Source organism: Mesorhizobium sp. M0802 (assembly GCF_040320115.1).
Taxonomy (GTDB): Bacteria; Pseudomonadota; Alphaproteobacteria; order Rhizobiales; family Rhizobiaceae; genus Mesorhizobium.
Map to the genome: position 1 here is coordinate 1 of NZ_JAMYOY010000002.1, position 228593 is coordinate 228593.

Genomic DNA, 228593 nt, shown 5'->3' on the forward strand with positions numbered 1-228593 from the left:
GGGGGCCTAATGGGGGGGCGGCCCCCCCTTCCCCCTTTTTTTTTATCCTCTTTTTTTCCCCCCCCCCAAAACCCTCCGGGGGGGGCCGGGCCCCCCCCCCCTTCGTTTGGGAGGTTGTATCAGGCAGCGATGTCGAAACGGTCGGCGTTCATCACCTTGGTCCACGCCTTGACGAAATCGCCAACGAATTTCTGCCCGGCATCCGCCGACCCGTAGACCTCGGCCAGCGCGCGCAGCTGCGCATGCGAGCCGAAGATCAGGTCGGCGCGTGTGGCGGTCCACCTGACTGCCCTGGTCTTGCGGTCGCGTGCTTCATAGACCTCATGCGAGCCCGGCTCGGAGGCCGGATCCCAGATGGTGCTCATCGAGAGCAGGTTGACGAAGAAGTCGTTCGTCAGCGTGCCCGGCCTGTCGGTCAACACACCATGCTTCGAGCCGCCGCTGTTGGCGCCGAGCACGCGCAGGCCACCAACCAGCACCGTCATCTCCGGCGCCGTCAGGTTGAGCAGTTGCGCCCGGTCGACCAGCATGGCTTCGACCGACATCGGCGGTTTGCCCCTGACATAGTTGCGGAAGCCGTCAATTTTCGGCTCGAGCGCCGCAAAGGAATGGACGTCGGTCTGCGCCTGCGAGGCGTCGGTGCGGCCGGGCGTGAAGGGAACCTTCACCGCATTGCCGCCATCCTGCGCCGCTTTCTCGACCGCGGCGACGCCGCCGAGCACGATGAGGTCGGCCAGCGAGACCTTCTTGCCGCCTGCGTTGAACTCGTTCTGGATGGCTTCGAGCTTCGCCAGCACGGTGGCCAGTTCGACAGGCTGGTTGACCTCCCAGTCCTTCTGCGGCGCCAGACGAATGCGCGCGCCATTGGCGCCGCCGCGCTTGTCGGAGTTGCGGAAGGTCGAGGCCGAGGCCCAGGCGGTCGAGACCAATTGCGAAACGCTGAGGTCCGAAGCCAGGATCTTGGCCTTCAGCAATGCGATATCCTGGTCGCTGACCAGCTCATGGTCGACGGCCGGAACCGGATCCTGCCAGATCAGCTCTTCCTTCGGCACCAGCGGGCCGAGATACCGCACGACCGGCCCCATGTCGCGATGGGTGAGCTTGTACCAGGCACGGGCGAAGGCATCGGCGAACTGCTCCGGATGCTCGTGGAAGCGGCGCGAGATCTTCTCATAGGCCGGGTCGGCCCGCAGCGCGAGGTCGGTGGTCAGCATTGCCGGCGCATGACGCTTCGAGGGATTGTGCGCGTCCGGCACCGTAGCCGCGCCTGAGCCGCCCTTCGGCGTCCACTGATGGGCCCCGGCCGGGCTCTTGGTCAGCTCCCATTCGAAGTTGAAGAGATTGTCGAAGAAGTTGTTGCTCCACTTGGTCGGCGTCGTCGTCCAGGTAACTTCGAGGCCGGACGTGATCGCATCGCCGGCAATGCCGGTGGCATGCTTGCTCGACCAGCCGAGGCCCTGCGCCTCGATGCCCGCGCCTTCCGGCTCGGCGCCGACCAGTGTTGCATCACCGGCGCCATGGGTCTTGCCGAAGGTGTGGCCGCCGGCGATCAGCGCCACGGTTTCCTCATCGTTCATTGCCATGCGTCCGAAGGTCTCGCGGATGTCGCGGGCCGAGGCCAGCGGATCCGGCTTGCCGTTCGGCCCTTCCGGGTTGACGTAGATCAGGCCCATCTGCACCGCGCCGAGATGGCCGTGCAACTCACGGTCGCCGGAATAGCGCTTGTCGTCGAGCCACTTGGTTTCCGAACCCCAGTCGACATCCTGCTCGGGCTCCCAGACATCGGCGCGGCCACCGGCAAAGCCAAAGGTCTTGAAGCCCATCGATTCCAGCGCGACGTTGCCGGTGAGAATCAACAGGTCGGCCCAGGAGATCTTGCGGCCGTATTTCTGCTTGACCGGCCACAGCAGCCGGCGCGCCTTGTCGAGATTGGCGTTGTCCGGCCAACTGTTCAGCGGCGCGAAACGCTGCTGGCCCGCACCGGCGCCACCCCGGCCGTCGCCGATGCGATAGGTGCCGGCGCTGTGCCAGGCCATGCGGATGAACAGCGGCCCGTAATGGCCGAAATCGGCCGGCCACCAATCCTGCGAATCCGTCATCACCTTGTGCAAATCCTCGATCACCGCGTCGAGGTCGAGCGTCTTGAACTCCGCGGCGTAGTCGAAAGCTTCGCCCATCGGGTCCGAAAGGCTCGACTGCTGGTGGAGAACGCCGATGTCGAGCTGGTTCGGCCACCAGTCGCGGTTGGTCCTGGCGGAGGTTCCATGCGCGACCGGGCATTTGCCGGCGCTGTTGTCGTCGGTCATCGCGTCCATCTTGGCCTCCGAATTGCTGATTTATGTGTTGTTTTTTCCGGGCCGGCCGGGAGCCGCGCCACTCTGGAATGGTTCCAGACTAAGCCGTCTCTTCGATAAAAACAAATTGCCTTTCCTGTTTGTTGCGATAGGCTTTCCTTATGATTGGCTTGACCGTGCGGCAGATGCAATATTTCGAGGCTTTGGCGCAAACGCTGCATTTCGGCCGCGCCGCAAAACTCGCCGGCGTCAGCCAGCCGGCGCTGTCCGCGCAAATCGCCGAGATGGAGCAAAGGCTGAACTGCCGGCTGTTCGAGCGCGGCGGCAAGACGGTGCGGATGACGGAAGAGGCGCAAGCGCTGCTGCCACGCATCGAGCGCATCCTGCGCGACATCAGTGATGTCGAGACGACGGCCCGGCGCGGCCGCCCGGCCATGGAAGGCCGCTTCCGGCTGGGCATCATCCCGACCGTGGCGCCGTATCTTTTGCCGCATGTGCTCCCGGAGCTGAAGCGGCATTTTCCGTCCCTGCAGCTCGAACTGCGCGAAGCAGTGACGGCATCACTGGTCGAGGACACGGCAACCGGACGGCTCGACGCCTTCATCGCCGCGCTGCCGCTCGAGCAGCCGGGCCTGGTCACCGAGGAACTGTTCGCCGACCGCTTCTTCCTCGCCGTGCCAGCCGGAGATCCAGCCTTCGCCTCGCCACCGGTGCCGCCGGAAAGCCCGGCGCTGGAGCGGTTGATGCTTTTGGAGGAAGGCCACTGCCTGCGCGAACAGGCGCTGGCCCTGTGCGGCAGCGTGCGTCCCGTAGCGATGGCAAGCTACGGCGCCACTAGCCTGACGACGCTGCTGCAGATGGTGGCGCATGGTCTCGGCGTCACGCTCATCCCCGAAATGGCGGCAAGGCCGGCCAGCGCCATGCCGGACCTCAAGATCGTGCCGTTCCAGGAGCCAATGCCGCAACGCACGATCTGCCTCGCCTGGCGCCGCAACAAGGTGCGGCATGATGAGTGCGTCGAGTTGGCGAAGATCATTCGCGGGCTGGATGGGGTGGTGATGGGGGTGTGAGTCGTTCGGGTCTTAGATGGCGCCTTGGGAACCCCGAAAAGAAACTCAAATCAGGCGCGTTCGAGAATACCCGCCTTGACGGCTGGTCGCCAGATCGCACCAAAGCCTCAAGGGATAAATACCCGAAATACATACGCGAAAAATACCACGGCATGGACGATTCCGGTCAGGAAGGTCGTCCTTTCGTTGCTAAAGCTTACGCCGCATATGAAAAGCGCTAAAACCAAAAGTACTGCGTCAGCTTCCGGGAGCCCCAGGGTCAACCCTCGTCCCGTAAGCAGGCTGGCTGCTGCGACCGCAGGTATCGTCAAACCAATCGTGGCGCAAGCCGAACCCATTGCGACATTCAGGCCGCGCTGCAGCTCATTGTTGAGTGAAGCGCGAACCGCCGAAATGGCTTCCGGCATCAAAACCAGACCCGCGATCATTGCCCCCACAATGCTGTCAGCCTGGGTCACCTGGTAAGCAACGAGCGCATTTTCAACACTTGCGGCGACCTGCTCGGCGAGCATGACAATTCCGATCAGTCCGATTACCAGGAGCAGAGCGCTGGAAGAGATGCTTTTGTGAGGGGCGGTTCGCGCCGAAAGGTCGTGTGCCAGTCCTTCGATGAAGTCGTCCCGGTGCCGGACGGTTTGCGCGAACACAAAACTTGCATAGAGCAGCACGGAAAGTACGCTCACAAGGCCAAGCTGAGCTGCCGAAAATGTGCCGGGATCGGTGGTCCGCGTGTAGGTCGGCAGGATAAGCGTCATGACGGTCAGTGCGGCCAGAACCGCCAGATATGCGCTTGTCCCTTGCCGGACAATTGCCTGCTTGCGATAACGCCAGCCGCCAAACGTGAGACACGTCCCCACAACGCCGGTGGAGGCAATCATCACCGTCGAGAAGACGGACTCACGTGCAAGCGTGGGGTTGTTCTCTCCATGCAGCATCATGGAAACGATGATCGACACCTCGATTGCCGTTACGGCAAAAGTCAGCACCAATGTGCCGTAGGGTTCCCCCACACGGTGGGCCACCGCCTCGGCGTGATCGAGCACCACGAAAATAGTGATGAACATGATCGCACTCGAGAGCGCTCCGACGAGAATCCTGACGCTCGGCGAACCTTCGTCCACCGATAGCCCGCTGGCTCTGACCGCAACGGCCAGTGCCAGCGCGGCCAAAGGCATCGCATAGGAAGTCGCTGATCGTGCGAAACCAGTCATTCAAGCCCCAATGCGTTCGGCGAACCTTGCGGAAGCCTGTCGAGCACCCCAATGTCGAAGCGGGCAATCCCGTCCCCCGGCGTTCAACCCTCAAGCCGTCTTCTGCACCACCAGCCCCAGTTCCTCCACCATCGCCTCGCGCATCAGAAACTTCTGCGGTTTTCCCGTCACCGTCATCGGCAGTTCGGTGCGGAAGCGGATGTAGCGGGGGATTTTGTAGTGGGCGATCTGGCCGGCGCAGAAATTCTTGATCTCCTGCTCGGTGGCGATCTGGTTGGGCTTCAGCACGATCCAGGCGCACAGCTCCTCGCCATATTTGGCGTCGGGAATACCGAACACCTGCACCTCCTTGACCTTGGGATGGCGGTAGAGGAATTCCTCGACCTCTCTGGGATAGACGTTTTCGCCGCCGCGGATAACCATGTCCTTGACCCGGCCGACAATGTTGCAATAGCCCTCGGCATCTATGGTGGCGAGGTCGCCGGTGTGCATCCAGCCATCGGCGTCGATCGCCTCGCGGGTTTTTTCCGCGTCGTCCCAATAACCCTTCATCACGGAATAGCCGCGTGTGCAAAGCTCCCCGGGCGTGCCGATTGCGACGGTGGCGCCATCGGCGTCGATGGCCTTGACCTCGACATGCGGGTGGATGCGGCCGACCGTGGAGACGCGCTTTTCCAGCGGGTCGTCAACGCTGCTCTGGAACGACACCGGGCTGGTCTCGGTCATGCCATAGGCGATGGTCACCTCTTCCATATGCATCAGCGACATCACCTTCTTCATCACCTCGATCGGGCATGGCGAGCCCGCCATGATGCCGGTGCGCAGGCTGGAGAGATCGAAGCCGGCGAAGTCGGTGTGGTCGAGCATGGCGACGAACATTGTGGGAACACCGTAGAGGCCGGTGCAGCGTTCCTGCGCCACCGCCTTCAGCGTGGCGCCGGCGTCAAAACCCTCGCCCGGGAAAACCATGGTCGCGCCCTTGGTGACGCAGCCCATCGTGCCCATCGACATGCCGAAGCAGTGGTAGAGCGGCACCGGGATGCAGAGCCGGTCGTCGACGGTGAGCTTGGTTGCCGCGGTGACGAAATTGCCGTTGTTGACGATGTTGGTGTGGGTCAGCGTCGCGCCCTTGGGCGCGCCCGTCGTGCCCGAAGTGAACTGGATGTTGATGGCTTCGCCCGGCTTCAACCCTTCGGAGATGCGGTCGAGGCTGTCATGCTCGTCACGGCCGGCCATCGACAGCACGTCGGCGAAATTGAACATGCCGGGCGAGTTGTCATCGCCCATGCGGATGACGATCTTCAGCGCCGGCAATTTCTGCGCCTTGAGCTTGCCGGGGGTGGCCTTGGCGAGCTCCGGCGCCAGCGTCTCGATCATGCCGAGATAGTCGGAGGTCTTGAAACTGGCGGCGGTGACCAGCGCCTTGCAGCTGACCTTGTTGAGGGCATACTCGAGCTCCGTCAGCCGGTAGGCCGGGTTGATGTTGACCAGGATCAGGCCGATGCGAGCGGTGGCGAATTGGGTGACCAGCCATTCCCAGCGGTTGGGCGACCAGATGCCGACACGGTCGCCTTTTTCGAGGCCGAGCGCCAGGAAGCCGGCGGCGAGCGTATCGACCGTGTCCGACAGTTCGCTCCAGGTGAAGCGCTTGTCCTGGCCGACGAAGACGGCAGCATCCTGCGTGGCGTATCTGCCGACCGTGTCGGAGAAAAGCTGAGGGATCGTCTTGTCGAGCAGCGGCACCGAACGGTCGCCCGACACATGTGCCCGGCCGTCGAGCGGAGCGATGAACGCCCTGCCGCGCCCGCGCAGATTGGTGGCGTTCTTGAGCTCGTCGAGATTGATCGCCATCGCCGTTTCCTCCCGGGATATGGCGAGCCTATCAGCCTGATGGGATGGTGGAAAGTAGAGGCGGTTCCCCTCCCCCTCGCGGGGAGGGTGCCTCGCGAAGCGAGGCGGGTGGGACCCTCGGCGAAGTGCTCGACTTCCTTGCTCACGGTCGACCCGGCTTGGGTCGTCTCGCGTCGAGCACTGCCGGAGCGACCCCACCCGTCCATCCGCCTTTGGCGGCTGTCCACCCTCCCCTCAAGGGGGAGGGAGCGCGCTCATCTTCGCGGCTATTTCCCGCACTAGCGCCTCATCCGCAGCAGCACGATCTTTCCTGGCAGCCACGAGGCAGGCCTGCGACTTCAGCACAACCCCATCGGCCAGCACCTTGAGATGGTTGGCGCGCAGGGTCGAGCCGGTGGTGGTGATGTCGACGATGACATCGGCAAGGCCTGCCGCCGGCGCGCCTTCGGTGGCGCCGAGGCTTTCGACGATGCGGTAGACCTGGATGCCGTGCTTTTGCGAGAAGAACTGCTGCGTGAGCCGCCAGTATTTGGTTGCGATCCTCAGCCGCCTGCCGTGGCGCTGGCGGAAATCGGCGGCGACATCGTCGAGATCGGCCATGGTGTCGACGTCGAGCCAGATGCCGGGCACCGCGACCACGACATCGGCATGGCCGAAGCCGAGGCGAGCGACGATTTCGGCGCGCGCCTCCCAGTCGGCGAGGTTTTCGCGCAGCAGGTCCTCGCCGGTAATGCCGAGGTCGACCGAACCTTGCCCAATCTCGCCGGCGATTTCGGACGCCGACAGGAACGCGACCTCGATGCCCTCGGCGCCGTCGATGCGGGCGCGGTACTGGCGCTCATCGCCGGGCAGGCTGACGGCGAGTCCGGCTTTGGCCAACACTTCCAGCGCCTGCTCCTTGAGCCGGCCTTTCGATGGGATCGCCAGCATGATCATTGCGGCTCTCCCCGCAGCGCTTCGATGCGGTCGAGCCAGACGGAGAAGCCGACGCCGGGGATCGGCGTCTTGGCGCCGAGCAGGGTCAGCAGCCGGTCGTAGCGACCGCCGCCGGCCAGCGGCCGCTCGCCACCAAGTGCTGCGATCTCGAAGACGATGCCGGTGTAGTAATCCAGCGGACGGCCGAAGGCAGCGTCGTAGCGGATCGTCTTTGCAGGCAGGCCATGTGCCTCGATGGCTTTGGCGCGGGCGGCGAATTTTTCCAGCGCCGCGCCCAGCGAAAGCCCGGCAGAGGCCGCAAAACTTTCGAGCGCAGCACTCGCGCCGTCGAGCGGCACGTCGATGGCGAGAAAATCCCTGAGCGCCGCAAACGCTTCGTTCGACAACCGCACGCTGCGCAGTTCGGCCTTTTCGATCAGCCGCCGGGCAATGTCCGCCGGCGCGCGCCCGCCGGAGCCCGACAGGCCGGCCTCTTCCATGCCGCCGGCGATGTGGGCGGAAAGCGCTTCGAGATCGCCATCGAGCACAAGGGCCGCGACATCGCCGTCAAGCTGACCGTTGCGCGGCGGGTTGGCGAGATCGGCGAGTGCTGCCTGCAGCATCGGCGCCGAGCCGAAGGCGCGCGCAAGCCGCATGCGCCAGCCGCGCGGCAAGCCGAGTGCTGCCAGCACCGCCTCGAAGATGGTCTGGTCGCCGAGCGTGATCGCAAGAGGTTGCGCCGGCAGCACCAGCTGCAGCAGCGCGTGCGCATCGGCCAGCGAACGCGCATCGGCCTCGGCCGTATCGCGGTCGCCGAGATCCTCGATGCCGGCCTGAAAGAACTCGTTGCCGCCCTCGCGGCGCTGGCGGAACACTTCGCCGAGATAGGAATAGCGGCGCGGCGTGCCGGCCTGCGAGGCGATGTGGTCGAGGCAGACGGGGATGGTGAATTCGGGCCGCAGACACAGCGTCTTGCCGGTCTCGCTTTCGCTCAGAAAGATGCGGCGGCGCAGATCCTCGCCGGCCATGTCGAGGAATGGGTCGGCCGGCTGCAGCACCGCGACCTCGACCGCATGGGTGTTGCGGGTGGCGAAGAGTTTGGTGATTTCGAATGCGATGGCGGGATAGCGGGAGGTCATGCGTGGCGCGAGGCACCCCCCTCTGGCCTGCCGGCCATCTCCCCCTCAAGGGGGGAGATTGGCAGCTCGGAGCGCAGCGCCTCTTCTTCAACGCCGGAGATTGGCGAAACCATGCGCGACATCCAATCTCCCCCCTTGAGGGGGAGATGGCCGGCAGGCCAGAGGGGGGCGTTCAAGCGCCACCCTTCGCACGGTCAGCGGCCTGCACCGCCAAAATCTTCCTCACCTCGGCGACCAGCTCTCCCTCCGCCACCGTCACCTGCGCCGGGCGGGCAGCCCGCCATTCAGCGTTGTCGGCGATTTCAGCGGACATGCGCGCGCCTTCGATCAGATCCTTGATCTGCAACTCGCCCTTGGCGCGCTCATCGCCGCCCTGGATGATGGCGACCGGGCTACCGCGGCGGTCGGCATATTTCAGCTGCGCCTTCATGCCGGCGCCGCCGAGATACATCTCTGAGCGGATGCCGGCGGCGCGTAGCTCTGCGACCATCTTCTGGTAGCGGCCAAGGCTTCCCGTATCCTTGTCCATCACCAGCACGACGACCGGCGCGATGACATCGGTGGTGTCCAGCTTGCCGAGGTTCTTCAGCGCCGTCATCAGGCGGGAGACGCCGATCGAAAAGCCGGTCGCCGGCACCGGCTCGCCACGGAAGCGCGAGACCAGCCCGTCATAGCGGCCGCCACCACCGACCGAACCGAAGCGCACGATCTGGCCGTCTTCGTTGGGGATTTCGGCGAGCAATTCGGCTTCGAAGACCGGGCCGGTGTAGTATTCGAGGCCGCGCACGACGGAGCGGTCCATGGCGATGCGATCTTCGCCATATCCGGCCGCCCTGACCAGGGCTTCAATCGTCGCGAGCTCGCCGACGCCTTCTTGGTAAGTCGAGTTCGAGCTCACTATGGAAACCTGGTCGACCTGTGCGTTCCTTGCCGTGGCGAGAAGAACTGCTTCAGCTTGCCCGTCGTCCAAACCAGCGCCCTTGGCGAAGTCGCCCTCGCCTTCCTTGCCGCCATCCCATCGGCCCGGCCCAAGCAGAAGCTTCACGCCTTCCGGCCCGAGCTTGTCCAGCTTGTCGATGGCGCGCAGCACCGTCAGCCGGCGGCCGGCATTGTTGTCACCGCCAAGGCCGATCGCCTCCAGCACGCCGTCAAGCACCTTGCGGTTGTTGACCCGGATGACGTAGTCGCCACGCTTGATGCCAAGCGCTTCCATCACGTCGGCCATCATCATGGCCATCTCGGCGTCGGCTGCGACGCCCGGCGTACCGATCGTGTCGGCGTCGAACTGCATGAACTGGCGGAAGCGGCCCGGGCCGGGCTTTTCGTTGCGGAACACCCAGCCGGAGCGGTAGCTGCGATAGGGTTTCGGCAGCTTCTCAAAATTCTCGGCGACGAAACGCGCCGTCGGCGCAGTCAAATCATAGCGCAGCGACAGCCACTGCTCATCATCGTCCTGGAACGAGAAAACGCCTTCGTTCGGCCGGTCCTGGTCGGGCAGGAATTTGCCGAGCGCATCGGTGTACTCGATCAGCGGCTGGTCGGCCGGCTCGAAACCGTAGAGCTCATAGACCGAACGGATCGTGGCCATCATCTTCTCGACGGCACGGATGTCGTCCGCACTGCGGTCGGCAAAGCCGCGCGGCAGCCGCGCTTTCGTCTTTTCCGATTTGTCGGCCATGGGATGGGTCTTTTCGCTAAGTAATCGATGACTTATTTGGAGTCGGCGTGTCCTAACCGAAGCGGCTTGGTGCGGCAAGGGTTTGCGCTCTTTCCTTCTCCTTCGAAACAAAACGCACCAAAAGGAAACAATTCCGCCATCGGCGCGGCATCGTGCCGACACAATCAGAGCCGATAAGCGCGCCGAAACAAAGGGTTGGGGCCATGACTGCGGCACGCAAATTCGATATCAGAGACGACGGCTTGCATGAAGTCCGGCTGCGGCCGGCCGAGAGCCGTGCGCAGGTGACGGCGAGCCCCGGTCCGTTTGAGGTCACTGCCGACGAGCGCAAGGGTTCGACCATGCGGGAGGCGCTGATGACTGGATTGCTGGTGATTTATCCGGCCTTTGCGGCACTGGCGGCGATTGTCGCCGGGCTTTTTCTGACGGGCGCCAGCGGGACGTGAGTTCCTTACCCTCCCCCTTGTGGGGAGGGTCGACGCGTAGCGTCGGGGTGGGGGTGCGGCGCCAAGATACCCCCACCCGCGCCTTCGGCGCGACCTCCCCACAAGGGGGAGGTAGGGGGACAGCGCCCTACTTCGGCCTCTTAAAGGCCTTGCGTTCCTTCTCCACCTGCTCCCGGCAAACACACCCCTCGATATGGTCGTTGACCAGACCCATCGCTTGCATGAAGGCATAGACCGTCGTCGGTCCGACAAAGCTCCAGCCGCGCTTTTTCAACTCCTTCGAAATCCTGATCGAGACCGCTGTCGTCGGGTTGGCCCTCAGGTGGGCGAGGTCGACGATCTCCGGCCGCTCCTCCGGCCCCGGCTCGAACTTCCAGAACCAGGCGGCCAGCGAGCCGAATTCATCCACCATTTCGCGCGCGCGTTTGGCGTTGTTGATGGTCGAGACGATCTTGCCGCGGTGGCGGATGATGCCGACATTGGCGACCAGGCGCTCGACATCCTCGTCGGTGAAGGCAGCGACCTTGTCGAAGTCGAAACCGGCGAAGGCCTCGCGGAAATTCTCGCGCTTGCGCAGAATGGTCAGCCAGGACAGGCCGGACTGAAAGCCTTCCAGGCAGATTTTTTCGAACAGCCTGCGGTCGTCGGCGACCGGCCGGCCCCATTCATGGTCGTGGTAGTGCAGATAGTCCGGCAGATTGCCGTGCCAGAAGCAGCGCGTGATCCCGTCGGAGCCGGTAAGCAGTCCGGTGTTGTCTTGCGCCATGGCCAATCCATCCGTTAACGCGCTTTCGCGCTGCATTTACCGCGGCTTTACCAGATTCCTGAACCCGGCGGTAACCACACCAAAAGGTTTACTGACAAAGCGGCATTTTACGCATTCCGATTCATGTTTCGGTTGCCGCTTCGCGCCAAGGATCGCGCAACCGGGGGCAAGTTCCGCCTCCGTCCGTTCGACGATCAAGGTGCGTTCCGATGAAGATCTTTTTGCGTTCCGTGCTCGGCGCCGTGGCCATTCTGGCCGCCGGCGTCACCTCCTCTGCCGCCAACGACCGCTATGCCGACAGGCCGCCGGTGATGGTGAGCCCCGACCTTTCCGCACCCTGGGTGCTGCAGCTTGGCCGGGCGCCCGGCATCGTGCGGCAGAGCCGACAGGTGGTCCAGCAGCCGCGACTTCGCTATGCGCAGCCGGCGCGACCCGATCGGGTGCGCACTGCTTCCGTGCAGGCGCCGGCCAAGCGCGTGGTGATGCGGCCGCAGATCAATCCGCTCTACCTGCCGCAGGAAGTCGCCTATGACGGCCCGCAGAAGCCGGGCACGATCGTCATCGATACGACGCAGAACTTCCTGTTCCTGGTCGAGAAGAACGGCAAGGCGCGGCGCTATGGCGTCGGCACCGGCAAGCCTGGCTTCGAATGGTCTGGCACGCACAAGATCACCAACAAGCGCGTCTGGCCGGACTGGCGCCCGCCAGCGGAGATGATCAAACGCGAGGCCGCCAAGGGCCGCTACCTCCCGACCTATCTGGCCGGCGGCGAGGAAAACCCGCTTGGCGCCCGCGCGCTCTATCTCGGCACGACGGAATACCGCATCCACGGCACCAACCAGCCATGGACCATCGGCGGCTCGGTGTCTTCCGGCTGCATCCGCATGCGCAACGAGGACGTGGTTGACCTTTACGAGAGGGTCAATGTTGGAACGACCGTGGTCGTGATATAGTCGGCTACCGAATCATCTGGTTCAGAAGGCTAGACCTTCAGGGATCGGGAAGAGTTTACGGGGGACGGGCCGTGTGGGGATGCGGCCAGTCAGAAAAGGGCAGCCTGGGAAACCGCGCTGCCCTTTCTCTTTGCGGCGGTAGCTGAGCCAGCTGCGCCAGAACGTCGCGCCAGGGGGATGACGGTTCGCTTTCACGCTGCCTTGCCGCATTTCCCCTGCTATAGGGACGGCCAAACTCCCCTGCGCCAAACTCCGCTGCAAAGGTCCAGCCATGTCTCCGCCAGACGATAGCCGCTATCTCCGGGGCGGCCCGGTCGCCCAGCGCATCATGGCATCCGTGCGCGAGGATGCCGCCATCGCCACCGCCGAAGGTTGTCCGCCCAAGCTGGTGTCGATCACCGTCGGCGATACCGCTGCCGTCGATGTCTATGTGCGCAACCAGCGCGCCAAGGCCGCCCTTGCCGGCATCGGTTTCGAGGAGCGGCGGTTCCCCGCCGACATCAGCGCCGGCGAACTCGAGGCGGCGATCCACGGCCTGAACGCCGACCCGCGCGTCACCGGCATCATCATCCAGCGGCCGGTGCCGGCGCATATCCCGATCAAGACGCTGCAAGCGGCGGTGCATCCACTGAAGGACGTCGAGGGCATGCATCCGGCGTCGATCGGCAACATCGTCTACAATCAGCTCGACCTCGCGCCTTGCACGGCTGCGGCCTCGGTCGAGCTGCTCAAGGAAACCGGCCTCGACCTCAAGGGGCTCGAAGTCGTCGTCGTCGGCCATTCCGAGATCGTCGGCAAGCCGATTGCCTTCCTGCTGATGAGCGAAGGCGCAACGGTGACGGTGTGCCATCACATGACGCGCTCGGTGGCGGCACATGCGCGCCGCGCCGATGCGCTGTTCGTCGCCGTCGGCAAGCCGCGGCTGATCAAGGCCGACATGGTGAAGCCCGGTGCGGCCGTCATCGACATCGGCATCAATTCCGAGATCGGCCCGGACGGCACGAGCCGCATCGTCGGCGACGTCGACACCGAGAGCGTGAAGGAAGTCGCGTCCTGGATCACGCCGGTGCCGGGCGGCGTCGGCCCGATCACTGTGGCGATCCTCTTGCGCAACACAATGGTCGCGCTCAGCCGCCAGCGCGCGCGCTACCAGGCGACGTATGGCGTGGTGGACCGGCTGGCAGCGGAATAGCTGCTTACTCGGCGGCGACCAGGTTTCCTTCGGAGACGCCCTCCGGCTTCGGACCACCATAGGCCCAGTCGAGCAGCTTGATCGTGTGCACCACCGGCAGCTTTGCAGCCGAAGCGATCTGGGTGATGCAGCCGATATTGCCTGTGGCAACGATCTCCGCGCCTGTGGCCTCGATGTTTTTCACCTTTCGGTCGCGCAGCTTCTCCGAAATCTCCGGCTGCAGGATGTTGTAGGTGCCGGCCGAGCCGCAGCACAGATGTCCCTCGCGCGGATCGCGCACGACGAAGCCGGCCCTGGCGAGCAATTCCTTCGGCTGGCGGGTGATCTTCTGGCCGTGCTGCATCGAGCAGGCGGAGTGATAGGCGACGACGGTGCCGGGTTTGCGCACCGGCTCGGGCAGGCTGAGGCTTGCGAGATATTCGGTAATGTCCCTGGCCAGCGCCGAGACCCGCGCGGCCTTGTCGGCATAGGCCGGATCGAGGCGCAGCATGAAGCCGTAGTCCTTGATCGTTGTGCCGCAGCCGGACGCGGTGATGACGATGGCATCGAGCCCGCCCTGGTCGATGGCACGCGTCCACGCATCGACATTCTGCCGGGCCGAGGCAAGGGCTGCTGCCTCGCGGCCCATATGATGGACCAGCGCGCCACAGCAGGCTTCGCCCTGCGGCACCACGACCTCGACGCCAAGCCTGGTCAGCAATGCAATCGTCGTCTCGTTGATGGCGGGGTCGAGTACCGATTGGGCGCAGCCGGTGAGGATGGCGACGCGGCCTCTCTTCGTCCCCTGCCCGGCATGAATGCCGGAAGAGGCCATTGGCGAGACCGTCGGGATCGAGGCCGGTGCCAGCTTCAGCATCGCGCTGAGCGGCTTCAGGGCCGACACCTTTTCGAACAGACGAATGAATGGCTTGCCGAGTCTCGCCAATTTCAGCGCGGCGCGAAAGCGCGCGGGATAGGGCAGCACGAAGGCCAGCATGGCGCGGATGAGCCGGTCGAGCAGCGGCCGCTTGTAAGTTTCCTCGATATGGGCGCGGGCATGGTCGACCAAGTGCATGTAATTGACGCCCGACGGGCAGGTCGTCATGCAGGCGAGGCAGGACAGGCAGCGGTCGATATGGGTGACGATCTCCTTGTCGGCCGGGCGGCCATTCTCCAGCATGTCCTTGATGAGATAGATGCGGCCGCGCGGCGAATCCAGTTCGTTGCCAAGCGTCACATAGGTCGGGCAGGTGGCGGTGCAGAAGCCGCAATGCACGCATTTGCGCAGGATCTTCTCCGATTCCGCGACATGCGGATCAGCAAGCTGGGCAAGGGAGAAGTTAGTTTGCATTATCTTAGCCTTGGGCCATGCGGCCGGGATTGAGGATGGACTTGGGATCGAACTCGGCCTTGAGCCGTGCCGACAGTGCGGCCATATGCGGTGCCTGCGGCTCGAACACCGGAACGGCGGCGCGATGCGAAGGGGTGGCGCGCACCAGCGTGGCGTGGCCGCCGCCAAGCTTTCTGATCAGCCCGCGCAGCAGGGCGGCCTCGGGATCGCCCTCCTCCATGCGCAGCCAGACCAGCCCGCCCTGCCAGTCGTAGAAGGCGCTGACACCGATCTGCATGCGCAGCGTCAGCACCATCTGATGGGCCTGAGACGGCGCCATGGAGACGCGCCAGACCGGCTTTTCGCTACGGTCGGCGAATGGCGTGCAGTCCCTTATGTCACGCCAGAGGGAATGCGAGGCCTCGCCTGCAATCTCCTGCAGCGGGCCCGCATTTTTGAGCAGGGTTTTCAGTGCCTCGATGCGGTAGGCGACCGAAGGGCCGAAGCCTTCGACGCGCAGCAGCGTTGCGGCGTCGGCCCCGAGACTGCCGCCGGCAACGCGCGCGGCGGTGCGCTCGGGCAGATGGGCGGCGCTCGACACTTCGGCGCTGGAGCCTAGCGCCAGCGCCATGGCGGCAGCCGCCGCATCGTCGAGCAAGCCGCGCACGGCAAGCGTCACCTCGATCTCGGCCGCCGGCAGCACCTTGAAGGTGACATCGGTGAATACAGCCAGCGTGCCCCAGCTGTTGGCCATCAGCTTCGACAGATCGTAGCCGGTAACATTCTTGACGACGCGGCCGCCGGACTTGAAGGCCTCGCCGCGTCCGGCAACCGCATTGATTCCCAGAATATGGTCTCGTGCAGCCCCCGCCTTCAGCCGGCGCGGGCCGGACAGGTTCGCGGCGAGCACGCCGCCGATCGTGCCCTTGCCGGGCTCGCCGCCGAGTAAAGGACCGTAATCCATCGGTTCGAAGGCGAGTTGCTGGCCGCTTTCGGCGAGCAGGTTTTCGATCTCGGAAAGCGGCGTGCCGGCCTTGGCCGACAGCACCAACTCGGCCGGCTCGTAGAGCGTGACGCCGGTGAGCTTCGAAAGATCGAGCGTGTGTTCGCTCTGCTGTGGCCGGCCGATGCCGCGCTTGGAGCCGTGGCCGATGATTTCCAAAGGTGACTCTTCCGCCGCCGCCCATTGGACGGTGGAGAGGATCTCGGCCGATGTGGTGGGGGTGAAGGTCGTCATGGCGAAGATGGGTCGAGTTCCTTCGCGCCCCCCTCTGTCCTGCCGGACATCTCCCCCACTTGGGGGGAGATTAGCAGCTTTGGCGACCGCGCCTCTCTAGCAACGTCGAAGATTGGCGAAGGCAGAGATGACTGGTGATCTCCCCCCTTGTGGGGGAGATGTCCGGCAGGACAGAGGGGGGCGCGAAGGATCGCCGACGTGAGACATTCCGCCCCCATCAAAACCTCGGAATGTCCGGAAACGCCACCTGGCCGCGATGCACATGCATGCGTCCAAGCTCCGCGCAGCGGCGCAGTTGCGGGAACACTTTTCCAGGGTTGAGCAAATGATTGGGGTCGAAGGCGCATTTGACTCGCATTTGCTGGTCGAGATCGATCTGGTTGAACATCTCCGGCATCAAATCGCGCTTCTCGACGCCGACGCCGTGCTCGCCGGTCAAGACGCCGCCGACCTTGACGCAGAGCCGCAAGATGTCGGCGCCAAAACTTTCCGCCTTTTCGAGTTCGCCCGGCACGTTGGCGTCGTAGAGGATCAGCGGATGCAGATTGCCGTCGCCGGCGTGGAAGACATTGGCGACGCCAAGGCCGTATTTCTCCGACAGTTCGCGCATGCCGGCGAGCACACGCGGCAATTCCTTGCGCGGGATGGTGCCATCCATGCAGTAATAGTCGGGCGAGATGCGGCCGACCGCCGGGAAGGCCGCCTTGCGGCCGGCCCAGAAACTCAGCCGCTCCTGTTCGGATTGCGAGATGCGACAGGTGGTGGAGCCGTTCCTATAGGCGATCGCTTCGACGAGACCGATCAGGTGATCGACCTCGACGCCCGGCCCGTCGAGTTCGACGATCAGCAGCGCCTCGACATCAAGGGGGTAGCCGGCATGGACGAAATCTTCCGCGGCATGGATCGCCGGCCGGTCCATCATCTCCATGCCGCCAGGGATAATGCCGGCGCCGATGATGTCGGCGACGCATTGGCCGCCCTGCTCGCTGGTCGGAAAGCCGATCAGCAGAGCGCGGGCCGTCTCTGGCTTTTTCAGGATGCGCACGGTGACCTCGGTGACGACGCCGAGCAGGCCTTCGGACCCGGTCATGACCCCGAGGAGATCATAGCCTTCCGAGTCCAGATGATTGCCGCCAAGCCGCACCACCTCGCCATTCATCAGCACCATTTCGATGCCGAGCACATTGTTGGCGGTCAGGCCGTATTTCAGGCAGTGCACGCCGCCGGAATTTTCCGCGACATTGCCGCCGATCGAGCAGGCGATCTGCGAGGATGGATCGGGCGCATAGTAGAAGCCCTCCTGCTCGACGGCGGTGGTGATGCCGAGATTGGTGACGCCGGGCAGAGCGACGACGACGCGATCGGGATAGTCGATGGCAAGGATGCGGTTGAAGCGGCTCATGACCAGCAGCACGGCATCCTCGAGCGGCAACGCGCCGCCGGAGAGCGAGGTGCCGGAGCCGCGCGGCACGACACGGATGTTGCGGTCGTTGCAGTATTTCAGCACCCGCGACACCTGCGCCACCGTTTCCGGCAGCACGACCACCAGCGGCAATTGCCGGTAGGCAGTGAGGCCGTCGCTTTCGAAGGCGCGCATCTCATTGGTGGCGTCGACGACGCCCTCGCCCGGCACGATGATGCGCATGTCGGCGACGATCTCCGCCCGCCTTCGCATAGTGGCGTCGTCTGGCTTGGGCATGACAAGGCCGGACATCGGCGGCGTTCTCCGCTTGGCTGGTAAAAATCTTTTACCAGTTACATCTGGATGTTGCAAACACCGCATTGGGCAAAGAGCGTACTGCCGGCCTTCCGCAGCGGCAATCTGCCGCTGGCCCGGCAGGGCGGATCGTCCAGCGCCTTGCCCTTCGCTGGCTCAGGGCGTTCGAAGCTCGAAAAGCCAAGCAATTGGCTTTTCGTCCGCTGCGCGGACCGCTTCTCACTCCCCCGGATGTTTCGCCGGCTCGGAGTGCATCCGCCTGACTCGCCGCACGCCCCACCAGACCAGCAGGATGGCGACCGGCACCGCGACGGCCGTGACGACTTCCGGTGCAAAGGCATGGCCGAAGATCGAGGCGCCCTTGGCGAGATAGGAGATCAGGCCGACGACATAGTAGGACACTGCCGCCACCGACAGGCCTTCCACCGTCTGCTGCAGCCGCAGTTGCAGCCGGGCGCGGTTGTTCATCGACGCCAGCAGATCGCGGTTCTGCTTCTCGACCTCGACATCAACCCACGTGCGCAGCAGCGTCGTGGCGCGGGTTAGTTTGCGCGACAGGTTGGCCTGGCGCTCCTCGACCGAACGGCAGGTGCGCATGGCAGGCGCCACCCGCCGCTGCAGGAAGCCGCCCCAAGTGTCGTAGCCGGGCACGGCTTCTTCGTCCAGCGCCTCCAGCCGCTCGACAACGATGCCGTCATAGGCGCGGCTGGCGCCGAAGCGATAGAGGCTGGAGGCGGCATCGGCTTCCAGCTCGGCGGCAAGCTCGGTCAGGTCGGCGAGCAGCGTCTGGCTGTCGCGGGTTTCAGTGACCTTCATTTCCAGCGTGGTCTGCGCCAACCGGTCTTCGATGCGGCGGGCGCGGCTCGACAGGGTCAGCGCCAGCGGCAGGCCGAGCATGGCAAGCGTGCGGTAGGTCTCGACGTCGATCAGCCGCTGCGACAGCGCCCCGGTCCGCGCCGGCGTCAGGCCGCGATCAAGCACCAGGATGCGGGTCAGGCCGTCGCCGTCCTGGCGGAAATCGGTGACGATGGCCGCATTGCCGCGCTCGACCAGCGAATAGCAGAGGCTCGTCGGGTCGAAGGCCGCAATCAGCTTCTCGCTTGCCGGCGTCCATTTGCGGATCTCCAGCCTTATGCCTGAGATCACCGTTCCCGGCGGCGAGAACCCGTTGCCGAAAGGAGAATCCTCCTGCGCCCTGCCGCTTTCGGCAAGCGGCCCTTCCCAAAGATAGGTCGAGAATTCCGTATGCCGCTCCCAGCGCAGCGTGCCCTTGCCCCACTTCATGGCGTGGTGGCGGGCATGACGGTCGGGCGCCGCGATGCCGAGGCGCCGCGACAGTTCGGAGAGCACGGCCATGTCGACGCCGGAGCCGCCCTCGGTCATGAAGGCGAGTTGCACAAGCACGCGCGGCTTCTCGATCAGCGGATGCGGCCGGGCATGGACCTCGCCGATCGCGCCGGGCCGTCCCTCATGCGCGGGAAAGCCCATCACGCTGCCCTGGGCGCGCGGCTGGAATTCGAGGTTGGACGTCTCGTCCGACACGGTGGTCCCCCTGTTCTCGACCCTTCGTGTGATGGCGTCCTCTAAAGGCAATCCATGAGGCGCGTAAACACCAAAGTCTAGCATCGTAGGTCCTGCCGGCGCGACGCGCAGACCGACCCGATTGGGCAAATTGGATAAATAATTTGACCAGTTGGCGACGCTGGCTTTATCTTGCGCGACGCCGGTTCAATTTCCCAGGCCCCCGTTGAGCGATATTTTCTCCAGGATCGAGCATTCGCGCACCGCCGACGAGGTGGTGCAGCAGATCGAAAGCCTGATCCTTGAAGGCGTGCTGCGCACCGGCGACCGGCTGCCGGGCGAGCGCGAGCTGGCGCGCCAGTTCGACGTGTCGCGGCCGATCCTGCGCGATGCGCTGAAGGCGCTGGAAGGGCGCGGGCTGCTGATCACCAAGGCCGGCGGCGGCACCCATGTCGCCGACGTCATCGGCCAGTTGTTCACCAAGCCGGTGACCGACCTCATCTCGATGCACCGCAAGGCGGTGACCGACTATCTGGAATACCGCCGCGAGATCGAAGGTGTTGCGGCCGAATATGCGGCGCGGCGCGCGACAGCGGACGACATTGCGCTGCTCGACCGCATCGTGGCGCGCATGGACGAGGCGCACCGCACCGGCGATTTCGACGACGAGGCGGAAATCGACGTCGAGTTCCACCATGCTGTGTGCGAATGCGCGCACAACATCATCCTCTTGCACACGCTGCGCTCCTGCTACCGGCTGCTGTCTGAAGGCGTGTTCCAGAACCGGCTTCTGGTGTTCAGCGTGCCCGGAGCGCGCGAGGCGCTGCTGGCCCAGCACGGCGCGATCTACAAAGCCGTGAAGGCCGGCGATCCCTCAGCTGCCCGCCAAGCGGCGATGGACCATATCTCCTATGTCGAGCGCTCGATGCTCGAGGCCGAACGCAGCGGCGACTGGCAGCGCGTGTCGCGGCTCAGGCTTAAGCAGCGCTCCGACGCCGACGACGGCTTCAAGACGACTGGCTAACGAGGAACCACCATGAGCGACATCCTCACCATTGCCGATCTCAAGGACCTGGCGCGCCGGCGGGTGCCGAAGATGTTCTTCGACTATGCCGATTCCGGCGCCTGGACCGAAAGCACCTACCGCGCCAACGAAGAGGACTTCCAGAAGATAAAATTCCGTCAGCGCGTACTGGTCGACATGAGCAACCGCTCGCTGGAATCGACCATGATCGGCGAGAAAGTGGCGATGCCGGTGGCGCTTGCCCCAACTGGAATGACCGGCATGCAGCATGCCGATGGCGAGATGCTGGCCGCGCAGGCGGCAGAGGAATTCGGCGTGCCGTTCACGCTGTCGACGATGAGCATCTGCTCGATCGAGGATGTCGCGTCGGTGACCAAGAAGCCGTTCTGGTTCCAGCTCTACGTGCTTCGCGACAAGGATTTCGTGCTCGACCTGATCGACAGGGCGAAGGCTGCAAAATGCTCGGCGCTGGTGTTGACGCTCGACCTGCAGATCTTGGGGCAGCGCCACAAGGATGTCCGCAACGGGCTGTCGGCGCCGCCCAAGATGACGCTGGCCAACATTGCCAACATCGCCATGCGGCCACGCTGGCTGATGGGCATTGCCGGCACCAAGCGCCGCACCTTCCGCAACATTGTCGGCCATGCCAAGGGCGTCGGCGACGTCGCTTCGCTGGCATCGTGGACGACGGAGCAGTTCGACCCGCATCTGTCGTGGAAGGATGTCGCCTGGATCAAGGAACGTTGGGGCGGCAAGCTGATCCTGAAAGGCATTCTCGACAAGGAGGACGCGCTGATGGCGGTCGAGACCGGCGCCGACGCCATCATCGTTTCCAACCATGGCGGGCGCCAGCTCGACGGCGCATCGTCGTCAATCATGGCGCTGGAAGAGATCGCCGATGCCGTCGGCGACAGGATCGAGGTGCATATGGACGGCGGCATCCGCTCGGGCCAGGACGTGCTGAAGGCGCTTTGCCTCGGCGCCAAGGGCACCTATATCGGCCGCCCGTTCCTGTACGGATTGGGCGCCATGGGCAAGCAAGGCGTGACCCTGGCGCTGGACATCATCCGCAAGGAGATGGACATCACGCTGGCACTGTGCGGCAAGCGGCTGGTGACCGACATGGGCAAGGACCAGTTGCGGCGCTAGGGTCTTGTTCACCGATTAGACCCTAGCCTCGCTGGATCACGGAGACGAAGCCGCCTTGACCGAGACCGGCATCCACTACCTCGACGCGCGCGCACCCGATGGCATGCGCCTCTATGCGATCGGCGACGTGCATGGCCGGCTCGATCTGCTCGCCGCCATGCATCGCCGCATCGAGAGCGAACTCGAATACAAGCCGACCAGCGATTGGCGCGTCATCCACCTCGGCGACTATGTCGACCGCGGACCAGAGTCCAAGGGCGTCATAGACTTCCTGATCGAGGCACAGAAACGCGATCCGCGGCATCTGATGCTCGCCGGCAACCACGATATCGGCTTCCTCGACTTTCTCGACGAGCCTGACCCGGAAGGGCTGTTCATCCGTTATGGCGGCGTGCAGACGGCACAATCCTATGGTGTCGACTTAGCGGGACACGCAAGCTGGTTCGGCAAGGCCGAGGCGTTACGGCGGGGACACCAGGCACTGGTCAATGCTGTACCGCAAGCCCATGTCGACTTCCTGCGGTCGCTGCAATTGTCACTGATATCAGGTGATTTCTTCTTATGCCATGCCGGCGTCAGGCCTGACGTGCCGCTGGCGAGCCAGAGCCCGCAGGATCTGGTCTGGATCCGCGACGTCTTCCACAACCATCCAGGGCTTTACCCGAAGGTGATCGTGCACGGCCACACACCGGTGCCGCAGGCGGAGGTGATGCCGAACCGCGTCAATGTCGACACACTCGCCTGGCAGTCAGGCATGCTCAGCGCGCTCGCCGTGGACGGCGCGGACAAGCGTATCCTGACTGTGCAGGGAAAAGCGTTTTAGCGAAGCGCGGCGGTGACGCCGTAGCCGTCGACGGCCTGATGGTTGTTGGCTGCATCGGCGGAATAAATGCCGAGACCGCACAAAACGATGGCAGACAGCATGACAAAGGACAGAAGCGCTGCTTTCACGGACGTCATCTCTAGTTGAGCTTCCTGCATCTGGGCACGAGGCGGTTACCAATGGGTTGAAACCGAGAATTCGTCTCAAAGTTTCGACGATTTCGCGTTTGTAGGTCGATTCTGTATCGGCGGTGTGTCGCGCGGATCACACAGAAGGTTCATCGCGGTTGCATTGCCGTTGCATAGCGCGCGCCTTGTAGGATAGCGTTCGGCCACAAACCAAGGACGAAAGAAGTTGTCCCCGGCAGATTCCCCGCCGCGTGCCAATTATGCAACGGATAGAGCGGTTCGCCGCTACGGCGAACCGCTCTATCTTTTTATCTGACGCAATTCCGGACGGAAAACCGCTTCACACTTTTCCTGGAATTGCTGACTGCGCGCGGCCAGTCTCAGATCGTCGCCACCCAGGCGCGGGCAATGGCCAAGCCCGCGGCGTCGGCCTCGGGGCCGTTGCGTGCCATTTCGCTGTCGAGGCGATCCTGCCAGTCGGGATGGCGATCGGCAATCAGCGGCGCGAAGGATGTGCTCCAGTCCCTCACCATCGGCTGGTCGGCCTCGAAATGGAACTGGAAGCCGTAGACGGCGCGGCCGATACGGAACGCCTGGTTCTCGGCAATTTCGCTGCCGGCAAGCCGCACCGCATTTGACGGCAGCGCGAAAGTGTCGTCGTGCCATTCGAAGATGGGGAAATCCTGGGGAAGTGCGCCAAGCACCGGATCGGTTCTGGCGTCCGGCGTCAGCGATACCTTGTGCCAGCCGAATTCCGAGGCGCCGCCGATCTGGTTCTCACCGCCGAAAGAGCGGGCAACCAACTGGCTGCCCAGGCAGATACCGAGAACCGAGCGATCCTTGGCGGCGAAATCGCGGGTCAGTTCGAGCAGCACCGGGAAATACGGGTAGTCATCGTCGGCCAGCGCATTCTGGCCGCCGCCCAGCATCACCATGGCATCGTGTCCGGTCGCGTCGTCCGGCAGCGCATCGCCCTTGTAGGGCCGGCGCAGGTCGAGATCGGCGCCGGCTTCGGCGAGCGCGGCACCAACCTGGCCAAGGCCGGTGTTGTCGTAGTTCTGGACCACCAGCACCCGCATCGCAAAACCCTGCTGACATGAAATGACGCGACGAGCGATATCATGTCGCCAGCATTGCAGCCAAGATGCGTATTCGGGAGAGAGCTATGCCACTGCAGAACCGGGTCGATCCGTTCGGCGCCATCCATGCCATATCCGAGCGCGGCCTGTTCACCGGCAATCGCGGCATCATCCACGATCCTGAGACCAAGACGCTGCTGAAAAAGCGTTGGGCCTTGCCGGCCTGGATCATCTGCGTCCGCCAATTCCGCAATGTGCGGCGCGAGCCGATGGGCAGGAATCGGCCGGGCGGCAGGGCCGGCTGGACCGAGTTGTTCTTCCTCGACGAGGTGACGGCGCTGGCCGCCGGGCACCGTCCCTGTTTCTATTGCCGGCGTGAGCGAGCCACGGATTTTGTCGGGCGTTTCGGCAAAGTCTTCGGTGTAAACGAACCGCGCGCGCCAATGGTGGACAAGCGGCTGCACAAGGAGCGGCTGGCTTCCGGCGGCAAGCCACCTGATGTCACCATGGGAGAGCTTGCCGAATTGCCGGACGGAGCGATGATCGCGGATGGCGGCTCGGCCTATGCGCTGCGCGGCGGCAACGCGCTGCCCTGGTCGTTCGCAGGCTATGGCGATGCGGCGGCCTTCGACAGCCTTGCCGGCCGGTCGCTGCGCCTGCTCACACCGGCCACGACCGTTTCGGTGCTGCGGCACGGTTTTGAACCGGTGTGGCATCGTTCCGCCGAGACTTGACGCCAGGCACCGCCTCGCCCATTCCTCGGCGATGCGCGCCAATTACAAGATGCAGCGGCTGTTCGTGCCGGACGACCTCGCGGCAGGCATCGAATTCGATGCCGGCCAGCAGCAGAGCCATTACCTCATGCATGTGCTGCGGCTCGGCGAAGGCGCCGAGATTCTGGTCTTCAACGGCCGCGACGGCGAGTGGTCGGCGGCGATCGCTTCGAAGTCGAAGAAGGCGGTGCGGCTGAGAGTGCTCAGCCAACAGCGGCCGCAACCGCCTTTGCCCGATCTAGTTTATTGCTTCGCGCCGCTGAAGCAGGGGCGGCTCGACTATCTCGTGCAGAAGGCGGTGGAGATGGGCGCCGGCATCCTGCAGCCGGTGATCACCCAGCACACGCAATTGGCAAAACCCTCCATCGACCGGCTGCGCGCCAATGTCGTCGAGGCGGCCGAGCAATGCGGCATACTGGCGGTGCCGGAAGTGCGAGAAGCCGAGAAATTCGAGCGTCTGCTCTCCGGCTGGGACAAGGAGCGGCGACTGATCTTCTGCGACGAGGACGCCTCGACCAACAACCCGCTGCCGGCATTGCAGGCGGTGCCGGAGAAGAAGCTGGCGCTGCTGGTCGGACCGGAAGGCGGCTTTTCCGACGACGAACGCAAGATGCTGCGGGCGCTCCCCTTCGTCACTGCCATCCCGCTCGGACCGCGCATCCTGCGCGCTGACACAGCAGCTGTAGCGGCGCTTGCGGTGATGCAGGCGACGGTCGGAGACTGGTAAGAAGCGTAAAGATCAATTCCTGTGACCTGTGGCTCAGGATTTTTCGCTTGATCGGCTGCTGACATTTCGTCCATTTAGCGCCGGCGGGCTCCGAGAGCCGCAGAGGGGGCCCCATGGCGCGCGACACAACCGATTTCCGGGCAATCGAAGGCATCGACGAACTGGTCGAGCATCTGGCCGAAGGCAACAAGCCGCGCGACAAGTGGCGCATCGGGACCGAGCACGAGAAGTTCCCCTTCTATGTCGACGGGAACGCGCCGGTGCCCTATGGCGGCGAGCGCGGCATCCGCGCCATCCTCGAAGGCATGCAGCAAAAGCTCGGCTGGGACCCGATCATCGATGACGGCCGCATCATCGGCCTGGTCGAGCCGACCGGACAGGGCGCGATCTCGCTGGAGCCTGGTGGCCAGTTCGAGCTGTCGGGCGCGCCGCTGGAAACGATCCACCAGACCTGTCGCGAGGGCAATGCGCATCTGGCGCAGGTCCGCGAGATCGCCGAGCCGATGGGCATCCGCTTTCTCGGCCTCGGCGGCAGCCCGAAATGGTCGCTGGCCGAGACGCCGAAAATGCCGAAATCGCGCTACGAAATCATGACCCGCTACATGCCCAAGGTCGGCACCAAGGGTCTCGACATGATGTATCGCACCTGCACCATCCAGGTGAACCTCGACTTCGAAAGCGAAGCCGACATGCGCCGCAAGATGCAGGTGTCGCTGAAGCTGCAGCCACTGTCGACGGCGCTGTTTGCCAACTCGCCCTTCACCGACAGCCGGCCGAACGGGCTGCAGAGCTGGCGCGGCGACATCTGGCGCGACACCGACAACCAGCGCTCGGGCCTGCTCGAATTCTGCTTCTCGCCCGAGTTCGGCTTTGCCGACTATGTCGAATGGGCGCTCGACGTGCCGATGTATTTCGTCATCCGCGACGGCCACTATCACGACATGACGCACATCACCTTCCGCCGGTTCATGGCCGGCGCTGCCCGCAATGAAGTACCAGACGGACTGCCGACCATGGGCGACTGGGCGAACCATCTGTCGACGCTGTTCCCCGACGTCAGGCTGAAGCGCTTCCTCGAAATGCGCGGCGCCGATGGCGGGCCGTGGCGCCGCATCTGCGCACTGCCGGCCTTCTGGGTCGGGCTGCTCTATGACGAGGCCGCGCTCGACGCCGCCGAGGCGCTGACTTCGAGCTGGACGTATGAAGAAACGCTGGCGATGCGCAATGCGGTGCCGGAACAAGGCATTTCCGCGCCGTTCCGCAACACGACGCTGCGTGAGATCGGCCGCGATGTAATGACGATTTCGCGCCTTGGGCTGAAAAATCGCGGCAGGAAGAACCGCGACGGCTATGACGAGACCTCGTTCCTCAACACGCTGGACGAAGTCGTGGCGCGCGGTACCACCAGTGCTGAGGAAATGCTGTCGGCCTACCACACGCGCTGGGGCGGCTCGATCGAGCCGGTGTTCATGGAATATGCGTATTAGCGTCGCGCCTTGAGCAGCGGCAAAAGCCGCTTCAATCGAACATCGAAACGAACTAGGTTCTCCCTCGAGGATTTCCCGGAGGAGAAACCGATGCCTACCTTGTTCGACATATTGGCGCAGGCGCAGAACGGCAACGGCATGCAGGCGCTTGCCCAGCAGTACGGGCTTTCCATGCAGCAGACGCAGGCGGCTGTCGCCGCTCTGCTGCCGGCCTTCTCGCAAGGGTTGCAACGCAACACCGCCGATCCCTATGGGCTAGGCGCCTTCATGACGGCGATGGCGAGCGGCCAGCACGCCAAATACTTCGAGGACGCGACCAGGGCTTTCTCACCGCAAGGCGTCAATGAGGGCAATGGCATTCTGGGTCATCTGTTCGGCTCGAAGGAGCTGTCGCGCGCGGTGGCCAGCCAGGCCGCGCAGGCGACCGGCGTCAGCCAGCAGATCCTGCAGCAGATGCTGCCGGCCATCGCTTCGATGGTGATGGGCGGATTGTTCAAGCAGACGACAAACCAGTTGACCGGGGGTCAGATGCAGGCCGCCGGTGGCTTCGGCGGCGGCAGCAATCCGCTCGGCGAGATCATCGAACAGATGATGCGGCAGGCGGGCGGCGGGGCACAGCCTGCGCCGCAGCCAGCACCCAATCCTTACGGTGAGAACCCGCTGGGCAAAGTGCTGCAGGACATGTTCGGCGGCGGCGCCCAACAGCCGCAAAGCCAACCGCAACAGGCGCCCAACCCCTATGGCGACAATCCGCTGGGCAAGGTGCTGCAGGATATGTTCGGCGGTGATGCGGCACAGCAACCGCAGGGCCGGCCGCAGCAGCCAACACAGCCGCAACAGACGCAGAGCCCTTACGGCGACAACCCGCTGGGCAAGATTTTTGAAGAGATGATGCGGCAAGGCGGTGGTGGCGGCTTCGGCCTGCCCGGTGGGCAGCCGGCACCGCAGCAGCCGCAAGCACCCCAGCCGCGACAGGCACCGCAGGAGCGCCAGGCGCCGCAACCGCAGGCCAATCCGAGCGGCAGGCCACGCAATCCGTTCGACGATATTTTCGGCAAGATGTTCGAGACCGGCGCCCAGCAGCGCGACGACTATCAGAAGGGCGTGGAAACGATCTTCGACCAGTTCAAGCGGGACATGGACCGGCGGTAGTTGGCGGTAGTTGGGCGCTGACCTTCGCGGCTTCGGAGCAAGGAACGAAGCGACGCGGCGCAGACCGCACGATGACGACGGAGCTTTAAAAGAAAAGCCCGGTCCTGGAGGAGGACCGGGCCAGTGTGCAGGCTGGCCGGCGGGGAACCGGCAGGGAGTGGGGAGCCTGCTATACTCGTTGGTCGCAGCGAGCCTGAGAAAGGTTCACGGCAGCTTCACGGCAGCCGAAACAATGCGCCCGATATCACGCTATCTGGCGGGCGAGATCTTCGATCGTATCGGCACGATCGCTCGCAATCGCACGCAGCTTCACGGTCGGATCGGCACCGAACGGCACATCGATGGCGACATGGAGATCCGCGCGCGTCAGGCCGATATCGGCGAGTTCGGCGTCCGACATCTCGCCGAGGCGATAGAAGGCCCGGCGATTTTTCCAGGCCTGGTAGGCATTGAGAAGGGTGTTGGCCACGCGCGTCGCAACGGCCGGACGCGACGTTATGCGCGAGGTCTCGGTAGCGAAATCAAACGTGGTCATGTCGGTCTCCTTCAGACTCGAACTGGACAAGACCAGGCGGTCGGCGCTGGGGACAGCGGCCGTTCCGGTCTCGATTCACATGCCTTCATGTGGACAATGTGAATTTGCCACGCACCGATTGATTAATCCAACGAATGTTTCTAATCTTTAGCATCAACGCTAGTGATGGATTGGACCGATGAAAGCGCCACTCGATCTCGACCAATTGCAGACCTTCATCTCGATTGCCGATACCGGCAGCTTCACCCGCGCGGCCGAGGAAGTGCTGCGCACGCAATCGGCGGTGTCGATGCAGATGCGCCGGCTGGAAGAGCGGATCGGCAAGCCGCTGTTCGAAAAGGACGGCCGCACCAACAGGCTGACCGAGGAAGGCGACAAGCTGCTCTCCTACGCGCGCCGCCTGCTCTATCTCAACCGCGAAACGCTGGCCGCCTTCGATGACCAGCGGCTCGAAGGCACCATCCGCATCGGCACCCCCGACGACTATGCCGACCGGTTCCTGCCCGAAATCATGGCACGCTTCACACGGTCAAACCCGCGCGTCGAACTGACCGTCATCTGCGAGCCTACCCCAGGCTTGGTCGAGCATATCAAGCGCGGCAATCTCGATCTTGCGCTGGTGACGCACAACGATACGCGCGGCCAGTCGGAAGTGGTGCGGCGCGAGCCGCTGCTATGGGTGACCTCGGCCAACCATGCCACGCACGAACAGGAAGTGCTGCCGATGGCCTTCGGCCGGCCGAACTGCATCTGGCGGCGCGCCGCCGTCGATGTGCTCGACCGGCAAAGCCGCGACTATCGAATCCTGTTCACCAGCTTCTCGGCCACCGTCATCACCGCCGCGGTGCTGTCGGGGCTGGCGATCTCGGTGCTGCCGGAATGCGCGCTGCGGCCCGGCATGCGAGTGCTGGGCGAAGCCGACGGTTTTGGCGCCCTGCCCGACTGCCGCATCGGCATCATGCGCGGCCAGACCTCGCGTCCCGAAATCGTCGACGCGCTGGCCCGGCACATGTCGGAAAGCCTCGACAATATTTCCGTGCCGCTCGGCGAAGAAACGGGAAGCTTCGATTTCGCCTCGCTCGCCTTCGCCAAGATGAAGCGGAGCAAGCCGAACCAGATCCTGCCTGGCTGGTAGGAACGATCAGGCCGACGCTGCCGCCTCCGTCGTTGCGTTGGCCGACGACAGGCCGGGCAGCGCCACCAATTGCGCCGGCTCCAGCGGCGGCGACAAGAGGTAGCCCTGCAGCTGCTGGCAGCCCATGGCGACCAGCAGCGCCTTTTGCACCTCGGTCTCTACGCCCTCGGCGGTGACCTCGACCTTGAGCGCGCCGGCGAGATCGATCAGCGCCTTGACGATGGCGCCCGAATCGCCGTCGCCGTCGAGAAGCCGCACGAAGGAGCGGTCGATCTTGAGCTTGTCGATGGCATGGCGGCGCAGATAGCTCAGCGACGAATAGCCGGTGCCGAAATCGTCGAGCACAATGCCGACGCCCGACTGGCGCAAGGCTGCCAGAGCCGCTCTGGTGGTGTCGTTGTTTTCCAGGAGAACGTTTTCGGTGATCTCGAGCTGCAGGCGCTTCGGCGCCAGTCCCGTTTCGGCGAGGATCGAGGCAACCTCTTCGGCAAAGCCGGCGTCGCGCAATTGCAGCGGCGAGACATTGACGGCGAGCCACGGCAGTTTTGTCTTCACAGCGAAGCGGCAGGCTTCCAGCAAGGCCCATGCGCCGAGCTGCCCGATCATGCCGCGTTCCTCGGCGATGGCGATGAACTGCGCCGCCGGCAGTGCGCCATGGACCTCATGCGCCCAGCGGATCAGCGCCTCGGCGCCGACAATGGTCTTGCCGTCGCTGGCAAAGACCGGCTGGTAGGCGAGCTTGATACCGGTGCCGCCATTTAGCGCGCTGCGCAGCTCGCTCTCGACCTTGCGCTTGCGCAGCAAAAGGTCGTCCATGTCGCCGGCGAAGACCTGGTAGCGGCCACGGCCGTTCTTCTTGGCTTCGTAGAGCGCGATGTCGGCCTTGCGCAGCAGATCGTCTGCATCGGCATCAGGGCCTGTCGACAAGGCTATGCCGATGCTGGCGCTGATAAAGACCTGATCGTCCATCAGTTTGAACGGCTCCTGCAGTTTCTGCAGCACCCTCTCGGAAACATCCTCTGCGTTCCTGACGTCGCGGACATCGATCAGGATTACCGCGAATTCGTCGCCACCCAGCCTTGCCACCGTGTCGACGTCGCGAACAGTATGCTGAAGCCTGGCCGCCGTCTGGCGCACGAGTTCGTCGCCTGCCGGGTGACCAAGCGTATCGTTGACATGCTTGAAGCGATCTAGATCGAGATAAAGCAGCGCGACCTTGCTTTCATTGCCGGAGGTAAGCAAGGCACGCCGCAGCCTGTCCTCGAACAGTGCCCGGTTGGGCAGGCCGGTGAGCGTGTCGTGAAAGGCGAGATATTGCGCCTGGGCCTGGCTGGTCTGCAGCGCCGATGACGCACGGCGCAGACGCCGGAGCAGAAAGGCGAGCACGCTCGCCGCAACCAGCGCGGCCAGAGCCAGGGCCGGGCTGGCCTTGCCCACCAGCGTCAGTCCGGGCCGTTCCTGGTCCCAGGCAATATAGCCGAGGATGACACCCTGTTTGTCGATAAGCGGAATGGCAGCCGAGCCAAGCGGCTGAGCCATCGGCAGGAGATGCGCCCCCGCCAGCAGATATTTCTGCGCGATCTTGCCGATCACAGCGTCGTTGATGAACTCTATAGAGACATGCAGATATTCGCTGCCGGATGCCTGGGTGACGCGATCCGAACTCGGCACCAGAGGCATGACGCTGAGTATGGCAGGCTTACCGCCAAGCGAGACCAGATCGTCGGCAACGAATTTTGCGCCGGCCTGGCTTGCGTCCTTGCTCATCATCTGGCGCAACCTGGCGATTGTCGGCCGCAAAGCGGGTTCGTCCTCGCCAAAGACGGCAGGCGACACGACCTTGCCTTCGCGCATGGCGTGGACCGGCCGGTTGGCGTTGTCCAGCACATAGACCCGGTTGTGGCCGTAATACGAGTACATCCAAACGCTGAAATTCTCGGCCATCCAGGTCTGGTTGCCGGCCTTGGCGTTTATAACGGAATCATCCCAGACGGCGACGCTTTCCTGCTCGCGCTTTACCGCGGCGATCTGGTCCTGCAGGCCGTTGGCAAGGAAAACCTTCTGCCGCTCGAGCGAGACCCGGTCGGCCTGCATGGTGGCGTAAAGGCCGAAGCCGACAACGATGGCCAGTGCAAAAACGGCAAGCGTCAGCACCGTCAGGGTGACCTGGAACGTCAACGGGCTGCGTTGTCTGCGGGCGCTCATGCGTCCTCCTTGGCCCAGAGTCAATCAGGACAGGCTTAAGATCAAGTTATGGAATCTTGACGCGGAGCGGCAACAGCCGCTCAATCGGCCGATGAGCGACGCAGAATCCGAATCACGAACCAATGCCACCGAATACACGGTGAGCGAGATTTCCGGCGCGCTGAAGCGTACGGTCGAGGATGTCTTCGGCCATGTGCGGGTGCGCGGCGAAATTTCCGGCTATCGCGGGCCGCACTCTTCCGGCCATGCCTATTTCACGCTGAAGGACGACCGCGCGCGGCTCGATGCCGTGGTCTGGAAAGGCACGATGAGCCGGCTGAAATTCCGCCCCGAAGAGGGGATGGAGGTGATCGCCACCGGCAAACTCACCACCTATCCCGGCAAATCCAACTACCAGATCGTCATCGACAATCTAGAACCCGCCGGCGCCGGGGCGCTGATGGCGCTTTTGGAAGAGCGCAAACGGCGACTGCAGGCCGAAGGGCTGTTCGATGCCGGCCGCAAGCGGCGGCTGCCCTTCATGCCGCGCACCATCGGCGTCGTCACCTCGCCGACCGGATCGGTGATCCGTGACATCATCCATCGCATCAAGGACCGCTTTCCGCTGCATGTGCTGGTCTGGCCGGTGAGAGTGCAGGGCGAGACGGCGGGGGCGGAAGTGACGGCGGCCGTCAACGGCTTCAACGCGCTGGCCTGGGATGGAGCGATCGTGCCGCCCGACCTTCTGATCGTGGCGCGCGGCGGCGGCAGCCTCGAGGACCTCTGGGGGTTCAACGATGAAGGGCTGGCGCGCGCCGTCGCTGCCTCGCGCATCCCGGTGATTTCGGCCGTCGGCCACGAGACCGACTGGACCTTGATCGATCTCGTCGCCGACATGCGGGCACCGACGCCGACAGGTGCGGCGGAGATCGCGGTGCCGGTGAAAGCGGACCTCGAAGCGACACTAGCCAGTCTTGGCGCACGGCTCAAAGCAGCTACCTTGCGCAATTTCGAACGCAAGCGGCAGGCCTCGCGTGCGGCCGCCCGCGCGCTGCCCTCGCCCGACCAGTTGCTGGCGCTGCCGCGACGGCGGCTGGACGAGGCGGCCAGCCGGCTTAGCCGGGGGCTGATGGTCTCCACCGAAAGAAAGCAAGCTCGGTTCTTCGCCGTGAAGCTCACTCCGGCAACGCTGTCGCGGCGGATTGCCGAGGCGCGACGCACCAACGACCGCAACCTTTTGCGCGCCCAAGGGGCGCTGCGCGCATTGGCGAGAGCCCGGCGCGCGGAGTTGAATCGTGCGGCGGATCAGTTGCCAAAATGTGCGAAAGCATCCCTGCAACGGCACAGGCAGCAACTGGCTTTGCTGCAAGGCCGCATTACGATCGAGCCAACGGCACGGCGGCAAACCGTGCAGAGGGATCTGCTGACAGCTTTGACGAGACGCGGCACGCAAGCGGTACTGCTCAGGCTGGAGCGACTGCGCGGCCGCATCGTCCAATCCGAGAGGCTGATGGCAACGCTGTCGCACAAGGCTGTGCTGGCCCGCGGCTTCGCACTGGTCAAGGATGCCGACGGCGCGGTGATCAAACTGGCAGTTGATGTGGCGCCGGGCGCTGGCCTGCAGCTGGAGTTCACCGACGGCATCGTAAATGCGGTCGCGACCGGCGACGCCGAGCGGGTGCAGGCCGTTGCCAAACCAGCGGCCACGCCGCCCGCCAGCAAACCCGCCGCAAAGCCGACGGCCAGCAAACCGAAAGAACCGGGCAATCAGGGCTCGCTTTTTTAGAGGACCGCATGACCGGACATGACCCGCATCTTCAAACGCCGGCGGGCAAGCCGCGCGCCCGTGCTTTCGGCATTGCCTTCGAGGGCACGCCGGGCGGCTTCAACGCCATCACCGATGTGCCCGGCGTATCGGTCGGCTATGCGACGCTGATTTCCGGCGAGGGTCTGCTCGAGGTTGGCACCGGGCCGGTGCGCACCGGCGTCACCGCCATCCTGCCGCGGCCGTTGGCTGAGCTCGCCACGCCGGTGTTTGCCGGTGTCTTCAGCCAGAACGGCAATGGCGAGTTGACGGGGTCGCACATTATCGAGGAAGTCGGCGCCTTCAACCTGCCGGTCACCATCACCAACACGCATTCCTGCGGCGTCACCCGCGACGGCACGCTGCGCTGGATGCAACGCGTGCTGCCGGCGGCGCTCGACAGCGGCTGGGGCCTGCCGGTTGCGGCGGAGACCTATGATGGTTTCCTCAACGACCAACGGTCATCACGTCGGCTTCGAAGATGTCGAAGCCGCGCTCGACGGTGCCGCCGGTGGAGCGATCGAGGAAGGCAGTGTCGGCGGCGGCACCGGCATGATTGCCTTTGGCTTCAAGGCCGGCTCGGGCACGGCATCGCGCATCGTCGAGTGGCAGGGCATCAGGCATACGGTCGGCGTATTCGTGCAGGCGAATTTCGGCAAGCGGCGCAATTTCACACTGCGCGGCGCCCGCGTCGGGCCTGATCTGGTAGAGCCGGCGATGCGCGAAGGCACGCCGCGTGCCGAAAAGGGCTCGATCATCGCCATCGTCGCCACCGATGCGCCATTTCTGCCGCACCAGATGAAGCGGCTGGCAAAGCGCGTGCCGCTCGGCATCGCCATGACAGGCGGCTTCGGCTACCACAGTTCGGGCGACATTTTTCTGGCCTTCACCACCGCCAATCCGCAAGCAGCACTTGCACCATCGGGACGAACCGCAAACGTCGCTTACATCCCGGACGTCGATATCGATCCGTTCTTCGATGCGGTGGCGCAAGGCGTAGAGGAGGCGATCCTCAATGCAATGGTCGCCAATGAGGATATGAGCGGACGCGACGGCAATTTCGTGCCGGCGCTGCCGAAGGCCTGGCTGAAAGATCGATTTGGATAGAGGACAAGGCCTGGCGGCACCAGGCCTGTTGCGTCACGGCTTGGCCGCGTTGCTCTGGTCGGCCTCGGCCGCCTCTTCGAGCCGCGATGCGATCAGTTCCTGGATGTCGCCGACTTCTTCCTGGATATCTTCCAGCGGAATGCCGACCTCAGCGGCCTTGGCCGCGCACTCCTTGGCGAGGGTCTCGGCCTGCTTCTCGATCTTTACCGGCGAGTGCTGGCAGTGGACCTTTTCACCGATCCATCCGCGCAAGAACTCGATCGCATGTTCACTCATACTGCTTTTCCCTGGCGGCTATGCCGGTTGGTAACCGTAAACGTCCGCACCCGGTAAAGGATGCATGCTGCCATTCCAACCGAGTCGGCTTCGCCCGGCAAGTTGATCTTGTCGGAGGTCCGAAGAGCCGAATGAAGGGAAGGGTTCAAGGAGCACGTTCTGATTGTTTGATAGAGTGGTACGTTGGCCGGATCGGCTTCGGCTCTATGCTGTTGTTCTTACGATCTTTTCCTGCTGTCGACGGCCGATTTGTATCACAATAGGGGTCACAACGCGTAACACATTTTCTGCTGCTCCGTGGTACACCGCCACAGCTACGCGGTCGAAGCCGCCGCTATATAGTGACATCATTATGCGATGTCGACTCTATCAGCTATCCTGCTTCTTTCCGCCGCGCTGTGTCAAACGTCATCCCCGTCCAGTATGGAGATTGGATGGCCCCGGAGGGCGTATCAAAATGTTGATTTTATTGCGTTTCGTGGCCAAAATCAGAACCTCTCGTCAGCGTCACCCCGCTCGACTGCCTCCGCCACACTCAGCGCCTCCGACGTCGATTCCTTGCACGTAAGGCGCGGGCCGGATGAACGACAACATTGGCGCTTTGGCAGCGCGCTCCTGCTAAGGACGATGTCTCGATGCGACAAGCTCTGCCTTGCGCTGCGCCGTCTCCAACCCGATTGCGATGAAGGCGCGCGCATGCCGGGCCAGTTCCATATTGTCGGCCCACAGATTGCGCCAGATCGCGGTCTTCCGTGACAGGTTCTCGTCGACGATCTTCGACGAGAAGGATTCAAAGCTGAGGTCGTCCCTATAGCCGATTGCGGTCAGCGCATCGAAGATGGCGGCAAAGTCGATATTGCCGGTGCCGAGGAAACCGCGATGGCTCTCGCCGATATGGACATAACCGATCTTGTCAGCGGCATGGCGGATAGCCAGTCCGACATCGGCCTCTTCGATGTTCATGTGGAAGGTATCGAGATGCAGGAAGATGTTGTCGGAGCCGGTGTCCGCGATGAAGGCCAGGCCTTGTGAAGCGGTGTTGAGCAGATTGCTTTCGAAGCGGTTGACGATCTCCAGATTGAGCGTGACGCCGGCGGCCTTGGCCGTCTCCGCAACCTTCGCAAGTGTCCCCGCGCTGCGGTTCCACTGATCGCGCGTCGGCGCCTGCGTCTGCAAGCCGTGGCTGGTACTGAGGATGCCGCCAATCTTCTGGCCGCCGAGATCGCGGGTGAGCGCGATCGTCTCGTTGAGGATCTTGACGCCGCGCGCGGCAACCGCCTTGTCGGCACTCGAAATGTCGCCGTCGGCCGGCAGGCCGATGCTGATCGCGACGCCGAGCTTGAGGTCGGCGATGCGCCTGGCCAACCCGCCAACGTCGACATTGGCGGGGTCAAGATAGGAGAACTCGATCAGGTCGAAACCGGCCTCCTTGGTGTTGGCCAGCGTCCGTTCGAGGTCGCCTTGCGCCGAACTCGCCGACCAGACGAAGGAATGAATACCGATGCGCGACATGATCGTCTCCCGTTTCTGAATTGAGATGCGGCCGGGTTGCCCCGGCCGCATCGGCCTTGGGAGGCTTAGCGGGCTGCGGTCCAGCCCTTGTAGTCTTTCAGGTTCTCGGCCGTGATCAGCTTCGGGTCGAGCAGCACGGTCGGCTCCGCCGGCTTCTTGCCGGCAAGCAGCTCAGCCGCCATCGTCAGCGACTGGCCAGCCATCACGTAGGGATCCTGCGAAGCCGAGGCCTTGATCATCGAGGTGCCGGAAGCGAGTTCCTTCTCGATATCGGGAGCGCCATCCACTGCGGTGAAGATGAACTCCGAGCGATTGAGCTGCTTGGCCGCAAGCTGGGCGCCGATCGCCGTCGGATCGTTGATGGCAAACACCGCATCGATCTTGTCGAAGCGGGTCAGCAGCGACTGAAAGACCTTCAGGCCGCCGTCGCGCGAGCCTTCGGCATTCTGGTCGTCGGAGAGGATCTTGATGTCGGGGTGTTTTGCAAGGACGTCCTTGCAGCCCTTGACCCGCTCCAGGATCGACGACGACGCCGGGCCGTTGAGGATGACGTAGTCGCCCTTGCCGCCGGTGTGGTCGACCAGATACTGGCAGGCCTCTTCGCCGGCCTTGACGTTGTTGGTCATGACGGTGACGTCGGCGCCTGGCGCCGAAACGTCGAAGGCGGCAACGACGATGCCCGCTGCTTGCGCCTTCTTCACCGCCGGGCCGATCGCCTTGGCATCGACCGCATTGAGCATGATGACGTCGACGCCGGCGGCGATGAAGGAATCGACCTGAGAGACCTGCTTATTGAGGTCGTAGTCGGCCGACACTGACGTCACCTCGACCTTCGGGTTGATCTTCTTGGCCGCGTCCTCGATGCCCTTGATGGTGGCGACGAAGAAGGGGTTGCCGAGCAGGCCGACCGAGATGCCGACCTTGTTGAGGTCCTTGGCCGATGCGGGCGCGATGGCGGCAGCCGCGAGTGCGACGCCGCAGAGCAGTTTAGCGATGGTCTTCATTGCTTTCCTCCAATTGCCCCGCGCCTCTCACGGTGCGTTACACAAACCGGTCGTTTACGCCGGCGACCAAGGTCAATCACGTTCTCGCTCCTGCCTGGAGCCTGTAGCGGTCGAGGGCGACTGCCACGATGATGACCAATCCCTTGATGATGTACTGCCAGATGTCCGAGACACCGGCCAAGATAAGCCCGTTGGAGAGCACCGCTATGATCAGGCCGCCGATCAGCGTACCCCAGATCGAGCCGACGCCGCCGACGAAGCTGGTGCCGCCGAGAATGACCGCGGCAATGGCGTCGAGTTCGTAAGACTGCCCAAGCTGCAGCCCGTTGGCCGCATAGAGCCGGGCCGCTGACATGGCGCCGCCAAGGCCGGCCAGCAGGCCGGAAACGCCATAGACAAAGAGCAGCACCAGCGGCACCTTGATGCCGGTCAGCCGCGCCGCTTCGGCATTGCCGCCGACGGCATAGATCCAGGTGCCGAGCACGGTGCGCTTGAGCACCAGCCAGGACAGCACCACGACCGACAAGGCGATGATGACCAGCCAGGGAATGCCGAACAGCGTACCGTTGCCGATGAAGTCGAACGGCAGGTCCGAGTTGAACACCGTGGTGTCCTGGCCGAGCAGGCGGGCGACGCCGCGCACAGCGGTCAGCGACCCCAGCGTGACGATGAAGGGCGGCAGTCTGATATAGGCGATCAGCAGCCCGTTGATGACGCCGAAGCCGAGGCCGACGAGAATGGCCGCCGGCACGCCCAGCAGTCCCCAATCAGGCACCAGCGACACCATCACCGCCACCATCGCCGAGGCGGCAAGTATCGAGCCAACGGACAGGTCGATCCCGCCGGTCAGGATGACGAAGGTCATGCCCGCTGCCAGCACAATGTTGATCGACGATTGCTGCATGACGATCAGCAAATTGGTCTGGGTGAAGAAGCGCGCGTTCATCAACTGAAAGCCGACCGCCAGCAGGATCAGGATCGGCAGCATGCCAAGGGCGGCGAAGGCGGTGCGCAACCGCCGGCTCCTGCCGACAGCCTGGCCACTGATCTCGGTCGCCTTGTCGGTCATCCCTTGGCCGCTCCCGTTGCAAGTTCCATGATTGCTTCCTGGCGCAGCGGCTGGTCTTTGGATGCCGTCACCTCGCCGGCGATCGTGCCGTCGCGCATTACCAGCACGCGGTCGGCGACGCCGATCACCTCCGGCAGTTCGCTGGAGATCATCAGGATGGCGATGCCCTTTTTGGCGAGATTGTCGATCAGCCGGTAGATTTCCGACTTCGCTCCGACATCGACGCCGCGCGTCGGTTCATCCAGGATGACCACTTGCGGCTCGGTCTCGAGCAGGCGGGCAAGCAACACTTTCTGCTGGTTGCCGCCCGACAGCGAACCGGCATTGGCCTGTACCGACCTGGTGCGGATGGAGAGATCCGAAACGGCAGTGGCAGCACGTCTCTCGGCGGCTTTGAAATCGCGCAAGCCGCCGGGCCGCGCATCCCTGGCCAGCACGCCCATGCTGATGTTGTCGGAGATCGACATGTCGAGAAAGAGGCCGAGCTCCTTACGGTCCTCGGTGAGATAGGCGATGCCGGCATTCAGTGCCTCGCTTGGCGAGCCGATGGTTACGGGCTTGCCGTCGAGTTCCAGCGTGCCGGCGATGCGTCTGTCGGCACCGAAGATCAGTCGCGCGAGTTCGGTGCGGCCCGAGCCGACAAGGCCAGCCAGAGCCAGCACCTCGCCCTTATACAGTTCGAAGGAGCAGTTCTTCAGGAGATTGCCGTCCGCCATGCCGCGCACCGACAAGGCGACCGCGCGCTTGTTGTCCGGCGGGCGATGATCCTTCCTGTAAAAAGCGGACAGGTCGCGGCCAACCATCATCGAGACGAGGCGCGAGGCGTTCAGCTCGGCGCGCTCGAGTGTGCCGACATAGCCGCTGTCGCGCAGCACGCTGACACGGTCGGCCAACTGGTAGACCTCTTCCATGCGGTGGCTGATGTAGATGATGGCGATGCCTTGCGACTTCAGCGTCGCGATGACCTCGAAGAGACGGTCGGTCTCGCGCGAGGTCAGCGAGGTGGTTGGCTCGTCCATGACGATGATGCGCGCGCTGGTCGAAAGCGCGCGGGCGATTTCGACCAGCTGACGCTCGCCGAGCGACAGGCTGGAAACCTGAGCCCGTGCGGAGAAGGACACGCCGAGACGCTTGATGATCTCATTGCTGCGCCGGTAGCACTGGTCGCGGTCGACGATGCCGAAACGCCTCGGCTCATTGCCGAGGAAGATGTTCTGCGCGACCGTCAGGTTGGGCGCCAGCGACAGTTCCTGATAGATAACCGCAATGCCGTGAGCCCGCGCCTTGATCGGGTCGCCGGTGGCGACCGGCACGCCGTCGATCAGTATCTCGCCGCCGGCATCAGGCCGATAGGCGCCGGACAGCACCTTCATCAAAGTCGACTTGCCGGCACCGTTTTCACCCATCAGCGCATGGACTTCGCCGGCATGGACGGTCAGCGACACGTCCTGCAAGGCGCGGACTGGCCCGAACGTCTTCGAGATGTGCCGCATTTCCAGCACTGGCTGGCGCGTGACTTCGGCCTGAGCAGCGACGATCACCGTGCGCCTCCCGCTGCCGCGCGGGGGATGCCCTGCTCGCCGATGAGGCCACGCCATGTGTCGCGATATCGGGCAAGTCCGGTGAAGCTTGCGGCACGCACGGGCTCCGGCACTTCCGCGGCAAATTCGCGGCCGACGGTCTCGAAGGCCAGCGCCGCCGCCCCGGTGGCGCTGCCCTCCAGTGTGGCCCCTTGCAGGAAGGCCTGGCTGGGACGTAGTTGCGCCACTAGCCCGGCGAGCAGGCCGCCAGCGTTCAGTCCGCCATCGACGATCACGGTGTTGTCCGAATGGATCTGGTCGAGGCAGAGGTCGACCATCAGCGCGACGTAGAGCAGCGCCACGGCTGCGCGTTCCTCGGCGCTTGGCATGCGGCCGACCAATTTGCCGGCCCGGCCGGGCATTGGGCCGCCCGGCGCGAAGCTCGGCAGCGCCATGCTGCCGGCGTTGATCACCCGCTGCACTGTCGCCGGCGCGATCGCGCCTTGCCAGCCGTCGCTGATCGTGGCGAATTCGCGCCCGCCCATAAAGCGGATGGTCGGCACAGGGCCGCCGTCGACATCGACATTGACCAGCATGTCGCGCTGGCCATCGAGCGCGTCGAGCAGGCAATCCGGATTAAGCACGACGACCCAGGTGCCGGTCGAGACGACGGTGACCGGGCCAAGCTCCTGCCGGCGATAGGCATGGAGCGCGGCATTGCTGTCATGGACACCATTGTGGATGGCGATCCGCCGCTTCGTATCGCCGAGGCGTTGCTCGCCGACAACCGAGCCCGCCCGCTCGAAAGCGGGCATCCGGTCGCGCCAGCCCTCAATGTCGACCAGCGAACTGAAGTCGCGCTTGCGCGGCGCCCATAAATGCGAGTGGCAGCCGAGATAGGACACTTCCGAGACCGCCCGGCCGCCAAACCGCCAGCTCCAGTATTGTGGATAGCCGAGGATCGATTTCGCGGCCGTGAATGCACCGGGTTGCACCGCCTGTAGCCACAGCATGTGGCGACCGTAGTTGAAGCCGAGCGGCAATCGCGGCGAGAAGGTCTGGGTGAAATCCGGAACGAGGCGATCGATTTGCGCGGCAATATCAGCCGGCGGCTCTTGCTCGTAGTCGAGTATCGGATGCGTCAGCGCCGCCTCGTCGATCAGGGCAAAGGTGCAGCCATGGCCCGACACCATCACGCCCTCTACGCCATGGATGTCGGCGGCCTCGCTAACGGCGCGAACCGCCCAATTGTGAAGTGCTGCCTCATCAAGCACGCTGAAGCCATCTTTGCGCATCCAGTTCGGCCGGGTCCGGCGCTCGTCGACGATGCGCCCGTCCTGAGCGAAGACGAACAGCTTCGAATTGGTCTTGCCGAAATCGAGGACGGCCATCTTCACTGGATGGCTCCCGAAGCCGAGGCGACGCGCACCATGACGCCCGCGTCTTCCAGCATGCGCGCGTCGACGTCGGACAGGCCGTCATCGGTCACCAGCGTGCCGATGCGCGACAAGGGCAGCGCGATGTTACGGGCGTGGATCGACAGTTTGCGGCTGTCGGCCAGCACCACGATCTGGTCGGCACACAGGCTGAGATCGGCGATGGAGCGGACCAGCAGCGGGTGCGATTCCAGCACGCCCTCCTGGCCAAGGCCTTGCGCGCCGAGAAAGAACTTCGATGCGTAGAACGGCTCCGCCTGGGTCGGTGAATGGATGATGCCCGGCTCACGATGCAGATCGCCGCCGGCAACGGTCAGGCTGCAATGGCCGTGGTCGCTCAGATAGGCCGCGAGCGGCATCGAATTGGTATAGAGACGGATGCTGCGCTCAGCCAGCTTGACCCCAAGGTGGAAGCAGGTCGAACCGCCATGCACGATGACCGCATCGCCGTCGCGCACCATCGTGGCCGCGAGAGCGGCGATCTGCCGCTTGGCCTCGACCGCGAGGTCGCGGTTCTCGTCATAGGGTCTGGCATAGGCAACACCCGCCTGTGAAGCGCCGTCGAGCGCCGAGATGCCGCCATAGACTTTCCGTGCTTCACCGGCCTCGTCGATCTTGTCGATGTCGCGCCGCACCGTCGCCGCCGACACGCCGAGCTGCTCCTGCAGTTCGCGCACCGACGCGAAGGGACGATCCCGCAGCAACTCGACGATCTGACGCTGGCGGCCGGAGTCGCTCAATCGTTTTCCTCCCGGAAGCCGTTTTTGCTACGGCATTTGACGTAACTTACTCAACATCTTTCCGATTGCAAGAACCTTTGATGACATTAGATCACTATTGACGTAAGTCGCTCGCATCTGCGATACACATCAACATCCCACGACGGGTATCCGAAGCTGCGAGGCTGGCGGGGCTGATAGAGGAAATGCGCCATGGCGACCTATGCGGATGCGCAGGAAATGGCTGCCTTGCGGGCGCTTTCGGCCAGCATCGGGCGCAGCCCAAACCTGACCCAGGCCGCCGGCGGCAACACCTCGCTGAAAGCCGGCGACACGCTGTGGATCAAGGCTTCCGGCACATGGCTGAAGGATGCGCTCTCCGAAGATATCATGGTGCCGGTGGCCATGGCGCCGCTGCTCAGGGCTGTCGAACAGCGCGACAGCGCCGCCGACCAGCCGCAGATCTTCGCCATCGAGACGCTCAACGCCCGGCGCCTGCGCCCTTCGATTGAAACCACCGTTCACGCGCTGATGCCGCAGCGCGTCGTCCTGCATGTCCATTGCGTCGAAACCATTTCGCTGGCGGTACAGGCCAATTGCGAGGTGGAAGCCGCCAGACGCCTTGATGGTCTCAAATGGGCGTATGTTCCTTATTTCCGGCCAGGCCTGCCGCTTGCCCAGGGTATTGCCGAGCGGCTTCAGGCTGGGGTCGACGTGCTGATCCTTGCCAATCACGGGCTGGTCGTCGCGGCCGATACCGTCGCCGAGGCCGAAGTGCTGCTGCGCCGCGTCACGCTGCTTCTGGCGCGGCCGGCGCGCCAAGTGGCGGAACCGGATGTTGCGGGATTGGCGGCGCTGGCCGGGAAAACCGGTTACAGGCTGCCGGCGGAAATCGAGGCGCACGCGGTCGCCATCGATCCCGAAAGCCGCCGCATGGCGTCCGGGGGCAGCCTCTACCCCGATCACGTCATCTTTCTGGGTCGGGGGTCGGTGGTGGCAAAGCCCGGTGAGGATGTGCCGCGCGTCATCGAGCGGTGCGGTGCAAACCCCGTGGCGATCCTGTTTCCCGGGCTGGGCGTGCTGATGCGCGGCGATGCCAGTGCGGGCGCCGACGCCATGCAACGCTGCCTTGCCGACGTGACGGCACGCATCGACATTGCAGCGCGGCTGAACTACCTCACCGCCGCGGAGAACGATGAACTGGTCAACTGGGACGCCGAGAAGTATCGCCAGAAACTCAATGCCGCCAGCCGCTGACACGCCGCTTGCCATAGGCATCGACATCGGCACGTCCGGCGCGCGCGCGGTCGCCATGCGTCCAGATTTTTCCATTGCCGCGCGTTCCGCCGTTTCGCTCGAGTTGTCTGGCCGGAATGCCCGCGACCCTGCAGTGTGGTGGTCAGCGGTCGGCGCAGCGCTGGCGGAACTGCTTTCGGGCATCGACCGAACAGCGGTCCGGTCGATCGCTGTTGACGGCACTTCAGGTACGTTGCTGCCGGTCGACGGCGCCGGGCGGCCGCTGGCCGAGCCGCTGATGTACAACGATACGGTCGCCGACAACGCCATTCTGGTCGCGATCGCTCGCGAAGCCCCAGCGACCAGTGCCGCACTTGGGGCGACGTCCGGTCTCGCCAAGGCGCTCTGGTTCCAGCGCACGCCCGGTGTTGCCGCGGTGCTGCATCAGGCGGACTGGATCGCGGGACAATTCTCCGGTCGCTTCGATGTCAGCGACGAGAACAATGCCTTGAAAACCGGTTACGACATCACGGCCCGCTGCTGGCCGGACTGGATTGCGGCCACCGAAATGCGCATGGAGTTGCTGCCCGGTATCGCCAGGCCGGGCGATGTCGTCGGCAAGCTCACCGCGGATGCCGCGGATATGTTCGGCTTACCGCGCGAAATCGCCGTCGTCGCCGGAACGACCGATGGCTGCGCCTCGTTCCTGGCGACAGGTGCCGCGGCAATAGGCGACGGCGTCACCGCGCTGGGGTCGTCGTTGACCGTCAAGATCCTGTCCGACCGGCCTATCTCGGCGCCACGCTTCGGCATCTACAGCCATCGGCTTGGAGATGTCTGGCTGGCGGGCGGCGCATCGAACTCCGGCGGCAAGGTGCTGACACAGCATTTCCCTCTGGCGCGCATCGTCGAGCTGAGCATGGCGATCGACCCGATGACCGAGACCGGCCTCGACTACTATCCTCTTGCCACTGCAGGCGAACGCTTTCCGATCGCCGATCCAGCACTGCCGCCGCGTCTTGTGCCGCGACCGGTGGAGGACGCCGACTATCTGAAAGCCATGTTGGAGGGTATCGCCGCGATCGAGGCGCTCGGCTATGACAGGCTCGCAGAGCTCGGCGCGCCGCGGCTGACGTCGGTCAGAAGCGTCGGCGGCGGTGCGGCGAATGCCGCCTGGACGGCGATCCGGCAGCGCAGACTTGGTGTTGATTTCCTGCCGGCGCTTTCGCACGAAGCCGCCGCCGGCACGGCGCGGCTGGCGCTGATGGGCGCAAGCCTGGCGGGGCTTCTATGAGCGCGAAAACAGTCGAACACCTCAACGGAATCAGTCAGCTGGCCGAGCGCTATGATGTTTTCCTGCTCGATCAGTTCGGCGTGCTGCATGACGGCGCCAGCCCCTATCCAGGGGCGGTGGAAGCACTATCGGCGCTGAAGCGCGCCGGCAAGACCACTGTGCTGATTTCGAACTCCGGCAAGCGGGCGGGGCCCAACGAGACCCGGCTGCTAAAGCTCGGCTTCGAACCGGGAAGCTGGGACCATTTTGTTTCTTCCGGCGAGGTCGCGTGGGAGTTCTTCCACGACATGGCGGTATCCGGAAAGCTACTGCCAAACACGAAATGCCTGTTGATGAGCCGCGACGATGACCGCTCGGCGATCGAAGGTCTGCCGTTCGCATTGACCAAGGACGGTGACGATGCCGGGCTGGTGCTGATTTCGGCCAGCGAGGGCGACCGCTATGATCTTGAGCACTATCGCCGACTTCTTGCGCCGGCTGCGGTGCGGCAGGTGCCATGCTTCTGCACCAACCCTGACAAGATCATGCTGACGGCAGTGGGGCCGCGCTTCGGCGCCGGCCGGCTGGCGGATCTCTACGAGGACCTCGGTGGTAGCGTCACGCGTATCGGCAAGCCTTACCCCGCCATATTCGGCGCCGCACTAGCGCTGGCAGGCAATCCAGACCGCGGCACTGTGGTCTGCGTCGGCGACAGTGTCGAACACGACATCGCCGGCGGACTTGCTGCCGGCGTGGCCACGGTGCTGGTTCTGTCAGGAATATTGGCGGAGACCCCTGACCTGTTCGATCTGTTCGACACGATGGACGCCTACCCGGATTACACCATGGATGGCTTCAGGTTTCGCTGATTTGATTAACCCGGCAGCGCTCGCGCCCGAATCCGGCCTCAACGCCTCGTGGCCACGAGCATTGGCCGGCTGGCTCAAGACTGCCGAACAGCGCGGATCCAGTCGAGCCGCGCGGCTGGAATGAGGCCGTAATTGTAGAAATTGACGCCGTCCACACCGGGCGCCAGCGCCGGCTTCACCTTGGCCGCGAGGATGTCGGGGCGGGCCATTTCCGGATAGAACAGCCGGTAGCCGGCGCCGACGAATTTGTCCGCGCCCAGTGCCGCACGGCCGGCCGCCATCAGGCTGGCGACATCGCCGGCCTGCATGTCGTAGGCGCACAGGATCGCCCCGTCGCACACCTTGCCCAGCGCTGCCAGATCGCAACCGCCAAGCCAGCCGTCTTTCAGATCGATAATGACGACCCGCGTCGTGGGATCGGCTACCTCGCGCAGTTCGGCGACCAGGCTGGTCACTGGCTCGAATCGCCACAAGAGATAGGCATGGAGCTCCGGCCACGGCGCAAAGGCGTCGAGGCCGCAGGCGGGGAAATCGGGAAAGCGCCGCTCAGGCACCGCACGCTCGCAGGTCTCGACGATCCATTGCCTGGTGAGCTTACGCGCCGCCTCGGCATCGATGCCGGCTTTTGCCGCACGGGCGACGCAGGACGGACAGAAGCACAGAGACAAAAGAAAATCGTCTTCCGGCGTCAGCCCGACACCGTCCTTCTCGTGATGGTATTCATGGGCAAAGCCCATGAAGGACGGGCTTTCAAGTTCTATCCGGTCCGGCCGATAGCTGTGCGAGATGTCGGCGATCAGCGCGCGGACATAGGCGCGCGCATCGGGATGGGACGGGCAGAGATTGTAGTAGTTGGCGTCGCCGAAGGCGTTGCGGGTGACGGCCTGCGGATGCAGCATGCCCAGGCGGGTGTTGTGCAGGCAGACCGTCCAGCACGAAACGCCTAGCCCGCCCGCGTCGCGACGGCGGATGAGCTGACCGAGCACGTCGCCGCCCTCGGTGATCACGTCAGCCACCTTGGGTTGGATGGCTAGACTTCCCCAGCGCGCAGCGGTCGGCTTGAAATAGATGGTGCCGTCCTCAGGGAAATAGGCCTTGCGGCGCGGACTGCGCGGCTGCAGGAAGCGCCCGGCATGATAGGATGTCGCCAGGCTGATCATGTTGAGCCCGGCGCGCTCGACAAGATCACGTTCGACCGTCTCCAGGCCGAGATCCTGGATGTCCCAGGGATAGGTCCACATGGACAGTTGCTGCATGGAATATCTCTGCCTTTGGCTCAGCCGTCGACCGGCTCTGCGACCTGCATTAGGCAGTCGCCCGCCTCACACATCGTGTGCAGCCGGCGCGACAGCACCAAGCCGCTTTCGGCGAAATGCAGGGCCTCCTCGGCAACATCGAGCCGCTCGAGATCGTGGTACCAGCCGGCCAATTGTCCTGAAGTGACACTGTCGCCGAGCCTGGCGGCGGGCTCGAACCAGCCGCGGCGGGTGGCATAGAGGCCCTGGCTGTGCCTGGACAGGGACAGCAGCCTTGTCGGCGCCGAAGGCTTTTCGCCTGCGCCAAGGACCGGCGCGCCGACCACACCCATTGCTATCATCAGACGGTCGAGTGCGCGGGCCGTGATCGCCATCGAATCGACCGTTGCGGTGCCACCGCCGCCGAACTCGCCGCTGACGCCGATGGCGCCGGCGCGGCGCGCTGCGCCCATCGAGGTTGGCGAGGCCTGGCCGTTGTCAGCGATAAAGCCGTAGGGCATGCCGAGCATGCGCATCAGCTCGACGCCACGCCGGTGGCGCTCGGGATCGGCGTTGCGTTCAACCAGCGCGGTCGGCAGATGCTCCATCGACGTGCCGCCCGAATGGATATCGAAGACGACGTCGTGACGGGGGAACAGCTCCGTCTCAAGGAAATTGGCGAGCCGGCTTGTCGGCGTTCCCGAGGGATCGCCGGGAAAGGCCCGGTTGAGATTGCCGCCGTCGAGCGGCGAGCAGCGCTTGGCGGCCATCACCGCAGGGGCGTTGGCCATCGGCATGATGGTGATGCGGCCCTTGATCCGCTTCGGATCGAGCCGGCGCGCCAGTTTTGCCAGCGACAGCTCGCCCTCATATTCGTCGCCGTGATTGCCGGCCATCAAAAGCAGTGACGGGCCGTCGCCATTGCGGATGAGGCAGATCGGCACCTTGACCTGAAAGTAGGGCGAGCGATCGATCGAGAACGGAATGCTTAGATGGCTGAGCGTCTTGCCGTCGCGGTCGAAATCGAGCGTGTGGGCGAGGCCGGTGTGCATGGTCAGACCGCCGCGACCGCGGTGATTTCGATGCGCAGATCAGGGTCGGCAAGCCGCGCCTCGACGCAGGCCCGCGCCGGCAGGCGGGCAGGATCGATCCAGGCATCGTAGATGCTGTTCATGGCCTCGAAATCACCGATCTGCGGCAGGAAGATGTTGACCGCCACCAACTTCGACTTGCTGCTGCCGGCCTCGACCAGCAGCGCCTCGACTTTGGCAAGCACGTCGCTGGTCTGGCCTTCGATGCCGGCCTTGCGATCGTTGGCCACCTGGCCGGCTATGTGAACGAGGCCGCCATAGACGACTGCCTGCGACATGCGCGAGCCGGACTGAAAATACTTGATCATATCGGATCCTTTCGAGGTTCTCTTTTTCGGGGATCTGGTCAGCCGAACCAGGTGGGGAAAGCGTGGCGGACGTGGCCGGTCGCGTCGACCCCGAAGATCACACGATAACGGTCGAGGCAGGTGCAGGGGTGCGAGATGCCGAATTCGATGACGTCGCCGACGGCGATGTCGTCGCTCGGCGCAATCGACAGGAAGGCATGCTGGTCGTTGAGCTTGACCACCTCGGCGCGCGTCGCCGGCATCGGCAGCGGCTTGCAGGCACGAAAGACGGTGAGCGGCGTTGGAAAGCCCTGGTCGAACGACACGTCGCGCATGCCCATGCCGCAGATGACAAGGCCCGGCTCCGGACGCGACAGCACTTCGGCCCAAAGGCGTAGCGCAGGGCGAAAGGAATGCCGCGCCGAAGCGCTGATGCCGCCTATGGCAAAACCTTTGCGGGCATCGAGGGCGCCGAGCGAACGGTCATAGGTGCCGTGGTCGTGGAAGAAGATGGCGCCGCTGCGCAGCACCAGCGTTGCGTTGCCGTCGCTGGAAACGAGGGGTGCAAGCGCCGCGACCACCTGGTCGAAGAAGGCGGAGCCGCCGGCTGTGACGATCAGCGGTGCGTCGCCGCCGACGCGGGCACGCAGCCGCAGGAACATGTCGGCGGTCATTGCCAGCAGGCCGGATATCACCTCATCGGTGCGACCGGGCTCGAGTTGCGCCGCCGCCCCTTCATAGGTCGCAACGCCGGCGATCAGCAGCCGCCCGCCGGCAGCCGTGATCGCATCGGCGATGGCCTCGGCTTGCGCGGTGGTGCGGGCGCCCGCCCTGCCCGCACCAAGTTCGACCAGCACGCGCAGCGGCGGCAGCGCCGCATTGGCGCGCCAAGCCTCGGCAAGCGCGTTCACGGCGTCGACCGAGTCGGCAAAGACATAGAGCTCGGCATCCGGCCAGGCACCAGCAAGCACGGCCAGCCGGTTGGCGCCGCCGGCTCCTCCAACCTCATTGGCGATGATCAGCCGTGTCAAGCCGGCCTTCAGCATCACTGTCGCTTGCCTGATGTCGGCGACCGTCGTGCCCCATGCGCCGGCCTCGACCAGCGACCGGGTAAGATCGGGCGCCATCGGCGTCTTGGCATGCGGAGCGATCGCAACATTGTGTTCGCGCGCATAGCGCAGGAACAGGTCGCGATTGGCGGAGAAGGCCGCCTCGTCGAGGGTCAGCACCGGAAGCGCCATGCGTCCATCGGCCGGATGCCAGTGCTCGGCCGCGACAAGGCTGCTGTCCAGCCCGGTTGTGCCGGGAGGCACGCCGCGGATGCGGTCGTCGAGCCGAAAATTTTCGCGCACCGAAAGGGCTGGAACCGGTGAGTTTTCAGTCATGCGATGCTAACCCTTTTACCGTCGCAGAACGAAGCCAGGATCGATCGCCGGTCACAGCCTGAGAGAGATACGTGCCAGAACCTTACGCCGGACCGATCATCGACGCCCATCATCATCTTTGGGATCTCAGACTGGGACGGCATCCCTGGCTCGCCGCCACGGCCAGCGAGCGCGGCGGCCTCGGCGAGCTTGGCCCCTTGCGGCGGAACTATCTGCCCGGGGATTATGCGCGCGATGCCATAGGGCATAATGTCGTCGCCACCGTCCATGTCGAAGCCGGCTGGGCGAGTGGCGACTGCATCGGAGAAACGCGCTGGCTTGAAACACTCGACAAATCGCGCGGCGTCGCCGCCCGCTATGTCGTTCACGTGCCGCTCGCCGATCGCCAGGCGCCGGCGCTGATCGAAGCGCAAGCCGCGTTCGAGCGTGTCGCCGGCGTGCGCGACATATTGAGCTGGGATCCCGACCCTGCCCGCCGTTTTGCGGCCCGTGACGGCATCATGGACGATCCGGCCTGGCGCGCCGGGCTTGCCTTGCTTGGCCAGCATCGGCTGGCCTTCGACATGATGGTGTTTCCGCGCCAGCTCGCCGACGCGGGGCTGCTTGCCAGGGCCTTCCCCGATCAGCAATTCGTGCTCAACCATTGCGGTAGCCCGATCGACCGCGACGCCGATGGCATGCAGGTGTGGCGCGACGGGCTGCGGCTTCTGTCGCAATGCGACAACGTCGCCATCAAAATATCGGATCTGGTCGCCTACGATCATGACTGGACGCTCGACAGCCTGAAGCCCGTCGTCCTGCATTGCATCGATTGTTTCGGCACCGGTCGCGCCATGTTCGGCAGCGACTTTCCGGTCGCCGGCCTGCATGCCTCGTTCGATGACATATATGACGGCTTCAAAACCATCACAGCGGACTTTTCCGCCGACGAGCAGACGGCGCTGTTCTTCGGCAACGCAAGGCGCATCTATCGGCTCGACGATGTGTCATCGGCGCGCCTGCTCCCGGCCTGAGAGCAGCAGCAGGCCGAGGATCAGCGAGCCGAACAGGATGCTGCGCCAGCCGGGCGATGCGTTGACGACGGTGATCAGCGCGGTGATGGTGACCAGCAGGATGGCGCCGGGGATGGTGCCGGCATAGGTGCCAAGCCCGCCGAGGATCGAGGTGCCACCGAGGACCACGGCGGCAATCGAGGCGAGCAGATAGGGATCGCCGATGCCGACATAGCCCTGTCCGTTCATGCCCAACACGAGCACGCCGGCAAGTCCCGAGCAGAAGCCGCTGATGCCGTAGACCGCAAGCGTCGTGGACGTGACCGGAACACCGGACAGCGCCGCGGCAAGCGGGTTGGCGCCCATGGCAAAAATCCGGGCGCCGAGCGATGTCGCATGCATCGTGGTCAGCACGATCGCCGAGACGACCACCCACAACAATACGCCAGCGGGAATGCCGGCCGGCCGGCCATTGCCGAGCCAGTGGACCAGCGGGTTCTCGGCGGTCACGGCGCTGCCGCCGGCGATGATGATCAACAGACCCTGCAAGAATGTCGCCATGGCCAATGTCATGATCATCGGGTGGACGCGCAGCAAAGCGACGCCGAGCCCGTTGACCAGGCCGATTGCCGTGGTCAGCACCAGAACGGCAAGAATGGCGGTGATGCCGGTCGGATCCACCTGCCACGACAGCAGCGGCAGGCTGACGGCGCTGACCGTGACGATGGCCGCGACGGAAAGGTCGATGCCGCCGGCGATCACCACAAAAGTCTGGCCCGCGGCAACCAGGCCGATGACGGCGCCGAGCTCCACCAGATAGCGCAGATGGCCATAAGCGCCGAAGCCGCGCGAAACGAAGCTCGCCACGATCCAGACCGCGGCAACGATGGCAACGGTGAGAAACGGCCGGCTGCGCAGGACCGTCAGGGCGCGTTTGCCGCCCGCGCTGTCATTCCATGCTGTCATTGCTGTGCCTTGCGGAATTGCGGGATGGCGACCGCGCCGATGATGATCAGGCCCTGGGCCACATATTGTGCGACCGGCGTGAAGCCGAGGAAGAACATGACGCTGATCATCAGGCTGAGCAGCAGGCTGCCGGCAAGCGCGCCGCGCATCGTGCCCTGGCCGCCGAGGAAGCCGATGCCGCCGAGCACCGCAGCGGCAATCGAGTTCAGGGTAAAGGCGGCGCCGATGACCGGGTCGCCCGAACCGGTCTGTGCGGCGACGAACAAGCCGGCGCCGGTGGAGAGCAGACCGCTGATCGCATAGGCCGCAATGCGCGCGCCGTCGACCGGCACGCCGGAGCGATAGGCGCCGACCGGATTCTCGCCGGCGGCATAGAGGCTCAAGCCAAGCGGCGTGGCGAGATAGAGCTTCCACAGGAGAACGATGAGCACCAGCAGCACGAATGCCGCCGGTGTGTTGCCGGCAAGCAGGTCGGACAGCCACGCCGGGATTGCGCCGCCGGGCCGCGGCAGGATCAGCAGTGCGGCGCCGCCGATGATGAACGACCCGGCAAGCGTCACCACGATGGCCGGCAGCCGAAGCCGTACCACGATGAAGCCGGTCGCCGCCCCGATGCCGAGGCCCGTCAGCGCCACCGCGGCAGTGCCCCCGGCGACGCCCAGCGGCCCGGCCATCGTCGTCGCGGCGATGACCGCGCCCAAGCTGACCGTCGCGCCGATGGCCAGGCTGATGCCGCCGGTGAGCATCAGGATCGCCTGCGCCATCGCGACCAGAGCCAATGGAAACCAGCTCTGCGTGAATTTGGCGAAGCCGGACGCCGTGAACAGACCCGGAAAGAGGACGCCATAGGCGATGAGAAACACCAGGACGACGGCAAACAGGCTGCGCACGCCGACATTGCGACGCAGTTGCACCGGCCAGTAGAGCGCGCCGGTCTGCCGGGCGGAGGAAGATGTGTTCATGCCGCAACCTTCCGCTGTTCGGCGCCCATCGCCGCGGAGACGATGGCTTCCTCGCTCAGCGCTCCACGCGCCAGCATGGCGACGATGCGGCCTTCGCGGACGATGGCTACACGGTCGCAAAGGTGCACGAGTTCGGGCGTGTCGGAACTGAGCAGCACGACCGCCTTGCCGGCGGCGGCGAAATTGCGAAGCATCATGTAGATCTCACGCTTGGTTTCGACGTCGACGCCGCGCGTCGGATCGTTGAGCAGAAGCACCAACGGGTCGTGCGGCATCCATTTCGCCAGCGCCACCTTCTGCTGGTTGCCGCCCGATAGAGCCTGCGCCGCCCGGCCGAGGTGACCCTTGATGCCGAGTTGGGCGGCAAGGCTTTTGGCCGTCTCGCGCTCTGCGCGGCGGCTGCGCAGCTTCAGCGCCGGCAGCCTGGCAAAGGCGGGCAGCATCATGTTGGTGATGATGGGATGGATCAGGTGCAGGCCCTCGCGCTTGCGATCCGCGGGCACATAGGCCAGCCCCAGCGCGTTGGCTTTCGGCACGCCGCCGGGCAGGCCGGAGGCGCCGTTGACGGTCGCCGACGCCGTCCGTGCCGGAATGGCGCCGTAGAGACCGAGCAGCAGATCTTCCTGCCCTTGCCCGACCAGGCCGCCAATGCCAAGCACTTCGCCCGTTTTGATATCCAGATCGACGTCGCGCATCAGGCCGGCCGAAAGATTTCGGACGGAGATAGCGTCGGCAAGCAAACTGGAAGGCTGCCATTGCGGAAAAAGATCACCGGGATCGCGGCCGACCATCAGCCGAACCAACCCGGCGGCGTCGGTGCCTTCCAGGGTGCGGTCGGCCGTGCAGGTGCCGTCCTTCAGCACGGTGACGTGCTGGCACAGCGCCATGACTTCGTTCAGTCGGTGCGAGATGTAGAGAATGGCGATGCCTTCGCCGCGCAACCGCTGCAGCAGATCGGTGAGGATTTTGGTTTCGGTTGCCGATAGCGACGATGTCGGTTCGTCGAGAATGAGCACGCGCGGCCGGCGGTAGAGCGCCTTGGCGATCTCCACCATTTGGCGGCGGCCGAGCGACAGATTCCCGACCGGCGTCGACAGCGGCTCGTGCAGCCCGACAAGTTCGCATGCGGCCCTCGCCCGCGCAGCGAGTTCGCGGTAGTCGATCAGGCCGAACCGTTTGGGATAGGCGCCGAGACCAACATTTTCGGCGATGGAAAGACTGGCCGTCAGGCTGAGTTCCTGCTGGACGACGGCGATGCCGGCCTGCCGCGCAACAGCTGGCGTCATGCGTGAGACCGCGCGTCCATCGACCTCGATCGTCCCGCCATCCGGTCTCAAGGCGCCGGACAAAAGGTTGATCAAGGTCGACTTTCCGGCGCCGTTCTCGCCGAGCAGCGCATGCACGCGGCCCGGCTGGAGAGCGATTGAAACGTCGCGCAGGACGGGGTTGCCGAAGAAAGACTTCGACACCCCGCGCGCCGCGAGCAGCGGAGCCATGGTTGTCAACGCTACAACCCTTCAGGCTTATTTCTGAGCCAGCAGCTTCTTGAACAGCTCCTCATCGTAAGGAGAAAAGATGTAGCCGTCAGCCGGGAAGTCCTTGGCCCGGGCGAGGTATTCGTCGATGTTGGAATTGTCGATCACCGGCAGCGGAATCTTGACGAAAGCCGGCACATCCTTGCCTTCCAGCGCCTGAACGGCGGTGTAGGTGGCGAAGGCGCCGAGCCAGTTCGGCTGCATCGTCGCCCAGCTCTTCAAGCCCTTTTCTTTCCAGAGTTCCAAAAACTGCCGGGCGTTCTCACCGGTGATCGGCACCTGTTCACGGCCCTGCTTGTCGAGGGCCAGCACGGCGCCTGCCGACAGAGCGCCGCCGAGCGACAGGATGCCGTCGATCTCGGGGTTGGCGAAGAGCAGGCTGGTGACGGCTTCCTGTGCCGGCGCGACGTTGTAGGGCGTGTTGGTCTCGGCAAGCACCGTCACGTCGGGATGGGCCTTGACCTCAGCGTCGGCGCCTTTGCGCCTGTCATCGCTGACCGAAACCCCGGCGGGGCCATTGAGGATCAGGATCTTGCCCTTGCCGCCGATGGCGTCGATCAGGAACTTGGCGGCCTGGTCGCCCCATTGCGAAGAATCGGTGTTGACCTTGGCGGTGACCTTGTCGGTGTCGACGAGGCTGTCGAAGTTGATGATGGCGATGCCCTTGGCGCAGGCGTCGGCCAGAACGCGTGCCGGTGCGGTCGACGAACCGGCGATCAGGATGATGGCGTCGACATCGGAATCGATCATCGACTGAATCTGCTGGATCTGGACGTTGGCATCGCCCTGAGCGTCGGTGACGACGAGCTTGTCGACCAGTCCCTGCTTCTTCAGGGTCTCGACTTCGGCTTCGATCGTGCCTTGGGTCTGCTTCATCCAGGTCGGCACGGAATAGATGTTGGCCCAGCCGATCGTGTACGGCGCCTTGCGGTCGCCCTTGATGCAGTTGGCGGCAGCATTGGCCTGCGAGGCGACGCCAAAGCTCAGCACGAGACCGAGGCAAAGCGCGCTGGCGGATGCGAAAAACGGTGATTTCATCATGACTGGTCCCTTCAGAGGTTGTGGCCTCGACGTGCAGAACAAGGGCGAGGAAACCCGTCGGTCGCCGGGTCTTGGAAACCGTGTGTCCTCTCGGGATTTGTCTGCGTCCGGCTCGTTAGTTTGTCTGGTATTTCAGACAATGTGTCTGTATATCGGACAAATTGGATGCTAGACCGAGCCTTGACATCTTTCAAGCGCCTTGAGACGAGAACCGAAATGATTTTGGCGGATGGTCATGAGCGACGGCACTAACGATGCGATCGGGAAGGAAGCCGGCGCGGAGCCGCGCAACGGCGAACGACGACGCGGCATTGACCGCGTCATCATGCTGCTCGAGGCGTTGCTGCGGCACCGCGCGCCAATGCGCGTCGGCGACATCGCCAAGATGATCGGCGCGCCGCGTTCGACCACCTACGAGATCGTCAACAGCCTGCTCGACGCCGAAATGCTCGAAAACGTCGGCGGTGAAGGTTACGTCTATTTCGGACGCGCCATGCATCTGTTCGGCTGGGCCTACTCACATCACAACGCCCATTACCGTCGCATCATCGAGACCTTGGATAAGTTGGCCGCCGAGACAGGCGAGACGGTCCAGCTATGCGGCCTGCGTGGCAACAAATACGTCGTTCTGGACTGCCGAGATTCGCCGGGCCCGTTCCGGATCTCAAGCGATGTCGGGGTCGAGGTGCCGATCCCATGGACGGCATCCGGACGGCTGCTCCTCGGCCATATGAACGAGCAAGAGTTGAGGGACTTCATCCCATCTGGCGACTACAAGCTTCCCGACGGCCGCATCATTGCACCAGCCGAATTCTTTGCCGATGTTGCCCTGGCCCACCGGCAGGGTTTCAGCGAGACCGCCGCTCTGGCGGACCGCTTCACCTGGTGCATGGCAGCGCCCATCCACGACGGCCACGGCGCCATCAAAAGGACCTTGTGTCTGGTGTTACCCGTCGACACGCCGGAGCCACGGCGCGACGAACTGCTTGCCTTGCTGCGCGAGCGCGCCCGTGGACTGTCTCTGGCGGGAGGCTGACGATCAGCCGTCGTGCCCTCTGGTTGAAGCCTCTTAAAGGCACATGGATTCCGCTCTTCCCCATCGGTTCCATTTAGGTTCGGGACCTTAGTCCCATAGTCGGTGGATAAGGTCCGAACCAGGGAACACGCAACCGGAAGCCACATTAGGAGAAGACCGTCGATCAAAGTCCCTTCATCGCCGGTTGAGGATCCCGCCGCTCTTACTGTCGAGAGCGCGGCGGGATCCTTACGCGCGGAGCGAGCACATGAGATTTGTCGAAATTTTCACAGATGTGCTTACGGCCCTGCTTCTCCCTTTATTCGTGTGCGGGATATTCGCTGTTTTCGGAGGCCATCTGGTTCCTCCACGCTACGCAAAGATGGTGTTGCTGCCGGACCTCGATAAGATGACGACTGCATCATCTACACCCAGCTTGCCCGATTCCATCGACTTGCAAGTTCAAAAGCGCCCAGAGGTGCAAAGGTCTGCCGGCGTGACACAGCGCGCAGTCGGTCTGGAGCCGCCAGTGCCATCCAGCAAGCGGTAAGAATCAGCGGAGGTTTCCCCAGCTATCAGAGAGCGCTGGCGATTATTGACAGACCCGGCTCTTGAAATTGGCTGAAATCGCCGCTCCACATTTCCGCATCTGTTTGAATTGTGTTTATCAACTAGTGCGAACGCTATGGCGAAGCAGGTTGAGTTGGCGGCGTTCCTGGCTGATCCCCGCCAGTGCTTGATCGCGGCGTGGGATCCTTGTCGAGCTTGGGATTTCGGTCCACCGGTTCGCCATTCACATCATCGGCCTTGGAGTTTGCGGGGTCCGTTTGGCCAGGATTTGGGCTGTAAGTATCTGGCGATGGAACCCGGCTGTTTTGTTGTGTCGCCGGTGTCTTAGCCTGCTCGCCATAGATTTCAGCGATCCCCCAGGCAACGAGCGCCAAGACAAGGCCTGCCAAGAGCACGCCAAGGACCGGTCGCCCCAAGCCACCCTGCCTGGCCCGCTTTTCCGGAATGTTTCTGCTCATGATCGCAACCTTGGGCTAAGAGGAGTGGCCCGCGCTCCAGGAGCGAAGACGCGGGCAGTCAAGAGCTCCGGCAGTCGGCCATGCGGCGAACAGGGAACTCGCTGCACATACCGAACTCGCTGGCGCTGTTGATGTTCCCACGGAATCCAAACAGCGCGCCGCCGGGAGCCGGACTGGCAATTTGGGTTGGAGTGGCTGGAACGAGCCAGCTCAAGGTCAACGAGCGGCGGTGTGCGTAAGCGGGCATTGCGAGCCAGACTGGAACTTTGCCGAATCTGCCGCGTTGCCGACCATGGCCGCCAGCGGCAGGAGCATCATCATGAACGTCGAACGTAACCCGGCCGAAGACAGAGGCGATATTCAGTCTGGGGTGACAGAGGACAAGACGCCGGGATTCGACCCGGCGGCGGCGCCTATGGAAACCGATGCCGAAGCAGCAGACACCTGCGCCGTGCCGGTTCCCGCAGCGACGGGCACGCCGGCTTTCGCTAATCAAGCAAGCTTCGCCAATGCGATGCGGCGGCCGGACGACGAGCGAGCCCCGGCCCCGAGTAAAAACGGCCCGGTGCTGGCCATTGTCGCGCTTGTCGTCGTTGCCGCCGTCGTGTTCGTTGTCGCCGCGATGCTGGCGCGATAGCAGATCCTGCGCTTGCGCCAAACCTCTGCCCTGCGAAGCGATCAGGGATGCGGTCGTGGCAGCAGGCGATCAGCGGCTGGAAAAACAAGCTGCAGGTTGCAGCGGCGCATGGCACGCCGGCCGGCACCCTGGCCGAGCAGCATTGCGGCATGGCCGAACCCGGCTCGGCCGCCAAGGGTTGAGGCCGGATGCTCGTTGGAAGCGGGAACATTTCACATCAAGCCAAGTTCGGGCTCGCAGGGCTTGTCGTCAAGGAACAGCACATGAAGGCCCTCACATGGCACGGCAAAGGCGACATACGTTGCGAACAGGTGGCCGATCCGACGATCCAGGATGAACGCGACATCGCTGCAGAAAGTTCAGAACGGCGATATCGACCCGTCATTCCATCGCGCTGGCCTCAAGGCCGGGCCCGAACTTACAAAACCTTCCGCGACAAGGAGGACGGCTGCATCAAAGTCGTGATGCGCCCGCACGGCTGACCGTTCTGTCCAATGGCCCGACTTTGTTGTCCGGCCGTCTGCATGCTGAAAAGGCGAGAGTTGAAAATGGCCAAGGACAAACCCGTATCGACAAACCCGGCCGCGACACCTCCGGTCAGATCGCCTGAGGCCGCCGGTTTGCCACATCCCCGTCGCGATGCTGAAGACAGCGATTCCGGCGCCAAGCCGACGGCACCCAAGACCGCTGGCGCCCAGCAAGCGTCCAGATCGCCACTCGACAGCCGCATTGCAAATCGCAATGCCGGCCGTCCTCGTCAGGCAGGCACGACGCCTCGGCCGACCGACGAACCGCTGGAGTAAAATGAAACCTAAGCTGCGGCGCGGGTATCCGCACCGCGGTGTGTGTGCGCAGTCAGGGTCTTCCTGCCCTGCCGACAGGGCCATACAGGTCTTGATCTCTCGTGGATCGTCGGGATCGGCAATCAATACTTTAGCGGGAAATTCGATGGTACCGTTGGCTGGGATCGAACCAGCGACCTCCGGATCCACAATCCGGCGCTCTAACCATCTGAGCTACAACGGCACGTTCGCCTGAGCCAGATCGTGGTGAAAATTCATTCTCCGAGATCCGCTCTGTCGTTCGGCGATGCGTCCAATACGGTCTATCAGAGACTAATTCAAGGCCTTTGATAAGGCAAAGCCGGTTCCGCCAACAGGCGCCGGTTTCTTCGGCAAAAGAAAAAGGCCGGCGGGAGGAGGTGCCGGCCTTTTCCTGTTACGAGCCAGCGGGAGGAGGTGCTGGCTGGTCACCCCGGAGAGCAGAGGGAGGAGGTTCCACTCGCCGGGTATTCATTTGGACAACTCTATCGCACACCTATTTGTCTGACGAAATGCGACGTTTTGATGCATCGCAGAGTTGTGCGCAATTATTAGGCGGCCTTGATGTCCTTCAGGGCCTTCTCGAAAGCGGTCTTGACCGGCTTGGAGACGTCTTCGGCAGCCTTCGAAGCAACAGCCTGGAAGTCCTTGGCCTGCTCGACCGTGGTCTCGACGCGCTTGCGCAGGAAGGCGGTCTGCAGTTCGACCACTTCCGACAGCGACTTGGCGCCGATGAGGGCCTCGAGATGCGAGAAGCCGGCTTCGGCATTGGCGCGCAGAGCGGCGATGGTCTTGAGCGACAGGTCGCTGGAAACGGTCTTGGCAGTCTCGAAGGTCGATTCCAGGACTTTCTGGGTCTCTTCGGCGCCGGTCTTCAGCTTGGAGTAGGCTTCCTTCGACTGCTCGACGCCCTTTTCGGCGAAAGCGCGGATCTGATCGGTTGCCTTGGAAGCGTCGAAGCTCGGGAATTCGACGTTTTCGATGGTCTCAGCGGTCTTGGCCTTGGTCATTTTCCATCCTTTCGGGGTAGCGGCTTTGACAAAAAGCCGTCTCGTTCATGTATGATGGCAATATAGCGGTTTTTTTGTGCGATGCAATATCTTTGTTGCAGTGCACCATAAATTTCTTCCCCTGCGTCACCCAAGAGGTTATCCAGGGACATTCCGAGAGGCTGTTAACCAAGTGGCCAGAGATTCCACCTGCTCCCGCCATGGATTGTGGACCTTCGCCGCGCGGGCTTTTATTAACAAAGCGTTAACTGCAAATTGCCCGCCTTGTAGGTTCGCCAAGAGGGGTTCGCCAAGAGGTTTCACCGAAAGGGTCCGCCAAGCGCATGCCTTCCGAGAACTACTCTTTCCTCGATGTCGCCGTGCTTGATGCGGTTCGCCAGCGCTTCGCCGCCGGCGACGCGATCGCGATTCTGTCGGCCGACCTCGAACAGGTGATCTGGGCCAACGGCCCGGGCGCTGCGGTGTTCGGCTATCCCGATATCGAGGCCATCATCGGCGCTTCGGCACAGCTGCCGCTGATCGCCAGGCGTCAGATCATGGCGACCGCGGGCTTCCCGCAGATCGGCAGCGACCGCGCCATTACGGTACGGCTGGCGACCGGCATCACCAGCCGCGCCGTCGGCTTCCTGGCCAGTGCGGTGACTATGCCGGACGGCGAAAGCGCCATTATGCTGGTGGTGCCGGCAGCGCAGGCCGGCTCGCGCAGTGCTGCCGACATTGCGGCCCGCGCGATCAGCGGCTTTACCGAAGACGGCCATTTCATCGCCTTTGTCGACGCCGCCGGCACTGTCGAAGCGGCTTCGGATGGCTTTGGCGCGCTCGCCATCCGGCCTGAGACGCTGGCCGCGCTTGTCGCCGACGTGGCGAGCCAGGGCGACCGCATCGTCAAGCGGCTGGTCCCCGGCGGCGCCACGTCCTATCCGGCCGGCTTCGCGCGCCTGACCGAGTCCAGGCATCTGCTGGTGGTCATCGACGAGGATCAGCTCGGTGAGGAAAATCCTGTCGGCGAGCTGGATGCCGAACCTGCTGCAACGCAGGTCGACGATGGCCCGGCGCAAGCCGCCGCGGAGAACGCGGTAACGGTGGATGCGGTGGCTGACCACCCCACCGCAAGCGGGAATCAGGGCGCCCCACTCGCGGCCGCGCCTGATGTCGGGGAGACAGGTCCGGCTGCCACCGAGCATGATGCTTCGGCGTCAACCGATACAAAGGCGGACCATCGCGAGCAGACGACCGGCCGCGAGCAGGCGGCGAATGACAGCGCGCCGGCGCAACATGATCATTGGTACTTCCATGCCGGCGAAGAGCCGCAGGCGGGCGAGCCGGACAGCCCGGCGCAGGCCGAGCCGGACTCTGTTTCCCCGGCCGAGAGTGCGCAGTTGGACAGCAGTGCCGCTGCGCCCGCCCTGCCGTCTGACGCAGCCCCACCGGCTACGCCTCCCGCCAAACGTGAGGTCGACCGCTCGGCGCCGCCGCTGCGCTTCGTCTGGCGCACCGACGCCGACGGCAAGTTCAGCGCGCTGTCGCCGGAATTCGGCGACATTGTCGGCAAAGCCGCCGCCGACGTGATCGGCCGCCGCTTCAAGGACGTCGCGACAACTTTCGGCCTCGACGCCTCGGGCGAGATCGCGGGCCTGCTTGAACGGCGCGACACCTGGTCGGGCCGCTCGGTACTGTGGCCGGTTGCCGGCTCCGACCTGAAGATACCGGTCGATCTGGCAGCACTGCCTGTCTATGGCCGCAGCCGCGCCTTCGAAGGTTTTCGTGGTTTCGGCGTCGCCCGCGCCGGCGATGCGGTGGTCGATCCGGAAGCAATCGGCATGGCGCTGGTCCCCAATGGCGCGCCAGCGGCAGCAGCTGAGCCGGCCCCGGAACAGCCCGTGGCGGAAGCTCCCAAGGCGGCCGATCCGTTCGAGGGCGAAGTGCCGGCGCTGACCATCGTGCCGAAGCAGGAACGTCGTTTTGCCGACAAGGTCATCCGGCTGGCCGAGCATCGGCAGCCCGCCAACGACAAGCAGCCGACAAGCGAGAGGGGCCTGTCGACGCTGGAGCGCAGCGCTTTCCGCGAAATCGGCGAGCGGCTGAAGAAGGACAATCCCCCGCCGGAGCAGCCGGAGACTGCCAAGCAGGCCGAACCGGCCAATCCGGATCAGGTAACGCCAGACCAGGCCAAGGCAGATGAGCTCAAGCCGGATCATGTCGAGGCGAACCAGGCTGAAACAGCCGCGCCAGCCCGACAACCCGCCGAGGTCTCGAGTCCGGACGAAGCCGGCCCGGCTGCCGTGGCTGAACCATCGGCAGCCGCACCCGAAAGCGAAACGGCTGAGGCCGAACCGCCGGAAAGCGATGCCGAGGACGAAAAGGACCTGACGCGGCTTGACGGCGAGCAGCCGGACGACGGCCTTGCGGACAGCGAAGCAGGCGAGGCGAAGGCGCCGACAGTGTCGCGCTCCCTGCTCGACTATGCCGATCCCGAACCAGGCTCCGTCACCGAAGACAGTACGGAAGCAACGTCGTCCAACGACGAACTTGCGCCGGCTTCCGAACCGGATGATACGCAAGCCCAAGAGATCGTCGAGGCCGCAGAGCCACAGCCGGTTGTTGCCGAGACGCCGGCCAATGCCGGTGAAGACGACAGCATGACGTCGGCCGACTTCCGCGATGCCGAGGACAATGAGGATTGGGCGCCGTCCGACGAGGCGACCGATTCCGCCGTGGAAGACGGGGACAAGGCCGGCGATGCGGACACAGTGCCGGCAGAACCACAGCGCCTGAAAGTGCCGCCGCTCAAGCTTGAGGGGTTCATGCCTTCGGCATTCTCGGCCGGAGATGAACACAAGGCCCCTGACACGTCGATCCTCGGCAAGCTGCCGGTGCCGCTGCTCATCCATTCGGGCGACGAGCTTCATTACGCCAATGAGGAATTCCTCGGCCTGACCGGCTATGACACGCTTGAGGACCTGAGCGACGCCGGCGGGCTCGACGCGCTGTTTGCCGATCCCTATTCAGAAATGGCCGGCGAAAGCGACCACACACTCAAACTGAAGACGCGCGAGGGCCAGGAATTTCCGATCGAAGCCATTTTGCGTTCGGTGCCGTGGCGCGCCGGCAAGGCGCTGATGCTGGTGGTGCGACGTACCGGCGATAACGAGCCGCCGATGGTTGCGCATCTCGCAGCCGAGGAGCAGACGCAGCCCGATGTCTCCGAACTCAAAGCGCGCATTGCCGAGATGCGCACCATCATCGACACCGCGACCGATGGTGTGGTGTTGATCGGCCGCGACGGCGACATCCGCTCGATCAGCCGGCCGGCCGAGGCGCTGTTCGGCTTCGACAGCGACGACGTCACCGGTAAACCGTTCGCCTCGCTGTTTGCCATCGAAAGCCAGCGCGCGGCGCGCGACTATCTGAACGGCCTGTCCGAGCCCGGCGTGGCGAGTGTGATGAACGATGGCCGCGAGGTGATCGGGCGCGAGGCGCAAGGGCGCTTCATCCCGCTGTTCATGACCATCGGCAGGCTGCCCAATGACAGCGGCTTCTGCGCCGTGGTGCGCGACATCACGCAGTGGAAGCGGGCCGAAGAGGATCTGACCCAGGCGCGCGCGGTGGCCGAGCGCGCCTCCTCGCAGAAGACCGATTTCCTCGCCCGCATCAGCCACGAGATCCGCACGCCGCTCAACGCCATTATCGGCTTTTCCGAGCTGATGGTGGACGAGAAGTTCGGCCCGGTAGCCAATGACCGCTACCGCGACTATCTCAGAGACATCAACCGCTCGGGCAACCATGTGCTCGATCTCGTCAATGACCTCCTCGACATTTCGAAGATCGAGGCCGGCCAGCAGGAAATGGACTACGAGGCGGTGTCGCTCAACGATACGCTGGCCGAGACGGTGGCGATGATGCAGCCGCAGGCCAACCGCGAGCGTGTCATCATTCGCTCCAGCTTCGCCTCGCGACTGCCGGAAGTCGTCGCCGACCTCAGAAGCGTGCGCCAGATCGCGCTCAACATCCTGTCCAATGCCATTCGCTATACGCAAGCCGGCGGACAGGTGATCGTGTCGACCGCCTATGAAACCTCCGGCGACGTTGTCATGCGGGTGCGCGATACCGGCATTGGCATGAGCCATGCCGAGATCGAGCAGGCGCTGAAGCCGTTCAAGCAGATCAATGCGCTGAAGCGCGGGCGTGGCGACGGCACCGGTCTCGGCCTGCCGCTGACCAAGGCGATGGTGGAAGCCAACCGCGCCCGCTTCACCATCACCTCGACGCCGGGCGAAGGGACGCTGGTCGAGGTTGCCTTCCCGTCGACGCGGGTGCTGGCCGAATAGGCCGGCGATTTCCGGGCGAGAATCCCGGACAAAGAAAAGGCGTCCAACAGGACGCCTTAAATGGGATTTGCTGTCACAACGGGGGCTTGAGCGAATCTGATCCTCAGGGGACGAGGAACGGGATTTCTCCCTCAAGTTACGTGCGACTATCGACGCCGGGCCTTAACAACTCCTTACCGGCCGTCCAAAAAATTTACGAATGTGTACCACTCATGAAATCTAGGTAAATTCGACCGACATATCTGGTTAACCATCCCGGCCGCGTCACTCAGCCAGCTGCGGCAGGTTCCTGAACAGCTCCAGCGCCTCTGGATTGGCCAACGCTTCCTTGTTCTTGATGGCGCGGCCATGCACCACGTCGCGCACTGCAAGCTCGGTGATCTTGCCCGATTTGGTGCGCGGAATGTCGCTGACGGCGACGATCCTTGCCGGCACGTGGCGCGGGCTGGCGCCGCTGCGGATCTTGGAACGAATGCGCTTTTCCAGATCCTCGTCCAGCGTCACGCCGGCGGCCAGCCGCACGAACAGCACGACGCGGACGTCATTGTCGAAATCCTGACCGATGCACAGCGCCTCAAGGATCTCCGGCATCTGTTCGACCTGATTGTAGATCTCCGCCGTGCCGATGCGCACACCGCCCGGATTGAGCGTCGCGTCGGAACGGCCGTGGATGATCATGCCGCCATGCGCGGTCCATTCGGCGAAGTCGCCGTGGCACCAGACATTGTCGAAGCGCTCGAAATAGGCGGCCTGGTATTTCTTGCCCTCAGGATCGTTCCAGAAGCCGATCGGCATCGACGGGAACGCTTTTGTGCAGACCAGCTCACCCTTTTGCTCGCGGATCGGCTTGCCGTCATCGTCCCATACATCGACGGCAAGGCCGAGGCCGGGACCCTGGATCTCGCCGGTCCAGACCGGTTGCGTCGGTACGCCGAGCACGAAACAGGAGACGATGTCGGTGCCGCCGGAAACCGAGGCGAGATGTACGTCCTTCTTGATGCCGTCATAGACGAAGCGGAAATCCTCCGGCGACAACGGTGAGCCGGTCGAGGAAATCGCCCGCACACTCGACAGATCATGGCTGCGGATAGGCTTGAGCCCGGCCTTGCGCACGGAACCGATGAATTTGGCTGAGGTGCCGAAAAAGGTCATCTTCTCGGCATCGGCGAAGCTGAACAGCACATTGCCGTCGGGGTGGAAGGGTGAGCCGTCATAGAGCAGCAGCGTGGCGCCCGAGGCCAGGCCCGACACCAGCCAGTTCCACATCATCCAGCCGCAGGTGGTGAAGTAGAAGAAGCGGTCGCCTTCGACGAGCCCGGCATGCAGCCGGTGTTCCTTGACGTGCTGGACCAGCGTGCCGCCGGCCGAATGGACGATGCATTTGGGAATGCCGGTGGTACCTGACGAAAACAGGATGTAGAGCGGATGCGCAAACGGCAGCCGCTCGAACGTGACCGCTTTGGCGGCAAAGGGTGACAGCGCCTCTTCGAGCGCCATGGCCTTATCGATGACCGCGGCGATGTCACGCGACGTACCGAGATAGTCGACGATCAGGACCTTGGCTACTGTTTCGAGCTTCGCTGCAACGGCAGCGATCTTGTCGGCGACCTCGATTGCCTTGCCATTGTACCAATAGCCATCCGGCGCAATGAATATGACCGGCTCGATCTGGCCGAAACGGTCGAGCACGCCCTGCTCGCCGAAATCGGGGGAACAGGACGACCAGACCGCGCCGATGGAGGCGGCCGCCAGCATGGCGGCGACGGTTTCCGGCATGTTGGGCATCATCGCCGCGATGCGGTCGCCCTTTTTCACCTTGAGCGACAGGAAAAGCTGCTGAAAGCGCGAGGTCAGCTGGTGCAGTTCGCTCCACGACAGCCGCCGCTCGATCTTGTCCTCGCCGCGAAAGACAATCGCGTCGCCGGAACCGGTCTTCTTCAGCAGGTTCTCGCCGAAGTTCAGCGTCGCATCGGGAAAGAACGATGCGCCGGGCATCTTGTCGCCATCGACGAGCACGGTCTCGCCCGCATCGGTCCCTTTGTCGCCGACAATGCCGCAAAAGTCCCACAGCAGGCTCCAGAAGCCTTCGCGATCCTCGACCGACCAGCGGTGCAGTTCGGCGTAGGAGGCTAAGGATGTGCCGCTTTTGGCCGCTGCTGCCTTCATGAACGCGGTCAGTGGTGCTGCGTCGATCTGGTCTTGCGTCGGGGTCCAGAGCGGTGCTTCGGCAGCCATTATCGATCCTCCTTGAAGCCCGTCGCGTCGCAAGATAGATATGCTTTTGTTTTGATGCACGTCGTTGTCCCGGAACCGCTGCACTCTCCGGGCGACATGCACTAGCCTCAGCTTTACAGGCGCGCTGTCCCAAAAACGCCGCGCCTCGTAGCAGGCTGAAGCTGCATCGCTTATGCCTACCACCGTGCGGCAGAGCAAGATTTTGTTCCGCTAAACTCGGCGATGTGTGCGCAATTGCCATCGCCGGGCCATAAAGACTTGAAATGCCTCAGCCCTAAGTCGTAGTGACGACTGGAAGGCGTGGTGACAACTGGCGGTTACACCCGTCAGGCGATTTTTATCGGAATGAAAGCAACCGGGGCAATATGCCATCACCTTTGATCCGGCGCGGAATATGGGCGATCGGCGTTGCCGTGCTCGTCATCGCGCTGGTCGTCGCCGCTCTGCCGCTGATTGCCTCGACCCGGATCGTGCGCGATCGCATTGCCTGGGAGATGAGCGCGTGGAGCGGATTCAGGGTCACCATCGCCGGTTCGCCGCGCATCGAGGTGTGGCCGAAGTTCCGCGCCATATTGAGCGACGTCACGCTGTCGCAGTGGACCGAGACCGACGCGCCGCCGGTGATCGAGGCCGAACGGGTCGAGGTCGACCTTTCGGCCATGGCGGCGCTGCAGGGCGATGTGGTGTTTTCGACGGCGCGGCTGGTGCGGCCGACGATCCGGGTCCAGCGCGCCGCAAACGGCATATTCCTGCCCGCCATACCAACGGGCGGACGCATCACCCGCTCCATCGACACGGCGCGCGGCGTGGTCAACGCCGATCCGACGAAGCCGGATCTGAGCAAGCTGCCCGCCGATCCGTTCGGCACCGTGGAATTCAGGGACGGCCGCATGGTCGCCTCCGTCGGCGGCAAGGACGTCGAATTGCTGACCAGCCTGTCCGGCCAGGCGAGCTGGGCAGCGATGAACAGCAACGCGACCTTGTCGGCGACCGGAATCTGGCGCGGCGAGAGCGTCACCGTCGATGCCGCCTCGCCCAAGCCGCTGGTGCTGTTTGCCGGCGGCGCCGCACCGGTCACGTTTTCGTTCAAGGCAGCGCCGGCCAGCTTCTCGTTCGACGGCACGGCCAGCATGTCGCAAAACGCCTATTTCGATGGCCAGGCGAAATTCGCCGCGCCCTCGCTGCGGCGCGTGCTGGAATGGTCGCAGGCCGGCATTGCTCCTGGTACGGCGATCGGTTCGGTCTCGATTTCGAGCAAGATCACGGCGACCGCCGGCCGCGTCAAATTCGAAAACACCGCGGTGACGCTCGACAACAACCCGGGAATGGGGGCGCTGGATTTTTCGTTCGGCGACGCCTTGCCGGTGATATCAGGCACACTCGCCTTCGATACGCTCGACCTCAGGTCGCTGTTTTCGGCCTTCACGCCGCTGGCGCCGACCGGCGAGACCGGTCCCGGCGAAATCGACACCAGCTTCGCCGACCGGATCAATCTCGATCTGAGGCTGTCAGCGGCACATGCCTCGGCCGGCGCAATCCAGCTTGCCGACGTCGCCGCTACGGCGCAGGTGAAGAACGGGCTTGCCGTCTTCGATATCTCCGATGCGTCGGCCTTTGGCGGCAACGTGCAAAGTAGCCTGCGTTTCGACCGCAAACCGGAGGGCTCGCAGGTCGAGATCCGGCTGCTCGCCTCCGACATTGACGGCGCCGCTTTCGGCACCGCGGCCGGAATGACGCGGCTGGTGCCGGCCAGCACCGGCACTGTCTCGGTCATTCTCAAAGGGCCGGGCAAATCCTGGGACTCGATCTTCGAGAACGCGGACGGCTCGGTCTCTGCGACGTTCGGGCCGGGCGCGCTGAGCGGGCTCAATTTGCCGGCATTTCTGAAGCACACGGAACAGGGCGGCTTCTTCGCGCTCGACGACGTCTCGGACGGGACACTGCCGATGGACGGCGCCGAGCTCAAGGCCACCATCTCGAAGGGTGTGGCAAGGCTGGACAAGGCCGAGGCCAATTCGGCGAAATACAAGGTCTGGCTGTCCGGCATCGCCTCTTACGGCGGACGCGGGCTGGCGCTTTCGGGGGGTGTCACCCAGGCCGACCCGGCAGCGGCACCGGTCAATGGCCAGCAGGGATCCAACCAGTCGTCATTCTTCGTCGGCGGCACCTGGAGCACGCCGTTCATCTCGCCGATCAGCCGCGGCGTCTCAGGCGAATAGGCGGACCCTTACCGGGACCGCCCTATCCCTCGTTTGACGCAATCAACCGCGCTGCGCGGCCTGTTCGTCGAGCTGGCGCTGCACCTCACGCCGCTTGTTGGCGACCGAAGCGATGATGACGCCTACCGCCACGACGGCGATCAGGATGGTGCAGGCGGCGTTGATTTCCGGCGTCACGCCGAGACGCACCTGGCTGTAGATCTTCATCGGCAGCGTGGTGGCGCCAGGCCCGGAGGTGAAGGAGGCGATCACCAGATCGTCAAGCGACAAGGTGAAGGCCAACATCCAGCCGGAGACGATGGCCGGCATGATCACCGGCAGCGTGATCTGAAAGAAGGTCTTTACCGGCGTTGCGCCGAGGTCCAAGGCAGCTTCTTCCAGCGAACGATCGAACGAAACCAGGCGCGACTGCACGACGACAGCCACGAAGCACATGGTCAAGGTGATGTGAGCAAGCGTCACGGTCAGGAAGCCACGGTCGAGACCGACGGCAACGAACAGCAGCAACAGCGACAGGCCGGTGATGACTTCCGGCATGACCAGCGGCGCAAACACCATGCCGGAAAACAGGATGCGGCCGCGGAAGCGGGTGTAGCGGGTCAAGGTCAGTGCCGCCAGCGTGCCGAGCACGGTTGCCACAGTGGCGGAGATGACAGCCACACGCGCGGTCACCCAGGTGGCATCCATCAGCCCCTGATTGTGGAACAGCGAGGCATACCATTTGGTCGAGAAGCCGCCCCAGACGGTGACCAGCTTCGACTCGTTGAAGGAGAAGACGATGAGCAGCACGATCGGCAGATAGAGAAAGGCAAAGCCCAGCACGACCGAGGTGACGTTGAAGCGGCTCCAGGTGGCGTTCATTTGTCCTGCTCCTGGGCGCGTGCCTGGGCCTGCTGGAAGAGCATGATCGGCACGATCAGGAGCAGCAGCAGGATGACGGCGACGGCCGACGACACCGGCCAGTCACGGTTGGCGAAGAATTCATTCCACAAGGTCTTGCCGATCATCAGCGTCTGCGAGCCGCCGAGCAGATCGGGAATGACGAACTCGCCAACCGCTGGAATGAACACCAGCAGGCAGCCGGCGATGACCCCGGGCAGCGACAGCGGGAACGTGATCTTCCAGAAGGCTGATGTCGGCGGACAGCCGAGATCCTTTGCCGCCTCGATCAGCGAGTAATCCATCTTTTCCAGCGACGAATAGAGCGGCAGCACCATGAATGGCAGGTAGGAATAGACGATGCCGATGAAGATCGCCGTGTAAGTGTTGAGGATGATCAGTGGCTGATTGATGATGTGCAGCGACAACAGCAGCTGATTGAGCAGACCCTCGGGCTTGAGGATGCCGATCCAGGCATAGACGCGGATCAGGAACGACGTCCAGAACGGCAGGATAACCAGCATCAGCAAGGTCGGACGGATCGTCGCCGGCGCGCGGGCCATGCCGTAGGCGATCGGGAAGCCGACGAGCAAGGTCAGGATCGTCGAGACAGCAGCGATGATAACACTGGTCACGTAGGCTTTGAAGTAAAGCGCGTCCTGCGTTAGCCAGACATAATTGTCGACGCTGAGTTCGCGGAAGCGGACAAAGAACCCGGACATGCCGTCCCTGAAATCGAGCGCCGGCGTGTAGGGCGGCATGGCGATCGCCGACTGCGACAGCGAAATCTTGAAGACGATGATGAACGGGATGAAGAAGAAGAACAGCAGCCAGAGATAAGGCACGATGATGACGAGCCGGCTGACAAAGCCGGCACCGAGCCGCATCAGGAACGGTTTGGCCGCGGCCGATGGACCGGCGTCGGTGAGTGCAATGTTGGACATGGCCGCCCCCTACCGTGTCAGCACGACGCCGGCATCCGGCCGGAAGGAGACCCAGGCGCGGTCGTTCCAGGTCAGCGGGTCCTCGGTGACTCGCGCCGCGTTGAGCGCGCTTGCCCTGATGATCTGCCCGTCATCCAGCCGGATGTGGTAGACGGTCATGTCGCCGAGATAGGCAACGTCGTAGACCTCGCCCTCAAGCGCATTGACGGCGTCGGCCGGTTTCGTCGAGGACACCTTGATCTTCTCCGGCCTGATGGCGAAGACGATGTCGGAACCGGCCTTTGTATCGGTGCTGTTTTCGACGACGATCTGGGCCCCTGTCGCGCCGGTGATGCGCGTGGTGTTTGCCGCACGCTCGGCGACCTTGCCCTCGAACATGTTCACATTGCCGACGAAGTGGGCAACGAAGCGCGAACTGGGGGCTTCATAGACTTCCGCCGGCGTCGCCACCTGCATCACCTCGCCCTTGTCGATGATGGCGATGCGGTCGGCCATGGTCATCGCCTCTTCCTGGTCGTGGGTGACGACGACGAAAGTGAGCCCGAGATTTTGCTGCAGGTCCATCAGCTCGAACTGCGTTTCCTCGCGCAGCTTCTTGTCGAGCGCCCCGAGCGGTTCGTCGAGCAGCAGCACTTTCGGCCGCTTGGCGACCGAGCGGGCGAGTGCGACGCGTTGGCGCTGCCCGCCGGAGAGCTGGTGCGGCTTGCGCTTGGCGAACTGCTCGAGCTTGACCAGCTTCAGCATCTCGGCGACGCGCTTTTCGATATCCGGTCCCGGCATGCCTTCCTGCTTGAGGCCGAAGGCAATGTTCTTTTCCACGCTCATATGCGGGAACAGCGCATAGGACTGGAACATCATGTTGACCGGGCGGCGATAGGGCGGGATGCCGCGCAAATCCTGGCCGTCGAGAAGGATACGGCCGGCGGTCGGCTCCTCAAAGCCGGCAAGCATCCTGAGCAAAGTCGACTTTCCGCAACCGGACGCGCCGAGCAGGGCGAAGAACTCGCGCTCGAAAATGGTCAGCGATAGATTGTTGACGGCTGTGAAGTCACCGAACTTCTTGGTGACGTTCTCGAACTGAATGTATGGCTTGGCATTCGGATCAGTCCAAGGCGCAAAATCCCTGCGGATGCTGCCAAGCGATTTCATGTCCCACTCCGTCCTGTTTTTTTGCTTCTTGCCCCAGAGAAGAATGGTCCCGGCAGATGACTGCCGGGACCAGTCGCGTTGCTTACTGGCCGGTGACGATCTTGGTCCAGCTGCGCGTGATCAGGCGCTGGGTCTTGGGATCGTAGGGCTGGACCGTATAGAGTTTCTTCAGGGTCTCGGCGTCCGGATAGACCGCCGGATCATCCAGCAGCGCCTTGTCGACGAACTGCTGCGAAGCCTTGTTGCCGTTGGCATACAGCACATAGTTGGACGACTTGGCGATCACTTCCGGCTTCATCATATAGTTGAGAAATTCGAGTGCCTCGGCGGCATGCGGCGCATCGGCGGGAATCGCCATCTGGTCGAACCACATCTGGGCGCCTTCCTTGGGCACGGAATAGCCGATCTCGACGCCTTGCTTGGCCTCGACCGCGCGGTTGCGTGCCTGGAAGACGTCACCCGACCAGCCGACCGCCAGGCAGATGTCGCCGTTGGCGAGCGCGTTGATGTATTCGGACGAATGGAATTTGCGGATATACGGCCGCACCTTCAGCAACGTCTCCTCGGCCTTTGCGATGTCGTCAGGTGAGGTGCTGTTCGGATCGAGGCCGAGATATTTGAGCGCCGCTGGGATGATGTCGGCCGGCGAGTCCAGCACATAGACGCCGCAATCCTTCAGCTTGGCCAGGCTGTCGGGATTGAAGAAAATATCCCAGCTGTCGATCTTGTCGGTGCCGAGTGCAGCCTGCACCTTCTTGATGTTGTAGCCGATGCCGACCGTGCCCCACATGTAGTTGATCGAATATTCGTTGCCCGGATCGTATTTGGCGGTGCGCTCCGAAACCGTGTCCCACATGTTGGAAATGTTGGGCAGCTTCGACTTGTCGAGCTTCTGGAACACGCCGGCCTGGATCTGGCGGGCCAGGAAGTTGCCGCTGGGCACGACGACGTCATAGCCGCTGCCGCCGGCAAGCAGCTTGGTTTCGAGGATTTCATTGGAATCGAAGGTGTCGTAGACGACCTTGATGCCGGTCTCCTTGGTGAAGTCGTCAATGATCGAACTGTCGATGTAATCCGACCAGTTGAAGACGTTGACGACGCGATCCTCGGCATGGCCGCCGACGGCGAAAAGCGTCAGAAATGCCGAGGTTGCCGAAAGCCAGAGCGCTTTGCGGATCATGCTGTTCTCCTTTGATGAGTGTTCCTTCGCCAAGTCGTCGCTGTTCGAGCGCGATTGGGCATTTGCTTCAGAGTATTGAGCTTTCCGGGCAGCCACAAGCATGAACTGCCGGCGCCATCCGGGCGGTTCGACGAGCGGCAGATGATGGCTCTGTGTGCCCGCATGGCGGGCGCGCTGACGCCGTCAGAGGCTTTCGCCGTGGCGCGGGCAGGGATACGACGCTGTGGTCCGGTCTTGGTCCGACCGGCGGGGACACTTGGCAAGATAAGCCTGTCTTGTTGTTGCCGTGCCCCCAGCCTGCCCGTGCCGCAGCAAGGTTGTCAATGGCCCGCGCGGGGAAGCTCGGTCAATAGGGCGTGCGGCTTCGCAAATTGGGGAAAGACGGGCGTAATTAGGGAAGACGGGCTCAACCAAGGGAAAGGCGGGTCAATTAGGGGATGGCAGGCCGGTGGTCCCCGGCCGTGCAGGTCTCGCCTGGCGCTTGAATTCAAGCGCGATATGGACGAGCAGCGCGGCGACCACCACCGCGCCGCCGATGATGGTGCGCACCGAGGGCACCTCGCCATGAACGAGCCAGACCCAGATCGGTCCGAGGATCGGCTCGAACGTGCCGAGGAGTGCTGCGATCGCCGCCGGAACCAGCCTCGCGCCGGTGGCGAAGAAGGCAAGGCCCAGGCCGAGATTGATGACGCCGAAGGCAAACAGGAAAGCCATGTCGTGGGCCGACGTGGCAAACTGCGTGGCTTGCGATGCGGCGAAAGCCGCTGCCAGCATCGTGCCGAGGCACGTCGCCGGCGTCATGCGCACATGGGCGAAGCGCCGGGTGATGACGGTGGCAATCGAGAACATGACGGCGATCAGCAGCGACAGCCCGTCGCCGATGGGCGATACGGCGCCGTCGAGCGATTCCGACACCATGATGGCGACGCCGGCGATGACGGCGGCGATCGCCACCCAGGTCGCGATGGCGACGCGTTCGCGAAACAGCACCCAGGCAAGCAATGCCGCCAGCAGCGGCACACCGGCCTGCATCAACAGGATATTGGCAACGGTGGTGTAGGCGAGCGCGACAACGAAGCACGTCGACGCCGTGGCGAAACAGACGGCCACGGCAAGGCCGGGCAGGCCCATGTCGCGAAACAGCCGCAACATGCCGCGCCAGCCGTCGCGCCAGGCCATGAAGCAAATCAGGAACACAGCCGCCCACAGCGAGCGCCAGAACACCACCGTCCAACTGTCAGCGGTGTCGATGAAGCGGGCGATGGTGCCGCCAAAGCTCCACATCAGCGCCGACAGGAACACCAGCAGGAAGCCGACCCGCTCTTCGCGCGGCGAGACGATCGGCGGTGCGGCGATTGGAGAAGATGCGGTATCGGTCATGGGGTGCGACTGTCGGCTATCTCGGGGCGGCATGATGCACAATGGACGACAGAAACGTGCCGCATTCGCCTAGCGCATAGGCTACCGCCGGACGTGATCCAGCCCGGCATTCCCTTTGGCGCACCGCCAACCGGCAGCCATACGGGCAAACTCCGCCGTTTCTAGGACGTGCCCTTGTTGCCGCGGATAAAGCGCCAAAGACCGGCCAACGGTACCAGCAGCAGAATGCCGAACTTTTTCAGGGCGATGAGCGCGACCGCAATCAGGCCGGCCTTTGCCGCGAGTTTTCCGGCGATGAGGCCGCCAATGCCAACCGCGGCGACCGTGTCGGTGCCTGGCAGAAATTCGGTGTATTTCTTGCCGGTGTTGAAGTCCGCCACACTCAGCACTTCGTCCAGGCTCTGCTTGATCTCCGGCAATTGTTCGACCGTAGCGATGTAGCTCATCACGAAGACGCCTTCCCGGCCGAGGAAACGGACGTCGTAATTGAGCGTGTGGACGGTATCGTCTCCGAACTGCAGTTCCTTGGCCCAGTGCAGCCGCTTGTGGACGAAATCATAGACCGGCGGCGAGGCCCAGCCGATTAGCTTGATCGGGGGAAAGCCGTCCTTTACCCGCTGATCGTTGGCCGACAATGTGTCCGCCTGCATGCTGCTCAGCAGTTCGGTGTAGTCGATGGATGCGGCGTCGGCGTCATCGACATGGCCGATCTTTTCATAGCGCAATTCGATGCCCCAACCGTTGCCGGCGATGGGCTCGTACTTGGCCGGGAAGATCATGCCGATTGCTTCGGACGCGGTATCAGGCGGATTGCCCCAGGCCTCGGTCAGGACGGACGTCGCGTCCTTCTTGCCCAGAAAATAGAACTTGTCCTTGAGATCGAGATGGATGCCTTCGGGAAGGTCGACCGCGCCGGTCTTTGGATCGATCTTGTCCAGGAATGCCTTGCCGTCGTCACTATACTGCTGATAGTCCTTGAAGAATTCCGAGGATTTTTCTGCCAGAACAGGCCCCGCCAAAAGGGCAAGCGCCACGCCAAGCCACAAAGCTTTCCTGTTCATAAGCCGTCCCCCCTTGGCTGCCCTGCAGCTCACCTTCGATAGCGCAGCGCGGATGCTTAATCAATATTTGGTCGGCGATGGTTCGGGCCGCGCTCTATTGCTTAGCGCAAACAGCTGCAGTCTTCCGCGACCTCCAGCCCGAGAAGCATCACTGGAAATCGAAGGCGCTCAGGCCCGTCACCATCTCGTCGAGGCCCAGCGGACGGGTCACCGGCGGCTCGGCGCGGGCGAGGCAGCCGATGCGTTCGCACAGCCGGCAAGCGGGACCGATCGGCGTGGCGGCGCCCTGTCCGGCCTTTGCCGGCAGCCCGGCGCCATAGACGATCTCGTCGCGAAAGCCGATATCGCAGCCCAACAGCAGCGCGGTGCGGCGCGGACGCTCGGAGAACGAACCCTGCGGCCCTTCGAGCGTGCGTGCGATGCAGAGGAACTCGGCGCCGTCGGGCATTTCCACCGCCTCCACCAGGATTTGGCCAGGCGAAGCGAAAGCGGCATGGACCGGCAGTTTCGGGCAGCCGCCGCCAAAGCGGCTTTGCGGAAAGCCCTGGCCGCCGGCCTTGCGGAAGCGGTTGCCGGCATTGTCGACCTCGAGCATGAAGAACGGGACCCCGGACAAGCCAGGACGCTGCAGCATGGTCAGGCGGTTCGCCGCCTGTTCGAAGGAGACGCCGAAACGCGAGCGCAGCACATCGATATCGTAACGAGCCCGCACGGCGGCGGCATGAAAGGCCTGATAGGGCATCATCAAGGCATTGGCGGCGTAGCGGCCGAACTCGAAGCGGGCGAGCCGGCGGGCTTCGTCCGTACCGAGCTTCAGCGCCTGAATTTCGCCGGCGATCGCGACCGTCATGCGGATCAGGCAGGCCTCCATGGCGACTTCGCGCAACTGGTCGAACGGCGACAGCCGCTCCGATAGAAAAAGACGCTGCGAATGACGGTCATAACGGCGGCGCCAGTTCGGCATGGTGGCGACCGGCAGCACTTTAACGACAATGCCATACTCGCGCTTCAGCCACGCCTTCAGCGCGCCGAACAGATCGTCGCCGGGGTCGAGCACCGAGGTGAAGGCCTCGGCCTCTTCCTCCAGTGCTGCAAAATGGTTCGGCCGGCGCTCGAAAATCTCGTGCACTTCGTCGATCGGCAGCCGCGCACCGGACAGCGCCGTGGCGCGGCCCTCGCGCGCCAGAAGCTCGTTGAGATCGGACAGCCGCTCGGCCTGCTCGCGGTAAGCGCGAAACAGTTTTATCATCGCAGCCGATGCGTTGGGGGCTGCCTCGGCCAGTTCGATCAGTTCCTGGTCGCCCGGCAGCTCACCGGCAAGCAGCGGGTCGCCGAACACTTCCTTCAAGGCCGAGATCGACCCTCTCGCCTCACCCTGCAATTCATGCGGGTCGACCTTGTAGACAGAGGCCAGCTTCAGGATCAGTTGCACCGTCAGCGGCCGCTGGTTGCGCTCGATCAGGTTGAGATAGGACGGCGAGATGCCGAGCCCCTCGGCCATCGCCGTCTGGGTCAGGCCTCTGGCGATGCGGATGCGGCGGATGCGCGGCCCGGCGAATATCTTCTGGTCGGCCATCGGCTTTCCTTGACAGGAAATTTACACGACTTGCGAGCGATGAACGGCGCACCATCTTTTACAATCATGACAGTTTTACAGCGATAAGCAGTCAAACACAACACAGGTTTTCTCTTATTTTCTACCGGAAATAGCGGTTTCCCTCGCTCTCGTCGCGGCGCAATGTAAATGATGTCACACACAGACGACGCACACTATCCCAGGGCGCGGCGTTTCAAGACACTGGCATCGATTGATCTGGAGTGACCAATGACTGATTTTTACAATCTTGTCCCATCCGCACCCGAAGGCCGCTTCGACAGCATCGAACGACCCTATTCGCCGGACGATGTGAAGCGGCTGCGCGGGTCGGTCCAGATACGCCAGAGTCTTGCCGAAATGGGCGCCAACCGGCTGTGGAAGCTCATCCACGAGGAAGACTTCGTCAATGCACTCGGCGCCATGTCGGGCAACCAGGCGATGCAGCAGGTGCGTGCCGGGCTGAAGGCAATCTATCTCTCGGGCTGGCAGGTAGCCGCCGACGCCAACACCGCGTCGGCCATGTATCCGGACCAGTCGCTCTATCCCGCCAATGCGGCGCCCGAACTGGTCAAGCGCATCAACCGCACGCTGCAGCGCGCCGATCAGATCGAGACCTCGGAAGGCAACGGCCTGTCGGTCGACACCTGGTTCGCGCCGATCGTCGCCGATGCCGAGGCCGGCTTCGGCGGACCGCTCAACGCCTTCGAGATCATGAAGGCGTTCATCGAGGCCGGCGCTGCCGGCGTCCACTATGAGGACCAGCTGGCCTCTGAGAAGAAGTGCGGCCATCTCGGCGGCAAAGTGCTGATCCCGACCGCCGCGCATATCCGCAACCTCAACGCGGCGCGTCTGGCGGCCGACGTAATGGGCACGCCGACGCTAGTCGTGGCACGCACCGATGCGGAAGCGGCAAAGCTTCTGACCTCCGACATTGACGAGCGCGACCAGCCTTTCGTCGACTACGATGCCGGCCGCACGGTTGAAGGCTTCTACCAGGTCAGGAACGGCATCGAACCGTGCATCGCGCGCGCCGTTGCCTATGCGCCGCATGCCGACCTGATCTGGTGCGAAACATCCAAGCCCGATCTGGCGCAGGCCAAGAAATTCGCCGAAGGCGTGCGCAGGCATCATCCGGGCAAGCTGCTCGCCTATAATTGCTCGCCGTCGTTCAACTGGAAGAAGAACCTCGACGACGCGACGATCGCCAAGTTCCAGCGCGAGCTCGGCGCCATGGGCTACAAGTTCCAGTTCATCACGTTGGCCGGGTTCCACCAGCTCAACTTCGGCATGTTCGAGCTGGCCCGCGGCTACAAGGCGCGGCAGATGGCCGCCTATTCCGAGCTGCAGGAAGCCGAGTTCGCGGCCGAAGTCCACGGCTACACCGCGACCAGGCACCAGCGCGAGGTCGGCACCGGCTATTTCGACGCCGTCTCAATGGCGATCAGCGGCGGCCAGTCCTCGACCGCCGCCATGCATGAATCGACTGAGCACGCCCAGTTCAAGCCGGCAGCGGAATGAACCGATCGACATAACCAACAGAGGAAACGCCCGAAGGGCAAGGGAGAAGAAAATGGCATCCATAAGCCGCGTCAAGGAACGTGCAGAAGAGCAGTCCACCACGATGAGTGTCGACCAACAGGCGACCATCCGCATGCTGGCCAACGACCTGCACCGGCTCAATCAATCGGTGATGAAGGCAGTCGAGGCCGGCGTCTCGGTGGAACTGGTGCGCTCGGCCCGGCATCATGGCGGCGACGGCAATTGGGGCGACCTGCTGATCCCGGTGATCGTCACGCAGAAGAGTCACGGCTGATCTTCCCTTACGGAAGCTTTGTGCTTGTGGAACCTATGGGCCCCGTCGCTCACTGGCCGATTTCAAGGTCACCCGCGGGTTTTCAGCGCGGGTGACTTTCGCTTTTGAGCGTAAACTTAACTACAGTTCGAAAACAGACCTTGTCTCCGAGGTTTAATATTTCCGGCTATATTTCGCAGGGCCGTCATTTCAGCTTGACATGGCGGGCGATCTCACGCCAATTGGCTCTCGGATTTCAACCCTGCATTGAAGCAGCGCCGAGTGCCCGCCCCGCCCATGTGCCCTGTGAACCGCGAGACCGACACCGCCAAACATCTGAATTCGTCAAGCAGGGACGCGAACTCCGAGATATCAACGGATTTCTCCCACGTGCTGGTCGTTGGAAAATCGCCGATCAACCGGGTGGTGGTGTCGAAGATCGTCGAGAAGTCCGGACTGAAGCCGATCTCCGAGTCGCCCGAAATGGCGGCCAAGACATTGCGAACCCTCATTCCGGGCGCCGTTGTTCTCGATGGCGGCCCCGACAACGAGGACTGCCGCGCGCTGATGGCGGCCATCGACGCCTTGCGGCGGACATCTGGGCGGTCGCTCCCCAAGGTGATCCTGCTTTCAACCAAGACCGGCACGCCCGACAGCCTGGGCCTGTCGAGCGTGGTCGATGTGGTGGTAACCAAGCCGATCACCACCGAAAGGCTGCAGCCGGTGGTCGACCGGCTGATCAGCCTCGGGCGCGGCTGATCGCAATCCGCCCGAACACGTGCGGGGCGGTCAGCCTTCCTTGCCGATGCTCTCGATCAAAGCCGGCAGTTCGCCCAGATCGACAATCTGGCGGAAGCGCGGTGCTGCCACCGGCGGTTCGACATGTTCGAGCACCCAGGTCAGTTCGTGCGGGACGTAGACGCCCCAACTCCCGGCCTCGATGGCCGGCACCACGTCCGACTTGAGCGAATTGCCGACCATCATGCTGTCCTGCGGGCTGCCGTGGCGGCCAAAGATCCTGGCATAGGTGGCGGCGCTCTTGTCGCTGACGATCTCGACGGCATCGAACAGGTCGCCAAGGCCGGACGCCGCCAGCTTGCGCTCCTGGTCGAACAGATCGCCCTTGGTGATCAGCACCAGGTGATAGGCGCCGGCGAGCTTTTCGACTGTCTCGCGCGCATGCGGCAGCGCCTCGACAGGATGGCCGAGCATGTCGCGGCCGGCGGCAAGGATTTCGGCGATGGTCGAGGCCGGCACGCGGCCTTCGGTCACTTGGATGGCCGTCTCGACCATCGACAAGGTAAAGCCCTTGATGCCGAAGCCGTAGACGGCAAGGTTGCGCTTCTCGGCCTCCAGCAGCCGTGCCGAGATGTGCTCGGCCTCGCCATGGTCGGCGAGCAGGGTTGCAAAATGCTTCTCGGTCAGGCGGAAGAACTGTTCGTTCTGCCATAGGGTATCGTCGGCGTCGAAGCCGATCGTTGTCAATTTGCCTGGCATACGGTGTCTTCTGCTGCTCGATCTGCGGGAGGTTGACCCTAATCTGCGTGGCGCGATTTTCAACCAGGAAGGCGAAGACAGGCAGTTCCCCTTCCCTTCCATCGCCGGCAGCAGCTATACTGTGAAAATTGCAACCCAAACTGGTGAATGATGCCGCCTGCGAAAAAGGAAGTCCGTCCGTCGACCCGCGGAGGACGCGTCCGAACGCCTGCCTTCGTGAAAAATCAACGCGGCGTGAAGAACTGGAAGGAAGTCAGCGCCTGGCTGGAATGGCGCGGCATCGAAGACATAGAATGCATCACGCCTGATCAGGCTGGCGTCGCGCGCGGCAAGATGATGCCGTCGAAGAAATTCACTTCCAACACCTCGCTGGCGCTGCCATCGGCAGTGTTCATGACGACGATTTCGGGCGGCTATCCCGAGGATGGCAACGGTTTCCACTATCCGGAGGATGATGGCGACCTAAAGCTGATGCCGGATCTGTCGACGTTGACCGTCGTGCCGTGGGAAGAAGACCCGACGGCCGCCGTCATCTGCGACCTCGTCCATCAGGATGGCCGTTCGGTCGAGTTCACGCCGCGCAACGTCCTGAAGCGCGTGGTAGCAGCCTATGACAAGCGCGGGCTGAAGCCGGTGGTGGCGCCCGAGATCGAATTCTACCTGGTGCGCAAGAACCCCGACCCGGATTACCCATTGACGCCACCAGTCGGGCGTTCCGGGCGGCCAATCGGCGGCGGAGCCGGCTATTCGATCGCCGGCGTCAACGAGTTCGACGAACTGATCGACGACATCTACCATTTCTCCGAAAGCCAGGGCCTGGAGATCGACACGCTGATCCACGAGGAAGGCGCCGGCCAGCTCGAGATCAATCTGCGTCACGGCGATCCGGTCGAGCTCGCCGACCAGGTGTTCATGTTCAAACGCACCATTCGCGAGGCAGCGCTGAAGCATGAGATCTATGCCACCTTCATGGCCAAGCCGATCCAGGGCCAGCCAGGTTCTGCCATGCACATCCACCAGTCGATCATCGACAAGAAGACCGGGCTGAACATCTTTTCGGCGAAGGACGGCTCGGAAACCGACGACTTCTTCCATTTCATCGGCGGCATGCAGAAGCATGTGCCGAACGCACTGGTGATGTTTGCTCCCTACGTCAATTCCTACCGCCGGCTGACGCAGTCGGCCTCGGCGCCGGTCAACAACAAATGGGGCTATGACAATCGCACCACGGCGTTCCGCGTGCCGCGCTCGGATCCGGCGGCGCGGCGTGTCGAAAACCGCATCCCGTCTTCCGACGCCAACCCCTATCTGGCGCTGGCGGCCTCACTTGCCTGCGGGCTGATCGGCATCACCAACAAGATCAAGGCCGAGCCTCCGGTGCTGACCACCGCAAACGCCGATGAGATCGACCTGCCGCGCGGCCTGCTCGAAGCCGTCGATCTTTTCGAAGGCGACGAGGAACTATGCGCTCTTCTGGGCAAGTCCTTCGCCGCAACCTATGCAGCGATCAAGCGGGCGGAGTTCGAGACCTTCATGGAAGTGATCAGCCCGTGGGAGCGGGAGTATCTGTTGCTCAACGTGTGAGCGGCGACTTCGTCGTGTGAATGGTGAATAGTGAATGGTGAGTAGTTTCATATTGGATGGATGAGCGCAGACGTCGTGCGTCTCGCAGCCATTCACCATTCACCATTGGCTGGTGTCCCCATGCCTTACCAATCACCTATCTCCCCCGGTCGCTCCTGGTACGAAGACACAGCCGGACCACGCCCTGAGTACCCTGCCCTGGAGGGCGACCGCAGCTGCGACGTCGTCGTCGTCGGCGGTGGCTTCACCGGGCTGTCGGCGGCCGCTCATTTGGCGAAGGCGGGAGCCGACGTCGTTCTGATCGAGGCGCATCGCTTCGGCGACGGCGCTTCAGGGCGCAATGGCGGCCAGCTCGGCACGGGCCAGCGCGCCTGGGCCGAAGAGATGGAGGCCGAATACGGCTTCTCCCGCGCCAAGGCGCTGTTCGACCTTGCCGAGGAGGCGAAAGCGCACCTGCTCGAATTCGCCGCCGTTAACCAGATCGACATCGACTATATGCCCGGCCAGTTGTCCGTGGCGCACAAGCCGCGTTATCTCGACGACTACAAGGCGCATGCCGAGATCATGGCCGGCCGCTTCAATTATCCGCACACCGCCTTCATGGATGCCAGGGAAACGGCCGAACGGCTGGGCTCCACACGCTACTTCGGCGGCACCCGCGACACCGGCACCGGACACATCCACCCGATGAAGCTGGTGATCGGCACGGCAAAGGTCGCGGCAGCGGCCGGCGCGCACCTGTTCGAGCAGACACTATCGACCGGTGTTACCTCCAGCGGCGGCAAGGTCAGGGTGACGACTTCGAGAGGCACCATCACCGCCCAGAAATGCCTGATCGGTGTAAATGCCTATGGCGGCACGCTCGAGCCGGTGAGTGCCGCGCACATCTTGCCCATCGGTTCCTTCATCGGCGCGACGGTGCCGCTGGGCGTCGATTCGAAAGTGCTGCCGGGCGGCGAGGCGGTCGACGATTCGCGTTTCGTCGTGCGTTATTTCCGCAAATCCAGGGATGGAAGGCTGCTGTTCGGCGGGCGCGAGGTCTATGGCGTCAACAATCCGAAGGACATCCATGTCCATATCCGCCGGCAGATAGCCGAGCTTTATCCGGAGCTGAGCGATGTCAAGATCACCCATGGCTGGGGCGGCTATGTCGGCATCACCATGCCCAGGAAACCCTTCGTGCGCGAGGTGATGCCCAATGTGATCTCGGCCGGAGGCTATTCCGGCCACGGCGTGATGCTGTCGAACTTCTTCGGCAAGCTCTATGCCCAGGCCGTCGCGGGCAACCGCGACAGACTGAAGCTGATCGAGGACCTGAACATCCCGGCTTTTCCAGGTGGCCGGCGCTTTAGAACGCCATTATTGTTCCTCGCACTGAACTGGTTTGCCCTGAGGGACCGAATATAGGGAAAGTATCTCATATCAGCCGGGGCTGGTACTGAGCTGATTCTATTGAGCTGTTGGTTGCCGCAGCGAGACGTTGCAGAATCCTTAACAAGAGCGCACAATTCCCCTGAGGGCGCACTGATGCCACAATCAAGGGCAAAGGATGCCGGTTCTGGGCGATTGACGGGGATTTCTGCGGGCCTGCCCGCTTTGTTGTTGGGACCGATGCCGATCGAATGCCGGGCTGCCGGCGCCGATCGAAAGAACACCGGCCCATCTTTTGGAGGTGGCAAGAGTGAACGAGCCCTTCAGTTTCGGCGCGCCGGAACGTCGGCGCTTCGCCATGCAATTCGGTTATGACATGCGGCCCTCCTTCTGGCAGGGGGTGCGCACGAATTCGCATCTGGTGATCGCCGCGGTCGGCACCGCAGCGCTGCTTGGCGTGGCAGGCATAGCGCTTTGGCTGGCATTGCCGGCCAACGACCGGCAAGCGATCGCCAGCACACAGCAGAACGTTCCGACTTTTCCGGTCAAGACGACCAAGATTGCCCCGGTCGCAGCGACGGCTGCAGCGGTAGCGGCGCCACAAGCCGCGCGCAAGGGCGACGCGGTTTCATCGACGGTCGCTGTGGGTGGGGCTGCGATGCCGCCGCTGTCGGCCAACGATCCGCGCTGGACTGCGGCGCAATCCAACAGCGACCCTGCCGCGACGCCATCCGATCAGGCGCCTACCGAGCAGGCTGCCGCCAAACCGTCCGATGCCGCGGCATTCGAAGAACCGGCGGCCCAGGGCGACGCCACGACGCAGTTGTCAAAGGTCGCTGCTCCCGCCAATGACGACGACGCGGAAACCGCCGCCATACCGACGCCAAAACCGCAACTTCCAGACGAGCAATCTTCCGCCGCAACGAACGATACCCAGGCCAAGGCCAAGCCACAGAAGGTGGCTGCTGCCGCCGGCACCGGACGCATCCTCAGGACGGTGACAATGCGCAGCGGTCCGCAGAAAAACGCCGCCGCCATGGGCACCGTGCCCGCCAAGTCGTCGGTGCAGGTGGTGAGTTGCAAGAAATGGTGCCAGATCGTCTACAACGGCAAGCGCGGCTGGATCTACAAGAGCTACATCAAGACCGGGGCTTGAGACACAAGCCGCCAGATCTGGTCAGCCGCCGAGCAACCACCTGAAACGGTGTCTCCTGCGAGCAAGTTTGCGCTTCGCCAGGAAATCCCGGTGTTCCTCGAACGGCACCTCATAGAGGCCGCACATTTGGCAGCTTTCTGACCTGCCGCATAGCGGGGTCCAGCATTTCACATCGTGCGTCCAGGCGAGCGCGATCCTTTCCAGATGAAGGTTGGACGAACTTTTCAGCAGAATCAGTTCTCCTGGGACTGCCGTCTGTTTGATGTGATCCGAAACTTCCTTGGGACTGCGAAGCTCAATGAACCGGCCGCTGTCGCGGTCGGCCTGGCTGGCGCGCGAGCGATGCGCATTGCCGCCCGTGTAGATGACCTCATCGGCGATTTCGCGAGCGATCTTGTACGCACTGCCGTATTTCCTCGACGAGCCGGCGTAGTCGGATATCTGCCCAAGCACAATGCGCTTGCGAGCGGCCTTGGCCTTTGCAATCATCTCCAGAGCAATGTTGAGCGAATGCCAGGGCGCTTTGGCCGTATCGACCAGGAATTTCGGACCCGCGGATACCTCTTGCACCGTAGAGCGGTTGGGCAGTGGTGCAAACGATGCCGTTCTTGCTACGACTTGCTCTGGCGGGACGCCAAGTTCCAAGGCGGCGGCCATGGCCGCTGCAGTCGGCAGCCAGAATTGCTCGCCGGGAAAAGGCGCTTGAATATTCAGGCTGCCACCGCGCCAATGAAGGGTGAACCGCAGCAATTCCGGATACGCGGCATGCACGTCACTCACGCGGTAGTCTGCCTCGCCGGACTGGCCGAAGGTCGCAATCCGGCATTTCGCGCCAGACGCCATGCCGATCACCAGTGGGTCATCGCAATTGAGAACCGCAAGTCCATCGGGTTGGAGTGCCTCGACCAGCGCCCGCTTCTCTCCCGCCACAGCTTCCAGAGTCCTGAACTTGCCGAAATGCTCCAGACGGATCATCGTAACCACCGCCACACTCGGCTTCAGCATCTGCGCCATGGCGCTGATCGTGCCGAAGTCGGAAGCGCCGGCTTCGAAAACGACGTAATCGACTTTGCCGGCCTTCCTCAGGCGCTTGTAAAGCGTTCGGATGAGCGCAGGCATTGTATTGGCCTGGGCCTGTAGATGCACCTTGCCTTGGGCGCCCAGTATGTGTGCAAGCAGGCTGGTGGATGTGGATTTACCGGAGCTGCCGGTAATGCCGATGAACGTCGCCTCGTTACGCGCCCGCACCCAGCGCGCCTGCAGCCGTCGCAGCGCCCAGCCCAAGTCCTTGCGAATTTTCAGCGATTCCAGTTTCACACCCCGCCAGCTTTTAGCCCAGCCTAATATTCGTCGTGCCAAGTTCCAGAGTCAAACGGGCGCTGGCGTGCTTGAGCCAAAGAGTTCTAGCGACCGAGGAGCCGCAGCAGTCTGTGCTTGCGGCGCTTCGATTTTCTCTGCGCCACAAACTCACGGTGCTGCTCAAACGGCACTTCATAGAGGCCGCATTGCTCGCATCCCTCGGTTTTGCCGCATACCGAAACCCAGCACTCGACGTTGTGGGTCCAGGCAAGTGCGACACGCTCGAGGTGCAGATTGGACGAGCTCTTGAGCAGGATCAACTCGTCAGGCTGCGCGGTTTGGGCGATGTAGTCCGACACTTCCCTCGCCGTGCGCAATTCGATGAAGCGGCCGCTGTCGCGATCTGCCTGGTTCGCCTTGGAGCGATGGGCATGATCGCCGGCATAAATCACCTGGTCTGCAATCTCGCGCGCGCTGCTGTAAGCTTGGGCATATCTGTTATTCGAGCCGGAAAAATCCGATAGCTGGCCAAGAACGATACGTTTTCGCCCAAATGTCGATCCGGCTACCATGTCGAAGGCAAGGCTCAGCGAATGCCAGGGCGCCTTTGCGGCATCCACGATGAAGTGGGGGCCACCCGCGGGGACGAGCACCTGGCCGCGATTTTCCAGAGGCTGGAACGTCGCGATCCTGTGCTTGACCATCTGCGCAGGCACGCCCAGCTCAAGAGCGGTTGCCACCGCCGCTGAAGTCGGCAGCCAGAAATGCTCGCCGGGGAACGACGTCTCGATATCGAGCACACCGCCGCGCCAGTGGAGCGAGAACCGCAACGGCTTGGGATAGGAGGCCTCGATATCGCTGACGCGATAATCCGCCTGCTCCGATGTGCCGAATGTGACGGAACGGCAGTCGCTCGCCGAGGCCATGCCCATCACAAGAGGGTCATCGGCATTGAGCATCGCGAAGCCGCCCGGCTCCAGCGCCGCGACCAGGGCGCTCTTTTCTCGAGCGACGTTTTCCACAGTCTTGAAACTGGCCCGATGCTCCAGCCGGACCATTGTGACAACAGCCACGTTGGGGCGAAGCAATTCGGCCATGGGCTTCATTGTATCCGGGCCGAATGCAGCAGCCTCGAAGACGACGTAGTCGGTTTTGCCGCCCTTTCCCATTCGCCTGGATAGCGTCGAGACCAACAGTTTCATCGTGTTGGCCAGAACCTGTGTATGGACCGAACCATGACCGGCCAGGATGTGTCCAAGCAGGCTTCCCGCCGTGGTCTTGCCGGAGCTTCCGGTAATGCCGATGAAAATTGCCTTGCTTTGTGCCCGCGCACGCGTGGCCAGGTAAAGCCGCAGCCGCCATCCCAGATCGTAGCGACTTTTCTGCTGCCTGATCTTCATCACCCGCCAACACTATCCACGATCCGTTATGCCTTTCGGGGGATCGAGAAGTCAAACTGGGGTCCGGCGTGACGACGTCAACTGTTCGTTCCTCGGCTGGCCGGCGCACCGATGCGAACTCTTGCCGACGTGGCTCTGTCTGCCATGCATTGCTAACAGCGAGGTACTTCCCGAATTGCTCAAATGCAGCGGCCGCCGTCGACCTCCAGCGCCACGCCGGTGATGAAGGCGGCTTCGTCCGACGCGAGCCAAAGCGCAGTGTTGGCGATATCGAGTGGCGTCGACAGACGGCCGAGCGGTATCGAGGCACGGAATTTCTCGCGGATTTCGGGCTTGTCAGTGCCCATGAATTTCTCCAGCATGCCGGTCTCGCCGGCGACCGGGCAAAGGCAGTTCACGCGGATGTTCTTGGGCGCGAGTTCGACCGCCATCGACTTGGTCGCGGTGATCGCCCAGCCCTTCGAGGCATTGTACCAGGTGAGCCCCGGCCGCGGCCGCAGACCGGCGGTCGAAGCCGTGGTCAGGATGACGCCGCCTCCCTGCCGCTCCATGATCGGCACCACGGCAAGTGCGGCGTGGTAGATCGCCTTCATGTTGACTGAAGTGATCAGGTCGAAGGTCGCCTCGTCGACGTCGAGCATGTCGCCATTGCGATGGGTGTAGCCGGCATTGTTGACCATGATATCGATGCGGCCGAAGGCGCTTTTTGCGGCATAGACCATCTCGTCGAATTCGGAACGCTGCGAAACGTCGGTCTGGGTCCAGATCGCGGCCTGGCCGATCTCTGCTGCAACGCGCTCCGCGCCCTTGGCGTTGAGGTCGGCGACGACGACCTTGGCGCCCTCTTCGGCAAAGCGCCTGGCCATGCCTTCGCCGAAACCTGACGCAGCACCCGTGATGACGGCAACCTTGTTTTCCAGACGCATGCTTTTTCCGCTCATTGAAGACCCACCTCGCAAGCGCATTTTCCTTTTTGTTTGATGCGTGTCTGTCTCCCAGAACCGCTTCGCACTTCTGGGCGACACGCATTAGCTTTCGTCACATTCCCGCTTTATGTTGCAGGCGCGAAAGCCCCGGGACCATCGCTTGACGAAAAGCCTCCGGGTGGCAGCCAGTGTCAAGGCACATTTGGAGCGAATCAATATGCAGTGATTTGGCCTCGATGTGACACCATGGCACTGGATAGTTTAAATCGATTAGATTATATCCTGCCGCGTCACAGCGAGCGGCGTCAAAGCGGACAGACCATGACCAGCCAGATCATTCCCGTCGATCCTTTCGACTTCATCATTTTCGGCGGCACCGGCGACCTGTCGGAACGCAAGCTGCTTCCCTCGCTCTACCACCGCCAGCGCGACCACCAGTTCTCCGAGCCGACCCGCATCATCGGCACCTCGCGCTCGAAAATGAGCGACGAGGAATTCCAGGCTTTGGCCAAGCAGGCGATCTCCCAGCATGTGAAGCCGGCCGACATCGACGCCGAGGAACTCAAGACATTCCTTGCCCGGCTGTCCTACGTGTCGGCCGACGCGACGACGGGTGCCGGCTTCGACAAGCTGAAAAAGGCGATCGGCGAAAGCGACCGCATTCGCGCTTTCTATCTGGCGGTTGCGCCGGCGCTGTTCGGCGACATCTCGCACCAGCTGAAAGCCCACAATCTCATCACGCCGAATTCGCGCATCGTGCTGGAGAAGCCGATCGGCCGCGACCTCGATTCGGCGCGCAAGCTCAACGACGTGGTTGGAGACGACTTCCACGAAAGCCAGATCTTCCGCATCGACCACTATCTCGGAAAGGAGACGGTGCAGAACCTGATGGCGCTGCGTTTTGCCAACGCGCTCTATGAGCCGCTTTGGAATTCTGCCCATATCGACCATGTGCAGATCACGGTGGCCGAGACCGTCGGTCTTGAAGACCGCGTCACCTACTACGACAAGGCCGGCGCGCTGCGCGACATGGTGCAGAACCACATGCTGCAGCTGCTCTGCCTGGTTGCCATGGAGGCGCCATCGTCGATGGATGCCGATGCCGTGCGCGACGAGAAGCTGAAGGTGCTGCGGGCGCTGAGGCGCATCAACGGCAATGAGGCACCCAAGCACACCGTGCGCGGGCAGTACCGCGCCGGCGCCTCTGCAGGCGGCGCGGTGAAAGGCTATGTCGAGGAACTCGGCAAAGACAGCTCCACCGAGACTTTCGTCGCCATCAAGGCCGAGATCGGCAATTGGCGCTGGGCCGGCGTGCCGTTCTATCTCCGGACCGGCAAAAGGCTGGCGACCCGCGTTTCGGAAATCGTCATCGAGTTCAAGCCGATCCCGCATTCGATCTTCGGCGACAGCGCCGGGCCGATCTCAGCCAACCAACTGGTGATCCGGCTGCAGCCCGACGAAGGCGTCAAGCAGTTCATCATGATCAAGGATCCAGGCCCGGGCGGCATGCGGCTGCGCCAGATCCCGCTCGACATGAGCTTTGCAACATCTTTCGACGGTCGCGCGCCGGACGCCTATGAACGGCTGATCATGGATGTTATCCGCGGCAACCAGACGCTGTTCATGCGCCGCGACGAAGTCGAGGCGGCATGGAAGTGGATCGACCCGATCCAGAACGCCTGGGAAAGCGCCAGGCAGGAGGCGCAAGGCTATACGGCCGGCACATGGGGTCCCTCGGCCTCGATTGCGCTGATCGAACGCGACGGGCGGACATGGCACGAAAGCAATTGAGCGAGCCCGTCTATAACTGGAACGGCTTTGCCGGGCGCCAGGATCTGGCGGCAGCCCTTGCCGGCAATGTCGCGGCGCGCCTGACCAAGGCCATCGACGAGCGCGGCACGGCCCTGCTTGCCGTTTCCGGCGGCACCACGCCGGCAAAGTTCTTTGCAGCACTTTCGGCCATTCCGATCGCCTGGAACAAGGTGACGGTGACGCTGGTCGACGAACGGTTCGTGCCGGCCTCCTCGCCGCGCTCGAATGCGGGGCTGGTCGCGGCCAACCTGCTGCAGAACAAGGCGGCTGCCGCGCACTTCGTGCCGCTCTACCATGAGGCGGCAAGCATCGAGACCGCCGCGGCGGCCGACGATGCGGCGCTGAAGGCTCTGCCCTGGCCCCTCGATGTCGTCGTGCTCGGCATGGGCGGCGACGGCCACACCGCCTCGTTCTTTCCCGACGCCGAGAATCTCGGCGATTTGCTCGACCCGGCCTCATCAAGGATCGTGCTGCCGGTTCACGCGGCAAGCGCCGGCGAACCCCGGTTGACGCTGCCGCTGGCGCGGATCGTCGACGCCGGCTTCATCGCGCTGCATATAGAAGGCGAGGACAAGCGCACCGCCTTCGACGGTGCGATGGGACCGGGTGCGAAAAAGCCCATCCGCAAAGTGCTCGAAGCGGCACCCATCCCGGTAGAGGTGTTCTGGGCACCCTGATTTCACGCAAAGCAGTCCCGGCAGACGGTGGAGGACGTTCTTCCGGGGCTCGAAAGGACCGACCATGACAGCCAGACGCGACATCGAAGCCATCACGGAACGCATCCGCCAACGCTCGAAAGCCGGCCGCGAGCGCTATCTCGGCCGCATCGCCGAGACCTCCAGCCGCGCCGCCAACCGGGGGGTTCTGTCTTGCGGCAACCTCGCGCATGGCTTTGCCGTCTGCAGCCCGTCTGAAAAGCTGGCGCTCGGCGCCGACAAGGTGCCGAACCTCGGCATCATTACCTCCTACAATGACATGCTGTCGGCGCATCAGCCCTTCGAAACCTTCCCGGCGCTGATCAAGGAAGCCGCGAAGGAAGTTGGCGGCATCGCGCAAGTGGCCGGCGGCGTGCCCGCCATGTGCGACGGCGTGACCCAGGGACAGCCCGGCATGGAGCTGTCGCTGTTTTCGCGCGACGTCATCGCCATGTCGGCGGCGATCGGCCTGTCGCACAACATGTTCGACGCCGCCGTCTATCTCGGCGTCTGCGACAAGATCGTGCCGGGGCTGGTGATTGCAGCCCTCACCTTCGGCCATCTGCCGGCGGTGTTCGTGCCGGCCGGGCCGATGACGACGGGCCTGCCCAATGACGAGAAGGCCAAGGTTCGCCAGCTCTATGCCGAGGGCAAGGCCGGACGCGCAGAACTGCTCGAAGCGGAGTCCAAATCCTATCACGGGCCGGGCACCTGCACCTTCTATGGCACCGCCAATTCCAACCAGATGCTGATGGAGATCATGGGCCTGCATACGCCCGGCGCGTCCTTCGTCAATCCAGGCACGCCGCTGCGCGACGCGCTGACGCGCGAGGCGACCAGGCGAGCCCTGGCGATCACCGCGCTCGGCAACGCCTACACGCCGGTAGGCCGCATGATCGACGAGCGCTCTTTCGTCAATGGCGTCGTCGGCCTGCACGCCACCGGCGGCTCTACCAACCACACCATCCATCTCATCGCCATGGCCGCGGCGGCCGGCATCACGCTTACCTGGCAGGACATTTCCGACCTGTCGGAAGCGGTGCCGCTTCTCGCGCGCGTCTATCCGAACGGGCTTGCCGACGTGAACCATTTCCATGCCGCCGGCGGGCTCGGCTTCCTGATCCGCGAATTGCTCGACGAAGGCATCCTGCATGAGGATGTGCAGACGGTATGGGGCGAAGGCCTGAGGCCCTATGCGGTCGAGGCCCGGCTCGGCGAAGATGGCGGCGTCGTGCGTGAAGCCTCGCCGCTGCAGAGCGGCGACGAGAAGGTGCTGGCACCGTTCAAGAAAGCCTTCCAGCCGACCGGCGGCCTGAAGGTGCTCGCCGGCAATCTCGGCCACGCCGTCATCAAGACGTCCGCCGTGAAGCCGGAACGCCGCGTCATCGAGGCGCCGGCCAAGGTGTTCGACAGCCAGCAGGGACTGAACGAAGCCTTCAAGGCCGGCACGCTGACCGGCGACTTCATCGCCGTCATCCGCTTCCAGGGCCCGAAGGCAAACGGCATGCCGGAACTGCACAAGCTGACCACCGTGCTCGGCATCCTGCAGGATCGTGGCCAGCGCGTCGCGCTGGTCACGGACGGGCGCATGTCTGGCGCTTCCGGCAAGGTGCCGGCGGCGATCCATGTAACGCCGGAAGCGGTCGAGGAAGGGCCGATCGCCAGGATCCATGACGGCGACATCATCCGGCTCGACGCCGATGCCGGCACGCTGGAAGTGCTGGTGCCGGGGCCCGAGCTCGCGCTGCGCCGCACGGCCGACATCGATCTCATCGGCAACGAGTTCGGTTTCGGCCGCGAGCTGTTCGCTGGTTTCCGCCAGTTGGTCGGCCGCGCCGACCACGGCGCCAGTGCTTTCGGCACGGCCTGAACCATCATTCCCTGCCATATAGAAAGGGCGGCTCGAGGCCGCCCTTTCTCATGAGGAGTGGAACGCCAAATTACGGCTGAACCGTAATCTCGCTCCGTTCGCCGGCCTTGACCGTCACCGGCATTTCCTTGTCATGGCCTTGATCGGACAGGTGGCGGACGACGACATAGTCGCCGGCCGCGATGGTCTGCTGCCAAGTGTCACCATAGTTCAGGCCGAGCGCCTTGCGGTTGCCCTGGATGTCCTTCTTCGACGACAGCACCTCGATCGAATAGGCGCCCGGCGCCGACATCACCAGCACGCCGGCATCGAGCGTCACCTTGACGTCCTTGACGTCGCCAACCTTGACGCTGAAAGGCTGCTCGACGGTTGCGAGCTCAAGCGAGGTGACCGCGACATAGTCGTCCGGCGGCAGCCAGAATTTGCTGTCGGGCCCATAGGAGTGGGCGACATCGTCACGCGAGCCGTCGATCTTTTTCTTGGCCTTGACGATCTGGACGCTGATGCCCGAGGAGTCGGCCTTGTCGCCACCTGCAGTGTAGTAGGCGTTGACGGCGGCATGGCCGACGCCGACGACTATGTCTTTTTCCACAGTCTGCCCGGCGGCGAGCTGGATGGTCTCGGTCACCGAGCCGCTGCCGATCGCAACCGTCACCTTCTGCTCACCAGCCGGCACGATGATCCTGGTGTCGCCATAGTGGGTGGTGCTGCCGCCCCGGAAGGCGAAGTCGACATGGGCTTCGTCACTGATCTCGGCGCCCTGGCTTGGCTTCGGATGGATGAGCATGGTGCCGGCGTTCAAGGTGAAGAGCGGCTTGTAGACCTGGCCCGCCTCGATCTTGACCTTCTGTTCCGCCCGAGCTTCGTCGGCGCGCGCGACGACGACATAGTCGCCCGGCTCGAGATTGGCCTCGTAGTTGTTGTACTGGGTGGTGACGGCCTCGCCGCGCGTGCCATCGGCCTTGGCCTTGTAGACCTCCCAGGCATTGCCGTCGGTGATCGGATCGCCGCCTTCCGCCATGACCACGCTCGGGATGAAATTGAATTCGGGCTTTGCCGGTTCAGGGGCAGGCGCCGGAGCGGGTTCGGGTGCCGGCGCCGGAGCCGGCGCGGCGACGGTTTCGACCAGTGCTTCCTGCAGCGCCTTCTCGTCCGAGGCCTGGATATATTTGCCGCCGGTGTTGTCGGCAAGGCAGGCGATCTGCTTGCCCTCGTCAGCGGTCAGGCCGAAGCCGACGACGTCGACGGTGAAATCGACGCCTGAGGCCTCCAGTTCCTTGCCCAGCGCGCACGGGTCACCTTCGCAGGTTTCAAGCCCATCGGTGATGAGAACCACGGTCGCCTTGTCCTCGGTGTATTTCAGAGCTTCGGCCGCCTGCTTGACGGCTGCGGTCAGCGGCGTCTTGCCGAGGAATTTCAGGCTGTCGGCAGCGGCCGAAATGGCGCTAGCCGAGCCGGCTTGCGGCGGCACGATCAGCTCGATGTCGTCGCAGCTGCCCTTTTCGCGGTGGCCATAGGCCATTAAGCCGATCTCGTCGTCCCCCGGGACCGACTGCAGTACGGTCCTCAGCGATTCGCGCGCGATCTCGAGCTTCGGCTTGCCGTCGATCTGGGCCCACATCGAGCCCGAAGCGTCAAGAATGATGATGACCTTGTTGGCGGCAAAGCCGAGCGAAGTCATCGACAAAAGGAGCAGCGCCGCAGCGACGCTCCGCAAAAGTCCCGCCATCGAAATCTCCTTGAGGCCGCCCTCTGATCCGCGCCGGAAGCTATTTGACAGCGCGTCCGGACACAAGCCTGGAGCGGGTTACTAGATCATGATGAGATTTGGATGAAATCTCATCATGATCTAACCCTTTGTTGGAGCACGATCCTTTCCAAAAACCGGCACCCACTTTTTGGGATCATGCTTCTAACGGTTGCAGTGTAACAGGATCGGCGCCGGCAGAGCTGGTAACACGAAATCAGTAGGTGGTGCGCCGCTCTTCGGAAGGCGGACGGCCAAACTGCAGCCGATAGCTCTGCGCGAAATAGGAGTGCGAGGTAAAGCCGGTGGCAATGGCCACGTCGAGGATCGGCATGTTGGTCTGGCGCAGCAGTTCGCGCGCCCGCTCAAGCCTGAGCCGCATGTAGTAACGACCGGGCGTGACGCTCAAATGGCGCAGGAACAAGCGCTCGACCTGGCGCACCGACAGGCCCGCCGATTTAGCAAGCTGCACGGCTGATAGCGGCTCGTCGAGATGGTCGGCCATCAGTTCGACGATGCGCCTTAGCTTCTCCGACTTGCCGGTCAGGTCGCGCTCCGGCCCGACGCGCTGGCGGTCGCCGGCGGAGCGGATGCGCTCATGCTGGAACTGGTTGGCAACGCCGTTGGCGAGGTTCGAGCCGAAGTCGCCACGCACGATCTCCAGCATCAGGTCGATCGAGGTGGTGCCGCCGGCGCAGGTGTAGCGCTTGCGGTCGATCTCGAAGACGTTGCCGGTGCAATTGATGTCGGGAAAGCGCTCGACGAAGCCGGCGCGGTTTTCCCAATGGATGGTGCAGCGATAGCCTTCGAGCTGACCGGCTTCGGCCAGGAGGTAAGAGCCCACCGACAGCGCGCCGAGCGCATTGCCGCGCCGGCCCCAGCTGCGCAGCGCCGCCAGCACCTTGCTCTTGCCGGGGAACTCGACCGACAGGCCCACCGACACGAACAGGATATCGACCGGCGGCAAATCGGCGACGGCATAGTCGATCTTGAGCGGCAGGCCATTGGAGGCCATGACGGGATCGCCGTCGGCCGAGACCGTGGTCCAACCATAGAAATCGCGGCCGAGCAGGCGGTTGGCCGAGCGGAAGGTATCGATCGCCGCTGCCAACGAAAACATCGAAAACTTGTCGACCAGCAGGAACGCGAATTGCCGGCCCCCTTGAACGGGATCATCCGGCCGTTCAGAGGGTATAGTAAGGTTCGGCAAAGAAGCTGCTTTCTGGCTCAGAAGGAAGGCCGCTTCAAGCCGGCCGCAAGGTAGGCTGAGGCTAACGTATTGGCCATCAGCATGGCAATGGTCATCGGTCCGACACCGCCGGGCACGGGGGTGATGGCGCCGGCGGCCTTGGCCGCTTCGGCATAGGCTACATCGCCGACGAGGCGGGTTTTGCCCTCGCCCTTCTCGGGTGCGGCAATGCGGTTGATCCCGACATCGATCACGGTGGCGCCGAGCTTGACCCAGTCGCCCTTGATCATTTCGGGCCGGCCGACGGCGGCAACCAGAATGTCGGCTGTGCGGGCCAGTGCCGGCAGATCCTTGGTGCGGCTGTGGGCGATGGTGACGGTGCAGTTGGCGGCAAGCAACAGATTTGCCATCGGCTTGCCGACGATGTTGGAGCGGCCGACGACGACCGCGTTGAGGCCGGAAAGATCCTTCCCGCGCACGCGTTCGATCAAAAGCATGGAGCCGGCCGGCGTGCAGGGCACGAAGGCTGTTTCGAGTTCGCCGGTGCCGAGCTTGCCGACATTGATGAAATGAAAGCCGTCGACATCCTTTTGCGGTGCGATGGCCTGGATGATCTTGCCGGCATCGATATGGGCGGGAAGCGGCAGCTGCACCAGAATGCCGTTGATGGCCGGATCGGCGTTGAGTTCGCCGATGATCTTCAGCAGTGCCGCTTCGGACGTGTCGGCCGGCAGCGTGTGCTGCAGCGAATGAAAGCCGCATTCCTTGGCGGTGCGCGACTTCGACGCGACATAGACCTGGCTTGCCGGATCCTCGCCGACGATGACCACCGCTAAGCCGGGCTGGGCCTTTCCCTTGGCGACCAGGTCCTCGGTCAAGGCCTTGACCTTCTGAACCACGTCTGCGGCGACGATCTTTCCGTCAATCACTTCGGCCATGAACCATCCTCGACATCATTCCAGCCAAGGCGCGGCGCGCGCCTTGAACGTTGCTTCGTGCATGTCGTTGTTCCAAACGTTCCGCCCATTCGGGTAAAGCCCGACGGCAGCGCTTTTTGGGCGCCATGCTGCGCGGCATTGTCACGAAATTTGGCCTAAGCAATCCCGTCAAAGCGCCGTCACATGCCGTAAACTCGAAACCGGCAGCTTTTATTCTGTGCTGACGGGCTCAGAGCGACTCATCCTTTCACGGAAAGGCTGAACCGCTCTATTTCTTGTTGTGACGCAATTCCCAAGGGAAAGCGCGCTACGCGCTTTTCCCGGGAAAACCGTTTCACACTTTTCCTGGAATTGCTCAGAAATAGCGGCGGTGCGAACGGCTTTCGGTGAGTTCGCGCACCGCTTCGCGAAATTCGCGCAGGCTGGCGCGGATATCGTCGATTTGCGCCTGCTGGTCTTCCGGCGCCGCCCCAGCGGGCTGCGGAGAAGACCACGGCCCGGACGCCGCGGGCATCGGCTGAGCCTGCGAATAGGCATAGTCAGCCGGCTGACGAGGCTGCGCGTAGCCAGGCTGCTGCGCAGGGGAATTGGCGTGCGGAACCTCGTTCCGGAAGTCCGGCTGGCGATAGCCCACAGGCTCCTGCACCGGCCTTGTATATTCGGCGGCTGGTTGGGCGCGGTAGGTCTCGACGGGTTCGCCTGACGTCCCGCTACCCGGCGCGGCTTTGCGCATCGCCGAGAACAGTCGGTCGAACAGACCTGGGCTCCGGGCGGGAACGGCCGCGGTCGGCAACACCGGAGGTGCTGCCGGTGGCGGCGCCACAGGCAGCGGCGCGCGATAGACCTTGTCCTCGACCGGAGGGCGGCGCTCGTCCATTCTGCCGCGCGAACGCGAATTGGCAGCGCCGCGCAGGCTGGCAAAGGCGCCGCGCATCGCGCCGACACCGATGCCCGAAGCAAGCCCGAGCAGCAGGCCGGCCATCGATATTACAGCCCGCGACGGTCCGTTGGGTTCGACCGGCGGTTGCGCGGGGGTCATCAGATTGATGTTGGTAGTGTTGATGTTTTGCTGTTCGCCGGTCTCCTTGGCGCGCAGAAGGTACTGTTCGTAGACGGAGCGTTTGGCCGTGGCATCACGCTCCAGTTCGCGCAGGCTGACCAGATCGCTGTTGACATCGCCGCTCTGGACCTTTGCCTGAGCCAGGCGGGAAGCGAGATCCTGCTCAAGCTGGACCGAGCGCTTCAAGTCGACCTGCAGCGACGAGGCGATGCGGCGCAGTTCGCCTGCGATGCGCTCGCGCGAGCCGTCGAGCTGGGCACTGAGCGCCTGGTATTCGGGATGACGCGGTCCCAGACGCACGGCGGCGCGGTCGGCCTCCTGCTTCAAAACTGCATATTGCGCGCGCAGTTCGCTCATCGTGTTGGAATTGATTTCTTCCGGCAAGGTGCCGTTGATGACCGAATTGACGTCCAGCGAACGCGCCGACGCCGCCCGGGCATTGAGTTCCAGCGTGCGGGCCCGGGTGACTGAGAGCTGCTCGTTGAGCTTCAGCATCTGGTCGTCGCTGATCAGATGGCCCTGCGCGTCGACGAGATCATGCGTGGCCCTGAAATCCTCGACCTTGCGCTCCGCCGTCTCGACATTCTTGCGCAGGTCATCGAGCTTGGCCGTCAGCTGGTCCGTCGCGCGCCCGGCCATCCCGAACTGGTATTGGGCCGCCTCCTGCTGGAAAACGTCCCTGGTCCTATTGGCTATCTCCGCCGATTTGTCGGCGCTTTGAGTGGTGGCGCTGATGGAAACGACAAAGCTCTTGCCGCTGCGCTCAACCGACAGGCTCTTGGCCAGATTGCCGACCGCCAGCGCCTGGCGGCGCACTTCACCGCCGTCGCCAAGGCCATCCTGGCGCGAGAGTATCGAGCGAATGAGTGACAGGACGCCAAGGCCGCCAGAGCCCTGTCCGTTGAACTCCGGATCGTCGACGAGATTGAGATCGGCCACGACCTTGTCGAGGACCTTGCCGGATGTCACCATCTTGATGCGGGTTTCGACAACAGCCAGCGCCGCATCAGGCTGCCCGACCGGTTGGGTGAGATCGTTGTCGGAAAGCTTCAGGTCGCCTGGCTCGATGACCATCTGTGTGGTGGCTTCGTATTTCTTCGGTGTCGAAACGGCGACGGCGACGCCGAGCACTGTGCCCAATATCGTCGTCGAGACGATCAGCAACTTGGAACGAGTAATGCCGCGGACGACCTGGAGCGGATCGATCAGCGGCTTCCATTCCTGCCCGTCATCGTCGTCGCGGTCCGGTTGCTGCTCGTGGAAAGAGCGGGGCTCATAGGCCGCGCGGGAGCGAGGCTCCTGACGCCGGCCGGAAACAGGCTCCTCACGCGCGCTGGCGGCCGAAAAGGGTTCGCCGTCGGCCTGGAACTGCGGCGGCTCGGGCGGTGACGTTGGCGCCGGATTCGACCGCGCCTCGCGTTGCGAGCGGGCTATGCGGTGACGCGTGGCGGCATCCTCGCGCCATGACGGATCCACCCGGTCACCGATCGAGACCGCCGACGCATCCGCCGCCTCATCGCCGCGCACGGCTTTGCCGAGCGCCAGGAGGGAGCGCTCGCGCCTCCAGTCTTCACGGTTTTCCCTGTCGACCATTGTCTCGAAACTTTACCTTCGACGGCGCGGGAGCGGCGGTCGGCCAATCGTTAAGTCACGCTAAACAGGCATGGGAAACAAAAGGTTAATTTCCGAAGTCTGCAAGTGAAAGTTTCTCGCTTCGCCACGCATTGCCGGGATCTGTAAAATGGCGTCAGAACCGCACGTTAAGCTTTCCGGATTACGGCTTTCCTCGATATGACGCAGGCCAGCGACATACCGCAAAGGCGGACACTCGCCCGCATCGGCACCTTCCTTGCCGAAAGACGGGGGCTGGTTCGCGACTATCTTTCAGCGATCAGCGGCGCCGGCGGGCGGCTGGTGTTCTCGCTCGCCTATTTCATTGCACTCGCGAACACGCTGTCGATTGCCGAGTTCGGCATGTTCGCCACCGCCTCGGCGGCCGGCGTCATGCTGTCGCGCATCCTCGCTTTCGGCTTCATCTCGGCGCTTTACCGCACAGCCACCATCCGCCCCAATCTGATCGGCACCTTCACCGCCGGCTTCCTTTTGCTTGGCGCCGTGTCCTTACCACTGCTGGCGGCCGCCTCGTGGGGCGTCTACCTGATCTTCTTCGCCAGCACCGTTCCGCTGGCCGTCTTTGCCGCAATCGTCTTTGCAGAGGCGCTTTTGTGGCGGCCGGTCGAGGTGGTGCTGATCGTCAACAACGGGCTCGGCAAATTCGGCCGCGCCGCCGTGCTGTCGATCGTGGCCACGGCGTTCCGCGCGCTGGGCGCCGTGCTGTTCATGCTATCGGGCCAGCACAGCGTCTGGATCTGGTCGTTGTTCTACATCGGCGCCAACGCCGCCTCGCTGCTGCTGGCCTTCGGCTTCTATTATCCACGCCAGCGGCTGAGGCTGCGCACCGAGCTCTATCTCAGGCGGCTTGCCGATTCGATCTATGTTGCCGGAGCCGAAGTGCTGTTCTACCTGCAGTCGGAATTCGACAAGCTGCTCGTGCTGGCGATCGGCGGGCCGCATCTGGCCGGTATCTATGCCATCATCATGCGGCTGGTCGACCTGACGGCAATACCGATCCGCACCTTCTCGATGATGCTGGTGCAGAAGATGATGCGGGCGCCGGAGCTGTTGTCGCGACTGCGGGTCAAGAGCGGTATCGAAGCCGGCGTGTTCCTGGTGTCGACATTGGCGCTGGCCGCACTCGGCATCGTGCTGCATTTCTTCCCCAATGCACTTGGCCGGAATGTCGCCGAGGCGTCGCCCTTGGTGGCATTGGCAATCGGCGTGCCGGGACTGCGCAACCTGGTCGAATACCAGGCCGAGCTGCTGTTCGCGCGCGGCCAGACCGCGCTCAGGGCGCTCAACCTCGGCCTGCTGGCGGGGCTGAAGGCGGTGCTGTTGACCTATGTGCTGACCACGATTGCCGACACGCCCAGGCTTGTCGTATCGCTCAATGTCGTCTTCCTGCTGCTCTATCTCGCCTCGGCGCTGCTGACCTATTCGGCGCTGCGCAAGCCCGCCAAGGCAGTCTAAGCCAATCCGATCAAGCGGCGGATGCGGCCAATATCGGTGCCGATGAAGGATTGCATGCCGATCGCCACCTGCCCCGGTGCCATGGCGGCGACGAAGCTGCGGAATTCGTCATCCGACAGCGCCTCCCCGGTCCAATGCACGCGGCAGAATTCCTCCGAGCCGTGGAAATGGCCGGCGCCCCCCAGCACATCGTCGACATAGCGGCCATAGATCATGCATTCGGAGAACCGGCGCACTGAAGCGATGACCTCGACCCAGCCGCGCGCGTGCACCTTCTCGATCTCGGCGCACATCGCCGTCACGGTCTGACGGCGCCAGGCGATCAGCGTCGAAATATAGTCGTGGTTCGAAACCTCGGATGCATCGATACCAATCGCCGAGGCCGCATTGCGCGACCAGATGCGATGCTCGTCGTGACCGTCGCTCGACAGCACGCCGTCGCGCCGGAACAGCCGCACCTTGCCGTCGCGCCAGAAGGCGCTCAGATCGAATGGCTTGAGGAAGGCGACGTCGGAATCGCAGAAGACCAGCACGTCTTCTCCAGCATGCGCAGCGATGGCGATGCGGCGCAGCTGCTGCACATGCCAGCCGCGCAGCGGCTGGGTCTTGAAACTGAGCCAGATGCGACGGCGAAAGAGGCTCATCGGATCGTCGAACACACGCAGCCAGCGCGGCAGCAGGTCGCGCTCGTCGACAACGCTGCGGCGGTCGTTTTCCAACTGGCGAAACAGCGCCACGTCGCGGTGCTCGACCAGAATGTAATGATGCGCCACGCCGGAGACATGGCGGTCGAGGGTCTCGCACAACAGGCGGCAGCGTTCGAAATCCGGCGCATAGCTGGCGGTCACCACCGCCGCCGTCGGCGTTTGCGGCAGGGCACCGGTCTCGGCTGCAGGGCTCGGCACGACGCGGCTGTTCACCGCAACTCTCCGGCGGGCTCGGGCCGACGCGAGAATTTCTGCCTGACGACACGCAGCAGGAACACCGGATTGCCGACGACGTAGCGGCGCCACAGCCGGCCGGGCTCGATGCACAGACGGAACAACCATTCGAGCCTCAGCTGGCGCATCCACAGAGGCGCCCGCGGCACCGTGCCGGAGAGAAAATCGAGCAGCGCGCCGACGGCGATCGGCAGCGTGCAGTGGCGGGCATCGATATGACGGGCGATCCACAATTCCTGGCGCGGCACGCCCATGGCCACAAGCAGCACGTCGGGCCGCAATGCCTCGATGCGATCGACGATCGCCTGCTCTTCGGCGGGGCAGAAATAGCCGTCATGGATGACGACGAATTCGTGCTGCACCGCCAGAGCGGCTAGCCTGACCGACGCCGCCTCGGCGTTGGCGCGGGTGGCGCCAAGCAACCCGACGGTCAGCGGCCTCGCCGATGCCTGCAGAAAGGCCGGAATGAGATCAGTGCCGTTGAGATTGTCCGGGAACGGCGCGCCGTAGAGCAGCTTTGCCGCCAGATCGACGCCAACGCCGTCAGGCAGGATGAGGAAATCGTCGAGCGCCTCGGCAAAGACCGGATCGGTAGAGGCGATGTTGGCGTTGTGAGCGTTGAGAAAACTGACCTTGGTGAAGCGCCGCTCGGCAATCAGACGAGCGAGCAGCGCGATCGCGTCATCCCAGCCGATGGCAAGGACCGAAATGCCAAGGATCGTCTTCAGCGTATCGAGCCCGAAGGCGGCGCGGGCGGTGTGCATGTTCATGCAAACACCTCCTCCCCCACCGACCCGAGCTTTTCCAGGCCGAGCCTGATGGCGGCATCTAGTGCCTTGATCTGCCGGCGGTGAAAGGCGCTGCCATCGACATCCTTGACATCGGCCGCCGCTGCCTCCAGCGCGCCGGCGAAGGCGGCCGGATCGTCGGTGACGAAGCAATTTGCCGGGCGATGATCGATGCCGCGCAGCGAACGGCTGGTGGCGACCGACGGCAGGCCGAGTTCGAAGGTTTCGATGGTCTTGAGCTGAACGCCGCTGCCCGCGGTGCTGATCAGTGGAATGACGGCGGCGCCGCGCACGAAATCCTGGGCGTCGGGCACGCGGCCGACAAATTCGACACCGGGATGGGCAGAGGTGATATCCGACGGCATGTTGCCGGCGACCCTGAGGCGAAAACTCCGGCGAAGATGCGGCACGACTTTTTCCAGGAACCAGTCGAGGCCGATGCGGTTCGGCTGCCAGGTCCAGGTGCCGATCAGCGCCGCGTCGCAATCGATGCGGCGCGGCTTGACCGGCTTTGGCGCCGTGGCAGTGGTCACCAGCGGCAGCACCGCCGAGCGGTCGTCGCTGGCAACGCCGAGTGCGGCGCGGTCTTCCTCGGCCAGCGTGAAGACGAAGCGAGCCCGGCGGCAGAGCCGCTCCTCCATGGTCTTGAGCAGCCTGGCCTCGCGGGCAAACAACAGGCGCTGGAAGCGACTGTTTGCTGCTGCCGCATTCTCTTTGGCCGAATCATGTTCGACATTGTGGGCGACGAAAATCGAGGGACGGTCGGCGAACAGTTTTTCAAAGGCGCCGGCGAACTGCACCGAATTCAGGACATAGCCGTCGAAGGGACCGGCGCGCTCGATCGCGGCACGGACTTCGCTGTCGGAAACCGCGCGCAGCTTCACGGAAGCGAAGGTGAGCCCTGACAGCACCGCCTTGCCAAGCCAGGCGAGCTTCTGCCGCGCCGAGGCGCTTTCCGTGCGCACGTCGACGGCGCCGAGCACGATGGTGTTTTCGGGGTCGCTGGGCGCCTTGCCCGGCCAGATGAAGCCGATGACGGTGACGCGCACGCCGGCGCGCCGCAAGGCGGCGACGATCGCAGCATTGGCGATCTCATAGCCCGAAGCGAGAGCGCCGTCGGGCACGATCGATGTGGCGAACAGCAGATGCATCTCACCTATCCAGGCGTCAGCCACTAGCAAAGCTGGGTGAACCCTTGATTAAATCACGCAACGCAACGGCTGAAAGGCGCGGACCGGCAGGCGCCGCTGCGAAAGGTGATTAACGAAACGTTATCGTCGCGGTGTTATCGAAAGCCAGATTCAAAACATGCGGCTGGAGCGAATGATCCCTTTGCCATCGGACGGTTCGGTATCGATTGCGGGACGCTCTCCGGGGCTCGCCGCAGAGACGATCGAAGCCGTCGTCACGCTGCCGACCTTCAAGCGGCCGCAACTGCTGCTGGAAACGCTGGCGTCGCTGAAGGCACAGCAAACCAGCCGGCGCTTCGCCGTCATCGTCATCGAAAACGAGGCCAAGGCGCGTGAGGGCGCCAAGGCGGCCGTGCCGCTGTTCGAACGCGACGATATGAAAGGCATGGTCATCATCGCGCATGAGCGGGGCAATTGCAGTGCCTACAATGCCGGCTGGCAGACGGCGATCCTTCATTTTCCGGATTTCCGCCACCTGCTGGTCATCGACGATGACGAGATCGCCGACGCGGACTGGCTGGAGCGCATGTGCAGGACGGCGGAGACGCTTGGCGCCGACATTGTCGGTGGCCCACAAGTGCCGGTGTTTAGCGATCCTTCTCACGCCAAATGGGCCGAGCATCCGGTCTTTGCGCCCCCCTATCGCGAGACCGGGCGCGTGGCCGCACTCTATTCCTCGGGCAACCTCCTGGTCGGGCGCAATGTGCTGACCACCATGGGACCGCCCTTCCTCGACCTGCGGTTCAACTTCATGGGCGGCGGCGATTCCGACTTTCTCAGCCGGTCTGCGCGGAAAGGTTTCGTGCTTGGCTGGTGCGCCGAGGCAAAGGTGCGCGAAGGCGTTCCGGCCCGGCGCGTCGAGGCTGACTGGATCCGCGCCCGATCCTTACGCAACGGTGTAATCTCGACGCTGGTCGAAAAGAAGAAGCGCGCCGGCACGCCATTCGCCGGCGCCAAGGTGTTTGCAAAAAGCCTGGCGCTGCTGATAGCCTCGCCCGTGCGCGGCGCAATCAAATTGGCGCGGACAGGATCGCTGTCGACGGCGCTTTACCCCGTCTATGTCTCGCTCGGCCGCGTGCTTGCCGAATTCGGATACGCCAATGAGCAATACAGGCAGCCTGAGAAGAACTGACGAGCTGCTGCTGGGCGGCATCGTCACCCGCGACGGCGTGGCGACGGCGATTGCCGCGCTGTTGTTTGCCGTCATCATCGTATCGTTCCGGCCGTTTCAGCCGGCAGGCGCGGTACTGACCGGCGACGGCGGCGACATCGTCAACCAGCTCGGCTTCAGTTCGCTCGGCGCCATTTCGACCTTCTCACTGCTGACGTTCGCCGACCCCAAGATGGTGCGCTCGCTGCTCAGCCCGTCCTGGATCCTGATGCTCGGCTTTTTCATGCTTTCGGTCATCAACGCGACCGACCCGTCCTCGGCCATGCGCGCGGCCTTCTTCACGCTGCTTGGCGTTCTGACGATAGCGACGGTCCTGGTGCTGCCGCGCGACGCCGACAGTTTTTCGAAAGTCATCATATTCTGCGCGATCGTCGTTATCGGCCTGTCCTATATCGGCCTCATCGTCTTTCCGCATGAGGCCCTGCATACGGCCGATTCGCAGGAGCCCGAACATGCCGGCCTGTGGCGTGGTGTGTTCGCCCACAAGAACATTGCCGGACCAATCATGGCCTGCTTCAGCTTCGCCGGCCTCTATCTCTTCCGGCGCGGCCAGAAGTTCTGGGGCGTGGCGATCTTCGGCGCGGCGATGATCTTCATGCTGCACACCGGCTCCAAGACGACGGCCGGCCTGGTGCCGTTCTCGATCCTGATCGTCGTGCTGCCGGGCCTGATCGGCATGCGGTTCGGCACGCCGATCCTGTTTGCACTGGCGATCATTGCGACGGCCATCGGTACCTTAGGCATCGTCTTCATCCCCCCGGTGAAAGAGCTGGCGGCCACCTATTTCCCCGACCTCACCTATACCGGGCGCACGACGCTGTGGGAGTTCTCCGGCGAGATGCTGGCGAAGAAGCCCTGGACCGGCTACGGCTATGAAAGTTTCTGGGGCACGCCGCTGCTGCTCAGTCAGGACCAGCCCTTCGACCGGGCCTGGGACATCCGGACCATCGTGCATGGCCATGACGGCTATCTCGACATTGCGGTGCTGATGGGCATCCCGGCGCTGTGCGTTGCCGTCTACACTTTCGTGATCGCGCCGCTGCGCGACTACATGCGCATCCCGCCGCGCAAGGAGAACATCTATCTCGGTGACTTCTTCATGATGGTGGTGCTGTTCACGGCGCTGAACGCGTTCCTGGAAAGCTTCTTCTTCCATCGCGGCGACCCGGTGTGGCTGTTCTTCGTGCTCGGCGTGCTTGGCTTGCGGCAAGTGTCGCTGCGGCCGATCGCGGTACGCCGGCGACCTTGACCGGCTGGCCTGATCCAGCACCCCTTGAGGGGCTTTCCCGTCTGCCCGCTAGCGTCTAAGGAGAACCCTTGTCTCGGAGGGCTCTCAATGACGATCAGGCTTGTTCTCGCCGGTTGCGGCAATATGGGTTACGCCATGCTTGCGGGCTGGCTGAAATCCGGCAAGCTTGCCCCGCAAGCCGTGTTCGTGGTCGAGCCCAATGCCGAATTGCGCAAGCGCGCCGAGCACCTCGGTTGCAGTGTCGCCGCGGACGCGAACGGGATCCCCGCCGACGCAGAGCCCGACCTCGTCGTCATCGCCGTCAAGCCGCAGGTGATCCGCGACGTCACCGCCGCCTACAAGCGCTTCGGCGACGGCAGGACCACCTTCGTCAGCATCGCCGCGGGCACGCCGGTCGCCACCTTCGAGCACATCCTCGGCCATCTCGCGCCTGTTATCCGCTGCATGCCCAACACGCCGGCCGCGATCGGCAAGGGCATGATGGTGGTCTATTCCAACCCGCTGGTGACCGACGACATCAGGCGTTTCGTTGCCGAGCTGCTGTCGGCGAGCGGTGTGGTGACGACGATCGACGACGAAGGCCTGATGGACGCGGTGACGGCGGTTTCGGGGTCCGGTCCGGCCTACATCTTCCATTTCATCGAGGCGCTTACGGTTGCAGCCGAGAAGGCCGGGCTGCCGACCGAGACCGCCAGGCTGCTTGCCATGCAGACCGTCTATGGCGCTGCTGCACTCGCTGCCGAAAGCGGCGAGGAGCCCGGCGTCCTGCGCCAGCAGGTGACCAGCCCCAACGGAACCACGGCAGCCGCCCTTGCCGTGCTGATGGGCGAAGACCGGCTGACGAAGCTGCTGACCGAGGCGGTGGAAGCCGCGCGGCTGCGGTCGGTGGAATTGGGGAAGTAGCCCAGACGCTCGCGGGGCCGTATCAGCCCCACTTCATCTCACCCTTGGCGACCTTTGCGCCCAGTTCCAGGGACGAGACGTCCAGAAGATCGGGATAGCGCCGCTTCATCGCTGCAATCAGCTCGACGCTGGATTTCGCTTTTTCGGCTTCCTTATTGAAAGCTTCGAGGTAGGCGCGGGTGAATTCCACGGCCGCCAGACCGTCCGGTGCACCGGCTACCTGATGGGACGGCACCACGATGTTGGGTTTGCGGGACGCGATTTCGTTGAGCGCGGCAATCCATTTCTTGCGGTCGTCTACGGTTGGCTCGTCGGCAACCCAGACATGTACGCCGGACGAGATCAGCACGCCGCCGAACACCGCTTCAAGGCTGGGCACCCAGAGATACCGCCGGTCTTTCAGATCGGCGACGGTGACGATCTCGATCTTGTTTCCTTCGATTTCAAGTGAGGTGATATCGGATGCCTCGGGAATGACGACATCCGCCAGGACCTTCGGTCCATTGTCCTTGAGCTGCGGGCCCCAGACATCCAGCTTGGCTTGCACATTGGCTTTGATGGCCGCCACCGTCGCAGCGGCCGCGATGATCTTGGCGCCGGGGAAAGCATCCGCGACGGGACGCAGGCCAAAATAATAGTCAGGGTCGCTGCAGCTGACATAGATCGTGGTCAGGGTCTTGCCCGTCGCCTTGATCGCATCCGCGACCGCACGGCCATCGGACAGGGTAAATCCGCCGTCGAGGAGGATGGCTTCTTTTTCCCCGGTCAGCAGCACCGGCGTGCGGCGGAAACCATTCTCGTCAGCCTGAAAATGGGTCCATTCCAGCTTGGCGGCGGCCTTGGCTGCAAAAGCCAGAGGCTGAAGCATGGCAACCATGCCCGTTGCCAGAAGGGTTTTCATCGTCTCGCGTCTTGTCCAAATGGTTTGCAAGATTTCAATCCTCAATGGGGGTTCAACTGATCGAGATTGGCATCTCGGCATCGTTTGAAAAACCCGGACCAAAAAGGATCACACAATGGCAGCCGATGGTCTGCGTCGTCAGCACGAGCGCAATGATCAGGCGTGTTGCGCGACCAGGTCAACAGCCCATGGCGCGAGCGCGGCAGCATTTGGCCTGCTGGGCGGGAGCGGCTGACGAAGCTGCTGGCCGAATCGTGGAACTGGGGGAGTAGGATCAGGCCAGATCGGTGTGGGAAAAGTCTTTCCCTTTGTAGAGTAAGGGCATCCCACAGCTTTTTGCCGAGGCATATGACAGGCAGTCAGCGAGATTGAGCTGAGCCGGGTGGCCGCGACGTTTGCCATAGTTCGAAAAAGCCTGGATCGCGAGCTTGGCATCACCGATTTCGATCGGAACCACCTCGATCTCGGCCTCACGCAGGAAGTCCTCTATCGCCTTTTCGGCGAAGAGCGGCTCCACCACCAACTTCGATGAAAGCCGCATCGCCGCTTCGAGCACGACCAGCGGAGATGTTATCCGTATCGAGGCCTGCCCGATCCGGCGGCTCCAATCGGCGGCGTCTTCCTCTCCGGCGAGGACAGCGATAACCACCGAGGTGTCGATGAACATCAGGAATGTCCCCACATCTCGTCGATCTCATCCTTAGTCAAATCCCTGCCGCCGCTTCCCGCCTTGGCCTTCAGATCGTTCGATATGGCGGCCAGCCGCTCAGCCAGCGGAACTCGTTCACGTTCGCGCTGAAGCTCGGATTCGAGCGCCTCGATCACCGCCTCGGTCATTGAAATCTTTCGCTTTTCGGCAAGCTGCCGGGCGAGGTCACGGGCGCGCGGGTCTCTGATCTGGAGATTCATCCTGGAAGCCTCCGTTCGGTGCCACTACAACATAGGGAGTTGTCATGACAAGGCCAGCCCGACTGGCCTGTCATCCAATCTCAGCTCCCGTACAGCATCTCATCCTGCAGCTTGCGCAAAGCGAACAGCCTGGTCGTGCGGTCGGGTGTGGCGTTGTCGGTGGTGATGAGCTCGCCCTTCCTGACCGGCTTCAGCACCTTGCCGCCTTCGAGCAGGCCGACCGGCACTGCCAGATTGGCGCGCGCCTCTTCGACGGTCATGGTCCAGGAGCGGTAGCAAGTCTCGCCGATGGCATCGAAGGTCTCGCCCGTGGCGAGATCGCGCTTGGCGACCGCGCAGACCTCGGCCACCGGATTCGGCAGCGGCACCATGTCGGGGCGGCCGTAGAGCATGATACGCGCTGCCGTCAGCGGCACTTCCAGCGAGGTCAGATGGTAGGGCCGGAAGAAGCTGTAATAGGGGCCGTGGCCGATATGCAGATCGTCCATGCGCTCGACGATGCGCGGATGCGTCGCCTCGACGATGACGAAGACGCCCGGCGCCACACCCTTGCCGATCGTGTAGTCGACAACACCCTTCTTCGACAGGATGCCGCCATCGGCGCGCGGTATCAGCACCTTGGCCAGCTGGTCGCGGTCGGCCTTGGGCCCGTGCATGCCCGGCACATCGGGCACCAGCCCGGTGGCGTTGGCGATGGCGCACATCTCGACCATGGTTTTCGAGCCGTCGACGAACTCGACCAGCATGCGCGGGTTCATGTTGCGGCGAAGGGCTTCCTCGCGATAGTCATCCGGAACGGCATCGTGGTTGAGCGGGTTGTTCTTGCCCTTGCCAGCCGAGACGATGGTGTAGCCGAGCGCGGAGGCAAACTCGATCAGCTCCATGCAGCTCGAGGGCTCGTCGCCGGCGCCGACCGAATAGACGACGCCGAGCCGGTCTGCCTGCTGCTTGAGGTAGCAGCCGATCGTGACGTCGGCCTCGACATTCATCATCACCAGGTGCTTGCCGTGCTCCATCGCCTTCAAGTCGAAATCGGCGGCGACACCAGGCTTGCCGGTGGCGTCGATCACGACGTCGATCAGCGGATTGGTGACCAGCATCTCGTTCGAGGTGATGGCGATTTTCCCGGCCTCGATCGCCGCGGTGACTTTCGAACCCATGTCGGCCTCGACCGCCATCGCCTCGTCGCCATAGGCGATGCGGATGGCGTCGCGCGCCGTGTGCGGACGCCGCGTCGAGATGGCGCAGATCTCGATACCGGGCATCAGCATGCCTTGCGTGACCAGGTCGGTGCCCATTTCGCCGGAGCCGATGACGCCGATGCGCACCGGGCGGCCCTCGGCGGCGCGCCTGGCGAGATCGCGGGCCAGTCCGGTCAGGGCGACATTGGTCATGCAAGCGTGTCCACGGCTTCTTGATTGCAGGCGGGAATAGCAGGGAACGGCCCCGCTTTGCCAACGAAACCAGCGGACGGCGGCAATTTCTCCGGCAACAGGCCCGGCAGGTGAGGCCAACCCCAGTAGAGGCTGATTGACCCGCCTCGGCGTCAAACCACCCTGATATAGCTCGTCATGCCGGTTTTCTGATGTTCGATGATGTGGCAGTGCAGCAGCCAGTCGCCGGGATTGTCCGCGACGAAACCGAGCTGAACCTTCTCGTTGGGCTGCATGAGATAGGTGTCGGAGATGACCGGCTGAACCTGGCGTGTCGACGACGACAGCACCTTGAAGCTCATGCCGTGCAGATGCATCGGATGCGATTGCGGCGTCAAATTCTCCATGTCGATGACATAGCTTTTGCCGAGCTTCAGCTCGGCCAAAGGCGCGGTCGGGTCCGGCGTGTCGCCCGGCCACGGTACCTTGTTGATGGCCCAGAAGGAGTAGCCTAGCGTGCCGCATATGCTGTCGCTCGGCACGTTTTCCGCCGTGGCGCTGAGCGAGAGCGCGATGTGTTTCGCGCTGGCGAGATCCACCTCCGGCACCGGGTTGGCTTCCAGCGGTGCGAGGTCGCGCAAATCGCGCTTGAGCGAGCTGCCGGTGGCGCGCAAGGTGGCGAGGACCTTGGGTTTGGTGCCTCTGATGTCGCCCAGGCTGACGATCGCGCCCTCCTGGTCAGGCATGCGGATGGCGAGCTCCATGCGCTGCCCCGGTCCGAGCAGCAAAGCATCGGGCGCAAAACGCTGCGGCACCGGATTGCCGTCCAGCGCGATGACCGCGGCCTCCCCACGCTCGACGCGAAAGGCGTAGATGCGGGTGACATCGGTGATGGCGACCCGCAGCCGCACCAACCCGCCGGCCGGCGCGTCGAATTGCGGCTGGTCGAGCCAGTTGGCGGTGCGCACCGTGCCATAGGTTCCGGTTTTTGCGGCATCGCGCGGCCGGAATTGCTGGATGAACTGCGCGTCGTCGCCGAGGCGCCAGTCGCGCAGATTGACGATTGCCTCCGCATCGAATTTCGGATCGCCCGGGTTTTCGACCACGATCACGCCGGTCAGGCCGTGGCCCATCTGCTCCAGCGTGTTGCAATGCGGGTGATACCAGAACGTGCCGGCGTCGGGCGGGGTGAAGGCGTAGTCGAAATGATCGCCGGTGTAGACGTAGGGCTGAACCAGGAAGGGAACACCGTCCATCTTGTTTGGAACGCGAATGCCGTGCCAATGGATGGTCGTGGGGTCGTCGATGGCGTTGACGAGACGCGCGGCAAAGGGCTCGCCCTTTTTCATCCTGAGCACCGGCGGCATTCCGGCCTCTCCATAAGTCAGCACATCGCGGGTCTGGCCGATATCCATGAACCTGGCCTGGATCTTTGCCGTCTTGAGCACCACCGGCTCCGGTGCGGCCGCGGCCCAGCCACCAAGCCTGGCCATCGCTGCAAGGCCGATCCCACCAGCGCCGGCAACCGCAGCCGTTTTCAAAAGCCTGCGGCGGGTGAGTAAGGTCATCTGGCGCTCCAACGGAATATGATTACCTGCCGCCCTGAATGACGGGGGGCGACCGGCGCACAAGCCGATACTGCCACATCGCATCTCTGTCACGCCATGGCGAGCCGGTGACATCCTTGCACAACAGCGTGAACGCTGGCGTGCCCACCATTCGCCCGCATCCGGGAGCGCGGGCTCGGATTAATGCAACTCGGCCAGCAACGCCTGTGCCTCGGCGAGGTTCTTTTCGGAACCGGCGGCGAGATCGTCCATCTTCTTGTCACGGAAGATGACGAGCGCGTCCTGGCATGCGGCGATCGCTTCCTGTGCCATCGCCTTGTCCTTGTGGGCGGCGCCCAGATCGACCAGCACGTCGCACAGGCTGTCCTGCGTGAAGGCGACAGCCGGCACCGAATTGATCTTCTTTTGCACCACGATCGCCTCGCGCAGGACCAACACCGCCTCCTCGAAATGCGCGACATTGTTTTCGGCGCGGCCGGCCATGGTCAAGGCATAGCCCATCTCGTTGCGCGCATTGGCCCAACGTTCGGGATCGCGCTCGCGACCGAGCTGCTCGGCAAGCGCCCGGTTGACGACAATCGCCTCCTCGTACAATTCAGCCGAAGGCTCGCGGGCCGCGATCATGCTCAGCGTCTGCGCGAGACTGGTCTGGTTGGTGATCCAGAGATCGGGATCGCGGGCGATCGTTCGCACCGTGGCGAGGTCGCGGTAGATCTGAGCGGCTCGTTTCAGCTTGCCGACATCGTTCGCCCAGTAACCAAGACTCGACAGCCCGCCGGCGAGATTGTTCTGATTGTTCTCCCAGACAGCCAGCGCATTCTCGCGCGTTACCACGCTGAGCGCTGCGTCATAGGCGGCAATCGCGAGGGTGAGCAACTCGACGTCCTTGCCGTCCGCGGCCATCAGCAAGGCATTGCCGATATCGCCCTTGGTGCGCGCCCATTGCATGCGGTCGGGAAAACCGTCGTAGATCCGCGCTGCCCTCTCGAAGCTCTCCACGGCCTTGGCGTAGAACGTGGCGTCGCCACCAATCCGGCCCTGGCTGTAGAGGGCAAAGCCGAGGTCGTAATTGATATTGGCCCACTCCTCCGGGTCGGCGTCCTTGGAGTAGGCGGGGAGCGCGGCTTCCAGCATGTCGGCTGCTTGCGCCAGCAAGTCCAGGTTGGATGTATTGTCGCCCAGGATCGACAGGGTCTGGCCGAGCACGCGGCGCGTCTGGCCGATCTCCGTGACATCACCGCCTTTCGTCTGCCCGTCGAGCGCCGCCCGCAGCGCGTCGACCGATTGCTGCAGCAGTAGATCGTCAGAGGCCAGCTTGCCTGACATCATCAATGCGCAGCCGAGGCGGAATTCCGTCTTGGCCCAATTGGCTGGGTCCTTGTCGCGGGTGCGAACCCTGAGCACCTGACCGTAGACATCGATCGCCTGCCGCAGGATCGAGATGTCCCCCGCGCGTTCGCCCCAGTTCGACAGCGTGCCTGCAAGGCTGTAGCCGATCGAAGCGAACTCGCGCGGCGCGGCGGTTGCGGTATAGACCTCCCATGCCTGACGATACGCGGTCACCGCCTGAATGTAGTAATCGGTTCCCGTATCGAGATCGCCGAGCGTGTCGTTGACCGATCCCAGGTTCTGCTGCAGCGAAGCCCAGTCGAGCGGCAGTTTCTCACGCGGATATTCGGACAGAGCGGCCTGGTACGCGGTGGCTGCCTGCAGCAGCAGTTCCTTGTTCTTCTGCTTGGCGCCGAGGCGCTGCAAGGCGTTGCCGAGCGTCAGCTGGCCGTTGGCCCAGCTCGCCGCGGCGTGCTCGCGCGTCCAAACCGTAAGCGATGCAAGGGCGGCGTCGCGCGCCTGCTCAAGCGTGGCGACATCGCCGTTAATGGTTCCGATCGATTCCAGGGCCGTGCTCAGATTATTCTGGATTGTCGCCCATTGCGCCGGCGCGCGTTCCCTGGTCATTTCGCCGGTCGCCGCCTGATAGGCAGCAACCGCCTGCTGCATGGTCGCGATATCCTTTTCGCGCTCACCGAGGCGGTAGAGCGCTGCCCCCAGATTGACCTGGCTCAGCGCCCAGTCGAGCGGTACGCGCTCCCTGCTGTATTCGGTCAGCGCCGCACGATGCGCTTCGATTGCGGCGCGAAAACTGTCCGATGTGGTCTGGCGTTCGCCGATCTCGGACAGCACGATGCCGAGATTGTTCTGCGTCGCCGCCCATTCCAGCGGCAGTTTTTTCGACGACTGTACCTCGAGCGCCGAGCGGAAGGCCGCGACTGCCCGCTCAAGCAGTGCCGTCCCGTTCTCGCGCTGGCCGAGCCGCCAGTAGACCGTGCCCAGATTGCCATAGGTCGATGCCCAGTCGTCAGGGTAGGAGTCATGCGTATAGACGGTCAGCGCCTGCTCATAGGCGGCAGCTGCCTTGTCGAGGTTTTCGCGGCCTGCTTCCCGTTCGCCCAACGTAGCAAGCGTGGCGCCCATATTGTTCTGGGTGGCCGCCCAAAGCAGCGGCAACTTTTCGCGGGTGACATAGGTCAATGCCTGTTCATAGGCTGTCAGGGCCTGGGCGAGATACGCATTGTCGCCGGAGAAGTCCCCTTGTTCCGACAGAGCGTTGGCCTCTGCCGCCTTGTAGTAGAACGCGTCTTCGTCGCTCCATTTGGCAGCCTGCTCGAAGGCCTTGGCGTAATCCTGCGCAGCCTCCTTGAAGTTGAAGGAGATTTCATAAGTCCTGGCACTGCTGGCGAAGACCTTTGCGAATTCCAGCCGCTTTGCCTTCAGCTCGGCCTCGGCCTGGTCGACCGTAGACGAAAGTTCGCCGATGCGGGCCTTGGCCTGCTCGTTGAATTTCTGCGCCGCTTCGAGCGCGCCTTCCTGAACCGCCTGTTGGGCGAGTTTCGATGCCTGGCAATTTCGGGGTCCGGGTTTTTCAAAGTCTCGCGTTCAGCCAACACGTGTTTCAGCCGTTCTGTCTGGCCACGCAGCAGCTTGTCGAGCTCAGCCGGATCCTTGGGTATGTCGACCCCGAGCGCCTTCAGCATGGCGTAGAGCCCATCCATCGGCACCTTGCCGTCACGCGCTATGGTTTCGATCTGGCGGCGCTCCGGATCGGGTAGCGTCGAGATGGTCAGCAGGAGCTGGCGCCGCTCCCTTAGGATTTCCCCCTCGTCGCCTTTCGGCGCCTCGGCGGGGGTACCGAAATAGAGCAGCCGGCGCAGGCTCTCATTGACCCAGGGCCGCTGCTGGCCATTGGTCTTGAGATAGACCTCCTCGCCGATCATGCGCAAAACGGTGCCGAATTCCTCGCCGCCCATCGTGTCGATGTGGCGCAGGATCGCTGCCGCATAGGGGCTGTTGCCGTCGGCCGGACCGTCCAGCGCAACCTTGCCGGGCTCGGCGGCAAAGGCGATGACCTGGCCGAGGCTGCCGTCGACCGAGCCCTTGGCGTCGGCGCCGCCCTTCAGGGAAACCACGCCGCGCGTTTCGCCGAGACCGCCGGCGCCGATCGGCTTGCCTTCGTCGCCCGGCGCCAGCTTCAGGAGCGTGCCCGGCGGGAACGGATCGTTGCGGCAGGCGTCCAGCAGAACGATGGTGACCGGCACCTTGGCCTTCAGTTCGGCGACGATGGACGACAGCGGCACCAGCTTTTCGCCGGCATTGTCGAGCGCCGAGATATCGGCATCGACAGGGACCAGATAATTCTCGCCGCCGGCTTCGATGCCGTGGCCGGAATAGTAGATGATGGCGACATCGGCGCCCTCGGCATCGCCGACAAAGCCTTCGAGATCGCGCCGCAATTTGCGCGCGTCGCGGTTGGTGGCGACATTGGTCTCGAAGCCGAGCCTGTCGAACATCTCCTCGATGGCGCGGGCGTCGTTTTCCGGATTGGGCAGTTTGCCGACATGCTGGTAGTCGGACTGACCGATGATGAGCGCGACGCCTTTCAGCGCCTTCGGCTCTTCAGCCAAAGCGGGGCCAAACGCGCATAGGCACAGCGCCAGTGCCGCAGCAATTGCCGCGCACATGCGCCCTGTCGCACCTGCCGTTCGCCCGAAGAGCATTCTCTACCCCAAATCCCGACGCTATCTTCCGCAAGCGAGATGGCATCATGATGGCCGGCCGATGGCAAGTCCTTGGGCGAGCTGTGTTCTTGTCGTGGATATGCGTACGAGGCGGCTGGCTTCCAGCGTGCGCGCGGTAGTGTTCAGCATGCCGGATACGGCCAGTCCGGCCTGTTCATGAGTTGACAGGTCCGGACTTGTTGAGCAGTCGTCCGGCCCGTAGAGCCTCTTTCTCTCAATGTTTCCGGGCGAGGGGGGCCACGGTTGGATGGCGGGATTGGCACTTTTGCGTCAGCCGGCTTTTTTGGTCCGCAACGAGACCCCGACTTCGCGACTGCATCTTTTTAAAATCAAAGGAATGAACTGGTGCTGCGAGAGAGGATTGAACTCGGCCAGTCGAAACCATTTGTGTTGAATTGATTACCTTTTTCGGCGCCCCTTGCAAGCCCTGTGTATAACCTCGGTGTGCAACTGACCAGCCCTTCGGCATGTAGCCGGCGCGATCATCACCTCCTATAGGTAACAGTCTGGATTTGCCGGCCCGACAACTGTAGCGTGACGGCGGCGCAAACTGCTGGGGCTTTGGAATGGGGGACGCCGTAAAGTTGGTTAAGGAGAATATTGTCAGATATTTTGTAGATAATGCAATTGCCTATAAGATGCGTATTCAGCAGCTGCACATTGTCTCCCCATGGATTGCAAGCTCGGCATCTCGGTACGACGCTGTCGGGGCGCTTGGTGCGCTCCTGGCCGACCGAAGAAACGCGACGTGCACCATCGTCACTCGTCCACCCACGGAAGCGTGGCATCTCAATGCCGTTAGGGGGCTTGCAGAACGTAGAGGAACAACCGTACTCACTATAAAAGATCTCCATACAAAACTCTATATTATGCAGTGCGACGGTTTTCGCCTCGCGCTCTTGGGCTCACCCAATCTCACACCTAGAGCGAACGATACCAACTTGGAGCTTGCAATCGAATTTCGCTCTACAAATGAATTCACAGAGACGCCCGAGCTAGAGATAATCAAGGGTCTCATCCGATACTCGCAAGACCTAACGGAACTTTCAACCGCAAAACTGTTCACATCTTGAGGAAGTGCTATGACCGTCAGCGACTGGTTCTTTCTAAATCCCCATCGCAATAATTTCATGCCAAGCGTGACCCGCGATCGCAATCTATTTCTATGCCACCTCGACATCCAGAAGCAAATTCAGGAAATTATTGAGCGATCATTTGCACTCAAAATTCCGGTAAAAATGATCCTGTATGGCGATTGGGGCGTCGGCAAAACTCATACTATTCATCACCTCGCCTGGTGGATGGAACAGAATGCCGCCCTTTACCCAACCAAAACATATCTGGTTGAGGTCGGAGACGTTACAAAGAAATCTCGGTTCGATATCTTGATTCGCCGGTTTCTGGATCAAATCGGCATTCGGGAAATTATACGTCTGGTCCACGAATATAGGCAAAAAACTGGCGTGCAAGTTGCCAAAGGACTGGCCGAATGTGGCGTTCCAAAGCCGATTTGTGACGTGTTCAATAGCTTCTTAATGGTCGCACCCGGTGACACACCGCCGGAAGCCGTTCAGCAAGCTTTCAATTTTCTGAAAGCGCAGGATGTGAAAGGTTCGCTGTCTTTGGGGATGACCGGAACGTTGTCTGAAAGCGAAGATTTCTATGGAGTTTTGGTGAGTCTTGGTGAATTATATAAGAAGGTTGATGAAAAGCAGCTTATTCTGATAGCGGATGAAGCAGCGAAACTTGAAGCGGTGGAAGGAGACGACCCGACAAACTCTCATTGGCTCTCCACAAACCGAATGATATTTGACGATCAAAATGTCCACTTTGGCTTTATCTATACGATCAGCTCAAAAGGCCGAAAGGGCATTCCCCCCTTCCTTGTTGACGCGCAGATTGAAAACCGGCTGGGGAAAGATAACTATATCGAGCTGAACCCGTTGGCACCCGCCGATGTGACTAGCTTCTTGCAACGTCTTTTTGCGGATTTCCTGGATTGGAATAGGATTTCTGAAGCGGTTAGCTCGGGCACGATCCCGTCCGGAGTTTATGATCAATCGTCCTATCCATTCGAGCCGAGCGCAAAGGCTGCGTTCGTTGACTATTTCAATCGTACCCAGCAGGATTCCAAACCGCGGGATATTTGCAAGAAGCTCGATGCAGCGGCGTTCATTGCCTTCAAGGGCGATAAGCGGGTAATCGATATGGACTCGCTCGACAAGGCGGGGCTTTGACCGTGGTGAGCTACGAGCTCGAACCGGAACTATCAAAAGACGCAAGGGTTGTGGCTGGCGATCCGGCCGCCCGTGCCCGGGATACCTTGCTGTTAGGAGAACTCGCCGAAAGCGGGCGCCGAAGGCGGCTCTACGTGGATATCTCGGGGGAGCAGGTTGTCGCGATTTTTGGAAAGCGAGGGACCGGAAAGTCTTTCACTCTAGGTGTGGTATTGGAAGGTTTAGCTGCGGCGAAAGGAGAGACCGCCCTATCCACCAAAGTCACCCCCCGCGCGGCGCTCGTGCTGGACATCATGGATATCTTTTGGACCTCCACTATCGCTCTTGCACCCACGGGTCCGCCAGAACTTGTAAAGCAGCATGCAATTATGAAGCAAGCGGGCTACACACCAATCGACTTGTCTGTTGATCTGTGGATTCCCGCTGGTTTTGAGAACCCCTCTACTGACCCTGCTGGCGTTGGTTCGCTCGTAATTTCAGCATCCGACATGGGCTTAGACGATTGGGGGGCACTTTTCGGAATTGATATCTACACAGAGCCACGGGGGATGCTCATCCACGAGCTTATACATTCGGTCAGCATAACAGGATACGCCGACGCTAGCGGCACCACCCACCCTCCAAAAAGTGACTACTCGATTTCCGACCTTCTGGCTTGCTGCGAGAACAACAACACGCTTCTGGCAAACTTCCAAGACGGGACGGCTAGGAGCGTCAGACAGCGGCTGCTGACTTTCAGCGTGTTGCCGTTGTTCCAAGGAACATCCACGCCGCTTAGCGCAATACTGAGGCCATTCCGCACAAGCGTACTCATGCTCGCCAGGGTACCTGACGGGCTAAAGAATGTCGTAGTCGCGGTGCTGACCCGAAGGATAATGCGGGAGAGGCGTGATGCATCGCACGCACAGAAGCGGCTCGACCTTCAGGCAAATTTGTCGGTCGAAGAAAAAAACAAGCTGCAGAACGTTGTCAATGGCAGCATACCGAGAACCTGGGTCTTGATGGATGAGGCGCATGTGCTCGCGAGCAGCGATGCTCCTCCCGCCGTCCGAGAATCGTTGATTAAGTTTGCAAAGGAGGGCCGCAACTATGGTCTTTCGCTTTGTATCGCCACTCAACAGCCCAGCGCAATTGATCCCAAACTTATGTCACAAGTTGAAACGCTTTTAGTGCACCAGCTTACAGCACCCCGCGACGCGCAAATAGCTCAAGAAATGATACGGTCGCCGCTACCGAGCAGCTTGAAAATCAATGGCGAACCAGCCTCGGTATCTGCACTCATACGACAGCTGTCACCCGGCACTGCTATTTTTTCATCCGGCAATGCACCGAATTTACCTCGATGCTGCGTCGTCAAGGTAAGGCCGCGTGTAACGGCGCATGGTGGGTACGAAGCTTGATGCTTTTCGGCCGCGCAATAGACGGGCTCGACGAGTTTATGCAGCGTCTTGGGCATTTGACGGCCCTTTTGATAGCCGCCGACGAGTCTACTTCTTCTCACAGGACGGAGCGTCGGTTCCAAGAGCTGCTCACGGCGGCAGTTTCTGCGTCGGAGGAGGATGTCGATCTTGCCCGGTATCTGCTTGCAAAGAATCTGGCCCATAAGTGCGATATGGATTCCCCACGCACTGAAGATGTCCATCGGAAATATGACAGCTTTTGCGTTACGCTCGGTTCACCTCCATATCTGAGATCCTCGTCCGGTCACGGTGACTTTGTCGTTGATTGGCAGGATAAGTGTTTTGCGTCGCCTGAGGTCCTATCGAAGACCGGCGCTATTAGCACTACGGTGAGGTCCGGGTCTAAGACGCCAATTTCTCACATCTTGGACTGGGCTAACTTACTTGGCTTGATTAATTCCAGCGCGAATCTCTCAGCCGAAGGCCGCGCTGCGCTATGGCTACATCGGCGATACGGACAGCGCGAAAACCCCTACATCCTTTCTTACGAGAAGATTGTTTACGCGTATCTGGTGTTCAAGAGTGACTTTGACGTCTTGACACGACTTATTGCAGGAGTGGCGCGTAAGGCTGCCGTTGATAAGAAGTCTGGGACTGATCTATATCTTGAAATTCTTGGTGAAATTTACGAGGACTCATCTCTTGACAATTTACCTGGACGCGAGCGGCAGAACTTAACTCACATGTGGAGAGATGTTTATAAGGGCACCTCCAGGAACAACGGGAGCGCCTCGACCGCATGGCATCGCGTGTCATCTAGGCTCGAGATTCTTGTTGATTTGGGACTATTGACGAAGCGAAAAGGAGAAAACGAATTCAAACACGAGTACAAATATTTTATCTCCCCTCGGGGAGAGTCAGTCTCTCGGACTTTTGAAGGTGCGTCTGACCCCGACGCTTGGATTGCCGAACAGTTGGTGTTTGCTACATTTGGAATAGATAAGTATGTCGATCTGTCCGTTGATGAAGTTGTCAAGGATGTGACGATCACGGTTGACAGTCTCGGCGTCAGTATAGGCTTAGTTCCAATAGACCCGCTGTGCTTATCTATTGCCGCGCTACGCTGCGCAGCAGGGTCCCCTACAACATTCGGCACAGTGCGAAGCGCCATAGAAAATGCCGCTGTCGAACGCCCGGAAATTTTCCGTCTCGCCAGGGGGTCCTACGGCCCGAGAGCTGAATATGTATCGATAAATCGACGGGGACTCGTTGGATCATGAGCGCTTACATTCGCGAGGAAGCGTTTTCGTTGGTCCCGTCACTGGAGACCGCAAAACATTGGGCGGGACGCAAATCGACATTGGAGCGCATTGATAGGCTTTCTCAACATCTTTCCACGCGTAGCGATTCGTCGATCGATATCCTTTGGGCCAGTTTCGGCTCCGGCAAGACGCACACGCTGCGATATATCGAGCATAGCGTGCAGCAGAGGAATGAACGTGCTCTCTGTGCTTTTGTTGAGCTTAGCGAGAGTACACGTTCATTCTTGGATTTGTACCGTCAGCTGTCCAGTGCCATCGATTGGAGGAGGATTGCTAGGCTTGCACAAGATAGCGCCGTTGCCCTTCCTTCGGACCTGCGCCGAGCCTTCCATTTCATAGCAAATGACGACACCTTAAATGCCAGCCTCGCTCTTGATTGGCTAGCAGGTCAGAAGCCGGATTTGCGATTGCTGCGTCAAGCGACAAACATACAACGCCGTATCGAGGCCGACGCCGATGCCGTTGCCGTCTTGGCCGCTGTCACACAGATGCTTTCAACCCTTGGGGGGAAGCTAGTCATTCTTATCGATGAGTATCAGCGAATTACCGCCATCCCGCAACGTCAGCGGACTTCCATAACGTCCACGATTAGAACTCTTTTCAACTCTTGCCCGAAAGGACTAGGCGTGGTGTTCGCGCTAACATCCGCATTGGAGCAGACGGCGTTATCACTTGTGCCCGGAGAAATCAGAACTTTGATCGGCCCTAAGCCGTCGGTGACCCTTCCTGAACTTGAAGCGGAGGAGGCTGCCATCTTCTGCGTCGAAAGGATGAGGCAGTTCCGGCCGAGCGGATACAACGGCGACGATTATAGCCCGTACGGTAAGACGCTCCTATTGGATATGATCTCATACCTCGATAAGCGGCCTGACGTTCGGCTCACACCACGAAACATTATTCACGCCATGTCTTGGCTTTATGATGACGTGGTGGATGCGGATCCCAGTCAGCTGAAAGAACTGAAAAAGATCGATGTTGGCGCCTCTCTAGGCGCATTAAATTGGGAGGCATCGGGATGATCGCTCGTTTGCTTACATCAAGACCGGAAGAAGATTGCGATAGTGCGTGGGTAGGCGGTTTTCGCTTCTACACAACCGACGGTGAGCCACCTGAAGGAGCAATAGAACATCTCGCGGAGGTTCTGTCCGATACCCTAAAAAGCGGCTTGGTATCGAACCGATCATACGCCAGGCAGACGCTTTTGCCCTATGTTGATTCGCCCAAGCCCGATAGGATATTTCAGGCGCTGCTTGGTTTGCTGCTTCATCGTGATTTGGTGAGGAAATATCAGTGTCGCAGCCAGAATGGCGACAGCTTTTCAGTTTTTGTCCATCAGGAAAGGCATGAAGAATGGTACGCGCTGTTGGCGGATTTGCTGGAGCGGGCTTCGCGTTTCCAAAGCAGTAATATAAAGGTGGTCGCCCAAGATCGATTCGGCGGCAAAAAGGGCGCTTGGTTCTGGGTATCGTATGCTGCAGGCTATCTGGCTGAAAAGGGTCTCGTACACCAACTTGATCGGTTTTCGTTTGAACCCCAGAAATGGGTAAGAGATGCCGCATCTCACGCTAAGCGAGCTTTCTTTCTTGTGGACGGGCGAAGGATACCGGTCAATAGAGCCGGGGCTTAAACAGTCTATCGGAATTGCCCGGGACGGCAATCCATCGTTTCAGCGGATCGAAGTTAGCAACTTGGCAGCCGAATCGATCGAGCTTGCTGTAGTATGCACCTCGGCTTTCTGTGGTTTCTTTCTCCCCGAGAATCGCCTTCTGTTAAGTGACGGGTCCATCAGACCCACCTCCTTCCTGATCGACGCGTTCCCAATCAGCCAATTTACGGTAGAAAGCCCGATTGGGCTTGCTCAGTCGGACGCGTGGTTTTCATCGGTTGATGAGGTGCACTTGGCTCGCGCACTATATCGTTCTGCCGTTATGACAGACGAACTCGGTTCACTTTATATCCATCTAAAATCCGGCACCCAGGCTGGCCTTGAGCCCTGGATCAAAGACTCTATTTTGGTAGTACCCAAAAACAAGCTGGAGGTGTTCTGCAGCGAAGTTCTCTCGTACCCGGGCGCAGCGGTGTCTCTTCTTGCCCGGGATGGAGAGGTGGGTAATATGCATTTTCTAGACGCTCCGCTCGCAAACAGCATATGTCGACTTTTGCGATCAACGTTGTCTTATAGCTCGCAGCTACATACCCCTGACATTAAGTTGGAATTTGAGACGCCTATGTCGCCCAGCGACACCATGTTTCCGCTGAAGTGCGGATTTCGTGTTGCCCTGGGCGCGAGGTGTTGGTCGGTAGTGTGGGAAGACACGAGTTGGCGACCAATCGTAAATGGTTTCATCGCCTATCCGGATCGAGAACGGTAGTGTCACTTCGACACGGATGATAGCCAGAACAAGCGGGGATCAAAGATCAAACCATCAATCGATCTTGAGGGGGGCAAGGGACGGATTCCTTGGCCGATTGCAGATGTTCAGGAAAAGTCGTTCAAGCCGCGCGGCATCGATTTCGCACTGCCAGACTGTATGGACCGTCCATCCAGCCTTCTCTAATTCTTCACGCGCATTTGCGTCCCTTGTAGCGTTTGCCTGAATCTTGTGCTTCCAGAATTCCTGGTTGGTGGTCGGCAGGGTTGCCCTGCGACAATCCACGTGCCCATGCCAAAAGCAGCCATGAACAAAAACGGCAACCCGCCTTGGCGAAAAGACTATATCAGGCATTCCAGGGAGGCGTTTGTCATGCAGGCGATAACGTAGGCCCCGGTTATGGAGATATCGTCGTACAGCTAATTCTGGGCGAGTGTCTTTCCCGCGAATGCGGGACATAATCTGGCTGCGCTTTTCCGTATCAAAGATATCCACTTTGACGGGGCCTTAGTGTCGCGCCGAGGCTGCGATTAGATAACCTGCAAAAAACTTTGCAAGACGCGGCGGTACGGCGTTTCCGATCATTCTAGCGATCGGCTCGATCTGCTCAGTAGGATAGAAAACATAGTCCTCGGGAAAAGACTGCAGTATCGCCGCTTCCCGTAACGAGATGCCCCGATTCTGCAAGACATCGAAATGGCCAAAACGGCCGTTTGAAATAGAATGGCACTTCGTTGTGATGGTCGGAGACGGCCGGTCGGGGTGCATGCGGGTGTAGACGTCTGTGAAGCACTTATTGTTCAGACGCTGATTAACCTTCCGGTGGCAATCCAGCGTCAAATCCCCGAAAGACGTTGTCGCCAGATATGCGTTCGACTGCCCCGGCTTGGCAGAAGACATGCGCTTCAGATTGAGATCACTTAACGTCCGTGCGCGGTGATTTGGAATGTCCCTGTGCGTCTCGCCGGCCTTGATCGACGGCATATGGCCAATGGCTTCAGCCACCGAAACCATTACAGCACCGGGATCTGAGGGAGGCACAGTTAACTCGCCGCTGATCGTATCATTGAGATACCCTTCGCGAACAAGCTCTTTCCGTACAGCCACCAGAATTGACCGTTTTCGGAATTGCGGTATGCCGAACTTCGATGTGCAGACAACCTTTGAGCCGGTGGCGTAACCTAAGTTTTCCAGATGACGTCGGAAATCTTCCCAGATGCCCCCATACTTTGGGTCCCTTATGCCTGCAACGTTCTCGGACAGCACCATTTCCGGCATGTACCGTTCAACGTAAACGGCAGCTTGAGCCAGAAGATTGCGATCCTTCTCTCGACCCTTTTTACGACTTTCACTAAGTGCTTTGCGTGACACCGAGGTAAACGGCTGGCATGGCGCACATATGGCGAAAAGCAGGGGAACTTTTGGCACTTTCCCTTTGTAGTAGCCAATAAGGCTATCGAGCTTATCCATCAACTCTAGCTGCTGCCCTGCCTCGTAATCCGTATCTTTTGGGAATACGTCATAGTGCAGAAATCTCGAATTGGCGAAATCTACCGAGGAATTAAAGTTATTCTCAGAATAAGTCACTCCGCAACGCTGATCTTTGTCTATTCCTGCAATAACATATCCGCCGGCATCGATCAGTCCTCGTGTCGTCCCTCCTGCGCCGCAAAAAAAGTCTACGGCTAGGAACGCTGGCGCCCCGTTTTTCGTAAGTCTACGGACCGTGCCCATCTCGAATCCTTCTTATCGCTCAGCCCGGGAGCAAAATACTACAATCTTACGCGGGGGCGTCACGCATATATGATTCTATCAATATGTTCAACTAGTTATGGCTTTCCAACGCACGATCCTCTCCGCTCGAAGGCGGCCGGCGTTGGGATCGATGCCGTGGGCGAGTCGGCTAAAAACGGGAAAAAAATCTGAGCGGGTGAATTGAACAGCTCTCGACTGCGCTTTCGCCGGGTTCGGCATTGAGGAGCGCCACTTGTCGCCGATAGAGGTCCCCAGCGAGGGCCACAAGCTGGATATGGGGGAGCGGCACTGGCCCAGCCCTTAGCGCCTTCCAGCGCAGAGCGACCTTTGCGGCCTCCTGCGCGAACCTCGCTTTCGCTTCGGCGGGGTCTTTTGTGCGGAGAGAGTAGAGAAGTTCAGCCCTTCCGACCTTGCGCTTCAGATCGGCGGGGACGCGTTGGCGGAAGTAATATACGCCTGATTTGCTTTTTTGTGGGCTCGGCATCGGAAGGACCATGTGTAGCACCTCTGTGTAGAACCGAGGTGTCTCCAAATCCCTGATAACGCCTATCTTTCTGATTTCCAACAGAAAAGAATGGTGCTGCGAGAGAGGATTGAACTCTCGACCTCTCCCTTACCAAGGGAGTGCTCTACCACTGAGCTACCGCAGCCGCTGATGGCGGGGCTTCTGCCATATAGAACCGGCAAGCGCAAGGCGTCTGTGAACGGCTTTGCCAGACAAGTTTCGCTGACACGGCGGCGCCACAATGCTAGCTATCCCTTGAACGGCAGGCCCTGCCAGTCGCGGGCGGGACGGAACGATGGACGACAAGACAAATCCACCGAAAAAGGCTGATCCGGCAAAAAAGGACGGGACTAACCGCAAGGACCGTCTGGCCGAGCAGTTGCGCGCCAATCTCATGAAGCGCAAGACGCAAGCGCGTTCGCGGCGCACGGGTGACGCTGACCAGCGCCCGGAAGGCCTGGCGGCTGCTGAAAAAATGCACAAGGACTGACCGATATCAGCCACACTGGCCGGTCACCTTGGCCAAAGGGGCTCAGAAATCCTATTTCTTGAACCAAGCCGGCCAATGGTCTAGACGGGCCGATACTCAAACTGACGAAAACCGGCCTTTCGGGCCGAGGGGACATTTCTCTCATGGATCGCATCAGAATTGTCGGCGGCAACAAGCTCGCCGGAAGCATTCCGATTTCGGGCGCGAAAAACGCTGCTTTGCCGCTGATGATCGCCTCGCTGCTCACCGACGACACGCTGACGCTGGAAAACGTGCCGCATCTGGCCGATGTCGAGCAGCTGATCCGCATTCTCGGCAATCACGGCGTCGACTATTCGGTCAACGGCCGCCGCGAGAAGCAGAATGAGGGCTATTCGCGCACCATCAACTTCTCGGCCCGCAACATCGTCGACACGACCGCGCCTTACGAGCTGGTGTCGAAGATGCGGGCATCGTTCTGGGTGATCGGCCCGCTGCTGGCCCGCATGGGCGAGGCGAAAGTGTCGCTTCCCGGCGGTTGCGCCATCGGCACGCGGCCGGTCGACCTGTTCCTTGAAGGCCTGCAGGCGCTGGGCGCCGACATCGATGTCGACACTGGCTATGTGCTGGCCAAGACCAGGAACGGCCGCCTCGTCGGCAATCGCTATGTGTTCCCGAAAGTCTCCGTCGGCGCCACCCATGTGCTGATGATGGCGGCGGCGCTCGCCAAGGGCGAGACGGTGCTGGAAAACGCCGCCTGCGAGCCCGAAATCGTCAACCTCGCCGAATGCCTCAACGCCATGGGCGCAAAAATTTCCGGCGCCGGCACTCCAACCATCACCATCGATGGCGTCGAATCGCTGTCGGGCGCGCGAGTGCGCGTCATCCCCGACCGCATCGAGACCGGGACCTATGCCATGGCTGTGGCCATGACCGGCGGCGATGTCGTGCTCGAAGGCGCCCGCCCCGAGCTGCTACAGACCGCGTTGGATGTGATTGCCCAGACCGGTACCGAGATCACGCCGACCAATTCCGGCATTCGCGTCCGGCGCAACGGCGCCGGCATTTCGCCGGTCGACGTAACGACGGCGCCGTTCCCGGCCTTCCCGACCGATCTGCAGGCGCAGTTCATGGGCCTGATGACCATGGCCAAAGGCAAGTCGCGCATCACCGAGACCATCTTTGAAAACCGCTTCATGCATGTGCAGGAACTGGCCCGGCTCGGCGCCCACATCACGCTGTCCGGCCAAACGGCGATCGTCGACGGCGTCTCCAAGCTGAAGGGCGCGCCCGTGATGGCGACCGATCTGCGCGCCTCGGTGTCGCTGGTCATCGCCGGTCTGGCGGCCGAAGGCGAAACGACGGTCAACCGCGTCTACCACCTCGACCGCGGTTTTGAGCGGCTGGAAGAAAAGCTCTCCAATTGCGGCGCGGTGATCGAGCGGATTTCGGCTTGACCGCACGGCAGTTGCTTCAGACAGACAGGCGTCTGGTGCTGCCTTCATTCGCTACCAACACTTCAAACCCGAGGCCCTAGCCTCGGGTTGAGTTTGTGTCGCGGTTGCACGGACCGGAAAGACCGCCTAACAGAAGGCTGAAACCAACTTTCAGGTGTGCATTCGGCATGGCAGCCCTCAAACTCGTTGCGCTCGACGATCAGGATCTGAGCATCGTCTCGGCTCACGTCCAGGACGCCGTGATGAAGGTCTCGGATCTCGAATACCTGCCTTCGGCCAAGCGTTTCATATTGACCATGAACCGCTTCGTCTGGGAGGCGAAGTCCGGGCTGTTCAGCCAGCACAATGAGCGGCGCCAGGCGGTGTTGCATTTCGACCGCGTGCTCGGCGCCAAGACCAGCGGCATTGCCCGCGATCGGCCGACCGAGGTGCTGTCGCTTCTGGCAATCAGCTTTATCGAAATCAGCAAGCCGGCCGGCATCGTCGAATTGGTCTTTTCCGGCGGCGGCGCGATCATGCTCGACGTCGAATGCATCGAGGCGCGGCTTGCCGACATAGGCGGCGCCTGGGAAGCCACCTCGCGTCCGGTGCACAGGGTCTAGAGCATGATCCCCAAAAGTGGGTGCCGGTTTTTGTTGGACAAAACGGGAATCGTTTGTCCAGAGATCTTGCTCCAACAAAGGGTTAGATCGTGATGAGATTTCAACCAAGTCTCATCACGATCTAGACGCAGCCGATGGCCATTACGCTTATCCAGTCCGATGCCGGTTTCGAGCAGCGTTTCGCCGCCTTCCTGACCACCAAGCGGGAGGTATCGGAAGACGTTGACACTGCCGTGCGCGCCATCATTGCGCGGGTTCGTGCCGAGGGCGACGCTGCCCTGGTCGACTACACGCTGAAATTCGACAAGGCCGACCTCAATAGCCTCGGCATTGCCGTGTCGAAGGACGACATCGCGCAGGCCTACAAAGACGCCGATCCGCAGACGGTCGATGCGCTCAAGTTCGCGCGCGACCGCATCCGATCCCATCACGAGCGACAAATGCCCAAGGACGATCGCTATACCGATGCCGCCGGGGTCGAGTTGGGTTCGCGCTGGACGGCGATCGAGGCGGTCGGGCTCTATGTGCCGGGCGGCACGGCAAGCTATCCAAGCTCGGTTCTGATGAACGCCGTGCCGGCCAGGGTGGCGGGCGTCGAGCGCATCGTCATCGTCGTGCCGGCGCCGGGCGGCATCATCAATCCGCTGGTGCTGGTGGCAGCCGATATATCAGGCGTTTCGGAGATTTACCGCGTCGGCGGCGCGCAGGCGATTGCCGCCCTTGCCTATGGCACGCAGACGATCCGGCCGGTCGCCAAGATCGTCGGACCGGGCAATGCCTATGTCGCCGCCGCCAAGCGCCAGGTGTTCGGCACGGTCGGCATCGACATGATTGCCGGACCGTCTGAAGTGCTGGTGGTGGCCGACGGCAGCAACGATCCCGACTGGATCGCCGCCGATCTTCTGGCGCAGGCCGAGCACGACGTGTCGGCGCAGTCGATCCTCATCACCGACGATCCGGCCTTCGGCAAGGCCGTCGAACAGGCGGTCGAGCGGCAGCTGCAGAACCTGTCGCGCGCCGAGACGGCGGCTGCCAGCTGGCGCGATTTCGGTGCGGTGATCCTGGTGGAGACCATCGAGGCCGCGCTGCCGCTGGTCGACCGCATCGCCGCGGAACATGTCGAGCTTGCTATCGACGATGCCGAAGGCTTCCTGGCCAGGATGCGCAATGCGGGTGCTGTGTTTCTGGGACGCCATACGCCCGAAGTCATCGGCGACTATGTCGGCGGCTCCAACCACGTGCTGCCGACGGCGCGTTCGGCGCGCTTCTCTTCGGGCCTGTCGGTGCTCGATTTCGTCAAGCGCACCTCGATCCTGAAGCTCGGGCCGGAGCAGCTGAGAGCACTTGCGCCGGCGGCGATTGCGCTGGCCAAGGCGGAAGGCCTCGACGCGCATGGCCGCTCCGTCGCCATCCGGCTGAACATGTAGGCGGCGATGGCGGACGGCGATCAAACCCGCGCAAGGCTGATCGATGTCGAGCTCGACGAGTCGATCGGCCGTTCGACGCCCGATGTCGAACATGAGCGCGCGGTGGCGATCTTCGACCTGATCGAAGAAAACAGCTTTCAGCCGGTCAATGATGACGGCGCCGGGCCTTATCGGCTGAAGCTCTCGCTGGCCGAATCCCGGCTGGTGTTTGCGGTCGCCCGCGAGGATGGTGCTGATGTCGTCACCCATATCCTGTCGCTGACGCCGCTCAGGCGCATCGTCAAGGACTACTACCTGATCTGCGAAAGCTATTACGACGCCATCCGCTCTTCGACACCGAGCCATATCGAGGCGATCGACATGGGCCGGCGCGGCCTGCACAATGAAGGCTCGCAGACGTTGATGGACCGGCTGGCCGGCAAGATCGACATCGACTTCGACACGGCGCGGCGGCTGTTCACGCTGGTCTGCGTGCTGCACTGGCGGGGTTAGACCTGACTGGGGCGCCCCGCTCGATCCTGTTCTTGTGCGGCATGAACGCCGTGCGCTCACCGATGGCCGAGCAGCTGGCGCGGCGCATGCTGCCGCCGGCCACTTTCGTCGCCTCTGCCGGCGTGCACAGGGGCGAGCGCGATCCGTTCGTCGACGCGGTGCTGGCCGAAGAGGGCCTGACGCTGGGCGAGCGCCAGCCGCGCTCGATGGACGATCTCGAGGACGATTATTTCGACCTGATCGTCACCCTGGCGCCGGAAGCCCACCACGCCGCGCTCGAACTCACCCGCTCGCTTGCCGTCGACGTCGAATACTGGCCGATGCCGGATCCGACCGATGTCGGCGGCAGGCGCGAGCAGATCATGGCCAGCTATCGCGACGTGAGAGAACGGCTGAAAGCGCGCATCAGCCGACGTTTTCTGCTTCCGGAGGTAAAAAACGCGGCGGATTGATGCATGTCGCTCAAAAGCGGTCCCGGTTTTGAGACAACGACATGCATAAAACGAAACCTTGGAGCGCTTCGCATATGACGCGATCTAAGCGTGTTCACAAGCGCACGATTATCATATAGGTTCCGCCGAAATTCCGGCCTGGGCGCTCCAGGGCGCCGGAACTGCAATCCAAGCAAAGGTATCGAATGCCGAAGGAAGAAGTCCTCGAGTTTCCGGGTGTCGTGACGGAATTGTTGCCCAACGCGATGTTCCGGGTGAAGCTCGAAAACGAACACGAGATCATCGCCCATACGGCTGGCCGCATGCGCAAGAACCGCATCCGTGTGCTGACCGGCGACAAGGTCCTGGTCGAGATGACGCCCTATGACCTGACCAAGGGCCGCATCACCTACCGTTTCAAGTAACAGTCCGGCGCGAACCGCGATGAGCATCCTGCAGAAGCTCGTGCTTGCCTCTGGTTCGCCGCGCCGGATCGAACTGTTGCAACAGGCCGGCATCGAGCCGGACCGCGTGCTGCCAGCCGATGTCGACGAAACGCCGCTGCGCGCCGAACATCCGCGCTCGCTGGCCAAGCGGCTGTCGAAGGAAAAGGCCGAGAAGGCGCTGGCCTCGCTGAAAAGCGAGGAAGACTATGCGCCAAGTTTCGTGCTGGCCGCCGATACGGTGGTCGCGGTCGGACGCCGCATCCTGCCCAAGGCCGAGACGCTGGACGACGCCGCCAATTGCCTTGGACTGCTTTCGGGCCGTTCGCACCGGGTCTATTCCGGCATCTGCCTGATTACGCCGGGCGGCAAGCTGCGCCAAAGGCTGGTTGAATCCAGGGTACGCTTCAAGCGGCTTCCACGCGAGGAGATCGACGCCTATGTCGCCTCCGGCGAATGGCGCGGCAAGGCCGGCGGCTATGCCGTCCAGGGTCTCGCCGGTTCGTTCGTCGTCAAGCTGGTCGGCTCCTACACCAACATTGTCGGCCTGCCGCTCTACGAGACGGTGGCGCTGCTTTCGGGCGAAGGCTTCAAGGTCCACACCAGCTGGCATACCGCGCGGCCATGAGCCTGGACGATAAGGTCACACCACTGCGCCCGAAGCGCCCCTGCCCCGAATGCGGCAAGCCGTCGGCGCGCGAGACCTATCCGTTCTGCTCTAAGCGCTGCAAGGACATCGACCTCAACCGCTGGCTGAAGGGCGCCTATGTCATCACCGCGCGGGATGACGAGGACGAGAGCGACGAGCCGAAGTAGGGTTTGGGCGGTGCCGGCCGCGCAATTCCACTTCGCCGACCTTACGCAATTGCTGCTTTGCCGGCGTCGGTATTGTCTGCGACAATTGCCCCGGAAAATCAGCGCTTAGGCGCTGGACAGGCCGGATTCCCGTGCTATAACCCACGCGCTTTCAAGGGGTGCCCCACGGCGCTTTCCTGAAATCCGGTCAGGCGATGTCTCGTTTGCCGGCGAGGCCCAGATAGCTCAGTTGGTAGAGCAGCGGACTGAAAATCCGCGTGTCGGTGGTTCGAATCCGCCTCTGGGCACCAGTTTTCTCTGAACACCAAGGGCTTGACTTCCTGGCGCCGCACCGACGGATTCCTGATTTCGGCCTGCCGGCTGTGCCGGCAAGCCTGCGCAACCGAGTTATGAACTTTCGGGGCGCACGGTCTCCACGCGCAGCGAGCCGGCTGGAAGCGGCTGCAGCAGTTCGGCTTCCGGCTTCGTCAGACTGAGCCAAGCCGCCCAATCGCCGGGCCGAAGCACCACGACCTGCCGACTGTGATAGGGCGCAATATCCGGTCCAGGCTCGGTTGTCAGCATGGTGAAGGTTGGCGGCTTGTTGCCGGCAGCTTCACGCCAAAGCCCTGCGATGGCCATGAACGGCGAGCCGTTGAGCGTGAAGCGATGCTTGGCCTTCGGATACTTCGTGCCCGTGAACTCGAAGAAGGCGGATGCCGGCACGAGGCAGCGTTTGCTGCCGGCGAATCGCCGGCCTTCGGAGCGGAAGTTGAACACTGGTCCGCCTTTCGGGCCGGCCGGCGGAAATCCGAACGTCATCGACGTCAGTTCAACGCCGGTGTCGCCGGCGGCGCGCATGATCGGGGCTGGATCGTTGATATGGATGTCATCAACCCGCGGCAGGTCAAGTTCGGTCTGATGAGTCGGGATCTCGAGTGCCAGCGACTCCAGCATCCGGCAATATTCAGCCCAGAGAATATGCTGCTCATAGTCGTTGCACATGGAAGGCTCCCGACCGGTCTGCCAGTTTACCTCACGCCAAACAAAGAGGCGATGGACCGCTCAACCCTCGCGGTCGCGCTCGAGCAGTATATCGGCCTCGATCGCCGCGGTGACGAAGGCGGCGCGGGCATAGCGCGCCTCGTGAAGGCCTTCCAGAACGCCAAGGCAGGCTTTACGGGCGGCGACGTGATAGCCGCCTGTCTTCACGGGCCATCGGTTCATGAGGATGTCAGCGGCCTGCGCGACACGCTCCACCTTGTAGATCGTGTTTCTGGACCCGCCAAGCGCCACGCGAACCGGCTCATCGAAATGCTGATCTTGCATGCTTCCCCTCCCGAACGCGATCGAGAGTCAATTCGGGGGAGGCAAGTTCGGTTCCACGGGAGCGATTTGCCAACGCAATAAACCCGTCTTCTGAAATCACTTTGCGCGCATCGGCCAAATGGCGGATTCGCTTTGCTTGGTGATCCCCTCCACCTAGGGCAAACTGCCTGCCGGGGCTGCAGGAGGAGAAATGCGAGCACGCGCAGCTACGATCGGCGATCTCGAAAGTGTCTTCCGTGATCTGTCCACGCGGATGTCGGACGAGTATGTGGCCGCCGGCAAGGACAGCAAGGTCGCCTACGACAATCTGATGATGAATTTGAAGGAAGGCCGAGCGCACGCGCTGGTCGAGGGCGACAAGACGGTGGCGATCGTCGCCTGGCACGAGAACAGCGACGCCGCCGACACGCTGTTTGCCGCGCAGGAGGGTTTCTTCAGCGCCGCGACGGTCCGCTTCTGCAGGCGCCACATCCGCCACATTCAGGCGCTGGCCGGCAACCTTCCCATCCACTCGCGCAGCTGGCTGCAGCGGGCCGACGTCGGCAAATGGTTCCGTGTCATCGGTTATGTCGAACGCGGCCGAGAGAACGGCGCCACTGTGTTCGAATTGCCGCCGGCACGGGGAGCGTCAGCTGCGCGGGCTGCCTAGGGCTGCGCACCCACGCATGCCATCACGGAAAAGCCCCCGCCAGGATGGCGATGGGCCAATATCGCCTGCAATGGGCTCATATCGGGGGCTCAGATATCGGGCTGATCCAGCGCCTCGAAAATCACCCGTTCCAGCGGACCGAGATCCTCTTCGATCTCGCTGACCTCAAGGCCTAAATGCCGAGCATCCAGGGCAGCTCGCGTGGTTAGGGTTCGAGCCGTTGCCTTGTCGGCAGGCAGTTCGCCCGGCAGGTGCTCGTGGATCCAGCCCTGCAGGAAATCAACGCCGCGCTCGCTCATCGATTTATCCCTTCCCTTATCTGGGGGATCATTCCCCCAGAATGACCCCAGAAGCGACGATCTGAGCCGTCAGGCTGGTGAGCCTGCCTCGCTTCACGAGCGTCGGCTTTTGGTAGATTTTCTTCATGGCGGTGCCTTTCGCGACAAATCGCTCGTCGGCAACAACGTCCGTCGCGGGGCAGCGTTCCATGGCGGGCTGTTGAGCCCGACCCCCTGACACATCGTATTTGAGAACAGCCCCGCTCCCGCGACCCGTGATGTTGATGCCGCGGCAGGTTGCGAAGCCAATGCGGGGCGTGGCATTTGTCGATGCCGATCATTGGGATGGCAAGCAGGACATGGCACGGCCACCAGACATCGCCCGACACCAGGCCGCCAAGGCAGGCGTTAGCCTGAACCGGGCGCTTTCCAAACTCGGCCTGTGTTCGCGCAAGCAGGCCGAGCTGCTGATAGCCGAAGGGCGCGTGCGGGTTGGCGGCAAGGTGGTGCGCGATCCGTCGCTGCGTGTCGATCTCGGCCGCGACCGCATCGCTGTCGACGGCGAGCAGATCGTCGGCGAGGCAAAAGTCTACCTGATGATCAATAAGCCGCGCGGACAGGTCACCACGCGCGATGACCCGCAGGATCGTGGCACCGTCTATAACTGCCTGGTGGAACTGGAGTTGCCTTTCGTGTCGCCGGTCGGCCGCCTCGACAAGGCCAGCGAAGGCCTGTTGCTGATGACCAACGACACGCGCTGGGCCAACCGCCTGCTCGATCCGGCCTCGCATGTCGCCAAGACCTATCATGTCCAGATCGGCACCGCGCCCGACGAAGCGATGCTGGCGCGCTTTCGCGACGGAGCGATCGTCGACGGCGAACTGCTGACCGCAAGTTCGATCGAACTGCTGCGCAGCGGCGGCCGCACTGCCTGGCTGGAAATCGTGCTCGACGAGGGCCGCAACCGCCAGATCCGCCGCCTGCTCGGGGCATTCGACATCGAGGTGCTGAGGCTGGTTCGGGTGGCGATCGGCGGTTTGCAGCTCGGCGAACTCGCCAAGGGCAAGGCGCGGCATCTGACATCGGAGGAATTGGCGGTGCTCGCGCGTTAAGAGGCAGGCTTGCCGCGAAACCCTACTTCTGGTTCCACCTGCGTATCACCGGCTCGCTCAGATCGTGCTCATAGCCGAGGATGCTGAGGCTCGCGGTATCAAGTACGAAGTGCGCACCGCCTTCGGGTGGCAGACCGAGCCAGCGCGCGGCCAGCACGCGCAGGAAATGCGAGCTTGAAAACACCAGCACATTGCCCTCGATTGCCCGCAGCCCGGCGATGATCCTGTCGGCCCTGGCGCCAACATCCGCTACCGACTCGCCGTCGGGACAGCCGTCACGGAACAATTGCCAGCCGGGGCGCTGCACAAGAATCTCCTTGGTCTTAACGCCCTCATAGGCGCCATAGTCCCATTCCTGCAGGTCGTCCTTCTTGACGGCAGCAGCGCCGAAGCCGGCAAGCGTGCAGGTGCTGAAGGCGCGCTGCGACGGGCTCGACCACACCGCCTGGAAGGACAGATCCTTGAGCCGGTCCGCCACGCCGCGAGCCGCCGCCTCGCCCTTTGGCGTCAACGGTATGTCGGTGCGGCCGGTGTGTTTTCCCGAAGCGCTCCACTCCGTCTCGCCGTGACGGACCAGATAGATCTCGGGGTATGCACTGCTCATTCGCCGGCCTTTCGGTTGAAAACCGCCGACATCCTAGCCGGGAAGCTTTGGCCAACACCAGCCGCCATGCGCGCCAAAACAAAAGGCCGCAACGGGCGAACCGGCTGCGGCCTTGTGGCGAACGTCTGCGTTCAGTAATCAGGCGGGCTGCAGATCGCCCGACAGCGCCAGGTCGGCTTCCTCGGACAATGTGCCGGCCATGGCGGCGGCGAACTTGGTCTGGTCGAGTTCGCCTTCCCAGCGCGCCACAACGATCGTCGCCACTGCATTGCCGACGAAATTGGTCAGCGCTCGGCATTCCGACATGAAGCGGTCGACGCCGAGGATCAGTGCCATGCCGGCAACGGGTACCGTAGGCACGACAGAGAGCGTGGCGGCCAGCGTGATAAAGCCGGCGCCGGTGATGCCGGCGGCACCCTTGGAGCTCAGCATGGCAACCAGCAGCAGCAGGATCTGGTCGCCATAGGTGAGCGGCGTGTCGGTCGCCTGGGCGATGAACAGCGCCGCCAGCGTCATGTAGATGTTGGTGCCGTCGAGGTTGAAGGAGTAGCCGGTCGGGATGACCAGGCCGACCACCGAGCGGTTGCAGCCGGCGCGCTCCATCTTGGCCATCAGGCCGGGAAGAGCGGCTTCCGAGGACGAGGTGCCGAGCACCAGCAGCAGCTCTTCCTTGATGTAGCGGATCAAGGCGAGGATCGAGAAGCCGTTGTACCAAGCGACAGCGCCGAGCACGACCAGCACGAAGAGCAGCGACGTCAGGTAGAAGGTGCCGATCAGAAAGGCGAGGTTGGCAATCGCGCCGATGCCGTATTTGCCGACGGTGAAGGCCATGGCGCCGAAGGCGCCGATAGGGGCGGCCTTCATCAGGATGGCGACCAGGCGGAAGATAGGCGAGGTCAGCGCCTGCAGGAAATCGACGACCGGGCGGCCGCGCTCGCCGACCAGAGCGAGAGAGATGCCGAACAGCACCGAGAAGAACAGCACTTGCAGAATGTCGCCTTGCGCGAAGGCGCCGGTGATGGTGTCGGGGATGATGTTGAGCAGGAAGCCGACGATGGTCGTGTCATGCGCCTTCTCGGTGAAGGTGGCGACCTTCGAGGGGTCGAGCGTCGCCGCATTGATGTGCATGCCGGCGCCCGGTTGGACGACGTTGGAGACGACCATGCCGACGACCAGCGCCAGGGTCGAAAAGACCAGGAAATAGATCATCGCCTTGCCGGCGACGCGGCCAACCTTTTTCAGGTCGGAGACGCCGGCAATGCCGGTGGTCACCGTCAGGAAGATGACCGGCGCGATCACCATCTTGACCAGCTTGATGAAGGCATCGCCGAGCGGCTTCAGCGAAGCACCGAGTTCGGGATAGAAATGACCGAGCAGCACGCCGGCGGCGATCGCCGTCAGGACCTGCACGTAGAGATGACGGTAAAAGGGTAGCTTGCCGCGCGGTTCGGCGGCAGCGAATGCTGGCTGCATGACGTCCTCCATGGCGCCCCGATCGAAAGCTCGACCTCCCGGGGCAGTTGTTTTCCGCAGCCTTGCGACTGCTGTATTGGTCACTGCAACTGCCGTGCCAGACTGTGCGGCATACCGCAGCCATTGATTTTGTTGGGTATTCGTCCGATCGAGGCTGCTGCCGCTCAACGCAAGTGCGGACATCCGCATGACTGAATTGTGCTTTGTGCGAAATCATGCACAAATAGGGAATGCTGCAACGCCCTGCCGCGGTCCTGTCGCCGACGCCCGAGCAACTCGGCAAACGCGCGCGTCGCGCCTGGCTGCTGTTTGCGGCGATCGCGCTGGTGATCGTTGCCACGGCGCTCACCGGCGCCGGCCTCTACGCGTGCCGCGCCGAGGTCGCGGCACTGGCGGCGCAAGGCCGCACCGATGCCAATCTGAAGGTTGCGTTGCTGCGCGCCGTGCTGGAAAGCCCGCGGGCGCTGCCGCTGCTCTTGTCCGAGGACCAGCAGGTGCATGACGCCCTGCAGAACAAGGGCGCTGTCACGATCGACGTGCTCAACCGCAAGCTCGAAGGGCTGGTCTCCGGCACCAAGGCTTCGGTGCTTTACGTCACCGGCGTCGACGGGTTTGCGATCGCCTCCAGCAACTGGCGCGAAACAACCAGCTTCGTCGGCAACGACTATGGTTTCCGCGCCTATTTCTCCGGCGCCATGCAATCGAGAACGGCCGAATATTTTGCGCTGGGCAACATCAGCAAGCGCCCGGGCCTCTATATTTCGCGTCGCGTCGGCAATGCGGCGGCACCGCTCGGCGTCGTCGTCGTTAAGATGGAATTCGACCAGCTTGAAGCCGACTGGCATGAGGCCAACCGGCCGGCCTATGTCAGCGACGACCACGGCGTCGTGCTGATCACCAGCGTGCCGTCCTGGCGCTTCATGACCACCGCGCCGCTGACCGGCCCGGTGGCTGCCGCCATCCGGAGCAGCCAGCAATTCGGCAACGCGCCGCTGATCCCCTTGCCGATCACACGCCCCGAGGCATTGAGCCCTGACGTGTCGATGGTGCATGCGATAACACCGGGCGGCAGCGATGCCGAATATCTCAGGCTTTCGACACTGGTCCAATCGACGCCATGGCGGCTCGATTATCTCGTGCCGGTCGAAGCGCCGATCGCGGCTGCGGTGCGTGAGATGCGGCTGCTGGCGCTGGGCGTCGTGGTGCCGTTGCTGGCGCTGGCCGGCTATCTCCTGTGGCGCCGTCAGTCGGCGCAGATGCGCATCGCTGCCGAACAGGCAGCGCGCATCGAGCTTGAGCGCCGCGTCGTCGAGCGTACGCATGACCTCAGCCTGGCGCGCGACCGGCTGCAGGCCGAGATCACCGATCACCGCAGCACCGAAGCCAAGCTGCAGGTCATGCAGCAGGAATTGGTGCAGGCCAACCGTCTTGCTACCCTCGGCCAGGTTGCCGCCGGGGTCGCGCATGAGATCAACCAGCCGGTGGCGACGATCCGCGCCTATGCCGACAATGCGCGTGTGTTCCTGGAGCGCAAGCAGACCGCCTCGGCCGAGGAGAACCTTGGCGCGATTGCCGCGCTGACCGAGCGCATCGGAGGCATCACCGAAGAGTTGAAGGTCTTTGCCCGCAAGGGGCGCACGGCAGCCGAACCGGTCGAATTGCGCGGCGTCATCGAGGGCGCCGTGGTGCTGCTCAGAAGCCGCTTTGCCGGTCGGCTGGACGCACTCGATATCACGCTTCCGCCGGTAACGCTCAAGGTGATGGGCAACCGGCTGCGGCTCGAACAGGTGCTGATCAACCTGTTCCAGAATGCGCTGGAAGCGCTGGACGGGCGCGACGGCGCCAGGGTGCAGGTGTCGGCCCAGGAGACGGCCGACGGCGTGGCGCTTGCCGTCGCCGACAATGGGCCGGGCATTTCGCCTGCCATCCTCAAGTCATTGTTCACGCCGTTCAACACCTCGAAGGAAAAAGGCCTCGGGCTCGGCCTCGTCATCTCGCAGGACATCGTCGCCGACTATGGCGGACGCATCGAGGTGGCGAGCGACCAGGCCGGCACGCGCTTTACCATTCACCTCGCCAGGGCAGCATGATGGACACCGCACCGGTCGTATTGATCGACGACGATAGCGAATTGCGGAGGGCCACGCGGCAGACGCTGGAACTCGCTGGTTTTTCCGTCTCGGCCTTTGCGGTGGCGAACGAGGCGCTGGCCGGGCTCGACGCCAATTTTCCCGGCGTGGTGGTGTCCGACATCCGCATGCCCGGCATTGACGGCCTGCAGCTCTTCGACCGCGTCTTGCAGCTTGATGCCGACATTCCGGTAATCCTGGTCACCGGGCATGGCGACATCGCGGTTGCGGTCAAGGCGATCAAGGATGGCGCCTACGACTTCATCACCAAGCCTTTCGCCGCCGACCGGCTGGCGCAAAGTGTGGCACGGGCGGCGGAAAAGCGCCGGCTGGTGATGGAGAACCGCGCCTTGCGCGAAAGCGCCGAACAGGCGCAGGACGGCCTGCCGCTGATCGGGCAGACGCTGGCGATGGAGCGATTGCGCCGGACGCTGCGGCAAATCGCCGATACCGATGTCGACGTTCTGGTGACCGGCGAGACCGGCTCCGGCAAGGAGGTGGTGGCGAGCCTGCTGCATCGCTGGAGCCGCCGCGCCAGGGGCAATTTCGTGGCGCTGAATTGCGGCGCGCTGCCGGACACGGTCATCGAAAGCGAGCTGTTCGGCCATGAGGCCGGCGCCTTCACCGGCGCACAGAAGAAGCGCATCGGCCGGATCGAGCATTCGAGCGGCGGCACGCTGTTCCTCGACGAGATCGAAAGCATGCCGGCCTCGACCCAGGTGCAGATGCTGCGGGTGCTGGAAATGCGCGAGGTGACGCCGCTCGGCACCAATGAAATCCGGCCGGTCGACCTGCGCGTCGTCGCCGCCGCCAAGGTCGATCTCGGCGACGCCAGCCGGCGCGGCGCCTTCCGCGAGGATCTCTACTACCGGCTCAATGTGGTGACGATCTCGATCCCGCCGCTGCGCGAACGCCGCGACGACGTCGCCCTGCTGTTCTTCTACTTCGCCGAGCGTGCAGCCGGCCGCTTCCGCCGGCAAATGCCAGCCGTGCCTGCCTCAGTGCACCGCCATCTGAGCCAGCACGACTGGCCGGGCAATGTGCGTGAACTCGCGCATTTCGCCGAGCGTTTCGTGCTGGGACTCGAGGAAGCGGCGCAAGCGCCACCTTCCGCCCCGGCGGAGCCGGATGACGCCAGCTCACTGCCGGAACGGCTGGAACGCTATGAAGCCAATGTCATCCGCGAGGCGCTTGGCCGCAATGACGGCGATGTCCGGCGCACGATTGAAGCGCTCGGCATTCCGCGCAAGACCTTCTACGACAAGCTGCAGCGGCACCGCATCGTGCGCAGCGATTTTTCCAGGTAATTCATTTTCCAGGTATTCAGGCGTGTGGACCCGAAAGCAGGGTAGATTTTGTGAACCGGCGCAAAAAAACCGTGGCAAGTCGGCATCAGAAAGTGTTGAAGACCGCATCGGCGGCCTTCGGCACGGCGCGATCCGGTTGCGCTCGGCAGATGTTGATGATTTGTTGCCGGTCAGCGGAGAATGAATGATGCGAGAACCTGTCGGTCAAGATGAATATGGATCGACCAACCCGTTCGATCCGGACGATCTGACGAATTTGAACGCGATCGGCCCGGCCATGGGCGGCGGCAACGACTTCGAGAAATACGCCGTTGCCGTGATCATCGTCTTCGGCGCGCTGATCATTGGCGGGCTGATGGCCGCTTCCATGACCTTTGGTCACCGGAACGGCTTCCTGTTTGCGCTTGGCGGCGCAACCGCGGCCTGGATATCGGGCAATGCGCTGCTCCTCGACCGTCCCCGCATCTACGCGGCGTTCGTCGCGATCGCGGCGCTGATGCTCGTCGGGTCGACGCTTACGCTCGTCCTCTGATCAATCTCTTGTTTTGATCAGTAGCCAATCGCCTCGCCGGATGCGGCGCGGCTGTCGATGGCGCCGTTGTAGCGGGCGCCGCCGCCCTTCTCGATTTCCGCCAGGCTCTTGCCGCCGACAAGAATGCCGGCCGCCTGACCCCAGGTAGAATCCGCGAGATCGAGGTGGTAGCCCATGCCGGCCAGCAGTTTTTCAGTGTCGGGCGACAGGCCGAACGGTTCGACATAGATCGTGTCGGGCAGCCATTGATGGTGGATGCGCGATGCGTCGATCGCCTCCTGGATGTTCATGCCGTGGTCGATGACGTTGACGATGGCTTCCAGCGTGATGGTGATGATGCGCGAGCCGCCGGGGCTGCCGATAACCATGAACGGCTTGCCGTCCTTGGCGACGATGGTCGGGCTCATCGATGACAGCGGCGTCTTCTTCGGCTGGATGGCATTGGCCTCTCCCTGCACGAGACCGTAGAGGTTGGGCACGCCAGGCTTCTGGGTGAAATCATCCATCTCGTTGTTGAGCAGGATGCCGGTGCCGTCGGCGACCACGCCGGCGCCGAACGAACCGTTCAGCGTATAGGTGACCGCGACCGCATTGCCGTCATCGTCGATGATCGAATAGTGCGTCGTTTCCTTCGACTCGCCGAAGCCCTTCGGCATCAAATCCTGCGAGACGCCGGCGCGGAACGGGTCGATCTTGTCGCGGATCTCCTTGGCGTAACCCTTGTCGAGCAGTTTCGAGACCGGATTGTCGACGAAATCGGGATCGCCGAGCGCCGAGTTGCGGTCCACATAGGCGTAGCGCATCGCCTCGACCATGACATGCACGGTCTCGGCCGAGCGGGCGCCGAGATAAGACAGCGGGTAGCCCTCCAGCACGTTGAGGATTTCGCAGATGATGACGCCGCCGGAGCTTGGCGGCGGCGAGGACGTGATCTCATAGCCCCGATAGGTGCAGCTCACCGGTTGCAGCTCGCGTACCTTATATTGCTCGAAGTCTGAGTTGGCCAGAATGCCGCCCTTGGCGCCGCTCGCCTTGACGATGGCGTCGGCGATGGCGCCTTTGTAGAAGGCGTCGGCGCCTTTTTCGGAGATGGCGGCGAGCGAGGCTGCAAGATCGGGCTGGAGGAGACGCTCGCCGGCGCCATAGGGTTTGCCGTCCGGCTTCAGGAAGATGGCGGCGGCGGCAGGGTCCTTCGCCAGCCGTGCGGCATTGCTCGCGAATGAAGCAGCGTCGCCCTGGTCGAGGATGAAGCCATCCTTGGCATAGGCAATTGCCGGCGCCATCAAATCCTGGCGTGGCAGCGTGCCATATTTTTCACGAGCCATCTCGAACCCTGCCACGGAACCCGGTACGCCGACCGCAAGGTAGCCATCAAGGCTGGCGCCCTTCACCGGATTGCCGTCCTTGTCGAGATACATGGTCTTGGTTGCCGCCAGCGGCGCGCGCTCGCGGAAATCGAGGAAGGTCGATTTGCCGTCCTTGAAGCGGATGGTCATGAACCCGCCACCGCCGATATTGCCGGCATTAGGGTAGACGACGGCGAGCGCATAGCCGACGGCGACCGCCGCATCGACGGCATTGCCGCCCTTCTTCAGCACCTCGACGCCGGCTTCCGACGCCAGATGCTGGGCGGTGACGACCATGCCGTGCTCGCCCTTCGCCGGTTGTGGCGAGGCGGCATGGAGCGCGCCGGATGGCGCGAGCGCAATTGCGAGCGAAAGGGTGACGCCAATCAGCGTCCGGCGGGTCAAGGGCATGGCGGTGCTCCAAGTGCGGTGCCTAGAAGAGCTACATGGAGCGGCCGAGTCCATCATCAATATGAGCGAACACATATTGATGTTCGCCTGCCGGCAGAGGCAAGCTGATCTCCCCCCTGTGGTGGAGATTAGCCAATCTCAAACAATCCCGCCTGAACCGCCCACAACCGCCGGCCGTTCCGCCGCGACCTTCGCCCGGTAGCCCGCCGCGCGATATGCGGCGACTGGATCGATGGCGCCGCCTGTCTTCAGCCGCGCCATGGCAAGGATCGGCTCGACATCGGTGCGGTAGGCAGCTTTCAGCGTCTGCGTCGCCATCAGCGCATCATTGCCGTCTTGGAAACCCTCGAGCGCCTTGCGGTCGACCAGCAGCGCCTGCGCATAGGCGCGCTGCACCTCGACCGCCGACAGCATCAGGCTTTCGATCGGATCGGTGACGTTGTGGCTCTGGTCGAGCATGTGGGCGGGATCGAAACCCTCGGCGCCGGACAGCTCGGCATCGACCAGTTCGTTGAAGACCAGGAACAGCCGATAGGGATCGATCGAGCCGGCATCGAGATCGTCGTCGCCATATTTGGAATCGTTGAAGTGGAAGCCGCCGAGTTTCTTGAACTGGATCAGCCGCGACACGATCATCTCGATGTTGACGTTGGGCGCATGGTGGCCGAGGTCGACCAGGCAGTAGGCCTTGTCGCCCAGCTCCTTGGATATGAGGTAGTTGGTGCCCCAGTCCTGCACGACCGTGGAGTAGAAAGCCGGCTCGTACATTTTGTGTTCGGTGAACAGTTTCCAGTCGGCGGGCAGTCCGGCATAGATCTCCTTCATCGCGTCGAGATAGCGCTCGAAGGCTTTGGCGAAATTGACCTGGCCGGGGAAATTCGAGCCGTCGCCGATCCACACTGTTAGCGCCCTGGACCCCAGCGTCTTGCCGATCTCGATGCATTCCAGATTGTGCTCGACCGCCTGGCGGCGCGTGCCGGCATCGGCATGCGACAGCGACCCGAACTTGTAGGACAGTTTTTGGTCCCTGGCATCCGAGAAGGTGTTGGAATTCATGGCGTCGAAGCCGAGGCCGAAGCGCGAGGCCGCCTGCTTCAGCCGGTTCGGATCGGCCTTGTCCCACGGTATATGCAGCGAGACGGTCGGCGTCGCCTGTGTCAGTTGGCTGATGACGGCGCAGTCCTCGATCTTGTCGAAAATGTCGCGCGGCTCGCCGGCGCCGGGAAAGCGGGCAAACCGCGTGCCGCCTGTGCCGACGCCCCAGGACGGAATGGCGACGGCGAATTTCTCGACCTTGTCGCGGATGGCATCGATGGCGATGCCGCGGCGGTCGAGGCGTTCGCCGAGCGAGGCGTAGTCGCGTTCGAGGTCGGCTTTGCGGGCGGCGTTGTGGGCGGCGACGAGGTCGGCGGAAATGATGGTTTCGGACAAGTGCTATTCCTCCCAATGCGTTCAGTCAGCGCTGCCCCTCATCCGGCCCTTCGGGCCACCTTCTCCCCGTATAGTGACGGGGAGAAGAGAAGCGCTCCGCCCTTAACTCAGCGCGTAAAGCTCTGCGCGTTGCCGGCGTCGACGTTGATGATGTTGCCGGTGGATTTGGCCGACATGTCGGACGCCAGGAAATAAATCGCTTCGGCAATGTCTTCCGGAAACACCGAGCGCTTCAGCATCGAGCGCGAGCGGTAGTGTTCTTCCAGATCGTCGGTCGACATCTTGTAGGCGGCGGCGCGCTGTTCCTTCCACTCGCCGGTCCAGATCTTCGAACCGCGCAGTACGGCGTCCGGATTGACGACATTGACCCGGATCTGGGCTTCCGCGCCTTCCAGTGCCAGGCAGCGGGCGAGATGGATTTCGGCGGCCTTGGCGGTGCAATAGGCGGCGGCGTTGGGTGACGCGGCAAGGCCGTTCTTGGAGGCGACGAAGACGACATTGCCGCCGATCTTCTGGGCGCGGAACAGCCGGAAGGCTTCCCGCGAGACCAGGAAATAGCCGGTCGACAATATGTCCATGTTCTTGTTCCACAGCGCCAGCGTCGTCTCCTCGATCGGCGCCGAGGAGGCGAGACCGGCATTGGACACCAGAATGTCGACGCCGCCGAACTCGACCGCTGTTTCGGCAAAGCCGGAGACGACCTGTTCCTCCGCGGTGACGTTGATCAGCACCGGCCGGACGAAGTCCTTGCCATAGGCTTTCGCCAGTTCGTCATTGGCGCTGGCAAGTGCGGCCTCGTCGATATCGGCCAGCACGACGCAGGCGCCTTCGCGCAGCAGTCGGCTGGCGGTGGCGCGGCCGATGCCGCCGGCGCCGCCGGTGACCAGCGCGATCTGGCCCGCGAGCGACTTCGGCTTCGGCATGCGCTGCAGCTTCAGATCCTCGAGCAGCCAGTATTCGATGTCGAAGGCTTCCTGCGCCGGCAGGCCGACATAGGACGAGACGGTCGAGGCGCCGCGCATGACGTTGATGGCATTGACGTAGAACTCGCCCGAGATGCGCGCTGTCGCCTTGTCGCCGGCGAAGGTGAACATGCCGACGCCGGGCATCAGGTAGACCACGGCGTTGGGGTCACGGATCGGGGGCGAGTCCGGATGCTTGCAGCTGTCGTAATAGGCCTGGTAGCCGACACGGTACTCAGCAATATCGTCGGCGAGTCGGGCGATAACGGCTTCGACGTCGGGCTTCGCTGGGTCGAACTCGATAACCAGCGGGCGAATTTTTGTGCGCAGGAAATGATCCGGGCATGAAGTGCCGAGCGCCGCCAGCGGGCGCAAATCCCTGCAGTTGACGAATTCGAGCACGGCGGCGGAGTCGTCGAAATGGCCGAGCTTGTGGCTGTTCTCCGAAATCAGGCCGCGGATCCTCGGCATCAGTCTCGCCGCGATGGCGCGGCGCTCAGCGGCGTCTAGCGATTTGACGACTTCGCCGCCGAAGATGGCGAGACCCTCGGAGCGGCGCTCGAACCATTCGATCGCCTGGTTGATGACCGAGATCGTCGTCTCATAGCACTCCTTGGGTGTGTCGCCCCAGGTGAACAAGCCGTGGCTTTCGAGGATGACGCCCTTGGCTTCGGGGTGTTCGACGCAGAATTTCTCCAGCCAGAGGCCAAGTTCGAAGCCCGGCCGCTTCCACGGCAGCCAGCCGATGGCGTCACCGAATATCTCCTTGGTCAACGCCTTGGAATCCTTGGCCGCGGCAATCGCGATAATGGCATCGGGATGCATGTGATCGACGAACGGCTTCGGCACATAGGCGTGCAGCGGCGTGTCGATCGAGGCCGCGCGCGGGTTGAGGTTGAAGGTGCAGTGGGGAAGATAGCCCACCATCTCGTCCTCATGCGCGACGCCACGATAGAGGCCTTTCAGCGCCTGCAGTTTGTCCATGTAAAGCGTGGCGAAACCGTCCAGCTTGATCGAGGCGCTGTCGCCGCCCGAGCCCTTGACCCATAGCACTTCGACTTCGGCGCCGGAGAGCGGGTCCTTCTGCCGGATCTTGGACGAGGTGTTGCCGCCGCCATAATTGGTGACACGCTTGTCGGAGCCGAGCGTGTTGGAGCGATAGACCAGAAGCTCAGGCTCGCTCAGCCCCTTGGCTTTAGCATCGTCCCAAAGGTTGGCAAGGCGCGAGCCGGAGCGCTTGTCGAGCATGATTATCCTCCCTGGGACGCAAAAGGCGCGGTCCATTTTGCCGGAAATGTCTACGCAAGCATCTCGGTTGTCAATCATAAACGATCAAGATCGATCATATTGCACTGCACAATGAAATTATATGAGCGGAAATGATTGACACTGGCGGTTTTCTAGTGCCTCATGACCATGCAGGGAGGAACCATGCACGAAAAAGAGCGCCACAGGATCATTCTGTCCGCCGTCCAGGAAAAGCCTGTGGTGACGGTGCAGGAGATGGTCGACCTGACGGACTCCTCCGAGGCGACGATCCGGCGCGATATCGCGGCTCTTCATGTGCAAAAGCGCCTGCGTCGCGTGCGTGGCGGCGCCGAGGCGATCTCGCCACCGCAGTTCATCGGCCTCGCCGGCCGGCCCTTTTCCGTCAACGAAACGCTTAACGCTTCGCAGAAGCGCGCGATTGCGCGCGAAGCGGTGGAGCTGTGCAAGGACGGCGAACCGATCATCATCAATGGCGGCACCACCACCTTCCAGATGGTGCATTTCCTGACCGGACGCCGCATGCCGATCTTCACCAATTCGTTCCCGATCGCCGAGCACCTGCTCAAGCATTCGAAGAACACCGTCATGCTGTCGGGCGGCACCATCTACCGCGAGCAGAACATCATCCTCTCGCCCTTCGACAATGACGTGACACGTAATTTCTACGCGCGCCGCATGTTCATGGGCGCTCAAGGGCTCGGGCCGCTTGGCCTGATGGAAGGCGATCCGCTTTTGATCCAGGCGGAGCAGAAACTGATCGACCAGGCCGACGAACTGGTGGTGCTGGTCGACTCATCGAAATTCCGCCAGCGCTCGAGCCTGATCCTGTGCGGGCTCAAGCGCATCGCCACCGTCATCACCGATGACGGCATCGAGGATCGCGAAGCCAACATGCTGGAGGCCGCGGGTGTGACGCTGATCGTCGCCCGCAAGTCGGCAAAGGAAGAATCCTCGCTGCAGGCCTGAGGCCAACCGCAGCGACGATGGAATGCAACGCTCAAGGGAGGAAATACGATGAGCTTTCTGAAGAAATTGATGGTGACGGCCGCGTTCTCGGCCGCCATGTTCGTGAATGCCGCCTATGCCGAGAACGTCAAGATCGCGCTGGTGGTGAAGTCGCTCGGCAACGGCTTCTTCGACGCCGCCAACAAGGGTGCCGAAGAGGCGGCCAAGGAACTCGGCGATGTCGACATCATCTACACCGGCCCGACCAAGGCGACCGCCGAAGCGCAGATCGAAGTGGTCAATTCGCTGATCGCGCAGAAGGTCAACGCCATTGCGATTTCGGCCAATGACGCCGACGCGCTGGTGCCGGTGCTGAAGAAGGCGATGGAGCGCGGCATCACCGTCATCTCGTGGGATTCGGGCGTCGCCAAGGAAGGCCGCCAGCTGCACCTCAACCCGTCCGACACCGGCCTGATCGGCGAGACCATCATCAAGCTTGCCGCCGACTATCTGCCGGAAGGCGGCGAAGTCGCCATTCTGTCGGCTTCGTCGACCGCGACCAACCAGAACGCCTGGATCGACGCGGCCAAGAAAATCCTGCCGGAAAAATTCCCCAAGATCAAACTCGTCGCCACCGTCTACGGCGATGACGATTCGGCCAAGAGCACCGACGAAGCCAAGGGCCTGCTGAAATCCTATCCGAACCTCAAGGCGATCATCGCGCCGACCACCGTCGGCGTCGTTGCCGCTGCCCAGGTCGTCACCGACGCGAACCTGATCGGCAAGGTCAATGTCACCGGTCTGGCGCTGCCGTCGGAGTTCAAGAAGTTCATCGACAACGGTTCCAGCCAGGCGGTTGCCCTCTGGAATCCGATCGACCTCGGCTATTCCGCCGTCTACCTCGCTCATGATCTGGCGGTGAAGAAGGAAGAGGCAAAGCCGGGCGCAACGCTGTCGATCGGCCGCGTCGGCAAGGTCACGCTCGATGACAGCAACTCGGCTGCGATGGCTCCGCCCTTCCAGTTCGACAAGTCCAACATCGAAAAGTTCTCCAAGATCTATTGATCTCGGACGTCTCGGACCAAGCGCGGCGGGACCAAAATCCCGCCGCGACTTTAAACGGACCTTGTTTCAGGGCTTGATACGGATATGGACACGACAGCCCAGCACGGCATTGCGAAGGAGGAGCCCACGGGCCCTGCCCCGCGCCTGACGCTGTCCGGCGTCTCCAAAAGCTTTCCCGGCGTGCGCGCGCTGCACAATGTCAGCCTGTCGCTTTACCCCGGCCAGGTTACGGCGCTGATCGGTGAAAACGGTGCCGGCAAGTCGACGCTGGTCAAGATCATGACCGGCATCTACCAGCCCGACGCCGGCACGATCAGCATTGACGGCCAGGCCGTCACCCTGCCCAGCGCGCATGCCGCCTTCGGCCACGGCGTCACCGCCATTCATCAGGAAACCGTGCTGTTCGACGATCTGAGCGTCGCCGAAAACATTTTTCTCGGCCATGCGCCGCGCACGCGGCTAGGCACCATCGACTGGCGCACCATGCGAAAACACGCGCGCGAAGTGCTCGACACCATGCATGCCGGCCATATCAACGCCGATGCGCGGCTGAAAGACCTCGGCATCGCCAACAAGCATCTGGTAGCGGTTGCTCGCGCGATGTCGATCGATGCGCAGATCGTCATCATGGATGAGCCGACCGCAGCCCTTTCGATGAAGGAGATCGAGGAGCTTTTCCTGCTGATCGAATTCCTCAAGGAGGAAGGCAAGGCGATCCTGTTCATCAGCCACAAGTTCGACGAGATCTATCGGATCGCCGATCGCTACACCGTGTTCCGCGACGGCGAGATGGTTGGCGAGGGCCTTATCAAGGATACCGGCCAGAGCCAGATCGTGCGCATGATGGTCGGCCGCTCGGTCGATCACATCTTTCCGCAACGCAAGGCCGAGATCGGCGCGCCGGTGCTGTCGGTCGCTGGCCTTTCGCACCCGACCGAATTCAACGACATCGGCTTCGAACTGCACAAGGGCGAGATCCTCGGTTTCTACGGCCTTGTCGGCGCCGGGCGGTCAGAGGTGATGCAGGCGATTTCAGGCATCACCCGCATATCGGGTGGAACGATCACGCTGGAAGGCAAGACGATCACGCCGAAATCGGCGGCGGATTCCATCGAAGCCGGCATCGTCTATGTGCCGGAAGAGCGCGGCAAGCAGGGCGTGGTGATCGGCCTGCCGATCTTCCAGAATGTCTCGCTGCCTTCGCTGAAGCGCACCTCCAAATCCGGCCTGCTGCGATTGTCGGAAGAATTCGCGCTCGCCCGCTCCTACACCGAGCGGCTTGACCTCAGGGCCTCCTCGCTCAGCCAGGATGTCGGCACGCTGTCGGGCGGCAACCAACAGAAGATCGTCATCGCCAAATGGCTGGCGACGGCGCCCAAGGTGATCATCCTGGATGAGCCGACCAAGGGCATCGACATCGGCTCCAAGGCCGCCGTGCACGGCTTCATGGCCGAGCTCGTCGCGCAGGGCCTGTCGGTGATCATGGTGTCGTCGGAACTGCCGGAGATTCTGGGCATGTCCGACCGCGTCGTCGTCATGCGCGAAGGGCTGGTTGCGGCGGTCTACGATAATAAGGGGCTGGACGCCGAAACGCTGGTCCGGACGGCAGCGGGGATCGCGGCATGAAGGCTCTCCTTAAATACCGCGAGATCTGGCTGGCAGCGGCGATCGTCGTTTTGATTGCTCTGATCTCGACGCGTTTCCCGGCCTTTGCCGACCCCGGCAATCTCGCCCAGGTGTTCAACGACACCTCGATCCTGATGATCCTGGCGCTGGGACAGATGGTCGTCATCCTGACCCGCTCGATCGACCTGTCGATGGCCTCCAACCTGTGCTTCACCGGCATGGTGGTGGCGATGCTGAACGCCGCGCATCCGGCGATCCCTATCCCGCTGCTGATCGTCATTGCGCTGGCCGTCGGACTGGTGCTCGGCGCCATCAACGGCCTGCTGGTGTGGCGGCTGAACATACCTTCGATCGTGGTGACATTGGGCACGCTCACCATCTATCGCGGCGCCACCTTCGTCCTGTCCGGCGGCGCATGGGTCAATGCCGACAAGATGAGCCCTGAGTTCATCGGCTTCCAGCGCGCAGCTTTCCTGGGCATTCCGGTTCTGTCCTGGATCGCCATACTGGTCATAGCGCTGTTCTTCGTGGTGATGACGCGAACCGCGCTTGGCCGTTCGATCTATGCCATCGGCGTCAACCCGACGGCGTCGGTCTATGCCGGCATCGATGTCGGCCGAACCAAATTCATCGTCTTCTGCATTTCCGGCATGGTCGGCGGGCTCGCCGGTTATCTCTGGATTTCGCGTTATGTCATCGCCTCGGTCGAGGTCGCCAATGGCTATGAACTCAATATCATCGCCGCCTGCGTCATCGGCGGCATTTCGATTGCCGGCGGCATCGGCTCGGTCGGGGGCGCGGTGTTAGGGGCGCTGTTCCTCGGCATCATTTCCAACGCGCTGCCCGTCATCAACATCTCGCCCTTCTGGCAGATGGCGATTTCAGGCAGCGCCATCATCCTGGCCGTCGTGCTCAACGCGCGTGGCGAACGTCAGCAGGGGCGGATTATCCTGAGGAAGGCGGAAGCGGCATGACCGACACCCCCGCCCCGCGCCACATTCCCGACCGACTCGACAAGCCGCTCTCCTCGGCGATCTTTTCCTGGGAGGCGCTGCTGGTCGTCGTGTCGGTCGCCATCTTCGCCATCAACAGTTTCGCCTCGCCCTATTTCCTCGACGCCTACTCCCTGTCGGATCTGACTTTCAATTTCACCGAGAAAGGCCTGATCGCCTTCGCGATGGCGCTGCTGATCATTTCGGGCGAGATCGACCTGTCGGTCGCCGCCATCATCGCGCTCGCCTCGACCATGATGGGCATGGCTGTGCAGGCCGGCGCCGACACGCCGGTGCTGGTGGCTATCGGCATCGTCGTCGGGCTCGGTTGCGGCGCCTTCAACGGGCTCCTGGTGACAAGGCTCGGCCTGCCCTCCATCGTCGTCACCATCGGCACGATGAGCCTGTTTCGCGGCATTGCCTTCATCATCCTGGGCGATCAGGCCTACAAAGGCTATCCCGAGAGTTTTGCTTTCTTCGGCCAGGGTTATGTCTGGTGGGTGGTGTCGTTCGAACTGGTGCTCTTCCTCATCGCGGCCGTCGCCTACTGGTTCCTGCTGCATCGCACCAGCTTCGGCCGCCGTGTCTTTGCCATCGGCAACAATCCGGTCGCGGCACAGTTTTCCGGCGTTCGCGTCGGCCGCATCAAATTCATCCTGTTTTGCCTGACCGGGCTGATGGCCGGCATCGCCTCGGTGCTGATCACCTCGCGGCTCGGCTCGACGCGGCCGTCGATCGCGCAGGGCTATGAGCTTGAGGTCATCACCATGGTGGTGCTGGGCGGCGTCAGCATTCTGGGCGGCTCCGGCAGCATTGTTGGGGTCGTGCTCGCCGCCTTTATCATGGGGCTGGTGACCTTCGGCCTCGGCCTGCTCAACGTGCCCGGCATCGTCATGTCGATCTTCATCGGCCTGCTCTTGATCTTCGTCATCGCGCTGCCGATCGTCTGGCGACGGCTGCGCGGTAACAGCTGATGCCCGAGAAATACGCCTTCAAGATGCAGCTCAAACCCGGCATGAAAGCCGAGTACAAAAAGCGCCACGATGAGATCTGGCCGTCGCTGGTGGCGCTGCTGAGAGAGGCCGGCGTTTCCGATTATTCGATCCATCTCGATGAAGACACCAACATCCTGTTCGGCGTGCTGTGGCGGCGGGACGACCATGGCATGGCCGACCTGCCGAAGCACCCGGTGATGCAGCGCTGGTGGGCGCACATGGCCGACATCATGGAGACCAGGCCGGACAACCAACCGGTGGCCATCCCCCTGGAAACAATGTTCCATTTGGCATGAGTGGGCTGCGCCATATCGCCGTCATCGACATCGGCAAGACCAACGCCAAGGTCGCGCTGGTCGATCTCGTCACGCTGAGCGAAGTGGGGTTGCGCCGCATGGCGAACGCGCCGCTGCGGCAACCGCCCTACCCGCATCACGATGTCAAGTCGCTGTGGAGGTTCATCCTCAACAGCCTTGCCAGCCTCAACCGCGAACAGCGTATCGACGCGATTTCGATCACCACGCATGGTGCGACCGGCGTGCTGGTCGACGCAGCGGGCGAACTGGTGCTGCCTGTCCTCGACTATGAGTTCGACGGCCCCGACAGGCTGGCTACAGAGTATAGTGCGATCCGTCCGCCCTTCATTGAGACTGGGACGCCGCGCCTGCCGCTCGGCCTCAATCTCGGTGCGCAATTCTTCTGGCTTGAGAAGCGTTTTCCCACCGAATTCGCCAGGGCCGCCGCGATGCTGATGTATCCGCAATACTGGGCGCTGCGCCTGACCGGCGTTGCCGCCAACGAGGTGACCTCGCTCGGCTGCCACACCGATCTGTGGAGCCCTTGGGAGGCGGACTTTTCCTCGATGGTCGACAGGCTGGATTGGCGCAGGCTGATGGCGCCGGTGCGGCCGGCCAGGGGCCAGCTCGGCCCGATCCTGCCGGTGCTTGCCGCGCGCACCGGGCTCGATCCGCAGACCCCGGTTTTCTGCGGACTGCACGATTCCAACGCCTCGCTGCTGCCGCATCTCCTGTCCGACGCGCCGCCCTTCTCGGTCGTCTCGACCGGCACCTGGGTGGTGTCAATGGCGGTCGGCCGAAGAGAGATTGCGCTCGATGCTGCGCGCGACACGCTGGTCAATGTCAGCGCGCTTGGCGCTCCCGTCCCCTCGGCGCGGTTCATGGGTGGCCGCGAGTTTTCCCAGCTGACCAAGGACAAGCCGCAGGACTGCAGCGGCAGCGAGGTGCTGGCCGTTCTGACAAAAAAGATGCTGCTTTTGCCTTCTACCCAGCAGGGATCAGGACCGTTCCCGCACCATGCCGCGGCATGGCTTGGTGCCGAGGGCATCAGCAAAGGCGAGCGGTTCGCCGCCATCTCCTTCTATCTGGCGCTGATGACGGCGACCTGCCTTGAGCTGATCGGCGCCGACGGCCCGACCACCGTGGAAGGACCGTTTGCCCGCAACCGCCTCTTTGTCGGCATGCTGGCGGCAGCGACCGCGCGAATCGTCATCGCCTCCGAGGCCGCCACCGGCACCAGCATCGGCGCGGCGCTGCTGGCAACGGATCAGTCCGTGCCACACGGCAAGGGCGAGAGAACTGAACCGCAGACCGACCCGGTCTGGGCGGCCTATGTCACCGCGTGGCGCGCGGCAGTCGACGCGCAAGGCTGATCACAAAATCCGCTTGCCAAAGGCCGACATGACGAAGTTGACGGCGTCGGCGCCAATCCGCGGCTCCAGACCGGCGGTCAGTCCGGAAACATCCATCGACAGCAGGCCGCCGGAGAGCGCGATCGCCTCCATCGCCTGATGTGTCTCGCGCACCGTCAGCCCGCCCGAGCCCGCAGCCCAACCAGCAAATTCGGTCGCCGTCGGCGAATAGCTGACGTGAAAGCCCTGCGTGCCCGACGTCGCGATGCGGATCGCGTCATGCATGAGGTCGCGCATGCCCATGGCGTCGATATCGGTCATGGTGAAGGCCGAGACGCGCGAATCCTTGAGCACCCTCGCCTCGGCAGGATCGGCGTGACGCAGGCCGACGATGACGACATTTTCCGGCGACAGCTGCGGCTGCAGCGCGCCGGGCTTGTGATCGAGACCGAGCGCGCGGGCCAGCACCGAGACTTCAGGCATGTCTTCGGCCTCCTCGTCCTCGGGCATCAGGGCGGCGATGGAATCGATCCAGATCAAGCCGAAGGAATGCGTGGCGCGCGCCGTTGCGGTCAGCGCCTTGTGGGCGATACGGCGATCGGCGCCGGCAGCGAGCCGGATCAAGCCCGAGGGCGGCCGCTCGACGTCGGCGAGTTCGACCACGTCGAAATTCATTGCCTCCAGCCGCGCGCCGGTTCCCTCGCGGGCGATAATCCCGCCGGCTTCCGGTTCGGCCGAGATCGACACCATCTTGCGGCCGGAGAAATCCGCGACGTCGTGCATCGGCGCCTTCTCGACATATTCCGAGGTCATCGCCAGAAGCATGGCGCCATAATTCATGCGGAAGGCGACGCGGTCGCCGACGGTGGGTCGCGGATCGGCATCCTGCACATCGAGCAGCAGATGGTCGCTGGAAGCGCCGAGCACCCTCACCCCTTTGGCGATCGGCGTCAGCCCTTCCACCAGCACGTCCTCGCGGCCTATATTGGCGATGGCGCGCAGCCGGTCGCCCTCGTCGGCGAAGACCGGCTGGTTGCCGAAGGCGTCGTAGCCGGACGTGCCGATCGGCCGCGACGGCTTGAGCTTGACCTCGATGACGTCGCTGGTCAGCCGGCAGGCATCGGGTTCGAGTTCCGGCCATGGCACGTCTCGGAAAGTTTCGACGCCACCTTGCAGGATCGCCTCGCCCACGCGCAGATTGTTGATGCCGACCGGCAGCTTGCCTTCGAGCAGCAGCGTCAGCGACGACGAGGCGCCGCCGGAAATGAAGTCGAGGCTTTTGCCGGACAGGCGCTCGGTCTTGTAGGCATGGGCGACGAGCTGGCCAAGGTTCTCCGGCGTCGGCATTATGGCGCCGAAGCAGCCGAGATTGGTGCCGATGCCGGCGATGCGCACGCCCTTGAATTCCAGGATCTGCTCGACAGTGGGGATCAGGTCGCTTGGCCAGATGCCTTCGCGGAGATCGCCGAGATCGATCATCAGCATGATGTCGTGGACGCGGCCCATGCGCTCGGCAATGCGCGATATCTCGCGGATGGTGGTCAGTTCCGACTGCAGGCTGATGTCGACGGTGCGCACGACCTCCTCGACGCGCGCCATGGGCGGGCTGCGCAGCAGCATGACCGGCGCATTGATGCCGCTGTCGCGCAGCCGGCGGATGTTTTCGAAGCGCGATTCCGCGATGCCGGCAACACCGCCGCGCAGCATGGCCCGCGCCACCTGCGGCATGCCGCATGTGCCCTTGGTGACACCGAATATCTTGATATCAGACAATGCGCAGCGTTCGACGATGGTGCGGGCGTTGCGCTCGATGCGGCCAAGGTCGATAGCGACTTGCGGTCCCGACATCGCTCAGCTCCCGTAGACCAGCCCTTGGGGGTCGATCTCCGGCTTGCGGCCGGCGACGAGGTCGGCCAGGAACTTGCCCGAGCCGCAGGCCATCGTCCAGCCGACATGGCCGTGGCCGGTGTCGAGGTAAAGGTTCTTGTATTTCGCCTTGCCGATGACCGGCACCGAGTTGGGCATCATCGGCCGCAGACCTGCCCACAACAGCGCCTTCTTCTCGTCGAAAGCGCCGGGGAAAAGGTCTTTGCCGGTGCTCAGCATGGACTTGAAGTCGCTGGGCTTGAAGCTGCGGTCGAAGCCGGTGAACTCGGCTGTCGAGGACATGCGCAGGCGGTTTCCGAGCCTGGAGTAGCCAACCAGCCGGTCCTCGTCGGCGCCGCCCATGGTCGGTCCCTTGCTCTCGTCCTCCAGCGGGATGGTCGCGCTATAGCCTTTAACCGGATAGACGGGCAGGTCGATACCGTAGCGGCGACCGATCAGGCCGCTCTCGGGGCCCATGGCGATGACGACGGCGTCGCCCGTCACCGGGCCGGCCGATGTCATGACCGCACGCACCCAGTCGCCCTCTATGTCGAGCCCCTCGATCGTGGTGTCGAACAGGAATCTGACGCCAAGCTTTTCGGCCGCATAGGCGGCGAGCCCGTCGACGAATATCCTGGAATCCCCGGTCTGGTCGATCGGCGAATAAACGCCGCCGGCGATCTTTTCCTTCACGCCCGCGAGCCCGGGCTCAAGTTCGACCAGCCGGTCGCGGCCCACTATCTCGATCGGCAGGCCATGCTTCGCCAGAAACTGGTAGTTGTCGGTGCCGGTGTCGAGGCTGTGCTGCGAGCGGAAGAAATAAAGAATGCCCTTCTTGCGCTCGTCATAGTGGATGCCGGTGGCGTCGGAGAGCGCGTTGATGCAGTCGCGCGAATAGAGCGCCAGGCGCAGTTTGACCTGGCTGTTGGCGCGCAGCCGGGCCACGGTGCACTGGCGCAGGAAACGCAGGCTCCAGGCGAGGAAATAAGGATCGAAGCGCAGCCTGACCTTGATGCCGAGATCATGGTTCCAGAGAGCGCGCAGGAAGGTCTTCAGCGCCGCCGGCGAGGCCCAGGCGGTGGCGTCGCCCGGCGACACCAGACCGGCATTGGACTGGCTGGTGCCGCGCGCCGGCGCCGGATGGCGCTCGATCACGGTGACCTCATGGCCGTCGGCGGCCAGATAATAGGCGGCCGCGGTACCGACAACGCCGGCTCCAAGCACCGTTATCTTCATGCCACCCCTCTTCGCGGCACAGCGCCTCCACGCCGCACCGCCATTGCTTCAATAGCCCTTCGACGCGCGCCTTGCGAGCCCTCGGAAGTGCCCGGCTCAGCCCCGCGCGGAGTTCTTGCCGGTGAGGATACGCTCCCAGGCGAGTGCATCGGCGACGATCTGGTCGAGGTCGTCGCGTTGCGGGGTCCAGCCGAGTTCGGCGCGTGCAAGGTCCGAATTGGCAACCACGGCGGCGGCGTCGCCGGGGCGCCGGTCGCCCATCTTGACCTCGAAATCCCGGCCGAAGGCGCGCCGCACGCTGTCAATGACCTCGAGCACCGAATAGCCGTGGCTGTAGCCGCAATTGGCGACGAGGCTGCCGCCGCCGGCGCGCAGCCGCTGCAGCGCCAGCCGATGCGCCGCGGCCAGGTCGCTGACATGGATATAATCGCGCATGCAGGTGCCGTCCGGCGTCGGATAATCGGTGCCGAACACCTGCATGAAGGGGCGTTTGCCGAGCGCAGTCTCGCAGGCGACCTTGATCAGATGCGTGGCGCCAGGCGTCGACTGACCCGTCCGGCCCCTGGGATCGGCGCCGGCGACGTTGAAGTAGCGCAGCGCAGTGTAGCGCAAGGGATGCGCAAGCGCTGCATCGCGCAGCATCCATTCGCTCATCAGCTTGGACAGGCCGTAGGGCGATTCCGGCGCCAGGCGGGCATCCTCGCGCACCGGCTCCAGGCCGGCGCCGCCATAGACGGCGGCGGTCGAGGAGAAGATGAAATGCGGCACGCCCTCGCGCACCGCGGTTTCGATCAGCGTGCGGGTCTTGGAGGTGTTATTCTCGTAATAGGCGAGCGGGTCGGCAACCGACTCCGGCACCACGATGGAACCGGCGAAGTGGATGATCGCGTCGACCTCGTTATCCCGGATGATCTGGCCGACCAATTCCCTATCGGCGACATCGCCGACGACAAGCTTGGCTTCCGGCGCTACCGCCCATTCGAAGCCGGTGGAAAGGCGGTCGAGAACGACGACGCTCTCGCCGGCATCCAGCAGTTCCCAGACCATGTGGCTGCCGATATAACCGGCGCCGCCCGTTACCAAAACCGTCATCCGTGTCCTCTTTTACTCATGATTTATCGGAAACTGTCTCAATCACCGCCTTACTGGAAAGCCTGCGGCAAGGCCATTAGAAACGCCTGAATGTTAAATCCGTAACAGTCTCACCGGCCTGTGGCATCGTACGGAAACAAAATTGATCCACATCAAGGGAATAGGCCACGATCCGGGGTCGTTAGGAACAGGCTTGGGGCGTGGCATTTTGACCAAAACGGCCCGGTGGACGACGAATGGGCCAACGATTATGATCCCGCGCAAAACTGGGAAGGCGACATGAACTATCAGCGGTTCTTTGAGGAAGCGATCGATCAGCTCCACGCCGAGCGGCGCTACCGGGTTTTCGCCGATCTCGAGCGCATTGTCGGCAAGTTTCCGCGCGCTATCTGGCGTTCCAACGGCCGCGCCGAGGAAATCACCGTCTGGTGCTCCAACGACTATCTCGGCATGGGCCAGAACCCCGATGTCATCGCCGCTTTCCAGAACGCGGCCGGCAAGATGGGTTCGGGCGCCGGCGGCACCCGCAACATTTCCGGCACCTCGAACCCGTTGGTCGAGCTCGAGCTGGAACTGGCCGACCTGCACGACAAGGAAGCGGCGCTGGTCTTCACCTCCGGCTTCGTCTCCAACGAAGCGTCGATCTCGACCATTGCGCGGCTTTTGCCCAACTGCCTGATCATTTCGGACGAGCTCAACCATGCCTCGATGATCGAAGGCGTGCGGCGCTCGGGCGCCGAAAAGAAGATCTTCCGTCACAATGACGTCGCGCATCTCGAAAGCCTGCTGCAGGTGGCGGGCCGTGAACGCGCCAAGCTGATCGTGTTCGAGAGCGTCTATTCGATGGATGGCGACATCGCGCCGATCAAGCAGATCGTCGAACTGGCCGAACGCTACAACGCCATGACCTATATTGACGAGGTCCATGCCGTCGGCATGTACGGACCGCGCGGCGGCGGCATCACCGAGCGCGAGGGGCTGGCCGACCGCATCGACATCATCGAAGGCACGCTGGCCAAGGCGTTCGGCACGCTGGGCGGCTATATCGCCGGCAACAGCGCCGTCATCGACGCGGTGCGCTCCTATGCGCCGGGCTTCATCTTCACCACGGCGCTGCCGCCGGCGATCGCCGCCGCCGCCACCACGTCCATCCGCCACCTCAAGCGGTCGCAAGCCGAGCGCGATGCGCAACAGCGCCAGGCGTCGCGGACCAAGGAGGTTCTGTCTGCAGCCGGCCTGCCGGTGATGGAATCGCCGACACACATCGTGCCGGTGCTGGTCGGTGACCCCGAACTCTGCAAGATGGCCAGCGACCGTCTGCTCGGCGTGCACGGCATCTACATCCAGCCGATCAACTATCCGACCGTGCCGCGCGGCACCGAGCGGCTGCGCATCACGCCGACGCCGTTCCATACCGATGCGCTGATTGCGGGACTTCAGGACGCGCTGGTCGAGACATGGGATGCGCTCGGCATTCCCTACGGCTCCGCCGGACGGCCCACTGTCGCCAAGAGCGACCGGATTGTGCCGCTGCTGGTGCCGAAGTCGGGCGGCTGAAGCCGCCGCCCATTTATCTCAAACCGTCCTCATCCATCCCGCGAAGCGATGTGCCGCCTCCTCGAGCTGGTCGAGGCGGCGGTGGAAGCACAGGCGCAAAAACGCCTCTCCGCCAGGGCCGAAGGCGGTGCCCGGCGCCAGGCCGACATTGGCCTTGTCGACGATGTCGAAAGCAGCCCGGCGCGGATCGGTGATGCCGTCGACCGTGAAAAACAAATAGAACGCGCCTTGCGGCACGGTGAAGCGCGCTTTGCCGGTTGCGCCGAGAATATCGCAGACCAGGTCGCGCGCTTTCCTGGCGCGCTCCACCTGCTCGACGATGAACGCATCACCGTGGTCCAGCGCCGCGACGGCGCCGCGCTGCATGAACTGGGCGACGCCTGAGGTCGAATACTGGATCAGGTTCTCGAACACCTGCTGCAGCTCGGGATGGGTCTTGATCCAGCCGACGCGCCAGCCGGTCATCGCCCAGTTCTTGGAAAAGGAGTTGACGAACAGGATGCGGTCTTCCGCGGTCGAAATGTCGAGGAAGGACGGCGCACGGCCGTGGCCGTAGTGGAACAGCGAATAGATCTCGTCGGCGATGATCCACAGGCCCTTTTCGCGGGCGAGATTCAGGATCGCCTGCAGCGTTTCCTTATCGGCCGTCCAGCCGGTGGGGTTCGATGGCGTGTTGACGAACAGCGCCTTGGTGCGCGGCGTCACCGCAGCCGCAATCTTGTCGACATCGCAGGACCAGCCATTGCCCGACTGGTCGAGCGTGACCGCAACCGGGGTAGCGCCGGAAATACCGGCGGCGGCGGCGAAATTCGGCCAGGCCGGGGAGAGATAGACCACCTCGTCGCCGCTGCCGGCGACCGCGGCTAATGCCAACTGAATGGCATGCATGCCGGAACCGGTGGCGATGAATTCCTCTTCGGCGAGGCTCTTGCCGAAATGCCTGGCATAGTAGCGAGAAAGCGCTTGCCTCAGCTCCGGAATGCCTTTCTGCCAGGTATAGAATGTCTCGCCATTGGCGAGCCCCTTGGCGGCGGCTTCCGAAATGAAGGCAGGCGTCGGCAAATCGCCTTCACCGGCCCAGAGCGGGATCATGCCCTCGCGCGTACGGCCGTAATTGACGACGGCGACAATGCCGCTTTCGGGGGCGGCCACCGCTTCGGCGCGCAAGCTATCGATCAGGGTCATGAACAGATCCGTTTTGATGTCTGCTTTGATGCATGTCATTATCCAGAACCGCTGCGCACTTATGGGCGACATGCATTGGCGGATGCTCTTAGCAGATGCGGCAACAGAAAACCCCGGCCGCGAACGACCGGGGTTTTGGTCCAGAAATCTGGCCTTTTCTATTTCCTGGCGAGGAGATCGCGAATTTCGGTGAGCAGTGCGACGTCAGCCGGCGGCGGAGCCGCAGGTGCGGCCGGCTTCTCGCGCTCGAGCCGCTTGCGCATGTTGTTCACGGCCTTGACCATAAGGAAGATGATGAAAGCCAGGATGACGAAATTCAGCGCCACGGTGATAAAATTGCCGTAGGCGAACACCGCGCCTTCCTTACGCGCGTCGGCAAGATTGGTCGAATGCACTGTTGATGAGAGGCCTATGAAGTAGTTGGAAAAGTCGACGCCACCAAGTGCGCCGATGAAAGGCATGATGATGTCATTGACAAGAGAATCGACGATCTTGCTGAAGGCCGCGCCGATGATGACGCCGACCGCAAGGTCCATCACATTTCCTTTGGAAATGAATTCCTGGAATTCTTTCAGCATTCGACCCTCCTTGTCATGACGGACCGCGCTGCCGCCGTCCCTCCGGCGTCGGCCCGTGCGCACCATAACAAAAACCTGCGGTTGCAACAGAAGCAAAAGCTGGAAAACACCGCTTTCTCCTTACCTTGGGTCACGGTTCGACAGGGCGGCGTCGCGGCCATGCGCCGGAAAGCCGCGATGGACTTGACCTTAGAGCTGTGATTGCCTCTCGGCAGGCCGGGGTGAAAGCTGGCCGAGGAGGATTTTCGGGCCGTGCAGGGCTGGTTCATCGTCATCATTGCGGTCGCCTATGTAACGCTGCTGTTCGTCATCGCCAGCCTCGGCGACCGGCGTTCAACGGCGGTGGGACCCGGCCGCGCCCGGCCCTTCATCTATGCGCTCAGCCTCGCCATCTACTGCACCTCCTGGACCTTCTTCGGCTCGGTCGGCCTGTCGTCCGAGCGCGGCCTCGAATTTTTGGGCATCTACACCGGGCCGGTGCTGGTGTTCGTGTTCGGCTTTCCGCTGCTCAATCGCATCGTGGGGCTGGCCAAGAGCGAGAAGATCACCTCGATCGCCGACTTCCTCGGCGCGCGCTACGGCAAGAGCTTTGCCGTCTCGGCGATCGCCACGCTGATCGCCACCATCGGCGCGGTGCCCTATATCGCACTGCAATTGAAGGCGATCTCCGGTTCGGTCGGCCTCATGGTCGAGCATTATACGGGATCGCCGCCCTCCTTCGATCCCTTCGTCAGCGACATCTCGCTGGTGGTGGCCATGCTCTTGGCGCTGTTTGCGGTGCTGTTCGGCACCCGCCATGCCGACGCCACCGAGCACCAGGACGGGCTGGTGCTGGCGGTGGCGGTCGAAACCGTGGTCAAGCTCGCCGCCTTCCTGGCGATCGGCCTGATGGTCACCTTCCTGATCTTCGGTGGCCCGGGCGACATGATCGACAAGCTGGCCGAAAACAGCCAGGTGCGGCAAGCCATGGGCTACAACACCTCGCTCGCCACCTGGCTGGTGCTGACTTGCCTGAGCGGCTTTGCCATCATCATGCTGCCGCGCCAGTTCTACGTCACCATCGTCGAGAACCGCGGCGAGGCCGAACTGCGCACCGCGACATGGGTGTTTCCGCTCTATCTCGTGGCGATAAACCTGTTCGTGCTGCCGATCGCCTTCGCCGGCCTGGCGCTGGTCGGCGCCAAAACCACCAGTGACCTCTATGTGCTGGCGCTGCCCTTGTTCGGCGGCCATGACTTCCTCGCCATGGCCGCCTTCATCGGTGGGCTGTCGGCGGCGACCGCCATGGTGATCGTCGAAAGCGTGGCGCTGTCGATCATGATCTCCAACGACCTCGTCATCCCGCTGTTCGTGCGCCGCCTGCTCAAGACCACGACCTCTGAGAATGAGGATTGGTCGACGCTGATCCTCAACGTGCGGCGCGGCGCCATCTTCATCCTGTTGTTCATCGCCTTCCTCTACTACCGCGAAAGCACCAACTCGGCGCGGCTGTCGTCGATCGGCCTGATGTCGTTCGCGGCAATCGCCCAATTCGCGCCGGCGCTGATCGGCGGGCTGATCTGGCGCGGCGCCAATGGCCGCGGCGCGGCCCTTGGCATGGTCGCCGGCATCCTCGTCTGGGGCTATACGCTGCTTTTGCCGTCGCTCTCGGCAGCCGACGCGGACATCGTCGTGCAGGGGTTGTTCGGTTTCGAGGCGCTGCGGCCGCAGGCTCTGTTCGGCACCGTCGCCGAACCGTTGAACCACGGCGTGCTCTGGAGCCTGTCGGTCAACACGCTGTTCTTCGTGCTCGGCTCGCTGTCGCGCGCGTCAGTGCCGCTGGAGCGGATCCAGGCGTCGATCTTCGTGCCGCGCGAATCCGGCCCGATGCCCAGCCTGCGCCGCTTCCGCACCGCCATCACCGTCAACGTGCTGAAGGACACCATCTCGCGCTACCTCGGCGTCGAGCGCACCGAGCGCTCCTTCCAATCCTTCGAGAAAAGCAATGGCGTCTCGCTGCACGGCAATGAGCAGGCCAGCATGGATGTCATCCGCTTTTCCGAGCAGCTGCTGGCGAGCGCGGTCGGCTCGTCTTCGGCGCGGCTGATCCTGTCGCTGCTGTTTCGCCGCAACGACCGCGAGTCCAAGGACGCCTTTCGCCTGCTCGACGACGCCACCGAAGCGCTGCAGCACAATCGCGACCTGCTGCAGATCGCGCTCGACCAGATGGAGCAGGGCATCACCGTATTCGACCGCGATTTTCGTCTGATCTGCTGGAACAGACAATATCGCGCGCTGTTCGACCTGCCCGACGAGATGGGCCAGGTCGGCGTCTCGCTCGACCGCATCCTGCGCCACCTCGCCGAGCGCGGCGATATTCCGGCCGACCAGCGCGTGGCGATGCTCAACCGGCTGACCAGCTTCGTCAGCCCATGGCAGATGGAGTTGAAGACCAGTGGCCGTATCCTCGAACTGCGCTCCAACCCGATGCCGGACGGCGGAATCGTCGCCACCTATGCCGACATATCAGGACGCGTCGAACAGGATTTGGCGCTGAAGCGGGCCAATGAATCGCTGGAGCAGCGGGTCAAGACGCGGACCATCGAACTGACTAGGGTTAACGAGGAGTTGACCCGGGTCAATGAGGAGCTGGCGCAGGCGCAGATGCTGGCCGAGGAGGCCAATCTGGGCAAGACGCGCTTCCTCGCCGCCGCTGGCCACGACATCCTGCAGCCGCTGAACGCCGCCCGTCTCTACTGCTCGTCGCTGATCGAAAAGGCCGGCAAGGGCCCGGCCGGGAAGGCTGCTGTCAACATCGAATCCTCGCTGGAATCGGTCGAGACGATCCTGGGCGCCGTGCTCGACATTTCCCGCCTCGACGCCGGCGCGATGAAACCCGATGACAGCGCCTTCCGCCTGGACGGGCTGCTGCGCCAGATCGGCAATGATTTTCAGCCGCTCGCCGCCGAAAAGAAACTCGATCTGACGATCATAGCCTCGTCGCTCAGCGTGTTGACGGACCGCAACCTGCTGCGCCGGCTGATCCAGAATCTGGTCTCCAATGCCATCAAATACACCCCCCATGGCCGCATCCTGGTCGGCGTGCGACGGCGCGGCGAACTCGCCGAAATCCAGGTGATCGACACTGGCATCGGCATTGCCGGCGACAAGCTGAACACGGTCTTCAACGAGTTCACCCGGCTGGACGAAGGCGTGCGCGAGGCCGAAGGTCTCGGCCTTGGCCTGTCCATCGTCGACCGCATCGCGCGGGTGCTGCGGCTCGAGATCCAGATCTTTTCCAACCCGGGCAAGGGTACGCGCTTTTCCGTTATCCTGCCGGTTGCGGCGGTTGAGGCGCCGCGGCGCGAGGTCGAGCCGAAGGCGCCTGCCCGCACCGCGAATTCGCTGGCCGGCCTGCGCGTCATGTGCATCGACAACGACGCCCGCATCCTCGACGGCATGCGGCTTCTGCTCGAGGGCTGGGGCTGCAGCATCGGCACGTTTTCGGGTTCGGAGGATTTTGGCAGGGCCGATCGTCCCGACATCGTGCTTGCCGACTATCATCTCGATGGCAGAAGCGGCCTCGACATCATCGCCCGCCTGCGTGACATCCATGGTTCGGACCTGCCGGCCGTGCTGGTCACCGCCGACCGCTCCACCGAGGTCCGTGCCGCTGCCGCCGCCATGGACGTGCCGGTGATCAACAAGCCGCTGAAACCGGCCGTGCTGCGTTCCATGATGGCAAGGGTCAGGCCGCTGGCATCGGCGGCCGAGTAGGGTTCAATGCATGTCGCCCAGAAGTGTGCCCCGGTTCTGGGACCACGACATGCATCGAACAAGAGCTAAAGCGGGTCGCATGAATCCGTTCAGCGCGATGCGCTTTAGCCTGCTGGCTGCAACGGATCGCTGCCGATCTTGGACAGCTGGATCACCGCCTGGGTGCGGCTGTCGACGCCGAGCTTTTGCAGGATGGCCGAGACATGCGCCTTGACCGTCGCTTCGGAGACGCTGAGTTCGTACGCGATCTGCTTGTTGAGCAGGCCTTCGGCCAGCATGCCGAGGACACGCGTCTGCTGCGGCGTCAGCGCCTGCAGCCGCTTGATCAGGTCGGATATTTCGGGGTCGCGCTCGACGCCGAGGTCGATGCCGACGGGGGCTGCGATATCGCCTGCCAGCACCGATTGCACAGCGCTGCGGATTTCCTCCATGCTGGCCGATTTGGAGATGAAGCCGGATGCGCCGAGATCGAGCGCACGCCGGATGGTCACCGGGTGGTCATGCGCCGACACCACCACAAGGGGCACCGCCGGGTGGATGCCGCGCAGCGCGATCAAGCCGGACAGGCCGCTGGCGCCCGGCATCGACAGATCGAGCAGCACGAGGTCGACATCCTCATGGGCCACGACCAGCGCCTTGGCGCTTTCGAAATCGCCGGCCTCGTGAATGGCGGCGACATCGCCGACGCCGGCAAGCGCCTCTTTCAAGGCGCCGCGGAACAGCGGATGGTCGTCGGCAATGACGAAGGTGTAGCCCGACGGCAAATGTTCCTCCCCAAATCCCGTTGTTGCCCAAACTTCGTTATCGATTGACGGCTTTTACGGGATCGGACGATTATGCGGCGAAGCGCTTTGTTTTCAAGCGGCAATGGCCGGACGGCACTTTGCGCCGGGCAGCTCAATCTTTTGCAAGTTGAGCTTGGCGCCGTCGCCATTGTCGTTGTCCATCTCCTTGACGATGCCCATGAAGCCGCGCAGCATGCGCTCCATATAGCTCATCGTCTTGTCGAAATCCTCTTCGCTCGGCAATTTCGACTCGAGACGGGCCGACAGCGAATTCTCCAACCTGGCGACGCGTTCGTCCATGGCCTTCATCGAGGCCTGCAAACGCTCGACCTCGTTCTGGAAGGCGGCGCGTTCGTCGGCCGCCATCTTGCAGACGAGCTGGCCGGAGCGCTCTTCGCAGATCGACATGGCGCCGGTCCGGGTGTCCATGCGGACATAGCCGTTGGCCGATTTTTCCAGCCGGTAGTGGTCGGTCTCTTCGGACCAGGCCGATGCCGCGACCAGCGAGACCAGTGCGGCGGGGATCAGTATGTGCTGCAGACGCATGTTCCATCCTCCACGAGCCAGTGTGCGCAACCTATCACAGCTTTGCGCCGTAAATGCGGACGAGTTGCCCTTCCCCGCATGAGCCATCCGGACCAGAGCGGGTCGCCGTTCCACGGCGCTCCGCCCTATCTCCTTGTTTTAACGCAATTCCGGGTGGAAAACCGCTTCACACTTTTCCTGGAATTGCTTTATAGCGCAACAATGTCTCAGATCATCTACAAGATCGCGCCCGAAGCCCTTTGGCGCGAGGCCGAGAAAAACGGCCGCTTCACCGGCGCTCCGATCGACGTCGCCGACGGCTTCATCCATTTCTCCACTGCTGATCAGGCCAGGGAGACGGCGGCGAAGCATTTCGCCGGCCAGACGGATTTGCTGCTGATCGCCATCGACGGGGCGCTGCTCGGTGACGCGCTGAAATACGAGGTCTCGCGCGGCGGCGCGCTGTTTCCGCATCTCTATGGCGTGCTCGACATGAACGCCGTGCTGTGGGTGAAACCATTGCCGCTCGGCGCTGATGGCGCACACCAGTTTCCGGCGCTGGAGGCCGAATGAGCGTGTTCGATCGCATCGGCCAGAAACTGCTGTTCACCTTCGATCCGGAAACGGCGCATGGCATGTCGATCGCGGCGCTGCGATGCGGTCTGCCGGTCGGCGCGCGGACGGTGCGCGACGACAGGTTGAAGCTCAGCCTCTGTGGCATCGCCTTCCCCAATCCGCTCGGCATGGCCGCAGGCTATGACAAGAATGCCGAGGTGCCTGACGCGCTGCTTGGCCTCGGCTTCGGCTTTGCCGAAGTCGGCACCGTGACGCCGCTGCCGCAGGCCGGCAATCCGAAGCCGCGCATTTTCCGGCTGGCTGAGGATGATGCGGTGATCAACCGGCTGGGTTTTAACAATGAGGGCCACGAAGCGGCCGAGATGCGCCTTGCCGCGCGCAAGGGACGCGTCGGCATCGTCGGCGTCAACATCGGCGCCAACAAGGACAGCGCCGATCGTGTCCATGACTATGAGCTCGGCGTCTCCCGCTTTGCGAAATACGCCAGTTATCTCACCGTCAACATCTCGTCGCCCAACACGCCCGGCCTGCGCAACATGCAGGCGCGCGAACAGCTCGGCGAAGTTCTGGCTCGCGTCATATCGGCCCGTGGCTCGGCATCGGCCCAGCCACCAATCTTTCTCAAGGTCGCACCCGATCTGATCGAGGCCGAGCTTGAAGACATCGCCGCCGAAGTGACCGAAAAGCAGATCGACGGCGTCATCGTCTCCAACACGACGCTCTCGCGATCCGGATTGCGTAGCCCAAGCGGCGCCGGCGAGACCGGCGGTCTCTCGGGAAAACCGCTGTTCGAGCGTTCGACCATCGTGCTGGCCAAGATGCGTCGGCTGCTCGGGCCGGAGCGCGCCGTCATCGGCGTCGGCGGCGTCGATTCCGCCGAGACCGCGCTGGAGAAAATCCGCGCCGGCGCCGACCTCGTGCAGCTCTATACCGGCATGGTCTATGCCGGACCGGCGCTGCCGGGGCGCATCCTTGCCGGGATGGTGCGATTTGCCGACAAGGAGCGGCTGAAATCATTGCGCGAACTGCGCGACAGCCGGCTCGATCAGTGGGCTGCCAGGCCGCTCTAAAACGCCGTGCGCAACCGGAGCCGCAGGATGGCCAGCAGGCTGAAGCCGCGCACCAGCAGGAAGACGTGCAGCGCCGCCCACAGGCCGTGATTGCCGAGAGACGGCGCCAAGCTGAACAATGCGGCGCTGAAGGCCAGGAATGACACCAGCATCATGTTGCGCATGTCGTGCGACCAGGTGGCGCCGATGAAGACGCCGTCCATCTGGAAGGCCAGCACGCCGCTGAGCGGCGTCAGGGCCGCCCACGGCAGATAAATGTCGGCTATAGCGCGAACATCCTGCGACGTGGTGATCAACGAAATCAGGCCGGCGCCGCCGAGCCAGAAGATCAGCGTGGCGGTTCCGGCGAGGCCGAACCCCCAGAATAAGGTCAGACGTACCGCCCGGCGGAACGCCGTCTCGGCACGTGCGCCGATCGCGCGTCCCGCCAACTGTTCGGCCGCGGTGGCGAAACCGTCGAGAAAATAGCCGGCGACGAGGAAGAAGTTCATCAGCACGGCATTGGCGGCCAGCGTCAGCGTGCCGAACTGCGCGCCTTGGCGGGTGAACAGCGCGAAGGCGGCGAGCAGCGAGAACGAGCGGATCATGATATCGCGGTTGAGCGACAGCATGCGCAGGAAAGCGGGCATGTCGAGCAGGCGATGCCGCGGCAGGCGGGGTGCGGCCCGGAACCGCCAGACAACGATGGCGAGACCCAACAGCATGGCCAGACATTCGCCGGTGACGGTCGCCCAGGCCACGCCGGCGACGCCCCAGCCAAGCTTCAGGCCGAGCAGGATGCAAAGCACGATGTTGATGCCGTTGAGCACCGCCTGCAGCATCAGCCCAAGCCCGCCCTCGCCGCGTCCAAGGACATAGCCGAGGATGGCGTAGTTGATCAGCGTGAAGGGGGCGGCGAGCATTCTGATGTGGATATAGACCCCCATCGCCTCGCCGACGCGCGCTTCGCCGCCGATGAATTTCTGGCCGGCGATGGCGATCAGCGGCGCAAGGACGACAAGCACGATGCCGGCGGCGACCGCGATCAGCACGGCGCGCCAGAACACCGCCTGCTCCTCGGTTTCGTCGCCGCGCCCAAACGCCTGGGCGACGAGGCCGGTGGTGCCGGAGCGCAGGAAATTGAAGGTGCTGAAGACGACGTCGAAGACCAGGGCCCCGGCCGCCAGGCCGCCGAGCAGGGCGGCATCGCCGAACTGCCCGACCACCGCCGTGTCGACGATGCCGAGCAGCGGCGTCTTCAGATAGGCGAGCGTCATCGGCACGGCGATGGCGAGCACCGAACGGTTGGTGACGGCGAAGGGTCTCGCGTCGGCTGGGGTTGCACCCGTGTCCAGGGGATTGCTGCCTTGCTGGTTGCGGCTTGATCGAACAGCCGATGTGCCCCATTTTCCCGCCACCGCGCAATCACTCTTGCCGTGACGGCCAACCGAAATGTTCTTCTGGCGCGAGCCCGCCGGATCCCAGTACTGGTTTTAAGCAATTCCCAAAGGGAGGCGCTACGCGCTTCTCCCGGGAAAACCGCTGCACACTTTTCCTGGAATTGCTTTAGCCATGCCCCTGCAGATCGTCCATCATCCCGACTACGATGCCGGCTTCGCCGTCAATCATCGCTTTCCGATGAGCAAATATCCGCTGCTGATGCAGGCCTTGCATATCAGGGGTCTGATCCATGCCGGGGCGCTGTCGATGCCCGAGCCGGCGCCGGCCTCCTGGCTGAAGCTCGCCCATGCGGCTGATTATGTCGACCAGGTCATCACGTGTTCAGTGCCTGAAAAGATCGAGCGCGAGATCGGCTTTCCCGTGGGACCGCGCGTTTCGCTCAGGGCGCAACTCGCCGCCGGCGGCACGGTGCTGGCGGCGCGACTGGCGCTTATCAATGGCATTGCCTGCAACAGCGCCGGCGGCAGCCACCATGCGCGGCGCGCGCAAGGCGCGGGCTTCTGCACCTTCAACGATGTTGCCGTCGCTTCGCTGGTGCTGCTAGCCGAAGACGCGGTGAAAAACATCCTGATCGTCGATCTCGATGTGCATCAGGGCGACGGCACCGCGGACATCCTGAAAGGAGAGCCACGCGCGTTCACCTTTTCCATGCATGGCGAGCGCAATTATCCGGTGCGCAAGATTGCCTCCGATCTCGACGTTGCCCTGCCGGACGGCACCGGCGATGGCGCCTATCTCGAACGGCTGGGTGTCCTCCTGCCGGAGCTCTCGGCCAAGGCGCACTGGGACATCGTCTTCTACAATGCCGGTGTCGACGTGCATGCCGAGGACCGGCTCGGCCGGCTGTCGCTCAGCGATGACGGCGTACGTGCCCGCGACGCCATGGTGATCGGTCATTTCCGCGCGCTGGGCATCCCGGTCTGCGGTGTCATCGGCGGCGGCTATTCGACCGATGTCGCAGCGCTCGCCGCGCGCCACGCCATCCTGTTCGAGGTGGCGTCGGACTTTGCCTAAGTGGCCTTTGGTTTGAGCATGATCTTTTCCGAAAACCGGTTGCCACTTTTCGGGATCATGCTCCGCTTCACTTGCGGTAGTTCGCGACCCTGAGCAGGATGAACACCGGCACGACGATCGCGGCGCCGAGCAGGATATAGCCCAAGAAGCGATAGACCGCGTTGAAGCCGAGGTTCCAAAGATCGATGAAGAAACCCTGGATGCGGTAGAAGACGTCCATCGGCGTCCAGCCGAACGCATTCATGACCAGGCCGACCAGGAACGAAACGACCAGCAGCTTGACGATCACCCTGACGGGCGAGTCACCGAGAAAGCGCGTCACTGTGGACAAGGGGCCTGCCTCCAGATTGGTGTGCCCGGATTCGGGGTACAAACCCACGAATACGCACTTGCTGCGCCCGCATCAAGGCGGGCGGACGGCGCAATCGGTCGGGTTTCCAACAGCCGTTTCCGAACAGCTGTCCAAGGGCGATTGCCCGAAGCACGCCCATCATGATATCGAGAGGCCGACGCGGGTATGATGTAATGGTAGCTTGTCAGCTTCCCAAGCTGAACGCGAGGGTTCGATTCCCTCTACCCGCTCCAGTTCCTATCCCACTTCCCGCAAGATAAAATCGTGCAGCATCTTGGCTGCCGGCGACAGCACGCGGTTCTTCACCGTGATCAGGCTGTAGGGGCGGACCTCGATGTCGAACTCGGTCTGGACGACATCGATGGCGCCGGCGAGACCGTCGGGGTTCTGGATGAATTTTGCCACCTGGATCGACACCGGGGCGATGGCGTCGGACTGCGCCACCATGACCAGTGTGAGCAGCAGCGACGAGGTGTTGAGGATGCGGTCCGGCAGGGCGATGTTGCGGTTCAGGAAATTGCTCTCCATCGCCTGGCGCAGCGGCGACCCGCCCGACTGGAACACCCAGTCAAAGGCGGCGGTGTCCTCCAGCCTCACCGCCTTCCCATTGTTTAGAGGATGGCCGTTGCTCAGCGGGTGGCCTCGGCGCACGATCAGGCAGGCCTTCTCGACGCCGATGACGCGCGATTCGAACAGGCGCGGATTGAGGTCTTCGGGGACACGGGCGATGATGAAATCATGGCGCGTGGCGATCAGTTCGCGCGCCAGCACATTCGACGTCTCGACCTGCATGGTAATCTCGATGCGCGGATAAAGGCGGCGTATCTCGCGGATCGCCGGGACCGCCAGTTCGATCGCCGGCGCCGTCACCGCGCCAAGGAACACCGAGCCGCCCTTGCCGGCCTTGAGCTCCGATATTTCGCGGTCGGCCTCGCGCATTTCGAGCAGGATCGAGCGCGCGCGCCGCGCCAGCGCCTTGCCGTAAGGGGTGAGCGTGATGCCGCGCGGCAGCCTTTCGCACAGCTTGACCTCAAGCACCGCTTCCATCTCGGAAATCATGCGCGAGGCCGCCGGCTGCGAGATGTTCATCACCTGGGCGGCCGCGCTCACCCGACCGTGATCGTCCAGCGCTGCGATCATGCGCATGTGACGCAGGCTCAAGCCACTGCGCAGAAGTGTCTCGCCATCGCCCGGCAATTCATCGTAACCGCTTGAAATTCCCTGAGGACCTCGTAAAGCCGCCATGCCTTTTCCCGCTTCCGCCACTGTTCCAGCCCGGTTTAGTCATATACCGGTTTTGGTATAGCAACCACCGAAGATCGCATTTGACAGTTATGGCAAAGGGTCACACTTTCGCGCGTCCTCAAGACTTGACGGTCGATGACGAGCAAAATCGTATCGATTTAAATCAAGACTGAGGGCCGATTGGGAGGATACCGGAGATCGATTATGACGGCGGCGGCGCTTTGGTGCATCCGCCCGACTGCGCGGCCCGCGAAGCCCCGAGGTGTCGCGTCCATCAACCAGGGAGAGTTTTACGTGAAAATCATCAAGACACTGGCCGCCGTCGCGGCCCTTGGCATCGCTGCCATGACCTACTCGGCGCACGCAGCCGACAAGGGTCTTGTCGGCGTGCTGATGCCGACCAAGACCTCGCAGCGCTGGATCAATGACGGCGATGCCGTCAAGTCCCAGCTCGAAGCTCTCGGCTACACGGTCGACCTGCAGTACGCGCAGGACGACATCCCCAACCAGCTCAGCCAGCTGGAAAACGAAATCACCAAGGGCCCGAAGGCGCTGATCATCGCTTCGATCGACGGCACGACCCTGTCGGACGCGCTGCAGAAGGCCGCTGACGCCGGCGTCGTCGTCGTCGCCTATGACCGCCTGATCAAGAAGACCGCCAATGTCGATTACTACACCACCTTCGACAATTTCGGCGTCGGCGTGATCCAGGCGAACTCGCTGGTCAAGGGCCTCAAGGAGCGCTTCCCGAACACCAAGCCGTGGAACGTCGAACTGTTCGGCGGCTCGCCGGACGACAACAACGCCTTCTTCTTCTACAACGGCGCAATCTCGGTGCTGCAGCCGCTGATCGATGACGGCTCGATCAAGATCAAGTCCGGCCAGACCGGCATGGACAAGGTCGGCACGCTGCGCTGGCTCGCCGCCACCGCCCAGGCGCGCATGGACAACCTGCTGTCGGCCAACTACTCGGACGGCAGCCGCGTCGATGGCGTTCTTTCGCCCTATGACGGCCTGTCGCGCGGCATCACCGCTTCGCTGCGCGCCGTCGGTTACGGCACCGACGCCCAGCCGTGGCCGATCGTGACCGGCCAGGACGCCGAGACCGCTTCGGTCAAGCTGATCATCACGGGCGAGCAATACTCGACCGTGTTCAAGGACACCCGCGAACTGGCCAAGGCCACCGTCGAACTCGTCGACAAGGTGCTCTCGGGCGGCAAGCCGGACGGCCTCGATGAAAAGACCTACAATAACGACGTCAAGGTCGTCCCCTCGATCCTTTTGACGCCGCATGAGGTCGACAAGTCGAACTACCAGGCACTGGTCGTCGACTCCGGCTACATCAAGGCCGACGAACTGAAGTAATCCGTTTATAAAGACAGGGGTCCTGCGCGACGCAGGACCCCTGTCCGTTCACAAGCGACCCCGGTATTGTTTCTACCGGACTTAGTTTGCGTGCATGTCGTTGTCTCAAACCGCAAGCACTTTGGAGCGACATGCAACAGGAGGAGCTTGCCCTGATGACGACGATTTTGGAGATGCGCGACATCACCAAGACGTTCCCCGGCGTGAAGGCGCTGTCGAACGTCAACCTCAGCGTCGAAGAAGGCGAGATCCACGCCGTGGTTGGCGAGAACGGCGCCGGCAAGTCGACGCTGATGAAGGTCCTGTCGGGCGTCTATCCCGCCGGCACATATGACGGCCAGATCATTTTTCAGGGTCAGGAATGCCAGTTCAAAGGTATCCATGACAGCGAACACAAGGGCATCGTCATCATCCACCAGGAGCTAGCGCTGGTGCCGATGCTGTCGATCACCGAAAATATCTTCCTCGGCAACGAAAACGCCCGATACGGCGTCATCGACTGGGATGCCAACGAGGCGCGCACCGCTGCCCTGTTGAAGAAGGTGGGCCTCAAGGAGGACCCCAAGACACTGATCACCAATATCGGCGTCGGCAAGCAGCAGCTGGTCGAGATCGCCAAGGCGCTGAGCAAGGACGTCAAGCTTTTGATCCTCGACGAGCCGACCGCGTCGCTCAGCGAGAAAGACAGCCAGGCGCTGCTCGATCTTCTGCTCGAATTCAAGCGGCAAGGCATGACCTCGATCCTGATCTCGCACAAGCTCAACGAGATCAACCGGGTCGCCGACAAGGTAACCGTCATCCGTGACGGGCGCACCATCGAGACGCTGGCCAAGAAGGATATCTCCGAAGACCGCATCATCACCTCGATGGTCGGCCGTTCGCTAGACGACCGCTATCCGCCGCGCGAGCCCAAGATCGGCGAAGTCGTGTTCGAGGTGAAGAACTGGTCGGTCTATCACCCGCTCCATGCCGAGCGACAGGTGATCAAGGGCATCGACATCAATGTGCGCAAGGGCGAGGTGGTCGGCATCGCCGGGCTGATGGGCGCCGGCCGCACCGAATTCGCCATGAGCCTGTTCGGCCGCTCCTATGGCCGCCGCATCACCGGCGAAGTGCTGCTCAAGGGCAAGCCGGTCGATGTCTCCTCGGTAAGCAAGGCGGTCCAACACGGCATCGCCTATGTCACCGAGGACCGCAAAACCTACGGCCTCAACCTTATCGACCATATCAAGCATAACATTACGCTGGCCAATCTCGACGGCGTGTCGCGCCACAGCGTGATCGACGACATGCGCGAGCTTGCGGTCGCCAACGACTATCGCAAGAAGACCAATATCCGTGCGTCAAGCGTCTATCAGATGACCGGCAATCTTTCCGGCGGCAACCAGCAGAAGGTGGTGCTGTCGAAATGGTTGTTTGCCGACCCTGACGTGCTGATCCTCGACGAGCCGACACGCGGCATCGATGTCGGCGCCAAATATGAAATCTACACGATCATCGCGCGCCTTGCCTCGGAGGGTAAGGCGATCGTGGTCATCTCGTCGGAAATGCCGGAATTGCTGGGGATTACCGACCGCATCTACGTCATGAACGAAGGGCGCATGGTGGGCGAAATGCCGGCGGCGGAAGCAAGCCAGGAAAAGATAATGCGCGCCATCGTCCGGGGAGAAGGAAAAGCAGCATGAGCACCGAAAGCGCCCCCGCCCCGCAGGGCAACGTCGCCGACGAACAGCGCCCGCGCATCGCCGTCTCGGCGCTGGCGACGAATTTACGCGAATACGGACTGATCATAGCCCTGATCGTCATCATGCTGTTCTTCCAGTTCACCACGTCGGGGACGTTGTTCAAGCCGGTCAATCTCAGCAATCTGGTGCAGCAGAACTCCTTCATCATCGTGATGGCGCTCGGCATGCTGCTGGTGATCGTATCGGGCTATATCGACCTCAGCGTCGGATCGGTCGCCGGTTTCATCGGCGCGCTGGCGGCAAACATGATGGTTATCTGGCAGCTCGGACCGCTGAGCAATCCGCTGGTGGTTTCGATCGTCTGCCTGGTCGCGGGTGGCCTGATCGGCGCCGCGCAAGGGTATTGGATCGCCTATCACCGGATACCGAGCTTCATTGTCACGCTGGCCGGCATGCTGATCTTCCGCGGCATTTGCCAGGCGTTGCTTGGCGGCGGCTCGTCGGTGGGTCCGCTTCCCGACGACTTCAAGATGCTCAGCTCCGGCTTCATCCCGGATGTGATCGGCCCACTGACGCTCGTCCCGCCGGTCGTGAACGCAGCCGGCAAGACCATCATGGGCAGCGGCGTGACCCTGCACATGACGACGGTCGTGCTGGGGCTGATCGCCGTGCTCGCCTATGCCTATTTCGGGGTCCGCACCCGGCGCAAACGAGAACGCCATGGTTATGAGGCCGAGCCCTTCACCCTGTTCGTCGTCAAGACGCTGGTCGCCAGCGCGCTGGCGCTGTTCCTGGTCTATGAGTTTGCCAGCTACCGCGGCCTGCCCGTGGTGCTGCTGGTCATGGGCGTGCTGATCACGCTGTTCGTCTTCGTCACCAAGCGCATGACCATCGGGAGGCGCATCTACGCCATGGGCGGCAATCCCAAGGCGGCGCAGCTGTCGGGCATCAACACCGAGCGGCTGACGCTGATGGTGTTCATCAATATGGGCGTGCTGTCGGCGCTTGGCGGCCTGATCATCGCGGCTCGTCTCGGCCAGGCGGTGCCGGCGGCGGGTCTCGGCTCGGAGCTCGATGTCATCGCCGCAGTGTTCATCGGCGGCGCCTCGGCGATGGGCGGCGTCGGCCAGGTTATCGGGGCGGTCGTCGGCGGCTTCATCATGGGCGTGATGAACAACGGCATGTCGATCATGGGCGTCAATGTCGACTGGCAGCAGGTGGTCAAAGGCCTGGTGCTGCTCGGCGCCGTGATCTTCGACGTCTACAACAAGAACAAGGCCTGACAAGCTTCAGCGAGGCAAGCAGGAGGCATACGGTCGCGGCGCAGCCGGCAAGTTGTCGGCATAAGAAGTCCCCCGAGGGATGGAGCTCGCGAGCGCAATCCGGACGAAGAGTTCAACCCGTGGCGCGGCGAGGTCCGAGCCGCGCAGGTCAAGGTTTGCCAAGGGGCAACCCGGCCAAGGCACATGAGAGAGGATTTCATCATGCTAATCTCCCAGATCCTCGACGACGCCGAGACCATCCGCGTCGTCGCCCGCAATGGCGGCGGCAAGACCAGGATCATCAACGGCGCCCGCAGCGTCTATTCGCTGGCCATGGAAGCCGCGCGCACCGGAACGGGCCTCGCCGCGCTGATCGAGCGCAAGGGGTTCGGTGAAGCGATAGACCTCGACGCCGTCTACAAGAAGGGCCGGCTGGTGTCGCCGATCAACCATCCCGATCCTGCGCATCTGCATCTGACCGGCACCGGCCTGACCCATCTCGGCTCGGCGGCGACGCGCGATTCCATGCACAAGAAGCTCAGCGATGGCGGCGAGGAGCAGCTTACCGATTCCATGAAGATGTTCCGCATGGGGCTCGAAGGCGGCAAGCCGGCCAAGGGCCAGACCGGCGTGCAGCCGGAATGGTTCTACAAGGGCAACGGCACCATGGCGGTGGCGCCGGGCGCCGCACTGATGTCGCCGGCCTTTGCGCAGGACGCCGGCGAGGAGCCGGAAATCGCCGGCATCTATGTCATCGGCGACGACGGCGCGCCGTTCCGCGTCGGCTTCACGCTGTCGAACGAGTTTTCCGATCATGTTACCGAGCGGGTGAACTATCTGTTCCTGGCACATTCCAAACTGCGCAACGCCTCGTTCGGGCCGGAAATCCTGATCGGCGACCTGCCGGCCGACGTCAGGGGCTCATCGCGAATCTATCGCGACAGCAATTTGCTGTGGGAAAAGCCGTTCCTGTCGGGCGAAGCGAACATGTCGCACACAATCGCCAATCTCGAACATCATCACTTCAAATATTCGGCCTTCCGCCAGCCGGGCGACGTGCATGTGCACATGTTCGGCACGGCGACGCTGTCCTTTGCCGACGGCATCAAGACTCAGGCCGGCGACGTTTTCGAGATCGAGGCCGCGGATTTCGGCCTGCCGCTGCGCAACCCGCTGGAGATTGAGCAGCCGGTTAAGGTGGCGGTGAAGGCGCTTTGAGGCAGCATCACAATTTGGGAGCCGGAAATGAACGGAATGCGGCTTGTCATTGTGTTCACGGGCGTGGCCCTGTTCCTGACCCAACCGTCGGTGGCCTTTAGCGCCGGCCAGTGCAGCCCGAAGTCCTATCGTGAAGCCCGTTTGGCGATGACGAGCCGTCTTCTAGCAACCGGCTATTCGAAAGCCCAGGTGAGCTTTCTGATGCGCAACACGGATCACATGACATCAGCGCTTCGCAGCGACAGGCTGAACAACAATGGCAAGGTCTGCGGCATCGACTCCGCCAAGGCCCATGTCCTCGGTTGCCTCGACAAGCAGTTGTTCCCGTTGAAGCGCGGCTCAAACGCTTCGCTCGACGAGGTCAAACTGACCGAAGGCTTTTGGGGCAGGAAACGTTTGGCCGCACGCGAACTGCTGTTTATCGGCCATTTTCATGCCTGCCTTGGCGCCGCGAAATCGTATCTCTTTCGCGGCTGACGCCGGCGGACGGGACTCAATAGATATCGAAATCGAAATACTTGGCCTGGATCTTTTTGTAAGTGCCGTCGGCGACGATGGCGTCTATCGCCGCGTTGAGCTTGTCGCGAAGTGCCGTGTCCTCCAGGCGGACAGCGATGCCGGCTTGCGTCTCGGTGCCCTTGACGTCACCGACAAGCTTGCAGCAGCCGTCGCTCGCCTTCTTCAGCCAGTCCATCAGCACGAATTTGTCGGAGATGACGGCGTCGAGACGGCCGTTCTGCAAGTCGGTGATCGCCTCTTCCTGGGTGGGGTAGAGTTTCGCCTCGGCGCCGGCCTTGCCATAGGCGTCCTGCGCATAGTCGGCCTGGGTGGTCGAGGCCTGCGCGCCCACCGTCTTGCCGGCAAGGGCTGCCGGTTCGGTGGAAGTGAGGTCGCTGTCCTTGGGCGCCACCAGCGCCAGCGGCGTCGTGTAGTATTTGTTGGTGAAGGCGACCTGTTTCTTGCGCTCCTCGGTGATGCTCATCGAGGCGATGATGGCGTCGAACTTTTTCGCCTGCAGCGCCGGGATGATGCCGTCCCAGTCCTGGGTGACGATCTCGCACTCGACCTTCATCTGCGCACACAGCGCATTGGCAATGTCGATGTCGAAGCCCTCGATCTTGCCGTCCGCGGTGATGGTGTTGAAGGGCGGATAAGCGCCCTCGGTGCCGATCTTCAATTTCTCCTGCGCCTCAGCCAGCGAGCCGGCCGATATCACCAGCATGGCAGCGCCCGCTGCCGATATGATCCATCTTGAAATCTGCATTTTGGTTCCCCTTGCGCGCCGTTCTCTTGTCGGCCACCGAAAGGCAGCCAAGCATGGTGAGGCAGCGCAGGCAAGTATTTTGCCTGACGGTGATCGAAGGTTCAGCCGGCGGGGCGGAAATGCTTGGAGAGCTTGAGGCCTTGCGCCTGGTAATTCGAGCCGAGATCGGTGCCGTAAAGCGCCTGCGGCCGCTTCAGCATGTGTTCGTAGACCAGCCGGCCGACGATCTGGCCGTGGTCGAGGATGAACGGCACTTCGTGGCTGCGCACTTCGAGCACCGCCCGGCTGCCGGTGCCGCCTGAGGCCGAATGGCCGAAGCCCGGATCGAAGAAGCCGGCATAGTGAACACGGAATTCGCCAACCAGCGGATCGAAGGGCGTCATCTCGGCGGCGTAGAGCGGCGGCACGTGCACGGCTTCGCGGCTGACCAGGATGTAGAACTCGTCCGGGTCGAGCACCAGTTCGCCGGCGCCGCTCTTATAGAGCGGCTCCCAGAAATCGACGGCATCCTGGGCGGCGCGCTTGTCGACATCGACCAAGCCGGTGTGATGCTTGCCGCGATAGCCGACCAAGCCGTTCTGGTCGCCGTCAAGATCGATCGACAGCGCAATGCCGCCGCCGGAAATGTTGGGCGGCTCGGTCGCCACCAGCATCTCGGCGCGGTGCAATTCGTTCAGCTCTGCCTCCGACAACAGCGCGTTGCCGGTGCGAAAGCGGATCTGCGACAGTCGCGATCCGGCGCGCACGACGATCGGGAAGGTGCGCGGACTGACTTCAAGATAAAGCGGCCCGTGATAGCCGGCGGCGATCTTGTCGAACTCATGGCCGCGATCGGTCATCACCCGGGTGAAGATGTCGAGCCGGCCTGTCGAGCTCTTCGGGTTGGCCGAGGCGGACACGTTTGCGGGCAGCGCCAGGCTTTCGAGCAGCGGCACGATGTAGACGCAGCCGGTTTCCAGCACCGCGCCCTCGGCGAGACTGAACTCATGCAATTTCAGCCGGTGAAGCTTGTCGGCCACCAGATGATCGGGACCCGGCAGGAAGGAGGCGCGCACGCGAAAAGCCTTGTCGCCGAGCCTCAGATCGAGGCTCGCCGGCTGCACCTGGTCGACATCGAGCGCGTGCGGCGACTCCAGCGCGCCGGACTGAAACAGCGCGGAAATGTCCTGATCGGGAAGAATGCCTGTCTGCCGCAAAAGGCTGGCTCCGCTCCAAGGTCGGTCTCTTTGTGGCAGGTTCTTGCCGCAAAACCGCTGGATATTATTGCGGAACCTGCCTGGTACAAACCTCTTAATGAAGCCGGCAATTGACGCAAGCGCAGGTGAGGTCTAAAGGGTCGTTATCCCGTGGTGATTTGGCCGGTCGGCTTGCAGCCACGTTAAACAAGTCGCTAAAGGACCGTCGGGCCGCAAGGCCATATGGACCGGTTGCGACTTTCGCGGCCGGTTTTTTTGTGTCTGGAACAAAAGCGATGAGCACCAAGAAGCGTAACTGGAAACCTCAGACCGCACTCGTGCACGGGGGAACGCTGCGTTCCCAGTTCGGCGAGACGTCCGAAGCGATGTACCTCACCCAAGGCTATGTCTACGAGACGGCGCAGGCTGCCGAGGCCCGTTTCAAGGGCGAGGAGCCGGGCTTCATCTATTCGCGCTATGCCAACCCTACCGTCGACATGTTCGAAAAGCGCATGTGCGCGCTGGAGGGTGCCGAAGATGCGCGCGCCACGGCGTCCGGCATGGCGGCGGTGACGGCAGCGCTCCTGTGCAGCGCCAAGGCCGGCGACCATATCGTTGCGGCGCGCGCGCTGTTCGGCTCCTGCCGCTGGGTGGTGGAGACGCTGGCGCCGAAATACGGCATCGAGGCAACGCTGGTCGACGGCACCGACATCGCCAACTGGGAAAAGGCGGTGCGGCCGAACACGAAACTGTTCTTCCTGGAAAGCCCGACCAATCCGACGCTGGAAGTGGTCGACATCGCAGCGGTGGCGGCGCTCGCCACCTCGATCGGCGCCAGGCTGATCGTCGACAATGTCTTTGCCACGCCCTTGCAGCAGAAGCCCTTGCAGCTCGGCGCCCATATCGTCGTCTACTCCGCGACCAAGCACATTGACGGCCAGGGACGCTGTCTCGGCGGCATCATCCTGTCGGACAAGAAATGGATCGACGAGAATTTGCACGACTATTTCCGCCACACCGGCCCGAGCCTGTCGCCGTTCAACGCCTGGACGTTGCTCAAGGGCCTGGAGACGCTGCCGGTTCGGGTGCGCCAGCAGACTGAAAGCGCGGCCAAGATCGCGGATTTCCTGGCAGGACGGCCGGAAATCGCCCGCGTCATCTATCCCGGCCGCGCCGACCACCCGCAGGCCGACATCGTCAAGAAGCAGATGACGGGCGGATCGACGCTGATCTGCCTCGACGTGAAGGGCGGCAAGCAGGCGGCCTTCGCCTTGCAGAACGCGCTCGACATCGTGCTGATCTCCAACAATCTCGGCGACGCCAAGAGCCTGATCACCCATCCGGCGACCACCACGCACAAGAACCTCAGCGACGAAGCTCGCGCCGAGCTTGGCATCGGGCCGGGAACGCTCAGGCTTTCGGTCGGTCTTGAGGATACGGACGATCTGCTGGAGGACGTTGCGCAGGCGCTGAAGGCAGCCGGGTAGGCCGCGAGGCGTCACGCTCCCGACGAAGCCTCTTCCAGCTCGGCTGCCTTGGTGCCGATGATCATGGTGTTGCCGCGCCAATCGACGGCGCCGCTCAGCCAGCCGCGCGCCCAGATGGCGGGAAGCATCATGTCGCGGACCATCATCGCCGGGACCATGCGCAGCGACAGATGCCAGCCCTTGGCCGCGGCCAGCGCGCATTCGGGAATGTAGGCCGCCGTCAGCACGGCCAACACCGTGGCCGGCAGGCTGATGCCGGCACTTGCTGCCGCCACCAGCGCCAACGCCAACGGCACGGCGACGCCGGTCAGGATCTCGGGTGCGAAAAACAGCGGGAAAGTGACGCGGCGCAACCGCGCCCAGCGCGCCTGACGCGACCAGATGTCGGCAAGTCGGCGCTGCCCCAGTGGTTGCTCGAAAGGCGAGGCAACGAGATTGACGCGCAGGCCCAGTCCGTTGACCAGCTTGGTTGCAGCAGCATCCTCGGCGATCTCGGCGGCCAGCGCGCGGATACCGCCATTGGTATCGAGCATCGGCTTGTTCCACAGCATGCTCTTGCCCTGGGCAAAGCCGAGGCCAAGCGCCTCGCCGGCATATTGCCAGCGCGCCTGCAGCGTGTTGAGGAACGCGCATTCGACCTCGGCCCAGAAGCCTTCCGGCCGCGAGCCGATCGGCGTCGAGCAGATAAGCCCGGTATTGGTCCGCCAGGCCGCCATCAGGTGCTGGACATAATCCCTAGGCATCAGCACGTTGGAATCCGCCAGAATAACCCAATGATTGCGCGCCGCTTCCCAGCCCTTGACGCAGTTGTTGAGCTTCGGGTTGCTGCTGACGCGGTCGTCGCCGATCAGCAGCCGGGCCGGCACGTTGGGAAACAGGACGATCGCCCTGTTTATCAGTTTGACGACGGGATCGTCGGCGTGAGCGACGCAGAAGATCAGTTCGTAGCGCGGCCAGTCGAGCGAGAAGGCTCGCTGCAGCGTCTCTTGTGTGAACGGCTCCACGCCGCGCGACGGCACGACGATCGAGACCGGTGGCTGCTCGTCGGACGGCGGAGGGATAAGGCGACGCGCTTGCAGTTTCGACGAAGCAAGCAGGATGCTGGCGAGATTGGAAAGAAGCAAAGCGGAGGAAGCGAAGGCGGCTGTGAGAGCTGGTTCCATGAGATCTGGTCACTCCGGAAAGGCCGCTCGCGGCTGCTTTGTCAGTCGACAGATGGGCCTTGAGGCGCCGGCAAGGTTTGCGCACACCAACACTGTCATGTGTCACTTAAATGACATTGTTTGTCGGCACCTCCGCTTTGAGGCTGGCAGGACATGCCGTTGTGCGCGTATCAAACCGCATAGCGCGACAAATGTTCCTTGCCGCGCAACCGGAGCAGCCCATGTATCGCGCCGTCACGCGCAACATCGAAGTGCAGGTCAGACCGTTCTACCTGGAGGACCGCTCGGACCCGGCGGAGAACCGTTATGTCTGGGGCTACCAGGTGACGATCGACAACCAGTCCGACGATTTCGTGCAGCTTATGTCGCGTTACTGGCACATCACCGACGGCAGCGGCCGGATCGAGGAAGTGCGCGGCGCCGGCGTGGTCGGCGACCAGCCTGAGCTCAATCCCGGCGACAGCTATCAATACACGTCAGGCTGCCCGCTCTCGACGCCCTCCGGCTTCATGGTCGGCCACTACACCATGCGCAACAAAAAGGGCGAGACGTTCGACGTCGCTATTCCCGCGTTTTCGCTGGATCTGCCGGGGACGCGGCGGACGGTGAATTAGGGGTTTTCTCCCCATCTCTATACGGGGAGAAATGCCCGGCAGTGCAATGAGGGGCGCCGCCGGACTCATGAGGTTATCTTCCACGCACATGACGTAGGCTATGCGCGGCCATTCACCAAAGTTCGCGCTGCCCCTCATCCGCCCTTCGGGCACCTTCTCCCCGTGAACGGGGAGAAGGAAGAGATGCTACTGAGCTGCAAACTCCGCCGGGTCGAAGTCGTACTGCTTCGAGCAGAACTCGCAGGCGACGTGGATGCCGCCATCTTCGGTGCTGTCCTTGATCTCCTGCGCGGAAAACCCCTCGAGGATGCCGCGTATCTTGTCCCTTGAGCAGGAACATTGGTCGGCGACCGGCACGCCGCCGAAGACGCGCACGCCATGTTCGTGGAACAGCCTGTAGAGCAGCCGCTCGGCGCCGATGGTCGGGTCGATCAGCTCGGTCGGCTCGATGGTGCCGAGCAGCGCCACCAGCTCGCGCCACGAATTGTCGGCCGGCTCCTGCGTCACGTCACGCGGATCGCCGTCGCCGCCCGAAATGTCCGGCACGCGCATGCGCTCGGGTGACTGCGGCAGGAACTGCGCCAGGATACCGCCGGCGCGCCACTGCTCGCGCGCACCGCCGGGGCCGGGCGTCAGTAGCTTGGCCACCGACAGCCGGAGATCGGTCGGGATCTGCTCCGACTGGCGGAAATAGGTGCGCGCGGCGTCTTCCAGCGTCTCGCCGTCGAGTTGGACGATGCCCTGATAGCGCTGCGTGTGCGCGCCCTGGTCGATGGTCAGCGCCAAAACGCCGCTGCCCAGCAGCGTCTGCTGCGAGGTCTGGCCTGCGGCCACCAGGGCCTCCAGCCGGTCGGCATCGAAGCGCGCATAGGCGCGCAATGCCGAGGGCGTGGAGAAATCCGCGACCAGCATGTCGACAGGCCCGTCGGTGCGGGTCTGCAGGATGAACTTGCCTTCAAATTTGAGCGAAGTGCCGAGCAGCACCGTCAGCACACAGGCTTCCGCCAGCAGGCGGGCGACCGGCTCGGGATAGTCATGACGGTTGAGGATGGCGTCGAGCATCGGCCCGAGCTGCACGGTGCGGCCGCGCACGTCGAGCGGGCCTACCTCGAAGGGCACGACATGATCGTCGCCGGCATAGCCGAACTCGCCGAGTTTGGGGTGATGTTCAGTCACTTGATGCGTTTCCAACATGACAAAGCTCCAGGGCGCGGCCATGCGGCCCGGAGGGGTGCATGCGTCCAAACGCGCTTGATTTGCGTGATGGGGCGCAAATAGGCATCGCGCCGCCCCGGATCAAGCGCTTGGAGATCAAGCGCCTGGAGATCAAGCGCCCAGACACCAGGCCAAAACCGCCTTCTGGGCGTGGAGCCGGTTCTCGGCTTCGTCGAAGACCACCGAATGCGGACCGTCGATGACCTCGTCGGTCACTTCCTCGCCACGATGCGCCGGCAGGCAGTGCATGAACAGGGCGTCGGGCTTGGCCCTGGCCATCAGCGCCGCATTGACCTGATAGGGCGAGAAGACATTGTGGCCGCGGGCGCGGTGTTCCTGGCCCATCGACACCCAGCAGTCGGTGACGATGCAGTCGGCTTGGTCGACGGCTTCCTCGGGCGAGCGGGTGAGGTGCAGCTTGCCGCCATTGGACTTCGACCAGTCGATGTGCTTCTGCGCCGGCTCGCTGCCTTCCGGCACGGCGACATTGAGGTTGAAGCGGAACCGCGCCGAGGCCTCGAGCAGCGAATGCAGCACGTTGTTGCCGTCGCCGGTCCAGGCGATGGTCTTGCCGGCAACCGGACCGCGATGCTCCTCGAAGGTCATGATGTCGGCCATCAGCTGACAGGGATGGGTGTCGTCGGTCAGCCCGTTGATGACCGGAATCGTGGCATTCTCGGTCAGCTCGAGCAGCCGCTCATGCGACGTGGTGCGGATCATGATGGCGTCGACATAGCGCGACAGCACCTTGGCGGTGTCGGCAATGGTCTCGGAGCGGCCGAGCTGCATTTCGGTGCCGGTCAGCATGATGGTCTCGCCGCCGAGCTGTCGCATGCCGACGTCGAAGGACACGCGCGTGCGCGTCGACGGCTTGTCGAAGATCATGGCCAGCACCTTGCCTTCGAGCGGTCTGGTCCGTTCGCCGGCCTTGAGGCGCGCCTTGCGCACCACCGCATCGTCCAGCATCAGGCGCAGATCGCCTTCGGAAACGGCGGAAAGATCGGTGAAATGGCGAAGGCTCATCGGGAATGGTTCTCGGGATTACTTCGCGGCGGCCGCGGCGATGGCGTCGGTCAGGCCCTTGGCGCCGGCGCGGATGCGATCGAGCGCTTCACCGATCTCGGCGTCGGTGACGGTCAGCGGCGGCAGCAGACGAATGACGTTGTCGCCTGCCGGCACCGCCAGCAGATGCTGGTCGCGCAGCGCCATGTTGACCTTGGTGTTGGGCATGGCGCATTTCAGGCCAAGCATCAGGCCGCTGCCCCTGATGCCTTCGATGACATCAGGAAATTCGTCGGCGACCGCCGCCAGGCCCTGCTTCATCAGCAATGCCTTGCGCTGGACGTCTTCGAGGAAGTCGTCTTCCAGCACGACGTCGAGCACAGCGTTGCCGACCGCCATGGCCAGCGGATTGCCGCCGAAAGTGGTGCCATGCACGCCTGCCGTCATGCCGACGACAGCGTCGTCGGTGGCGAGGCACGCGCCCATCGGAAAGCCGCCGCCAATGCCCTTGGCAATCGCCATGATGTCGGGCGTCACGCCGGTCCATTCATGCGCGAACAGCTTTCCGGTGCGACCGATACCGCACTGGACCTCATCGAAGATAAGCAGCAGGCCGTGCTGGTCGCAGAGCTGCCGCAGCCGTTTCAAGGATTGCGTCGGCACCGGGCGGATGCCACCCTCGCCTTGCACCGGTTCGATCAGGATCGCGGCGGTCTCTGGTGTGATCGCCTTTTCGGCGGCGTCGATGTCGTCGAAGCCGACCTGGTCGAAGCCTTCGACCTTGGGCCCAAAACCTTCGAGATATTTGTACTGGCCGCCGGCGGCGATGGTCGCCAGCGTGCGGCCGTGGAAGGCGCCTTCGAAGGTGATGACCCGGAAGCGCTCGGGATGGCCCTTGACGAACTGGTAGCGCCGCGCCGTCTTGATCGCGCATTCGAGCGCCTCGGCGCCGGAATTGGTGAAGAACACCTTGTCGGCGAAGGTGGCGTCAGCCAGCCGCTCGCCGAGCCGGGCCTGCCCCGGGATCTCGTAGAGATTGGAGACGTGCCAGAGCTTGGCCGCCTGTTCGGTCAGCGCCGAGACCAGATGCGGATGGCTGTGGCCCAACGAATTGACCGCGATGCCGCCAGCGAAATCGAGATATCGCTCGCCCTTGTCGGTAACCAGCCAGGTGCCTTCGCCATGGTCGAAGGCCAAAGGGGCGCGGGCAAAGGTCTCGTAAAGCGCCGAACCGCTCATTATATGCGTCTCCGGTACCGGAAAAATCAAAAAAGCCGCCAAAGCGGCGGCCTTTGCGGCTTATCGTGTTTTTCGGCCATGAAGTCAACGAAAACGTCGCGCAGAGGCGCGCGGCAAGCTCCCGACGAGACGCCGGCTCATAAGCGACCGGGCAAGTTGGGGAAAACCTAAAAAACCGATTCGTGTTGCACCTGGGACTCTTGTCACCGAGTCAACACATGAGGTAATTGTAGTCGGGAAATAACTAGATTTCGTGCGGCGGACCTAATCACCTAATATATGTGGTGTCTGCCCCGGCAAAGATTGCCGGGTCGGGAATGGATTTCGGCTGCCGCACACTTAGCAGGAGCGCGGTCTCATGAACTGGACTGACGAGCGGGTCGAACTTCTCAGGAAACTGTGGTCGGAGGGCTTGAGCGCAAGCCAGATCGCCGCACAACTCGGCGGGGTCAGCCGCAACGCGGTCATCGGCAAGGTGCACCGGCTGAAGCTGTCGGGCCGCGGACGCTCGACCGCGACGCCGGCGCGTCAGAAGAAGACAACGCAGGGATCTTCGATCCAGAAATCGGTGCCTCGCGCCGCAACCACGCAGCGCCATGTCACGACTTCGATCGGGGCGAACGCACTGCAGGCGCAGTTCGACGCCGAGCCAGTGGCGCGCCACTACATCCGCCCGATCGAAAACGTCGTCGTGCCGATCTCGCGGCATCTGCAGCTCACCGATCTCACCGAGCGCACCTGCAAATGGCCGAATGGCGACCCGCTGTCGGAAGACTTCAACTTCTGCGGCAACGAGGCGGCTGAAACCGGACCTTACTGCAAGTACCACGCAAGGGTGGCGTTCCAGCCGGCTTCAGAGCGGCGCAGGAGCCGGTAGTTAGGAATAGGGATTGGGGACTGGGCAGTAGGGAATGGGGTAGCGCTCGTGAGGCGCCACCTTATTCTCCCTACTGCCTACTGCCTACTGCCTACTGCCTACTGCCTACTGCCTACTGCCTACTGCCTACCATCACAGCCACCCACTCTTCCGAAATCGCCAATACAAAAACGAGCAGATCAGCGCGATCGAGACCAATACGACGGGATAGCCGTATTGCATCTTCAGTTCCGGCATGTCGTCGAAATTCATGCCGTAAATGCCGGCGAGCGCCGTCGGCACCGCCAGGATCGCCGCCCATGAGGCCAGCTTCTTGGTGTTCGCGGTTTCCTGGCTCTGGCCGACCAGCAGGCTGGCTTCGAAAGCGAACGCCAGAACCTCGCGCAGGCTGTCGATCTTTTCCTGCACGGTCCGGATATGGTCGGTGACATCGCGAAACAGCGGATGCATTGCGGTATGGATCTGCGGCAGTTCGGCGCTGGTCAGCCGGCGGCAGACCTCGACCAGCGGCAGCGCCGCATTGCGCAGGCGCAACAGATCGCGGCGCAGCATATAGAGCCGCTCGATGTCGGGACCGGTCATCGGCTTCAGCAGCACCCTGTCCTCGATCGCCTCGACCTCGTCCTCGATCTGCTCTAGCACCGGCATGTAGTTGTCGACGATGAAGTCGAGGATGGCGTAGAGGACGAAATCCTCGCCCTTGGCCAGTGAGTGCGGACAGCTTTCCCAGTGCTGGCGCACGGCGGCGTATGAGGTCGAGGGACCATGCCTGACGCTGACGATATAGCCTGAGCCGACGAACAGATGCGTCTCGCCGAAGGTGACGCGTCCGTCGATCAGCTGTGCAGTGCGGGCAACGATGAACAGTGCATCGCCATATTGCTCGATCTTCGGCCGCTGGTGCGGATGTTCGGCGTCTTCGATCGCCAGTTCGTGCAGATGAAATTGCGCCTTGACGCGCAGCAGAAGCTCGCGGTCGGGTTCGAGCAGCCCGATCCAGACGACATGGCCCGACTTCTTGGCCCATTCGCCGGCTTCCTCGATCGGTATGTCGGCGATGCGCTTGCCGGCGGTGTAGACGCTCGACGCGATGATGCCGGACGATGCCGGCGCCGGCTTGAACTCTCGGACATATTCCATCGCAGCCTCCTGAGCGCCTGGCCTTGGCCAGGAACCGAGACGCTAACATCCGGGCAGTTTAGCGCAATATGATTAAGCGTTCGAGGGGCGCGATCACTTCACCGGCAGCACCGGCAGGGCAACCTTGTCGGTCTTGTCGCCCTTGGGACGCTCGGCCGGCAACTGCTCGCCGGTGACGATGTAGTAGATCGTCTCGGCAATGTTGGTGGCGTGGTCGCCGATGCGCTCGATGTTCTTGGCGCAAAACAGCAGATGCGTGCACGGCGTGATGTTGCGCGGATCTTCCATCATGTAGGTCAAAAGCTCGCGAAACAGCGAGGTGTACATGGCGTCGATCTGGTCGTCGCGGTCGCGAACGAAGCCTATTTTCTCGACCGAGCGCGAGGCATAGACGTCGAGCACTTCCTTGAGCTGGGTCAAAGCGAGTTCGGCAAGCGCCTCGAGGCCGCGAAACAGGCTGGTCGGCTGGCGGCCGTCAATGACGCTGACCACACGCTTGGCGACGTTCTTGGCGAGGTCACCGACCCGTTCGAGGTCGGCCGAAATGCGGATGGCGCCGACGATCTCGCGCAGATCCGTCGCCATGGGCTGGCGCTTGGCGATGATGACGATGGCTTTGTCGTCGATTTCGCGCTGGCCATCGTCAAGCACGATGTCGTCACGAATGACCTTCTGGGCGAGGCCGGGATCGGCATTGACCAGCGCCTGGATCGCCTGCTCGACCATGCGCTCGGCATGGCCGCCCATCGCAGCGATGCGCTTCGCCAGGTATTTCAGCTCTTCGTCATAGGCGCTGACAATGTGTACGGACTGCATGGGCGAAATGCCTTCCTTAAATCTTTGGCCTTTTGAGTCGTTTCCTCGACCCCTGTGCTGATACGCTAGCCGGATGACAGAAAGAAGAAACAGGCAGTTAGCAGATAGTACCGCCTCAGCCTGCCGGCAAATGGACCGTGAACGCCGCGCCCTTGCCAACCTCCGACTTGATCGAAAGCCGGGCGTTGTGGCGCGTCAGAATATGCTTGACGATGGACAGGCCAAGACCGGTGCCTTTCTGCGTGCGGCTGCTCTCCACGTCGACGCGATAGAAGCGCTCGGTAATGCGCGGTATGTGCTCTTCCGGGATGCCCGGGCCGTAGTCCCTGATGGTTACATCGATGCCCGGTTCCGGGCCGGCCTCGCCCCGCGCGATCGACACCGTGACGCGTCCGCCAGGCTGGCCGTATTTGCAGGCGTTTTCCAAGAGATTCTCGAACACCTGGAACAGCTCGTCGCGGTCTCCGGGCACGTCGAGCGGCCCCTCGGCGTAGTCGCGTTCGATGACGACGCCGTTCTCGCTGGCGAGCGGGCCTAGTGAATCGATGACGCTGTCGATGGTCTGGCGCAGATCGACCTCGGTTCCCGGCCTCAGGTAAGGCTTCATTTCAAGCCTCGACAGCGACAGGAGATCGTCGATGAGGCGCGCCATGCGGCCGGTCTGGTTCTGCATGATCTGCAGGAACTGCTCGCGCGCCGCCGGATCGTTGCGGGCCGGGCCGCGCAACGTCTCGATGAAGCCCGAGATTGAAGCAAGCGGGGTGCGCAACTCGTGGCTGGCATTGGCTATGAAGTCAGCGCGCATGCGGTCGATGCGGCGCGTCTCACTCTGGTCCTTGAATACCAGCACATAGAGATCGGTGGCGTGGCCGACCGAGGACGCGCTGACCCGGTAGGCCCGTTCAACCGGCAGCTTCTCGGTGTAGTCGACGGCATCGGAGGCGACGGTTCCCGACAGCACGCCGTCGAGCAAGGCCTGCATTTCCGGCGCGCGGAATTTTAGCGACAGCGACAGGCCGGGCGCGATACCGACAAAGGCGGCAAAGGCGGCGGCATTGGCGTGGACGATGGTGGCGGTGCGGTCGAAGATGATCAGCGGATCGGCAACGGCAGCCGCAAGATATTCGCCGGAAAGCCGCTGCAGCCCGCTCGCCTCGATCGTGGCAATGGTCTCAGCAGACCGGCTGGCGCCTCCGGTTGGCAGAAGCGCGGCGGCCAGCAGCACCGTCAACGCAGCCAGGACGACATAGGCGGAGATACCGGCAAAACCATAAACGGCCATGATGGCGATCGCACCGGCGGCAAGCAGCCATCGGCTGTTCCACAGCCGGCCGGCGACGGCCTGCCCCGTGGTTGTCCGCTCTGCGCCGGTGTCAGCCATTCGTGCTTTCCGTGCTTCTGCGCCGGTCCCGCCGAAACTTCCGCTGGACCGGGTTTGAGGCCCCCCATAGCATGAGTCCGCAAGCTGGAAAGGTTCGTCTCGATGAAAAAAGCCAAGGAAAGTCCCGCCGCAGAGCCGGCAGAGGGGCCGCTGAAGATCAAGGTGGACGGCAAGGAGCGGGAGTTCGACATCGAAAACCCCGAGCTTCCCAGCTGGATCGAGGACCACAAACTGACCGCAGGCGACTACCCCTACGACAAGAAAATGAAGACCGAGGAGTATGACGAGACGCTGGAGCGGCTGCAGATCGAACTGGTCAAGGCGCAGGCCTGGCTGCAGGCGACCGGCAGCAGACTGATGTCGCTGTTCGAGGGGCGCGATGCCGCCGGCAAGGGCGGCACCATCTCGGTGCTGCGCCAGTATCTCAATCCTCGAACCGCGCGCAATGTGGCGCTGACCAAGCCGACCCCAACCGAAGTCGGGCAATGGTACTACCAGCGCTACGTCGCCCATTTCCCGACATCGGGCGAATTCGTCACCTTCGACCGGTCCTGGTACAACCGCGGCGGCGTCGAGCCGGTGATGGGCTTCTGCACACCGGAACAGCATGCAAAATTCCTCGACGAGACGCCGCATTTCGAGCGGATGATCTCCAACGACTGCATCTATTTCTTCAAATTCTGGCTCAACATCGGCCGCGAAACCCAGCTCGAACGGTTTCACGACCGCCGCTGGTCTCCGCTGAAGAACTGGAAGTTCTCGCCGATCGATATTGCCGGCATCACCAAATGGGACGACTACACCAAGGCGCGCGACCAGATGGTCGAGCGCACGCACAAGCAGTTCGCGCCCTGGATCATCGTGCGGGCCAATGACAAGCGACGCTCGCGGCTGGCCGTCATGCGGCGCATCCTGTTGTCACTGCCCTATGATGGGCGCGATCTCGACGCCATCGGCAAGGAAGACAAAAAGATCGTCGGCGAAGGGCCGTCGTTTCTCGAGAAGTAGAGACTGGCCTCGATAGGCAGAGGCTGAAATTACAGAGCCCACCCCCACACGGAGGTGGGCTCTGTGGCCATTGTCTAAAGCGCATCGCATTTGAACGGATTCACGCGACGCGCTTTAGGTCTTTGTTTCATGCATGTCGTTCTCTCAAAACCGGGGCCACTTTGAGCGACATGCATTAAAGCGCGTCGGGTGAAGACAGTCTCACGACGCCTGCCGCATGCCGAGCATGTGGGGGGTGCCCCTGGCCAACACCGGGGCGTGATGGTTGCGGCGCGAACGCACGACATCCAGCGTATGCTCGTTGAAGGTCAGCAGTGTGGCGACGACCTGCTGGTTGCCATAGGTGCGCTGGTACCCGAGCGGCGTCGCCAGGAAGTGCAACTGCAGCGTCCGCAGCACCCACACCGGCTCGACCTCGATAATGACCTGATCGACATTGCGAGCAAGGCCCCATTCGACGAAGCCGGCGATCAGTTCGGTGCCGACCGTAGACACGCCGCGCTTGCCATCGCGAAAGCCTGGCGCCACCGCGTAACGGGTTAGCTCCCAGACATTCGGTCCCGAAGGGCGCTTTCCCTCGCAGAGTTCCGGCATCACATCGCTAAGGAGATGCGGCCGTGTGGTCGGCAGCATCCGATGATAGCCTGCAAGCTCGCCATTGCGTATGACAAGGTGGTGTTCGGCCTCATCATGGTCGAATTGATCGATTTCGAGGCCGTCCGGGCGATCGAGATCGGTCCACCGCATCTCATCGACGAAGACCTTGTAACGCAGGCGATGGACGGCCTCCCATAGGTCGGGACGTTCCATCAGTTGTTGAGTGGTAAGGGAAAATAGCATTAGCCGTCTCCTGGGCTTAAGAGGAAGATACGGCCGGGCTTTCCCGAAAAAATTGCGCGAAGGTGTTGGCAAGGATTTCCAGGCTGCCACAGCCGACATGGCTAATATAGCTGCGTCTAAACGCCTCCGCGATGGCGTGCACCCTGTTGGCGACGCCGAGTCTGCTTTTGGCGTTAAGAAAGCATTAGCCGTCTCAAGAGGACGACAGGGGCCGGTCTTTTCTGAAGATATGACGCCAACAATGCGGCCATAAATTTCGGGCCGCCAGAACCGGCCTAGCTGATATAGCCGTGCCTGACTGCTTCGGCGACTGCCTGCACACGGTTGGCGGCGCCTAGTTTGCTCTTGGCGTTGAGAAGGTGTTTCTCAGAGGTATGCTCCGAGATGCCGAGGATCTGCGAAATCTCCCACTCGGATTTTCCGACCGCCGCCCATTGCAGGCATTCGCGCTCGCGCGGCGTCAATTCAATGTGATCGATAGATTTGCCGGCCGTCGTTTGAAGCTGCATGGCGCGGCCGATGGCATAGGTGGAGGCCAGCGAGACCATTGCGAATTCGGCTTCGGACAGTTCGACCGCCTCACCGCCCAGCGAGACCAGCGCGATCTGGCCTTCGAGCGTGATCAGCGGGAAGGCGAGGCCGTCACGCAGCTTGAACTGGCGGGCGTCGCGCATTACCTCGGCGCTGCTCTTGTCGGCGGGCATGCTTTGAACGGCATCGCGCCATTGGAATGGCGCCCGAAACTGCTTCAAATGGCTGACGACCGGATCGTGGTCGACGTAGTTGCGCGATAAGTAACGCTCCAGCCATTCGCTAGGCCAATCGCAGAGCAGCACATGGTCCTTCGTCTGGCTGCTTGGTGTACCGGGCTGCGGCACCGTTGCGGCTATCAGGGCCGTCAATCCGAAATTCGAGGTGACACTAAGTAGCTGCTCGCACACCGCAGCCGACGTGTCGGCACGCTGCACCCGGTCAATATATTCAAGTGTCCGGTCAAAATAACCCATCGCAACATCTACCCCATGTTGCCTACCGCTCTTGAGACCGATGCTACGTGCCTGCCCCGCACTTAGCCATCAACCCCGGATTGCAAAGCCACATCCTTAGCTTTTCTAACGCCAGCGACCGCCAACCCCGGGCCGACTCTGTGCGGCTATTTGCAACCTCGCCAAAGCATAACCCGAAATTTGCCCTTTGAAATCAAAAACAATTGTGCCTGCGCCGTTTTCGTATCACAAGCCAACGGCCAAGACGGGCGGAGTTTTTTGTGACATCACGCTGGATAACCATCGCCTTGCTGTCGATGCTGATCGGAGTGCAGCCGTTTGCCGGCGCTGTGCGGGCAGCGGAACCGCAGGTGCCGGTGCTTTGGGATGCCAAGGAGCGGCTGCCGAAGCCGGACCTTGCGGCGCTGCCGAGGCTCAGGTTCCTCACCACAACCGATTTCCCGCCCTTCAATTTTCTCGACGGCACGGGCCGACTGTCCGGCTTCCACATCGACCTGGCGCGGGCGATTTGCGCCGAACTCGACATCGCCGACAAATGCCAGATCCAGGCGCTGCCCTGGGCCGAACTCGACGACGCGTTGCAGAAGGGCGAAGGCGAGGCGATCATCGCCGGCATCGCCGCAACGCCGGAGACGCGGGCAAAGTACAGCTTTTCGCGCTCCTATCTACAGTTTCCGGCGCGCTTCATCATGCCGAAGACCAAGGCCTTCGCCGAGCCGATCCTCGACAAATTGCGCTCGAAGCGGGTCGGCGTGCTGGCCGGCTCGGCGCATGAAAAGATGCTGCGCGATTATTTCGGCACCGTGCAGATCATCCGCTTTCAACGGCCGGAAGACCTCTACAGCGACTTGAAGAGCGCCAAGATCGATGCCGCCTTCGGCGACGGCATGCGCTTTTCCTTCTGGCTGGGCGGCACGGACGCCGCCGGTTGCTGCCGCTTCGCCGGTGGACCCTACCTGGCGCCGGAATATCTGGGGTCCGGCATGACCATTGCCACCCGGGCCAGCGACCCAGCGCTGGCCGCAGCCATGGACTACGCGCTGCAGGAGATATCGGTGAAAGGCACCTTCGCCGAATTCTACCTGCGCTATTTCCCGGTCAGTTTCTTCTGATCCGGTTCCCGGTCAGCTTTTTCTGATCCGGTCCCGGTCAGCTTCCTCTAGGGGCTGGATCAGGTCAGCGTGCGCAGGCGGGCCTTCGCCCCGCGCGCGATGGCTGCGGCGGTCAGCGTGTCGAGATCGAGCTCACGCCGGATCAACTGCAGCACCCGCAATTCCTCCATGCGCATTTCTAGATCGACGGCGGCAACCTCGAAGGCCGCGGCATAGGCGGTGTCGTGCAGCCGTTCGGGCAAAGTCTCGGCGACACGCTCGAGCACGCCTTCCAACCCATCCTTTTCATGCAGCATCTTCTGGCAGTCCTGCGCAATGGCGATCAGCCTGTCCTGCTTGAAATCCTCGAACACCGGCCAGCTGCGGACGACGTCGCCGATGCGCGCCAGTTCGACATCGGTCATGTCGCGATCGGAAGCCGAGGTGATGACCATCAGGTAGATCAGGGCTTCATGGGTGGACGGCAACGGCATTCAAAACTCCTTGATAGTGAGGGTCGAAGGTAGGGACGCCACGGCGCCGTCGCAACGAAAACGCCTGATATCGTTGACGCTCCGCCCTGTCGCGCCTAGAGACCCGGTTGAAAAATCTTACCAGCCGCGAAAGCCGGCCATGACTGGAACTTTGACATGACGGGATCAAACATCGCCGATCTCAACCCCGAAATGCTTGCGGCAGCCGCCGAAAGCAAGGCCTGGCCGTTCGAGGAAGCCAAAAAGATCATCGAGCGCTACAAGGGCGGCGACTTCCCGGAGATCGTCCTGTTCGAGACCGGCTACGGCCCGTCGGGCCTGCCGCATATCGGCACGTTCGGCGAGGTCGCGCGCACCTCGATGGTGCGCCATGCCTTTCACGTGCTGACCGGGAACAAGGTCAAGACCAAGCTGCTCTGCTTCTCCGACGATATGGACGGCATGCGCAAAATCCCCGACAATGTGCCGGATCGCGCAGCGCTCGAGCCCTATCTGCATATGCCGCTGTCGGCGGTGCCCAATCCGTTCGGCGGCGACTATCCGAGCTTTGGCGACCACAACAACGCGATGCTGTGCCGCTTCCTCGACACGTTCGGCTTCGACTACGAATTCGCCAGCGCCACGCAGTACTACAAGGCCGGCCGCTTCGATGCGATGCTGGTGCGCGCCGCCGAGCGCTATGAGCAGATCATGGCGGTGATGCTGCCGACGCTGGGGCCGGAGCGGCAGGCAACCTACAGCCCGTTCCTGCCGATCTCGCCGAAGAGCGGGCGCGTGCTCTACGTGCCGATGAAGCATGTCGACGCCAAGGCCGGCAACATCACCTTCGACGATGAGGGCACCGAGACCACGCTTTCGGTGACCGGCGGGAAGGTCAAGCTGCAGTGGAAGCCGGATTTCGGCATGCGCTGGGCAGCGCTCGGCGTCGATTTCGAAATGTTCGGCAAGGACCACCAGACGAACGCGGTGATCTACGACCGCATCTGCAACATTCTCGGCGGGCGCGCGCCCGAGCATTTCGTCTACGAACTGTTCCTGGACGAGAACGGCCAGAAGATCTCGAAGTCGAAGGGCAACGGGCTGACCATCGACGAATGGCTGCGCTACGCGCCGACCGAAAGCCTCGGCCTCTATATGTATCAGCGGCCAAGGCAGGCGAAAAAGCTCTATTTCGACGTCATCCCACGCGCCGTCGACGAGTACTACACCTTCCTCAACGCCTATCCGCGCCAGGACTGGAAGGAGCGGCTGGGCAATCCGGTCTGGCACATGCATGACGGCAAGCCGCCTTCCATCGACATGCCGGTGCCGTTCTCGCTGCTGCTCAACCTGGTCAGCGCCTCCAACGCGCAAAACAAGGATGTGCTGTGGGGCTTCATCTCGCGCCATGCATCTGGCGTGACGCCGGCGACGCATCCCGAACTCGACCAGCTGGTCGGTTTCGCCATCCGCTACTTCGACGATTTCGTGAAGCCGACGAAGACCTTCCGGCCGGCCGACGATGTCGAACGCGTGGCGCTGGAAGCGCTTGGCAACGCGCTTGCTGGCCTGCCGGCCGGCGCCGACGGCGAAGCGATCCAGAACGCTTCGCTCAACGTCGCGCGCAAGATCGAACGCTATCAGGACCATTCGAAGAAGAGCCCGGACGGCGGCCCTGGTGTCTCGGGCTCTTTCTTCCAGATGATCTACCAGGTGCTGATCGGCCAGGAACGCGGACCGCGCTTCGGTTCGTTCGCAGCCCTCTACGGCATCGCCGAAACCCGCGCGCTCATTGAGCGGGCGCTGGCTGGTCAGCTGGCGGCGTAATTTCCGTCCCGGCCGGCGGCGTGTCTATCGCCGGGGCATCGAGGATCGGTTGCGACGCCGTCGGTGCCACAACAGGCGTTGGCGCCGGTGGCAGGCCGCCAAGATCGGGCGCGGCGCCGAAGACGCCCTTCTTGGCGGCGCGCGCCTTGTCGCCCGCTTCGACATAGGGGCCGGCAGCCGTGGCGCGCGCCCAGCCGTTTTCGACCAGCCACTGGCCGACATCCAGCTTGCCGATGCGGCATTCGGCGGCGATCAGCGCACGTTCGGCCTCCGGCGGCACCTTGCAGGCAACGGCCCGGCCGCGCAGGAAAGACCGGAACGCGGTGCGCGCCCTGATACCGCAAGCCCAGGACTTGCCGCCCTCGGTGCAGGTCTCATCTTGCCTGACGATGTCGATGCCGGAGACCGTCACGGAATAACCATTGGCTTCGATCAGGCCGGCGGCGGCCGCGACCGGCTGGAACAGTTTTGTTCCTCCCCAGTCGTCGACCGCTCTGCGCCCACGCGGCTTGGGCGGCCCGGCCAGCGCCAGGTCGCTCAGCGGCGCGCGTGGCTCAACCCGTTCAAGTTCTTCTACCGGCAGCGGCGGCGGAGCGATGGCCTCGGGATCGATCGCCCTCGAATGCACCTGAGGCGAGTGCATCGGAGGCTTGACGGGCCGGACCTCGGGGATCGCCGACGTCGCCGGCTCCTCGGGCACGGCCTCGGTGTCCGGGTCGATCTGGTCGACAGTAATGGCGGGGCCGTCGCGATGCAGCGCGCGACCGCCGGCGACGACAATGGCGACCATCACCGGGATCGCCAGGAGGGCTATGAGGATTTGAAGCAGACGCACCGCGAGACCTACTGGCTTGCCCAGACGATCCGCGCCACCCATTCGACATCGCGCATCGCGATGTCGCGGTCCGGGTGGTCGGGGTTGAGCGAAATCAGCACGATCGATTTCGTCGTCTGGCGGTCGAGCACCTTGGCCATGACTTCGCCGGCATTGGTCTTGACGACGACGCGGTCGCCCTTGCGGGTAGCGGCGCCCGGCTCGACGATCAGCACATCGCCATTGCGGTACAGCGGCAGCATGGAATCGCCCTGCACCTTCAACGCATAGGAGGTTTCGGTCGCCCGTGCCGGAAGCTCGACAAGGTCCCAGCCCTGGCCTGAGGGATAGCCGGCATCATCGAAGAAGCCGCCGGCGCCGGCCTGGGCAAAGCCGAGCAGCGGCACCGCCGAACGCTGCGCGGCTACCGAGCCCGAAGCGGCCTTGGCACGGCCTTCGACCAGCCCGGTGAATTCGTCGAGCGAGGCGCCGGTCGCCTCGATGATCTTCGCCAGCGATTCGGTCGACGGCCAGCGCGGCCGTCCATCCGAGGACAGCCGCTTCGATTTGTTGAAAGCGGTGGAGTCCAGACCGGCTCGCCGGGCCAGGCCGGAGGCCGACAACGAATAGCGCTCAGCGAGAGCGTCGATGGCTGCCCAAACTCGGTCATGCGAGAGCAATTCGCTCTCCTCAAAACAGGAAAAAATACCTTTTCCTTCTAACGCGCGGTCATCCGATTGTCCACCGGCGCGCGGCCCGATCCCCTAAAAAGCTGTGTGCGGCGAAGTCGTCATGGATGCCTCAAACTGCCTTGGCAAGGCTGCGCAATCCCTGGTCGGAGCTCATGAAACCCCGCTCGGCCTAGGTCGGCGGTCGCGGTTGAACGGAGCGGGCAAGCGTACTGTTGGACGCGCCAAGGACGCTGTAGCATTTTGATTTGGCGCATGACCCCGAAAATCGATTCCGATTTTCGGGGTCATGCGCGAGGTCGGCGAGCATCATGTAGCGGGCGTTGTTGAGATGGAGGTTGAAGTCGATCTCGGTCGGCAGGCAGCGAAAAGCCAGTCGGCTTTCGCTACCGACCGCATAAGGCCACGGCGCCTTGCCGTGGCCATCATGCGCGCAAGGCGCCCCCAGACGTACATGGGGCGCTAGCTCAAGCGGCCTTCTTCACCTCGCCTTTCGCATAGGGATCGAAGCGCTGGTAGAAGGTCTCGCCCTTCTCGGCCAGGTCGAGCAGCAGCTTTGGCGCCTTGAACTCGGCGCCGTATTTCTTCTGCAGGCCTTTGGCTATTCTGACGAACTCCCTGGCGCCGATGCCGTCAATATAGGACAGCGCGCCGCCGGTGAATGGCGCGAATCCAAAGGCGAGGATCGACCCGAGATCGGCCTCGCGCGGATCGGTGACGATGCCTTCCTCCATCACCCGGGCCGCTTCCAGCGCAATGGTGACCAGCAGGCGCTGCTGCAGTTCCTCATAATCGACCTTCTCGGCCTCCAGCTGCGGATAGAGATCCTTCAGGCCCGGCCACAGCTTCTTCCTGGCGGGCTTGGCGGGATAGTCGTAAAAACCCTTGCCGTTTTTGCGGCCGAAGCGGCCATGGGTGTCGACCAGCGTGTTGATCAACGCCATCTGCCTGGGGTCGACGGCCTTGTCGCCGAGGTCCCTGATGGTCTGCTTCATGATCTTCTGGGCAAGGTCGATCGCCGTCTCGTCGGTCAGGGCCAGGGGGCCGACCGGCATGCCGGCGGCCTTGGCGGCGTTCTCGATCATCGGCGCCGGAACGCCTTCGATCAGCATCTTGTAGGCTTCCGACATGTAGCGCAGCACGCAGCGGTTGACGTAGAAGCCGCGCGTGTCGTTGACGACGATCGGCGTCTTCTTGATGGCGCGCACGAAATCGATCGCGGTGGCCAGCGCCTTGTCGCCGGTCTTCTTGCCCAAAATGATCTCGACCAGCATCATCTTGTCGACCGGCGAGAAGAAGTGGATGCCGACGAAATTCTTCGGCCGCGCCGAATTCTTGGCCAGTGCGGTGATCGGGATGGTCGAGGTGTTGGAGGCGAAGATCGCCGACGATTTCAGCACGGCTTCGGCCTGCTCGGTGGCAGCCTTCTTGACGGCCGAATCCTCGAACACCGCCTCGACCACCAGATCGCAGCCGGCGAGATCGGCATAGTCGGCCGACGGCGTGATCAGCGACAGAAGTCTGTCCTTCTCCTCGGGCTTGACGCGGCCCTTCTTGACCTGATCGGAGATCAGGCTGTCGGAATGCGTCTTGCCCTTTTCGGCCGACGCCATGTCGCGGTCGAGCAGGACGACCGGGATGCCAGCCTTGGCGGTGACAAAGGCGATGCCGGCGCCCATGAAGCCGGCGCCGAGAATACCGATCTTCTTGAACTTGGTCTCCGGCACGCCGGCCGGGCGGCGGGCGCCCTTGTTGAGCTCCTGCAGCGAGACGAACAGCGAGCGGATCATCGCTGCTGCTTCCTTCGACTGCATGATTTCGGTGAAATAGCGCTGTTCGATCCGCAGACCGGTGTCGAACGGCACCAGCAGGCCTTCATAGACGCATTTCAGGATCGCCGCGGCGGCCGGATAATTGCCGTAGGTCTCGCGGCGCAGGATGGCGATGGCCGGCGGCCACAGATTGAAGCCGGCCGGCGTATAGATTTGGCCGCCAGGCAGCTTGAAGCCCTTCTCGTCCCAGGGCTGGACGGCTTTCAGGCCGTTCCTGATCATCGCCTTGGCGGTCTCGATCAGCTTGCCGGGTTCGGCGATCTCGTGGATCAGCCCCATCGCCTTGGCTTTCTGCGGCGACAGCGTCTGGCCGGTGGTCAGCATCTGCAACGCCTGCTGCTGGTCGGTCAGGCGCGGCACGCGTTGGGTGCCACCGGCGCCGGGGAAGATGCCGACCTTGACTTCCGGCAAGGCCATCTTGACCTTTTCGGAGTCAGCGGCAACGCGGCCATGACAGGCCAGCGACAGCTCGAACGCGCCACCCATGCAGGTGCCGTTGATCGCCGAGACCCAAGGCTTGCCCGACGTTTCGAGCTTGCGCCACAAGCCACCCATGCGGCCGGCATTGTCGAACAAAAGCTGTGCCGCCTTCTCCGGGTCCTTGGTCTTCTCCTTGGCAAATACGGCCAGCATCTTCTGCAGCATGGTCAGGTCGGCGCCGCCGGAGAAGCTGTCCTTTCCCGAGGTGATCACCGCGCCCTTGATGGCGGCGTCGGCCACCACATGGTCGATGATCTTCTCGAGCTCGTTCATCACCTCTTCGGTGAAGACGTTCATCGAGCGGTCCGGCATGTTCCAGGTGACCAGCGCGATGCCGTCTGCGTCGGTGTCGACCGTGAAGTTTGTATAAGTCATGTCTCTCTCCTTCCGGCCGAAAATCAGACGCGTTCGATAATCGTTGCGGTGCCCATGCCGGCGCCGATGCAGAGCGTCACCAGAGCGGTGTTCAAATCGCGGCGCTCGAGCTCGTCCAGCACCGTGCCCAGGATCATCGCGCCGGTGGCGCCGAGCGGATGGCCCATGGCGATGGCGCCGCCATTGACGTTGATCTTGTCGTGCGGGATTTCGAATGCCTGCATGTAGCGCAGCACCACTGAGGCGAAGGCCTCGTTGAGCTCGAACAGGTCGATATCCGACAGCTTCATCTTGGCGCGCTTCAGAAGCTTCTCGGTGACGTCGACCGGACCGGTAAGCATCAGCACCGGCTCGGAGCCGATGTTGGCAAAGGCGCGGATGCGGGCGCGTGGCTTCAGGCCCATCGTCTTGCCGGCCTTCTTCGAGCCGAGCAGTACGGCGGCCGCACCATCGACGATGCCGGACGAGTTGCCGGCATGGTGGACGTGGTTGACCTCTTCGACTTCCGGATGCTTCTGCACGGCGACCGCGTCGAAGCCGCCCATTTCGCCAGGCATGACGAAGGACGGGTTGAGCGAGGCCAGCGACTGCATGTCGGTCGACGGCCGCATATGCTCGTCATGATCGAGGATGGTGAGGCCGTTCTGGTCCTTGATCGGTATGACGGAGTTCTTGAAACGGCCATCGGCCCAGGCCTTGCCCGCACGCTTCTGGCTCTCGACCGCATAGGCATCGACGTCGTCGCGCGAAAAACCGTATTTGGTGGCGATCAGGTCGGCCGAAATGCCTTGCGGCACGAACCAGCCGGGCAGGCCGACGGACGGGTCCATGAACCACGCGCCGCCCGAGGCGCCCATGCCGACGCGCGACATCGATTCCACGCCGCCTGCAATGACGATCTCGTCGGCGCCTTGAGCGATCTTGGCGGCGCCGAAATTGATGGCGTCGAGGCCTGAGGCGCAGAAGCGCGAAATCTGCATGCCCGGCGCCTTGTTATCGTAGCCGGCCTCGAAGGCGGCGGCACGCGGAATGACGGAGCCGGCTTCGCCGACCGGATCGACGCAGCCGAAGATGATGTCGTCGACGTTTGCAGTGTCGAGGCCGTTGCGGTCGCGCAACGCTTCAAGCGTCCTGGCCGCAAGCCGCACCGCCGGCACCTCGTGCAGCGAGCCATCCTTCTTGCCCTTGCCGCGCGGTGTGCGCACGGCGTCATAGACATAAGCTTCAGCCATTTGCTTGCTCCTTGCTTTGCCGACGTCGCTCTCAGAGAGAGCGGCCGATCAGCAATTTCATGATCTCGTTGGTGCCGCCGTAGATGCGCTGGACGCGGGCGTCGCGGAACATGCGGGCGATCGGATATTCATTCATGTAGCCATAGCCGCCATGCAATTGAAGGCATTCGTCGACGACTTTTCCCTGCAGGTCCGAGAGCCAGTATTTCGCCATCGACGCCGTCACCGGATCCAGCCCGCCATTGATGTGGCGGGTGACGCAATCATTGTAGAAGACGCGGCCGATGGTGGCCTCGGTCTTCAGTTCGGCGAGCTTGAACTGGGTGTTCTGGAACTCGATGATCGCTTTGCCGAAGGCCTTGCGGTCCTTGACGTAGTCGATGGTCAGAGCAAGCGCGCGCTCGATCATGGCGATCGCGCCGGTGCCGATCTGCAGGCGCTCCTGCGGCAATTGCTGCATCAGCTGGATGAAGCCCTGTCCCTCTTCGTGGCCAAGCAGGTTCGAGGTCGGCACGCGCAGATCATTGAAGAACAGCTCCGACGTGTCGTTGGCCTTCAGGCCGATCTTGTCGAGGTTGCGGCCGCGTTCGAAGCCTTCGGCCTCGTCGGCCTCGACGACGATCAGCGAGGTGCCCTTGGCGCCTTTGGCCGGATCGGTCTTGGTGACGACGATGATGAAATTGGCCAGCTGGCCGTTGGTTATGAAGGTCTTGGAACCGTTGATCTTGTACTGGTTGCCGTCCTTCTCGGCCCGCGTCTTGACGCCTTGCAGGTCGGAGCCGGCGCCCGGCTCGGTCATGGCGATGGCGCCGATCAGTTCGCCGGTTGCCAGCTTCGGCAGCCATTTCTTCTTCTGCTCCTCGGAGCCGTAATGAAGGATGTAAGGGGCAACGATCGCATTGTGCAGGCCGATGCCGAAACCGTCGACGCCGACATGGCCGATCGCCTCGATGATGGCGCTCTCATGCGCGAAGGTGCCGCCGGAGCCGCCATATTCCTCCGGCATCGAGGCGCAGAGCAGGCCGGCGGAACCTGCCTTGCGCCAGCTCTCGCGGTCGACCATCTCGTTCTTCTCGAACTCGTCGTAGCGCGGCGCGATCTCTTCCGACATGAAGCGATGCGCCATGTCGTAGAGCATGCCGACTTCGTCCGCCGCCCAGGCGGGCTTCGGCAAGGAGAGCACTTCGGCTGGATTTGTCATGCCGTTTCTCCCGCGCCAACGTCCCCCTCCCCCTCGAGGGGAGGGTGGCCGCGAAGCGGTCGGGTGGGGTCGCCGATGACGTGCTCGACCTTATCTTCGGAATTGACGCGGGTTTGGGGCATTGCGATCATCTCCTACCAAAGCGCCAACCAGCCGGCGCACTGCACGCAAGGACCCCTCCCGGCCCTTCGGGCCACCCTCCCCTCAAGGGGGAGGGGGACGCCAGCCATTTCTAGAACGCTTCCGCAGGCAGCGCCATTAGCGTGTCCGCACCACTGGAAATGCGGGCGAGATGTGCCGATGTCTCGGGCATGATCCGCTCCATGAAGAAGCGCGCCGTCACCACCTTGTTGTCGTAGAAAGCCCCATTTTCGTGGACAGATTGGGAGCCATTGGCGCCGGTCTTGCCGAGCGCGGCCTTGGCCATCTGCGCCCACATGTAGCCGAGCGCCACAAGGCCAAAGAGATGCATGTAGTCGGTGGATGCGGCGCCGGCATTGTCGGGCTTGGCCATGCCGTTCTGCACCAGCCACATCGTCGCCGCCTGCAGATCGTTGAGGCCCTTCTTCAACGCCTTGGTGAACGGCGCCAGCTTCTCGTCGGCACGGTTCTCCTCGCAGAACTCGCCGACGTCCTTGAAGAAAGCCTGCACTGCGCGGCCGCCATTCAGGCCAAGCTTGCGGCCGACAAGGTCGAGCGCCTGGATGCCGTTGGCGCCTTCATAGATCATGGCGATGCGGGCATCGCGCACGAATTGGCTCATGCCGTGTTCTTCGATATAGCCGTGGCCGCCGAACACCTGCTGCGCCATGACGGCATGGTCGAAGCCCTTGTCGGTGAGCACGCCCTTGATCACCGGCGTCAGCAGGCCTGTATAGTCGTCGGCCGCCTGGCGATCCTTGTCGTCGGCGGAGCGGTGGGCGATGTCGGACTTGATCGCCGTCCACAGCGCCAGCGCGCGGCCGGCCTCGTTGAAGGCCTTCATGGTCATCAGCGAGCGGCGGATGTCGGGATGGACGATGATCGGATCGGCTTGTCTGTCCGGCGCCTTGGCGCCCGACAGCGAGCGGCCCTGCAGCCGGTCCTTGGCGTAGGAGACCGCGTTCTGGTAGGCGATCTCGGACAGCGACAGGCCCTGCAGGCCGACGCCGAGGCGGGCTTCGTTCATCATCGTGAACATCGCCTTCAGGCCGCCATTGGCCTCACCGAGCAGCGTGCCTTCGGCCTCGTCATAATTCATGACGCAAGTCGAATTGCCGTGGATGCCCATCTTCTCCTCGATCGACCCGCAGGAGAGCGTGTTCTTCTCGCCCGGATTGCCCGAGGCATCGAGCTTCAGCTTTGGCACGATGAACAGCGAGATCCCCTTCACGCCTGCCGGCGCACCTTCGATGCGGGCCAACACGAGATGGACGATGTTTTCCGACATGTCGTGCTCGCCGGCCGAGATGAAGATCTTCTGGCCTGAGATCTTGTAGGTGCCGTTGCCGTTCGGCACCGCCTTGGTGCGCAGCAGACCGAGATCGGTACCGCAATGCGGCTCGGTCAGGTTCATGGTACCGGTCCAGGACCCCTCGACCAGCTTCGGCAGCCATGTCGCCTTCTGCTCGTCGGTGCCGTGTGTGATGATCGCAGCGATAGCGCCTTGCGTCAGGCCGGGATACATCATCAGCGCCATGTTGGCCGAAACCATGTATTCGGCAACCGCGGTGTGCACGGCATAGGGCAGCCCCTGGCCGCCGAACTCGACGGGCGCCGCCAGTCCCATCCAGCCGCCTTCGCGATACTGGTCGTAGGCTTCCTTGAAGCCCTTCGGCGTCGTCACCGAGCCGTCCTCATGGCGCACGCAGCCTTCCATGTCACCGACGCGGTTCAGAGGATGCATAACGTTTTCGGCGAGCTTGGCGCCTTCGGCGAGGATCGCCTCGACAACGTCGGGCGTCGCGTCGGCAAATCCGGGAAGGTTGGAGTAGCGCTGATAACCCAGCACCTCGTTGAGCACGAACAGCGTGTCCTGGACCGGCGCCCTGTAGATCGGCATGTGTTTCCTCCACCATGCGGGTCTTGGCCGCGAGATCGAGCCCCGAAACATGAGGTTGGGGCGGCATGCGGGCCAATGTTGAAAGCGGGATAGCAAAAATTGACGTTTGCGTAAACGTCAATTTTGTCGCCGGGACAAAATTTACCTATGCCAGCCTATCGGCACGAGCGGTGCATGGCTTTGTGCAAAGCGAGGGGGGTCAAACAAAAAGAGCCGCGCGGGCGGCCGCGCGGCTCTTCCGTTCAAAGCTTTCGCCGGGAGCTGCGGAGCGAAATCAGCTGGCGGCGCTGGCCGGGGCCGAACGCTCGGACAGCATCTGGCGCACGGCCGACATCGAGCCGCTCAGCTCGTTGATGGCGTCGTCGATCAGCGCGCGCTGCTTTTGCAGGCGGGCTAGCTGCTTCTCCGACTTGTCGAGAGCCAGCCGCAATTGCTTGGTGTTGGATCCCGTGGGATCGTAGAGATCCATCATCTGCTTGACGTCGCGCAGCGAGAACCCGACCTTGCGGCCGAGGAGGATCAGCTTCAGCCGCGCCTTGTCGCGGCGCGTGTAGAGGCGCGTTGCCCCATCGCGTTTCGGATTGAGCAGGCCCTTGTCTTCATAGAAACGCAGCGTGCGCAGCGTCACGCCGTATTTCTTGGCCATCTCGCCGATGCGCACGAGCTCCTCACTGGCTTCGGCAGACATATTGTTGGTGTTGGCCGCGGCTTCGCCGGGCGAAACAAGTTTCATAGTCACTGGCTTTCCCCTGTCGTGGCATCGCGGTCTCGGACCTTGCAACGCCTGAGTGGAAGCGGGGGCATGCTTCCAGTCGTGGTTTCAACTAATTCATCGCAAAAGGCACGAACGGCGCCCCTCTTACGTTTACGTCAATTCTATAACGATAGCCGTCGCATGACGCAAGGGCGTTCTGGGATTGCGAAACCTTATGCCGCACCCCCGGCGCCGGGTCCGAACGGGCACCGCCTGTATTTCAGCAATGCCGTAACTTCTTAAGCTTGGTTAACACCTTGTTTACCACGATGGGTGAAATGTGCGGATGTCGGTCACCCGTGTTTATCCTGTAGCGAATTTTTCACGGTTTTTCGGAGAGCGGGCCTGGCCCGGGAAGCTCGTCTTCCGCCGCAGCAGTGCCGCGCGGCCGCCTTCGTTCCCGACAAGGACTTGGGAAACTGGCAGCAAGCCAGCCATTCTGAAAACGGACGCATCGATGAACAGCAAGCGGTCCTATCTCGATACACTCAACGCCGGCAGGCCGCGCAGGCCGAACACCACGCTTGATGAATTGAACCGCTCGCTGGAAACGCTGGAGCAGCGGCTGGAGCGCAAGCGCGAGGACGCCGCCGAGCGCTTCGATCCGCGCCGGCCGCCGGCAGAGCCGCGCTACGCAAGCGCCCAGCCCTACGCCCCGCCGCGCTGGTACGAGGACCCGCAGCCCACGCCGCGGCCGAAAGGCGCCGGGCCGGCCGGCTTCGACCAGAACTATCAGGCGATCGCGCGCGACATCGACCGCGTGCGCGGCCAGGAAGACAGCGTCGCCGTGGTCGGCAAGATCGCCGGCGAATTGCGCGGCCTGCGCGAGGAACTGCGCCATCAGATGACGGCCGGCCTGCAGCGCGAATTCGCCGCGTTGCGCAAGGACATCGAACGGGCCTTCCAGGCGAGCAACCAATCGGGTGGTCAGGCAGGCGGCTTGCCCGGCAAGGGCAGCGCCGAACTCGGCGTCGAATTCGAGCGGCTGTCCGGCGCCATCCAGACGCTGGCCGAGAAGAGCGACGACCGAAGCGTCAACATGCTGCGGCTCGAGCTCGAGCAGGTAAAGACGGCGCTCGACACATTGGCGCGCGAGGAAAGCGTGCTGAAGGTCGACCGCCGCTGGGACGATTTCGACCGCCGCTGGAGCGCGTTCGAGGACCGTGTCGACGCCGACCAGCGCAACCGCGCCGACGGCCCCGGATTTTCGGCCCTGACCGACCGGCTCGAACAGATCAGCAATGCCGTCCACAATCTGCCGGAATCGCTGTCGCTGCGCTCGATGGAAGAAAAGGTCCGCACGCTTGCCGGCGCCGTCGATCATTTCGTCAGCCAGCAGAGCAACCGCGGCGGCGACACGCTTGGCCTGATCGACGAACGGCTCGACGAGATTTCGCGCGCCATCGTCGCCTCGACCGTCGCCGCACAGGCCAATTCCTTCGACCCCGAACCTTTTGAACGCATCGAGAAGCGGATCGCCTCGCTGGCGCAGCAGATCGAGGAAGTCGTGCAGGTTCGTCCGAGCGGCGAGGTTCTCGACCGTCTCAGCACGCTGTCGAACAGGGTCGACGAGCTTGCCGGCCGCGCCAATCTGCCGGAACAGGCGATGGAGCGCCTCGGCAAGCAGATCGCGATGATCGCCGACAAGATCGACCGCGCCCCGGCCATGCCCGACGCCGACTATATCTTCCAGGGTCTGGAACAGCGCTTCGACGTGCTGTCGGGCATGATGGAACGTCGGCAGGGCGACGCCATCGAACAGGGCAACATGCTGTTTCGCGATCTCGAGCGGCGGCTGGACGAGGTTGCCGACCGGCTGGACCAGCGCCAGCCGCAGGCTGACAGCGCCGGCATCATGGACGCCATCGACGCACGCTTCACCGCGCTCGCTCAACGCATGGAGACGCGCATTCCCGATCCTGCCAACGAGGCGGCGATCCGCGGCCTGGAAAGCCGGCTCGAAGACATTTCAAGCCGGCTGGAATCGTCGGCCGCGCAGGTCGCCGGCATCGATCCGGCACTGATCCGCAGCCTTGAGGCGCAGGTCTCCAGCCTATCGGCGCATCTGTCGAAGCCCGGCACGCCGCTGCCGGAATTCGAGGACATCAGCCCGCGCCTCAACGAAATCGAGAAGTCGCTGGCTGGAACCCGCGAATCCATCATGGGCGCGGCACGGGAAGCGGCCGAGAGCGCCGTGCGCTCGCTGGCAGATTCCAACGCCAACACCGCGGCCGTTACCGGCCTTGCCCAGGATCTGAAGACGCTGGAAGCGCTGACGCGCCGTTCGGACGAGCGCAATTCACGGACATTCGAGGCTATCCACGACACGTTGCTCAAGATCGTCGATCGTCTGGGCTCGCTGGAGACCAGCGAACCGGCCGAGGCGGTGAGCGAGCTTCTGGATGCCCAGGCCGAGCCGGCGCGGCGGGCCCGCGCTGCACGCGCCTCCAAGATTTCGGTGCAGGACGCGCCGTCGATGGATATCGACCAGCCGCTGCCGCTGACCGGAGACATGGCCGACCTGGACGGCCGCGCCGCCGCCATCATGCGCAGCGAGCCGGATATGCGCAGCGACCCGGGTACGCGTAGCGACCTGGGTACGCGTAGCGACCCGGTCATGGGCAGCGAACCAGTGCGGCGCTCGCCAGCCGAGGCTGCCGCGGCCGCTGCCCAGGCAGCGCTCGGTTCCGACAGGATTGCCGAGAAAGGCGAAGGCACGGCCAAGAAGTCGCTGTTCGGTGGATTGGCGCGCGCCTTCAGGGGCAAGAAGCCGGCTGACATGCCGCCGCTTGCCGGCTCGGGGCCTAATGTCGACATGCCGAGCGTCGATCTCGACGAGCCGCTCGATCCGAAGCTCGCCAACCGACCGTTGGAGCCGGGCTCCGGCGCGCCCGACCTCAACGCCATCATGAAGCGCGTGCGCGACGAGCGCGGCCCGCCGGTGCGCCAAAACTCCGGCGATGCGTCGAAATCCGACTTCATTGCCGCGGCCAGGCGCGCGGCGCAGGCCGCGGCCGCCGAGGCCGACGCGTTGAAACGCCAGTCTACCATGAAGGGCCCGGTCAAGGCGCTTCGTATCGGCGACCTGCTCAAGGCGCGGCGCAAGCCGATCCTGATGGGAGCGGTCGCGATCATGCTGGCGCTTGCCGGCCTCCAGTTGGGCAAGGCCTTCTTCGCCGACCCGGTCGAGGTCGCAAGCAACGATACAGCGCCGATCGTCGCCTCGCAGCCGGTCGAGACTGCCTCGGTCAACGCTGCCAGCCAACCCAAGGCAGATGCGCAGGTGACCATGCAGGACGCGCCGGCCCGGATCGTCAGGCAGGCGGAGCCCTCAGAGCCAGCAGGCGGCAACGATGCGCCAATGAATGCGGCCTCGGTCGCCGGGCCCGAAGTGCCGGCGGTGGAGCCCGCGCCAGCGCCGATGGCTCTGGCCGATCCGGCCCCCGCGCCAAATGCAATGCTGCCGACCACCGCCACTGCGGGACCGGCGGCTGCCGACGCGCAGCCTGCGGCCGCCGTCATGGCGCCCTCGGCCTCGGATACGACGGCCTCGGATACTACCGGCGCCGTTCCGCCGGCTGATGCCGCGGTACCAGCTGTCGTGGCCAAGATAGACGTTCCGGCCGATGCAGGCCCGCAAGCCTTGCGCGACGCGGCTGCCGGCGGTGACGCCAAGGCGCTGTTCGAGCTCGGTTCGCGCTATGCTGAATCGCGCGGCGTCAAGGAAGACATGGCGGCAGCGGCCAAATGGTACGAAAAGTCGGCCGAGCTCGGCTTCGCACCGGCGGAATACCGCATCGGCAATTTCTACGAGAAGGGCATCGGCGTCACGCGCGACGTCAAGAAGGCAAAGACCTTCTACCAGCTCGCCGCCGCGCAGGGTAATGCCAGCGCCATGCACAACCTGGCCGTTCTGTTTGCCATGGCCGCCGACGGCGTGACCGACAATGAATCGGCCGCGCACTGGTTTCAGGCGGCGGCCGATGTCGGCGTCAAGGACAGCCAGTTCAATCTCGGCATCCTGGCGGCAAAGGGCGTCGGCATGAAGCAGAGCCTGGAGGAATCCTACAAATGGTTCGCGCTCGTCGCCAAGACCGGCGACAAGGATGCGGCTGCCAAGCGCGACGAAGTCGCCACTGCGCTGCGCCCCGAACAGCTGGAGCGGGCCCGCGCCGCCACGGAACTGTGGAAGCCGAAGCCGCTCGACCCGGCGTCCAACTCGGCCGATATTCCTGAATCCTGGCAGGAAGGCACGCCGCAGACCACCGCCAGCGTCGACATGAAGAAGGCGGTCAAGAACATCCAGCTCATCCTCAACAAGAACGGCTACGATGCCGGCGGCGCCGATGGCGTGATGGGCGGCAAGACCAAGACCGCAATCATGGCTTTCCAGACCGACAACAAGATGCAGGCGACCGGCGAAATCGACGAAAAGCTGGTGAAGGCGCTGCTGGCGCACAAATAACGGCAGATGCGTCGCTAACGCGACGCCCTGCCATACATTTGCCTGTTAACTGCTTGAGATGTTTTTTGTTTCGGTAGGGCGGCGGGGTCTGATCCCACTGCCCCGGCGGTGCAAGAAAGAATTGGCTTTTCGGTGCGACAATGCCCTGGAATGGCTGCAATCGCCGACAGGCAAACTGATCGAGACTGACGGGTGGGCATCTATCTCCCGATCGCGGAAATTTCCGTCAACGTCTTCGTGCTGCTGGCAATGGGCGCGGCGGTGGGTTTCCTGTCGGGCATGTTCGGGGTCGGTGGCGGCTTTCTGATCACGCCGCTCTTGATCTTCTACAACATCCCGCCGGCAATCGCCGTTGCTACCGGCGCCAACCAGGTTATCGCCTCCTCTTTCTCCGGCGCGCTGTCGCACATGAAGCGCGGCACGCTCGACTTCAAGCTCGGCGGGGTGCTGCTGGCCGGCGGCATCGTCGGCTCGACCGGCGGTATCTTTGTCTTTGCCTTCCTGCGTCGGCTCGGCCAGCTCGATTTGTTTATCTCACTGCTTTACGTCGTGCTGCTTGGCACCGTCGGCGGGCTGATGCTGGTCGAGAGCGTCAATGCGCTGCGCGCGACGCGCAGCGGTGTGGCGCCGGTCTTGAAGAAATCCGGCCAGCACAACTGGATCCACCGGCTGCCGCTGAAGATGCGCTTCAGGGCCTCGAAGCTGTTCGTCAGCGTCATTCCGGTGCTGGGGCTCGGCGCCGGCATCGGCTTCCTGTCGTCGATCATGGGTGTCGGCGGCGGCTTCATCATGGTGCCGGCGCTGATCTATCTCTTGAAAGTGCCGACCAACGTCGTCATCGGCACCTCGCTGTTCCAGATCATTTTCACCTCGGCCTACACCACGCTTGTCCACGCCACCACCAACCAGACGGTCGACGTCATGCTTGCCTTCCTGCTGATGGCGGGCGGCGTTGCCGGCGCGCAATATGGCGCCAAGGCAGGACAGAAGCTGCGCGGCGAACAGCTCAGGGCACTGCTGGCGCTGCTGGTGCTGGCGGTCGCGATCCGGCTTGCCATCGATCTCTTCGTCACGCCGCCAAACCTCTATTCGCTGACCGCCGCGGGCCTGAACTGATGCCGCGGTGGGGGATTTTTTCGGCCACCGCTTTGCTTTTCGCCCTCGCTCTGCCGGCGGCAGCGCAATCGCCGAACCCCTTGCCGGAAGGCATCCAGATCGGTCTCTCCACGGACGCCGTATCGATCACCGCCGGCTTTTCCGGCGCCGACCTGACCATTTTCGGTTCGCTGGAAAACCCCGACCCGCTGGTCGCGCGGCAGGGGCGCTATGACGTCATCGTCGTGCTCGAAGGGCCGCCGCGGCCGGTTGTGGTGCGCCGCAAGGACCGGGTGCTCGGCGTCTGGGTCAACCTGGAATCGGAGACCTTCGAGAACGTGCCGGTCTCCTACTCCGTCGCCACGACACGGCCGCTGCAGGACATCACCGAACCCAACAGCTACAAGCAGCTGTCGCTCGGCGCCTCCAACCTTTACATGCAACCGGCCGACGTAACCGACAGTCCGGCGACGATCGAGGAATTCACCGTGGCGCTGCGCGAGCGCAAGGCGGCGACCGGCCTCTACAGCGAGAATGTCGGCGGCGTGCAGTTCCTGTCGCAGAACCTGTTTCGCGCCACGGTGCGGCTGGCGCCCAACGTCCCGGTTGGAACCCATAAAGCCCGCGCGTTCCTGTTCAAGAGCGGTCTGTTCCTCAAGGAAAGCTCGGCCCAGCTCGAAATCCGCAAATCGGGCTTCGAACAGTCGATCTTCCGCGTCGCGCATGATTACTCGTTTCTCTACGGCGTCTTCTCCGTGTCGCTGGCCATGATCACCGGCTGGCTGGGCAGGCTGATTTTCCGCAGGGATTGACGCGCAGGACCCATTTCCGGGGAAAAGGGGTTCCCCTTTTCTCAGTCTTGCGATAGACCGCCGCCTCCCAACCCTCGGGTAACACGCACAATCATTCGGCAGAACGGTCAGGCCTCTGGACGGCGCGCGTCTTGCGGACGCCTGCCACAGCGACGACCCAATGACAGGAGGCTGCAATGCACCAGGCAGTTGGCGGCATCGATTTCGGCACGTCCAATTCTACGGTGGGCGTGATCCGCAATGGCCAGGCACGGCTGGTGGCGCTGGAAGGTGAACAGCCGACATTGCCAAGCGCGGTTTTCTTCAACTTCGAGGACGGTCACACCTATTTCGGCCGCCGCGCCATTGCCGACTACACCGATGCCATCGAAGGCCGGCTGATGCGGTCGCTGAAGAGCGTGCTCGGCAGTTCGCTGGCGCATGAGAAGACGCGGATCAAGGCCCGGCAGATCGGTTTCATCGACATTGTCGGCATGTTCGTCGGCCATTTGAAGAAGCGGCTTGAGGAAGATGCCGGCGCTCCGGTGGAGAACGTTGTGCTCGGCCGGCCGGTGCAATTTGTCGACGACGATGTGGAAGCCGATGCCAAGGCGCAAAGCGAGCTTGAAAAGGCGGCGCGCGCACAAGGTTTCAAGCACATCGCCTTCCAGTTCGAACCGATTGCGGCAGCACTCGACTATGAGCAGGACGTGAAGCGCGAGGAACTGGCGTTGATCGTCGACATGGGCGGCGGCACGTCCGACTTCTCGATCGTGCGGGTTTCGCCGCAACGCGCCCGCTCACGCGACCGCAAGGACGATATCCTGGCCAATCGCGGCATCCATATTGGGGGCACCGATTTCGACCGGCTGCTCAGCATTGACCATGTCATGCCCAAGCTCGGCTACCTGACGCCGACAAAAGACGGCAAGCGCAACCTGCCGGCGAGCTATTTCATCGATCTCGCGACGTGGCAGCGCATAAACCTCGTCTACACCGCCAAGGCGATGACGCATCTGAGGCAAATCCGCTTCGAGGCCGTCCGCGCCGACCTTGTCGACCGCTTCATCCATATTGTCGAGCACCGTTACGGCCATGCGCTGGCCGGCCTCGTCGAACGAGCCAAGATCGCGCTGACGGATCAGGCTTCGGCCGATGTAACGGTGGCGCTGCCCGGCGCGCATTTCGCCGCCGAGATCTCGCGAACCGGCCTGGAAGAGACCATCGCCGCCGACATCGAGCGGGTATCCGCTACGGTGCGGCAGACGATTGCCGATGCTGGCGTGAAAGCGTCCGACATCACCGCCGTGTTCCTCACCGGCGGCTCGACCGCCATCCCGCTGGCACGGCGCGAAATCCTGTCGCTGGTGCCGCAAGCCGCCGTTATCGAGGGCGACATGTTCGGTTCGGTCGGCCTTGGCCTGGCGCTGGATGCACAGCGGAAGTTTAGCTAGAGCTCACGATGCGGTTCCCGCCCTCAGCGCCGAGATGCGCCTTGAGCGCCATCTGGGCCAGGCTTGCCTGGCGGTCACGATGGGTGATCATGGCGAAGTCGCGCTTCGGCAGTTCGAGCGGCACCGACCGGAGACTGCCCTCGGCGACGGCGCGTCCGACGACGAGGTCCGAGATGATGGTGGCGCCGGCGCCGGCCTCGACCGCCTGGCGAACCGCCTCGTTGCTCGGCAGCACCAGAAATATCTGCAGGTCGCCAAGCGATATCCCCTCGCGGCGGGCCAGGTCCTCCAGCACCTCGCGCGTGCCCGAACCACCCTCACGGATGATCCAGCGCAACCCTCTGATATCCGGGCGGCCCGGCGCGATCTCGGCGATTTCGGGATGCGAGGCGGCGACGACCAGCATCAACCTGTCGACGTCGACCTTGGTGCGGCGGAGGATGTCTGACTCGGTGCGCCCCTCGACCAGACCGAGATCGGCGGTGCCATCGAGCACGTTGGCCTCGACCTGCCTGGTGTTGCCGATGCTGACGCTCAAGCGCACCGCCGGGTAGGCCTCGTGGAAAGAGGCCAGCCGGCGCGGCAGCCAGTAGCTGGCAATGGTCAGGCTGGCGGCGATGGACAGACTGCCGGCGACCGTCTGCGAGACATGCTCCAGCACATTTCGGGCGGCGGCGGCGCGTTCCAGCACCGCCTTGGCCTCGGGCAGGAAACGGTGGCCGGTCTGAGCCAGCTCGATGTTGCGGCCGACACGGTTGAACAGATGAACGCCATGCTGCTCTTCGAGCGCGCGGATGGCGGCCGACGCCGCCGACTGGGAGATGCCCAAAAGCTCTGCCGCCTTGGTCATATGGCCGCGTTCGGCAACGGCAACGAAAATGCGCAACTGGTCCAGCGTCATGTGTGCATTAAGAACCAATTCCGATCGAATTTACAAGAACAACTGATTAGACGGATCGATAGCTTTATTCTACTTTTTCAGTCGAAGTTAGAAAAAATTCGCCAACAAATCGCGGCCAACAAAATGATCGGGCGGTTCAGATCCCTTTTTGCGCATTGGACCCGTGGCCTCAGGCGGCGGCTGGCCGGCGATCGATATCATCCTGAAGAACACTATATGCGTGGCCCCGGACCGAAGACGCGGGCCAAATTCGCAGGTAGCAAAAGCACACCGGCATCATGAACCCAGCTGCGCCGCGCGGAGCCAATTCCGCACCGTCGCAACGGCCGCTTGGCGATACACGCGCGCCTGATGAAGGCGACGGCGTCGACACCTCGCCCGCTATCTCCGACAGCATCGCCAAGACCACCTGTTATATGTGCGCCTGCCGGTGCGGCATCGACGTCCACATCAAGGACGGCAAGGTGCGCTACATCAACGGCAACAAGGACCATCCGGTTAACCGCGGCGTGATCTGCGGCAAGGGCAGCTCCGGCATCATGCAGCACTACAGCCCGGCGCGGCTGAAGAAGCCGCTGTTGCGCAGCGGCCTGCGCGGCTCGGGCGAATTCCGCGAGATCGAGTGGGAGGAAGCGTTTTCGATTGCGACCGGGCGGCTATCGAATATCCGCCGGGCCGATCCGAAAAAGCTCGCCTTCTTCACCGGGCGCGACCAGTCGCAGTCGCTGACCGGCTGGTGGGCGAGCCAGTTCGGCACGCCGAACTCCGCCGCCCATGGCGGCTTCTGCTCGGTCAACATGGCGGCCGGCGGGCTCTACACGATCGGCGGCTCGTTCTGGGAGTTCGGCGAGCCGGACTGGGACAATACGAAATACTTCATGCTGTTCGGCGTCGCCGAGGACCATGATTCCAACCCGATCAAGATCGGCTTGGGTAAACTCAAGGCGCGCGGCGCCAAGGTGGTGTCGATCAACCCCTGCCGCACCGGCTACAACGCCATTGCCGACGACTGGATCGGGATCCGGCCCGGCACCGACGGCCTCTTCGTCTTCGCCCTAATCCATGAACTGCTGAAGGCAGGCCGCATCGATCTCGATTATCTGCTCCGCTACACCAACGCCCATGTGCTGGTCATCCAGGAGCCGGGCGCGGTCGATGACGGGCTATTCCTGCGCGACAGCGACAACAATCTTCTCGCGTGGGACAGAGTGGCGAAGACAACCGTCAACGCAGCCGATGCCGATGCGAAGCCGGCGCTGACCGGCAGCTTCACGTTCGCCGGTCGCCGCTGCGTGCCGGTGTTCCAGCTTATCGCCGACCGTTACATGGACTACAGCTACGCACCCGATGTGGTCGCGGCACGATGCGGCATTCCGGCCGACACCATCCGGCGGATCGCTGCCGAACTCGCCCACGTCGCCTTCGAACAGACGATCGAACTGCCGGTTGCGTGGACCGACTGGGCCGGACGGCGGCACGAGACGATCAAGGGACGGCCGGTGTCGATGCATGCCATGCGCGGCATCTCGGCCCACTCCAACGGCTTTCACTCCTGCCGTGCCATCCACCTGCTGCAGGTGCTGCTCGGCACGGTGGACGTGCCCGGCGGCTTCCGTTTCAAGCCCCCCTACCCGCGCTCGGCGCCCCCGGGACCGAAGCCGGCCGGCAAGGTGGTCAGGCCGATGACGCCGCTCGACGGCATGCCGCTCGGCTTCGTCTGCGGGCCGGACGATCTCCTGGTCGACGAGGCCGGCACGCCTTTGCGCATCGACAAGGCTTATTCCTGGGATGCGCCGCTCGCCGCGCATGGGCTGATGCATACGGTCATCCGCAATGCGTGGGCCGGTGACCCATACCCAATCGACACGCTGATGATGTACATGTCGAACATGGCGTGGAATTCCTCGATGAACACCGTCGAGACCATTGCCATGCTCACCGACCATGACGAAGCGGGTAACTACAAGATCCCCTTCATCATCTATTCCGACGCCTATTATTCCGAGACGGTGCCGTTCGCCGACCTGGTGCTGCCCGACACCACCTATCTCGAACGTCACGACTGCATCAGCCTGCTCGACCGGCCGATCAGCCATGCCGACGGGCCGGGCGACGCGATCCGCCATCCGGTGGTCGAACCGCACCGAGATGTCAGGCCGTTCCAATCGGTGCTGATCGAACTTGGCGCTCGGCTTGGCCTGCCCGGCTTCGTCGAGGACGATGGCTCGGCCAGATATGCCGACTATGCCGACTACATCGTCAATCACGAACGCACGCCGGGCATCGGCCCGCTGGCCGGCTGGCGCGGCAAGGACGGCACTTCCGTCGGCAAGGGCGAAGTCAATCCCGACCAGTTGCAGCGCTACATCGGCAATGGCGGCTTCTGGCACCAGGATTTTGCTGAGGACCAGCGCTATTACAAGATGGCCAACCGCTCCTATCTCGACTTCGCAGAGCAGATGGGGTTCATCCCCAAGGCCGAGCCGATCGTGTTCCAGCTCTATTGCGAACCGATGCAGCGCTTTCGCCTCGCCGCGCGCGGTCATGGTCGCGTCCAGCCGCCCGAGAGCGAACGCCGGCGCATCGAGACCTATATGGATCCGCTGCCGTTCTGGTTTACCCCGTTCGAAGAGGCCGCCGTCGATCCGCATAAATACCCGCTGCATGCGCTGACGCAGCGGCCTATGCACATGTATCATTCCTGGGGCTCGCAGAATGCGTGGCTGCGGCAAATCACCAGTCAGAACCGCCTGTTCGTGCACCACAAGACCGCGGCAGATCTCAGTCTTGTCGACGACGACTGGGTGTGGATCGAAGGCATCAACGGTAGGGTTAAGGGGCAGATCAAGCTGGTCGACGGCGTCAATGCGGATACGGTCTGGACCTGGAACGCCATCGGCAAAAGGCGCGGCGCCTGGGGTCTGAAGGACAACGCTGCCGAGAGCAATCGCGGCTTCCTGCTCAACCATATTATCGGCGACCAGACATCGGCTGACGCGAACGGCAAACGCTATTCGAATTCCGATCCGGTGACCGGTCAGGCGGCGTGGTTCGACCTCAGGGTGCGCATCGTCAAATGCTCTGATGAGGAAGCCGGCTTCACCGAACCGCAATTCGAGCGTTTCAGCCAGCCGCCAAATGTCGAGCCTTCGCCCGACATCCTTCGCTTCGGCGCCGAGTTCCGCGTCCATAGGGAAGCCGTGGAATGACCTGCCTTCCCGCCCATACAGACAAGAAGCTTGGCCTGGTCATCGACCTCGACACCTGCGTCGGCTGCCAGGCCTGCGTCACCGCCTGCAAGGAGTGGAACACCGGCGGCCACATGGCGCCACTGACCGACATCGACCCCTATGGCGGCCATGTCGACGGCGTCTGGTTCAACCGCGTGCACAGCTATGAGCACACGACCGAGGCGGGCGGGCGCACGGTCAACTTTCCGCGCTCCTGCCTGCATTGCGAGACGCCTGCCTGCGTCACTGTCTGCCCGACCGGCGCGTCCTACAAGCGGGCGTCGGACGGCATCGTGCTGATCGACGAAAGCAAATGCATCGGCTGCAAACTGTGCAGTTGGGCCTGCCCCTATGGCGCGCGCGAATTCGATACCGACGTCGGCGTGATGAAGAAATGCACGCTGTGCGTCGACCGTATCTACAACGACAATCTGGCCGAGGAAGACCGCGTGCCGGCCTGCGTTGCCGCCTGCCCGACCAGCGCCCGGCATTTCGGCGACCTCGGCGATCCCACCTCGGCGGTATCGCAACTGGTGGCGGAGCGTGGCGGCGTCGACCTGATGCCGGAGATGGGTTACAAGCCGACCAACAAATATCTGCCGCCGCGCGCCCAGCGCGCCGCATCGGTGCCGGCGCCAAGGCTCGAGCCAGTCACGGTCGAAGGCGGTTTTCTTGGCTGGATCGACCGCATGCTTTCGAACTGACCAATGCATCCAGCCTTTTCCGTCGTTTTCTTCACCACTGCTACAGGAGCGGGCTACGGACTGCTGGCGCTGCTCGGCGTGCTTGGCGGACTGGGTTTTATCCCGGCCCATTTCTGGCTCGGCCTTATCGGCATGGGGCTGGCGCTTGGCCTGATTGCCGCCGGCCTTTTGTCGTCCACCGGCCATCTCGGCCGGCCCGAACGCGCCTGGCGCGCCTTTTCGCAATGGCGTAGCTCCTGGCTGTCACGCGAGGGTGTATCGTCGGTCGCAACCTTCATTCCCGCCGGGCTGTTCGGTATCGGCTGGGTGTTTTTTGGCCGCACCGGAGGCTGGATGGCCATCGCCGGGTTTCTCGCAACTATCGGCGCAATCGTCACCGTCTGCACCACCGGCATGATCTATGCCTCGCTGAAGCCGATCGCGCAGTGGCATAGCCCGTATACGCTGCCGGGCTATCTCATCTTTTCGGCGATGACCGGCAGCGTGCTGTTGAACGCGCTGCTGCAGGCTTTCGCCATCAGCCCGACCGCCGTTGCGGTAGCCGCCCTGCTGCTGACCTTGCTCGGCTGGGGCTGGAAGCTGGCGACGTGGCGATACAATGACGCGCTGGAGATCGCGACCACCGCCAACACGGCGACAGGGCTCACTGGCGGCACAGTGCGCTCGCTGGAATGGCCGCACACCGAGGAGAACTACCTGCTCAAGGAAATGGGTTTTCGGATCGCGCGCAAACATGGCGCAAAGCTGCGGCTGATCACGCAGTTGCTGGCTTTCGCCTTGCCTGCCCTGCTGCTGCTTTCTGTCTTATTCGCTTTGCCCTGGCCATTCGCAGCGGTGCTGTCGGTGCTTGCGGCAATCGTCCAGTTCGCCGGCATGCTGGTCGAGCGCTGGCTGTTCTTCGCCGAGGCCAAGCACACCGTCACCCTCTATTACGGCCGGTAGAGCGTCCCGCCGTCAGGCGGCCCGTGCTCGTGGCGCCGCCGGCAAATCCTTAAGCAGGATTTCGATCGCGGCATCGATTACAGCTGTCCTGCGGTCGTGCGCGTAAAGGCCGTATTGGACCGTGAGCGGCTCGGGCAGGCCGGCTGACGTCTTCAGCACCCGCATCGAAGCGGTACGCACGGATTCGGGCGGAAGCAGCCCGACGCCCAGCCCGTTCTCGATCGCCGCCTGCAGGCCGGTGACGCTCTGGCACGACAGGACGATCCTATACTGCCGGCCGGCGGCGACCAGCGCCTCGATCATACGCCTGCGCCAAGGGCAGGTTGCGCCGAAGGCGGCGAGATCGAGTGGCCGGTCATGGTCCAGCACATAGTCCTGGGCGCAGACCCACTGCAGTTCGACGTTCCATGTCGTCACTGCATCGGCCGCGACGACGGATGTCGGGGCAATCATGACATCCAGCGCATCCTCGCTCCACAGCCGTCCCAGCGCGACGCTGTGCTCGACCATCGCGTCGAGGCTGATGTCGGGATATGTGCGATGCAGCCGCCCAAGCGCGGCCGAAAGCGCGGCCGTGGTGACCTCTTCGGCAAGACCAATACGCACGCCGCCGCCAATGCCAGCCTGCTGCAGACGCGCCACCGCTTCATCGCCGAGAGCGAGGATGCGGGTCGCGTATCCCAGAAAGAGCTCTCCCTCCGCAGTTGGTACGACACCGCGGCCGGTGCGCTGGAACAGATGCCGTTGGAGCAGGCCCTCCAGCCGGCGCATCTGCATGCTCAGCGCCGATTGGGTCTTGCCGGTCTGCGCGGCGACCCTGCTCAGGCTACCTTGCCGGCAGACCGCGACATAGGTGCGGAGAAGGTCGAGGCCGATCTGTTCAGATATCATCTTGTTTGAACTCTGATGTCATCGGTATCAGTCTACAATGATATCCCGCCACGCGCTATCTCACACTCAAGAGAACAGCGCAGGGAAGAAAACCATGAAAGCGATCCGTGTTCACCGCCATGGCGGGCCAGATGTGCTCGCCTACGAAGATGTCGACATCGGCCAGCCCGGACCGGGCGAGGTGCGCGTGCGCAACCGGGCGGTCGGCCTCAACTTCGTCGACATCTATTTTCGCACCGGCGAATACGCGCCGCCCGCTCTGCCATTCATTCCCGGCAATGAAGGCGCCGGCGAAATCGTCGCCGTCGGTGAAGGCGTCAGCGGCTTCGCGCCTGGCGACCGAGTCGCCTATGTCGAGACGCTCGGCGCCTATGCCGAAGAACGCATCGTGCCGGCGCATTTCGTCGTGCATCTGCCCGACGCCATCGATTTCGAGACGGGTGCGGCGATGATGCTGAAAGGGCTGACGGCGCAATATCTGCTGCGCCGCACGTTTCGCGTCGAGGCGGGCCATACCATCCTGGTGCATGCCGCGGCGGGCGGCGTCGGCCTCATCCTGACGCAATGGGCCAAACATCTCGGCGCGACCGTCACCGGCACGGTCGGTTCACCCGAAAAGGCCGAACTTGCGCGCGCCAATGGCTGCGACCATGTCATCGAATACAGCAAAGAGAATTTCGCCGCACGGGTGAAAGAGGTCACCAACGGCGAAGGCTGCCACGTCGTCTATGACGGCGTCGGCAACGCGACCTTCCCGGGCTCGCTCGACTGCCTGCGGCCGTTCGGCACCTTCGTCAGCTACGGCACGGCATCGGGATCGATCCCACCCTTCGATATCATGCTGTTGATGCAGAAAGGATCGCTGTTCGCCACTTGGCAGTTGCTGTTCCATCATCTCGCCAGGCGTGAGGACGTCGTCGCCATGAGCGAGGATCTGTTCAGCGTCGTCCTCAGCGGCGCAGTGAAAATCCCGGTGCACACAAGCATGCCGCTTGCCGAAGTGGCGGAGGCGCATCGCCGGCTCGAAGCACGGCAGACGACAGGCGCAACCGTGCTTATACCGTAGAAACTCAGCCCGGCCGCAGCATCGAACCGGAAATGGCGAAGATGCGCGCGGCGCCCATCATATAAGCTATCAACGTCTCGCGGCGGAACAGGCCGGCATAGGCGCGGTCGAGCACGTTGAGCGAGCCGGTATAAGCGCCGAAGGCCGGCATGATCATGCGGCCGCCATCGCCGGCAAAGCAGCGCCGCCGCACCGAGCGGCCCTGCTGGACGATGCGGGCGCAAGGGTGAAGATGGCCGGCAACTTCGCCCTCGGTTCTTATCTTCGACGGCTCGTGGCGGAACAGCAGCGAGCCGATGGCGAGTTCGCGCACCGTCTCGCCGGGCAAATCCGCCGGCGCTTCCGGGTCATGGTTGCCGGCGACCCAGAACCAGTCGCGGCCGGCCATCAATGCTTCCAGCCGATCGCGGAAGGTTTGATGCATGCGCTCGGCGCCGCCGCCGTCGTGGAAGGAGTCGCCCAGGCTGATGACGATGGCCGGCTGGTAGTCCGCGATTACCGCCTGCAGCCGGAGCAGAGTGGCGCCGGTATCGTAGGGCGGGATCAGTGCGCCGCGCCTGGCGAAGGACGAGCCTTTTTCCAGATGCAGGTCGGAGACCGCGAGCAGCCTCAGATCGGGGAAATAGAGCACGCCGCGCGAATCACAGATCGCGCGCTCGCCCGCGATGCCGACAAAGTCGGCCTCGGCGATCAGCGATGCCCGCGCCAGCGAAAAATTCATTCCTCAACCATCCCAGGACCCATGGCTTCCTCGACCAAAGTCGCGGCATCCATCAGCAGCGTTTCGTCGGCCTCGCCGTTCACCGGCATCTTGCCGATTTCGAGCATGATCGGCACGGCCAGCGGCGATATCTGTTCGAGTGCCTTATGCACGATTCGACCCTGGATACGCGAGAGCATGTCGGCAAGTCTGCTGACATCGAGCAGACCGGTCGCCGCGTCGGCGCGCGTCGCCTGCAGCAGGATGTGGTCGGGCTCATGGCTGCGCAGCACGTCATAGATCAGATCGGTCGAGACGGTGACCTGGCGGCCGCTTTTCTCCTGGCCGGGGTGACGTTTCTCGATCAGGCCTGAAATCAGCGCGCAGTTGCGGAAGGTGCGCTTGAGCAGCCAGCTGTCGGCCAGCCAAGCCTCGAGGTCGTCGCCCAGCATGTCCTGGTCGAACAGAGCGCCAAGCGAAGGTTTCCGCGATTTGAACATCGCGCCCATATCGCCCAGCGACCAGATGGCCAATGCGTAGTCGGTGGCGACGAAGCCAAGCGGCCTGGCGCCGGCCCTGTCCAGCCGGCGGGTGAGCAGCATGCCGAGCGTCTGGTGCGCCAGCCTGCCCTCGAAAGGATAAGCGACGAGATAGTGACGGTTGCCGCGCGGAAAGGTCTCGATCAAGAGGTCGTCGCGTTTGGGCAATACCGATTTGTTGGCCTGGAACCGCAGCCAGTCCGATACCTGCTCCGGCAGCTTCCCCCAGCGCTGCGGGTCGTCCAGCATGGCGCGCACCTGCTCGGCGAGGTAAGTCGAAAGCGGAAATTTGCCGCCGCCATAGTAAGGCACCTTGGCGTCGCTTCCCGGCGCATTCGAGACGAAGCATTCGTTCTCGCGGATGCCTTCGAAGCGCAGCACTTTGCCGGCAAACATGAAGGTGTCGCCATGCGTCAGCGTTTCGAGGAAGGCCTCCTCGATCTTGCCCAGAGCCCGGCCGCCGTGCGAAGCCGAGCCTTTGCTGCCGGCCTTGACGTAACGCACATTGAGCGCCGGCACCTCGATGATGGTGCCGACGTTCAGCCGGTATTGCTGCGCGACGCGGGGATTGGAGACCCGCCACATGCCGTCCTTGTTGAGGCGGATGCGGGCGTAGCGCTCGTAGTTCTTCAGTGCGTAGCCGCCGGTGGCGACGAAATCAATGACGCGGTCGAATGTCGGCCGGTCGAGGCTGGCATAGGGCGCTGCTGTCAGCACTTCCTCATAGAGATCGTCGGCGCGAAACGGCGCTCCGCAGGCGCAGCCCAGCACATGCTGGGCCAGCACATCGAGCCCGCCATTGACCAGCGGCGGCGTATCCTGGGCGCCCAGATAGTTGGCGTCCAGCGCTGCCCGGCACTCCAGCACCTCGAAACGATTGGCCGGGATCAGGATCGCCTTCGACGGCTCGTCCATGCGGTGATTGGCGCGGCCGATGCGCTGCGCCAGCCGGCTGGCGCCCTTGGGCGCGCCGACATGGACGACCAGATCGACATCGCCCCAATCGATGCCAAGGTCGAGCGTCGAGGTGGCGACGATGGCACGGAGCGCGTTTTCCCCCATCGCCTTCTCGACGCGTCGGCGCTGGGCGACATCGAGCGAGCCGTGATGCAGCGCGATCGGCAAGGTATCCTCGTTGACCCGCCACAATTCCTGAAACAGCAGCTCGGCCTGGCTGCGGGTGTTGACGAACAGCAGGGTGGTCCTATGGCGCTTGATCTCGCGGTAGATTTCCGGCGTCGCATACCGCGCCGAATGGCCGGCCCATGGCACGCGCTCTTCCGAATCGAGGATCGAGATTTCGGGCTTCGCGCCGCCGGTTACGACGATGAGCTCAGACATATCGGGACTTGCCAGGCCTTTGGGCGGATTCTGGCTCACCAGCCAGCGCCGCAACTCGTCGGGCTCGGCCACCGTTGCCGACAGACCGATCGTCTGCAGGCCGGGCACGATGCTGCGCAGCCGCGCCAGCCCGAGCGCCAGCAGATGGCCGCGTTTCGATGTCACCAGCGAATGCAACTCGTCGAGCACGACATAGCGCAGATCCTCGAAGAATCGCCCGGCATCGCCGGCCGCAATCAGCAGCGCCAATTGCTCGGGCGTGGTGAGCAGGATATCGGGCGGCGCCAGCTTCTGGCGCTGTCGCTTGTGGGAAGGCGTGTCGCCGGTGCGCGTCTCGATCGTGACGGGCAGGCCGATCTCCTCCACCGGCTTGCCGAGGTTGCGCTCGATGTCGACGGCCAGCGCCTTCAGCGGCGAGATGTAGAGCGTATGGATGCCGCGCCGTGCCATACCGGCTTTGCGTCTGGGGCGGTTGGCCAGTTCGGTCAACGATGGCAAGAAGCCGGCCAGCGTCTTGCCGGCGCCGGTCGGTGCGATCAAGAGCACCGATTGCCCGGCTTGAGCCTTCGCCAGCAGCTCGATCTGGTGAGCGCGCGGCGACCAGCCTTTTTCGCCAAACCATCTGATGAATGGCTCGGGCAGAAGGACGGCGGCATTCTGTTTGGCAAGGCGCGGCTGCTCGGTCACGCGAAAGAGGTAGCGCGACGGCGCGCGATCGCCAAGGAAAATCGGAACAAAAGGTGATCGGCCGAGCTATCCCTCGCCGCGTTTACGGGGAGAGGGATGCCGGCCGGCAAGTGAGGCGCAGCGCGACCTTTCAGTCGCTGGCGTCGCCCCTCATCCGCCCCTTCGGGCACCTTTCCCCGTGAACGGGCGAGGAAGAGGCGCTAGGGCCGCCGAAACCCAGTCGGCCCGCCATACAGATACCCAATCCGATCAACCGCATCCTTCAGCCCTTCGCGCGAGACCAGCATGGTGTGGCCGTTGGCGTGGATCATTGTCTCGGCGTCCGTCATGATCGCGACATGGCCCTTCCAGAACACCAGGTCGCCGCGTTTCAGTCCGGCATAATCGAATCCCGGATCGAGCGGCTCGCCGAGGCCTGCCGCTTGCATGTCGGAATCACGCAGCACATTGCGGCCGGCCATGCGCATGGCCAGTTGCACAAGGCCCGAACAGTCGATGCCGAAGCCGGAGGTGCCGCCCCAGAGATAGGGCGTGCCGATAAACATCTCGGCGACCGAGACATAGTCGGCGGCGATGTCACTGACCGGGCAAATATGGCCGGCGATCAGCGCCTCGCCGGAGGGCAACAGCGCATAGTGCGTGCCGCGCGTTTCGGCGGCACCGGTTACCGTCACCGTCGAGCCCATCGACAATTGGCCGCTGATCGGGAAGCGCAGATCCGGGCCAGGATAGAGGAAGGTGCGCGGCGCCGTGACGATGTGGGTTGGCGCATGCTCGGGTGCGCCCAGCATGGTGGCGCCGACGTAGCCGACATAGCCGTCACGTTCGGCCTGGACCCAGGCCCATCCCTCGGCTTCCTCGAAGACAAGCACATCGTCGCCGAACAGAATTTGCGTGTTGACGCCGGCATCCGGGCGCGGTGCCTTGCGCACGTCAGCCACGGAGGCTGTGATCCGGGCCGGACGGCCGGTGACGAAGCGATCGGCCGACACCTCCCCTTTCAGCCTGGCATCGGCGAGGTCGGAACGGAAGGCGTGGAGGCGGGCGTCCCTGGCAGTCAAATCGGTACTCGTCTAGTTCTGGATTGATCAGATGGGCAGTTCATGAGCCTTGGCAACGATACCATCCCCGAAGCGCTCGACAAAGAGCGCGCCTTCGACCGTGCGCCGGATCAGCACATTGCGCTTGTCGAGCTCGTCGCGATGGCGCGACACCAGTTTCAGCGCACCCATAGTGTCGAGCGCGCGGGTGATAACCGGCTTGGTGACATTGAGGCGGGCGGCTAGACCGCGCACCGTGTGCGGCGGCGGGTCGAGATAGATGGTGAACAGGATCGCCGTCTGGCGCATGGTGAGATCTGGCGCGCCGGCGCGCACCTGCGACAGCATCACCTGCTGCCACAGCCGCATCGCCTGGCTCGGACGCATCGAAATCGACATCGCCCGAGCATGACGGCAAATTGTTTCGGTTCCGTTTCAGTTTTGGTGGCCGTCCCAGGGCGTCAGGCATAGCGCCTCGAAATGACCCGCTCCAGTGCACGGATGCCTTGCGCCTCTCCGCCGGCGGGTCCGTAGGGGCGATCGGACGGGTTCCAGGCGAAGATGTCGAAGTGCGCCCAGCCCGTTGTCCGTTCGACAAAGCGCTTGAGGAAAAGCGCCGCGGTGACCGAACCGGCGAAGCCGTCGGTGGTGACGTTGTTGATGTCGGCGATCTTCGACGCCAGCCTGGCGTCATAGGGCCGCCACAACGGCATGCGCCACAACGGATCCTCGACGGCCATGGAGGCCGCAGCCAGTTCGGACGCCAGCACTTCGTCGCCAGTGTAGAAAGGCGGCAGATCGGGGCCGAGCGCGACACGCGCTGCCCCGGTCAGCGTCGCCATGTCGATCAGCAGTTCCGGCTCCTCGTCATCGGCCAGCGCCAGCGCATCGGCCAGCACCAGCCGCCCTTCGGCGTCGGTGTTGCCGATCTCGACGGTGAGGCCCTTGCGGCTGGTCAGTACATCTCCAGGCCGAAAGGCGTTGCCGGCAATCGAATTCTCGACCGCCGGGATCAGGACACGCAGCCGCACCTTCAGCCCGGCAGCCATGATCATCGAGGCCAGGCCCAGCACATTGGCGGCGCCGCCCATATCCTTCTTCATCAAGAGCATGCCCGACGAAGGCTTGATGTCGAGGCCGCCAGTGTCGAAACAGACACCCTTGCCGACCAGCGTCACCTTCGGCGCGCCTTCGGGTCCCCAGACCATGTCGATCAGGCGCGGCGCGCCGACCGAGGCGCGGCCGACCGCATGGATCATCGGGAAATTCTGCTTCAGGAGATCATCGCCCTTGATCACCGACACCTCGGCCTTGTGAGTGGCCGCCAGGGTCCGAACCGCCTTCTCCAACTCGTCCGGTCCCATGTCGCTGGTCGGCGTGTTGACCAGGTCGCGCGCCAGGAAGACGCCGTCGGCGATGCCCCGGACACGTCCTGGATCTACGCCGAGCGGCAGCGCGAAACGCAGCGCCTTGCCTGATTTCTTGCCGTAGCGAGTGAAGACGTAACCACCGAGCACCAAGCCTATGACCGCGAGTTCCGGCTCGGCTGGAGCGGCGGCAAAATGCCAGTCGCCTTCCGGCAAGGCTCTCGCCAGCATGCCGACGGCCAGCGCGCCCTCGCCGTCACCGACGCCAAACAAGGCGCCAGCAAGGGAACCGTTGTCGCCCGGGACGGCGAGCGTCCTGCCGGCTTCGCCGGAAAAGCCGTTGGCGGCCGCCCATGCGATCGTGGAAGGCGAAAGCCCCAAGGCCTCCAGTCCATCCCTCGCGACCAGATGGATCGGCAAGGCAGTGTTTAGTGTCTCGACGAGTTCGACGGGCATTCGATGGTCTCCGGGAGGCTTGCAGATCGTCCTCAGTCAAGTGACAGGGACGTCGAATGATTTCAACATCTATGCACAGAGCCGGGCATGGGATGTGCCAGGTCAGTGGCTTCCGGCGGGCCGTTCACCGATCCGACGGCTCGCTTTTTAACTGTCCGTTAGGGTTAACAGAATATTTCTGCAGGGATGAAGATGGCCACGTGAATGGCCACGCCCAGAATGGAGAGCCCCGTGCCGATGCCCACCAGCCGAAGGATGAACGTCACGGGCAAACGGTTGGTCACCACAGCGCTGCTGATGGCGCTGGCGGCCGGTGCTGCGGGGTGCGGAACCAGCAAGCTCACGACCGGCTCGATCGGGCGCACCAGCGGCAAACCGCTGGAAACCATGTCGGCCAGCGAGTTGCACGGGGCGACCGGGCGGCTCGGCGAATCCTACGCAAAGAACCCCAACGACAAGCGGCTGGCGACAAATTTTGCGGCGGCGCTCCAGATGGACGGCGATGCCGACCAGTCGCTTGCCGTGATGCGCAAGCTGGCGATCGCCTACCCCAAGGATCGCGACGTGCTTGCCGCCTACGGCAAGGCGCTGGCCGCCAACGGCCAGTTCGAGCCGGCGCTCGACGCCGTGCGCCGGGCGCAGACGCCGGAATATCCGGACTGGCGGCTGATGTCGGCCGAGGCCGCCATTCTCGACCAGCTTGGCCAGAAGGATGAAGCGCGCCAGAACTACCGCAAGGCGCTGGACCTCAAGCCGAACGAACCCTCGATCCTTTCCAATCTCGGCATGTCCTATGTGCTGGAAGGCGATCTGCGCACCGCCGAGACCTATATGCGCTCGGCAGCCCAGCAACCGAATGCCGACAGCCGGGTGCGCCAGAACCTTGCGCTGGTCGTGGGACTGCAGGGCCGCTTCGACGAGGCCGAGAAGATCGCCTCGCAAGAGCTTTCGCCCGAACAGGCGCAAGCCAATGTGGCCTATCTTCGCCAGATGCTTGCCCAGCAGAACGCCTGGAGCCAGCTCAAGGATCAGGACAAGGCACAGGCGGCGACCAACTGAGCGCCGCATGGGCGCCTGCTCCCGCACAGCGCAAATCCGTCCACATATCAAAGCTGAAAACAAGAGCCGCACTGCATTGGCAGTGCGGCTCGTTTGTATGGCTGCAACGAGGCCTACTGGCTTGAGGAATTGTGCTGGTCGCCGAAGATGCCGCGCTGGCTGACCTGAATGCCGGCTGGGCCCAGAATGATGGCGAACAAAACCGGCAGGAAGAACAGGATCATCGGCACGGTAAGCTTCGGCGGCAGGGCGGCGGCCTTCTTCTCGGCTGCATTCATGCGCATGTCGCGGCTTTCCGCGGCCAGCACGCGCAATGCGTGCGCCACGGGTGTGCCGTAGCGTTCCGCCTGGACCAGTGCCTGGGACACTGACTTCACCGATTCCAGGCCGGTACGAGCCGACAGGTTTTCATAAGCCTGCTTGCG

193 protein-coding genes, 4 tRNA genes, 5 pseudogenes and 1 riboswitch (1 of these 203 running past the window's edge) are annotated in these 228593 nt (G+C 63.0%); of the genes and pseudogenes, 93 read left to right on the plus strand and 109 right to left on the minus strand.

The window, feature by feature from the left end:
* Positions 1–119: 119 nt before the first annotated feature.
* Positions 120–2315 carry a catalase/peroxidase HPI gene (gene katG / locus NKI10_RS03325; protein ID WP_352858672.1) on the minus strand — a complete coding sequence of 732 codons (2196 nt, stop codon included), beginning with the start codon at positions 2313–2315 and terminating at the stop codon, positions 120–122.
* 140 nt (positions 2316–2455) lie between these two features.
* On the opposite strand from katG, the gene NKI10_RS03330 reads away from it, so the two are divergent.
* Positions 2456–3364: a hydrogen peroxide-inducible genes activator gene (locus NKI10_RS03330; RefSeq protein ID WP_352597403.1), complete on the plus strand. Its 909-nt coding sequence runs from the start codon at positions 2456–2458 to the stop codon at positions 3362–3364.
* A 107-nt stretch (positions 3365–3471) separates the two neighbouring features.
* On the opposite strand, the gene NKI10_RS03335 is transcribed toward NKI10_RS03330, so the two are convergent.
* From NKI10_RS03335 to hisS, 5 genes are all read right to left on the minus strand, one after another.
* Positions 3472–4575 (minus strand): calcium:cation antiporter, encoded by a 1104-nt coding sequence (locus NKI10_RS03335; RefSeq protein ID WP_352858675.1) that lies wholly within the window; start codon positions 4573–4575, stop codon positions 3472–3474.
* A gap of 90 nt (positions 4576–4665) precedes the next feature.
* On the minus strand, positions 4666–6426 hold the full coding sequence (locus NKI10_RS03340) for an AMP-binding protein (protein WP_352858677.1): 1761 nt from the start codon (positions 6424–6426) through the stop codon (positions 4666–4668).
* A gap of 234 nt (positions 6427–6660) precedes the next feature.
* Positions 6661–7362 carry an ATP phosphoribosyltransferase gene (gene hisG, locus NKI10_RS03345; protein WP_352858679.1) on the minus strand — a complete coding sequence of 234 codons (702 nt, stop codon included), beginning with the start codon at positions 7360–7362 and terminating at the stop codon, positions 6661–6663.
* Positions 7359–8480 (minus strand): ATP phosphoribosyltransferase regulatory subunit, encoded by a 1122-nt coding sequence (locus tag NKI10_RS03350; protein ID WP_352858681.1) that lies wholly within the window; start codon positions 8478–8480, stop codon positions 7359–7361. Before NKI10_RS03350 ends, hisG begins: the two co-directional genes overlap by 4 nt.
* A 172-nt stretch (positions 8481–8652) precedes the next feature.
* Positions 8653–10158, minus strand: a complete 1506-nt coding sequence (gene hisS / locus NKI10_RS03355; RefSeq protein ID WP_352858683.1) for a histidine--tRNA ligase — start codon at positions 10156–10158, stop codon at positions 8653–8655.
* A gap of 203 nt (positions 10159–10361) precedes the next feature.
* Between hisS and NKI10_RS03360 the strand changes: the two genes are divergently transcribed.
* Positions 10362–10604 carry a hypothetical protein gene (locus tag NKI10_RS03360; protein WP_352764816.1) on the plus strand — a complete coding sequence of 81 codons (243 nt, stop codon included), beginning with the start codon at positions 10362–10364 and terminating at the stop codon, positions 10602–10604.
* 127 nt (positions 10605–10731) lie between these two features.
* Here the strand turns inward: NKI10_RS03360 and NKI10_RS03365 are convergent, their stop codons facing one another.
* On the minus strand, positions 10732–11370 hold the full coding sequence (locus NKI10_RS03365; protein WP_023750651.1) for a DNA-3-methyladenine glycosylase I: 639 nt from the start codon (positions 11368–11370) through the stop codon (positions 10732–10734).
* 209 nt (positions 11371–11579) lie between these two features.
* Here NKI10_RS03365 and NKI10_RS03370 point away from each other — a divergent pair, with 209 nt between their 5' ends.
* On the plus strand, positions 11580–12323 hold the full coding sequence (locus NKI10_RS03370) for a L,D-transpeptidase (RefSeq protein WP_023686831.1): 744 nt from the start codon (positions 11580–11582) through the stop codon (positions 12321–12323).
* A 271-nt stretch (positions 12324–12594) separates the two neighbouring features.
* Positions 12595–13515 carry a bifunctional 5,10-methylenetetrahydrofolate dehydrogenase/5,10-methenyltetrahydrofolate cyclohydrolase gene (locus NKI10_RS03375; protein WP_352858685.1) on the plus strand — a complete coding sequence of 307 codons (921 nt, stop codon included), beginning with the start codon at positions 12595–12597 and terminating at the stop codon, positions 13513–13515.
* A gap of 4 nt (positions 13516–13519) precedes the next feature.
* On the opposite strand, the gene glcF is transcribed toward NKI10_RS03375, so the two are convergent.
* The 4 genes from glcF to NKI10_RS03395 all read right to left on the minus strand — a co-directional run bounded on the left by glcF (position 13520) and on the right by NKI10_RS03395 (position 19320).
* The gene (gene glcF, locus NKI10_RS03380; RefSeq protein ID WP_352858687.1) at positions 13520–14845 is read right to left on the minus strand and encodes a glycolate oxidase subunit GlcF; all 1326 of its coding nucleotides are present in this window, start codon (positions 14843–14845) and stop codon (positions 13520–13522) included.
* 4 nt (positions 14846–14849) lie between these two features.
* The gene (gene glcE, locus NKI10_RS03385) at positions 14850–16061 is read right to left on the minus strand and encodes a glycolate oxidase subunit GlcE (RefSeq protein ID WP_352858689.1); all 1212 of its coding nucleotides are present in this window, start codon (positions 16059–16061) and stop codon (positions 14850–14852) included.
* A gap of 217 nt (positions 16062–16278) precedes the next feature.
* Positions 16279–17775 (minus strand): FAD-linked oxidase C-terminal domain-containing protein, encoded by a 1497-nt coding sequence (locus NKI10_RS03390; RefSeq protein ID WP_352858691.1) that lies wholly within the window; start codon positions 17773–17775, stop codon positions 16279–16281.
* Positions 17776–17997: 222 nt separating this feature from the next.
* A complete protein-coding gene (locus tag NKI10_RS03395; RefSeq protein WP_352858693.1) occupies positions 17998–19320 on the minus strand; it encodes a DUF3422 family protein in 1323 nt (440 codons plus the stop codon).
* Positions 19321–19525: 205 nt separating this feature from the next.
* Here NKI10_RS03395 and NKI10_RS03400 point away from each other — a divergent pair, with 205 nt between their 5' ends.
* The 3 genes from NKI10_RS03400 to NKI10_RS03410 are packed head-to-tail and all read left to right on the plus strand — an operon-like array spanning position 19526 to position 22295.
* Positions 19526–20323 (plus strand): FCD domain-containing protein, encoded by a 798-nt coding sequence (locus NKI10_RS03400; protein ID WP_023692349.1) that lies wholly within the window; start codon positions 19526–19528, stop codon positions 20321–20323.
* A 12-nt stretch (positions 20324–20335) separates the two neighbouring features.
* The gene (locus NKI10_RS03405) at positions 20336–21472 is read left to right on the plus strand and encodes an alpha-hydroxy acid oxidase (protein WP_023681836.1); all 1137 of its coding nucleotides are present in this window, start codon (positions 20336–20338) and stop codon (positions 21470–21472) included.
* Positions 21473–21527: 55 nt separating this feature from the next.
* Positions 21528–22295, plus strand: a complete 768-nt coding sequence (locus tag NKI10_RS03410; protein WP_023681837.1) for a metallophosphoesterase family protein — start codon at positions 21528–21530, stop codon at positions 22293–22295.
* Here NKI10_RS03410 and NKI10_RS03415 read toward each other — a convergent pair.
* Together NKI10_RS03415 and NKI10_RS03420 are read right to left on the minus strand one after the other, a co-directional pair.
* On the minus strand, positions 22292–22432 hold the full coding sequence (locus NKI10_RS03415; RefSeq protein WP_006206855.1) for a hypothetical protein: 141 nt from the start codon (positions 22430–22432) through the stop codon (positions 22292–22294). The genes NKI10_RS03410 and NKI10_RS03415 overlap by 4 nt on opposite strands.
* A gap of 371 nt (positions 22433–22803) precedes the next feature.
* Positions 22804–23502 (minus strand): type 1 glutamine amidotransferase, encoded by a 699-nt coding sequence (locus NKI10_RS03420; protein WP_023681838.1) that lies wholly within the window; start codon positions 23500–23502, stop codon positions 22804–22806.
* 86 nt (positions 23503–23588) lie between these two features.
* Between NKI10_RS03420 and NKI10_RS03425 the strand changes: the two genes are divergently transcribed.
* The 4 genes from NKI10_RS03425 (at position 23589) to NKI10_RS03440 (ending at position 27641) form a co-directional block, all read left to right on the plus strand.
* On the plus strand, positions 23589–24236 hold the full coding sequence (locus NKI10_RS03425) for a hypothetical protein (RefSeq protein WP_023681839.1): 648 nt from the start codon (positions 23589–23591) through the stop codon (positions 24234–24236).
* Positions 24237–24267: 31 nt separating this feature from the next.
* Positions 24268–25002, plus strand: coding sequence for a 16S rRNA (uracil(1498)-N(3))-methyltransferase (locus NKI10_RS03430; RefSeq protein ID WP_023681840.1), 735 nt, complete (start codon positions 24268–24270; stop codon positions 25000–25002).
* A gap of 113 nt (positions 25003–25115) precedes the next feature.
* On the plus strand, positions 25116–26489 hold the full coding sequence (locus NKI10_RS03435; RefSeq protein WP_023692353.1) for a glutamate--cysteine ligase: 1374 nt from the start codon (positions 25116–25118) through the stop codon (positions 26487–26489).
* Positions 26490–26579: 90 nt separating this feature from the next.
* Complete coding sequence (locus tag NKI10_RS03440) at positions 26580–27641, plus strand: DUF937 domain-containing protein (protein WP_352858696.1); 1062 nt, start codon at positions 26580–26582, stop codon at positions 27639–27641.
* A gap of 244 nt (positions 27642–27885) precedes the next feature.
* Here NKI10_RS03440 and NKI10_RS03445 read toward each other — a convergent pair whose 3' ends face one another.
* Positions 27886–28176: a DUF1127 domain-containing protein gene (locus NKI10_RS03445; protein ID WP_023670560.1), complete on the minus strand. Its 291-nt coding sequence runs from the start codon at positions 28174–28176 to the stop codon at positions 27886–27888.
* Between the two features lie 178 nt (positions 28177–28354).
* On the opposite strand from NKI10_RS03445, the gene NKI10_RS03450 reads away from it, so the two are divergent.
* Entirely contained in the window at positions 28355–29311 is a 957-nt protein-coding gene (locus NKI10_RS03450) for a LysR substrate-binding domain-containing protein (protein WP_352858698.1), read from the plus strand.
* Between the two features lie 6 nt (positions 29312–29317).
* On the opposite strand, the gene NKI10_RS03455 is transcribed toward NKI10_RS03450, so the two are convergent.
* Entirely contained in the window at positions 29318–31516 is a 2199-nt protein-coding gene (locus NKI10_RS03455; protein ID WP_352858699.1) for a bifunctional diguanylate cyclase/phosphodiesterase, read from the minus strand.
* A 91-nt stretch (positions 31517–31607) separates the two neighbouring features.
* On the opposite strand from NKI10_RS03455, the gene xseA reads away from it, so the two are divergent.
* The gene (xseA, locus tag NKI10_RS03460; RefSeq protein WP_352858701.1) at positions 31608–33281 is read left to right on the plus strand and encodes an exodeoxyribonuclease VII large subunit; all 1674 of its coding nucleotides are present in this window, start codon (positions 31608–31610) and stop codon (positions 33279–33281) included.
* A gap of 8 nt (positions 33282–33289) precedes the next feature.
* Positions 33290–34406: pseudogene (locus NKI10_RS03465) on the plus strand (DmpA family aminopeptidase).
* Between the two features lie 33 nt (positions 34407–34439).
* Here NKI10_RS03465 and NKI10_RS03470 read toward each other — a convergent pair.
* The 7 genes from NKI10_RS03470 to NKI10_RS03500 all read right to left on the minus strand — a co-directional run bounded on the left by NKI10_RS03470 (position 34440) and on the right by NKI10_RS03500 (position 41963).
* Positions 34440–34682 (minus strand): DUF768 domain-containing protein, encoded by a 243-nt coding sequence (locus tag NKI10_RS03470; protein ID WP_023670565.1) that lies wholly within the window; start codon positions 34680–34682, stop codon positions 34440–34442.
* 618 nt (positions 34683–35300) lie between these two features.
* Positions 35301–36194 (minus strand): sugar phosphate isomerase/epimerase family protein, encoded by an 894-nt coding sequence (locus tag NKI10_RS03475; protein ID WP_352858703.1) that lies wholly within the window; start codon positions 36192–36194, stop codon positions 35301–35303.
* 65 nt (positions 36195–36259) lie between these two features.
* Positions 36260–37198 (minus strand): ABC transporter substrate-binding protein, encoded by a 939-nt coding sequence (locus tag NKI10_RS03480; RefSeq protein WP_023670567.1) that lies wholly within the window; start codon positions 37196–37198, stop codon positions 36260–36262.
* Between the two features lie 76 nt (positions 37199–37274).
* Positions 37275–38267, minus strand: coding sequence for an ABC transporter permease subunit (locus NKI10_RS03485; protein ID WP_023710139.1), 993 nt, complete (start codon positions 38265–38267; stop codon positions 37275–37277).
* Positions 38264–39760: a sugar ABC transporter ATP-binding protein gene (locus NKI10_RS03490; RefSeq protein WP_050588083.1), complete on the minus strand. Its 1497-nt coding sequence runs from the start codon at positions 39758–39760 to the stop codon at positions 38264–38266. The genes NKI10_RS03485 and NKI10_RS03490 overlap by 4 nt, the downstream gene beginning before the upstream one ends.
* A gap of 44 nt (positions 39761–39804) precedes the next feature.
* Positions 39805–41184, minus strand: coding sequence for an FGGY-family carbohydrate kinase (locus NKI10_RS03495; RefSeq protein ID WP_352858705.1), 1380 nt, complete (start codon positions 41182–41184; stop codon positions 39805–39807).
* On the minus strand, positions 41181–41963 hold the full coding sequence (locus tag NKI10_RS03500) for a DeoR/GlpR family DNA-binding transcription regulator (protein ID WP_023686810.1): 783 nt from the start codon (positions 41961–41963) through the stop codon (positions 41181–41183). Before NKI10_RS03500 ends, NKI10_RS03495 begins: the two co-directional genes overlap by 4 nt.
* A gap of 192 nt (positions 41964–42155) precedes the next feature.
* Between NKI10_RS03500 and NKI10_RS03505 the strand changes: the two genes are divergently transcribed.
* From NKI10_RS03505 to NKI10_RS03515, 3 genes are read left to right on the plus strand one after another with little or no spacing between them, the layout of a single operon-like run.
* On the plus strand, positions 42156–43199 hold the full coding sequence (locus NKI10_RS03505; protein WP_023738259.1) for a class II aldolase/adducin family protein: 1044 nt from the start codon (positions 42156–42158) through the stop codon (positions 43197–43199).
* The gene (locus NKI10_RS03510; RefSeq protein WP_352858708.1) at positions 43183–44472 is read left to right on the plus strand and encodes an FGGY-family carbohydrate kinase; all 1290 of its coding nucleotides are present in this window, start codon (positions 43183–43185) and stop codon (positions 44470–44472) included. Before NKI10_RS03505 ends, NKI10_RS03510 begins: the two co-directional genes overlap by 17 nt.
* The gene (locus NKI10_RS03515) at positions 44469–45320 is read left to right on the plus strand and encodes a TIGR01459 family HAD-type hydrolase (RefSeq protein WP_352446637.1); all 852 of its coding nucleotides are present in this window, start codon (positions 44469–44471) and stop codon (positions 45318–45320) included. Before NKI10_RS03510 ends, NKI10_RS03515 begins: the two co-directional genes overlap by 4 nt.
* Positions 45321–45394: 74 nt before the next feature.
* Here the strand turns inward: NKI10_RS03515 and NKI10_RS03520 are convergent, their stop codons facing one another.
* Genes NKI10_RS03520 through NKI10_RS03535 form a run of 4 tightly spaced genes read right to left on the minus strand, consistent with a single transcriptional unit; the run spans position 45395 to position 49318 of the window.
* On the minus strand, positions 45395–46576 hold the full coding sequence (locus NKI10_RS03520; protein WP_352858710.1) for a hypothetical protein: 1182 nt from the start codon (positions 46574–46576) through the stop codon (positions 45395–45397).
* A 20-nt stretch (positions 46577–46596) separates the two neighbouring features.
* On the minus strand, positions 46597–47607 hold the full coding sequence (locus tag NKI10_RS03525) for a succinylglutamate desuccinylase/aspartoacylase family protein (RefSeq protein WP_023681856.1): 1011 nt from the start codon (positions 47605–47607) through the stop codon (positions 46597–46599).
* A gap of 2 nt (positions 47608–47609) precedes the next feature.
* Entirely contained in the window at positions 47610–47954 is a 345-nt protein-coding gene (locus NKI10_RS03530; protein WP_023670576.1) for a RidA family protein, read from the minus strand.
* A gap of 38 nt (positions 47955–47992) precedes the next feature.
* A complete protein-coding gene (locus tag NKI10_RS03535) occupies positions 47993–49318 on the minus strand; it encodes an alanine racemase (RefSeq protein ID WP_352858713.1) in 1326 nt (441 codons plus the stop codon).
* A gap of 71 nt (positions 49319–49389) precedes the next feature.
* Here NKI10_RS03535 and NKI10_RS03540 point away from each other — a divergent pair, with 71 nt between their 5' ends.
* On the plus strand, positions 49390–50331 hold the full coding sequence (locus NKI10_RS03540; protein ID WP_023692366.1) for an amidohydrolase family protein: 942 nt from the start codon (positions 49390–49392) through the stop codon (positions 50329–50331).
* Here the strand turns inward: NKI10_RS03540 and NKI10_RS03545 are convergent.
* Genes NKI10_RS03545 through NKI10_RS03560 form a run of 4 tightly spaced genes read right to left on the minus strand, consistent with a single transcriptional unit; the run spans position 50305 to position 54814 of the window.
* Positions 50305–51276 (minus strand): ABC transporter permease, encoded by a 972-nt coding sequence (locus NKI10_RS03545; RefSeq protein WP_023695084.1) that lies wholly within the window; start codon positions 51274–51276, stop codon positions 50305–50307. The two genes, NKI10_RS03540 and NKI10_RS03545, sit on opposite strands and share 27 nt — an antisense overlap.
* Entirely contained in the window at positions 51273–52238 is a 966-nt protein-coding gene (locus tag NKI10_RS03550; protein ID WP_023686801.1) for an ABC transporter permease, read from the minus strand. The genes NKI10_RS03545 and NKI10_RS03550 overlap by 4 nt, the downstream gene beginning before the upstream one ends.
* Positions 52235–53734 carry a sugar ABC transporter ATP-binding protein gene (locus NKI10_RS03555; protein WP_196815217.1) on the minus strand — a complete coding sequence of 500 codons (1500 nt, stop codon included), beginning with the start codon at positions 53732–53734 and terminating at the stop codon, positions 52235–52237. Before NKI10_RS03555 ends, NKI10_RS03550 begins: the two co-directional genes overlap by 4 nt.
* 27 nt (positions 53735–53761) lie before the next feature.
* Positions 53762–54814 (minus strand): substrate-binding domain-containing protein, encoded by a 1053-nt coding sequence (locus tag NKI10_RS03560; RefSeq protein ID WP_352858716.1) that lies wholly within the window; start codon positions 54812–54814, stop codon positions 53762–53764.
* A gap of 235 nt (positions 54815–55049) precedes the next feature.
* Between NKI10_RS03560 and NKI10_RS03565 the strand changes: the two genes are divergently transcribed.
* From NKI10_RS03565 to NKI10_RS30900, 5 genes and pseudogenes are all read left to right on the plus strand, one after another.
* A complete protein-coding gene (locus NKI10_RS03565; RefSeq protein WP_023686799.1) occupies positions 55050–55850 on the plus strand; it encodes an IclR family transcriptional regulator in 801 nt (266 codons plus the stop codon).
* A 1326-nt stretch (positions 55851–57176) separates the two neighbouring features.
* The gene (locus NKI10_RS03570; protein ID WP_031196696.1) at positions 57177–57494 is read left to right on the plus strand and encodes a hypothetical protein; all 318 of its coding nucleotides are present in this window, start codon (positions 57177–57179) and stop codon (positions 57492–57494) included.
* 68 nt (positions 57495–57562) lie between these two features.
* Positions 57563–57676, plus strand: a pseudogene (locus NKI10_RS03575) (SDR family NAD(P)-dependent oxidoreductase); the annotation flags it as partial.
* Positions 57677–57757: 81 nt separating this feature from the next.
* Positions 57758–57838, plus strand: a pseudogene (locus NKI10_RS03580) (alcohol dehydrogenase catalytic domain-containing protein); the annotation flags it as partial.
* 4 nt (positions 57839–57842) lie between these two features.
* Positions 57843–57976, plus strand: a pseudogene (locus tag NKI10_RS30900) (glutathione-dependent formaldehyde dehydrogenase); the annotation flags it as partial.
* A 467-nt stretch (positions 57977–58443) separates the two neighbouring features.
* Here NKI10_RS30900 and NKI10_RS03585 read toward each other — a convergent pair.
* Together NKI10_RS03585 and NKI10_RS03590 are read right to left on the minus strand one after the other, a co-directional pair.
* A tRNA-His gene (locus NKI10_RS03585) sits at positions 58444–58520 on the minus strand.
* Between the two features lie 346 nt (positions 58521–58866).
* Entirely contained in the window at positions 58867–59325 is a 459-nt protein-coding gene (locus NKI10_RS03590; RefSeq protein WP_023669330.1) for a phasin, read from the minus strand.
* Between the two features lie 323 nt (positions 59326–59648).
* On the opposite strand from NKI10_RS03590, the gene NKI10_RS03595 reads away from it, so the two are divergent.
* Positions 59649–63653 carry a PAS domain S-box protein gene (locus tag NKI10_RS03595; protein WP_352858719.1) on the plus strand — a complete coding sequence of 1335 codons (4005 nt, stop codon included), beginning with the start codon at positions 59649–59651 and terminating at the stop codon, positions 63651–63653.
* A gap of 264 nt (positions 63654–63917) precedes the next feature.
* On the opposite strand, the gene NKI10_RS03600 is transcribed toward NKI10_RS03595, so the two are convergent.
* Positions 63918–65888, minus strand: coding sequence for an acetoacetate--CoA ligase (locus NKI10_RS03600; protein ID WP_352858721.1), 1971 nt, complete (start codon positions 65886–65888; stop codon positions 63918–63920).
* Positions 65889–66253: 365 nt separating this feature from the next.
* Here NKI10_RS03600 and NKI10_RS03605 point away from each other — a divergent pair, with 365 nt between their 5' ends.
* Positions 66254–68107 carry an AsmA family protein gene (locus NKI10_RS03605; protein ID WP_023681868.1) on the plus strand — a complete coding sequence of 618 codons (1854 nt, stop codon included), beginning with the start codon at positions 66254–66256 and terminating at the stop codon, positions 68105–68107.
* 42 nt (positions 68108–68149) lie between these two features.
* Here NKI10_RS03605 and NKI10_RS03610 read toward each other — a convergent pair whose 3' ends face one another.
* From NKI10_RS03610 to NKI10_RS03640, 7 genes are all read right to left on the minus strand, one after another.
* Entirely contained in the window at positions 68150–68968 is an 819-nt protein-coding gene (locus NKI10_RS03610; protein WP_023815098.1) for an ABC transporter permease, read from the minus strand.
* Positions 68965–69930, minus strand: a complete 966-nt coding sequence (locus NKI10_RS03615; protein ID WP_027049422.1) for an ABC transporter permease subunit — start codon at positions 69928–69930, stop codon at positions 68965–68967. Before NKI10_RS03615 ends, NKI10_RS03610 begins: the two co-directional genes overlap by 4 nt.
* Positions 69931–69939: 9 nt before the next feature.
* On the minus strand, positions 69940–71079 hold the full coding sequence (locus NKI10_RS03620) for an ABC transporter ATP-binding protein (RefSeq protein WP_352858723.1): 1140 nt from the start codon (positions 71077–71079) through the stop codon (positions 69940–69942).
* A gap of 82 nt (positions 71080–71161) precedes the next feature.
* Positions 71162–72259: a polyamine ABC transporter substrate-binding protein gene (locus NKI10_RS03625; protein WP_023689323.1), complete on the minus strand. Its 1098-nt coding sequence runs from the start codon at positions 72257–72259 to the stop codon at positions 71162–71164.
* A 426-nt stretch (positions 72260–72685) separates the two neighbouring features.
* Positions 72686–73639 (minus strand): DMT family transporter, encoded by a 954-nt coding sequence (locus NKI10_RS03630; RefSeq protein ID WP_352858725.1) that lies wholly within the window; start codon positions 73637–73639, stop codon positions 72686–72688.
* A 161-nt stretch (positions 73640–73800) separates the two neighbouring features.
* A complete protein-coding gene (locus NKI10_RS03635; RefSeq protein WP_352858728.1) occupies positions 73801–74700 on the minus strand; it encodes a DUF2167 domain-containing protein in 900 nt (299 codons plus the stop codon).
* A 148-nt stretch (positions 74701–74848) separates the two neighbouring features.
* Entirely contained in the window at positions 74849–76276 is a 1428-nt protein-coding gene (locus NKI10_RS03640; protein ID WP_352858729.1) for a helix-turn-helix domain-containing protein, read from the minus strand.
* A 249-nt stretch (positions 76277–76525) separates the two neighbouring features.
* Here NKI10_RS03640 and aceA point away from each other — a divergent pair, with 249 nt between their 5' ends.
* The 3 genes from aceA to NKI10_RS03655 all read left to right on the plus strand — a co-directional run bounded on the left by aceA (position 76526) and on the right by NKI10_RS03655 (position 78848).
* A complete protein-coding gene (aceA, locus tag NKI10_RS03645; protein ID WP_352858731.1) occupies positions 76526–77815 on the plus strand; it encodes an isocitrate lyase in 1290 nt (429 codons plus the stop codon).
* A 52-nt stretch (positions 77816–77867) separates the two neighbouring features.
* The gene (locus NKI10_RS03650; protein ID WP_023669318.1) at positions 77868–78110 is read left to right on the plus strand and encodes an SMc00767 family acetate metabolism repressor; all 243 of its coding nucleotides are present in this window, start codon (positions 77868–77870) and stop codon (positions 78108–78110) included.
* 276 nt (positions 78111–78386) lie between these two features.
* Complete coding sequence (locus tag NKI10_RS03655) at positions 78387–78848, plus strand: response regulator (protein WP_023669317.1); 462 nt, start codon at positions 78387–78389, stop codon at positions 78846–78848.
* A gap of 30 nt (positions 78849–78878) precedes the next feature.
* On the opposite strand, the gene NKI10_RS03660 is transcribed toward NKI10_RS03655, so the two are convergent.
* Complete coding sequence (locus tag NKI10_RS03660) at positions 78879–79586, minus strand: HAD family hydrolase (RefSeq protein ID WP_352858732.1); 708 nt, start codon at positions 79584–79586, stop codon at positions 78879–78881.
* Between the two features lie 147 nt (positions 79587–79733).
* On the opposite strand from NKI10_RS03660, the gene NKI10_RS03665 reads away from it, so the two are divergent.
* The 3 genes from NKI10_RS03665 to NKI10_RS03675 all read left to right on the plus strand — a co-directional run bounded on the left by NKI10_RS03665 (position 79734) and on the right by NKI10_RS03675 (position 83697).
* Positions 79734–81170: a glutamine synthetase family protein gene (locus tag NKI10_RS03665; protein ID WP_023681878.1), complete on the plus strand. Its 1437-nt coding sequence runs from the start codon at positions 79734–79736 to the stop codon at positions 81168–81170.
* A 120-nt stretch (positions 81171–81290) separates the two neighbouring features.
* Positions 81291–82577 carry an NAD(P)/FAD-dependent oxidoreductase gene (locus NKI10_RS03670; RefSeq protein WP_352858734.1) on the plus strand — a complete coding sequence of 429 codons (1287 nt, stop codon included), beginning with the start codon at positions 81291–81293 and terminating at the stop codon, positions 82575–82577.
* A 274-nt stretch (positions 82578–82851) separates the two neighbouring features.
* Complete coding sequence (locus NKI10_RS03675) at positions 82852–83697, plus strand: SH3 domain-containing protein (protein WP_023832757.1); 846 nt, start codon at positions 82852–82854, stop codon at positions 83695–83697.
* Between the two features lie 21 nt (positions 83698–83718).
* Here the strand turns inward: NKI10_RS03675 and NKI10_RS03680 are convergent, their stop codons facing one another.
* The 3 genes from NKI10_RS03680 to NKI10_RS03690 form a co-directional block, all read right to left on the minus strand.
* Positions 83719–85014: a Mur ligase family protein gene (locus NKI10_RS03680; RefSeq protein ID WP_023832758.1), complete on the minus strand. Its 1296-nt coding sequence runs from the start codon at positions 85012–85014 to the stop codon at positions 83719–83721.
* Between the two features lie 86 nt (positions 85015–85100).
* The gene (locus NKI10_RS03685; protein ID WP_352859097.1) at positions 85101–86396 is read right to left on the minus strand and encodes a Mur ligase family protein; all 1296 of its coding nucleotides are present in this window, start codon (positions 86394–86396) and stop codon (positions 85101–85103) included.
* A gap of 179 nt (positions 86397–86575) precedes the next feature.
* Positions 86576–87322 (minus strand): SDR family oxidoreductase, encoded by a 747-nt coding sequence (locus NKI10_RS03690; RefSeq protein WP_352859099.1) that lies wholly within the window; start codon positions 87320–87322, stop codon positions 86576–86578.
* A 321-nt stretch (positions 87323–87643) separates the two neighbouring features.
* Here NKI10_RS03690 and zwf point away from each other — a divergent pair, with 321 nt between their 5' ends.
* The 3 genes from zwf to edd all read left to right on the plus strand — a co-directional run bounded on the left by zwf (position 87644) and on the right by edd (position 91699).
* Positions 87644–89113 (plus strand): glucose-6-phosphate dehydrogenase, encoded by a 1470-nt coding sequence (zwf, locus tag NKI10_RS03695; RefSeq protein ID WP_352858737.1) that lies wholly within the window; start codon positions 87644–87646, stop codon positions 89111–89113.
* Entirely contained in the window at positions 89095–89811 is a 717-nt protein-coding gene (pgl, locus tag NKI10_RS03700; RefSeq protein ID WP_352499478.1) for a 6-phosphogluconolactonase, read from the plus strand. The genes zwf and pgl overlap by 19 nt, the downstream gene beginning before the upstream one ends.
* A 64-nt stretch (positions 89812–89875) precedes the next feature.
* Positions 89876–91699: a phosphogluconate dehydratase gene (gene edd, locus NKI10_RS03705; protein WP_352858739.1), complete on the plus strand. Its 1824-nt coding sequence runs from the start codon at positions 89876–89878 to the stop codon at positions 91697–91699.
* Between the two features lie 70 nt (positions 91700–91769).
* On the opposite strand, the gene NKI10_RS03710 is transcribed toward edd, so the two are convergent.
* The 4 genes from NKI10_RS03710 to NKI10_RS03725 form a co-directional block, all read right to left on the minus strand.
* On the minus strand, positions 91770–93428 hold the full coding sequence (locus NKI10_RS03710) for a vWA domain-containing protein (protein ID WP_352858741.1): 1659 nt from the start codon (positions 93426–93428) through the stop codon (positions 91770–91772).
* Between the two features lie 235 nt (positions 93429–93663).
* Positions 93664–94656, minus strand: a complete 993-nt coding sequence (locus NKI10_RS03715) for a GlxA family transcriptional regulator (RefSeq protein ID WP_032905230.1) — start codon at positions 94654–94656, stop codon at positions 93664–93666.
* Positions 94657–94673: 17 nt separating this feature from the next.
* The gene (gene folD, locus NKI10_RS03720) at positions 94674–95573 is read right to left on the minus strand and encodes a bifunctional methylenetetrahydrofolate dehydrogenase/methenyltetrahydrofolate cyclohydrolase FolD (RefSeq protein ID WP_352656061.1); all 900 of its coding nucleotides are present in this window, start codon (positions 95571–95573) and stop codon (positions 94674–94676) included.
* 355 nt (positions 95574–95928) lie between these two features.
* Positions 95929–98226 carry a GumC family protein gene (locus NKI10_RS03725; protein ID WP_352858743.1) on the minus strand — a complete coding sequence of 766 codons (2298 nt, stop codon included), beginning with the start codon at positions 98224–98226 and terminating at the stop codon, positions 95929–95931.
* Between the two features lie 198 nt (positions 98227–98424).
* On the opposite strand from NKI10_RS03725, the gene NKI10_RS03730 reads away from it, so the two are divergent.
* Positions 98425–99720, plus strand: a complete 1296-nt coding sequence (locus tag NKI10_RS03730) for a lipopolysaccharide biosynthesis protein (RefSeq protein WP_352858745.1) — start codon at positions 98425–98427, stop codon at positions 99718–99720.
* On the opposite strand, the gene NKI10_RS03735 is transcribed toward NKI10_RS03730, so the two are convergent.
* Genes NKI10_RS03735 through NKI10_RS03745 form a run of 3 tightly spaced genes read right to left on the minus strand, consistent with a single transcriptional unit; the run spans position 99717 to position 102600 of the window.
* Positions 99717–100640 (minus strand): DUF6492 family protein, encoded by a 924-nt coding sequence (locus NKI10_RS03735; protein WP_023704513.1) that lies wholly within the window; start codon positions 100638–100640, stop codon positions 99717–99719. The two genes, NKI10_RS03730 and NKI10_RS03735, sit on opposite strands and share 4 nt — an antisense overlap.
* Positions 100637–101431, minus strand: a complete 795-nt coding sequence (locus NKI10_RS03740; protein WP_352858747.1) for a WecB/TagA/CpsF family glycosyltransferase — start codon at positions 101429–101431, stop codon at positions 100637–100639. Before NKI10_RS03740 ends, NKI10_RS03735 begins: the two co-directional genes overlap by 4 nt.
* A complete protein-coding gene (locus NKI10_RS03745) occupies positions 101428–102600 on the minus strand; it encodes a glycosyltransferase (protein WP_352858749.1) in 1173 nt (390 codons plus the stop codon). Before NKI10_RS03745 ends, NKI10_RS03740 begins: the two co-directional genes overlap by 4 nt.
* Positions 102601–102772: 172 nt before the next feature.
* Here NKI10_RS03745 and NKI10_RS03750 point away from each other — a divergent pair, with 172 nt between their 5' ends.
* The 3 genes from NKI10_RS03750 to proC all read left to right on the plus strand — a co-directional run bounded on the left by NKI10_RS03750 (position 102773) and on the right by proC (position 105962).
* Positions 102773–103771, plus strand: a complete 999-nt coding sequence (locus tag NKI10_RS03750; protein WP_352858751.1) for a glycosyltransferase family 2 protein — start codon at positions 102773–102775, stop codon at positions 103769–103771.
* Positions 103740–105059, plus strand: coding sequence for an O-antigen ligase family protein (locus NKI10_RS03755; protein ID WP_352858752.1), 1320 nt, complete (start codon positions 103740–103742; stop codon positions 105057–105059). The genes NKI10_RS03750 and NKI10_RS03755 overlap by 32 nt, the downstream gene beginning before the upstream one ends.
* 87 nt (positions 105060–105146) lie before the next feature.
* Entirely contained in the window at positions 105147–105962 is an 816-nt protein-coding gene (proC, locus tag NKI10_RS03760; protein WP_023669294.1) for a pyrroline-5-carboxylate reductase, read from the plus strand.
* A 22-nt stretch (positions 105963–105984) separates the two neighbouring features.
* On the opposite strand, the gene NKI10_RS03765 is transcribed toward proC, so the two are convergent.
* The 7 genes from NKI10_RS03765 to NKI10_RS03795 form a co-directional block, all read right to left on the minus strand.
* Positions 105985–106884: an MBL fold metallo-hydrolase gene (locus NKI10_RS03765; protein ID WP_023818682.1), complete on the minus strand. Its 900-nt coding sequence runs from the start codon at positions 106882–106884 to the stop codon at positions 105985–105987.
* Between the two features lie 253 nt (positions 106885–107137).
* Positions 107138–107530 carry a type II toxin-antitoxin system VapC family toxin gene (locus NKI10_RS03770; RefSeq protein WP_023738240.1) on the minus strand — a complete coding sequence of 131 codons (393 nt, stop codon included), beginning with the start codon at positions 107528–107530 and terminating at the stop codon, positions 107138–107140.
* Complete coding sequence (locus NKI10_RS03775) at positions 107530–107772, minus strand: type II toxin-antitoxin system VapB family antitoxin (protein ID WP_023669292.1); 243 nt, start codon at positions 107770–107772, stop codon at positions 107530–107532. The genes NKI10_RS03770 and NKI10_RS03775 overlap by 1 nt, the downstream gene beginning before the upstream one ends.
* Positions 107773–107852: 80 nt before the next feature.
* Positions 107853–109166, minus strand: coding sequence for an NAD(P)H-dependent oxidoreductase (locus tag NKI10_RS03780; RefSeq protein ID WP_352858754.1), 1314 nt, complete (start codon positions 109164–109166; stop codon positions 107853–107855).
* A 152-nt stretch (positions 109167–109318) separates the two neighbouring features.
* Positions 109319–110713 (minus strand): multicopper oxidase family protein, encoded by a 1395-nt coding sequence (locus NKI10_RS03785; RefSeq protein ID WP_023738237.1) that lies wholly within the window; start codon positions 110711–110713, stop codon positions 109319–109321.
* A gap of 180 nt (positions 110714–110893) precedes the next feature.
* On the minus strand, positions 110894–113242 hold the full coding sequence (locus NKI10_RS03790) for a tetratricopeptide repeat protein (RefSeq protein ID WP_352858756.1): 2349 nt from the start codon (positions 113240–113242) through the stop codon (positions 110894–110896).
* A 239-nt stretch (positions 113243–113481) separates the two neighbouring features.
* Complete coding sequence (locus NKI10_RS03795; RefSeq protein ID WP_352858758.1) at positions 113482–114765, minus strand: caspase family protein; 1284 nt, start codon at positions 114763–114765, stop codon at positions 113482–113484.
* A 1103-nt stretch (positions 114766–115868) separates the two neighbouring features.
* Between NKI10_RS03795 and NKI10_RS03800 the strand changes: the two genes are divergently transcribed.
* From NKI10_RS03800 to NKI10_RS03825, 6 genes are read left to right on the plus strand one after another with little or no spacing between them, the layout of a single operon-like run.
* Entirely contained in the window at positions 115869–117023 is a 1155-nt protein-coding gene (locus NKI10_RS03800; RefSeq protein ID WP_352858760.1) for a P-loop NTPase family protein, read from the plus strand.
* Entirely contained in the window at positions 117020–118423 is a 1404-nt protein-coding gene (locus tag NKI10_RS03805) for an ATP-binding protein (RefSeq protein WP_352858762.1), read from the plus strand. Before NKI10_RS03800 ends, NKI10_RS03805 begins: the two co-directional genes overlap by 4 nt.
* Positions 118423–119703: a hypothetical protein gene (locus tag NKI10_RS03810; protein WP_352858764.1), complete on the plus strand. Its 1281-nt coding sequence runs from the start codon at positions 118423–118425 to the stop codon at positions 119701–119703. The genes NKI10_RS03805 and NKI10_RS03810 overlap by 1 nt, the downstream gene beginning before the upstream one ends.
* Positions 119700–120764 (plus strand): BREX system ATP-binding domain-containing protein, encoded by a 1065-nt coding sequence (locus NKI10_RS03815; protein WP_352858766.1) that lies wholly within the window; start codon positions 119700–119702, stop codon positions 120762–120764. Before NKI10_RS03810 ends, NKI10_RS03815 begins: the two co-directional genes overlap by 4 nt.
* A complete protein-coding gene (locus NKI10_RS03820; RefSeq protein ID WP_352858768.1) occupies positions 120761–121372 on the plus strand; it encodes a hypothetical protein in 612 nt (203 codons plus the stop codon). Before NKI10_RS03815 ends, NKI10_RS03820 begins: the two co-directional genes overlap by 4 nt.
* Complete coding sequence (locus tag NKI10_RS03825) at positions 121296–122117, plus strand: hypothetical protein (protein ID WP_352858770.1); 822 nt, start codon at positions 121296–121298, stop codon at positions 122115–122117. Before NKI10_RS03820 ends, NKI10_RS03825 begins: the two co-directional genes overlap by 77 nt.
* A gap of 54 nt (positions 122118–122171) precedes the next feature.
* On the opposite strand, the gene NKI10_RS03830 is transcribed toward NKI10_RS03825, so the two are convergent.
* The 4 genes from NKI10_RS03830 to NKI10_RS03845 form a co-directional block, all read right to left on the minus strand.
* Entirely contained in the window at positions 122172–122612 is a 441-nt protein-coding gene (locus NKI10_RS03830; RefSeq protein WP_352858772.1) for a very short patch repair endonuclease, read from the minus strand.
* 12 nt (positions 122613–122624) lie between these two features.
* A complete protein-coding gene (locus NKI10_RS03835; protein WP_352858774.1) occupies positions 122625–123851 on the minus strand; it encodes a DNA cytosine methyltransferase in 1227 nt (408 codons plus the stop codon).
* Positions 123852–124020: 169 nt separating this feature from the next.
* Positions 124021–124368 carry a DUF6538 domain-containing protein gene (locus NKI10_RS03840; RefSeq protein WP_352858776.1) on the minus strand — a complete coding sequence of 116 codons (348 nt, stop codon included), beginning with the start codon at positions 124366–124368 and terminating at the stop codon, positions 124021–124023.
* 79 nt (positions 124369–124447) lie between these two features.
* Positions 124448–124522: transfer RNA gene (locus NKI10_RS03845), tRNA-Thr, on the minus strand.
* Between the two features lie 150 nt (positions 124523–124672).
* On the opposite strand from NKI10_RS03845, the gene NKI10_RS03850 reads away from it, so the two are divergent.
* The 10 genes from NKI10_RS03850 to NKI10_RS03895 all read left to right on the plus strand — a co-directional run bounded on the left by NKI10_RS03850 (position 124673) and on the right by NKI10_RS03895 (position 130804).
* Positions 124673–124867: a hypothetical protein gene (locus tag NKI10_RS03850; RefSeq protein WP_352667874.1), complete on the plus strand. Its 195-nt coding sequence runs from the start codon at positions 124673–124675 to the stop codon at positions 124865–124867.
* Between the two features lie 143 nt (positions 124868–125010).
* Complete coding sequence (gene murA, locus NKI10_RS03855; protein WP_023732388.1) at positions 125011–126303, plus strand: UDP-N-acetylglucosamine 1-carboxyvinyltransferase; 1293 nt, start codon at positions 125011–125013, stop codon at positions 126301–126303.
* A gap of 167 nt (positions 126304–126470) precedes the next feature.
* Complete coding sequence (locus NKI10_RS03860; protein WP_023732389.1) at positions 126471–126905, plus strand: DUF2948 family protein; 435 nt, start codon at positions 126471–126473, stop codon at positions 126903–126905.
* A gap of 134 nt (positions 126906–127039) precedes the next feature.
* A complete protein-coding gene (gene hisD / locus NKI10_RS03865; protein ID WP_023732390.1) occupies positions 127040–128332 on the plus strand; it encodes a histidinol dehydrogenase in 1293 nt (430 codons plus the stop codon).
* Positions 128333–128338: 6 nt separating this feature from the next.
* Positions 128339–128824 carry a UPF0262 family protein gene (locus NKI10_RS03870; RefSeq protein WP_023669283.1) on the plus strand — a complete coding sequence of 162 codons (486 nt, stop codon included), beginning with the start codon at positions 128339–128341 and terminating at the stop codon, positions 128822–128824.
* Positions 128812–129276, plus strand: coding sequence for an arsenate-mycothiol transferase ArsC (locus NKI10_RS03875; protein ID WP_081725519.1), 465 nt, complete (start codon positions 128812–128814; stop codon positions 129274–129276). The genes NKI10_RS03870 and NKI10_RS03875 overlap by 13 nt, the downstream gene beginning before the upstream one ends.
* A 185-nt stretch (positions 129277–129461) precedes the next feature.
* Entirely contained in the window at positions 129462–129680 is a 219-nt protein-coding gene (gene infA, locus NKI10_RS03880) for a translation initiation factor IF-1 (protein WP_006200926.1), read from the plus strand.
* A 19-nt stretch (positions 129681–129699) separates the two neighbouring features.
* The gene (locus NKI10_RS03885; RefSeq protein ID WP_023681911.1) at positions 129700–130326 is read left to right on the plus strand and encodes a Maf-like protein; all 627 of its coding nucleotides are present in this window, start codon (positions 129700–129702) and stop codon (positions 130324–130326) included.
* Complete coding sequence (yacG, locus tag NKI10_RS03890; protein WP_023669280.1) at positions 130323–130514, plus strand: DNA gyrase inhibitor YacG; 192 nt, start codon at positions 130323–130325, stop codon at positions 130512–130514. The genes NKI10_RS03885 and yacG overlap by 4 nt, the downstream gene beginning before the upstream one ends.
* A 214-nt stretch (positions 130515–130728) precedes the next feature.
* Positions 130729–130804 (plus strand) — tRNA-Phe (locus NKI10_RS03895).
* A 97-nt stretch (positions 130805–130901) separates the two neighbouring features.
* On the opposite strand, the gene NKI10_RS03900 is transcribed toward NKI10_RS03895, so the two are convergent.
* Positions 130902–131498 (minus strand): SOS response-associated peptidase, encoded by a 597-nt coding sequence (locus tag NKI10_RS03900; protein ID WP_352858780.1) that lies wholly within the window; start codon positions 131496–131498, stop codon positions 130902–130904.
* 60 nt (positions 131499–131558) lie between these two features.
* Positions 131559–131822: a DUF982 domain-containing protein gene (locus tag NKI10_RS03905; RefSeq protein WP_352858782.1), complete on the minus strand. Its 264-nt coding sequence runs from the start codon at positions 131820–131822 to the stop codon at positions 131559–131561.
* 190 nt (positions 131823–132012) lie between these two features.
* Between NKI10_RS03905 and NKI10_RS03910 the strand changes: the two genes are divergently transcribed.
* On the plus strand, positions 132013–132471 hold the full coding sequence (locus NKI10_RS03910; RefSeq protein ID WP_023669674.1) for a hypothetical protein: 459 nt from the start codon (positions 132013–132015) through the stop codon (positions 132469–132471).
* Positions 132472–132560: 89 nt separating this feature from the next.
* On the opposite strand, the gene NKI10_RS03915 is transcribed toward NKI10_RS03910, so the two are convergent.
* Positions 132561–132770, minus strand: a complete 210-nt coding sequence (locus NKI10_RS03915; protein ID WP_023669673.1) for a DUF768 domain-containing protein — start codon at positions 132768–132770, stop codon at positions 132561–132563.
* A 28-nt stretch (positions 132771–132798) separates the two neighbouring features.
* Positions 132799–132960, minus strand: coding sequence for a hypothetical protein (locus NKI10_RS03920; RefSeq protein WP_023669672.1), 162 nt, complete (start codon positions 132958–132960; stop codon positions 132799–132801).
* Positions 132961–133108: 148 nt separating this feature from the next.
* Here NKI10_RS03920 and NKI10_RS03925 point away from each other — a divergent pair, with 148 nt between their 5' ends.
* Complete coding sequence (locus NKI10_RS03925; protein WP_023816204.1) at positions 133109–133861, plus strand: pseudouridine synthase; 753 nt, start codon at positions 133109–133111, stop codon at positions 133859–133861.
* 22 nt (positions 133862–133883) lie between these two features.
* Here the strand turns inward: NKI10_RS03925 and NKI10_RS03930 are convergent, their stop codons facing one another.
* Positions 133884–134465 carry a histidine phosphatase family protein gene (locus tag NKI10_RS03930; protein WP_023703410.1) on the minus strand — a complete coding sequence of 194 codons (582 nt, stop codon included), beginning with the start codon at positions 134463–134465 and terminating at the stop codon, positions 133884–133886.
* A gap of 138 nt (positions 134466–134603) precedes the next feature.
* Positions 134604–135938 (minus strand): dicarboxylate/amino acid:cation symporter, encoded by a 1335-nt coding sequence (locus tag NKI10_RS03935; RefSeq protein WP_023681916.1) that lies wholly within the window; start codon positions 135936–135938, stop codon positions 134604–134606.
* A gap of 230 nt (positions 135939–136168) precedes the next feature.
* Here NKI10_RS03935 and NKI10_RS03940 point away from each other — a divergent pair, with 230 nt between their 5' ends.
* From NKI10_RS03940 to NKI10_RS03950, 3 genes are all read left to right on the plus strand, one after another.
* Positions 136169–138028 (plus strand): sensor histidine kinase, encoded by a 1860-nt coding sequence (locus NKI10_RS03940; protein WP_352858784.1) that lies wholly within the window; start codon positions 136169–136171, stop codon positions 138026–138028.
* Complete coding sequence (locus NKI10_RS03945) at positions 138025–139374, plus strand: sigma-54-dependent transcriptional regulator (RefSeq protein WP_023669667.1); 1350 nt, start codon at positions 138025–138027, stop codon at positions 139372–139374. The genes NKI10_RS03940 and NKI10_RS03945 overlap by 4 nt, the downstream gene beginning before the upstream one ends.
* A 184-nt stretch (positions 139375–139558) precedes the next feature.
* A complete protein-coding gene (locus tag NKI10_RS03950; RefSeq protein ID WP_032891259.1) occupies positions 139559–139906 on the plus strand; it encodes a hypothetical protein in 348 nt (115 codons plus the stop codon).
* Between the two features lie 17 nt (positions 139907–139923).
* On the opposite strand, the gene ggt is transcribed toward NKI10_RS03950, so the two are convergent.
* The 3 genes from ggt to NKI10_RS03965 all read right to left on the minus strand — a co-directional run bounded on the left by ggt (position 139924) and on the right by NKI10_RS03965 (position 145304).
* Positions 139924–141663 carry a gamma-glutamyltransferase gene (gene ggt / locus NKI10_RS03955; protein WP_023669665.1) on the minus strand — a complete coding sequence of 580 codons (1740 nt, stop codon included), beginning with the start codon at positions 141661–141663 and terminating at the stop codon, positions 139924–139926.
* Between the two features lie 138 nt (positions 141664–141801).
* A complete protein-coding gene (gene rhaI / locus NKI10_RS03960; RefSeq protein WP_352858786.1) occupies positions 141802–143094 on the minus strand; it encodes an L-rhamnose catabolism isomerase in 1293 nt (430 codons plus the stop codon).
* Positions 143095–143201: 107 nt separating this feature from the next.
* Positions 143202–145304, minus strand: a complete 2103-nt coding sequence (locus NKI10_RS03965; RefSeq protein WP_352858788.1) for a bifunctional rhamnulose-1-phosphate aldolase/short-chain dehydrogenase — start codon at positions 145302–145304, stop codon at positions 143202–143204.
* 183 nt (positions 145305–145487) lie between these two features.
* Between NKI10_RS03965 and NKI10_RS03970 the strand changes: the two genes are divergently transcribed.
* The 7 genes from NKI10_RS03970 (at position 145488) to NKI10_RS04000 (ending at position 152617) form a co-directional block, all read left to right on the plus strand.
* Positions 145488–146291 carry a DeoR/GlpR family DNA-binding transcription regulator gene (locus tag NKI10_RS03970; RefSeq protein ID WP_023669662.1) on the plus strand — a complete coding sequence of 268 codons (804 nt, stop codon included), beginning with the start codon at positions 145488–145490 and terminating at the stop codon, positions 146289–146291.
* A 48-nt stretch (positions 146292–146339) separates the two neighbouring features.
* Positions 146340–147335, plus strand: coding sequence for a rhamnose ABC transporter substrate-binding protein (gene rhaS / locus NKI10_RS03975; protein ID WP_023669661.1), 996 nt, complete (start codon positions 146340–146342; stop codon positions 147333–147335).
* Between the two features lie 84 nt (positions 147336–147419).
* A complete protein-coding gene (locus NKI10_RS03980) occupies positions 147420–148961 on the plus strand; it encodes a sugar ABC transporter ATP-binding protein (RefSeq protein WP_023708171.1) in 1542 nt (513 codons plus the stop codon).
* Entirely contained in the window at positions 148958–149935 is a 978-nt protein-coding gene (locus NKI10_RS03985) for an ABC transporter permease (RefSeq protein ID WP_352858790.1), read from the plus strand. Before NKI10_RS03980 ends, NKI10_RS03985 begins: the two co-directional genes overlap by 4 nt.
* Complete coding sequence (locus tag NKI10_RS03990; RefSeq protein WP_352858791.1) at positions 149932–150927, plus strand: ABC transporter permease; 996 nt, start codon at positions 149932–149934, stop codon at positions 150925–150927. Before NKI10_RS03985 ends, NKI10_RS03990 begins: the two co-directional genes overlap by 4 nt.
* Positions 150927–151244, plus strand: a complete 318-nt coding sequence (rhaM, locus tag NKI10_RS03995; protein WP_352858793.1) for an L-rhamnose mutarotase — start codon at positions 150927–150929, stop codon at positions 151242–151244. The genes NKI10_RS03990 and rhaM overlap by 1 nt, the downstream gene beginning before the upstream one ends.
* On the plus strand, positions 151241–152617 hold the full coding sequence (locus NKI10_RS04000) for an FGGY-family carbohydrate kinase (protein WP_352858795.1): 1377 nt from the start codon (positions 151241–151243) through the stop codon (positions 152615–152617). Before rhaM ends, NKI10_RS04000 begins: the two co-directional genes overlap by 4 nt.
* Here NKI10_RS04000 and NKI10_RS04005 read toward each other — a convergent pair whose 3' ends face one another.
* The 3 genes from NKI10_RS04005 to galE all read right to left on the minus strand — a co-directional run bounded on the left by NKI10_RS04005 (position 152618) and on the right by galE (position 156790).
* On the minus strand, positions 152618–154444 hold the full coding sequence (locus NKI10_RS04005) for an alanine racemase (protein ID WP_023669655.1): 1827 nt from the start codon (positions 154442–154444) through the stop codon (positions 152618–152620). It abuts the gene before it with no gap.
* A 3-nt stretch (positions 154445–154447) separates the two neighbouring features.
* Positions 154448–155698, minus strand: coding sequence for a D-amino acid dehydrogenase (locus NKI10_RS04010; RefSeq protein WP_023696678.1), 1251 nt, complete (start codon positions 155696–155698; stop codon positions 154448–154450).
* A 96-nt stretch (positions 155699–155794) separates the two neighbouring features.
* Positions 155795–156790 carry a UDP-glucose 4-epimerase GalE gene (galE, locus tag NKI10_RS04015; RefSeq protein ID WP_352858798.1) on the minus strand — a complete coding sequence of 332 codons (996 nt, stop codon included), beginning with the start codon at positions 156788–156790 and terminating at the stop codon, positions 155795–155797.
* Between the two features lie 279 nt (positions 156791–157069).
* On the opposite strand from galE, the gene hemA reads away from it, so the two are divergent.
* Complete coding sequence (gene hemA, locus NKI10_RS04020) at positions 157070–158347, plus strand: 5-aminolevulinate synthase (RefSeq protein WP_023711399.1); 1278 nt, start codon at positions 157070–157072, stop codon at positions 158345–158347.
* Between the two features lie 18 nt (positions 158348–158365).
* Here hemA and NKI10_RS04025 read toward each other — a convergent pair whose 3' ends face one another.
* Complete coding sequence (locus NKI10_RS04025; protein ID WP_352858800.1) at positions 158366–159532, minus strand: pyridoxal phosphate-dependent aminotransferase; 1167 nt, start codon at positions 159530–159532, stop codon at positions 158366–158368.
* Between the two features lie 158 nt (positions 159533–159690).
* Positions 159691–160110 (minus strand): large conductance mechanosensitive channel protein MscL, encoded by a 420-nt coding sequence (gene mscL / locus NKI10_RS04030; protein WP_023681933.1) that lies wholly within the window; start codon positions 160108–160110, stop codon positions 159691–159693.
* A 252-nt stretch (positions 160111–160362) separates the two neighbouring features.
* On the opposite strand from mscL, the gene NKI10_RS04035 reads away from it, so the two are divergent.
* Positions 160363–163866 carry a PAS domain-containing hybrid sensor histidine kinase/response regulator gene (locus tag NKI10_RS04035; protein ID WP_352858802.1) on the plus strand — a complete coding sequence of 1168 codons (3504 nt, stop codon included), beginning with the start codon at positions 160363–160365 and terminating at the stop codon, positions 163864–163866.
* A gap of 104 nt (positions 163867–163970) precedes the next feature.
* Here NKI10_RS04035 and NKI10_RS04040 read toward each other — a convergent pair whose 3' ends face one another.
* Positions 163971–164630 carry a response regulator gene (locus tag NKI10_RS04040; protein ID WP_352858804.1) on the minus strand — a complete coding sequence of 220 codons (660 nt, stop codon included), beginning with the start codon at positions 164628–164630 and terminating at the stop codon, positions 163971–163973.
* A gap of 93 nt (positions 164631–164723) precedes the next feature.
* Complete coding sequence (locus NKI10_RS04045; RefSeq protein WP_352858806.1) at positions 164724–165197, minus strand: hypothetical protein; 474 nt, start codon at positions 165195–165197, stop codon at positions 164724–164726.
* A gap of 201 nt (positions 165198–165398) precedes the next feature.
* Between NKI10_RS04045 and NKI10_RS04050 the strand changes: the two genes are divergently transcribed.
* Complete coding sequence (locus NKI10_RS04050) at positions 165399–165749, plus strand: DUF952 domain-containing protein (protein ID WP_352859101.1); 351 nt, start codon at positions 165399–165401, stop codon at positions 165747–165749.
* The gene (locus tag NKI10_RS04055; RefSeq protein ID WP_352858808.1) at positions 165746–166822 is read left to right on the plus strand and encodes a quinone-dependent dihydroorotate dehydrogenase; all 1077 of its coding nucleotides are present in this window, start codon (positions 165746–165748) and stop codon (positions 166820–166822) included. The genes NKI10_RS04050 and NKI10_RS04055 overlap by 4 nt, the downstream gene beginning before the upstream one ends.
* Here NKI10_RS04055 and NKI10_RS04060 read toward each other — a convergent pair.
* Positions 166819–168156, minus strand: a complete 1338-nt coding sequence (locus tag NKI10_RS04060) for an MATE family efflux transporter (protein ID WP_352859102.1) — start codon at positions 168154–168156, stop codon at positions 166819–166821. The genes NKI10_RS04055 and NKI10_RS04060 overlap by 4 nt on opposite strands.
* A gap of 217 nt (positions 168157–168373) precedes the next feature.
* Between NKI10_RS04060 and NKI10_RS04065 the strand changes: the two genes are divergently transcribed.
* Positions 168374–169276, plus strand: coding sequence for a histone deacetylase family protein (locus NKI10_RS04065; RefSeq protein ID WP_023681940.1), 903 nt, complete (start codon positions 168374–168376; stop codon positions 169274–169276).
* A 67-nt stretch (positions 169277–169343) separates the two neighbouring features.
* Here NKI10_RS04065 and NKI10_RS04070 read toward each other — a convergent pair whose 3' ends face one another.
* A complete protein-coding gene (locus tag NKI10_RS04070; protein ID WP_023681941.1) occupies positions 169344–169607 on the minus strand; it encodes a DUF6460 domain-containing protein in 264 nt (87 codons plus the stop codon).
* A gap of 180 nt (positions 169608–169787) precedes the next feature.
* Between NKI10_RS04070 and NKI10_RS04075 the strand changes: the two genes are divergently transcribed.
* Positions 169788–169861: transfer RNA gene (locus tag NKI10_RS04075), tRNA-Gly, on the plus strand.
* Between the two features lie 4 nt (positions 169862–169865).
* On the opposite strand, the gene NKI10_RS04080 is transcribed toward NKI10_RS04075, so the two are convergent.
* Positions 169866–170873 (minus strand): LysR family transcriptional regulator, encoded by a 1008-nt coding sequence (locus NKI10_RS04080; protein ID WP_023681942.1) that lies wholly within the window; start codon positions 170871–170873, stop codon positions 169866–169868.
* Positions 170874–171167: 294 nt separating this feature from the next.
* Between NKI10_RS04080 and chvE the strand changes: the two genes are divergently transcribed.
* The 5 genes from chvE (at position 171168) to NKI10_RS04105 (ending at position 176880) form a co-directional block, all read left to right on the plus strand.
* Positions 171168–172238 carry a multiple monosaccharide ABC transporter substrate-binding protein gene (gene chvE / locus NKI10_RS04085; protein ID WP_023681943.1) on the plus strand — a complete coding sequence of 357 codons (1071 nt, stop codon included), beginning with the start codon at positions 171168–171170 and terminating at the stop codon, positions 172236–172238.
* A gap of 152 nt (positions 172239–172390) precedes the next feature.
* Complete coding sequence (gene mmsA, locus NKI10_RS04090) at positions 172391–173923, plus strand: multiple monosaccharide ABC transporter ATP-binding protein (protein WP_027049369.1); 1533 nt, start codon at positions 172391–172393, stop codon at positions 173921–173923.
* Positions 173920–175206: a multiple monosaccharide ABC transporter permease gene (gene mmsB, locus NKI10_RS04095; protein ID WP_023669637.1), complete on the plus strand. Its 1287-nt coding sequence runs from the start codon at positions 173920–173922 to the stop codon at positions 175204–175206. Before mmsA ends, mmsB begins: the two co-directional genes overlap by 4 nt.
* Before the next feature lie 201 nt (positions 175207–175407).
* On the plus strand, positions 175408–176403 hold the full coding sequence (gene araD1 / locus NKI10_RS04100; protein ID WP_023692527.1) for an AraD1 family protein: 996 nt from the start codon (positions 175408–175410) through the stop codon (positions 176401–176403).
* 27 nt (positions 176404–176430) lie between these two features.
* Complete coding sequence (locus tag NKI10_RS04105) at positions 176431–176880, plus strand: hypothetical protein (protein ID WP_031208582.1); 450 nt, start codon at positions 176431–176433, stop codon at positions 176878–176880.
* 16 nt (positions 176881–176896) lie between these two features.
* On the opposite strand, the gene NKI10_RS04110 is transcribed toward NKI10_RS04105, so the two are convergent.
* On the minus strand, positions 176897–177667 hold the full coding sequence (locus NKI10_RS04110; protein ID WP_023688688.1) for an ABC transporter substrate-binding protein: 771 nt from the start codon (positions 177665–177667) through the stop codon (positions 176897–176899).
* A gap of 101 nt (positions 177668–177768) precedes the next feature.
* Entirely contained in the window at positions 177769–178863 is a 1095-nt protein-coding gene (locus NKI10_RS04115) for a 2'-deoxycytidine 5'-triphosphate deaminase (protein ID WP_352858811.1), read from the minus strand.
* A 140-nt stretch (positions 178864–179003) separates the two neighbouring features.
* A riboswitch (SAM riboswitch) is annotated at positions 179004–179081 on the plus strand.
* Between the two features lie 57 nt (positions 179082–179138).
* On the opposite strand from NKI10_RS04115, the gene NKI10_RS04120 reads away from it, so the two are divergent.
* Positions 179139–180329 carry an O-succinylhomoserine sulfhydrylase gene (locus NKI10_RS04120; protein WP_023669633.1) on the plus strand — a complete coding sequence of 397 codons (1191 nt, stop codon included), beginning with the start codon at positions 179139–179141 and terminating at the stop codon, positions 180327–180329.
* An 11-nt stretch (positions 180330–180340) separates the two neighbouring features.
* On the opposite strand, the gene NKI10_RS04125 is transcribed toward NKI10_RS04120, so the two are convergent.
* Positions 180341–181492, minus strand: coding sequence for a ceramide glucosyltransferase (locus NKI10_RS04125; protein ID WP_023750002.1), 1152 nt, complete (start codon positions 181490–181492; stop codon positions 180341–180343).
* Positions 181493–181713: 221 nt separating this feature from the next.
* On the opposite strand from NKI10_RS04125, the gene apaG reads away from it, so the two are divergent.
* The gene (gene apaG / locus NKI10_RS04130; protein ID WP_023681948.1) at positions 181714–182106 is read left to right on the plus strand and encodes a Co2+/Mg2+ efflux facilitator ApaG/CorD; all 393 of its coding nucleotides are present in this window, start codon (positions 181714–181716) and stop codon (positions 182104–182106) included.
* Between the two features lie 186 nt (positions 182107–182292).
* On the opposite strand, the gene NKI10_RS04135 is transcribed toward apaG, so the two are convergent.
* The 3 genes from NKI10_RS04135 to NKI10_RS04145 all read right to left on the minus strand — a co-directional run bounded on the left by NKI10_RS04135 (position 182293) and on the right by NKI10_RS04145 (position 185562).
* A complete protein-coding gene (locus NKI10_RS04135) occupies positions 182293–183324 on the minus strand; it encodes an Hsp33 family molecular chaperone (RefSeq protein ID WP_027049368.1) in 1032 nt (343 codons plus the stop codon).
* A 108-nt stretch (positions 183325–183432) separates the two neighbouring features.
* Complete coding sequence (argF, locus tag NKI10_RS04140) at positions 183433–184344, minus strand: ornithine carbamoyltransferase (protein WP_352858814.1); 912 nt, start codon at positions 184342–184344, stop codon at positions 183433–183435.
* Positions 184345–184362: 18 nt separating this feature from the next.
* The gene (locus tag NKI10_RS04145; RefSeq protein WP_352858816.1) at positions 184363–185562 is read right to left on the minus strand and encodes an aspartate aminotransferase family protein; all 1200 of its coding nucleotides are present in this window, start codon (positions 185560–185562) and stop codon (positions 184363–184365) included.
* 358 nt (positions 185563–185920) lie between these two features.
* Between NKI10_RS04145 and NKI10_RS04150 the strand changes: the two genes are divergently transcribed.
* Positions 185921–186439, plus strand: coding sequence for a GcrA family cell cycle regulator (locus NKI10_RS04150; RefSeq protein ID WP_352858818.1), 519 nt, complete (start codon positions 185921–185923; stop codon positions 186437–186439).
* Between the two features lie 132 nt (positions 186440–186571).
* On the opposite strand, the gene NKI10_RS04155 is transcribed toward NKI10_RS04150, so the two are convergent.
* The 3 genes from NKI10_RS04155 to NKI10_RS04165 all read right to left on the minus strand — a co-directional run bounded on the left by NKI10_RS04155 (position 186572) and on the right by NKI10_RS04165 (position 189776).
* The gene (locus NKI10_RS04155; RefSeq protein WP_023692534.1) at positions 186572–187579 is read right to left on the minus strand and encodes a magnesium and cobalt transport protein CorA; all 1008 of its coding nucleotides are present in this window, start codon (positions 187577–187579) and stop codon (positions 186572–186574) included.
* 93 nt (positions 187580–187672) lie between these two features.
* Positions 187673–188395, minus strand: coding sequence for a phosphate signaling complex protein PhoU (gene phoU / locus NKI10_RS04160; protein ID WP_023696693.1), 723 nt, complete (start codon positions 188393–188395; stop codon positions 187673–187675).
* A 115-nt stretch (positions 188396–188510) separates the two neighbouring features.
* Positions 188511–189776: an ATP-binding protein gene (locus NKI10_RS04165; protein ID WP_023726832.1), complete on the minus strand. Its 1266-nt coding sequence runs from the start codon at positions 189774–189776 to the stop codon at positions 188511–188513.
* A gap of 102 nt (positions 189777–189878) precedes the next feature.
* Here NKI10_RS04165 and ppk2 point away from each other — a divergent pair, with 102 nt between their 5' ends.
* Positions 189879–190784 carry a polyphosphate kinase 2 gene (gene ppk2 / locus NKI10_RS04170; protein WP_352858820.1) on the plus strand — a complete coding sequence of 302 codons (906 nt, stop codon included), beginning with the start codon at positions 189879–189881 and terminating at the stop codon, positions 190782–190784.
* Positions 190785–190985: 201 nt separating this feature from the next.
* On the opposite strand, the gene NKI10_RS04175 is transcribed toward ppk2, so the two are convergent.
* A complete protein-coding gene (locus tag NKI10_RS04175; RefSeq protein ID WP_023681954.1) occupies positions 190986–191624 on the minus strand; it encodes an acyl-homoserine-lactone synthase in 639 nt (212 codons plus the stop codon).
* A gap of 275 nt (positions 191625–191899) precedes the next feature.
* Entirely contained in the window at positions 191900–192631 is a 732-nt protein-coding gene (locus tag NKI10_RS04180) for a helix-turn-helix transcriptional regulator (RefSeq protein ID WP_023669621.1), read from the minus strand.
* Positions 192632–192927: 296 nt separating this feature from the next.
* Between NKI10_RS04180 and NKI10_RS04185 the strand changes: the two genes are divergently transcribed.
* Entirely contained in the window at positions 192928–193743 is an 816-nt protein-coding gene (locus NKI10_RS04185) for an ABC transporter substrate-binding protein (protein ID WP_050586840.1), read from the plus strand.
* A gap of 59 nt (positions 193744–193802) precedes the next feature.
* Here the strand turns inward: NKI10_RS04185 and NKI10_RS04190 are convergent, their stop codons facing one another.
* Positions 193803–194216: a tellurite resistance TerB family protein gene (locus NKI10_RS04190; RefSeq protein ID WP_352858822.1), complete on the minus strand. Its 414-nt coding sequence runs from the start codon at positions 194214–194216 to the stop codon at positions 193803–193805.
* 156 nt (positions 194217–194372) lie between these two features.
* Here NKI10_RS04190 and NKI10_RS04195 point away from each other — a divergent pair, with 156 nt between their 5' ends.
* Positions 194373–196022, plus strand: a complete 1650-nt coding sequence (locus NKI10_RS04195) for a lysine--tRNA ligase (protein WP_352858824.1) — start codon at positions 194373–194375, stop codon at positions 196020–196022.
* Here the strand turns inward: NKI10_RS04195 and NKI10_RS04200 are convergent.
* The 8 genes and pseudogenes from NKI10_RS04200 to NKI10_RS04230 all read right to left on the minus strand — a co-directional run bounded on the left by NKI10_RS04200 (position 195985) and on the right by NKI10_RS04230 (position 205419).
* On the minus strand, positions 195985–196857 hold the full coding sequence (locus NKI10_RS04200) for a thermonuclease family protein (RefSeq protein ID WP_352858826.1): 873 nt from the start codon (positions 196855–196857) through the stop codon (positions 195985–195987). The genes NKI10_RS04195 and NKI10_RS04200 overlap by 38 nt on opposite strands.
* Positions 196858–196865: 8 nt before the next feature.
* Complete coding sequence (locus NKI10_RS04205) at positions 196866–197516, minus strand: S24 family peptidase (protein ID WP_023681959.1); 651 nt, start codon at positions 197514–197516, stop codon at positions 196866–196868.
* A gap of 304 nt (positions 197517–197820) precedes the next feature.
* Positions 197821–197981: pseudogene (locus NKI10_RS30905) on the minus strand (thioesterase family protein); the annotation flags it as partial.
* 11 nt (positions 197982–197992) lie between these two features.
* Positions 197993–200212 carry a 3-hydroxyacyl-CoA dehydrogenase NAD-binding domain-containing protein gene (locus NKI10_RS04210; protein ID WP_023681960.1) on the minus strand — a complete coding sequence of 740 codons (2220 nt, stop codon included), beginning with the start codon at positions 200210–200212 and terminating at the stop codon, positions 197993–197995.
* Between the two features lie 23 nt (positions 200213–200235).
* Entirely contained in the window at positions 200236–201444 is a 1209-nt protein-coding gene (locus NKI10_RS04215) for an acetyl-CoA C-acetyltransferase (protein WP_023669613.1), read from the minus strand.
* Positions 201445–201475: 31 nt separating this feature from the next.
* Positions 201476–202645 carry an acyl-CoA dehydrogenase family protein gene (locus NKI10_RS04220; protein ID WP_023681961.1) on the minus strand — a complete coding sequence of 390 codons (1170 nt, stop codon included), beginning with the start codon at positions 202643–202645 and terminating at the stop codon, positions 201476–201478.
* Between the two features lie 232 nt (positions 202646–202877).
* Positions 202878–204686 carry an acyl-CoA dehydrogenase gene (locus NKI10_RS04225; protein ID WP_023681963.1) on the minus strand — a complete coding sequence of 603 codons (1809 nt, stop codon included), beginning with the start codon at positions 204684–204686 and terminating at the stop codon, positions 202878–202880.
* A 274-nt stretch (positions 204687–204960) separates the two neighbouring features.
* Positions 204961–205419, minus strand: a complete 459-nt coding sequence (locus NKI10_RS04230) for a MerR family transcriptional regulator (RefSeq protein ID WP_023669610.1) — start codon at positions 205417–205419, stop codon at positions 204961–204963.
* A 478-nt stretch (positions 205420–205897) separates the two neighbouring features.
* Between NKI10_RS04230 and NKI10_RS04235 the strand changes: the two genes are divergently transcribed.
* The 4 genes from NKI10_RS04235 to NKI10_RS04250 all read left to right on the plus strand — a co-directional run bounded on the left by NKI10_RS04235 (position 205898) and on the right by NKI10_RS04250 (position 213245).
* Positions 205898–209905, plus strand: a complete 4008-nt coding sequence (locus tag NKI10_RS04235; protein WP_352858829.1) for a peptidoglycan-binding protein — start codon at positions 205898–205900, stop codon at positions 209903–209905.
* A gap of 192 nt (positions 209906–210097) precedes the next feature.
* The gene (locus NKI10_RS04240; protein WP_352858831.1) at positions 210098–211021 is read left to right on the plus strand and encodes a sulfite exporter TauE/SafE family protein; all 924 of its coding nucleotides are present in this window, start codon (positions 210098–210100) and stop codon (positions 211019–211021) included.
* A complete protein-coding gene (locus NKI10_RS04245; RefSeq protein ID WP_352858833.1) occupies positions 211021–211812 on the plus strand; it encodes a TIGR02186 family protein in 792 nt (263 codons plus the stop codon). Before NKI10_RS04240 ends, NKI10_RS04245 begins: the two co-directional genes overlap by 1 nt.
* Positions 211813–211988: 176 nt before the next feature.
* Positions 211989–213245, plus strand: coding sequence for an Hsp70 family protein (locus tag NKI10_RS04250; RefSeq protein WP_352858835.1), 1257 nt, complete (start codon positions 211989–211991; stop codon positions 213243–213245).
* Here the strand turns inward: NKI10_RS04250 and NKI10_RS04255 are convergent.
* Positions 213238–214146, minus strand: a complete 909-nt coding sequence (locus tag NKI10_RS04255) for a LysR substrate-binding domain-containing protein (RefSeq protein ID WP_023696707.1) — start codon at positions 214144–214146, stop codon at positions 213238–213240. The genes NKI10_RS04250 and NKI10_RS04255 overlap by 8 nt on opposite strands.
* A 278-nt stretch (positions 214147–214424) precedes the next feature.
* Between NKI10_RS04255 and NKI10_RS04260 the strand changes: the two genes are divergently transcribed.
* From NKI10_RS04260 to NKI10_RS04270, 3 genes are read left to right on the plus strand one after another with little or no spacing between them, the layout of a single operon-like run.
* Entirely contained in the window at positions 214425–217355 is a 2931-nt protein-coding gene (locus tag NKI10_RS04260; protein WP_352858836.1) for a molybdopterin oxidoreductase family protein, read from the plus strand.
* Positions 217352–218080: a 4Fe-4S dicluster domain-containing protein gene (locus tag NKI10_RS04265; protein WP_352858838.1), complete on the plus strand. Its 729-nt coding sequence runs from the start codon at positions 217352–217354 to the stop codon at positions 218078–218080. Before NKI10_RS04260 ends, NKI10_RS04265 begins: the two co-directional genes overlap by 4 nt.
* A gap of 3 nt (positions 218081–218083) precedes the next feature.
* Positions 218084–219022 (plus strand): dimethyl sulfoxide reductase anchor subunit family protein, encoded by a 939-nt coding sequence (locus NKI10_RS04270; RefSeq protein WP_023746687.1) that lies wholly within the window; start codon positions 218084–218086, stop codon positions 219020–219022.
* Between the two features lie 12 nt (positions 219023–219034).
* Here the strand turns inward: NKI10_RS04270 and NKI10_RS04275 are convergent, their stop codons facing one another.
* Entirely contained in the window at positions 219035–219913 is an 879-nt protein-coding gene (locus NKI10_RS04275) for a LysR substrate-binding domain-containing protein (RefSeq protein WP_023738197.1), read from the minus strand.
* Between the two features lie 94 nt (positions 219914–220007).
* On the opposite strand from NKI10_RS04275, the gene NKI10_RS04280 reads away from it, so the two are divergent.
* On the plus strand, positions 220008–220979 hold the full coding sequence (locus tag NKI10_RS04280; protein WP_352510954.1) for a quinone oxidoreductase family protein: 972 nt from the start codon (positions 220008–220010) through the stop codon (positions 220977–220979).
* A gap of 4 nt (positions 220980–220983) precedes the next feature.
* Here NKI10_RS04280 and pdeM read toward each other — a convergent pair whose 3' ends face one another.
* Together pdeM and NKI10_RS04290 are read right to left on the minus strand one after the other, a co-directional pair.
* A complete protein-coding gene (gene pdeM / locus NKI10_RS04285; RefSeq protein ID WP_023703455.1) occupies positions 220984–221700 on the minus strand; it encodes a ligase-associated DNA damage response endonuclease PdeM in 717 nt (238 codons plus the stop codon).
* The gene (locus tag NKI10_RS04290; RefSeq protein WP_352859103.1) at positions 221697–224201 is read right to left on the minus strand and encodes a ligase-associated DNA damage response DEXH box helicase; all 2505 of its coding nucleotides are present in this window, start codon (positions 224199–224201) and stop codon (positions 221697–221699) included. Before NKI10_RS04290 ends, pdeM begins: the two co-directional genes overlap by 4 nt.
* Between NKI10_RS04290 and NKI10_RS04295 the strand changes: the two genes are divergently transcribed.
* Positions 224109–224303, plus strand: a complete 195-nt coding sequence (locus NKI10_RS04295) for a hypothetical protein (protein ID WP_245260071.1) — start codon at positions 224109–224111, stop codon at positions 224301–224303. The two genes, NKI10_RS04290 and NKI10_RS04295, sit on opposite strands and share 93 nt — an antisense overlap.
* A gap of 143 nt (positions 224304–224446) precedes the next feature.
* Here NKI10_RS04295 and NKI10_RS04300 read toward each other — a convergent pair whose 3' ends face one another.
* The 3 genes from NKI10_RS04300 to NKI10_RS04310 all read right to left on the minus strand — a co-directional run bounded on the left by NKI10_RS04300 (position 224447) and on the right by NKI10_RS04310 (position 227109).
* Positions 224447–225307: a C40 family peptidase gene (locus tag NKI10_RS04300; protein ID WP_352739585.1), complete on the minus strand. Its 861-nt coding sequence runs from the start codon at positions 225305–225307 to the stop codon at positions 224447–224449.
* A gap of 27 nt (positions 225308–225334) precedes the next feature.
* On the minus strand, positions 225335–225685 hold the full coding sequence (locus tag NKI10_RS04305) for a MarR family winged helix-turn-helix transcriptional regulator (RefSeq protein WP_023699486.1): 351 nt from the start codon (positions 225683–225685) through the stop codon (positions 225335–225337).
* Between the two features lie 62 nt (positions 225686–225747).
* Positions 225748–227109 carry a leucyl aminopeptidase family protein gene (locus tag NKI10_RS04310; RefSeq protein WP_352858842.1) on the minus strand — a complete coding sequence of 454 codons (1362 nt, stop codon included), beginning with the start codon at positions 227107–227109 and terminating at the stop codon, positions 225748–225750.
* A 237-nt stretch (positions 227110–227346) separates the two neighbouring features.
* Between NKI10_RS04310 and NKI10_RS04315 the strand changes: the two genes are divergently transcribed.
* The gene (locus tag NKI10_RS04315; RefSeq protein ID WP_352654230.1) at positions 227347–228168 is read left to right on the plus strand and encodes a tetratricopeptide repeat protein; all 822 of its coding nucleotides are present in this window, start codon (positions 227347–227349) and stop codon (positions 228166–228168) included.
* 113 nt (positions 228169–228281) lie between these two features.
* Here the strand turns inward: NKI10_RS04315 and NKI10_RS04320 are convergent, their stop codons facing one another.
* Positions 228282–228593, minus strand: partial view of a type II secretion system F family protein gene (locus NKI10_RS04320; protein ID WP_023703460.1) — the end only. It continues 705 nt past the right edge of the window; the window shows 312 of its 1017 coding nt (coding positions 706–1017); its start codon lies off the right edge, out of view — the gene reads right to left on this strand; it ends in the stop codon at positions 228282–228284.

What these genes read in the sequence shown, in the direction of transcription:
- katG (WP_352858672.1), bottom strand. Translation starts at nt 2,315, where the DNA reads ATGGACGCGATGACCGACGACAACAGCGCCGGCAAATGCCCGGTCGCG.
- NKI10_RS03330 (WP_352597403.1), top strand. Translation starts at nt 2,456, where the DNA reads ATGATTGGCTTGACCGTGCGGCAGATGCAATATTTCGAGGCTTTGGCG.
- NKI10_RS03335 (WP_352858675.1), bottom strand. Translation starts at nt 4,575, where the DNA reads ATGACTGGTTTCGCACGATCAGCGACTTCCTATGCGATGCCTTTGGCC.
- NKI10_RS03340 (WP_352858677.1), bottom strand. Translation starts at nt 6,426, where the DNA reads ATGGCGATCAATCTCGACGAGCTCAAGAACGCCACCAATCTGCGCGGG.
- hisG (WP_352858679.1), bottom strand. Translation starts at nt 7,362, where the DNA reads ATGATCATGCTGGCGATCCCATCGAAAGGCCGGCTCAAGGAGCAGGCG.
- NKI10_RS03350 (WP_352858681.1), bottom strand. Translation starts at nt 8,480, where the DNA reads ATGACCTCCCGCTATCCCGCCATCGCATTCGAAATCACCAAACTCTTC.
- hisS (WP_352858683.1), bottom strand. Translation starts at nt 10,158, where the DNA reads ATGGCCGACAAATCGGAAAAGACGAAAGCGCGGCTGCCGCGCGGCTTT.
- NKI10_RS03360 (WP_352764816.1), top strand. Translation starts at nt 10,362, where the DNA reads ATGACTGCGGCACGCAAATTCGATATCAGAGACGACGGCTTGCATGAA.
- NKI10_RS03365 (WP_023750651.1), bottom strand. Translation starts at nt 11,370, where the DNA reads ATGGCGCAAGACAACACCGGACTGCTTACCGGCTCCGACGGGATCACG.
- NKI10_RS03370 (WP_023686831.1), top strand. Translation starts at nt 11,580, where the DNA reads ATGAAGATCTTTTTGCGTTCCGTGCTCGGCGCCGTGGCCATTCTGGCC.
- NKI10_RS03375 (WP_352858685.1), top strand. Translation starts at nt 12,595, where the DNA reads ATGTCTCCGCCAGACGATAGCCGCTATCTCCGGGGCGGCCCGGTCGCC.
- glcF (WP_352858687.1), bottom strand. Translation starts at nt 14,845, where the DNA reads ATGCAAACTAACTTCTCCCTTGCCCAGCTTGCTGATCCGCATGTCGCG.
- glcE (WP_352858689.1), bottom strand. Translation starts at nt 16,061, where the DNA reads ATGACGACCTTCACCCCCACCACATCGGCCGAGATCCTCTCCACCGTC.
- NKI10_RS03390 (WP_352858691.1), bottom strand. Translation starts at nt 17,775, where the DNA reads ATGTCCGGCCTTGTCATGCCCAAGCCAGACGACGCCACTATGCGAAGG.
- NKI10_RS03405 (WP_023681836.1), top strand. Translation starts at nt 20,336, where the DNA reads ATGAGCGACATCCTCACCATTGCCGATCTCAAGGACCTGGCGCGCCGG.
- NKI10_RS03415 (WP_006206855.1), bottom strand. Translation starts at nt 22,432, where the DNA reads ATGACGTCCGTGAAAGCAGCGCTTCTGTCCTTTGTCATGCTGTCTGCC.
- NKI10_RS03420 (WP_023681838.1), bottom strand. Translation starts at nt 23,502, where the DNA reads ATGCGGGTGCTGGTGGTCCAGAACTACGACAACACCGGCCTTGGCCAG.
- NKI10_RS03425 (WP_023681839.1), top strand. Translation starts at nt 23,589, where the DNA reads ATGCCACTGCAGAACCGGGTCGATCCGTTCGGCGCCATCCATGCCATA.
- NKI10_RS03430 (WP_023681840.1), top strand. Translation starts at nt 24,268, where the DNA reads ATGCGCGCCAATTACAAGATGCAGCGGCTGTTCGTGCCGGACGACCTC.
- NKI10_RS03435 (WP_023692353.1), top strand. Translation starts at nt 25,116, where the DNA reads ATGGCGCGCGACACAACCGATTTCCGGGCAATCGAAGGCATCGACGAA.
- NKI10_RS03440 (WP_352858696.1), top strand. Translation starts at nt 26,580, where the DNA reads ATGCCTACCTTGTTCGACATATTGGCGCAGGCGCAGAACGGCAACGGC.
- NKI10_RS03445 (WP_023670560.1), bottom strand. Translation starts at nt 28,176, where the DNA reads ATGACCACGTTTGATTTCGCTACCGAGACCTCGCGCATAACGTCGCGT.
- NKI10_RS03450 (WP_352858698.1), top strand. Translation starts at nt 28,355, where the DNA reads ATGAAAGCGCCACTCGATCTCGACCAATTGCAGACCTTCATCTCGATT.
- NKI10_RS03455 (WP_352858699.1), bottom strand. Translation starts at nt 31,516, where the DNA reads ATGAGCGCCCGCAGACAACGCAGCCCGTTGACGTTCCAGGTCACCCTG.
- xseA (WP_352858701.1), top strand. Translation starts at nt 31,608, where the DNA reads ATGAGCGACGCAGAATCCGAATCACGAACCAATGCCACCGAATACACG.
- NKI10_RS03470 (WP_023670565.1), bottom strand. Translation starts at nt 34,682, where the DNA reads ATGAGTGAACATGCGATCGAGTTCTTGCGCGGATGGATCGGTGAAAAG.
- NKI10_RS03475 (WP_352858703.1), bottom strand. Translation starts at nt 36,194, where the DNA reads ATGTCGCGCATCGGTATTCATTCCTTCGTCTGGTCGGCGAGTTCGGCG.
- NKI10_RS03480 (WP_023670567.1), bottom strand. Translation starts at nt 37,198, where the DNA reads ATGAAGACCATCGCTAAACTGCTCTGCGGCGTCGCACTCGCGGCTGCC.
- NKI10_RS03485 (WP_023710139.1), bottom strand. Translation starts at nt 38,267, where the DNA reads ATGACCGACAAGGCGACCGAGATCAGTGGCCAGGCTGTCGGCAGGAGC.
- NKI10_RS03490 (WP_050588083.1), bottom strand. Translation starts at nt 39,760, where the DNA reads ATGCGGCACATCTCGAAGACGTTCGGGCCAGTCCGCGCCTTGCAGGAC.
- NKI10_RS03505 (WP_023738259.1), top strand. Translation starts at nt 42,156, where the DNA reads ATGGCGACCTATGCGGATGCGCAGGAAATGGCTGCCTTGCGGGCGCTT.
- NKI10_RS03510 (WP_352858708.1), top strand. Translation starts at nt 43,183, where the DNA reads ATGCCGCCAGCCGCTGACACGCCGCTTGCCATAGGCATCGACATCGGC.
- NKI10_RS03515 (WP_352446637.1), top strand. Translation starts at nt 44,469, where the DNA reads ATGAGCGCGAAAACAGTCGAACACCTCAACGGAATCAGTCAGCTGGCC.
- NKI10_RS03520 (WP_352858710.1), bottom strand. Translation starts at nt 46,576, where the DNA reads ATGCAGCAACTGTCCATGTGGACCTATCCCTGGGACATCCAGGATCTC.
- NKI10_RS03525 (WP_023681856.1), bottom strand. Translation starts at nt 47,607, where the DNA reads ATGCACACCGGCCTCGCCCACACGCTCGATTTCGACCGCGACGGCAAG.
- NKI10_RS03530 (WP_023670576.1), bottom strand. Translation starts at nt 47,954, where the DNA reads ATGATCAAGTATTTTCAGTCCGGCTCGCGCATGTCGCAGGCAGTCGTC.
- NKI10_RS03535 (WP_352858713.1), bottom strand. Translation starts at nt 49,318, where the DNA reads ATGACTGAAAACTCACCGGTTCCAGCCCTTTCGGTGCGCGAAAATTTT.
- NKI10_RS03545 (WP_023695084.1), bottom strand. Translation starts at nt 51,276, where the DNA reads ATGACAGCATGGAATGACAGCGCGGGCGGCAAACGCGCCCTGACGGTC.
- NKI10_RS03550 (WP_023686801.1), bottom strand. Translation starts at nt 52,238, where the DNA reads ATGAACACATCTTCCTCCGCCCGGCAGACCGGCGCGCTCTACTGGCCG.
- NKI10_RS03555 (WP_196815217.1), bottom strand. Translation starts at nt 53,734, where the DNA reads ATGGCTCCGCTGCTCGCGGCGCGCGGGGTGTCGAAGTCTTTCTTCGGC.
- NKI10_RS03560 (WP_352858716.1), bottom strand. Translation starts at nt 54,814, where the DNA reads ATGATGAAATCACCGTTTTTCGCATCCGCCAGCGCGCTTTGCCTCGGT.
- NKI10_RS03565 (WP_023686799.1), top strand. Translation starts at nt 55,050, where the DNA reads ATGAGCGACGGCACTAACGATGCGATCGGGAAGGAAGCCGGCGCGGAG.
- NKI10_RS03570 (WP_031196696.1), top strand. Translation starts at nt 57,177, where the DNA reads ATGAACGTCGAACGTAACCCGGCCGAAGACAGAGGCGATATTCAGTCT.
- NKI10_RS03590 (WP_023669330.1), bottom strand. Translation starts at nt 59,325, where the DNA reads ATGACCAAGGCCAAGACCGCTGAGACCATCGAAAACGTCGAATTCCCG.
- NKI10_RS03595 (WP_352858719.1), top strand. Translation starts at nt 59,649, where the DNA reads ATGCCTTCCGAGAACTACTCTTTCCTCGATGTCGCCGTGCTTGATGCG.
- NKI10_RS03600 (WP_352858721.1), bottom strand. Translation starts at nt 65,888, where the DNA reads ATGGCTGCCGAAGCACCGCTCTGGACCCCGACGCAAGACCAGATCGAC.
- NKI10_RS03605 (WP_023681868.1), top strand. Translation starts at nt 66,254, where the DNA reads ATGCCATCACCTTTGATCCGGCGCGGAATATGGGCGATCGGCGTTGCC.
- NKI10_RS03610 (WP_023815098.1), bottom strand. Translation starts at nt 68,968, where the DNA reads ATGAACGCCACCTGGAGCCGCTTCAACGTCACCTCGGTCGTGCTGGGC.
- NKI10_RS03615 (WP_027049422.1), bottom strand. Translation starts at nt 69,930, where the DNA reads ATGTCCAACATTGCACTCACCGACGCCGGTCCATCGGCCGCGGCCAAA.
- NKI10_RS03620 (WP_352858723.1), bottom strand. Translation starts at nt 71,079, where the DNA reads ATGAAATCGCTTGGCAGCATCCGCAGGGATTTTGCGCCTTGGACTGAT.
- NKI10_RS03625 (WP_023689323.1), bottom strand. Translation starts at nt 72,259, where the DNA reads ATGATCCGCAAAGCGCTCTGGCTTTCGGCAACCTCGGCATTTCTGACG.
- NKI10_RS03630 (WP_352858725.1), bottom strand. Translation starts at nt 73,639, where the DNA reads ATGACCGATACCGCATCTTCTCCAATCGCCGCACCGCCGATCGTCTCG.
- NKI10_RS03635 (WP_352858728.1), bottom strand. Translation starts at nt 74,700, where the DNA reads ATGAACAGGAAAGCTTTGTGGCTTGGCGTGGCGCTTGCCCTTTTGGCG.
- NKI10_RS03640 (WP_352858729.1), bottom strand. Translation starts at nt 76,276, where the DNA reads ATGGCCGACCAGAAGATATTCGCCGGGCCGCGCATCCGCCGCATCCGC.
- aceA (WP_352858731.1), top strand. Translation starts at nt 76,526, where the DNA reads ATGACTGATTTTTACAATCTTGTCCCATCCGCACCCGAAGGCCGCTTC.
- NKI10_RS03650 (WP_023669318.1), top strand. Translation starts at nt 77,868, where the DNA reads ATGGCATCCATAAGCCGCGTCAAGGAACGTGCAGAAGAGCAGTCCACC.
- NKI10_RS03655 (WP_023669317.1), top strand. Translation starts at nt 78,387, where the DNA reads ATGTGCCCTGTGAACCGCGAGACCGACACCGCCAAACATCTGAATTCG.
- NKI10_RS03660 (WP_352858732.1), bottom strand. Translation starts at nt 79,586, where the DNA reads ATGCCAGGCAAATTGACAACGATCGGCTTCGACGCCGACGATACCCTA.
- NKI10_RS03665 (WP_023681878.1), top strand. Translation starts at nt 79,734, where the DNA reads ATGATGCCGCCTGCGAAAAAGGAAGTCCGTCCGTCGACCCGCGGAGGA.
- NKI10_RS03670 (WP_352858734.1), top strand. Translation starts at nt 81,291, where the DNA reads ATGCCTTACCAATCACCTATCTCCCCCGGTCGCTCCTGGTACGAAGAC.
- NKI10_RS03685 (WP_352859097.1), bottom strand. Translation starts at nt 86,396, where the DNA reads ATGAAGATCAGGCAGCAGAAAAGTCGCTACGATCTGGGATGGCGGCTG.
- NKI10_RS03690 (WP_352859099.1), bottom strand. Translation starts at nt 87,322, where the DNA reads ATGCGTCTGGAAAACAAGGTTGCCGTCATCACGGGTGCTGCGTCAGGT.
- zwf (WP_352858737.1), top strand. Translation starts at nt 87,644, where the DNA reads ATGACCAGCCAGATCATTCCCGTCGATCCTTTCGACTTCATCATTTTC.
- pgl (WP_352499478.1), top strand. Translation starts at nt 89,095, where the DNA reads ATGGCACGAAAGCAATTGAGCGAGCCCGTCTATAACTGGAACGGCTTT.
- edd (WP_352858739.1), top strand. Translation starts at nt 89,876, where the DNA reads ATGACAGCCAGACGCGACATCGAAGCCATCACGGAACGCATCCGCCAA.
- NKI10_RS03710 (WP_352858741.1), bottom strand. Translation starts at nt 93,428, where the DNA reads ATGGCGGGACTTTTGCGGAGCGTCGCTGCGGCGCTGCTCCTTTTGTCG.
- folD (WP_352656061.1), bottom strand. Translation starts at nt 95,573, where the DNA reads ATGGCCGAAGTGATTGACGGAAAGATCGTCGCCGCAGACGTGGTTCAG.
- NKI10_RS03725 (WP_352858743.1), bottom strand. Translation starts at nt 98,226, where the DNA reads ATGGTCGACAGGGAAAACCGTGAAGACTGGAGGCGCGAGCGCTCCCTC.
- NKI10_RS03730 (WP_352858745.1), top strand. Translation starts at nt 98,425, where the DNA reads ATGACGCAGGCCAGCGACATACCGCAAAGGCGGACACTCGCCCGCATC.
- NKI10_RS03740 (WP_352858747.1), bottom strand. Translation starts at nt 101,431, where the DNA reads ATGAACATGCACACCGCCCGCGCCGCCTTCGGGCTCGATACGCTGAAG.
- NKI10_RS03745 (WP_352858749.1), bottom strand. Translation starts at nt 102,600, where the DNA reads ATGCATCTGCTGTTCGCCACATCGATCGTGCCCGACGGCGCTCTCGCT.
- NKI10_RS03750 (WP_352858751.1), top strand. Translation starts at nt 102,773, where the DNA reads ATGATCCCTTTGCCATCGGACGGTTCGGTATCGATTGCGGGACGCTCT.
- NKI10_RS03755 (WP_352858752.1), top strand. Translation starts at nt 103,740, where the DNA reads ATGAGCAATACAGGCAGCCTGAGAAGAACTGACGAGCTGCTGCTGGGC.
- proC (WP_023669294.1), top strand. Translation starts at nt 105,147, where the DNA reads ATGACGATCAGGCTTGTTCTCGCCGGTTGCGGCAATATGGGTTACGCC.
- NKI10_RS03770 (WP_023738240.1), bottom strand. Translation starts at nt 107,530, where the DNA reads ATGTTCATCGACACCTCGGTGGTTATCGCTGTCCTCGCCGGAGAGGAA.
- NKI10_RS03775 (WP_023669292.1), bottom strand. Translation starts at nt 107,772, where the DNA reads ATGAATCTCCAGATCAGAGACCCGCGCGCCCGTGACCTCGCCCGGCAG.
- NKI10_RS03780 (WP_352858754.1), bottom strand. Translation starts at nt 109,166, where the DNA reads ATGACCAATGTCGCCCTGACCGGACTGGCCCGCGATCTCGCCAGGCGC.
- NKI10_RS03785 (WP_023738237.1), bottom strand. Translation starts at nt 110,713, where the DNA reads ATGACCTTACTCACCCGCCGCAGGCTTTTGAAAACGGCTGCGGTTGCC.
- NKI10_RS03795 (WP_352858758.1), bottom strand. Translation starts at nt 114,765, where the DNA reads ATGCTCTTCGGGCGAACGGCAGGTGCGACAGGGCGCATGTGCGCGGCA.
- NKI10_RS03800 (WP_352858760.1), top strand. Translation starts at nt 115,869, where the DNA reads ATGACCGTCAGCGACTGGTTCTTTCTAAATCCCCATCGCAATAATTTC.
- NKI10_RS03810 (WP_352858764.1), top strand. Translation starts at nt 118,423, where the DNA reads ATGCTTTTCGGCCGCGCAATAGACGGGCTCGACGAGTTTATGCAGCGT.
- NKI10_RS03815 (WP_352858766.1), top strand. Translation starts at nt 119,700, where the DNA reads ATGAGCGCTTACATTCGCGAGGAAGCGTTTTCGTTGGTCCCGTCACTG.
- NKI10_RS03820 (WP_352858768.1), top strand. Translation starts at nt 120,761, where the DNA reads ATGATCGCTCGTTTGCTTACATCAAGACCGGAAGAAGATTGCGATAGT.
- NKI10_RS03825 (WP_352858770.1), top strand. Translation starts at nt 121,296, where the DNA reads ATGCCGCATCTCACGCTAAGCGAGCTTTCTTTCTTGTGGACGGGCGAA.
- NKI10_RS03835 (WP_352858774.1), bottom strand. Translation starts at nt 123,851, where the DNA reads ATGGGCACGGTCCGTAGACTTACGAAAAACGGGGCGCCAGCGTTCCTA.
- NKI10_RS03840 (WP_352858776.1), bottom strand. Translation starts at nt 124,368, where the DNA reads ATGGTCCTTCCGATGCCGAGCCCACAAAAAAGCAAATCAGGCGTATAT.
- NKI10_RS03850 (WP_352667874.1), top strand. Translation starts at nt 124,673, where the DNA reads ATGGACGACAAGACAAATCCACCGAAAAAGGCTGATCCGGCAAAAAAG.
- murA (WP_023732388.1), top strand. Translation starts at nt 125,011, where the DNA reads ATGGATCGCATCAGAATTGTCGGCGGCAACAAGCTCGCCGGAAGCATT.
- NKI10_RS03860 (WP_023732389.1), top strand. Translation starts at nt 126,471, where the DNA reads ATGGCAGCCCTCAAACTCGTTGCGCTCGACGATCAGGATCTGAGCATC.
- hisD (WP_023732390.1), top strand. Translation starts at nt 127,040, where the DNA reads ATGGCCATTACGCTTATCCAGTCCGATGCCGGTTTCGAGCAGCGTTTC.
- NKI10_RS03870 (WP_023669283.1), top strand. Translation starts at nt 128,339, where the DNA reads ATGGCGGACGGCGATCAAACCCGCGCAAGGCTGATCGATGTCGAGCTC.
- infA (WP_006200926.1), top strand. Translation starts at nt 129,462, where the DNA reads ATGCCGAAGGAAGAAGTCCTCGAGTTTCCGGGTGTCGTGACGGAATTG.
- NKI10_RS03885 (WP_023681911.1), top strand. Translation starts at nt 129,700, where the DNA reads ATGAGCATCCTGCAGAAGCTCGTGCTTGCCTCTGGTTCGCCGCGCCGG.
- yacG (WP_023669280.1), top strand. Translation starts at nt 130,323, where the DNA reads ATGAGCCTGGACGATAAGGTCACACCACTGCGCCCGAAGCGCCCCTGC.
- NKI10_RS03900 (WP_352858780.1), bottom strand. Translation starts at nt 131,498, where the DNA reads ATGTGCAACGACTATGAGCAGCATATTCTCTGGGCTGAATATTGCCGG.
- NKI10_RS03905 (WP_352858782.1), bottom strand. Translation starts at nt 131,822, where the DNA reads ATGCAAGATCAGCATTTCGATGAGCCGGTTCGCGTGGCGCTTGGCGGG.
- NKI10_RS03910 (WP_023669674.1), top strand. Translation starts at nt 132,013, where the DNA reads ATGCGAGCACGCGCAGCTACGATCGGCGATCTCGAAAGTGTCTTCCGT.
- NKI10_RS03915 (WP_023669673.1), bottom strand. Translation starts at nt 132,770, where the DNA reads ATGAGCGAGCGCGGCGTTGATTTCCTGCAGGGCTGGATCCACGAGCAC.
- NKI10_RS03920 (WP_023669672.1), bottom strand. Translation starts at nt 132,960, where the DNA reads ATGGAACGCTGCCCCGCGACGGACGTTGTTGCCGACGAGCGATTTGTC.
- NKI10_RS03925 (WP_023816204.1), top strand. Translation starts at nt 133,109, where the DNA reads ATGGCACGGCCACCAGACATCGCCCGACACCAGGCCGCCAAGGCAGGC.
- NKI10_RS03930 (WP_023703410.1), bottom strand. Translation starts at nt 134,465, where the DNA reads ATGAGCAGTGCATACCCCGAGATCTATCTGGTCCGTCACGGCGAGACG.
- NKI10_RS03935 (WP_023681916.1), bottom strand. Translation starts at nt 135,938, where the DNA reads ATGCAGCCAGCATTCGCTGCCGCCGAACCGCGCGGCAAGCTACCCTTT.
- NKI10_RS03940 (WP_352858784.1), top strand. Translation starts at nt 136,169, where the DNA reads ATGCTGCAACGCCCTGCCGCGGTCCTGTCGCCGACGCCCGAGCAACTC.
- NKI10_RS03945 (WP_023669667.1), top strand. Translation starts at nt 138,025, where the DNA reads ATGATGGACACCGCACCGGTCGTATTGATCGACGACGATAGCGAATTG.
- NKI10_RS03950 (WP_032891259.1), top strand. Translation starts at nt 139,559, where the DNA reads ATGATGCGAGAACCTGTCGGTCAAGATGAATATGGATCGACCAACCCG.
- ggt (WP_023669665.1), bottom strand. Translation starts at nt 141,663, where the DNA reads ATGCCCTTGACCCGCCGGACGCTGATTGGCGTCACCCTTTCGCTCGCA.
- NKI10_RS03965 (WP_352858788.1), bottom strand. Translation starts at nt 145,304, where the DNA reads ATGCTCGACAAGCGCTCCGGCTCGCGCCTTGCCAACCTTTGGGACGAT.
- NKI10_RS03970 (WP_023669662.1), top strand. Translation starts at nt 145,488, where the DNA reads ATGCACGAAAAAGAGCGCCACAGGATCATTCTGTCCGCCGTCCAGGAA.
- rhaS (WP_023669661.1), top strand. Translation starts at nt 146,340, where the DNA reads ATGAGCTTTCTGAAGAAATTGATGGTGACGGCCGCGTTCTCGGCCGCC.
- NKI10_RS03980 (WP_023708171.1), top strand. Translation starts at nt 147,420, where the DNA reads ATGGACACGACAGCCCAGCACGGCATTGCGAAGGAGGAGCCCACGGGC.
- NKI10_RS03985 (WP_352858790.1), top strand. Translation starts at nt 148,958, where the DNA reads ATGAAGGCTCTCCTTAAATACCGCGAGATCTGGCTGGCAGCGGCGATC.
- NKI10_RS03990 (WP_352858791.1), top strand. Translation starts at nt 149,932, where the DNA reads ATGACCGACACCCCCGCCCCGCGCCACATTCCCGACCGACTCGACAAG.
- rhaM (WP_352858793.1), top strand. Translation starts at nt 150,927, where the DNA reads ATGCCCGAGAAATACGCCTTCAAGATGCAGCTCAAACCCGGCATGAAA.
- NKI10_RS04000 (WP_352858795.1), top strand. Translation starts at nt 151,241, where the DNA reads ATGAGTGGGCTGCGCCATATCGCCGTCATCGACATCGGCAAGACCAAC.
- NKI10_RS04005 (WP_023669655.1), bottom strand. Translation starts at nt 154,444, where the DNA reads ATGTCGGGACCGCAAGTCGCTATCGACCTTGGCCGCATCGAGCGCAAC.
- NKI10_RS04010 (WP_023696678.1), bottom strand. Translation starts at nt 155,698, where the DNA reads ATGAAGATAACGGTGCTTGGAGCCGGCGTTGTCGGTACCGCGGCCGCC.
- galE (WP_352858798.1), bottom strand. Translation starts at nt 156,790, where the DNA reads ATGACGGTTTTGGTAACGGGCGGCGCCGGTTATATCGGCAGCCACATG.
- hemA (WP_023711399.1), top strand. Translation starts at nt 157,070, where the DNA reads ATGAACTATCAGCGGTTCTTTGAGGAAGCGATCGATCAGCTCCACGCC.
- NKI10_RS04025 (WP_352858800.1), bottom strand. Translation starts at nt 159,532, where the DNA reads ATGACCCTGATCGATAGCTTGCGCGCCGAAGCGGTGGCCGCCCCCGAA.
- mscL (WP_023681933.1), bottom strand. Translation starts at nt 160,110, where the DNA reads ATGCTGAAAGAATTCCAGGAATTCATTTCCAAAGGAAATGTGATGGAC.
- NKI10_RS04045 (WP_352858806.1), bottom strand. Translation starts at nt 165,197, where the DNA reads ATGCGTCTGCAGCACATACTGATCCCCGCCGCACTGGTCTCGCTGGTC.
- NKI10_RS04050 (WP_352859101.1), top strand. Translation starts at nt 165,399, where the DNA reads ATGTCTCAGATCATCTACAAGATCGCGCCCGAAGCCCTTTGGCGCGAG.
- NKI10_RS04055 (WP_352858808.1), top strand. Translation starts at nt 165,746, where the DNA reads ATGAGCGTGTTCGATCGCATCGGCCAGAAACTGCTGTTCACCTTCGAT.
- NKI10_RS04065 (WP_023681940.1), top strand. Translation starts at nt 168,374, where the DNA reads ATGCCCCTGCAGATCGTCCATCATCCCGACTACGATGCCGGCTTCGCC.
- NKI10_RS04080 (WP_023681942.1), bottom strand. Translation starts at nt 170,873, where the DNA reads ATGGCGGCTTTACGAGGTCCTCAGGGAATTTCAAGCGGTTACGATGAA.
- mmsB (WP_023669637.1), top strand. Translation starts at nt 173,920, where the DNA reads ATGAGCACCGAAAGCGCCCCCGCCCCGCAGGGCAACGTCGCCGACGAA.
- araD1 (WP_023692527.1), top strand. Translation starts at nt 175,408, where the DNA reads ATGCTAATCTCCCAGATCCTCGACGACGCCGAGACCATCCGCGTCGTC.
- NKI10_RS04105 (WP_031208582.1), top strand. Translation starts at nt 176,431, where the DNA reads ATGAACGGAATGCGGCTTGTCATTGTGTTCACGGGCGTGGCCCTGTTC.
- NKI10_RS04110 (WP_023688688.1), bottom strand. Translation starts at nt 177,667, where the DNA reads ATGCAGATTTCAAGATGGATCATATCGGCAGCGGGCGCTGCCATGCTG.
- NKI10_RS04120 (WP_023669633.1), top strand. Translation starts at nt 179,139, where the DNA reads ATGAGCACCAAGAAGCGTAACTGGAAACCTCAGACCGCACTCGTGCAC.
- NKI10_RS04125 (WP_023750002.1), bottom strand. Translation starts at nt 181,492, where the DNA reads ATGGAACCAGCTCTCACAGCCGCCTTCGCTTCCTCCGCTTTGCTTCTT.
- apaG (WP_023681948.1), top strand. Translation starts at nt 181,714, where the DNA reads ATGTATCGCGCCGTCACGCGCAACATCGAAGTGCAGGTCAGACCGTTC.
- NKI10_RS04135 (WP_027049368.1), bottom strand. Translation starts at nt 183,324, where the DNA reads ATGGCCGCGCCCTGGAGCTTTGTCATGTTGGAAACGCATCAAGTGACT.
- argF (WP_352858814.1), bottom strand. Translation starts at nt 184,344, where the DNA reads ATGAGCCTTCGCCATTTCACCGATCTTTCCGCCGTTTCCGAAGGCGAT.
- NKI10_RS04145 (WP_352858816.1), bottom strand. Translation starts at nt 185,562, where the DNA reads ATGAGCGGTTCGGCGCTTTACGAGACCTTTGCCCGCGCCCCTTTGGCC.
- NKI10_RS04150 (WP_352858818.1), top strand. Translation starts at nt 185,921, where the DNA reads ATGAACTGGACTGACGAGCGGGTCGAACTTCTCAGGAAACTGTGGTCG.
- NKI10_RS04155 (WP_023692534.1), bottom strand. Translation starts at nt 187,579, where the DNA reads ATGGAATATGTCCGAGAGTTCAAGCCGGCGCCGGCATCGTCCGGCATC.
- phoU (WP_023696693.1), bottom strand. Translation starts at nt 188,395, where the DNA reads ATGCAGTCCGTACACATTGTCAGCGCCTATGACGAAGAGCTGAAATAC.
- NKI10_RS04165 (WP_023726832.1), bottom strand. Translation starts at nt 189,776, where the DNA reads ATGGCTGACACCGGCGCAGAGCGGACAACCACGGGGCAGGCCGTCGCC.
- ppk2 (WP_352858820.1), top strand. Translation starts at nt 189,879, where the DNA reads ATGAAAAAAGCCAAGGAAAGTCCCGCCGCAGAGCCGGCAGAGGGGCCG.
- NKI10_RS04175 (WP_023681954.1), bottom strand. Translation starts at nt 191,624, where the DNA reads ATGCTATTTTCCCTTACCACTCAACAACTGATGGAACGTCCCGACCTA.
- NKI10_RS04180 (WP_023669621.1), bottom strand. Translation starts at nt 192,631, where the DNA reads ATGGGTTATTTTGACCGGACACTTGAATATATTGACCGGGTGCAGCGT.
- NKI10_RS04185 (WP_050586840.1), top strand. Translation starts at nt 192,928, where the DNA reads ATGCTGATCGGAGTGCAGCCGTTTGCCGGCGCTGTGCGGGCAGCGGAA.
- NKI10_RS04190 (WP_352858822.1), bottom strand. Translation starts at nt 194,216, where the DNA reads ATGCCGTTGCCGTCCACCCATGAAGCCCTGATCTACCTGATGGTCATC.
- NKI10_RS04195 (WP_352858824.1), top strand. Translation starts at nt 194,373, where the DNA reads ATGACGGGATCAAACATCGCCGATCTCAACCCCGAAATGCTTGCGGCA.
- NKI10_RS04210 (WP_023681960.1), bottom strand. Translation starts at nt 200,212, where the DNA reads ATGACTTATACAAACTTCACGGTCGACACCGACGCAGACGGCATCGCG.
- NKI10_RS04215 (WP_023669613.1), bottom strand. Translation starts at nt 201,444, where the DNA reads ATGGCTGAAGCTTATGTCTATGACGCCGTGCGCACACCGCGCGGCAAG.
- NKI10_RS04220 (WP_023681961.1), bottom strand. Translation starts at nt 202,645, where the DNA reads ATGACAAATCCAGCCGAAGTGCTCTCCTTGCCGAAGCCCGCCTGGGCG.
- NKI10_RS04225 (WP_023681963.1), bottom strand. Translation starts at nt 204,686, where the DNA reads ATGCCGATCTACAGGGCGCCGGTCCAGGACACGCTGTTCGTGCTCAAC.
- NKI10_RS04230 (WP_023669610.1), bottom strand. Translation starts at nt 205,419, where the DNA reads ATGAAACTTGTTTCGCCCGGCGAAGCCGCGGCCAACACCAACAATATG.
- NKI10_RS04235 (WP_352858829.1), top strand. Translation starts at nt 205,898, where the DNA reads ATGAACAGCAAGCGGTCCTATCTCGATACACTCAACGCCGGCAGGCCG.
- NKI10_RS04245 (WP_352858833.1), top strand. Translation starts at nt 211,021, where the DNA reads ATGCCGCGGTGGGGGATTTTTTCGGCCACCGCTTTGCTTTTCGCCCTC.
- NKI10_RS04250 (WP_352858835.1), top strand. Translation starts at nt 211,989, where the DNA reads ATGCACCAGGCAGTTGGCGGCATCGATTTCGGCACGTCCAATTCTACG.
- NKI10_RS04255 (WP_023696707.1), bottom strand. Translation starts at nt 214,146, where the DNA reads ATGACGCTGGACCAGTTGCGCATTTTCGTTGCCGTTGCCGAACGCGGC.
- NKI10_RS04260 (WP_352858836.1), top strand. Translation starts at nt 214,425, where the DNA reads ATGAACCCAGCTGCGCCGCGCGGAGCCAATTCCGCACCGTCGCAACGG.
- NKI10_RS04265 (WP_352858838.1), top strand. Translation starts at nt 217,352, where the DNA reads ATGACCTGCCTTCCCGCCCATACAGACAAGAAGCTTGGCCTGGTCATC.
- NKI10_RS04270 (WP_023746687.1), top strand. Translation starts at nt 218,084, where the DNA reads ATGCATCCAGCCTTTTCCGTCGTTTTCTTCACCACTGCTACAGGAGCG.
- NKI10_RS04275 (WP_023738197.1), bottom strand. Translation starts at nt 219,913, where the DNA reads ATGATATCTGAACAGATCGGCCTCGACCTTCTCCGCACCTATGTCGCG.
- NKI10_RS04280 (WP_352510954.1), top strand. Translation starts at nt 220,008, where the DNA reads ATGAAAGCGATCCGTGTTCACCGCCATGGCGGGCCAGATGTGCTCGCC.
- pdeM (WP_023703455.1), bottom strand. Translation starts at nt 221,700, where the DNA reads ATGAATTTTTCGCTGGCGCGGGCATCGCTGATCGCCGAGGCCGACTTT.
- NKI10_RS04305 (WP_023699486.1), bottom strand. Translation starts at nt 225,685, where the DNA reads ATGTCGATTTCGATGCGTCCGAGCCAGGCGATGCGGCTGTGGCAGCAG.
- NKI10_RS04310 (WP_352858842.1), bottom strand. Translation starts at nt 227,109, where the DNA reads ATGCCCGTCGAACTCGTCGAGACACTAAACACTGCCTTGCCGATCCAT.
- NKI10_RS04315 (WP_352654230.1), top strand. Translation starts at nt 227,347, where the DNA reads ATGCCCACCAGCCGAAGGATGAACGTCACGGGCAAACGGTTGGTCACC.